General features: G+C 59.5%; 217 protein-coding genes, 2 tRNA genes, 1 other RNA gene and 1 riboswitch (2 of these 221 only partly in view). Of the genes, 100 read left to right on the top strand and 120 right to left on the bottom strand.

Going from position 1 to position 227623, the window contains the following annotated elements; all coding sequences use genetic code 11:
• The 11 genes from EGY12_RS04895 to EGY12_RS04845 form a co-directional block, all read right to left on the bottom strand.
• Positions 1 to 239: the 5' portion of a LuxR C-terminal-related transcriptional regulator gene (locus EGY12_RS04895; protein WP_123892751.1), read on the bottom strand. The gene continues 232 nt to the left of window position 1, outside the view; 239 of the gene's 471 nt are visible here — the first part of the coding sequence; it begins with the start codon at positions 237 to 239; its stop codon lies off the left edge, out of view.
• Between the two features lie 291 nt (positions 240 to 530).
• Complete coding sequence (locus EGY12_RS04890) at positions 531 to 1439, bottom strand: hypothetical protein (RefSeq protein ID WP_123892750.1); 909 nt, start codon at positions 1437 to 1439, stop codon at positions 531 to 533.
• Between the two features lie 40 nt (positions 1440 to 1479).
• Positions 1480 to 2328, bottom strand: a complete 849-nt coding sequence (locus EGY12_RS04885; RefSeq protein ID WP_123892749.1) for a hypothetical protein — start codon at positions 2326 to 2328, stop codon at positions 1480 to 1482.
• Positions 2329 to 2398: 70 nt separating this feature from the next.
• Entirely contained in the window at positions 2399 to 2923 is a 525-nt protein-coding gene (locus EGY12_RS04880; protein ID WP_123892748.1) for a fimbrial protein, read from the bottom strand.
• 9 nt (positions 2924 to 2932) lie between these two features.
• Positions 2933 to 3412, bottom strand: a complete 480-nt coding sequence (locus EGY12_RS04875) for a fimbrial protein (protein WP_123892747.1) — start codon at positions 3410 to 3412, stop codon at positions 2933 to 2935.
• Between the two features lie 19 nt (positions 3413 to 3431).
• Positions 3432 to 3950 carry a fimbrial protein gene (locus EGY12_RS04870; RefSeq protein ID WP_253722934.1) on the bottom strand — a complete coding sequence of 173 codons (519 nt, stop codon included), beginning with the start codon at positions 3948 to 3950 and terminating at the stop codon, positions 3432 to 3434.
• A complete protein-coding gene (locus tag EGY12_RS04865) occupies positions 3943 to 4593 on the bottom strand; it encodes a fimbrial protein (RefSeq protein WP_123892746.1) in 651 nt (216 codons plus the stop codon). Before EGY12_RS04865 ends, EGY12_RS04870 begins: the two co-directional genes overlap by 8 nt.
• 36 nt (positions 4594 to 4629) lie before the next feature.
• Complete coding sequence (locus EGY12_RS04860; protein ID WP_253722932.1) at positions 4630 to 5376, bottom strand: fimbria/pilus periplasmic chaperone; 747 nt, start codon at positions 5374 to 5376, stop codon at positions 4630 to 4632.
• Positions 5377 to 5405: 29 nt separating this feature from the next.
• The gene (locus EGY12_RS04855) at positions 5406 to 7946 is read right to left on the bottom strand and encodes an outer membrane usher protein (protein WP_123892744.1); all 2541 of its coding nucleotides are present in this window, start codon (positions 7944 to 7946) and stop codon (positions 5406 to 5408) included.
• Positions 7947 to 7982: 36 nt separating this feature from the next.
• A complete protein-coding gene (locus tag EGY12_RS04850; RefSeq protein ID WP_172962901.1) occupies positions 7983 to 8528 on the bottom strand; it encodes a fimbrial protein in 546 nt (181 codons plus the stop codon).
• Positions 8529 to 8611: 83 nt separating this feature from the next.
• Entirely contained in the window at positions 8612 to 9172 is a 561-nt protein-coding gene (locus EGY12_RS04845; RefSeq protein WP_123892742.1) for a fimbrial protein, read from the bottom strand.
• Positions 9173 to 9633: 461 nt separating this feature from the next.
• Between EGY12_RS04845 and EGY12_RS04840 the strand changes: the two genes are divergently transcribed.
• Positions 9634 to 10410, top strand: a complete 777-nt coding sequence (locus EGY12_RS04840; RefSeq protein WP_123892741.1) for a winged helix-turn-helix domain-containing protein — start codon at positions 9634 to 9636, stop codon at positions 10408 to 10410.
• 70 nt (positions 10411 to 10480) lie between these two features.
• Here EGY12_RS04840 and EGY12_RS04835 read toward each other — a convergent pair whose 3' ends face one another.
• The 3 genes from EGY12_RS04835 to EGY12_RS04825 form a co-directional block, all read right to left on the bottom strand.
• Entirely contained in the window at positions 10481 to 10969 is a 489-nt protein-coding gene (locus tag EGY12_RS04835; protein ID WP_123892740.1) for a hypothetical protein, read from the bottom strand.
• Positions 10950 to 11729 (bottom strand): winged helix-turn-helix domain-containing protein, encoded by a 780-nt coding sequence (locus EGY12_RS04830; protein WP_123892739.1) that lies wholly within the window; start codon positions 11727 to 11729, stop codon positions 10950 to 10952. Before EGY12_RS04830 ends, EGY12_RS04835 begins: the two co-directional genes overlap by 20 nt.
• Positions 11730 to 11916: 187 nt before the next feature.
• Positions 11917 to 12858 (bottom strand): nucleoside hydrolase, encoded by a 942-nt coding sequence (locus tag EGY12_RS04825; RefSeq protein ID WP_123892738.1) that lies wholly within the window; start codon positions 12856 to 12858, stop codon positions 11917 to 11919.
• 213 nt (positions 12859 to 13071) lie between these two features.
• On the opposite strand from EGY12_RS04825, the gene EGY12_RS04820 reads away from it, so the two are divergent.
• A complete protein-coding gene (locus tag EGY12_RS04820) occupies positions 13072 to 13347 on the top strand; it encodes a zinc ribbon domain-containing protein (protein WP_123892737.1) in 276 nt (91 codons plus the stop codon).
• Positions 13344 to 13688 (top strand): hypothetical protein, encoded by a 345-nt coding sequence (locus EGY12_RS04815; RefSeq protein WP_049273723.1) that lies wholly within the window; start codon positions 13344 to 13346, stop codon positions 13686 to 13688. The genes EGY12_RS04820 and EGY12_RS04815 overlap by 4 nt, the downstream gene beginning before the upstream one ends.
• Here EGY12_RS04815 and aaeR read toward each other — a convergent pair.
• Positions 13679 to 14590: an HTH-type transcriptional activator AaeR gene (gene aaeR, locus EGY12_RS04810; protein WP_048234878.1), complete on the bottom strand. Its 912-nt coding sequence runs from the start codon at positions 14588 to 14590 to the stop codon at positions 13679 to 13681. The two genes, EGY12_RS04815 and aaeR, sit on opposite strands and share 10 nt — an antisense overlap.
• Positions 14591 to 14904: 314 nt before the next feature.
• Here aaeR and aaeX point away from each other — a divergent pair, with 314 nt between their 5' ends.
• The 5 genes from aaeX to EGY12_RS04785 all read left to right on the top strand — a co-directional run bounded on the left by aaeX (position 14905) and on the right by EGY12_RS04785 (position 19071).
• Entirely contained in the window at positions 14905 to 15108 is a 204-nt protein-coding gene (gene aaeX / locus EGY12_RS04805; RefSeq protein WP_004936952.1) for a p-hydroxybenzoic acid efflux pump operon protein AaeX, read from the top strand.
• A 7-nt stretch (positions 15109 to 15115) separates the two neighbouring features.
• Positions 15116 to 16051 (top strand): p-hydroxybenzoic acid efflux pump subunit AaeA, encoded by a 936-nt coding sequence (gene aaeA, locus EGY12_RS04800; protein WP_123892736.1) that lies wholly within the window; start codon positions 15116 to 15118, stop codon positions 16049 to 16051.
• Complete coding sequence (aaeB, locus tag EGY12_RS04795) at positions 16051 to 18018, top strand: p-hydroxybenzoic acid efflux pump subunit AaeB (protein ID WP_064290501.1); 1968 nt, start codon at positions 16051 to 16053, stop codon at positions 18016 to 18018. Before aaeA ends, aaeB begins: the two co-directional genes overlap by 1 nt.
• Before the next feature lie 280 nt (positions 18019 to 18298).
• Positions 18299 to 18766 carry a ribonuclease gene (locus EGY12_RS04790; RefSeq protein WP_123892735.1) on the top strand — a complete coding sequence of 156 codons (468 nt, stop codon included), beginning with the start codon at positions 18299 to 18301 and terminating at the stop codon, positions 18764 to 18766.
• Between the two features lie 5 nt (positions 18767 to 18771).
• Positions 18772 to 19071: a barstar family protein gene (locus EGY12_RS04785; RefSeq protein WP_004936963.1), complete on the top strand. Its 300-nt coding sequence runs from the start codon at positions 18772 to 18774 to the stop codon at positions 19069 to 19071.
• 30 nt (positions 19072 to 19101) lie between these two features.
• Here EGY12_RS04785 and yjgA read toward each other — a convergent pair whose 3' ends face one another.
• The gene (yjgA, locus tag EGY12_RS04780) at positions 19102 to 19650 is read right to left on the bottom strand and encodes a ribosome biogenesis factor YjgA (RefSeq protein ID WP_004936968.1); all 549 of its coding nucleotides are present in this window, start codon (positions 19648 to 19650) and stop codon (positions 19102 to 19104) included.
• A 179-nt stretch (positions 19651 to 19829) separates the two neighbouring features.
• On the opposite strand from yjgA, the gene pmbA reads away from it, so the two are divergent.
• Together pmbA and cybC are read left to right on the top strand one after the other, a co-directional pair.
• On the top strand, positions 19830 to 21170 hold the full coding sequence (pmbA, locus tag EGY12_RS04775) for a metalloprotease PmbA (RefSeq protein WP_123892734.1): 1341 nt from the start codon (positions 19830 to 19832) through the stop codon (positions 21168 to 21170).
• A 138-nt stretch (positions 21171 to 21308) separates the two neighbouring features.
• Positions 21309 to 21695 (top strand): cytochrome b562, encoded by a 387-nt coding sequence (gene cybC / locus EGY12_RS04770; RefSeq protein WP_123892733.1) that lies wholly within the window; start codon positions 21309 to 21311, stop codon positions 21693 to 21695.
• A gap of 4 nt (positions 21696 to 21699) precedes the next feature.
• Here the strand turns inward: cybC and EGY12_RS04765 are convergent, their stop codons facing one another.
• Positions 21700 to 22482 carry a helix-turn-helix domain-containing protein gene (locus EGY12_RS04765; protein ID WP_123892732.1) on the bottom strand — a complete coding sequence of 261 codons (783 nt, stop codon included), beginning with the start codon at positions 22480 to 22482 and terminating at the stop codon, positions 21700 to 21702.
• A 283-nt stretch (positions 22483 to 22765) separates the two neighbouring features.
• On the opposite strand from EGY12_RS04765, the gene EGY12_RS04760 reads away from it, so the two are divergent.
• The 3 genes from EGY12_RS04760 to EGY12_RS04750 are packed head-to-tail and all read left to right on the top strand — an operon-like array spanning position 22766 to position 25879.
• Positions 22766 to 24220 carry an FAD/NAD(P)-binding protein gene (locus EGY12_RS04760; protein WP_123892731.1) on the top strand — a complete coding sequence of 485 codons (1455 nt, stop codon included), beginning with the start codon at positions 22766 to 22768 and terminating at the stop codon, positions 24218 to 24220.
• Positions 24217 to 25098, top strand: a complete 882-nt coding sequence (locus EGY12_RS04755) for a formyltransferase family protein (protein ID WP_123892730.1) — start codon at positions 24217 to 24219, stop codon at positions 25096 to 25098. The genes EGY12_RS04760 and EGY12_RS04755 overlap by 4 nt, the downstream gene beginning before the upstream one ends.
• Positions 25091 to 25879: a sulfite exporter TauE/SafE family protein gene (locus EGY12_RS04750; RefSeq protein ID WP_123892729.1), complete on the top strand. Its 789-nt coding sequence runs from the start codon at positions 25091 to 25093 to the stop codon at positions 25877 to 25879. The genes EGY12_RS04755 and EGY12_RS04750 overlap by 8 nt, the downstream gene beginning before the upstream one ends.
• A gap of 37 nt (positions 25880 to 25916) precedes the next feature.
• Here the strand turns inward: EGY12_RS04750 and rnk are convergent, their stop codons facing one another.
• Entirely contained in the window at positions 25917 to 26327 is a 411-nt protein-coding gene (rnk, locus tag EGY12_RS04745; protein ID WP_123892728.1) for a nucleoside diphosphate kinase regulator, read from the bottom strand.
• Positions 26328 to 26750: 423 nt separating this feature from the next.
• On the opposite strand from rnk, the gene EGY12_RS04740 reads away from it, so the two are divergent.
• The 10 genes from EGY12_RS04740 (at position 26751) to EGY12_RS04695 (ending at position 35700) form a co-directional block, all read left to right on the top strand.
• Positions 26751 to 27098, top strand: coding sequence for a glycine dehydrogenase (locus EGY12_RS04740; protein ID WP_063988592.1), 348 nt, complete (start codon positions 26751 to 26753; stop codon positions 27096 to 27098).
• 36 nt (positions 27099 to 27134) lie between these two features.
• Positions 27135 to 27500, top strand: a complete 366-nt coding sequence (locus tag EGY12_RS04735; protein WP_019453148.1) for a glycine-rich SFCGS family protein — start codon at positions 27135 to 27137, stop codon at positions 27498 to 27500.
• Positions 27500 to 27796, top strand: a complete 297-nt coding sequence (locus EGY12_RS04730) for a DUF4312 family protein (RefSeq protein WP_123892727.1) — start codon at positions 27500 to 27502, stop codon at positions 27794 to 27796. The genes EGY12_RS04735 and EGY12_RS04730 overlap by 1 nt, the downstream gene beginning before the upstream one ends.
• A gap of 30 nt (positions 27797 to 27826) precedes the next feature.
• Positions 27827 to 28603, top strand: coding sequence for a DUF4311 domain-containing protein (locus EGY12_RS04725; protein ID WP_004937006.1), 777 nt, complete (start codon positions 27827 to 27829; stop codon positions 28601 to 28603).
• 11 nt (positions 28604 to 28614) lie between these two features.
• Entirely contained in the window at positions 28615 to 29265 is a 651-nt protein-coding gene (locus EGY12_RS04720) for a DUF4310 family protein (protein ID WP_004937013.1), read from the top strand.
• 63 nt (positions 29266 to 29328) lie between these two features.
• Positions 29329 to 30468: an amidohydrolase/deacetylase family metallohydrolase gene (locus EGY12_RS04715; protein ID WP_123892726.1), complete on the top strand. Its 1140-nt coding sequence runs from the start codon at positions 29329 to 29331 to the stop codon at positions 30466 to 30468.
• Positions 30452 to 31570, top strand: coding sequence for a DgaE family pyridoxal phosphate-dependent ammonia lyase (locus EGY12_RS04710; protein WP_123892725.1), 1119 nt, complete (start codon positions 30452 to 30454; stop codon positions 31568 to 31570). The genes EGY12_RS04715 and EGY12_RS04710 overlap by 17 nt, the downstream gene beginning before the upstream one ends.
• Positions 31567 to 32307, top strand: a complete 741-nt coding sequence (locus tag EGY12_RS04705) for a KDGP aldolase family protein (RefSeq protein ID WP_123892724.1) — start codon at positions 31567 to 31569, stop codon at positions 32305 to 32307. The genes EGY12_RS04710 and EGY12_RS04705 overlap by 4 nt, the downstream gene beginning before the upstream one ends.
• A 210-nt stretch (positions 32308 to 32517) precedes the next feature.
• Positions 32518 to 33732 (top strand): lactonase family protein, encoded by a 1215-nt coding sequence (locus EGY12_RS04700; protein WP_123892723.1) that lies wholly within the window; start codon positions 32518 to 32520, stop codon positions 33730 to 33732.
• Positions 33733 to 33783: 51 nt separating this feature from the next.
• Positions 33784 to 35700: a transcription antiterminator gene (locus EGY12_RS04695; protein ID WP_123892722.1), complete on the top strand. Its 1917-nt coding sequence runs from the start codon at positions 33784 to 33786 to the stop codon at positions 35698 to 35700.
• A 4-nt stretch (positions 35701 to 35704) separates the two neighbouring features.
• Here the strand turns inward: EGY12_RS04695 and EGY12_RS04690 are convergent, their stop codons facing one another.
• The 13 genes from EGY12_RS04690 to EGY12_RS04630 all read right to left on the bottom strand — a co-directional run bounded on the left by EGY12_RS04690 (position 35705) and on the right by EGY12_RS04630 (position 44766).
• Positions 35705 to 36127 (bottom strand): type II toxin-antitoxin system HigA family antitoxin, encoded by a 423-nt coding sequence (locus EGY12_RS04690; protein ID WP_060424657.1) that lies wholly within the window; start codon positions 36125 to 36127, stop codon positions 35705 to 35707.
• Positions 36124 to 36435 (bottom strand): type II toxin-antitoxin system HigB family toxin, encoded by a 312-nt coding sequence (locus EGY12_RS04685; RefSeq protein ID WP_123892721.1) that lies wholly within the window; start codon positions 36433 to 36435, stop codon positions 36124 to 36126. Before EGY12_RS04685 ends, EGY12_RS04690 begins: the two co-directional genes overlap by 4 nt.
• A gap of 296 nt (positions 36436 to 36731) precedes the next feature.
• Entirely contained in the window at positions 36732 to 37004 is a 273-nt protein-coding gene (npr, locus tag EGY12_RS04680) for a PTS phosphocarrier protein NPr (protein WP_123892720.1), read from the bottom strand.
• Positions 37001 to 37855, bottom strand: coding sequence for an RNase adapter RapZ (gene rapZ / locus EGY12_RS04675; RefSeq protein ID WP_123892719.1), 855 nt, complete (start codon positions 37853 to 37855; stop codon positions 37001 to 37003). The genes npr and rapZ overlap by 4 nt, the downstream gene beginning before the upstream one ends.
• 129 nt (positions 37856 to 37984) lie before the next feature.
• A complete protein-coding gene (gene ptsN / locus EGY12_RS04670) occupies positions 37985 to 38446 on the bottom strand; it encodes a PTS IIA-like nitrogen regulatory protein PtsN (RefSeq protein ID WP_016930212.1) in 462 nt (153 codons plus the stop codon).
• 155 nt (positions 38447 to 38601) lie between these two features.
• Positions 38602 to 38889, bottom strand: a complete 288-nt coding sequence (hpf, locus tag EGY12_RS04665) for a ribosome hibernation promoting factor (RefSeq protein ID WP_004937038.1) — start codon at positions 38887 to 38889, stop codon at positions 38602 to 38604.
• Between the two features lie 23 nt (positions 38890 to 38912).
• Positions 38913 to 40346: an RNA polymerase factor sigma-54 gene (rpoN, locus tag EGY12_RS04660; RefSeq protein WP_123892718.1), complete on the bottom strand. Its 1434-nt coding sequence runs from the start codon at positions 40344 to 40346 to the stop codon at positions 38913 to 38915.
• Positions 40347 to 40398: 52 nt separating this feature from the next.
• Positions 40399 to 41124: an LPS export ABC transporter ATP-binding protein gene (lptB, locus tag EGY12_RS04655; RefSeq protein WP_004937040.1), complete on the bottom strand. Its 726-nt coding sequence runs from the start codon at positions 41122 to 41124 to the stop codon at positions 40399 to 40401.
• A gap of 6 nt (positions 41125 to 41130) precedes the next feature.
• The gene (gene lptA, locus EGY12_RS04650; protein WP_049198527.1) at positions 41131 to 41670 is read right to left on the bottom strand and encodes a lipopolysaccharide ABC transporter substrate-binding protein LptA; all 540 of its coding nucleotides are present in this window, start codon (positions 41668 to 41670) and stop codon (positions 41131 to 41133) included.
• Positions 41639 to 42217, bottom strand: coding sequence for an LPS export ABC transporter periplasmic protein LptC (gene lptC / locus EGY12_RS04645; protein WP_004937047.1), 579 nt, complete (start codon positions 42215 to 42217; stop codon positions 41639 to 41641). The genes lptA and lptC overlap by 32 nt, the downstream gene beginning before the upstream one ends.
• The gene (gene kdsC / locus EGY12_RS04640) at positions 42214 to 42768 is read right to left on the bottom strand and encodes a 3-deoxy-manno-octulosonate-8-phosphatase KdsC (protein ID WP_123892717.1); all 555 of its coding nucleotides are present in this window, start codon (positions 42766 to 42768) and stop codon (positions 42214 to 42216) included. The genes lptC and kdsC overlap by 4 nt, the downstream gene beginning before the upstream one ends.
• A 17-nt stretch (positions 42769 to 42785) precedes the next feature.
• Positions 42786 to 43772, bottom strand: a complete 987-nt coding sequence (gene kdsD / locus EGY12_RS04635) for an arabinose-5-phosphate isomerase KdsD (protein ID WP_038879650.1) — start codon at positions 43770 to 43772, stop codon at positions 42786 to 42788.
• A gap of 16 nt (positions 43773 to 43788) precedes the next feature.
• Positions 43789 to 44766 (bottom strand): calcium/sodium antiporter, encoded by a 978-nt coding sequence (locus EGY12_RS04630; RefSeq protein ID WP_123892716.1) that lies wholly within the window; start codon positions 44764 to 44766, stop codon positions 43789 to 43791.
• Positions 44767 to 45069: 303 nt separating this feature from the next.
• Here EGY12_RS04630 and mlaF point away from each other — a divergent pair, with 303 nt between their 5' ends.
• The 7 genes from mlaF to murA all read left to right on the top strand — a co-directional run bounded on the left by mlaF (position 45070) and on the right by murA (position 49881).
• The gene (gene mlaF, locus EGY12_RS04625; protein ID WP_043129180.1) at positions 45070 to 45885 is read left to right on the top strand and encodes a phospholipid ABC transporter ATP-binding protein MlaF; all 816 of its coding nucleotides are present in this window, start codon (positions 45070 to 45072) and stop codon (positions 45883 to 45885) included.
• Between the two features lie 4 nt (positions 45886 to 45889).
• Positions 45890 to 46672 (top strand): lipid asymmetry maintenance ABC transporter permease subunit MlaE, encoded by a 783-nt coding sequence (gene mlaE / locus EGY12_RS04620; RefSeq protein WP_123892715.1) that lies wholly within the window; start codon positions 45890 to 45892, stop codon positions 46670 to 46672.
• A 4-nt stretch (positions 46673 to 46676) separates the two neighbouring features.
• Complete coding sequence (gene mlaD / locus EGY12_RS04615) at positions 46677 to 47225, top strand: outer membrane lipid asymmetry maintenance protein MlaD (protein WP_073532022.1); 549 nt, start codon at positions 46677 to 46679, stop codon at positions 47223 to 47225.
• 14 nt (positions 47226 to 47239) lie between these two features.
• Positions 47240 to 47869 carry a phospholipid-binding protein MlaC gene (gene mlaC, locus EGY12_RS04610; protein ID WP_038879639.1) on the top strand — a complete coding sequence of 210 codons (630 nt, stop codon included), beginning with the start codon at positions 47240 to 47242 and terminating at the stop codon, positions 47867 to 47869.
• Positions 47869 to 48171, top strand: a complete 303-nt coding sequence (gene mlaB / locus EGY12_RS04605) for a lipid asymmetry maintenance protein MlaB (RefSeq protein ID WP_123892714.1) — start codon at positions 47869 to 47871, stop codon at positions 48169 to 48171. The genes mlaC and mlaB overlap by 1 nt, the downstream gene beginning before the upstream one ends.
• 140 nt (positions 48172 to 48311) lie before the next feature.
• Positions 48312 to 48566, top strand: a complete 255-nt coding sequence (gene ibaG / locus EGY12_RS04600; RefSeq protein WP_004937066.1) for a BolA family iron metabolism protein IbaG — start codon at positions 48312 to 48314, stop codon at positions 48564 to 48566.
• A 55-nt stretch (positions 48567 to 48621) separates the two neighbouring features.
• The gene (gene murA, locus EGY12_RS04595) at positions 48622 to 49881 is read left to right on the top strand and encodes a UDP-N-acetylglucosamine 1-carboxyvinyltransferase (protein WP_004937068.1); all 1260 of its coding nucleotides are present in this window, start codon (positions 48622 to 48624) and stop codon (positions 49879 to 49881) included.
• Between the two features lie 72 nt (positions 49882 to 49953).
• Here murA and degS read toward each other — a convergent pair whose 3' ends face one another.
• The 3 genes from degS to zapG form a co-directional block, all read right to left on the bottom strand.
• Positions 49954 to 51012, bottom strand: a complete 1059-nt coding sequence (gene degS, locus EGY12_RS04590; protein ID WP_019453130.1) for an outer membrane-stress sensor serine endopeptidase DegS — start codon at positions 51010 to 51012, stop codon at positions 49954 to 49956.
• Between the two features lie 88 nt (positions 51013 to 51100).
• Positions 51101 to 52471 (bottom strand): serine endoprotease DegQ, encoded by a 1371-nt coding sequence (gene degQ / locus EGY12_RS04585; RefSeq protein ID WP_049198522.1) that lies wholly within the window; start codon positions 52469 to 52471, stop codon positions 51101 to 51103.
• A gap of 181 nt (positions 52472 to 52652) precedes the next feature.
• The gene (zapG, locus tag EGY12_RS04580) at positions 52653 to 53054 is read right to left on the bottom strand and encodes a Z-ring associated protein ZapG (protein ID WP_004937074.1); all 402 of its coding nucleotides are present in this window, start codon (positions 53052 to 53054) and stop codon (positions 52653 to 52655) included.
• 231 nt (positions 53055 to 53285) lie between these two features.
• Here zapG and zapE point away from each other — a divergent pair, with 231 nt between their 5' ends.
• From zapE to sspB, 5 genes are all read left to right on the top strand, one after another.
• Positions 53286 to 54413: a cell division protein ZapE gene (zapE, locus tag EGY12_RS04575; RefSeq protein WP_123892713.1), complete on the top strand. Its 1128-nt coding sequence runs from the start codon at positions 53286 to 53288 to the stop codon at positions 54411 to 54413.
• A gap of 275 nt (positions 54414 to 54688) precedes the next feature.
• Positions 54689 to 55117, top strand: coding sequence for a 50S ribosomal protein L13 (rplM, locus tag EGY12_RS04570; RefSeq protein WP_004937079.1), 429 nt, complete (start codon positions 54689 to 54691; stop codon positions 55115 to 55117).
• A gap of 15 nt (positions 55118 to 55132) precedes the next feature.
• Positions 55133 to 55525: a 30S ribosomal protein S9 gene (rpsI, locus tag EGY12_RS04565; RefSeq protein ID WP_004937080.1), complete on the top strand. Its 393-nt coding sequence runs from the start codon at positions 55133 to 55135 to the stop codon at positions 55523 to 55525.
• A gap of 325 nt (positions 55526 to 55850) precedes the next feature.
• Positions 55851 to 56492, top strand: a complete 642-nt coding sequence (gene sspA / locus EGY12_RS04560) for a stringent starvation protein SspA (protein ID WP_049198558.1) — start codon at positions 55851 to 55853, stop codon at positions 56490 to 56492.
• 5 nt (positions 56493 to 56497) lie between these two features.
• Positions 56498 to 56998, top strand: a complete 501-nt coding sequence (gene sspB, locus EGY12_RS04555) for a ClpXP protease specificity-enhancing factor (RefSeq protein WP_049198520.1) — start codon at positions 56498 to 56500, stop codon at positions 56996 to 56998.
• A 62-nt stretch (positions 56999 to 57060) separates the two neighbouring features.
• On the opposite strand, the gene EGY12_RS04550 is transcribed toward sspB, so the two are convergent.
• From EGY12_RS04550 to gltB, 3 genes are all read right to left on the bottom strand, one after another.
• Positions 57061 to 57540, bottom strand: a complete 480-nt coding sequence (locus tag EGY12_RS04550; RefSeq protein ID WP_123892712.1) for a hypothetical protein — start codon at positions 57538 to 57540, stop codon at positions 57061 to 57063.
• 165 nt (positions 57541 to 57705) lie between these two features.
• On the bottom strand, positions 57706 to 59124 hold the full coding sequence (locus EGY12_RS04545) for a glutamate synthase small subunit (protein ID WP_123892711.1): 1419 nt from the start codon (positions 59122 to 59124) through the stop codon (positions 57706 to 57708).
• A 14-nt stretch (positions 59125 to 59138) separates the two neighbouring features.
• Positions 59139 to 63599: a glutamate synthase large subunit gene (gene gltB / locus EGY12_RS04540; RefSeq protein ID WP_123892710.1), complete on the bottom strand. Its 4461-nt coding sequence runs from the start codon at positions 63597 to 63599 to the stop codon at positions 59139 to 59141.
• 692 nt (positions 63600 to 64291) lie between these two features.
• Here gltB and EGY12_RS04535 point away from each other — a divergent pair.
• The 4 genes from EGY12_RS04535 (at position 64292) to mtgA (ending at position 69281) form a co-directional block, all read left to right on the top strand.
• Positions 64292 to 65230: a TIGR01212 family radical SAM protein gene (locus tag EGY12_RS04535; protein ID WP_123892709.1), complete on the top strand. Its 939-nt coding sequence runs from the start codon at positions 64292 to 64294 to the stop codon at positions 65228 to 65230.
• Between the two features lie 92 nt (positions 65231 to 65322).
• Positions 65323 to 67662, top strand: a complete 2340-nt coding sequence (arcB, locus tag EGY12_RS04530) for an aerobic respiration two-component sensor histidine kinase ArcB (RefSeq protein WP_123892708.1) — start codon at positions 65323 to 65325, stop codon at positions 67660 to 67662.
• 237 nt (positions 67663 to 67899) lie between these two features.
• Positions 67900 to 68553: an isoprenoid biosynthesis glyoxalase ElbB gene (gene elbB / locus EGY12_RS04525; protein WP_123892707.1), complete on the top strand. Its 654-nt coding sequence runs from the start codon at positions 67900 to 67902 to the stop codon at positions 68551 to 68553.
• Positions 68550 to 69281 carry a monofunctional biosynthetic peptidoglycan transglycosylase gene (mtgA, locus tag EGY12_RS04520; protein ID WP_123892706.1) on the top strand — a complete coding sequence of 244 codons (732 nt, stop codon included), beginning with the start codon at positions 68550 to 68552 and terminating at the stop codon, positions 69279 to 69281. Before elbB ends, mtgA begins: the two co-directional genes overlap by 4 nt.
• Positions 69282 to 69320: 39 nt before the next feature.
• Here the strand turns inward: mtgA and dolP are convergent, their stop codons facing one another.
• From dolP to EGY12_RS04500, 4 genes are read right to left on the bottom strand one after another with little or no spacing between them, the layout of a single operon-like run.
• Positions 69321 to 69896, bottom strand: a complete 576-nt coding sequence (gene dolP / locus EGY12_RS04515; RefSeq protein WP_021505102.1) for a division/outer membrane stress-associated lipid-binding lipoprotein — start codon at positions 69894 to 69896, stop codon at positions 69321 to 69323.
• Positions 69897 to 69905: 9 nt separating this feature from the next.
• On the bottom strand, positions 69906 to 70496 hold the full coding sequence (gene diaA / locus EGY12_RS04510) for a DnaA initiator-associating protein DiaA (RefSeq protein ID WP_004937103.1): 591 nt from the start codon (positions 70494 to 70496) through the stop codon (positions 69906 to 69908).
• 51 nt (positions 70497 to 70547) lie between these two features.
• Positions 70548 to 70901: a YraN family protein gene (locus EGY12_RS04505; RefSeq protein WP_123892705.1), complete on the bottom strand. Its 354-nt coding sequence runs from the start codon at positions 70899 to 70901 to the stop codon at positions 70548 to 70550.
• Positions 70898 to 72937, bottom strand: coding sequence for a penicillin-binding protein activator (locus tag EGY12_RS04500; RefSeq protein WP_123892704.1), 2040 nt, complete (start codon positions 72935 to 72937; stop codon positions 70898 to 70900). The genes EGY12_RS04505 and EGY12_RS04500 overlap by 4 nt, the downstream gene beginning before the upstream one ends.
• Positions 72938 to 72999: 62 nt before the next feature.
• Between EGY12_RS04500 and rsmI the strand changes: the two genes are divergently transcribed.
• Both rsmI and rnpB read left to right on the top strand, forming a co-directional pair.
• Positions 73000 to 73863 carry a 16S rRNA (cytidine(1402)-2'-O)-methyltransferase gene (gene rsmI, locus EGY12_RS04495; protein ID WP_004937108.1) on the top strand — a complete coding sequence of 288 codons (864 nt, stop codon included), beginning with the start codon at positions 73000 to 73002 and terminating at the stop codon, positions 73861 to 73863.
• Between the two features lie 41 nt (positions 73864 to 73904).
• Positions 73905 to 74282, top strand: an RNA gene (gene rnpB / locus EGY12_RS04490) — RNase P RNA component class A.
• Between the two features lie 57 nt (positions 74283 to 74339).
• Here the strand turns inward: rnpB and EGY12_RS04485 are convergent.
• Positions 74340 to 75041 carry a pirin family protein gene (locus tag EGY12_RS04485; RefSeq protein ID WP_123892703.1) on the bottom strand — a complete coding sequence of 234 codons (702 nt, stop codon included), beginning with the start codon at positions 75039 to 75041 and terminating at the stop codon, positions 74340 to 74342.
• A gap of 107 nt (positions 75042 to 75148) precedes the next feature.
• Here EGY12_RS04485 and EGY12_RS04480 point away from each other — a divergent pair, with 107 nt between their 5' ends.
• Positions 75149 to 76045, top strand: a complete 897-nt coding sequence (locus tag EGY12_RS04480; RefSeq protein ID WP_004937113.1) for a LysR family transcriptional regulator — start codon at positions 75149 to 75151, stop codon at positions 76043 to 76045.
• Positions 76046 to 76096: 51 nt separating this feature from the next.
• On the opposite strand, the gene EGY12_RS04475 is transcribed toward EGY12_RS04480, so the two are convergent.
• The 11 genes from EGY12_RS04475 to EGY12_RS04425 all read right to left on the bottom strand — a co-directional run bounded on the left by EGY12_RS04475 (position 76097) and on the right by EGY12_RS04425 (position 83630).
• Positions 76097 to 77083: a glutathione S-transferase family protein gene (locus EGY12_RS04475; protein ID WP_123892702.1), complete on the bottom strand. Its 987-nt coding sequence runs from the start codon at positions 77081 to 77083 to the stop codon at positions 76097 to 76099.
• A gap of 70 nt (positions 77084 to 77153) precedes the next feature.
• The gene (locus EGY12_RS04470) at positions 77154 to 77549 is read right to left on the bottom strand and encodes a DoxX family protein (protein WP_004937119.1); all 396 of its coding nucleotides are present in this window, start codon (positions 77547 to 77549) and stop codon (positions 77154 to 77156) included.
• Positions 77550 to 77843: 294 nt separating this feature from the next.
• Complete coding sequence (locus EGY12_RS04465) at positions 77844 to 78131, bottom strand: YqjK-like family protein (protein WP_049198507.1); 288 nt, start codon at positions 78129 to 78131, stop codon at positions 77844 to 77846.
• The gene (locus tag EGY12_RS04460; protein ID WP_015379160.1) at positions 78128 to 78529 is read right to left on the bottom strand and encodes a phage holin family protein; all 402 of its coding nucleotides are present in this window, start codon (positions 78527 to 78529) and stop codon (positions 78128 to 78130) included. Before EGY12_RS04460 ends, EGY12_RS04465 begins: the two co-directional genes overlap by 4 nt.
• A 2-nt stretch (positions 78530 to 78531) precedes the next feature.
• Positions 78532 to 78837, bottom strand: a complete 306-nt coding sequence (locus EGY12_RS04455; protein WP_004937125.1) for a YqjD family protein — start codon at positions 78835 to 78837, stop codon at positions 78532 to 78534.
• Positions 78838 to 79000: 163 nt separating this feature from the next.
• Positions 79001 to 79372 carry a DUF1090 domain-containing protein gene (locus tag EGY12_RS04450; protein ID WP_123892701.1) on the bottom strand — a complete coding sequence of 124 codons (372 nt, stop codon included), beginning with the start codon at positions 79370 to 79372 and terminating at the stop codon, positions 79001 to 79003.
• Positions 79373 to 79614: 242 nt separating this feature from the next.
• Positions 79615 to 79989, bottom strand: coding sequence for an EnvZ/OmpR regulon moderator MzrA (mzrA, locus tag EGY12_RS04445; RefSeq protein ID WP_123892700.1), 375 nt, complete (start codon positions 79987 to 79989; stop codon positions 79615 to 79617).
• Positions 79986 to 80666 (bottom strand): DedA family protein, encoded by a 681-nt coding sequence (locus EGY12_RS04440; RefSeq protein ID WP_049198505.1) that lies wholly within the window; start codon positions 80664 to 80666, stop codon positions 79986 to 79988. The genes mzrA and EGY12_RS04440 overlap by 4 nt, the downstream gene beginning before the upstream one ends.
• Before the next feature lie 136 nt (positions 80667 to 80802).
• Positions 80803 to 81249 carry a hypothetical protein gene (locus EGY12_RS04435; RefSeq protein ID WP_123892699.1) on the bottom strand — a complete coding sequence of 149 codons (447 nt, stop codon included), beginning with the start codon at positions 81247 to 81249 and terminating at the stop codon, positions 80803 to 80805.
• A 186-nt stretch (positions 81250 to 81435) separates the two neighbouring features.
• Positions 81436 to 82212 carry a transcriptional regulator ExuR gene (gene exuR, locus EGY12_RS04430; protein WP_033636102.1) on the bottom strand — a complete coding sequence of 259 codons (777 nt, stop codon included), beginning with the start codon at positions 82210 to 82212 and terminating at the stop codon, positions 81436 to 81438.
• A gap of 119 nt (positions 82213 to 82331) precedes the next feature.
• Positions 82332 to 83630, bottom strand: a complete 1299-nt coding sequence (locus EGY12_RS04425) for an MFS transporter (RefSeq protein ID WP_049198503.1) — start codon at positions 83628 to 83630, stop codon at positions 82332 to 82334.
• 300 nt (positions 83631 to 83930) lie between these two features.
• On the opposite strand from EGY12_RS04425, the gene uxaC reads away from it, so the two are divergent.
• Complete coding sequence (uxaC, locus tag EGY12_RS04420; protein ID WP_123892698.1) at positions 83931 to 85343, top strand: glucuronate isomerase; 1413 nt, start codon at positions 83931 to 83933, stop codon at positions 85341 to 85343.
• A 20-nt stretch (positions 85344 to 85363) separates the two neighbouring features.
• On the top strand, positions 85364 to 86851 hold the full coding sequence (locus tag EGY12_RS04415; RefSeq protein ID WP_123892697.1) for a UxaA family hydrolase: 1488 nt from the start codon (positions 85364 to 85366) through the stop codon (positions 86849 to 86851).
• Positions 86852 to 86904: 53 nt separating this feature from the next.
• Here the strand turns inward: EGY12_RS04415 and sstT are convergent, their stop codons facing one another.
• From sstT to EGY12_RS04390, 5 genes are all read right to left on the bottom strand, one after another.
• Positions 86905 to 88140: a serine/threonine transporter SstT gene (gene sstT, locus EGY12_RS04410; RefSeq protein WP_123892696.1), complete on the bottom strand. Its 1236-nt coding sequence runs from the start codon at positions 88138 to 88140 to the stop codon at positions 86905 to 86907.
• 262 nt (positions 88141 to 88402) lie between these two features.
• The gene (locus EGY12_RS04405) at positions 88403 to 89371 is read right to left on the bottom strand and encodes a TerC family protein (RefSeq protein WP_060424713.1); all 969 of its coding nucleotides are present in this window, start codon (positions 89369 to 89371) and stop codon (positions 88403 to 88405) included.
• A gap of 252 nt (positions 89372 to 89623) precedes the next feature.
• Positions 89624 to 90355 carry a glutamine amidotransferase gene (locus tag EGY12_RS04400; protein ID WP_123892695.1) on the bottom strand — a complete coding sequence of 244 codons (732 nt, stop codon included), beginning with the start codon at positions 90353 to 90355 and terminating at the stop codon, positions 89624 to 89626.
• Between the two features lies 1 nt (position 90356).
• Positions 90357 to 91337 carry a Gfo/Idh/MocA family protein gene (locus tag EGY12_RS04395; protein WP_123892694.1) on the bottom strand — a complete coding sequence of 327 codons (981 nt, stop codon included), beginning with the start codon at positions 91335 to 91337 and terminating at the stop codon, positions 90357 to 90359.
• A gap of 50 nt (positions 91338 to 91387) precedes the next feature.
• Complete coding sequence (locus EGY12_RS04390) at positions 91388 to 91894, bottom strand: M48 family metallopeptidase (RefSeq protein WP_004937154.1); 507 nt, start codon at positions 91892 to 91894, stop codon at positions 91388 to 91390.
• 149 nt (positions 91895 to 92043) lie between these two features.
• On the opposite strand from EGY12_RS04390, the gene rlmG reads away from it, so the two are divergent.
• Positions 92044 to 93183 carry a 23S rRNA (guanine(1835)-N(2))-methyltransferase RlmG gene (gene rlmG, locus EGY12_RS04385; RefSeq protein WP_123892693.1) on the top strand — a complete coding sequence of 380 codons (1140 nt, stop codon included), beginning with the start codon at positions 92044 to 92046 and terminating at the stop codon, positions 93181 to 93183.
• 978 nt (positions 93184 to 94161) lie between these two features.
• Here the strand turns inward: rlmG and EGY12_RS04380 are convergent.
• Positions 94162 to 96183: an FAD-dependent oxidoreductase gene (locus tag EGY12_RS04380; protein ID WP_123892692.1), complete on the bottom strand. Its 2022-nt coding sequence runs from the start codon at positions 96181 to 96183 to the stop codon at positions 94162 to 94164.
• Between the two features lie 424 nt (positions 96184 to 96607).
• On the opposite strand from EGY12_RS04380, the gene EGY12_RS04375 reads away from it, so the two are divergent.
• A complete protein-coding gene (locus EGY12_RS04375) occupies positions 96608 to 98227 on the top strand; it encodes an ABC-F family ATP-binding cassette domain-containing protein (RefSeq protein WP_123892691.1) in 1620 nt (539 codons plus the stop codon).
• A 15-nt stretch (positions 98228 to 98242) separates the two neighbouring features.
• Here the strand turns inward: EGY12_RS04375 and EGY12_RS04370 are convergent, their stop codons facing one another.
• A complete protein-coding gene (locus tag EGY12_RS04370) occupies positions 98243 to 99733 on the bottom strand; it encodes a PLP-dependent aminotransferase family protein (RefSeq protein ID WP_123892690.1) in 1491 nt (496 codons plus the stop codon).
• A gap of 121 nt (positions 99734 to 99854) precedes the next feature.
• On the opposite strand from EGY12_RS04370, the gene EGY12_RS04365 reads away from it, so the two are divergent.
• Genes EGY12_RS04365 through EGY12_RS04355 form a run of 3 tightly spaced genes read left to right on the top strand, consistent with a single transcriptional unit; the run spans position 99855 to position 103887 of the window.
• Positions 99855 to 101120 (top strand): 4-aminobutyrate--2-oxoglutarate transaminase, encoded by a 1266-nt coding sequence (locus EGY12_RS04365; protein ID WP_060428860.1) that lies wholly within the window; start codon positions 99855 to 99857, stop codon positions 101118 to 101120.
• Positions 101121 to 101132: 12 nt separating this feature from the next.
• The gene (locus EGY12_RS04360) at positions 101133 to 102587 is read left to right on the top strand and encodes an NAD-dependent succinate-semialdehyde dehydrogenase (protein WP_123892689.1); all 1455 of its coding nucleotides are present in this window, start codon (positions 101133 to 101135) and stop codon (positions 102585 to 102587) included.
• Positions 102588 to 102645: 58 nt separating this feature from the next.
• On the top strand, positions 102646 to 103887 hold the full coding sequence (locus EGY12_RS04355; RefSeq protein ID WP_123892688.1) for an amino acid permease: 1242 nt from the start codon (positions 102646 to 102648) through the stop codon (positions 103885 to 103887).
• A gap of 74 nt (positions 103888 to 103961) precedes the next feature.
• Here EGY12_RS04355 and yfcF read toward each other — a convergent pair whose 3' ends face one another.
• Positions 103962 to 104597 (bottom strand): glutathione transferase, encoded by a 636-nt coding sequence (yfcF, locus tag EGY12_RS04350; RefSeq protein ID WP_123892687.1) that lies wholly within the window; start codon positions 104595 to 104597, stop codon positions 103962 to 103964.
• Between the two features lie 162 nt (positions 104598 to 104759).
• Between yfcF and EGY12_RS04345 the strand changes: the two genes are divergently transcribed.
• Positions 104760 to 105476, top strand: coding sequence for an HPP family protein (locus EGY12_RS04345; protein WP_123892686.1), 717 nt, complete (start codon positions 104760 to 104762; stop codon positions 105474 to 105476).
• On the opposite strand, the gene aac(6') is transcribed toward EGY12_RS04345, so the two are convergent.
• Complete coding sequence (gene aac(6'), locus EGY12_RS04340) at positions 105477 to 105917, bottom strand: aminoglycoside 6'-N-acetyltransferase (protein WP_123892685.1); 441 nt, start codon at positions 105915 to 105917, stop codon at positions 105477 to 105479.
• Between the two features lie 576 nt (positions 105918 to 106493).
• On the opposite strand from aac(6'), the gene EGY12_RS04335 reads away from it, so the two are divergent.
• On the top strand, positions 106494 to 107180 hold the full coding sequence (locus tag EGY12_RS04335; protein ID WP_123892684.1) for a YafY family protein: 687 nt from the start codon (positions 106494 to 106496) through the stop codon (positions 107178 to 107180).
• Between the two features lie 187 nt (positions 107181 to 107367).
• Here the strand turns inward: EGY12_RS04335 and EGY12_RS04330 are convergent.
• Positions 107368 to 107443: transfer RNA gene (locus tag EGY12_RS04330), tRNA-Ile, on the bottom strand.
• Between the two features lie 146 nt (positions 107444 to 107589).
• On the opposite strand from EGY12_RS04330, the gene mug reads away from it, so the two are divergent.
• Positions 107590 to 108078, top strand: coding sequence for a G/U mismatch-specific DNA glycosylase (mug, locus tag EGY12_RS04325; protein WP_123892683.1), 489 nt, complete (start codon positions 107590 to 107592; stop codon positions 108076 to 108078).
• Positions 108079 to 108152: 74 nt separating this feature from the next.
• Here the strand turns inward: mug and rpoD are convergent, their stop codons facing one another.
• The 3 genes from rpoD to rpsU form a co-directional block, all read right to left on the bottom strand.
• Positions 108153 to 109994 (bottom strand): RNA polymerase sigma factor RpoD, encoded by a 1842-nt coding sequence (gene rpoD / locus EGY12_RS04320; protein ID WP_038879518.1) that lies wholly within the window; start codon positions 109992 to 109994, stop codon positions 108153 to 108155.
• A 157-nt stretch (positions 109995 to 110151) separates the two neighbouring features.
• Positions 110152 to 111900, bottom strand: a complete 1749-nt coding sequence (gene dnaG, locus EGY12_RS04315) for a DNA primase (protein ID WP_025304325.1) — start codon at positions 111898 to 111900, stop codon at positions 110152 to 110154.
• A 136-nt stretch (positions 111901 to 112036) separates the two neighbouring features.
• Positions 112037 to 112252, bottom strand: a complete 216-nt coding sequence (gene rpsU / locus EGY12_RS04310; protein WP_001144069.1) for a 30S ribosomal protein S21 — start codon at positions 112250 to 112252, stop codon at positions 112037 to 112039.
• Between the two features lie 325 nt (positions 112253 to 112577).
• Here rpsU and tsaD point away from each other — a divergent pair, with 325 nt between their 5' ends.
• The gene (gene tsaD / locus EGY12_RS04305) at positions 112578 to 113591 is read left to right on the top strand and encodes a tRNA (adenosine(37)-N6)-threonylcarbamoyltransferase complex transferase subunit TsaD (RefSeq protein WP_033654813.1); all 1014 of its coding nucleotides are present in this window, start codon (positions 112578 to 112580) and stop codon (positions 113589 to 113591) included.
• 30 nt (positions 113592 to 113621) lie between these two features.
• On the opposite strand, the gene plsY is transcribed toward tsaD, so the two are convergent.
• Complete coding sequence (plsY, locus tag EGY12_RS04300; protein WP_047729813.1) at positions 113622 to 114266, bottom strand: glycerol-3-phosphate 1-O-acyltransferase PlsY; 645 nt, start codon at positions 114264 to 114266, stop codon at positions 113622 to 113624.
• Positions 114267 to 114373: 107 nt separating this feature from the next.
• Here plsY and folB point away from each other — a divergent pair, with 107 nt between their 5' ends.
• Entirely contained in the window at positions 114374 to 114733 is a 360-nt protein-coding gene (folB, locus tag EGY12_RS04295) for a bifunctional dihydroneopterin aldolase/7,8-dihydroneopterin epimerase (RefSeq protein WP_004937203.1), read from the top strand.
• Positions 114734 to 114865: 132 nt separating this feature from the next.
• A complete protein-coding gene (gene bacA / locus EGY12_RS04290; RefSeq protein WP_123892682.1) occupies positions 114866 to 115690 on the top strand; it encodes an undecaprenyl-diphosphate phosphatase in 825 nt (274 codons plus the stop codon).
• 39 nt (positions 115691 to 115729) lie between these two features.
• Here the strand turns inward: bacA and EGY12_RS04285 are convergent, their stop codons facing one another.
• Complete coding sequence (locus EGY12_RS04285; protein ID WP_123892681.1) at positions 115730 to 116974, bottom strand: multifunctional CCA addition/repair protein; 1245 nt, start codon at positions 116972 to 116974, stop codon at positions 115730 to 115732.
• Positions 116975 to 117096: 122 nt separating this feature from the next.
• Positions 117097 to 117717 (bottom strand): TIGR04211 family SH3 domain-containing protein, encoded by a 621-nt coding sequence (locus EGY12_RS04280; RefSeq protein WP_074055039.1) that lies wholly within the window; start codon positions 117715 to 117717, stop codon positions 117097 to 117099.
• A 278-nt stretch (positions 117718 to 117995) separates the two neighbouring features.
• Here EGY12_RS04280 and EGY12_RS04275 point away from each other — a divergent pair, with 278 nt between their 5' ends.
• From EGY12_RS04275 to hldE, 3 genes are all read left to right on the top strand, one after another.
• Entirely contained in the window at positions 117996 to 119303 is a 1308-nt protein-coding gene (locus EGY12_RS04275; RefSeq protein ID WP_123892680.1) for an inorganic triphosphatase, read from the top strand.
• Positions 119304 to 119349: 46 nt separating this feature from the next.
• On the top strand, positions 119350 to 122187 hold the full coding sequence (gene glnE / locus EGY12_RS04270; protein ID WP_123892679.1) for a bifunctional [glutamate--ammonia ligase]-adenylyl-L-tyrosine phosphorylase/[glutamate--ammonia-ligase] adenylyltransferase: 2838 nt from the start codon (positions 119350 to 119352) through the stop codon (positions 122185 to 122187).
• Between the two features lie 77 nt (positions 122188 to 122264).
• A complete protein-coding gene (hldE, locus tag EGY12_RS04265) occupies positions 122265 to 123695 on the top strand; it encodes a bifunctional D-glycero-beta-D-manno-heptose-7-phosphate kinase/D-glycero-beta-D-manno-heptose 1-phosphate adenylyltransferase HldE (protein ID WP_123892678.1) in 1431 nt (476 codons plus the stop codon).
• A 51-nt stretch (positions 123696 to 123746) separates the two neighbouring features.
• On the opposite strand, the gene EGY12_RS04260 is transcribed toward hldE, so the two are convergent.
• Positions 123747 to 124022, bottom strand: coding sequence for an accessory factor UbiK family protein (locus EGY12_RS04260; protein WP_004937216.1), 276 nt, complete (start codon positions 124020 to 124022; stop codon positions 123747 to 123749).
• A 145-nt stretch (positions 124023 to 124167) separates the two neighbouring features.
• Positions 124168 to 124328: riboswitch (FMN riboswitch) on the top strand.
• Between the two features lie 109 nt (positions 124329 to 124437).
• Here EGY12_RS04260 and ribB point away from each other — a divergent pair.
• Entirely contained in the window at positions 124438 to 125091 is a 654-nt protein-coding gene (gene ribB, locus EGY12_RS04255; RefSeq protein WP_004937218.1) for a 3,4-dihydroxy-2-butanone-4-phosphate synthase, read from the top strand.
• A gap of 53 nt (positions 125092 to 125144) precedes the next feature.
• Here the strand turns inward: ribB and EGY12_RS04250 are convergent, their stop codons facing one another.
• Positions 125145 to 126677 (bottom strand): alkaline phosphatase, encoded by a 1533-nt coding sequence (locus EGY12_RS04250; protein ID WP_123892677.1) that lies wholly within the window; start codon positions 126675 to 126677, stop codon positions 125145 to 125147.
• A gap of 322 nt (positions 126678 to 126999) precedes the next feature.
• On the opposite strand from EGY12_RS04250, the gene ygiD reads away from it, so the two are divergent.
• Positions 127000 to 127782, top strand: coding sequence for a 4,5-DOPA dioxygenase extradiol (ygiD, locus tag EGY12_RS04245; RefSeq protein ID WP_049198473.1), 783 nt, complete (start codon positions 127000 to 127002; stop codon positions 127780 to 127782).
• A 48-nt stretch (positions 127783 to 127830) separates the two neighbouring features.
• On the opposite strand, the gene EGY12_RS04240 is transcribed toward ygiD, so the two are convergent.
• Positions 127831 to 128991, bottom strand: a complete 1161-nt coding sequence (locus EGY12_RS04240; RefSeq protein ID WP_025304316.1) for a glutathionylspermidine synthase family protein — start codon at positions 128989 to 128991, stop codon at positions 127831 to 127833.
• Between the two features lie 3 nt (positions 128992 to 128994).
• The gene (locus EGY12_RS04235) at positions 128995 to 129657 is read right to left on the bottom strand and encodes a DUF1190 family protein (RefSeq protein WP_123892676.1); all 663 of its coding nucleotides are present in this window, start codon (positions 129655 to 129657) and stop codon (positions 128995 to 128997) included.
• A gap of 352 nt (positions 129658 to 130009) precedes the next feature.
• Between EGY12_RS04235 and EGY12_RS04230 the strand changes: the two genes are divergently transcribed.
• The 4 genes from EGY12_RS04230 to dhaM are packed head-to-tail and all read left to right on the top strand — an operon-like array spanning position 130010 to position 134324.
• Positions 130010 to 131110, top strand: a complete 1101-nt coding sequence (locus tag EGY12_RS04230; protein ID WP_123892675.1) for a glycerol dehydrogenase — start codon at positions 130010 to 130012, stop codon at positions 131108 to 131110.
• A gap of 53 nt (positions 131111 to 131163) precedes the next feature.
• Positions 131164 to 132234: a dihydroxyacetone kinase subunit DhaK gene (gene dhaK / locus EGY12_RS04225; RefSeq protein ID WP_123892674.1), complete on the top strand. Its 1071-nt coding sequence runs from the start codon at positions 131164 to 131166 to the stop codon at positions 132232 to 132234.
• Between the two features lie 9 nt (positions 132235 to 132243).
• Positions 132244 to 132876: a dihydroxyacetone kinase subunit DhaL gene (gene dhaL / locus EGY12_RS04220; protein WP_123892673.1), complete on the top strand. Its 633-nt coding sequence runs from the start codon at positions 132244 to 132246 to the stop codon at positions 132874 to 132876.
• A 17-nt stretch (positions 132877 to 132893) separates the two neighbouring features.
• Positions 132894 to 134324, top strand: a complete 1431-nt coding sequence (gene dhaM, locus EGY12_RS04215) for a dihydroxyacetone kinase phosphoryl donor subunit DhaM (RefSeq protein WP_123892672.1) — start codon at positions 132894 to 132896, stop codon at positions 134322 to 134324.
• A gap of 4 nt (positions 134325 to 134328) precedes the next feature.
• On the opposite strand, the gene dhaR is transcribed toward dhaM, so the two are convergent.
• Both dhaR and tolC read right to left on the bottom strand, forming a co-directional pair.
• Positions 134329 to 136278: a dihydroxyacetone kinase operon transcriptional regulator DhaR gene (dhaR, locus tag EGY12_RS04210; RefSeq protein ID WP_123892671.1), complete on the bottom strand. Its 1950-nt coding sequence runs from the start codon at positions 136276 to 136278 to the stop codon at positions 134329 to 134331.
• 149 nt (positions 136279 to 136427) lie between these two features.
• Positions 136428 to 137942: an outer membrane channel protein TolC gene (tolC, locus tag EGY12_RS04205; protein WP_064290544.1), complete on the bottom strand. Its 1515-nt coding sequence runs from the start codon at positions 137940 to 137942 to the stop codon at positions 136428 to 136430.
• Positions 137943 to 138288: 346 nt separating this feature from the next.
• Here tolC and nudF point away from each other — a divergent pair, with 346 nt between their 5' ends.
• From nudF to EGY12_RS04175, 6 genes are all read left to right on the top strand, one after another.
• Positions 138289 to 138921 carry an ADP-ribose diphosphatase gene (gene nudF / locus EGY12_RS04200; RefSeq protein WP_004937242.1) on the top strand — a complete coding sequence of 211 codons (633 nt, stop codon included), beginning with the start codon at positions 138289 to 138291 and terminating at the stop codon, positions 138919 to 138921.
• Positions 138921 to 139346, top strand: coding sequence for a DUF1249 family protein (locus EGY12_RS04195; RefSeq protein WP_004937244.1), 426 nt, complete (start codon positions 138921 to 138923; stop codon positions 139344 to 139346). The genes nudF and EGY12_RS04195 overlap by 1 nt, the downstream gene beginning before the upstream one ends.
• Positions 139347 to 139373: 27 nt before the next feature.
• Complete coding sequence (cpdA, locus tag EGY12_RS04190) at positions 139374 to 140201, top strand: 3',5'-cyclic-AMP phosphodiesterase (protein WP_064290545.1); 828 nt, start codon at positions 139374 to 139376, stop codon at positions 140199 to 140201.
• Positions 140201 to 140785, top strand: a complete 585-nt coding sequence (yqiA, locus tag EGY12_RS04185) for an esterase YqiA (RefSeq protein ID WP_025304306.1) — start codon at positions 140201 to 140203, stop codon at positions 140783 to 140785. The genes cpdA and yqiA overlap by 1 nt, the downstream gene beginning before the upstream one ends.
• Before the next feature lie 46 nt (positions 140786 to 140831).
• Entirely contained in the window at positions 140832 to 142727 is a 1896-nt protein-coding gene (gene parE, locus EGY12_RS04180; RefSeq protein ID WP_025304305.1) for a DNA topoisomerase IV subunit B, read from the top strand.
• Between the two features lie 83 nt (positions 142728 to 142810).
• Complete coding sequence (locus EGY12_RS04175; RefSeq protein WP_123892670.1) at positions 142811 to 143725, top strand: LysR substrate-binding domain-containing protein; 915 nt, start codon at positions 142811 to 142813, stop codon at positions 143723 to 143725.
• A gap of 5 nt (positions 143726 to 143730) precedes the next feature.
• On the opposite strand, the gene EGY12_RS04170 is transcribed toward EGY12_RS04175, so the two are convergent.
• Both EGY12_RS04170 and EGY12_RS04165 read right to left on the bottom strand, forming a co-directional pair.
• Positions 143731 to 144039: a putative quinol monooxygenase gene (locus tag EGY12_RS04170; RefSeq protein WP_123895558.1), complete on the bottom strand. Its 309-nt coding sequence runs from the start codon at positions 144037 to 144039 to the stop codon at positions 143731 to 143733.
• A 33-nt stretch (positions 144040 to 144072) separates the two neighbouring features.
• The gene (locus EGY12_RS04165; RefSeq protein ID WP_123892669.1) at positions 144073 to 144654 is read right to left on the bottom strand and encodes an NAD(P)H-dependent oxidoreductase; all 582 of its coding nucleotides are present in this window, start codon (positions 144652 to 144654) and stop codon (positions 144073 to 144075) included.
• Between the two features lie 315 nt (positions 144655 to 144969).
• Here EGY12_RS04165 and parC point away from each other — a divergent pair, with 315 nt between their 5' ends.
• The 4 genes from parC to ftsP all read left to right on the top strand — a co-directional run bounded on the left by parC (position 144970) and on the right by ftsP (position 149772).
• Positions 144970 to 147243 carry a DNA topoisomerase IV subunit A gene (gene parC / locus EGY12_RS04160; RefSeq protein WP_123892668.1) on the top strand — a complete coding sequence of 758 codons (2274 nt, stop codon included), beginning with the start codon at positions 144970 to 144972 and terminating at the stop codon, positions 147241 to 147243.
• Positions 147244 to 147246: 3 nt separating this feature from the next.
• Positions 147247 to 147429 carry a hypothetical protein gene (locus EGY12_RS04155; protein ID WP_123892667.1) on the top strand — a complete coding sequence of 61 codons (183 nt, stop codon included), beginning with the start codon at positions 147247 to 147249 and terminating at the stop codon, positions 147427 to 147429.
• 60 nt (positions 147430 to 147489) lie between these two features.
• The gene (locus tag EGY12_RS04150; RefSeq protein WP_049273830.1) at positions 147490 to 148224 is read left to right on the top strand and encodes a 1-acylglycerol-3-phosphate O-acyltransferase; all 735 of its coding nucleotides are present in this window, start codon (positions 147490 to 147492) and stop codon (positions 148222 to 148224) included.
• A gap of 132 nt (positions 148225 to 148356) precedes the next feature.
• The gene (gene ftsP / locus EGY12_RS04145) at positions 148357 to 149772 is read left to right on the top strand and encodes a cell division protein FtsP (RefSeq protein WP_123892666.1); all 1416 of its coding nucleotides are present in this window, start codon (positions 148357 to 148359) and stop codon (positions 149770 to 149772) included.
• A 17-nt stretch (positions 149773 to 149789) separates the two neighbouring features.
• On the opposite strand, the gene EGY12_RS04140 is transcribed toward ftsP, so the two are convergent.
• Entirely contained in the window at positions 149790 to 150701 is a 912-nt protein-coding gene (locus EGY12_RS04140; RefSeq protein WP_123892665.1) for a LysR family transcriptional regulator, read from the bottom strand.
• A 137-nt stretch (positions 150702 to 150838) separates the two neighbouring features.
• On the opposite strand from EGY12_RS04140, the gene xapA reads away from it, so the two are divergent.
• Both xapA and EGY12_RS04130 read left to right on the top strand, forming a co-directional pair.
• Positions 150839 to 151660 carry a xanthosine phosphorylase gene (gene xapA, locus EGY12_RS04135; RefSeq protein ID WP_123892664.1) on the top strand — a complete coding sequence of 274 codons (822 nt, stop codon included), beginning with the start codon at positions 150839 to 150841 and terminating at the stop codon, positions 151658 to 151660.
• An 81-nt stretch (positions 151661 to 151741) separates the two neighbouring features.
• The gene (locus tag EGY12_RS04130; RefSeq protein WP_123892663.1) at positions 151742 to 152992 is read left to right on the top strand and encodes a nucleoside permease; all 1251 of its coding nucleotides are present in this window, start codon (positions 151742 to 151744) and stop codon (positions 152990 to 152992) included.
• 34 nt (positions 152993 to 153026) lie between these two features.
• Here EGY12_RS04130 and EGY12_RS04125 read toward each other — a convergent pair whose 3' ends face one another.
• Complete coding sequence (locus EGY12_RS04125; RefSeq protein ID WP_123892662.1) at positions 153027 to 153959, bottom strand: PfkB family carbohydrate kinase; 933 nt, start codon at positions 153957 to 153959, stop codon at positions 153027 to 153029.
• Positions 153956 to 155356, bottom strand: a complete 1401-nt coding sequence (locus EGY12_RS04120; RefSeq protein ID WP_123892661.1) for a cytosine permease — start codon at positions 155354 to 155356, stop codon at positions 153956 to 153958. The genes EGY12_RS04125 and EGY12_RS04120 overlap by 4 nt, the downstream gene beginning before the upstream one ends.
• Positions 155357 to 156013: 657 nt before the next feature.
• On the opposite strand from EGY12_RS04120, the gene EGY12_RS04115 reads away from it, so the two are divergent.
• Together EGY12_RS04115 and EGY12_RS04110 are read left to right on the top strand one after the other, a co-directional pair.
• Entirely contained in the window at positions 156014 to 156748 is a 735-nt protein-coding gene (locus EGY12_RS04115) for a GntR family transcriptional regulator (RefSeq protein WP_123892660.1), read from the top strand.
• Between the two features lie 80 nt (positions 156749 to 156828).
• On the top strand, positions 156829 to 158997 hold the full coding sequence (locus tag EGY12_RS04110) for a YgiQ family radical SAM protein (protein ID WP_123892659.1): 2169 nt from the start codon (positions 156829 to 156831) through the stop codon (positions 158995 to 158997).
• Positions 158998 to 159060: 63 nt separating this feature from the next.
• Here the strand turns inward: EGY12_RS04110 and EGY12_RS04105 are convergent, their stop codons facing one another.
• The 3 genes from EGY12_RS04105 to yqhD form a co-directional block, all read right to left on the bottom strand.
• Positions 159061 to 159666: a transglycosylase SLT domain-containing protein gene (locus EGY12_RS04105; RefSeq protein WP_123892658.1), complete on the bottom strand. Its 606-nt coding sequence runs from the start codon at positions 159664 to 159666 to the stop codon at positions 159061 to 159063.
• Between the two features lie 142 nt (positions 159667 to 159808).
• Complete coding sequence (gene dkgA / locus EGY12_RS04100) at positions 159809 to 160633, bottom strand: 2,5-didehydrogluconate reductase DkgA (protein WP_123892657.1); 825 nt, start codon at positions 160631 to 160633, stop codon at positions 159809 to 159811.
• Positions 160634 to 160920: 287 nt separating this feature from the next.
• Entirely contained in the window at positions 160921 to 162084 is a 1164-nt protein-coding gene (yqhD, locus tag EGY12_RS04095; RefSeq protein WP_123892656.1) for an alcohol dehydrogenase, read from the bottom strand.
• A 226-nt stretch (positions 162085 to 162310) separates the two neighbouring features.
• Between yqhD and EGY12_RS04090 the strand changes: the two genes are divergently transcribed.
• A complete protein-coding gene (locus EGY12_RS04090; protein ID WP_253722964.1) occupies positions 162311 to 163198 on the top strand; it encodes an AraC family transcriptional regulator in 888 nt (295 codons plus the stop codon).
• 7 nt (positions 163199 to 163205) lie between these two features.
• Here EGY12_RS04090 and EGY12_RS04085 read toward each other — a convergent pair whose 3' ends face one another.
• A complete protein-coding gene (locus EGY12_RS04085) occupies positions 163206 to 164234 on the bottom strand; it encodes an NAD(P)-dependent alcohol dehydrogenase (protein ID WP_123892654.1) in 1029 nt (342 codons plus the stop codon).
• A gap of 107 nt (positions 164235 to 164341) precedes the next feature.
• On the opposite strand from EGY12_RS04085, the gene EGY12_RS04080 reads away from it, so the two are divergent.
• Complete coding sequence (locus EGY12_RS04080; protein ID WP_123892653.1) at positions 164342 to 165262, top strand: LysR family transcriptional regulator; 921 nt, start codon at positions 164342 to 164344, stop codon at positions 165260 to 165262.
• A 10-nt stretch (positions 165263 to 165272) separates the two neighbouring features.
• Here the strand turns inward: EGY12_RS04080 and EGY12_RS04075 are convergent, their stop codons facing one another.
• Positions 165273 to 165935, bottom strand: coding sequence for a DedA family protein (locus EGY12_RS04075; protein WP_025304285.1), 663 nt, complete (start codon positions 165933 to 165935; stop codon positions 165273 to 165275).
• Positions 165936 to 166080: 145 nt separating this feature from the next.
• Positions 166081 to 167277 (bottom strand): cystathionine beta-lyase, encoded by a 1197-nt coding sequence (gene metC, locus EGY12_RS04070; RefSeq protein WP_123892652.1) that lies wholly within the window; start codon positions 167275 to 167277, stop codon positions 166081 to 166083.
• A gap of 431 nt (positions 167278 to 167708) precedes the next feature.
• Here metC and exbB point away from each other — a divergent pair, with 431 nt between their 5' ends.
• Both exbB and exbD read left to right on the top strand, forming a co-directional pair.
• Complete coding sequence (exbB, locus tag EGY12_RS04065) at positions 167709 to 168686, top strand: tol-pal system-associated acyl-CoA thioesterase (protein WP_123892651.1); 978 nt, start codon at positions 167709 to 167711, stop codon at positions 168684 to 168686.
• Between the two features lie 3 nt (positions 168687 to 168689).
• Entirely contained in the window at positions 168690 to 169112 is a 423-nt protein-coding gene (gene exbD / locus EGY12_RS04060; protein WP_004937307.1) for a TonB system transport protein ExbD, read from the top strand.
• Positions 169113 to 169167: 55 nt separating this feature from the next.
• Here exbD and EGY12_RS04055 read toward each other — a convergent pair whose 3' ends face one another.
• From EGY12_RS04055 to EGY12_RS04015, 9 genes are all read right to left on the bottom strand, one after another.
• Positions 169168 to 170211, bottom strand: a complete 1044-nt coding sequence (locus EGY12_RS04055) for a LacI family DNA-binding transcriptional regulator (protein ID WP_123892650.1) — start codon at positions 170209 to 170211, stop codon at positions 169168 to 169170.
• 21 nt (positions 170212 to 170232) lie between these two features.
• Positions 170233 to 171642 carry a sucrose-6-phosphate hydrolase gene (locus EGY12_RS04050; protein WP_123895557.1) on the bottom strand — a complete coding sequence of 470 codons (1410 nt, stop codon included), beginning with the start codon at positions 171640 to 171642 and terminating at the stop codon, positions 170233 to 170235.
• Positions 171642 to 173012, bottom strand: coding sequence for a sucrose-specific PTS transporter subunit IIBC (locus EGY12_RS04045; RefSeq protein ID WP_123892649.1), 1371 nt, complete (start codon positions 173010 to 173012; stop codon positions 171642 to 171644). The genes EGY12_RS04050 and EGY12_RS04045 overlap by 1 nt, the downstream gene beginning before the upstream one ends.
• Positions 173013 to 173075: 63 nt before the next feature.
• On the bottom strand, positions 173076 to 174485 hold the full coding sequence (locus EGY12_RS04040; protein WP_123895556.1) for a carbohydrate porin: 1410 nt from the start codon (positions 174483 to 174485) through the stop codon (positions 173076 to 173078).
• 193 nt (positions 174486 to 174678) lie between these two features.
• On the bottom strand, positions 174679 to 175605 hold the full coding sequence (locus EGY12_RS04035; RefSeq protein WP_123892648.1) for an aminoimidazole riboside kinase: 927 nt from the start codon (positions 175603 to 175605) through the stop codon (positions 174679 to 174681).
• Positions 175606 to 175823: 218 nt separating this feature from the next.
• The gene (locus EGY12_RS04030; RefSeq protein WP_123892647.1) at positions 175824 to 177971 is read right to left on the bottom strand and encodes a phosphocholine-specific phospholipase C; all 2148 of its coding nucleotides are present in this window, start codon (positions 177969 to 177971) and stop codon (positions 175824 to 175826) included.
• A gap of 125 nt (positions 177972 to 178096) precedes the next feature.
• On the bottom strand, positions 178097 to 178936 hold the full coding sequence (queF, locus tag EGY12_RS04025) for an NADPH-dependent 7-cyano-7-deazaguanine reductase QueF (RefSeq protein ID WP_123895555.1): 840 nt from the start codon (positions 178934 to 178936) through the stop codon (positions 178097 to 178099).
• On the bottom strand, positions 178914 to 179810 hold the full coding sequence (locus EGY12_RS04020) for a queuosine precursor transporter (RefSeq protein ID WP_123892646.1): 897 nt from the start codon (positions 179808 to 179810) through the stop codon (positions 178914 to 178916). Before EGY12_RS04020 ends, queF begins: the two co-directional genes overlap by 23 nt.
• Positions 179811 to 180425 carry a helix-turn-helix transcriptional regulator gene (locus EGY12_RS04015; RefSeq protein ID WP_049198442.1) on the bottom strand — a complete coding sequence of 205 codons (615 nt, stop codon included), beginning with the start codon at positions 180423 to 180425 and terminating at the stop codon, positions 179811 to 179813.
• Between the two features lie 287 nt (positions 180426 to 180712).
• Here EGY12_RS04015 and EGY12_RS04010 point away from each other — a divergent pair, with 287 nt between their 5' ends.
• Entirely contained in the window at positions 180713 to 180907 is a 195-nt protein-coding gene (locus tag EGY12_RS04010) for a hypothetical protein (RefSeq protein WP_123892645.1), read from the top strand.
• Between the two features lie 46 nt (positions 180908 to 180953).
• Here the strand turns inward: EGY12_RS04010 and EGY12_RS04005 are convergent, their stop codons facing one another.
• From EGY12_RS04005 to EGY12_RS03975, 7 genes are all read right to left on the bottom strand, one after another.
• Complete coding sequence (locus EGY12_RS04005) at positions 180954 to 182255, bottom strand: cytosine permease (protein WP_025304267.1); 1302 nt, start codon at positions 182253 to 182255, stop codon at positions 180954 to 180956.
• A 20-nt stretch (positions 182256 to 182275) separates the two neighbouring features.
• Positions 182276 to 182965, bottom strand: coding sequence for a PAS and helix-turn-helix domain-containing protein (locus EGY12_RS04000; RefSeq protein ID WP_033636032.1), 690 nt, complete (start codon positions 182963 to 182965; stop codon positions 182276 to 182278).
• A gap of 27 nt (positions 182966 to 182992) precedes the next feature.
• Positions 182993 to 183403 (bottom strand): GNAT family N-acetyltransferase, encoded by a 411-nt coding sequence (locus EGY12_RS03995; RefSeq protein ID WP_019453029.1) that lies wholly within the window; start codon positions 183401 to 183403, stop codon positions 182993 to 182995.
• Positions 183404 to 183830: 427 nt separating this feature from the next.
• Entirely contained in the window at positions 183831 to 184745 is a 915-nt protein-coding gene (locus tag EGY12_RS03990) for an alpha/beta hydrolase (protein WP_123892644.1), read from the bottom strand.
• 628 nt (positions 184746 to 185373) lie between these two features.
• The gene (locus EGY12_RS03985) at positions 185374 to 186258 is read right to left on the bottom strand and encodes an ATP-grasp fold amidoligase family protein (protein ID WP_123892643.1); all 885 of its coding nucleotides are present in this window, start codon (positions 186256 to 186258) and stop codon (positions 185374 to 185376) included.
• A gap of 49 nt (positions 186259 to 186307) precedes the next feature.
• On the bottom strand, positions 186308 to 187603 hold the full coding sequence (locus EGY12_RS03980; RefSeq protein WP_123892642.1) for a lysine N(6)-hydroxylase/L-ornithine N(5)-oxygenase family protein: 1296 nt from the start codon (positions 187601 to 187603) through the stop codon (positions 186308 to 186310).
• 1924 nt (positions 187604 to 189527) lie between these two features.
• Positions 189528 to 189603: transfer RNA gene (locus EGY12_RS03975), tRNA-Phe, on the bottom strand.
• A 706-nt stretch (positions 189604 to 190309) separates the two neighbouring features.
• Here EGY12_RS03975 and speF point away from each other — a divergent pair.
• Positions 190310 to 192475, top strand: coding sequence for an ornithine decarboxylase SpeF (gene speF / locus EGY12_RS03970; protein WP_123895554.1), 2166 nt, complete (start codon positions 190310 to 190312; stop codon positions 192473 to 192475).
• A 48-nt stretch (positions 192476 to 192523) separates the two neighbouring features.
• Here the strand turns inward: speF and mltC are convergent, their stop codons facing one another.
• The 3 genes from mltC to mutY all read right to left on the bottom strand — a co-directional run bounded on the left by mltC (position 192524) and on the right by mutY (position 195033).
• Complete coding sequence (gene mltC, locus EGY12_RS03965) at positions 192524 to 193600, bottom strand: membrane-bound lytic murein transglycosylase MltC (RefSeq protein WP_123892641.1); 1077 nt, start codon at positions 193598 to 193600, stop codon at positions 192524 to 192526.
• A gap of 63 nt (positions 193601 to 193663) precedes the next feature.
• Positions 193664 to 193936 carry an oxidative damage protection protein gene (locus EGY12_RS03960; RefSeq protein ID WP_004937404.1) on the bottom strand — a complete coding sequence of 91 codons (273 nt, stop codon included), beginning with the start codon at positions 193934 to 193936 and terminating at the stop codon, positions 193664 to 193666.
• Positions 193933 to 195033: an A/G-specific adenine glycosylase gene (gene mutY / locus EGY12_RS03955; protein WP_253722928.1), complete on the bottom strand. Its 1101-nt coding sequence runs from the start codon at positions 195031 to 195033 to the stop codon at positions 193933 to 193935. The genes EGY12_RS03960 and mutY overlap by 4 nt, the downstream gene beginning before the upstream one ends.
• Before the next feature lie 177 nt (positions 195034 to 195210).
• Between mutY and trmB the strand changes: the two genes are divergently transcribed.
• The 5 genes from trmB (at position 195211) to EGY12_RS03930 (ending at position 198563) form a co-directional block, all read left to right on the top strand.
• On the top strand, positions 195211 to 195930 hold the full coding sequence (gene trmB, locus EGY12_RS03950; protein WP_048234670.1) for a tRNA (guanosine(46)-N7)-methyltransferase TrmB: 720 nt from the start codon (positions 195211 to 195213) through the stop codon (positions 195928 to 195930).
• Positions 195930 to 196256 carry a YggL family protein gene (locus tag EGY12_RS03945; RefSeq protein ID WP_019456098.1) on the top strand — a complete coding sequence of 109 codons (327 nt, stop codon included), beginning with the start codon at positions 195930 to 195932 and terminating at the stop codon, positions 196254 to 196256. Before trmB ends, EGY12_RS03945 begins: the two co-directional genes overlap by 1 nt.
• Positions 196257 to 196351: 95 nt before the next feature.
• Positions 196352 to 197275: a glutaminase B gene (gene glsB, locus EGY12_RS03940; protein ID WP_123892639.1), complete on the top strand. Its 924-nt coding sequence runs from the start codon at positions 196352 to 196354 to the stop codon at positions 197273 to 197275.
• A 30-nt stretch (positions 197276 to 197305) separates the two neighbouring features.
• Positions 197306 to 198028, top strand: coding sequence for a DUF2884 domain-containing protein (locus EGY12_RS03935; protein WP_123892638.1), 723 nt, complete (start codon positions 197306 to 197308; stop codon positions 198026 to 198028).
• A 100-nt stretch (positions 198029 to 198128) separates the two neighbouring features.
• Entirely contained in the window at positions 198129 to 198563 is a 435-nt protein-coding gene (locus tag EGY12_RS03930) for a DUF29 domain-containing protein (RefSeq protein ID WP_123892637.1), read from the top strand.
• Between the two features lie 37 nt (positions 198564 to 198600).
• Here the strand turns inward: EGY12_RS03930 and hemW are convergent, their stop codons facing one another.
• Genes hemW through EGY12_RS03900 form a run of 6 tightly spaced genes read right to left on the bottom strand, consistent with a single transcriptional unit; the run spans position 198601 to position 202768 of the window.
• Entirely contained in the window at positions 198601 to 199743 is a 1143-nt protein-coding gene (gene hemW / locus EGY12_RS03925; protein WP_123892636.1) for a radical SAM family heme chaperone HemW, read from the bottom strand.
• Positions 199736 to 200329 carry an XTP/dITP diphosphatase gene (locus EGY12_RS03920; RefSeq protein ID WP_038879287.1) on the bottom strand — a complete coding sequence of 198 codons (594 nt, stop codon included), beginning with the start codon at positions 200327 to 200329 and terminating at the stop codon, positions 199736 to 199738. Before EGY12_RS03920 ends, hemW begins: the two co-directional genes overlap by 8 nt.
• A 17-nt stretch (positions 200330 to 200346) precedes the next feature.
• Positions 200347 to 200637: a DUF167 family protein YggU gene (gene yggU, locus EGY12_RS03915; RefSeq protein WP_033649585.1), complete on the bottom strand. Its 291-nt coding sequence runs from the start codon at positions 200635 to 200637 to the stop codon at positions 200347 to 200349.
• A complete protein-coding gene (locus EGY12_RS03910; RefSeq protein ID WP_033635944.1) occupies positions 200634 to 201188 on the bottom strand; it encodes a YggT family protein in 555 nt (184 codons plus the stop codon). Before EGY12_RS03910 ends, yggU begins: the two co-directional genes overlap by 4 nt.
• Positions 201189 to 201219: 31 nt before the next feature.
• Positions 201220 to 202041: a pyrroline-5-carboxylate reductase gene (gene proC / locus EGY12_RS03905; RefSeq protein ID WP_123892635.1), complete on the bottom strand. Its 822-nt coding sequence runs from the start codon at positions 202039 to 202041 to the stop codon at positions 201220 to 201222.
• A gap of 19 nt (positions 202042 to 202060) precedes the next feature.
• Positions 202061 to 202768, bottom strand: a complete 708-nt coding sequence (locus EGY12_RS03900; protein ID WP_123892634.1) for a YggS family pyridoxal phosphate-dependent enzyme — start codon at positions 202766 to 202768, stop codon at positions 202061 to 202063.
• Between the two features lie 20 nt (positions 202769 to 202788).
• Here EGY12_RS03900 and EGY12_RS03895 point away from each other — a divergent pair, with 20 nt between their 5' ends.
• A complete protein-coding gene (locus tag EGY12_RS03895) occupies positions 202789 to 203811 on the top strand; it encodes a type IV pilus twitching motility protein PilT (RefSeq protein WP_123892633.1) in 1023 nt (340 codons plus the stop codon).
• On the opposite strand, the gene ruvX is transcribed toward EGY12_RS03895, so the two are convergent.
• From ruvX to EGY12_RS03865, 6 genes are all read right to left on the bottom strand, one after another.
• A complete protein-coding gene (gene ruvX / locus EGY12_RS03890; RefSeq protein ID WP_015379046.1) occupies positions 203808 to 204230 on the bottom strand; it encodes a Holliday junction resolvase RuvX in 423 nt (140 codons plus the stop codon). The genes EGY12_RS03895 and ruvX overlap by 4 nt on opposite strands.
• On the bottom strand, positions 204230 to 204793 hold the full coding sequence (locus EGY12_RS03885; RefSeq protein ID WP_033635940.1) for a YqgE/AlgH family protein: 564 nt from the start codon (positions 204791 to 204793) through the stop codon (positions 204230 to 204232). The genes ruvX and EGY12_RS03885 overlap by 1 nt, the downstream gene beginning before the upstream one ends.
• Before the next feature lie 129 nt (positions 204794 to 204922).
• On the bottom strand, positions 204923 to 205873 hold the full coding sequence (gene gshB / locus EGY12_RS03880; RefSeq protein ID WP_123892632.1) for a glutathione synthase: 951 nt from the start codon (positions 205871 to 205873) through the stop codon (positions 204923 to 204925).
• Between the two features lie 10 nt (positions 205874 to 205883).
• The gene (gene rsmE, locus EGY12_RS03875) at positions 205884 to 206615 is read right to left on the bottom strand and encodes a 16S rRNA (uracil(1498)-N(3))-methyltransferase (RefSeq protein WP_123892631.1); all 732 of its coding nucleotides are present in this window, start codon (positions 206613 to 206615) and stop codon (positions 205884 to 205886) included.
• A gap of 69 nt (positions 206616 to 206684) precedes the next feature.
• Entirely contained in the window at positions 206685 to 207380 is a 696-nt protein-coding gene (gene endA, locus EGY12_RS03870) for a deoxyribonuclease I (protein WP_123892630.1), read from the bottom strand.
• A 101-nt stretch (positions 207381 to 207481) separates the two neighbouring features.
• Positions 207482 to 207994, bottom strand: coding sequence for a SprT family zinc-dependent metalloprotease (locus EGY12_RS03865; protein WP_123892629.1), 513 nt, complete (start codon positions 207992 to 207994; stop codon positions 207482 to 207484).
• A gap of 372 nt (positions 207995 to 208366) precedes the next feature.
• On the opposite strand from EGY12_RS03865, the gene fumA reads away from it, so the two are divergent.
• Both fumA and EGY12_RS03855 read left to right on the top strand, forming a co-directional pair.
• Positions 208367 to 210013: a class I fumarate hydratase FumA gene (gene fumA, locus EGY12_RS03860; RefSeq protein WP_004937467.1), complete on the top strand. Its 1647-nt coding sequence runs from the start codon at positions 208367 to 208369 to the stop codon at positions 210011 to 210013.
• A gap of 150 nt (positions 210014 to 210163) precedes the next feature.
• Positions 210164 to 211030: a helix-turn-helix domain-containing protein gene (locus tag EGY12_RS03855; protein ID WP_123892628.1), complete on the top strand. Its 867-nt coding sequence runs from the start codon at positions 210164 to 210166 to the stop codon at positions 211028 to 211030.
• Here the strand turns inward: EGY12_RS03855 and EGY12_RS03850 are convergent.
• Together EGY12_RS03850 and EGY12_RS03845 are read right to left on the bottom strand one after the other, a co-directional pair.
• Positions 210954 to 212006, bottom strand: a complete 1053-nt coding sequence (locus tag EGY12_RS03850) for an XdhC family protein (RefSeq protein ID WP_123892627.1) — start codon at positions 212004 to 212006, stop codon at positions 210954 to 210956. The two genes, EGY12_RS03855 and EGY12_RS03850, sit on opposite strands and share 77 nt — an antisense overlap.
• Before the next feature lie 8 nt (positions 212007 to 212014).
• On the bottom strand, positions 212015 to 212599 hold the full coding sequence (locus EGY12_RS03845; protein WP_123892626.1) for an NTP transferase domain-containing protein: 585 nt from the start codon (positions 212597 to 212599) through the stop codon (positions 212015 to 212017).
• Positions 212600 to 212807: 208 nt separating this feature from the next.
• Here EGY12_RS03845 and EGY12_RS03840 point away from each other — a divergent pair, with 208 nt between their 5' ends.
• The 3 genes from EGY12_RS03840 to EGY12_RS03830 are packed head-to-tail and all read left to right on the top strand — an operon-like array spanning position 212808 to position 217380.
• On the top strand, positions 212808 to 215597 hold the full coding sequence (locus EGY12_RS03840; protein ID WP_123892625.1) for a xanthine dehydrogenase family protein molybdopterin-binding subunit: 2790 nt from the start codon (positions 212808 to 212810) through the stop codon (positions 215595 to 215597).
• Complete coding sequence (locus EGY12_RS03835; RefSeq protein WP_038879260.1) at positions 215594 to 216148, top strand: (2Fe-2S)-binding protein; 555 nt, start codon at positions 215594 to 215596, stop codon at positions 216146 to 216148. Before EGY12_RS03840 ends, EGY12_RS03835 begins: the two co-directional genes overlap by 4 nt.
• Positions 216145 to 217380 carry a cytochrome c gene (locus tag EGY12_RS03830; protein WP_123892624.1) on the top strand — a complete coding sequence of 412 codons (1236 nt, stop codon included), beginning with the start codon at positions 216145 to 216147 and terminating at the stop codon, positions 217378 to 217380. The genes EGY12_RS03835 and EGY12_RS03830 overlap by 4 nt, the downstream gene beginning before the upstream one ends.
• Positions 217381 to 217443: 63 nt before the next feature.
• On the opposite strand, the gene EGY12_RS03825 is transcribed toward EGY12_RS03830, so the two are convergent.
• Positions 217444 to 218820, bottom strand: coding sequence for an amino acid permease (locus tag EGY12_RS03825; protein ID WP_048234660.1), 1377 nt, complete (start codon positions 218818 to 218820; stop codon positions 217444 to 217446).
• A 631-nt stretch (positions 218821 to 219451) separates the two neighbouring features.
• Between EGY12_RS03825 and pdhR the strand changes: the two genes are divergently transcribed.
• From pdhR to acnB, 5 genes are all read left to right on the top strand, one after another.
• Positions 219452 to 220216: a pyruvate dehydrogenase complex transcriptional repressor PdhR gene (pdhR, locus tag EGY12_RS03820; protein WP_004937490.1), complete on the top strand. Its 765-nt coding sequence runs from the start codon at positions 219452 to 219454 to the stop codon at positions 220214 to 220216.
• A 165-nt stretch (positions 220217 to 220381) separates the two neighbouring features.
• A complete protein-coding gene (gene aceE, locus EGY12_RS03815) occupies positions 220382 to 223045 on the top strand; it encodes a pyruvate dehydrogenase (acetyl-transferring), homodimeric type (RefSeq protein WP_123892623.1) in 2664 nt (887 codons plus the stop codon).
• A 13-nt stretch (positions 223046 to 223058) separates the two neighbouring features.
• The gene (aceF, locus tag EGY12_RS03810; RefSeq protein ID WP_123892622.1) at positions 223059 to 224939 is read left to right on the top strand and encodes a pyruvate dehydrogenase complex dihydrolipoyllysine-residue acetyltransferase; all 1881 of its coding nucleotides are present in this window, start codon (positions 223059 to 223061) and stop codon (positions 224937 to 224939) included.
• Between the two features lie 233 nt (positions 224940 to 225172).
• Complete coding sequence (gene lpdA / locus EGY12_RS03805) at positions 225173 to 226597, top strand: dihydrolipoyl dehydrogenase (RefSeq protein WP_004937500.1); 1425 nt, start codon at positions 225173 to 225175, stop codon at positions 226595 to 226597.
• A gap of 514 nt (positions 226598 to 227111) precedes the next feature.
• A protein-coding gene (acnB, locus tag EGY12_RS03800; RefSeq protein WP_033635927.1) for a bifunctional aconitate hydratase 2/2-methylisocitrate dehydratase crosses the window boundary here: on the top strand, positions 227112 to 227623 show its beginning. The gene runs 2086 nt beyond the window's last position; 512 of the gene's 2598 nt are visible here — the first part of the coding sequence; its start codon is at positions 227112 to 227114; its stop codon lies off the right edge, out of view.

Raw genomic sequence — 227623 nt, 5'->3', positions numbered from 1 at the left:
TTGAAGGCATGGCCCGGCGTTTTCTTTAATGCTTCATCCAGGAGATGGTGAATAGCTGCTTGGGTATCATGGCGGTACAGCGTGCCAGACTCTAGAGCACATTTTGGCAGAATTTCCTCCCTGGCACGCTCTTCTCTGATGGTAAAATATTGCGTGTTTTGGTGTACCGGCAGCTGTGTATTGCAGTAGCAGGCTTTTCTGGCTGACCGCACCACTGAAAATACAAGGTCTATCGTCATGGCCTTATTATTTTCATTTGGGAACTAAACTAGTTTCCCATTTTTAATAAAGTAATCATTAACAAACCATTTAATGCCCTCGGAGAAAAATGAATTGTCATCCATGATGGCTACATTAATAAATTTGCCCATATAAATCTATCCTTATGTTATCTTGTTGACATTTTGCCTTGCCGTTTTCCTCCGCTAGTTTATGCCATAAGATATAGGTTTATTCATATTTGATATTGCCTGACTGTTGTTCAGACTATTCAGTGTATGATTTAAATGTTAACTGTATGCCTTATTGGTTTAATAAATATCTAACTTGGCGATCGCTTGGCCAGTGAATTCACCATAATTGGAAACGTTCGCTGTTAATATTCTGGCTACCAGAATGTAAGTTATGTTAAAACCATTTTGTGCGTAAAACGTCTTAATGTTAGAACCACTGCTGGTATCTGCAATGAGCTGAATGTTGATAATGTCACCCTGGCTGTTTTTTATTTTTGCCTTATCCGTGCCATCCACGCCAGTTAACGTTAACCGCCCCGTAGCGCTGTCACTGTCTTTGCCGCTGCATTGTATATTCGCCATGCTGGTTGTACTCTTGCCCTCCATGCCATTAGCTGGGATAGTGCCAAAATTAAATCCGCTGCCGATAATGCTCATGTTGCAGTTTAAAGGCTGCGGCGATGGTCCTGGCCCAGGACCTGGCCCCGGGATCGGTGGTTTGGGTATCTGCCCTTCACAAGATGAAACACCTTTCGGGAGACGATCTGGTGCCCAAAAATAAGAAAATTTTATACATGGCTGACCACCAGTAGCGACATTCAAGTTATACTCTTTCTCAGTTAAAGTGACTCGAAAAGTTTTTCCGTTAAAAAATTCCACCCCTTGCGCTACAGTGAGCCTTGGGCGCTCTGGCGTATAGCTATCATCCCATGGTCGATATCCAACCGTTGGCCAAGAAACGATTGCAGACATTATACACTGCTGTCGATTAGACCCCATCGAACAATAGTACTCTCTTTCAGAGCTTGAGTGACCAAAGTCATCCGATGTTAAATGGTTAATGGTCATATCAATGTTAATATACCCTCCCGATGTCGGGCCGCTTATTTTATAACTCACTTTTTCAGCCTGCGCCCCTTCGCTAATAGCGATAAAGGCGAGAAAGCATGATAATTTGGTTATTTTAGATAAAGATTGAGTTTTCAATGCGCCTCCCTACGTTGGGCATCTAAAAAATAATTAAAAATTACTGTATATCAATATAGATCACCGTACTCCCGTTGAAGCCTCCCGTTTCAACATCACCGGTACTGCCTAACTTTGAACGGATAGTAAAGGCGGATCCCACCCCTGAAGTAAATTGATAGAGAATGCCTGTATCCAATCCTTTTCCGTCAATGGTCAGATCGGCGTAAATGCTTTTATCCGGACGTAAATACAGTCTCCCATTGTTTAGGTTCTTCACATAAATTTTCGCCGTCACACTTCTGTTGCACCAGGCCGTATAGTTGGCAGATTTTTGCAGCCCATTAAGGCTGGCGCTGCTTATCGGGCCATAGTTGAAGTTGATACTGCCCGATGTTGGGTTGCACCAAACCAACTGTGGCGGCGGCGTTAAATCAGTGACACCACAGATATGAATCCCATGAGCCGTCAATGGTCGCACAAGGCCATTAAGCCGATAGACCATGCATACGCCGACGTTGTCATTACCACTCATTATTGGGCCTTGGTAAACCCGGCGTTTTATGGGGACCAGGCTTTGTAGTCCCTCTGCCACCTCCCCCATATTACGGGCAGTGGAAAGCCATCGCGGAGAATAGGCGAAATAGGTTACGGCCCCTTGAGGATAACCATCTTCAACAGACGTATTGTCTGGGTATCTATAAATCTGTAGGCCCAGGTCACAGTTCTTTCCCTCACATGGGTTTTCAAAGTGGTTTGGCCCAAAGATGTCGTAAAGAGTAGCATCGACGACATAATTTGGCGGAAGTGAATAGTAACTTCGCTGAAAATTATAATGTATGGCAAAAACGCTCCCTTGGTATAGAAAAAAGACGAGGAAACTGATTTTTTTAATAAATCGAATAGACATACCCCACCTTTAAATCGGAACGCTGGCTTGTGATAAATTAATAGTGGTATTAATCAAGCTTCAGCGGGTGTTATTCATACCTTAAAGAGAAGGTTGCTGTTGCCGTAAACTCTCCCAGCGTGATTTTTCTATTCGCGATAGCATCTGGCTCTGCTCGAATAAAGGCCTGCAGCGCGATAACGTTATTGTCTTTGCTCAATGGGTAGTTTTGGCTCCACTCATTTAATACCAAAGGTACCCCCTGTGGCGTTTCAAAACCAATCGCCACGCCCCGGGCCTGGCTGCCGGCCTCCAACGCCAGCAACCCCGGCAATGCCTGGCTGGCAGGGCCGCTGAAGCTGATCTGTAGCGAGGTTCCCAAACTGGTATCGCAATCCAGCAGCCGTAATTGAAAGCGTTTGCCCAGGGTGCGCTGGTTTTGGTAAAGGTACTTGTCGATCACGGTGCCAAATTCCAACAGAACGCTTTCGTCTCCTGGCGCCAGTGTGCAAGGCTCCGCCACCAGCGCGCCATGTAGTTTCATATTGTTCGCGGCAACCGGTGTGGCGGCCAATCCAGCCAACAGACCGGCAAGTACTATTGTCGTTTTACGCATAACCGGTCCTTATTGATAATCCGCTAACATCGTGGCAGTGACCGTAAAGGCGCCGGCTTTAAGCTCCACTCCTGGTTTCTTCACCGGTACCGCTTGTAACTCAGGGGCCTTGCCCTCAATTTTGATACGTTGATTAAGCTGCATGGGCTGGCCGTTCTGCAGCAAGCGTATCCCCAATCCGGAGATATTGGTCTGCAGAGCCGCGCTGTCAAAATCGATAGGAGTGCCGATAACTTGTAACCCCAGCGTGAATCCGCTGGTGCTGCCAGGTTCACAGGTGATGTGGTAATTCACCGTTTGAATATAATTTTTCCCATCCACTTTGTTCACGCCTACTCGCTCACCGAAATCCACATCAATCAACTGATCGTCATCGATGGTGCAGGGCGGGGGAGCATTCAGCGTGCCGTAAAACGACATATTAGGGGCGGCCAGCCCTGGAGTCGTTGCCAACAGTAGCGCGGCGGCGAAAGCACGTAGTGATATCATGGCTGTGTTCCCTGTTTACTCATTGATACGCCACCACCATCGTGGCTCCAACGCTGAAAAAGCCGGCCTGCAGCGTGCCGCCAGGGCGTTTTATCGGCACGGCCTGCAACAGTGGGCGCTGCGTTTGCGAATAAGTAAAATTCAACCAACTGTTAATCGGTAACGGCTGCCCATTGACGCGCAATGCAATTCCCAGGTCTGCATGGTTTACGACCTGCAAGGCGCTGTTATTGAAGGCGCTGGCGGTTCCCTGAATTTGCATTTTCACGGCGTTACTGTTGTTGCTATTACACGACAACGAGTAATCGACTTCTCTCATATAGGTATTACCGTCTACCTTCGTAGTCAGTAGGTCATTACCAAAATTCACGATAATCGTCTTGTTGTCGTTCACCACGCAGGAAGGCGGGTTAACAACCGTACCTGAAATGTTGATAGGCGTTGCTGCGTGTCCTGCGCCGGTAAACGTTGCCATCGCCACTAGCAGCCCTGCCCATGCCGGCCCGTTTCGCCTCATCTTTTCTTCCTTGTCAGTCATAGCTCAGTCGAAAATCGACAGAGGCGAAGTAAGAACCCGCCGCCAGCGGCGCTCGGGTACGTTCTGGCATAACGCGATAGGCTAACGTATTTTGCCCTGGGGTCAGCAATAGCGGTTGTCCGCGGCTGCCGAGGCGTACGTCCCGCCCTTGCGGATCGAGCATGCGCAGCGCCAATCCGGAGGTGCCCCGCACCTGCACCAGCTGTGGATTATCGGCGTCTGCCGGCGCGTTGAAACTCACGGTCACTGCCGGTTGCTGCGGGGCCCATACTATCGTGCCGCTTCGGTTATCCAGGGAGCTCGCAGGGCTACGCAGGCAGTCTTGCAAATGCAGTTCAAACCCGACTCCGGTGCCCCTTTCGCCGACATTTTGCAACCGGCCGGTGGCGATCTCACCCAACTGGATATCCTGGTAAGCGCTCTTCATTTCCAGGCGACAGGCGCTCTCCGTCAAGGCGCCACGGACATACAATACGCCTTGCGTGCCGCCGATGAGTTCATCACTGCCCGCTGTTTTTCCGTGAGCTGCCGGCAACAGCCACAATGCCGCTGTGACGGCAAGTGGGAGCATCAATGCCAACGCCACCAGCACCAGGTAATACTGCCAGTCACGGCAGCCCAGCTTGTTGTTTATATTTCGCATCACGTAGTCTCCAGGCATCCGTTTGCAGCCGACAGGTTATGACTTGCTTTTCTCTGGTAATGTCTGACAAGCGTTACCCGTACAGTTAAAGGTCAGCTGCGGCCGGCCACCGTAATCGTTGATGTAAGTCAGCACCGGGCTGGCACCCAACGCTGTGGCACTGACGCCCAGCGCGGTGGCACCTTTCGGTGAGACCATCAGCGGTTCAAAACCTTTTATGCCAGCGGTGCCTTTCCTGGCGGCCGCGTCCACGATGGTCACGTAATACGGCGTCGGGTTGTTAACGACGTATTTATCCCCTTGTTTGCTCAGCGTCAGCTGTTCCTGCCATGGGGTGGCCATCTGCGCCTGGGTCGGCGTTATCGCCGCCGGGCGATAGAACAGCTTGATGCGCGTCTGCAGTGCAATTTGCAGAGTATTCGGCTTGTCGCTGCGTGGTGGGATCTCGCGCAGGTTGAAGTAGTAGAGCGTCTCCCTGTCCTGCGGCAGCTGCTTGGCGGCCGGCAGCGCCTGGATTTTCACCTGGCTTGGTTTGCCCGGTTCTACCCGCTGCACCGGCGGCAACACCACCAATGGGCTCTGGATTTTGTTACCTTGTTCATCTTCCAGCCAGCCCTGCGCCAGGTACGGCAGCTGCTTGTTCTGGTTGCTGATGTTCAGGCTTACCGAGTTCTGCCCACCGTCGAACACCACGCGGGTGCGATCCAACGCAATCGCGGCCTGCGCCTGGGGGGCCACCAGGGCGCCCAGCAAAGTGACGAGGGGCAGGTGGTATGGGGTCATTAACGATTTCATCTTCATAACGCTCACTCTTACTGATTCAAATTAGGGTTTGTGCTTTCCTGTTGCGTGCGGCACGGCAGCAGCAGGTTGTTCAATTCGCCTTTCGGCAGCGTGTTCGGCAGCTTAATGGCGCACTGCGCCGCACCGTTCCAATGCACAGTCATGCTTTCACCCGGCTGAATGCCGCTCAGGTAAACGTTGCCGTCGTCGCTGACTATCCCTGTGTCCTGTTTTTTCGCGTTCATTACCGTGGCGCCGAACGGCGGTGTGCTGCCGTCCGCCAGCCTGATGACCGCCATCGCCTTCTCCCCGGCGATCACATCGAACCTACGGTAGCCGATAGCCCCTTCGGTCAGGGTGGCCTGTACCACTGACTTGGTGGCTTCGGCGTTGTCTTGCAGCTTGTTTACGTCGATGCTGGCGTTACTGCGGTAGTAACTGCTGACATCACTTACCACCGCCTTGCCAAAGCGGTTGGTGTCTACGGTGCTGCCATAGCCGCGCACCGGCACGCCGGCCACGCCACCGGTGTCCAGCAACATGCGGGTGCCTCCCGGCATGCCGTTGCGGTGCAGCGCGCCGCCTTCTGGGGTAATCGTCATACCGCCCTGGGCGGAGAGCCCCAGCGCGGTGTAGCTCCCCTCCTGATAGCTGGCATTAGCGCTGACCTGTGTCATATCCCCTTCATGGGTGTAGTAGCCGTTCATATTGGCGCCTTGCCGTGAACTGCCGGCACTCAACTGGTAGTTGCTGTGCTCGTCAATCCGGTTGTAATAGCCGACACGGTGGCTGTTGTCGCGCCGGTTCACCGTCGTGTTGTAGCTGAGGGAAGCGCTGTTGCCCCATGGCATCGACAGCGACAACGTGACGCCATCGTCATTGGTGCCGTAGTACTTGTTGCGATACCCTGCCAGCGATACGCTTAAGTTCTTGAAGCGGCCGATATCGAAATAGCGGGCCAGCGTCAGGCTGTACCGATCGTTCACCGGTCGGTCCCAATAGGTCTGGTGGTCGTAGTTCAGGTACATGCTCAAGCCGATATCCCGGAACTGCTGGTTAAAGGTCACGGTGTACATCTCTTTGTTGTTACCGACCCGGTAATCATGTCGACGCGCATCCAGATACTCACTCATGCTCATGAAATCCCGCTCCGAGAAGCGATAGCCGGCGAACGTCACCTGGCTGTCGTAGTCGTCGAAGCGTTTTGAATAGCTCAGGCGATACGAACCGCCGCTCAGCGTGCCGTCCTGCTGAGGCAGGCGCGCCCGTGATTGGGTCGCATCAAACGACAGCGCACCAAACGCCATCAAATCGCGGCCAATCCCCAGCGACAGCGCGTTGTAGTTGCCGCCGAGAAGGGCACCGCCATACAGCGACCAGCCGTTGCTTACCCCCCAGGAGAACTCACCGGTGCCGAAAAACGGCCCTTCGCTACGGTGCTGCCAGTTGGACGGTCTGCCGCCCGCCAGTTTGTAACGCAGTGAGCCGGGGCGCGTCAGGTACGGGATACTGGCAGTATTCATCTTGAACTCCTGTACGCTGCCGTCCTGTTCTTCCACCCGCACGTCCAGCTCGCCGGATACCGCTTCGCTAATGTCCTGGATGCGGAATGGCCCTGTTGCCACCTGTGTTTCGTAGATCACTCGCCCTTGCTGGCTGATGATCACTCGGGCATTGCTTTTAGCAATCCCCACCACCTCGGGCGCATAACCGCGGAGGTTAGGCGGCAGCATGTTGTCGTCCGAGACCAGGCTGGCCCCGCTGAAGCGGAAGCTGTCGAACATGCCCGAGTTAAGGTAATCCTCACCCAGCGTCAGCCGTGAACGCAGCGCCGGCAGTGCGCGATAGGCGTAGTAACGGCTCCAGTCCAGCCGCTGCTGGGTACCCTGACCGGAACCGGTTTGGTGATCGAGACGGCCTTGCCAGTCGGCGCGCAATCGCCAGGCGCCCAGGTTGGCACCGGCGGTGCCGTTGCCGCTCAGGTTGTAGCCGCTGGCGCCGTTACGCTGTTGACGCTGAGCCTGGCCGTTGAGGTTGTAGTCAAACAGCAGCCCCGGAATACCTTCATCCCAGCGTGAGGGCGGATCCCAGTTCTCCGCGGTATATTCCAGGTACGCCTGCGGAATGCTCAGATACAACGCGGACGTAGCCAGATCGCCGCGCATTTCCATGCCCTTCAGGCTGGCGGGATCCAAACATTCGCCGTTATGCCACCAGGTCAATGTGCCCCGCATGTTCGGTTTCAGCCCCAAGTCATCCACCAGTGCCAAAGGCAGACAGGCTTGACTACCTTGGGGATCGTTATCCGGCGGGTAAAAATGGATGCTTTGTTCCGGCAATTCATTTTTATTCAGATACACCACCATGGTGTAGGCGCCAGGCATGATGTAACCGCTGCGGGTAAATTGGCTCAGATCGATATTTTTACGATCGTTAACGTCCAGCACGTCGGTATTAAATTGAATACCATCTTCAGCATAGAGCGGAGACTGTGCACCGCCATATGCCAGGAAAATACAGACGCTTAATAACCGAATGCGAAACCGCTTCCCTGCGAGAGAAAACACCATAGCTATCAACCCTGTTATTTAATCTTTTTATCGTTATCAGTAATAATCCAATGTAAACCGCACAGCGGATGAATAAGCGCCGGCATGCAGCGGTTGATTATTGCTGATTAGCCTCAAGCTATAGCTCAGCTGCATTGCGTTTAGTGAGAATGCCTTGGGCGATAATGGTGCCCCAGGCGCGGCAATGTTTCCTGATTCATCAGCAATTTGTAATGCAATGCCTTTTGCTTCTCCCTTTACGCTAAATAAATTGCCATCCGCTTCACCGTCGAAGGTCATTTGAAAGCGTTTTGAATTCTGCTGTTCAATTTCTGATGAAGTAATCAGGCAATTAATCAGTTCAATGGAAAATGGGTGAGCGGCACTTTGGCCAGTGCGTATAATTTCTGCCGTCGGCAAGATGTCCAGATCGATAATCTGTTCTTGACTTCCGGCAGCGATGGCGCACGCGCCCTCAAAAATACTCCCTTGCATATTGACGCGCCCCTGAAATGGGGTGAAATCATTCGCTGAAGCCGTAAGGTTTAGCGATAAAAAAATCAATATGCAGGGGAATGTTCTTTTCCCAGGGGAATAATTCATTTGAGGTACCCTATTAAAAAACGCTCCCACCGCTAAAAAAGCATGCGGGTTAACCCGCATGCCGAGCTATTGTTAATCGTTAATTATTGGTAAGCCAAGGTGAAGTCGGCGACAGACTGGAATTCACCCGGAGTGATGGTTGCACCTGACGCATTACTGCCTTGCAGATAAGCAGAGAAATTCAGGGTGTTATTACCGTTGCCCAGAGTTTGAGCATTAGCTGCCTTACCCAGTGCAATCAGTTTGCCGGAACCATCGGTAATCGCAATCCCTGCGCCTTTAGCCGTACCGGTAATACCCAGCAGTTTCTCATCATCAACGGAAGATGCGCCGGTAAAGGTAATGGCCACTGCGTTGTTCTTGCCAACGCCGTTAGCATCGCCAGGGTTCAGGTCGCAGTTTTCCAGTTTGATCTGGAAAGGTTTCGGAGAAGATTGGCCGCCATCTTTCAGGGTAACATTGGATACCTGGCCCAGATTGACGGTCTGGTCCACGGTTTCCGGGGTAATGGAGCAAGGCGCTTCGATAATGGAACCCTTAAAAGTCACAGTGCCGTGGCCCTGATCTGTAGGTGCAGCGTTCACCATCATGGAGGTCGCGCCGAAAGCCAATACCGCTGCCATCATAATTTTGTTCAGTTTCATATAAATCCCTTACGTTCCTTAAAAGGATAAGTGTCTTTAGATATTTTCCGATTGGCGATAATAAGTAACTTTCAGCGCTAAGAGGGGATGTTCCTGCTTGTTGCTGATTTTCGCGTTTTCATATTTTCGCCATGGATGTCAGTTTTCTGGCAAAGCCGTTTTCCCGTGCTTTGGCAGTGACTCCAATTTACCCGGGAAAACTCATTATCGAAACATTAACAATGGTTTTTATTAAAACTTAGGATTTATATAAAGATAATTAGTTATTCATAGGTTTTTATTCTGTTTGTTATTCCATTACCCGAATGTAAAAGTGAATGGGGTGACTCTTATTAGGTTAAATTAACCTTGCTCTAGCATTTATTGGGATTAATCTGATGTTATAGTGGTTTGATGAATTGAAAAAAAACTTCGAAGGCAGCAATATTGACATCGGACAGGTAGGTTAAATGGACTGAAGTATGAAATTTATAATAAATGAAACCATTGTTTATAATGAGGGGGAGGGCACGCTTGAGCGGGTAAATGATGACGGTAGCAAGGCTTTGCTGCAAAATCCAACCCGCCGTCTGCTGTCCATTTTTGTTCGTAACAATGGGGAGATTGTTCACCGGGAAAAACTGTTGAGTGATGTTTGGGAAGAGTACGGTCTTAAAGCGTCAAACAATAACCTAAATACCTATGCCTCCAGTTTGAGACGTTCGTTTGCCAAATTGGGGGAAGACGATATTTTAATTACCTATCCAAGGCAGGGGTTTAAATTTTCTGCCGACAGCATCAGGGAAGAGAACGCTCCTGTGAATTCTGATGATGAGAGTGCAAGTGATCCTGTACAACGATTCGGATGGCGTAAAGGTGGGTTTAGAGGTGATAATAAAGGCATGGGTATCGTTGTGTGTGCCTTGACGATTTTTATTCTGTTGGCGTTGCTGTTGATGGAAATCTTCCTCTTTATGGGTAGGATGGGCCAACAACCGTCGGCAACGATGAACATTGCTCGAAAAGGTTTTTATAAACACTGTGAGATTTACATTATCAAGAATGAGAGTGCGGACCTGGGTGAGATAGGCAAAGCGATTTCTCAGGCCGGTTTTGATTGCAGTCAGAGCGCGAATGTCTATTACTATGGCAGAGTCGAAGGACAGAGAATGATGCTGGCCTATTGCCCGGTGGATGTGCTTTCACCCTGTAAAAACTCGGGTGCTGAACTACAACCCAGGAATGGGCGTAGAAATTAATTCATTTTTTCCCTGAATATTTTGATAAGGAAGAGGATAAAACGCCTCTCCTTATCAAATCGTCATGGCTTTAATTTGTGGTGCAGACGAACATAGGGGAATGATTGTCTGAAAAAGCGTAAGTGTTTTCGTCAAGGCGGTCGATCTTGATATGCAGGTATTGCCCTTCTCGTGGAAAAAGCTTATCCAGCTGAGTTTGTGAAAGGGTATCTCTGGCCCTGGTGATGCTTTGTTCCACCGTCATAGGATAATACGCATCGTTGTAATCATATTGCATAAGCAGTTCTCTGGAGACGGTATACGATTTTTCTCCCTCTTGCATCTTGCCGCTAAACAACATTTTCATTTTTCCTGGAACGGAGGGGACGGTGTTCACCAGGATCACCCCATGCGTAGGCCGTTGAGCGACGGTGATGAACGTTTGCAGTACGGTTGCGCAGGCACCTGGCGTATTTCCGCGGCGCATTTGCATAGACAGCAATACAATAGCGATGCAGAGCACAAGTAAGATGGCAACGTAGGCCTTGATCGGAATAGCGTTAAATCGTTTCATTTTCATAATAATTTTCGCAGCGGAAGATCTTGCCGGTGCCAGGTGTCAGCGGACAGTAAGCGATAAAACGAGTCTGAACTTTGCCACCGTTCCCTCGGGTAAGCAGGCCAACGTCGTAATAGTAGAGTTTGGCGTCTATGTGGCAGTCCAGACCGAACTGTCGGGCTTTGCTCGCCACTTTTTCAAGACTCAGCTGATTACGGGAAATTTTATGGTGGGGAGACATGATGTAGACCTGGCAGTGGTCAATCGTGCCAAGTTCCAAAGAGTCATCCGGAGAGATACCGGCGCTATTTTTATAGGTCAGCAACAGAAATGCCAGCCATCCGCTGAGCAATAGCGTTAGCAGCAACAGCGCTGCCTTGAGTCGAGGATGAGAAGATGGGGCGGCGGCGGCCTGGAAGCTACTTGCTTGCTCATTAATGATCGTTTGATCATCTATTGTATTGATTTCTTTTGCAGTGAATGAGAAACCTTGTCGGGGCAGCGTGACCAGAATATCTTCTTCACCGAGCGCAGCCAGAATTTTGCGTAGTACCGACATCGAGTTATTCAGGTTATTGTCGGAGGCGACCTGCCCGTGTTCTTCCCAAACTTTCGCCAACACGTGTTCTCTGGAAAGTACCTGATTGTTGTTTTTGACGAACAGCGCCAATAGCCGGTTGAGCGTAGCCGTCAGAATAATCGGTTCTGCCGAGTCGTCCAGCGTGTCTATGCTGGAATTATCCTCGTGATACCTGATTCTCTTATTAATGATAAATTTCATGGAGTTAATTTGGCCCTAGAGAAAAAATATTTTTATTATAAGAATATTCCTAACATTGTAATGAGGCGGGGAGGAAATGGGAATATTTTGTGGGGCCGCCGGTGAGAGGCGTGTTGTTATACGCGAGGGAAATGTATGGCCGGCCCGGCGATGCCAAACCGGGCGGCTTTATCAATGCTCCTGAACCTCACTCCACCTCGCCAATTCGTTCCAGCGCATCCACCACCAGATCCCAGAATTTATCCTGATCCAACTTGACCGCGACCTGGGTGTGGCAATCCGGCGGCGGCGGCGCGCGAAAGTCCGCGACCGTCATACCCAGCGTCAAGGTGCCGGTGAGCTCGATATCCACCGGCGCTTTGCGCACCGTCATCACGCTCGGATCGATCACGTAAGCCACCGCGCAAGGATCGTGCACCGGCGGGGCGCTGAAACCCTGAGCCTGTTGGTACATACGGCCAAAGAATGCCAGCAGTTCGCCGACGAAGGCGGCCGGCCGGGTGCCGAGAGCGGCGATGCGCTCGCAGACTGCCGGCGTAGCCAGCGCCTGATGGGTAAGATCGAGGCCGACCATGGTCAGCGGCCATTTTTCGTTAAACACGATATGCGCCGCCTCGGGGTCGATTTTGATATTGAACTCCGCTACCGCGCTCCAGTTGCCCACATGATAGCCACCGCCCATTAGCACCACTTCCTTGACCCGTTCGGCAATGCGCGGCTCTTTGCGCACCGCCATGGCGATATTGGTCAAGCCTCCGGTCGGCACCAGCGTTATGCTGCCGGGCGGGTGGGCCATCACGGTTTCGATGATCAGATCCACTGCGTGACGCGAGTCCAACTGCAGGTGGGGTTCCGGCAGCACCGGGCCATCGAGGCCGGAATCGCCGTGAATGTCGGGCGCCACTTCGATATTACGTACCAGTGGGCGCGGGCAGCCGGCGGCGAAGGGCACGCCGGTGATATTGGCGATGCGCGCTACTGCCAGCGCGTTGCGCGTCACTTTGTCCAGCGTCTGGTTACCCACCACGGTAGTGACCGCCAGCAGGTCGATCTGCGGATTGCCCCAGGCCAGCAGCAGGGCGATGGCGTCGTCATGCCCAGGGTCACAGTCCAGTATGATTTTTTTCATGGTTATTCCTGATGCAGGGAGAGGTTCCCGCAGCATAACGCAGCGCGGCGGCATGAGATAATGCCGATGATGCTTTTGTTAACGGCATCAAAGCGTTGCCATTATTACGATGTAATGAAACGTAAATCCTCATCGCCGGACTTTACCCTGGAGTTTACTCCAGGGTTTACAGTGAGATTCAACGTCAATGTCACAGTACAGAGGAGAGGCGGGATGGGCTTACTGAAAAGATTGTTGGGGCAAGGGGGGATTAACGGCGGCCATCAGCGCGCGGGCCACAGCGGCGGACATCATGGCAACCGCTATAACCAGCATGGCAAACAGGGGCCGCAGTGTCCGGAATGTCAGGCGGTGAATAAACCTGGGGCGCGTTATTGCCATCGCTGCGGTCGGCCGTTTGTCGCGGTGAGCGCCACCTGCGGCCAGTGCGCCGCGCCGCTGCCACCGGGCAGCCGCTTTTGCCCACAGTGCGGCGGCGGTGTGCCGTGAACCGGGGCGGTTGGACGGTAGCGCTGCTGTTGGGAGCCATGGCGCTATGGACGCTGTTGGCCTGGGGCGTAGCCGGCGTACTGACCTGGCTCCCGGCGTTGGCGGAAGCGGCCGGCGGCGCATCGCTGCCGGTGAACGGCGCGTTGAGTCTGGTGCCGCAGGCGGTGCTGGACGCCTGGCTGCCGTGGCTAAAACAGCTGGGCAGCGGGCTGGCGAGCTATTTTCCTCTGCTGCTGAACTGGGCGGGCTACGCCGTCTGGCTGCTGTGGGGCCTCGGCATGTTGGCGCTGATGCTGCTGGGCGTGCTGGCGCACCGTTATTTGAGCGCCGCTCAGCGATAACCCTGATAGACCGCCGCTACGCGTTCGAAATAGTCGGTTAAATAGTTGATGCACACCTGCACCTTCAGCGGCAATTTGTTCTTCTCGGTATAGAGCGCGTAGATCGGTCGTGGAGCCGAATGGTAGCTTTTGAACAGGATCTCGATCTCACCGCGTTTGATTTCTTCGATCACCCACATCAGCGGGGCGTAGGCGATGCCGGCACCGTTTTTCAGCCAGCGGATCATGGTGGAGGAGTCGTTGGTCACGAAGCGCCCCTGCGGTGAAATGCGCGTGGTGATGCCCTCCGGCGACATCAGTTCAAATTCGCTGTCGGGCCGCACGCTGTATTCCAGCCAGGAGAAGTTGACCATGTCGCTTGGCTTCTGCGGTGTGCCGTATTGGCTCAGGTAGCTTTTGGCGGCGCACACCACCATCGGCATTTGCCCCAGGCGGCGGGAGAACAGGCTGGAGTCCTGCAGCTCGCCGGTACGGATCACCAGATCCAATCCGTCGGTGATCAGATCCGGTGCCGGAATGCCGGTCACCAGGTTGACGGTCAGGCCCGGGTACTCTTTCATCATTTCGGCGGTCATGTTCGCCAGCACGTTTTGCGCCATGGTGGATGAGCTGCCGATACGCAGCGTGCCGGCGGGCGTATTGTTAAACGCGTACAGCTGCTCATGCACCTCACTGACTTCCTGCAGCATGCGCCGGCAGCCCTGATAGTAGATTTTGCCGGCCTCGGTCAGGCCGATGCTGCGCGTGCTGCGGTTCAACAGCTTGACCTGCAGCTCATTTTCCAGTTTCGAGACGGTTTGGCTGATCGATGAAACGCTCATGTCGAGTTGGCGCGCGGCCGCGGTAAACGACCCGAACTCAACCACTTTGGCGAATACCGACATCCGTTTTAATCTTTCCATTATTCACTCTGGCTTAAAAGTGATTTAGATCACAGATTGTTGATGCCTTGATAGTAAGCAGGCTAATATAACGTGGTCGGGTTAATAGACCTTACCAACGTGCGAGAGCGAGCGGCGCCGCAATCCTGCCGCTCCTCCGGCACCCTCGCAATCCCTGTCGTGGATGTCTGCCCCAAAGTTTAACCTTTTTTCGGGTTCGTGACCTGGACAAGCTGTCCGGTCAAGATTTGTGGCGCGCGCACGCTAGAATGTAAAGAGAATGTGAATGGCGAGATGTGTCTTTTCCCGGCGCAGTGAACAATAAGGAAAAAGTGATGAGTTTGCTTCCGGTTATGGTCATCTTCGGACTGTCGTTTCCGCCGGTGTTTTTTGAGCTGCTGGTGTCGCTGGCGCTGTTTTTTCTCCTGCGCCGCCTGCTGCAGCCAACGGGGATTTACGATTTTGTCTGGCATCCGGCGCTGTTTAACACCGCGCTGTATTGCTGCTTGTTTTATCTGATTTCGTGTCTTTTTGTTTGAGGTCGCTGTGAAAAATTTTTCGATAAAAATAACCCGAATCGCGATCACTTTGATTCTTGTGTTGCTGGGTATCGCCGCCGTATTCAAGGCTTGGGTGTTCTACACCGAGTCGCCGTGGACGCGTGACGCCAAATTCACCGCCGACGTGGTGGCGATCGCGCCGGACGTCAGCGGCCTGCTGACCGAAGTGCCGGTGGTGGACAACCAGCTGGTGAAGAAAGGCCAGGTGCTGTTCGTGGTCGACAGGCCGCGCTATGAGCAGGCGCTGGCGGAAGCCAGTGCAGATGTCGCCTACTATCAAACGCTGGCAGCGGAAAAACGGCGCGAGGCCGGCCGCCGCGTGAAGTTGGGCGTGCAGGCGATGTCGCAGGAAGAAATCGACCAGTCGAACAACTCGCTGCAGACCGTGCAACACCAGCTGGCGAAGGCCGTGGCGGCGCGCGAACTGGCGCAGCTGGATCTGGAGCGCACCACGGTGCGCGCCCCGTCCGATGGCTGGATCACTAACCTCAACGTACATGCCGGCGAGTACATCACTCGCGGGTCGGTGGCGGTGGCGCTGGTGAAAAAAGACTCCTTCTACATCCTGGCGTATCTGGAAGAAACCAAGCTGAACGGCCTGAATAAGGGCGATCGCGCGGAGATTACCCCGCTCGGCAGCAACCGCATCATGCACGGCACTGTCGACAGCGTGGCGGCGGCGGTGAACAACAGCAGCAGCACGGTCAACAGCAAAGGGCTGGCCTCGATCGACAGCAACCTGGAGTGGGTGCGCCTGGCGCAGCGCGTGCCGGTGAAGATCCTGCTGGACGCCAAGGACCAACAGCATCCGTACCCGGCCGGCACCACTGCCACCGTGGTGATCGTCGGCAAGAACGATCGCAATGCCGACAGCGGCTCGCCTTTTGTGCGCCTGATGCACCGGCTGCGTGAGTTCGGCTAATGAACAGCCCAACCTTTATCCGGCTGAGATTTGCCTTCAAACTCAGCTTCGCGATTGTGTTTGCGCTGTTCGTCGGTTTTCATCTCAACCTGGAAACCCCGCGCTGGTCGGCGATGACCGCCGCCATCGTCGCCGCCGGCCCGGCCTTTGCCGCCGGCGGTGAACCCTTCTCCGGCGCCATCCGCCACCGCGGCTGGCTGCGCATCATCGGCACCTTTATCGGCTGCTTCGTCGGCCTGATCATTATCATCACCACCGCCCGCGCGCCGGTGGTGATGCTGCTGCTGTGCTGCATCTGGGCCGGTTTCTGCACCTGGCTCTCTTCGCTGATCAAAGTCGAGAACTCCTATGCCTGGGGCTTGGCCGGTTATACCGCGCTGATCATCATCGTGACGGTCGCCACCAGCGAGGCCCATCTGCTGGAAGCGCCGCAGTTTGCCATCGAGCGTTGCAGCGAGATCGTGCTGGGGATCGTCAGCGCCGTATTGGCGGATCTGCTGTTTTCGCCGCGTTCGATCAAGCAGGACATCGATCGGGCGGTTGATCAGCTGTTGGTGGATCAATATCGCCTGATGCAAATGTGCATCAGCAACGCCGACAAAGAAGACATCGACCGCGCCTGGAGCAATTTGGTGAAGAGCACCACGGCCCTGGACGGCATGCGCAACAACCTGATGATGGAGTCCTCGCGCTGGCAGAAGGTCAACCGTCGGGTGAAGGCGCTGCATACCCTGTCGCTGACGTTGATCACCCAGGCCTGCGAAACCTACCTGATCCTGCTGAATCACCCGGAAGCGCTGCAAGCGAGCCTGCGGGAACAGCTGATGGTGCCGGCGGAAACCCCGCAGGAGATCCACAAGCGCATGAAGCTGTTGCGCCAGGTGCTGACCACGCATCGCTCCGATGAAACGCTGCCGACTCTCACCGGCTGGGTTGGCGCGGCGACGCGCTACCTGCTGCTGTCGAAGGGCGTACACACCAACGGCAGCATCAGCGCGGTGGAAGAAGGCGTGTTGAGCAATGAAACCGTGGTCAAGCCGACCTCGGCGGAAGGGCACCACGCGATGATCAACGGCCTGCGCACCTTTGTGGCGACGGCGTTCGGCAGCCTGCTGTGGCTGTGGACCGGCTGGACGTCCGGCAGCGGTTTTATGGTGATCATTGCGGTGATCACCTCGCTGGCGATGCGCACCCCGGCGCCGCGCATGGTGGCGATGGATTTCGTGCTGGGCATGCTGGCGGCGATCCCGGTCGGTTCCCTGTTCTTCATGGTGATCCTGCCGGCGACGCAGCAGAGCATTTTGCTGTTGTGCCTCAGCCTCGGCCTGCTGGCGTTTTTCATCGGTATCGAGGTGCAGAAGCGGCGGCTCGGTTCGCTGGGGCTGCTGGCGGGGACCATCAACATTCTGGTGCTGAGCAACCCGATGGAGTTCAACGTCACCCAGTTTCTCGACGGGGCGCTCGGCCAGTTCCTCGGCAGCTGCGTCGGTCTGATGGTGCTGCTGCTGATCCGCGACAATTCGCGCGAACGTACCGGCCGCACGTTGCTCAACCAGTTCGTCAGCAGCGCGGTGTCGGCGTTGACCACCAAGGCGGCGCGCCGTCGGCAGAACCACCTGCCTGCGTTGTATCAGCAGCTTAACCAGCTGCTGATGATGTTCCCGAACGACATCGCCAAGTACCGTCTGGCGCTGAACCTGATCATCGCCCACCAGCGCATGCAGCGGGCGGAGATTCCGGTCAGCGAAGAGCTGTCGGCCTTTCACCGCCAGATCCGCAGCACCGCCGATCGCGTGGTCTCGGCCAAGAACGACGTTAAGCGTGCCTATTACTACGATCGCTTGCTGGGTGAAATGAACGAGTACCAGCAGAAGCTGGTGGACAATCAGGCGCCGCTCAGCGTCACCGGGCCGGTGAAACGCCTGGCCGACATGCTGCATCGTTATCGTCATGCCTTGATCGATTGATGCGTTCCCTCCTGTTGCGCCGCGTTGTGCGGCGCCTTCCCTGACTATACTGAAAGCAGTGCCCGGCACGACGGGCCGTCTCATGTGAGGCGGCCCGTTTTCAGAGAGACTCCGAGTGCCAGAACGGCTGGAAAGTGGCATCATTGTCATGAATGGATGAAACCCTCGCCGCCGCGAAAACGTTACGTGCCGGTCATCTTAGTTTCATCCAGGTCGACTATATACCTAACTAGCCTGGGGGAGCTGCGGCGCCTTCGGCGGCATAATTTCAGGGAATGTCATGAACAAGCGGATTCTGTTGGCGATTGTCATCGCCGTGGTCATCGCCGTCTTCAGCGCGATGCGCGGCAACGAGCACCGTGCGCTCGGCGGCAACCCGGCGGTGGTGCCGGCGCCGGCGGGGCAGCAGCAGAGCATCGATCGGCTCACGCAGCAGCAAACGGTGGTGAGTTACCTGCAGCAGCATCAGCGGCTGCCGGATTATTACGTCACCAAGAAGCAGGCGCGCGAGCAGGGCTGGGATCCGCGTTCAGGCAACCTCTGTGCGGTATTGCCGGGCAAGGCGATTGGCGGCGATCGATTCTCTAATCGTGAAGGGCAATTGCCGACCGCCGGCGGCCGGGTCTGGCGCGAAGCGGACATCAATTACCAGTGTGGCCGGCGCGGCGCCGATCGCCTGCTGTATTCGAGCGACGGTCTGATCTTCGTCACGCGCGACCATTACAAAAACTTCATTCGTGTGGAGTGAGTTTGATGGCAAAAGTAGAGTTTGATTTTGAACAGATCCAGGATGTGCCGACCTTCTACCGCGATTTCGCGCACAAGTTTGCGCTGGACGAGGGGTTCGGCGCCAACCTCGACGCGCTGTGGGACGTGGTGACCGGCGATATCGGCCTGCCGGTGGAAATCGAATTCACCCACCTGAATGCCCGCAGCAAGCGTCGTTTCGGCGCGATCATTCTGCTGTTTGAAGAGGCGGAAGAAGAGCTGGAAGGCAGCCTGCGTTTCAATATCCGCGAAAGCAGCGGCGAACCGGCACATCACCGGGGATGAAACGGGTTCATCCCGGGATGGCGGCGGCGCTTAGTCAGCCGCTTCGGCCAGCTCGCGCAGGTATTGGAAGATCTGGCGGTAAGCCTTAGGCGGCTTATTGGCGGCCTTCTCTTTCTGCGCGTTGCGCACCAGTGAACGCAGCTGTTGGCGATCGGCGGCAGGGTACAGATCCAGGATTGACGGAATGACGTCATCGCCTTCTTCCACCAGGCGGTCGCGCAGCGCTTCCAGTTTATGGAACAGCGAAACCTGCTGGTTGTGGCGGTTTTTCAGCTTGTCGAGCGCGGTCTGGATCGGCTCGATATCGCGGGCGCGCAGCATTTTTCCGATCAGCTGTAGCTGACGGCGACGGCCCTCTTTTTTGATCTTCTGCGCCAGCTCGATGGCGGCACGCAAATCTTCGTCCAACGGAATGCGGTCCAGCGCGTTTTTGCCCAGATCGACCATTTCGGCCCCCAGGTCTTTCAGCGCTTCGGCATCACGTTTAATCTCACTTTTACTGACCCAGATAATCTCGTCATCGTCCTCGTTTTCATTCTCCGGGACATCGTCGAGCCAGTCTTCAGGCTGTTTGTTCATGGTAGGCTCCGTTAAAAAGAGGCTAATCCTAACAGGTTGCCGGCTTTATGCGAAATTCAACGCGGTTCCTGTTAGACTCAACGGCAGAGATCTCAGGATTTTTGCGCGCCGCCCCGCGTGCACAACTACGCCGCTCCGGCACTTTTCTCAACGATTTTCTGATTAATTATGGCAGATTGATGAAAGTAGTCACTCAAGTTGCAGAACAGCGCAAGGCGCTGGAACAGGCCGTCTCTCAGGCGCTGGAGCTGGCCCGCGCCGGTTCCGACGCGGCGGAAGTCGCGGTCACCAAATCGACCGGCATCAGCGTCAGTACCCGCTTCGGCGAGGTGGAAAACGTCGAGTTCAACAGCGATGGCGCGCTGGGCATCACCGTGTATCACCGTCAGCGCAAAGGCAGCGCCTCTTCCACCGATCTCAGCCCGGACGCCATCGCCCGCACCGTGCAGGCGGCGTTGGATATCGCGCGCTACACCTCTGAAGATCCTTACGCCGGCCCGGCGGAGAAAGATCTGCTGGCGTTCGAGGCGCCGGATCTCGATCTGTTCCACCCGATCGAACTGGACGCCGAACGCGGCATCGAGCTGGCGGCGCGTGCCGAGCAGGCCTCGCTGTCGGCGGACAAGCGCATCACCAACACCGAAGGCGGCAGCTTCAACAGCCACTATGGCATCAAGGTGTTCGGCAACAGCCACGGCATGTTGCAAAGCTACTGTTCCAGCCGCCACTCGCTGTCCAGCTGCGTCATTGCGGAGCAGGACGGCGATATGGAGCGAGATTACGCTTACACCATCGGCCGCGCGATGGGCGATCTGCAAAGCCCGGAGTGGGTGGGACAGGAGTGCGCCCGCCGCACGCTGGCGCGCCTCGCGCCGCGCAAACTGTCGACCATGAAGGCGCCGGTGCTGTTTGCCTCCGAGGTGGCCACCGGGCTGTTCGGCCATCTGGTGGGCGCCATCAGCGGCAGCAGCGTTTACCGCAAATCGACCTTCCTGCTGGACTCGCTCGGTAAGCAGATCCTGCCGGCGTGGCTGACCCTCGAGGAGCATCCGCACCTGCTGAAAGGGCTGGCGTCAACGCCGTTCGACAGTGAGGGCGTGCGCACCCAGCGGCGCGATATCGTCAAGGACGGCGTGCTGCAAACCTGGCTGATGACCAGCTACTCGGCGCGCAAGCTGGGCCTGCACAGCACCGGCCATGCCGGCGGCATCCATAACTGGCGTATTGCCGGGCAGGGCGCGGACTTCGCCGGCATGTTGAAACAGCTTGGCACCGGCCTGGTGGTTACCGAGCTGATGGGCCAGGGCGTGAGCGGCGTTACCGGCGATTACTCGCGCGGCGCCGCCGGCTTCTGGGTGGAAAACGGCGAGATCCAATATCCGGTCAGCGAGATCACCATCGCCGGCAACCTGAAAGACATGCTGCGCAACATCGTCAGCGTCGGCAGCGATATCGAAACTCGCAGCAATATCCAGTGCGGTTCGGTACTGCTGCCGGAAATGAAGATCGCCGGCCAGTGATCCGCTGCGCGGCCGGCGCCTGTCGGCCGCGCGTTATCCCGCCTCAACCTTGCTTACAAATCTCCGGTTTCGATTTTGCCCGGCCTTGCCTAAGGTAACGGTGGGTTAACTAAAACAATAACTGGAAGGTGAGCAAACATGCAGAATACCCTGAAAGCGCTGGCGGCGTTGTCGCTGCTGGCGGCCAGTTCGCTGGCGGCCGCCGCCGATCTGGGCGACGATATGGATACTCTGGCGGAAAACTACAAAACGGTGCTGAATACCGACTCCGCCGCTACCCTCAAACAGAGCCTGCAAAACATGCGCGCCGCCGCGCAGGACGCCAAACAGGGCACTCCGCCGAAGCTGGAGAGCAAAGCCGCCGACAGCCCGGAGATGAAAGATTTCCGCCATGGGCTGGATACCCTGATCGGTCAGATCGATCAGGTGCTGGCGCTGGCCAATCAGGGCAAAGTCGCCGAAGCGAAGCAGCTGGCGCAGGGGTTCAAACAGACCCGCGACGCCAACCACAAGAAATTCCGCTAACCCGTCAACCGTCGCGCCCGTCTTCCGTCAGATAGGAGGAGGGCGCCTGCCCAAGCACGCGGCGAAACATGGTTGAAAACGCCGCACTGCTGTCATATCCCATTTCCATCGCCACCTGCGTTATGCTGCGCCCTTCGGCCAGCAGCGCCAACGCCAACACCACGCAGGCGCGCTGGCGCCATTGCGAAAAAGGCATGCCGGTCTGCGCGCGAAAGAAGCGGCTGAAGGTGCGAATGCTCATGTACAGACGAGGGGCCCACTGCTGCGCGGAGTCATGGGCATCGGGGTGCTGCAAAAAGGCGCGGCACAGTTCGCCCAGCCGAGGATCGGCGGGCAGCGGAATGTGCAACGGCAAAGGTTGCAGCCGGGCCAGCTCGTGCAGCAGCAGCGCCGCCAACGCCCCGTCGCGCCCCTCTCGCTCGTACTCCAACGGCATATCCACCGCCGCCATCAACAGCTGGCGCATCAACGGGGTGACGCTGACCACCTGGCATACCTGCGGCTGTTCGGCGGGCAACGCACCCGGTTCGAGGTACAGGCTGCGGGTGGTGACGCCGACCATCCTCACCGCGTGCGGCATCTGCGGCGGCAGCCACACCGCGTGCTGCGGTGGAACGACCCAATTGCCTTGCTGTGTAAAAACATGCATGACGCCGGTGGCGCCGTACAACAACTGCGCGCGCCGGTGACTGTGCATCGGCAGCAGATGCCCCGGTGGGTAGTCGGTGCCGATGGCGATCACCGCGCGTGCTACGTGGTCGATGTCATCAATGCGGACGTTACGCATGTATCCCCTTTGGCGGGCAGATTGGCCGAAACGCAATGATAGTTGGCCCTTCATATAAAGCAAGCCAGTGGCCGTCGCCCTACTATCAGGGCAGAAAAATAACGCTTGTTCGGGGCGCCGCTATTTTATCGGTCAGGTCGCCCGTGCAAGTTTTCACACCGGGGTGGGACGAATGTTCTCGTTCTCTCAATACAAGAAGTTAATAAGGAATAAGGCGTCATTTTATTCCAACACCTGAAGCAATAGTTCTTAGCGCAGTTCAATGACTATAAGGTGATATTTCATGTATAAGTTCGGTGTGATTGGCGGCGGAGCCGCCGGGATCTCTTTTGCGTATAACTTTATAAAAAATAAGTCGGTTAATCATTGCAAAAGGCCGCTTTCCCTGAAAGTTTTCGACAAACAGGGCTTCAAGGGCGGTATGGCATACAGCAGCGATTTTGACAGCCATATATTAAATATGGCGCCGGAAAACATGTCGGCGGATATTTTTGACGATGCGCACTTTGTTGATTGGATCGCCATGCATTTCCCGCAGTTTTGCCGGGATCGTTATCCGCCACGCTGGCTGTATCGGGAATATCTCGATTTTATTCGCGACATGACGATGTATATGGCGGCGGGCAGTAACGTGACGCTGAATTTCGTGACCGCCGAAGTGAATGCCATCGCGCCGCACGAGGCCGGCTATCGGCTGACCACCGCCTGCGGCAGCGCCGAGCAGATGAACGCGCTGGTGCTGTGCTCAGGGCACAACCCGCCGGCATGTCTCTATCCGGTAGACGGGGTGATCGCTTATCAGGCCCACCAGGATCTGCCGCCGATCAACCCTTATTCGACCATCGGCGTGATTGGCTGCAGCCTGACGGCGATCGACGCCATCGTTGAACTGATGGAGCGTCTGGGAGCGACCGACATCTGTGCTGTGTCACGCTCGGGCCTGTTCCCCAGCGTGCAGCCGGCGCTGATGCGCCCGCCGCCGGAAGCGTTTGTGGAGGGGGTGCGGCGCTTTGTCGCCGGCAACGATTTCATTGACGCGCATCAGCTGGTGCATGCGATCAACGCCGCGTTGGCGCGCCACTATCCGGGGCCGGAGCGGTTGACGGTGCTCTCGGCGTTGGGGGAAAGGCGTGATTGCTACCGCGATCTGGCGGACAGCCTCGATCGCGCGCGTTTTGCCCGGGAGCATATCTGCAGCTATCTGGCGGCGATCCACCCGGCGGTGTGCGCCGCCTGGGTCAAGATGGATGCCAACAACCGGCAGGTCTTCATGCGCTTTTACAACTCCTCCTGGATGCGCAATCGGCACGCCATGCCGATCAAAAACGCCAACAAGATCGTGGCGGCGCTGGAGAGCCAACGCCTGCGCGCCTGCGGCGGCCTGGCGGATGTCAGCAAGGGAACAGACGGGTTTACTCTTCGTTGCCATGAGGCGCCGGTGCACGCGCAGTATCTGTTCAACTGCACCACGCCTTCCTATCAACTGCCGCCCAATCGCCTGAGCCAGCAGCTGCTGCAAGACGGGTTGGTGCAAGAGAACCTGTTCGGCGGCGTAAAGTGCAACCCGCACACGCTGAAAATTGCCGACCGGCGCGGCCGTGAGCAGCATCTCTACTCGCTCGGCGCGCCCGCCAAGGGCGATCTTTTTTACACCTCGGCGATGGAGTCCATCACGCGGGATATCAGCAAGATCGTGTTCAACAACCCTATTTTCAACGCAAAGAAGGCTGAAGTATGAAAAACGTAGCGCTCTTTGTCGGCAACGACATTTTCTCCTGGCTGGTGTGTCAGGATCTGATCGCCGCTCTGAAGGACGAGTGTGCCTTTACGGTGTATTTCCCCCTGGCGAAAAGCGCCGGGCGCACGCAGGAGCCGGCGGTTCGCCGCCTGGGGCTGTATGAGCGCGAAGTGCTGAACGATTTCGTGTTCCCGTTCGTAGGCCGCAACGCCGCCGCCTGCGAGGGCGCCTATCAGCCGCCGGCCCTGTTCTTGGCCGCCGCCGGGGTTAAAGCGCATCGTGTTCTCGATATCAATGACGCCGCGTTTATCAGCAGTCTGGAGCATATGGATGGGGTAATCTCCCTGCGCTGTTATCAGAAATTCTCCGCCGACTATGTGCGCGCCTTCAGCCGACGCGGCAAGCTGCTGTGGAACCTGCATCCGGGGGATTTACCGCGTTATCGCGGGGTGATGACACTGTTCCGCGCGATGATGAACGGTGACAGGGACTGTGCGGTGACGCTGCATGAAATGGATGAGCACTGGGACGCCGGCCCGGTGATCGCCCGTCTGTCCGCCGAGTTGCGTCACGATCTGTCGTTCCTGGAAAATATGATGCTGTTGGGCGTACAGAGCGGCGCTTTCCTGGCGCGTCAGCTGATGCGGGCAGAGCGCAGCGAAGCGATAGCGGCGGAAAAGCAGGGCGATTCGCGCTATTGGGGCTTCCCGGACGCGCAGACGCTGGCACGGGCGGAACAGGCGGGCATTGAACTGGTGGACCATGACGCCGTGCGCGAACAGTATCTGGAGCTGTTCGTCGGCGATCGCTTCCACTCGCTGGCGGGGCAGTTCTGTGCCGGGTTTGACGACTTCGTGCGGGCGCACGGTCATGATTGAGACGTTAATTGTGCTGGGTGCCGGTTTTCTGACCGGCATCACTACCATTCTGTTCGGCTTCGGCGGCGGCTTTGTGGTGGTGCCTTTCGTCTATCACCTGATCTCCGCGTCGGGCGAGCAGCCCGGCCAGGCGATGCATATTGCGGTGGCGACCTCGACGGCGGTGATGATCCTCAATGCGAGTTACGCGACGCTGACCAATTGGCGCAGCGGTAACCTGCTGCGAGAAACCATCGTGCCGCTAATCTTTTTTATCGGCATCGGCGCAGCGCTGGGCGCGTTCGCTTCCTCGCTGTTGGCGGACGGCGTGATCCGCGGGCTGTTTGTGGTTTATATGGCGGTGACCATCGCTGACTGCCTGTTCCGCCGGGGTTTCCTGATCAAACCGGCGCGCGCCGAACTGTCCCCCGTCACGCTGTGGGGCGGCGGGCCGCTGATCGGCGGCATCGCCACCCTGCTGGGGGTGGGCGGCAGCGTGATGACCGTGCCGCTGCTGCGCCGCCATGGCTACGACATGAAATATTGCGTCAGCGCCGCCAACCCGCTGTCGATCCCGGTGGCGGTGATCGGGGCGCTGATGTATATCGTGTTGGGGTGGCGCGAAATGAGCGGGCCGCAGTATTTGGGCTACGTCAATCTGAACATTCTGGGGTTGCTGGTGGTCGCGGGGATTGCGGGGATCGTGTTTGCCAGGCGTTGTTTGCCAAAGGTGAGCGATGCGCTGCATGCCAAAATCTACGTGCTGTTGCTGATCGCCGTGCTGATCGCTATCTGTATTTGAGACAGAAAGGGCGGCCGGATGCCGCCCTGAAAACCGCTTAACGGTGGTATTCGCCCGCCGCTTCCGGCTGGTACAGCAATTCCAGCACTTCAATCCGCGTTTCTTCACCGTTCGGCAATTGCCAGGAGATCTGCTTGCCGACGTGCATGCCGAGCAGCGCTGCGCCCAGCGGCGCCATCACCGACAGCTGATCGTGGCTGTCTTTCAGCGATGCCGGGTAAACCAGCGTGCGCACGTGCTCTTCATCGGTGTGCAGATCGCGAAAACGCACGCGGCTGTTCATGGTCACCACGTTGGCCGGCATTTTCTCCGGCGGCAGGATTTCCGCGCGATCCAACTCGTCGTTCAGCGCGGCGGCGACGTCGGTGTTGGCGAAGGCCGGTTGTTCCAATAGCGCATCCAGGCGTTCCGCATCCAGCTCATTAATAGTAATGATGGGTTTGGTCATTCCACTCTCCAGTCAAATCAAAGGGCGCCAGTCTTTGCGCCCATAAATTCGGAAAAACAACACAAAGCAACACCCCCGCGCCAGAGGAGCGGGGGTGTGGGTAATGTCGATTTGTCCCATTGATAGTAGGCGGTTGGGGCGAGAAAAGAAAGAGATCCCGATCACGAAGGCTTTTATCGTCAATCGTGGCAAAAGAAACGGTTAGCCCGGTTATGTTTTTGTTATCTCATCGACTTTTTCGCCGCAGTGTCGTTTTGCGAAATGGATCCCCGCGCGTCATTCGATTTCCACTTCGAACTGGAAAAAACCGGTCTACACAGAAAATCCTGCCGGGGGTAGGGTAAAGACATCACAGAAAGCGGCTTATTCAGGCGATGCGCTTTACGGCTTACTGATTAATGTAGGATCTAGGGGTACTGAAAAGTGAATGATGGATCTGCTTCGATAAAAGAAATTGAACAATCCGATGTCAGCGAAGCCGGAGCGATCACCGCTCGGGTGTTGGCGGATATTACCGCGATGCTGAATGCTGAAAATATTTATACCAATGCGGTGCAGCAACAGATGCTGGAATCGCATATTCGCGCCATGGTGCTGCGTTCAATAACCGGTGAGCCGTTGCCGGAGGTGGATAAATCGTTGTTCGACGAAATCTCTGCCGAATCCATGCAAATGGCGGAGCGCGTGGTGAATCAGTTTGGCACATTGCCTATCGAAGAAGCTTATTTGCTGTCAGTGCACTTCGAAGTGGCGAAAGATAATAACGCATAGCGGTTAACGCATCGATTTCAATCAGGAGAATATACCATGGGTCAAATTACCGTAGTGATCGGCGATCGTTTGGGCAAAGGGCAAAAAGTTGGCCAAGGCGTTGAAAGCGCAGGCGGAAAAGCGGTGGTTATCCCCGGCGTCGCGGCGGACATGAAGCTGGGCGACGTCATGAAAGCGGAAAACGCGCAGCTGGGCATCTCTTTTTGCGGCAGCGGCGGTGCCGGCGCGATTACCGCGCAAACCAAACACGGCTACAAGGCTAAATACGGCATGCGGTCGGTGGAAGAGGGCGTAACGGCAATTAACGAAGGCTACAACGTGCTGGGCTTCGGTTTTATGGATAAAGAAGAGCTGGGCCAGAAACTGGTGGAAGCCTACGTCAAAAAACATGGCAATCCATAATGAAAGAGCAATATACCACATCGGTAAAGGTGGAGGGTAAAGGCGACAGCAAAGCGAAAGCTTTTGCTTCCGCCTTGGCTAATGTGCAGGGCGCGGTATTAAAGTCCACCAATAATATTCTGCTGCGTATCGAGCCGCAGGACGTCAACGTAGTGAAAGCGGAAGAGAAAATAACTAAAGAGAAATTTCTTTTCTTCTTTTTGCCGCGTGAAAGAAAGAGCTATGCCGTTTCTCTGGAAATAACCGTGAACGTAACCATTATCAATACCGAGAAGGTTGTCTTCGTCACGAAATAAAAACGTTAGCATAAATGAAAGGGTATACTGATGTTTTTAATCATCTTATTTAAATCGATTATTATCGGTGGGCTGGTGGGGGTCGGCGTAGGGGCCGGTGCCGCACGCATGTTCCACGCACCGACAACACAGGGCATGGGGGCGTTTCGCACCCTGGGCGAGCTGAATTCCTGCGAGGGCGATCCGGCTTCCCACTTCTCATTCGGTCTGGGCTTTTTCTTCAACGCCTGGGCGTCTTCCGTGGCGGCGGGCTCCTTCACGCAGGACGTCGATCACCGCATCATCCCGCACTGGGGCGCGGCGGCCCTGATGGTCAAGAATCGCAATCTGGCGCAAACGCTGCACGATCCGAAAAAAATGGCTATTGCCTGCGGCATCATCGGCATGCTGGTGGTGGCGTTCCTCAATACCACCGCTTCCGCCGTGCCTGCCGCGCTGCAGGTCACCGCGATCAAGGTGCTGGTGCCGGCGGCCAACCTGCTGGTGAACACCGTGATGCCGGTGATCTTCTGGCTGGCGGCGATCGACGCCGGGCGCCGTTCCGGCTTCTGGGGCACCATCTTTGGCGGCCTGGCGCAGCTGATCATGGGCAACGCCGTACCGGGCCTGGTGCTGGGCATTCTGATCGGCAAAGGGGTGGAAGAGAGCGGCTGGAACAAGATCACCAAGATCATGATGGCCGTGATCGTGCTGCTGTTCGTGCTGAGCGGCTTCTTCCGCGGCTTCGACATGAAAGTTCTCGAGTCCTTCAGCCTCGGCGTGCCAGGCTGGCTGGACGCCATTCACAACACCCTGAGCGGTAAATAAGGAGCGGGATGATGGAAGAGCAAACCCAAAAAGGCTTCTGGTACGCCGACTGGTCATTCCCGATTTTTGTTGGCCTGCTGTCCTCCGGCGTGTTCGCCGGGACACACATGTATTACCTGTACGGCATCGGCGCCTTTAACGAAGTGGCGTTCGTTTCCATGCTGCGGGCGGGGATGGACACCGGCGTGTACGGTGCAGTGGCGGCGTTCGGCGCCAGCTTCCTGTTCGCGCGCATCATCGAAGGCTCGCTGGTGGGCATCCTGGATATCGGCGGCGCGATCCAGACCGGCGTCGGGCTGGGCGTGCCGGCGCTGCTGCTGGGGGCCGGCATCGTGTTCCCGGTCGCCAACTTCGCCGCTTCGCTGGCCACCGGCCTGATCATCGGCCTGGCGATCGGTTACGTGATCATCCTGGCGCGCAAATTCACCATCAATCAGAGCAACTCCACCTACGGGGCGGACGTGATGATGGGCGCGGGCAACTCGTCGGGCCGCTTCCTCGGGCCGTTGATCATCCTGTCGGCGATGACCGCCTCGATCCCGATCGGCATCGGCTCGCTGCTCGGCGCGCTGCTGTTCTATATCTGGGGTAAACCGATCACCGGCGGAGCGATCCTCGGCGCGATGATCCTGGGGGCGATCTTCCCGGTAGCCATTTCTTAAGAGGCCTGCGCCAGGCGCCGTCCGATGCTGCGGCGGCGCCCGGGCTAACAGGAGCAATGCGGTATGTATGACTTAGTAATCAGAGGCGCCAGACTGGCGGACGACACGCTGATCGATCTGGCGGTCAAAGACGGCAAAATAGCCTCGGTCGGGCGGTTGGCGGCGGACGTCAGCGCCGCTCGCCAACTGGATCTGGCGGGCAACTGCCGCCTGAGCGCCGGTTGGATCGATGCGCACGTGCACTGCTATCCCGACTCGCCGATTTACCATGACGAGCCCGATCGGGTCGGCGTCGCCAGCGGCGTCACCAGCGTGGTCGACGCCGGCAGCACCGGCGCCGACGATATCGACGCCTTTTATCAGCTGACGCGCAGCGCCAAAACCAACGTGTTCGCCTTCCTCAACATCTCGCGCATCGGCCTGCTGCGGCAGAACGAGCTGGCGGAGTTGACGGACATCGACAAGCGCGAGGCCGGCCAGGCCATCGCCAACCACCCTGGCTTCATCATCGGCATCAAGGCGCGCATGAGCAGCAGCGTGGTGGGCAAGAACGGCACCCGGCCGCTGGTGTTGGCCAAAGAGATCCAGCGGGAAAACCGCCAGCTGCCGCTGATGGTGCATATCGGCAACAACCCGCCGGATCTGGACGAGATCGCCGATCTGCTGACCCGTGGCGATATCATCACCCACTGCTACAACGGCAAACCGAACCGCATTCTGACGCCGGCAGGCACGCTGCGCGAGTCGATCCAGCGCGCGCTGCGGCGCGGCGTGTTGCTCGACGTGGGGCACGGCACCGCCAGCTTCAGCTTCGAGGTGGCACGCCAGGCGATCAAGCTGGGCATTTTGCCGCACACCATCAGCTCCGATATTTACTGCCGCAACCGCATGAACGGGCCGGTGCACAGCCTGGCGACGGTGATGTCCAAATTCTTCAGCGTCGGCCTGACGCTGCCGCAGGTGATCGCCTGCGTGACGGAGAACGCCGCGTCGGCGCTGCAGCTGAGCGGCAAAGGGCGGTTGGAGCCGGGCTATGACGCCGATTTCACGCTGTTTGAACTGCGCCGCGAACCGCAGGTGTTCGCCGACGCCGAAGGGCAAACCGCCGAGGGCGAACAGCTGTTGGTGCCGCTGGCCGCGGTGGTGGCCGGGGAAATCCTATTAACCGAACAAGGGGAGGCAGCCCATGTCTTCGATTTATGAAAAATACGGTTTGAAGCAGGTGATCAACACCTCCGGCCGCATGACCATTCTCGGCGTTTCCACGCCGCGCCAGGACGTGATTGACGCCGTTGACTACGGTCTGAATCACTATTTCGAAATCAAGGATCTGGTCAACAAGACCGGTGCCTACATCGCCGATCTGCTCAACGTGGAGGACGCGGTGATCGTTTCCTGCGCCTCGGCGGGCATCGCCCAGTCGGTGGCGGCAGCGATCGTCAAAGATAACGCCAATCTGCTGGTGAACCTGCACTCGGCGCCGATCGCCGTGCCGCGCGAGATCGTGTTGCCGCGCGGTCACAACGTCAACTTCGGCGCGCCGGTGGACACCATGGTGGCGCTGGGCGGCGGCAAGGTGGTGGAGGCCGGCTACGCCAACGAATGTTCGCCGGAGCAGATTGAAGCCTGCATCACGCCGCAGACGGCTGCGATCCTGTACGTCAAATCGCACCACTGCGTGCAGAAAAGCATTTTGTCCGTCGAACAGGCGGCGGTAGTGGCACGCAAGCATAACCTGCCGCTGATCGTCGACGCCGCGGCGGAAGAAGATCTGATGTGTTACTACCAGATGGGGGCCGATCTGGTGATCTACAGCGGCGCCAAAGCCATCGAGGGGCCGACCAGCGGCCTGGTTGTCGGCAAGAAACAGTACGTCGAGTGGGTGAAGCTGCAGTCCGGCGGCATCGGCCGGGCGATGAAGGTCGGCAAAGAGGGCATTCTCGGCCTGACGCAGGCGATTGAAAGCTATCTGACGCTTGAGAAAACCACCGGGCAACAGATGGTGGAGCGGATGACGCCGTTCCTCGACAGCCTCAACACCCTGACCGGCGTCAGCGCCAAGACTGTCTGGGACAGCGCCGGCCGCGATATCGCCCGCGCCGAGATCACCTTCGACGAGGCGGTGCTGGGGCGGTCGACCTATGACATCGTCCAGGCGCTGAAAACCGGCGATATCGCCATCTATTTCCGCGGCTACAAGGCCAACGAGGGCAAGATTGAGGTCGACGTACGCAGCGTCGACGAGCAACAGCTGATGGCCGTCTTTACCTGTATCAAAAACCTGTTTACGGAGAAACAAGCATGAAGCTGCAGCCTAACTATTATCGCGATCGCGTCTGCCTGAACGTGCTGGCCGGCTCCAAAGCCAACGCGCAGGAGATCTACGCCGCGGCGGAAGGCCATGTGCTGGTGGGCGTGCTCTCCAAGAACTACCCGGACGTCGACAGCGCGGTGACCGATATGCTGCGCTATGCGCGCCTGATCGACAACGCGCTCTCGGTCGGCCTGGGCGCCGGCGATCCGAAGCAGTCGGCGATGGTCAGCCTGATTGCTCAGCAGGTGCAGCCGCAGCACGTTAACCAGGTGTTTACCGGCGTCGGCGCCAGCCGCGCGCTGCTGGGCCAGAACGACAGCGTGGTCAACGGCCTGGTGTCGCCGACCGGCCGCGTCGGCTGGGTGAAGATTTCTACCGGCCCATTGAGCGCCGCAGCGCCTGATGGCATCGTGCCGGTGGAAACCGCCATCGCTTTGCTGAAGGACATGGGCGGCAGCTCGATCAAGTATTTCCCGATGGGCGGCCTGAAATGCAAGGACGAATACCAGTACGTAGCCAAGGCCTGCGCCGAGCATGACTTTATGTTGGAGCCGACCGGCGGCATCGATCTGGAGAACTACGAGCCGATCGTCGAGATCGCGCTGGCGGCCGGCGTGAAACGCGTGATCCCGCATATCTACAGCTCGATCATCGACGCCGCCAGCGGCGACACGCGTCCGCAGGACGTGAAAACCCTGCTGGCGATGACCAAAAAGCTGGTGGGCTGAACGCGCAATGGGATGAGGTATGCCCTAAATAATTGGAGTTGCTTCCCGGCGGCAAGAGCATGAGTCCCCAGGAGCTTACTTAAGTAAGTGACTGGGGGAGTGCCTGCAGCCAACACAGAAGCAACTTCAAGTATGACGGGGATAACGCTGGGAGGCGAAGGTTTTCCCGTGGCGCGGCATGCCGCGCCGTTACCCACATTGAGGATTACTATGCGAAACTGGCAGGCTCCAACCCGACGCACCGCGTTGTTCCTGGCGCTGCTGGCCGTGACTGGCCCGGCGCTGCATGCTGAGGATGCAATGAATTCCACGTCATCTCATTTCGCCTATATCGGCACCTACAATCCCAATGGCGAGGGCGTTTACCGGGTGCAGGTCGATCCGGCCAGCGGTGCGCTGAGCCATGCTACGCTGGTCAGCAAAGTGCCGAATCCGGCGCAGCTGACGTTGAGCGCTGATGGCAAGACGCTGTATGTCGCCAGCGAAGTGGCCGATTTCAACGGCGGCAAACACGGCGGCATCACCGCTTACCGGGTCAATCCGGCCGACGGCGGCCTGACGCAGCTCAACCAGGTGGATTCGCAGGGGGCGGGGCCGGTGTATCTCTCATCGACGCCGGACGGGCACCATCTGCTGGTGGCGAACTACGTCAGCGGCAGCGTAGCGGCTTTCCCAATTGAAGCGGACGGCAGCCTGGGCGCCGCCAGCTCGGTGCAGCAACAGCAGGGCCCGGCGGGCGCGGCCAAACCGGCGGCGGCGGTGAACGGCAGCTTCGCCATCAGCGACCACAACGGCCCGCATGCCCATATGATCGCCAGCGATCCGAGCGGCAAGTTCGTGTTCTCCACCGATCTGGGGTTGGATCGCATCTACCAATGGCGCTTTGAAGCCGCGAGCGGCCGGCTGACGCCGAACGATCCACCGTGGATCGCCGCCTCTTCCGCCGGCGCGGGGCCGCGTCACTTTGTGTTCCATCCCGACGGCGAAACCGTGCTGCTGGTGAACGAAGAGGCCTCGACGTTGACCAGCTACCGTTTTGATCGCCAAAAAGGTACTCTGAAACAACTGCATGCAGTTTCCGCGTTGCCCGCCGATTATCAGGGTACCAGCTTCGCTTCGGGGCTGGCGCTCAGCAAAAACGGCGACACGCTGTACGTCGCCAACCGGCTGCATAACAGCATTGCCCAGTTCAGCGTAGGCACCGGCGGCGAGTTGAAATCGGTGGCGGAAACCTGGACGCGTGGCGATTACCCGCGTTCGCTGGCGCTGAGCCCGGATGGCCGCTATCTGTATGCGTTGAACCAGCGCAGCGATAACGTCACCCGCTTCAGCGTAAACCCGACGGACGGCAAGCTCAGCTTTGTGGGCGGCTATCTGCCGATCGGCAGCCCCTCGCAAATGGCGTTCCTGCCGCCGCCGAAGTAACCCGTGACCCGCCCGGTGAACCGGGCGGGTTGCTTGATTGACGGACACAGAATGGTGCGATTTCCTTACCCGCGTTTGGCTTACTTGTTCGATGCTTTGCAAACCGAAACTTTGCCGCAGGATGAGCTGGCGAAGCGTTTCGCCGTGTCCACCCGCACGGTGCGGGCGGATATCACCGCGCTGAACGAGATTTTGGACAAATACGGCGCGCGTTTCGTGCACAGTCGCGGGGCCGGCTATCGCCTGCAGGTCGATAACGCCGCGCTGTTCAGCGCTTTGCAGCATCAGGAACGCCGCAAGCACGCCACCCCGCGCAGCGCGCAGGAACGCGTGCATTATTTGCTGGTGCGTTTTTTGACCTCAGCTTTCTCCCTCAAACTGGAAGATCTGGCCGACGAGTGGTTCGTCAGCCGCGGTACGTTGCAAAACGACATGGCTGAGGTGAGAGAGCGCCTGGCGCACTATCAATTGACGATCGAAACCAAGCCGCGCTACGGCATGAAGCTGTTCGGTGCCGAGATGGCGATCCGCGCCTGCCTCACCGATCTGTTGTTCCAGCTGCATCTGGCCGACGCCGAGAATCCGTTGCTCAACAACGAGATCCTGCTGCAGCCGCAGGTGACTGCGTTCGCCGGATTGCTGCACCCGCTGCTGTCGCAATATGCCATTCGTCTGACCGACGAGGGCGAGCAGTACCTGATCTTCTACTGCGCGGTGGCGCTGCGGCGCATCAACGACGGCTATCCGCTGCCGGACTTCGAGGTGGAAGACGGCGACGACGCGGTGCGTCAGGTGTCGACCCGCCTGGCGGCGGAGCTGCGTTCGGCCTCCGGCAAAGAGATCTCGATGGCAGAAGAGGCCTATCTGCGCGTCAACATCGCCGCGCGGCGCGTGCAGGACGTACAGCCGACCGAGATCAACGCTGACGATGAAGAAGCGCTGGTGGACTACATCCTGTCCTACATCAACGCGCACTATAACTACAACCTGCAGGGCGACGAGCAGCTGCGGGCCGATCTGCTCACCCATATCAAAACCATGATTACGCGGGTGAAATATCAGATCAATATCCCCAATCCGCTGCTGGCCAACATCAAGCAGCACTATCCGATGGCTTACGACGTGACGCTGGCGGCGGTCTCCAGCTGGGGTAAATACACGCCCTATACCCTGAGCGAGAACGAAATCGGCTATCTGGTGCTGCACATCGGCGTGGGGCTGGAGAGGCATTACAACATCGGTTATGAACGCCACCCGCAGGTGATGCTGGTATGCGATACCGGTAACTCGACGGTGCGCATGATCCAGGCGCAGATTGCGCGCAAGTATCCGCAGCTGGTGATGACGCGCATCGTCTCGCTGCGCGATTACGAGATGCTTGCACATATCGACGAAGACTTCGTGATTTCCAACGCCCGCATCGGCGAAAAGAACAAGCCGGTGGTGGTGATGTCACCGTTCCCGACCGATTATCAGCTGGAGCAACTGGGCAAACTGGTGCTGGTGGATCGCACCCGACCGTACATGCTGGAGAAGTTCTTCGACGCTGAACACTTCATGGTGCTCAACGAGCCGCTGACGCAGGCGGAGCTGTTCAGCCGGGTGTGCGGCCAGCTGGAGCGGGAGGGGTATGTCGGCGCGGACTTCTATCCGTCGGTCGTTGAACGCGAGGCAATCGTCTCCACGCTGCTGGGCGAGGGCATTGCGCTGCCGCATTCGCTGGGGCTGCTGGCCAAAAAGACCGTGGTGGTGACGCTGCTGGCGCCACAGGGCGTCGCCTGGGGAGAAGGCGAGGTCGCGCACGTGATTTTCCTGCTGGCGATCAGCAAGAGCGACTATGAAGAGGCGATGGCGATCTACGAGCTGTTCGTCACCTTCGTGCGTGAACGCTCAATGAGCCGCCTGTTGGGCAGCGACAGCTTCGACAGCTTTAAAGCGGTTGCGCTGGACTGCCTGAGCCGGAGTTGAGGGGCTAATCTGCTTCCGGCAGAAAGAGAGCCGGGGGCAGATTGAAGCGTTTGGCCAGCGCCATAATGTGCGGAATGGTCAGCGATCTTTTGCCGCTCAGGATTTGGTTGACCAACGACTTTTTGCCGATCTCATGTTCAAAATCACTTTGGCTGAGTTGGTGCTGTTCCATCAATACGCGAAGCGCGGCCACCCCCTGCGGCAGTTGGGCGATACGCTGGTTGAATGCGGTAAACTCGGCGCTGTTATCTTCATATTCGGCGATCTTTTTTGCCAGCATGTCAATCAGCGGATGGTGTTCATCGTTTTCCAGCAGATATTCCACCAATTCGAGCGCTTCCCGGTAGTCTTGCTGAGAGCCGCTGCCCTGCAATAAGGGCACGGCGCGCAGCAGCGCATCGGCGGCCTTAATGGCATCTGTAATCATGATGAACTCCTTCGATAGTGCTGCATCAGCTTGTCGTACTCGGCGCGGCTAACAATGTGCTTTATGAATACTTTCTGTGTCTCAAAGCTGGCAAAGAACAAAATCCGCAGGTGGTTACCGCCGACGTCAATGACCCACCATTTCTCTTTGTATTTCATACGATCGAGCGAAGGAAAAAGCGCTTTTAACTCGTCCGGCGTGCGAAACTCGCCGCGTCGCAACGTTTTATAAATGGCCTCGAGAGCAGCGGCTTCATTAGGGTATTGCTTCGTTGCGTTATTAAACGGTTCCCTGGAAATGATATGCATCGTTCCCTCGACTCCTGTCTGGTGAACATTATAGCGGCTGCCTTAGGTGTTCACAAATTGTAAACTTATCATCCCCGCTCGCAGTGAGAGGGAAATACCCGGCTGCAGCTCGTTTCTGCCGTTGCACTCTATTGCGGTTAGCGCCGTGCTGGTAAATCCATGCCTCGCATTTACAGGCAGTTACTGCTGATTTTGGAAGCGGGTACGCAAAGTGAACAGCGGGAGGTTGTGTCAGGGAGAAGAGGCAAAGGGAACGAACGCGCCGGTGCGGCGCATTCGCGAGAGGGCTTCAGCGGCTAATCTTCATCAAACCCGGAGTTGAACAGCTCGACCACCGCCGCCAGCGCGTTGATTTCGTCGGGGCCGGTCGCTTCGACTTCGATGTGCCGGCCCTGGGCGGAGTCCAGCATCAGCAGTGCGATGACGCTGCTGGCTTCGGCTTCGGTGCCGCTTTCGTTGCGCAGCATCACCTCGGCGTCGAAGCTTTGCACCAGCTCGAACAGTTTCATCGCCGGGCGTGCGTGCATGCCCAGCTTGTTTTTGATTTCAACCGTCTGTTTGACCGTCATTGTTTGCGCTTTTCCAGCGTGCGGTGGCGCGACTGCACGTTCTTGCCGCGCGAGCGGAAGTAATCGGCCAGCTGTTCCGCCACGTACACCGAGCGGTGCTTACCGCCGGTACAGCCGATGGCGACCGTCAGGTAGCTGCGGTTGTTGGTTTCCAGCATCGGCAGCCATTGTTCCAGGTAGCTGCGGGTCTGGTAGATGAAGTTGTGCACTTCGGTATGGCGATCGAGGAACGACGCCACCGGTTTGTCCAGGCCGGTCATCGGCCGCAGCTTCGGATCCCAGTGCGGGTTAGGCAGGAAGCGCACGTCGAACACGTAGTCGGCGTCGATCGGGATGCCGTGCTTGAAGCCGAAGGATTCGAACACCATGGTCAGCTCGCGCTCGCGCTTGCCCAGCAGGCGGGTGCGCAGCATTTCGGCCAGTTCGTGCACCGACATTTCCGAGGTGTCGATAATCAGGTCAGCCCGTGAGCGCAGCGGTTCGAGCAGATCGCTCTCTTCATCGATAGCGCTTTCCAGCGACAGGTTTTTGCTGGAGAGCGGGTGCAGGCGGCGGGTGTCGCTGTAACGGCGGATCAGCGTGTTGCGATCGGCGTCGAGGAACAGCAGCTGTGGCGAGAAGCTGTCCGGCAGCTGAGTCATCGCGAATTCGAACACTTCCGGCGATTCCGGCATGTTGCGCACGTCGATGCTGACCGCCGCGGAGATATTGCGTTCCGCCAGCGTGTTGGCGAGCTGCGGCAGCAGCACCACCGGCAGGTTGTCAACGCAGTAAAAACCCATGTCTTCCAGCGCCCGCAAGGCGACGGATTTTCCGGAACCGGAACGGCCGCTGACAATCATCAGCACCATGTGGCAACTCCCCTGGCATCGCGGCGGCGTTCATCGCCACCGGTGGAAACTTTGTTATTCCGGCCGCAGCCGGATCCATCATCGTGAAACAGTAGCGTTATCCGGGCTGGAAGTCACGCCGGCCGGGCATCACTCGGTGATGATTTGATAAAGTTCTTCGTCGCTCTGCGCGGCGCGCAGGCGGCGGCATACGGTTTTGTCGGCCAGGCGTTTGGCGACCAGCGACAGGGTATGCAAATGGGTTTTGCACTGATCGGCAGGCACCAGCAGCGCGAACAGCAGGTCGACCGGCTGGTTGTCGATAGCGTCGAAAGCGATGGGTTGGTCGAGACGGATAAACACGCCAACGGCCCGCAGTGTGTCCTCTTCCAGTTTGCCGTGGGGAATGGCGATACCGTTGCCGATACCGGTGCTGCCCATGCGCTCCCGGGTGAGAACCGCGTCAAACACCACCTGCGAAGGCAGATTGAGCTGTTTGGCGGCCAGTTCGCTGATAATTTCCAAAGCCCGCTTCTTGCTGGTGCAGTGTACCGAGCTTTTGGTGCACTCGATGTTTAACACCGAGCTTAATTGCATATATTCGTTGTTCATCTCATCTTCACTTAAAACCGCGCCGCCGGGCACACCCGGCAAGGCGGTTTTTCGTCGGTTTTAACCCTGATTACCGTTCGGCGCGTCACCCATGCGGGTCACGCGCCGAAGGGCGAGGCTGCGACGGAGGCAACCTCACGGAATGGGTTAGGGTGTCAGTGTTGCTTCAATTTGTCTTTATGTTTGTTCAATTGACGTGCCAATTTGTCGATCAGCGTATCAATTGCGGCATACATATTCTCGTCTTCCGAGGTGGCGTGCAACTCGCCTCCATTCACGTGCACCGTTGCTTCCGCAATTTGCTGCACTTTTTCCACACTTAATACAACATACACCTGATTGATGCGATCAAAATACTGTTCGAGTTTGGCGAACTTGTTGTTCACGAACTCGCGCAACGGATCGGTGATTTCGATGTGGTGTCCGGTAATGTTGAGCTGCATAGTGTCTTCCTTCTCAATAGAGGTCAAACCAACTGTTTACGCTGGTTCGACGGCGGGATGGACAAAGACTCTCGGTACTTGGCGACGGTGCGCCGCGCCACGATGATCCCCTGATCGGCGAGCAGGGTGGCCAGCTTGCTGTCGCTGAGTGGTTTGGCGGGGTTTTCCGCCGCAATCAATTTCTTCACCAACGCGCGGATCGCCGTTGAGGAGGCTTCGCCGCCGCTGTCGGTATTCACGTGGCTGGAGAAGAAATATTTCAATTCGAAAATGCCGCGCGGGCTGTGCAGAAACTTCTGCGTGGTGACGCGCGAGATCGTCGATTCATGCATCTCCACGGCCTGGGCGATATCCGCCAGCACCATGGGTTTCATAAATTCTTCGCCTTGCTCGAAGAACGCCTGCTGCTGGCTGACGATGCAGCGGGTAACCTTCAGCAGGGTCTCGTTGCGGCTTTCCAGGCTTTTAATCAGCCACTTGGCTTCCTGCAGGTTGCTGCGGATGAACTGGCCGTCGGCTTCGCTGCGGGCGCTGTTGCCCAGCGCGGCGTACTGCTGATTGATCTTCAAGCGCGGCACGCTGTCGCTGTTGAGCTCGACCGTCCACGTGTTCTGCGTCTTGCGCACCAGCACGTCCGGAATCACGTATTCCGATTCACCGGTATTGATCGATTGCCCCGGACGCGGATCGAGCGACTGAATCAGCAGCATCGCTTCTTTCAGTGTATCTTCTTTTAGCCGGGTTGATCGCATCAGGCTGCGAAAGTCGTGGTTGGCCAACAGATCCAGATGGTCGCTGATGATCAGCCGGGCTTCGGCCAGATAAGGTGTGTCTTTGGCGTATTGAGAGAGCTGCACCAGCAGGCAATCGCGCAGATCGCGCGCGGCGACGCCGATCGGATCGAAACGCTGCACGCGCTTCAATACCGCCTCGACTTCTTCGAGGGTCACGTTTTCGTCACCCAGGCTTTCCAGAATGTCTTCCAGCGGCACGGTGAGATAGCCGGTATCGTCCACGGCGTCGACGATGGAGGTGGCGATGGCGGCGTCGGTATCGGAGAACGGGGTCAGATCCACCTGCCACATCAGGTAATCCTGCAGCGTTTGGGTGGTCTCGCCCTGATAGATCGGCAGCTCGTCGTCGCTGTAGTCGGTGCCGGTGCCGGACGGCGTACCGGCGGTGTAGATCTCGTCCCAGGTGGCGTCCAGCGGCAGCTCTTCCGGCATGTCTTTCTGTTCCAGCGCCTCGCGGGTATCGAGCCCTTCGGTCTCCTGGGTTTCTTTAGCGTCGATTTCGTCGTGCAGATCGGTCTGTTCAAGCAGCGGATTGCTCTCCAGCGCTAGCTGGATCTCTTGCTGAAGCTCAAGCGTGGACAACTGCAGCAGGCGGATCGCCTGCTGGAGCTGAGGAGTCATGGCCAGCTGTTGGCTGAGCCTGAGTTGCAAACCTTGCTTCATAGTCTTCTGTCTACTTCCGTTAACGGTGTCGCCCCGCAGGGCGCGCCGGCGCTCAGAGGCGGAATTCTTCGCCCAGATAAACGCGTTTTACCTGCTCGTCGGCCAGAATAGCATCCGGCGTGCCATGGGCAATCAGTTTGCCCTGGCTGACGATGTAGGCGCGTTCACACACGTCCAGCGTCTCGCGCACGTTATGGTCGGTGATCAGCACGCCCAGGCCGCTGTCACGCAGGTGCTCGATGATTTTTTTGATGTCGATAACGGAAATCGGATCCACCCCGGCGAAGGGTTCGTCCAGCAGAATGAATTTCGGGTTGGCCGCCAGCGCGCGGGCGATTTCGACGCGGCGGCGTTCACCGCCGGACAGTGCCTGGCCGAGGCTGTCGCGCAGATGGGAGATGTGAAACTCTTCCATCAGCTCTTTGGCGCGGTCTTCGCGCTGTTCGCTGGTGAGGTCGGGGCGAATCTCCAGTACCGCCATCAGGTTGTCGTACACGCTCAGGCGGCGGAAGATCGACGCTTCCTGCGGCAAGTAACCGATGCCGCGGCGCGCGCGGGCGTGCAGCGGCAGCAGGCTGATGTCTTCTTCGTCGATCACGATGCGCCCGGCGTCGCGCGGCACGATGCCGACCACCATGTAGAAGGTGGTGGTTTTACCGGCGCCGTTCGGCCCGAGCAGGCCGACGATCTCGCCGGATTTCACTTTCAGGCTGACGTCTTCGACAACTTTACGGCCCTTGTAGGCTTTCGCCAGGTTTTCTGCGATGAGTGTTGCCATAAGTGATTAATTACTCTTTTTTTGCCCGTTTTTGTCTTGCAACTGCGACGGTACCAGAACCGTTGTCACGCGTTTGCCTTTATCGCTGAACGCCTGCATTTGCTGCTGTTGCACCAGATAGGTGATGCGATCGCCTTTCACGTTGCTGTCGAGCTGCTCCAGATAGGCGTTGCCCGTCAGGGTCACCAGCTGGGTCGCCACGTCGTAACGCACTTTCTGCGCGTGGCCTTTGACCGGTTTGCCGCTGTCCTGCATCTGGTAGAAGGTTACCGGGTTGCCGAACGCTTCAATATAGGTTTTATTCTGATCTCCGCCCGGGCGGGTGACGACCACCTTGTCGGCGCGGATATCGATGGTGCCCTGTTTGATCACCACGTTATCGGTAAAGGTACTGACGTTGCTTTGCATGTCCAACGACTGTTTGAGCGAGTCGATGCTGACCGGCTGGCTGGAGTCGGATTTCAGCGCCAGGGCGGGGGCGCTGGCGGCCAAAACTAAGCTGCCGAGCAACAGGTTACGGAGTTGGTTTTTGGTTCTGGATTTCATAGTTGGTCTTAACCTTATCAATCAGCTCAGCGGTTTTGGTCCGCAGGTTCCCACGCATTTTCATGCCGTTAGAGGTAAAATTGGTCCCGTAAAGCGTGACTTCGTCATCGGAGGTGACGTCCTGGGTGACCAGGTTTACCTGAGCGTTGTCCGTCTTAATTTTTTCCAGCTGCGAGGTGGTGGTCAGGCTGTTTACCTCGACGTGACCATACAGATACAGCATCCGGTCTTTAGTCAGTTTGGCGCGATCGGCGCGAACTGACCAGGTGGCCACCGCATTCTCATCGAACAGCGTCATTACCGGCTGGGTGAACCAGCTCAGCTCGCCGGCGGTGTAATACTTCGCGTCTTCCGCCACCAGCTTGTAATTCAGCTTGCCCGCCGGGTTGTACACCACGGTGACCGTGTGCTGGCTCTGGTAAGTCGGATCTTGATCGTTGACCGGGCCAGGGGCCGTGTCGTCGCTGAAGTCCGTCATGTTCCAGCCGATCAACGCCAGAACGATCACCGTCAACAGAATGGTGATCCACAGTTTGGTTTTACTCATATCGACAGCCCTTTGGCGTCCTCCAGCTTATTTTGAGCCAAAAGAATGATGTCGCACAGTTCGCGCACCGCACCGCGGCCGCCGGCAATGCGGGTGACATAGTGGGCGCGCGGTGTCAGCAGCGGATGTGCGTCCGCGACCGCGACCGCCAGGCCGACCTGCGCCATCACCGGCCAGTCGATCAGGTCATCGCCGATGTAGGCGACCTGATCCGCCGTTAACGACAGTTTATCCAACAGTTCGCGGAAGGCCAAAAGCTTATCGGATTGCCCCTGATACAGATGGGTGATGCCGAGCGTCTGCGCGCGGTCTTCCAGCAACTTGGCGGAGCGGCCGGTGATGATCGCCACCTCGATGTCCGAGGTTTTCAAACAGCGGATGCCGTAACCGTCGCGCACGTTGAACGCCTTAAGTTCTTCACCGTTGTTGCCCATGAAGATCAGGCCGTCCGACAGCACGCCGTCAACGTCGCAAATCAACAGGCGGATGTTCCCGGCACGCGCCATAACCTCTTGTTCTACCAGCCCGTAGCAGGTTTCTACCATACCCATTCCGTTCTATTCCTTAATTAAACGACGCCGGCGCGCAGCATGTCATGCATATGTACCACACCCAGCAGTTGGTCGCCATCGGCAACCAGTAGCGCGGTGATGTGGCGTTGTTGCATCAGGTTCAATGCATCGACCGCCAGGATATTGGGGCGTACTCGCACGCCGCCCGGCGTCATGACATCGGCGATTTTCGCCTCGTGCAGGTTGATGCCCATGTCGAACACCCGGCGAAGGTCACCGTCGGTGAAGATGCCGGCGATTTTCATCAGGTCGTCGCAGATCACCGTCAGGCCCAGATTTTTGCGGGTGATTTCCAGCAGCGCGTCGCGCAACGAGGCGTCGGCGCTGACGTGGGGCATTTCGTCGCCGCTGTGCATGATATCGCTAACTCGCAGCAGCAGTTTGCGGCCGAGTGCGCCGCCCGGATGCGACAGCGCGAAATCTTCCGGCGTGAAACCGCGCGCTTTCAGCAGCGCGACGGCCAGCGCATCGCCCATCACCAGCGTGGCGGTGGTGCTGGTGGTCGGCGCCAGCCCCAGCGGGCAGGCCTCCTGCGGCACCTTGATGCACAGGTGGATATCCGCCGCCTTGCCCATCGAACTTTCCGGATTGTTGGTCATGCAGATGAGGGTGATCTGTTGGCGTTTCAACACCGGGATCAGCGCCAGGATCTCGCTGGACTCGCCGGAGTTGGAGATGGCGAGCACGATGTCCTGCGGGGTGACCATGCCCAAGTCGCCATGGCTGGCTTCCGCCGGGTGAACGAAGAATGAGGGGGTGCCGGTGCTGGCGAAGGTCGCGGCGATCTTGCAGCCGATATGGCCGGATTTGCCCATCCCCATCACCACCACTTTACCGCCGCAGGCGGCGATCGTTTCGCAGGCGCGGGTGAAGTCTGCGTTGATATAGCTGTCGAGCTGAGCCAGCCCTTCGCGCTCTATCTGAAGCACTTCTTTGCCGGCTTGTTGAAAATCGAAGCCCGGTTGCAACTCAATGTTCGACATACTCATTCCCGTCGGTTTAGCCGAAAGTACTGAAAGGGTTAAAGAACAGCACCGCAAGATACGCAATAAAACCACATAATAACAGAGCGCCCGCCAGGTGGCCGATGCGATGCTTGCGGCCGATGCACAGCACGCTCAGCAGCACGCTGGCTGCCAGCATCACCCAGTAATCGCGCTGGAAGGCGGCGGCGTCCACGCGGCCCGGCGACAGCAGGGCGGGTACGCCCAGCACGATCACCGTGTTGAAAATATTGGAGCCGATGATATTACCAATCGCCATATCATCTTCGCCCTTCAGCGCCCCGGCGATAGACGTGGCCAGTTCGGGCAGGCTGGTACCGATGGCGATGAGGGTCAAACCGACCACCAGTTCGCTCAGGCCGAAATAGTGCGCGATCACCGTCGCGTTATCGACCACCATTCTGGAAGAGAGCGGCAAAATGATAAACGCCAGCACCAGCCACAGCACCGCCACGGTGTTGCTGCTGTCCTGCGGCAGCTCGGCGATCTGCTCCATCGTCAGGCTGTCGCTGCCCTCGCGCTGCGCCAGCCGGGCGATTTTCAGCATCAGCAGAATGAAACCGGCGGCGGCGGCCAGCAGCAGCACGCCATCCAGCCTGCTCAGGGTGCCGTCCATCAGCACGAAACCGCACAATACTGTGACCGCTAACATCAGCGGCAGTTCGCGCCGCAATATCTCGGAGCGCGCAGCCAGCGGGTGAATCAGCGCCGCGACGCCCAGGATCAATAAAATGTTGGTGATGTTGGAACCTAATACGTTCCCAACGGCCATATCTATTTGCCCATTCAGCGCGGCGGTGGTGGACACGATCAGCTCCGGCAGCGAAGTGCCGATGCCGACGATGGTCATGCCGATGATCAACGGCGGCACGCCGAGCGAGCGGGAAATCACGGCAGCACCATAAACTAAGCGGTCTGCACCATACACCAGTAGAAATAAACCAACGATTAATAATGCTATCGCGAGAAACATGCAGGGTCCTTTGTCGGGTATTATCCCGGTTCGTTGGTTAAAGCCGTCAATGCGGCGGTATTGCTTGCCCGCCGTTGCGCGCGTTTGAGCCACAGCAACGGTTTTTCCCGGCTAATAGTTGAACAGTTTCGTTTTTTTTCGTTATGGCGCCAATTTTGACCGGGTGGCGCGGAAAAGTAAAACCAATGGCACCATTGGTCGCGAAATGGCAGTAAGTTTTTGTAAAGATGAGACGGATTGCGCCCATTGCTTTAACATCACGGGTAGATTCAGCAACAGATGAGTCGTAAAGGGTCCATTAACATGCTCCAGAAGGCAGATAATTTGGTCGAAGTGCGCGACATGAGCTTCTCGCGCGGCGACCGACGGATATTTGAAGACATCAACCTGACGGTGCCCCGCGGTAAGGTCACGGCGATCATGGGGCCATCGGGCATTGGCAAAACCACGCTGCTGCGCCTGATTGGCGGCCAGCTGACGCCGGACAGCGGGGAGATTTGGTTCGACGGCGACAACATTCCCGCGTTGTCCCGCCGTCAGTTATACGACGCGCGCAAAAAGATGAGCATGCTGTTCCAGTCGGGCGCGCTGTTCACCGATTTGACCGTATTCGAAAACGTGGCCTATCCGCTGCGCGAGCACAGCAACCTGCCGGAGCCTTTATTGCGCAGCACGGTGCTGATGAAGCTGGAAGCGGTAGGGCTGCGCGGGGCGGCCCAACTGATGCCCAATGAACTTTCCGGCGGCATGGCGCGCCGGGCGGCATTGGCGCGCGCGATTGCGCTGGACCCGGAGATGATCATGTTCGACGAACCCTTCGTCGGCCAGGATCCGATCACCATGGGAGTGCTGGTCAAGCTGATCGATGAGCTGAACCATGCGCTGGGTATTACCTGCATTGTGGTGTCGCACGACGTACCGGAGGTGCTGAGCATCGCCGATTACGCTTACATCGTGGCCGATCACCGGGTGATCGCCGAAGGCACCACACAGCAATTGCAGAACAATCCTGATGCGCGCGTGCGCCAGTTCCTGGATGGTATAGCGGATGGGCCGGTGCCGTTCCGCTATCCGGCCGGGGATTATCAGACCGAACTGCTAGGCTTAGGGAGTAAATAAGCTCATGTTATTAAGAGCGTTAGCGTCGTTGGGGCGCAGTGGCATCAACACCAGCGCCAGCTTCGGCCGCGCCGGGTTGATGCTGTTCAACGCGTTGATTGGCCGGCCGGAACCCGGCAAGCAGTGGCCGCTGTTGTTGAAACAGCTCTACAGCGTTGGCGTGCAGTCGCTGCTGATCATCATGGTCTCCGGGCTGTTCATCGGCATGGTGCTGGGCCTGCAGGGCTATATCGTGCTCACTACCTACAGCGCCGAGGCCAGCCTCGGCATGATGGTGGCGCTGTCGCTGCTGCGCGAGCTGGGGCCGGTGGTAACGGCGCTGCTGTTCGCCGGCCGCGCCGGTTCCGCGCTTACGGCGGAAATCGGCCTGATGAAGGCGACGGAACAGATCTCCAGTCTGGAAATGATGGCGGTCGATCCGCTGCGGCGCATCGTGGCGCCGCGCTTCTGGGCCGGGCTGATCAGCATGCCGCTGTTGACCATCATCTTCGTGGCGATCGGCATTTGGGGCGGCTCGGTGGTCGGCGTGGACTGGAAGGGCATCGACAGCGGCTTCTTCTGGTCGGCGATGCAGGGCGCCGTGGAGTGGAAAAAAGATCTGCTCAACTGCGTGATCAAAAGCGTGGTATTCGCCATTACCGTAACCTGGATTGCCATTTTCAACGGGTACGACGCTGTGCCTACCTCTGAAGGGATTAGCCGGGCGACGACGCGTACCGTGGTGCATTCGTCACTGGCGGTGTTGGGATTGGATTTCGTGCTGACAGCACTGATGTTTGGGAATTGATTCGATGCAAACGAAGAAGAGTGAAATCTGGGTTGGGGCATTTATGCTGATCGCGCTGTGCGCCATCGTGTTTATCTGCCTGCAGGTGGCAAACCTGAAATCGATCGGCAGCGAGCCGACCTACCGCGTTTACGCAACGTTCGACAACATCGGCGGCCTGAAACCGCGTTCGCCGGTGAAGATCGGTGGCGTGGTGATCGGCCGCGTGGCGGACATCGAGCTCGATCCGAAAACCTACACGCCGCGCGTGGCGCTGGATATCCAGAAAAAGTACGACCAAATCCCGGATACCAGTTCCTTGGCGATCCGCACTTCCGGCCTGCTGGGCGAGCAATATCTGGCGCTTAACGTGGGCTTCGAAGATCCTGATATGGGTACCACCATTCTGAAAGACGGCGGCACCATTCAGGACACCAAATCAGCCATGGTTCTGGAAGACCTGATCGGCCAGTTCCTGTATAAAAGCGGCGGTCAGGATAGCGCCAAACCGGGAGACGCGGCCGCTGAGCCGGCTGCCGGCGCCGCACCGCAACCCGCTGTTCCAAATCATTAAGAGAGGATACCTGCATGTTTAAACGTTTACTGATGGTGGCTCTGCTGGTGGTTGCACCGCTGGCGAGCGCGGCCGACCAAACCAATCCTTACAGCATGATGCAAGACGCGGCGCAGAAGACCTTCAGCCGTTTGAAGAACGAACAGCCGAAGATCAAGCAGGACCCGAACTACCTGCGCTCCATCGTGCATCAGGAACTGATGCCGTTCGTGCAGGTGAAATACGCCGGTGCGCTGGTGCTGGGCCGTTACTACAAAGACGCGACGCCTGCGCAGCGCGAAGCCTACTTCACCGCCTTCCAGGCTTACCTGGAGCAGGCTTACGGCCAGGCGCTGGCGATGTACCACGGCCAGACTTATCAGATCGCGCCTGAGCAGCCGCTGGGCAATGCCGACATCGTGGCCATTCGCGTCACCATCATCGACAACGGCGGCCGCCCGCCGGTGCGTCTGGATTTCCAATGGCGCAAGAACAGCAAAACCGGCTACTGGCAGGCATATGACATGATCGCCGAAGGCGTCAGCATGATCACCACCAAGCAGAACGAATGGGCGTCCACGCTGCGTACTCAGGGCATCGACGGCCTGACCAAACAGCTGCAGGCCGCCGCCGCGCAACCTATCACGCTGGACAAGAAAAACTGATGTCGGCAGCGCTCAGCTTCGAATCAGAGCAGCAGACGCTGATCCTGCGCGGTGAACTGGATCGGGAAACGCTGCAGCCGTTGTGGCGGCAGCGCGACGCGCTGATAGCGGACAAAACCGCGATCGACGTGGCGCAACTGCAGCGTGTGGACTCCGCCGGGCTGGCACTGTTGCTGCATCTGCAGGAACAGCAGCGCGAGCGCGGCGTGGCGCTAAAAATTTTCGGCGCCACCGAGCGCCTGAAAACGCTGATCGCGCTCTACAACCTGCAGGCGATAATGCCTGTCGATACCGCCGGTTAGCGGTGTTTTACGCCGCCCTTGCGTGGTAAAACGATACAAAGCCCCTGTTATGCAGGGGCTTTTTCTTTAGTTTAAGAAAACATCGTATTCCACTAAGATACTAGGCTGTTTATGATCCTTTAGCGGCAGAACTGGATACTATGGAAACCAACGAGATTAAAGACGTGCTGATGCAGGCATTGGCACTGGATGAAGTACATGTGACGGGAGACGGCAGCCATTTCCAGGCGATCGTGGTCGGTGAACTGTTCGCCGGCATGAGCCGCGTCAAAAAACAGCAGACGGTTTATGCGCCGCTGATGGAATACATTGCGGACAACCGCATTCATGCCTTGTCTATCAAGGCTTACACCCCTGAAGAGTGGCAGCGAGACCGCAAACTCAACGGATTTTAAGGCTGTTTGCCCTGCCGGGCGGGCAGCTTCAGATTAGATAACAGAGAGTAGTCAGATGGATAAATTTCGTGTGCAGGGTCGGACTCGCCTGAGCGGTGAAGTCTCTATTTCCGGGGCCAAAAATGCCGCCCTGCCGATCCTGTTCGCCGCCCTGTTGGCGGAAGAGCCGGTCGAGCTGCAGAATGTCCCTAAGCTAAAGGACATCGACACCACCATTAAACTACTCAACCAGTTGGGTACCAAGATTGAGCGTAACGGTTCGGTCTTCGTAGACGCCAGCGGCGTGAACGAATTCTGTGCTCCTTACGATCTGGTGAAAACCATGCGTGCTTCCATTTGGGCGCTGGGGCCGCTGGTGGCGCGCTTCGGCCGCGGTCAGGTTTCCCTGCCGGGCGGCTGTGCGATCGGCGCGCGCCCGGTCGATCTGCACATCACCGGCCTGGAGCAGCTGGGTGCCGAGATCAAGTTGGAAGAGGGGTACGTCAAGGCGTCCGTCGAGGGCCGTCTGAAGGGCGCGCACATCGTCATGGACAAGGTGAGCGTGGGCGCGACCGTGACCATCATGAGCGCCGCGACCCTGGCGACCGGCACCACCGTTATCGAGAACGCCGCGCGTGAGCCGGAAATTGTCGATACCGCCAACTTCCTCAACACGCTGGGCGCGAAGATCAGCGGCGCCGGCAGCGACAAGATTACCATCGAGGGCGTCGAGCGCCTGGGCGGCGGCGTGTATCGCGTGCTGCCTGACCGCATCGAAACCGGTACCTTCCTGATCGCCGCCGCAGTTTCCGGCGGCAAAGTGATGTGCCGCAACACCCGTCCGGACACGCTGGATGCGGTGCTGGCCAAGTTGCGCGAAGCCGGGGCCGATATCGAAGTGGGCGAAGACTGGATCAGCCTGGATATGCACGGCAAACGCCCGAAAGCGGTCACCGTGCGCACCGCGCCGCACCCGGGCTTCCCGACCGACATGCAGGCCCAGTTCAGCCTGCTGAACCTGGTGGCGGAAGGCACAGGCGTCATCACCGAGACCATCTTCGAAAACCGCTTCATGCACGTGCCGGAACTGATCCGCATGGGCGCACACGCGGAAATCGAGAGCAACACCGTGATCTGCCATGGCGTTGAGCAGCTGTCCGGTGCTCAGGTGATGGCGACCGATCTGCGCGCTTCCGCCAGCCTGGTGATCGCCGGCTGCATCGCCGACGGCGTGACCGTCGTCGATCGCATCTATCACATCGATCGCGGCTATGAGCGTATTGAAGACAAGCTGCGCGCGTTGGGTGCGAACATCGAGCGCGTGAAAGGCGAGTAAGTGATTAGCGCCGGCGCGGCTGCGTCGGCAGGATGAAAGTCAAAGGGCCGGCTATTTATAGCCGGCCCTTTTTTAATTGCTGTCTTCCGGGAATTCACCCACCGTCATTTTCAACGTAATGCGCTTGCCGTCGCGCAGCACGATAACCGGTATTTCGGTGCCCGGCCTGATCTCCGCCACCTGGTCCATGGTCTCCAGCACGGACACCGCCGGTTTGTTATCCACGTTGATGATGATGTCGTTGATCTGGAAACCGGCGCTGCTCGCCGGGCCGTTCGGCGTAATCTCGGTCACGATGATGCCCTGCAGGCGATCGATGCCGGAATTGGACGAGCGCAGCGGAATGATCTCTTTGCCCTGAATGCCGAAATAGCCGCGAATAACGCGGCCGTCGCGGATCAGCTTGTCCATGATTTTGGTGGCCAGTTCAATCGGAATGGCGAAGCCCAGGCCCTCCGGCGTTTCGCCGTCGGTGATTTTGTCATAGGTCAGGGTGTTGATGCCGATCAGTTCGCCCAGCGAGTTGACCAGCGCGCCGCCGGAGTTGCCGCGGTTGATTGAGGCGTCGGTCTGCAGGAACGTCTGTCGGCCGGTGGTGCTCATACTGATGCGCCCGGTGGCGCTGAGGATGCCCTGAGTGACGGTCTGCCCCAGGTTATAGGGGTTGCCGATCGCCAGCACCACGTCGCCGACGTGGGCAACGCGGTTTTTGTTGGTCGGGATCACCGGCAGGTTGCCGGGATCGATCTTCAGCACCGCCAAATCGGTCAGGCCGTCGGAGCCGACCAGCAGCGCTTCGTAGCGGCGGCCATCCTGCAACACTACGGTGATCTGCTGGGCGTCTTTGATCACGTGGCGGTTGGTGATGATATAGCCGCGCTCGTTCATGATCACGCCGGAACCGAGCGACAGCACGTTGGCGGCGCCGTTCAGGTTGCGGTTGTAGATATTCACCACGGCGGGCGCGGCGCGGCGCACCGCCTTGTTGTAGCTCACCGGCGTTTCGTCGCTGGTATTCTCGGTTTTCTCTGCAAACAGGCCGTTGGAAGAGCGCAGCATGGGCAGGGCGGCCAACAGCAGGCCGGCAACGATGAGACCGATAACGACAGAACGCAAGAGCTTAGCAAACATGGAGTTTTCGTGGTGTGGTGAACGATGTTCGGAGGATAGCATGAGTTAACCGGGCGCAGTATGTCACCGAGCCCGGTTTTTGCACAAATTAACGCAGCAGCAGATAAATGGTTTCGTTACCGCGCACGATATTGAGCGCCATCACCGGCGGCTTGGCTTCCAGCACCTTGCGCAGCGCGGTGATGCTGTCCACGCGCTGGCGGTTGACGCCGATGATCACGTCGCCTTTTTGCAGGCCGATTTGCGCCGCCGTCGAGCCTTTATCCACGTTCTCCACCTTCACACCCTTGTCGCCGCTCGGCAGCGCGCCGTTGCTGAGGGAGACCCCCTGCAGCGCCGGCGACAGCGTTTCGGCGTTGGTCGAGGCGCTCTCGCTGTTGTCCAGCGTGACCGAGACTTCCTGCGGTTTGCCATCGCGCAGCAGGCCCACTTTGAGGGTTTTGCCCGGTGCGGTGGTGCCGACTTTGGCGCGCAGCTCAGCGAAGCTGCTCACTGGCTTGCCGTCGACGGAAACCAGAATATCCCCGGCTTTGATGCCGGCCTTGGCGGCGGCGGATTTAGGCAGCACTTCGCTGACGAAGGCGCCGCGCTGCGCGTCAGTGTTGAAGGCTTTGGCCATGTCCGGGGTCATTTCGCTGCCCTTGATACCCAAGAGGCCGCGTTTCACTTCACCGAATTCGATCAGCTGCTGACTCAGGTTCTGCGCCATATTGCTCGGAATGGCGAAGCCGATGCCGACGTTGCCGCCGCTCGGCGCCAGAATGGCGGTATTGATGCCGATCAGCTCGCCGTTCAGGTTAACCAACGCGCCGCCGGAGTTGCCGCGGTTGATTGAGGCATCGGTCTGAATGAAGTTTTCCAGCCCTTCCAGATTCAGGCCGGTGCGGCCCAGCGCCGAGATGATGCCGGAGGTGGCGGTTTGGCCCAGACCGAACGGGTTGCCGACCGCCACGGCGAAGTCGCCGACGCGCAGCTGGTCGGAATCGGCCATCTTGATGGCGGTCAGGTTTTTGGTGTCGCTGAGCTGCAGCAGGGCGATGTCGGATTGTTCATCGCGGCCGACCAGCTTGGCGTCCAGTTCGCGGCCGTCGTTCAACTGCACGCGGATTTTATCGGCGTTGTTGATGACGTGGTTGTTGGTCAGCACGTAGCCTTTGGCGGCGTCGATGATCACGCCGGAACCTAACCCTTCAAACGGGCGGGAACTCTGCTGTTGACCCGGGAAGTTGGGGCCGAAGAAGCGTCTGAACTCTTCCGGCAACTGTTGACGCTGCACCTGGGTGCCTGCGACATGCACGCTCACTACGGCGGGCAAGACTTTTTCCAGCATCGGCGCCAGGCTCGGCAGTGGCTGCCCCTGAACGGCAACGGGCAGGGCCGCGTTGGCCACTGGTACAGAGCTGAGCGCCAGGCCGAGGCTCATTGCCAATGCGCTAAGAATTAAAGACTTTTTCTTCATTGATGATAACTCTCTCAATACCTGCCGATGAAAATTTGATGATAAGGCAATCACCTTGTCATAGTGAAGGGTAAGACCGTGAATTTGCGTGCAAAGTTCAGTAAAGGTAATGCAAAGGAGGGGGAAGAAGGCACAAAGGGGGAATAAACCCGCGGGTGGCCCCGCGGGCGAAGATGGGATATCAATCGCGGCGTGCGCTTTGACCGCGCAGCAGGCCGGAGGCCCCTTCAGAATAGTCGCGCGGCATTTCCACCGGCGCCTGATCGTTGTCCGCTTCCGCTTCGGTCAGGCGATAGCGGAACGGGTTCTCCTGCATCGGCAGATCCGGCAGCAGGTTGTTGGAGCTTTTCGCCATGTGCTGATACAGCTGGCGATAATCGCGTGCCATGTTGTCCAGCAGCTCGGCGCTGCGGGCGAAGTGACCGACCAGCTCCTGGCGGTACTCTTCCAGCTCGGTTTTGCTCTTGTCCAGCTCGTTCTGCAGGACTTGTTGTTGACGTAATTTACGGTTGCCAAAACGCATCGCCACCGCACCAATCACGATACCGACGACCAAACCAATCAGCGCATACTCCCAGGTCATGATGACTCCTATTTTGACTTCGTTGTTCCGCAGGGATTTTTCACTTAATAATATCCACTATAACCGTTAACCTTGTCCGAGTGGAATCCTGATGCGCTTCCACCCAGTGTTTACAGGGTTTTCAACGGCGCCCGCAGCGGGCATTTGTGGCGATAACGGTGCGAATCGGCATCAACTTGCCGCCAACGTTGGCTAAATAATTTCTAAGCGTTCTTAGGGAACATCGAACAGATGCAGGCACTATCACCGTTATCTCGCTACCAGCAGGCGCTGGACGCGGGGGAATATCAGGCCGATGAGGTTCAACGCCGGGCCGTCACTCAACTGGATCGCATTTATCAGGCCCTGCGGCAAAAGCCCGCGGCGAGCGCGCCGGCCGGCGGGCTGCGCGGCAAGCTCAGCCGTTTGCTGGGCAAGGGGGCCGAAACGGCGCCGCAGCGCCCGGTGCAGGGGTTGTATATGTGGGGCGGCGTCGGGCGCGGCAAAACCTGGTTGATGGACATGTTCTTTCATAGCCTGCCTGGCGATCGCAAAATGCGTCTGCATTTCCACCGCTTCATGCTGCGAGTGCATGAAGAGCTGACCGAGCTGCAAGGGCGGGAAAACCCGCTGGAAATCGTCGCCGACGGCTTCAAGGCCGAAACCGATGTGCTGTGCTTCGACGAATTCTTCGTGTCCGACATCACTGACGCCATGCTGCTGGCCACGCTGCTGCAGGCGCTGTTCGCCCGCGGCATTACGCTGGTTGCCACGTCGAACATCCCGCCGGACGATCTGTACCGCAACGGCCTGCAGCGGGCGCGTTTCCTGCCGGCCATCGATCTTATCAACGAGTACTGCGACGTGATGAACGTCGATGCCGGTATCGACTATCGTCTGCGTACCCTGACCCAGGCTCACCTCTACCTGACGCCGCTGAACGACCAGACGCGCGCGACCCTGGATCGAATGTTCATCAAACTGGCGGGCAAGGAGGGGGAGGATGCGCCGGTGCTGCAGATCAACCATCGGCCGCTGCAGGCGATCCGTTCGGTGGACGGCGTGCTGGCGGTGGATTTCCACACGCTGTGCGAAGAGGCGCGCAGCCAGCTGGACTATATCGCGCTGTCGCGGCTGTATCACAGCGTGATCCTGTATAATGTGCAGGTGATGGGGCCGTTGAAAGAGAATACCGCGCGCCGTTTCCTGGCGCTGGTGGACGAATTCTACGAGCGACACATCAAGTTGGTGATCGGTGCCGAGGTGTCGATGTTCGAGATCTATCAGGGGGTACAGCTGAAATTTGAATTCCAGCGCTGCCTGTCGCGTCTGCAGGAAATGCAGAGCGAAGAGTACCTCAAGCTGCCGCATCTGCCCTGAGTCCGCCGGGCTTGCCGCCGCCGTATCGCCGGTTGTCCGCCACCGGCGATAAATTTATTTTCCATTCAAAAACCGTTCGATCTTTGTGAGCGACTTCTCTATAATCTTGCGACCCCACGTTACAACAAAGTTTTTTTCCCCAAAAACTTTATAGTGCCGGCAATGGCTATTCGAAGGGGTAGGTTTGCTGGACTTGTATGGTCGTGTGAGCCTCAACTGTTTTCGAGCGTTTGGGTGTTCACCAACGTGTAACTAATTATTGGGTAAGCTTTCTAATGAAAACTTTTACAGCTAAACCAGAAACCGTAAAACGCGACTGGTACGTTGTTGATGCAGATGGTAAAACTTTAGGCCGTCTCGCTACTGAACTGGCTCGTCGCCTGCGCGGCAAGCATAAAGCGGAATACACCCCGCACGTGGATACCGGTGATTACATCATCGTTCTGAACGCTGACAAAGTTGCTGTAACCGGCAACAAGCGTACAGACAAAGTGTACTACCACCACACCGGCCACATCGGTGGTATCAAGCAAGCGACCTTTGAAGAGATGATTGCCCGCCGTCCTGAGCGCGTGATTGAAATCGCGGTTAAAGGCATGCTGCCAAAGGGCCCGCTGGGTCGTGCTATGTTCCGTAAACTGAAAGTTTACGCGGGCACCGAGCACAATCACGCGGCACAGCAACCGCAAGTTCTGGACATTTAATCGGGATTAATGGCAATGGCTGAAAATCAATACTACGGCACTGGTCGCCGCAAAAGCTCCGCCGCTCGCGTCTTCATCAAGCCGGGCAACGGTAACATCGTTATCAACCAGCGCAGCCTGGAACAGTACTTCGGTCGCGAAACTGCCCGCATGGTAGTTCGTCAGCCGCTGGAACTGGTCGACATGGTTGGCAAACTGGACCTGTACATCACCGTTAAAGGTGGTGGTATTTCCGGTCAAGCTGGCGCTATCCGTCACGGTATCACCCGTGCACTGATGGAGTACGATGAGACTCTGCGTTCTGAACTGCGTAAAGCTGGCTTCGTCACCCGTGACGCTCGTCAGGTTGAACGTAAGAAAGTCGGCCTGCGTAAAGCACGTCGTCGTCCGCAGTTCTCCAAGCGTTAATTTTCGCTGCTTCGGCAGTGCGATTCACGCAAAAAACCCGGTGCTTCACCGGGTTTTTTTATGCCTGAAATCCGCCGTCCTCGACTAAAATCTGTGGCATATCAGACAATTCAACATGAATTCGCCGCACCGTCCCCACAAAACAAGCAAAATCTGGTAAACTATCATCCACTTTTGCGCCTGTTCGCCGTGCAGTTGACCTCCTGGGCCGGTTTTTTCATGGGCTTGGGTCGCGCTGCGTCTGCCGGCCTGCGGCAAGATTATTCAGGATAGCAGCCTGTCAGTTGGCTATTCGCAGTATTTTCTAGATAACTTGGAGGTTTTCATGGCTGTCGCTGCCAACAAACGTTCGGTAATGACGCTGTTCTCTGGCCCGACCGACATTTTTAGCCATCAAGTACGCATCGTACTGGCGGAGAAAGGTGTCAGCGTCGAGATCGAGCAGGTCGAAATGGATAACCTGCCGCAAGATCTGATTGACCTCAACCCTTACCAGACGGTGCCTACGCTGGTCGATCGCGAACTGACCCTGTATGAATCCCGCATCATCATGGAATACCTGGATGAGCGCTTCCCGCACCCGCCGCTGATGCCTGTTTACCCGGTTGCCCGTGGTGAGAGCCGCCTGATGATGCTGCGTATCGAGAAAAACTGGTACTCGCTGATGTACAAGATCGAGCAGAGCAGCGGTCAGGAAGCTGAATCCGCTCGCCGCCAACTGCGCGAAGAGCTGCTGGCGATCGCGCCGATCTTCGGTCAGACGCCGTATTTCATGAGCGAAGAGTTCAGCCTGGTGGATTGCTACCTGGCTCCACTGTTGTGGCGTCTGCCGCAGCTGGGCATCGAATTGAGCGGCGCCGGCTCCAAAGAGCTGAAAGGTTACATGACCCGCGTCTTCGAACGTGATGCCTTCCTGGCGTCGCTGACCGAAGCCGAGCGTGAAATGCGCCTGCAGACCCGGGGCTAAGCGCGATGGACATGTCTCAAATGACCCCACGCCGGCCATATCTGCTACGGGCGTTCTATGACTGGTTGCTGGATAACCAGCTGACGCCGCACCTGGTGGTTGATGTGACCCGGCCGGACGTGCAGGTGCCGATGGAGTTCGCGCGTGACGGTCAGATCGTGCTGAACATCGCGCCGCGCGCGGTGGGCAACTTGGCATTGGGCGACGAAGGTGTGCAGTTTAATGCGCGCTTCGGCGGCGTGCCACGTCAGGTTTCGGTGCCGATGGCCGCCGTGCTGGCGATCTATGCTCGCGAAAATGGTGCCGGTACCATGTTTGAACCGGAAGCCGCCTACGACGAGAGTGAAGGCGTGTTTGAAGGCCTGGACAATGAGACTATTCCTTCGGAAACTCTGATGTCGGTAATCGACGGCGATCGCCCGGATACCGCGGAAAACAACGGCCCGGACGACGAACCGCCGCAGCCGCCGCGCGGTGGTCGCCCGGCGCTGCGCGTAGTGAAATAACTCCGCGAGAACAAACGAAAAAGCACCCCATGGGGTGCTTTTTTTTGCCTGGCAGAAGCGGATCAGCCTTTCAAGGCGGCAATGCAGGCATCGCGCGGTGCACTGAGATCGCCTACGCGCACGGTGGACAAGGCGCGGGTTGCGCGCTGACGGAAGCTGGTGATGGCGGTGTCGCCTTGCACTTCCGGCGGCGCGGTACAAATATCATTGAGCGGCAGGTCGTTGCCTTTGTTGAGCGCCTGCAATACCGCTGCCGGGTTGTAGATCAGAGCCGCGGAGAGGGCCGATTTGATGCCGGCGGTAAAGCCGGCATTGCCGCCGCCGGCCAGCTTGGGCGCCAGGGCAATCCAGCTGTCGTCCCCCAGCCGGATGCTGTTTTCTACGGCGCTGAACTGCCCGGCCTTGCCTAACTGCGCCACGACCGGCCGCGCGCCGCGCGCTTCGATATTGTAACCGACCTCCTGCGAATCCAGCGCCATGGCTGGAGCGCTGAAACTGACGGCCAGCAGCGCGCCGGCCAATAGGGAAATGGAGCATTTCATGTTCGCTATCCTTATCTCGGTGTCAGGCGCAGCCGCGCCCCGCAATGATGCTAACTCAATACTATAGCGCTTTGAGGCAGTGTGGTGAGGGGAGGTTGTTACAAAGCGTGGCGGGCGGAAAACAGAGACCCGGCAATGTGCCGGGCCTCCGATGGTACGATAGGTTTACACTTCCAGGTAGTTCATGATGCCGTCTGCCGCCTTGCGGCCTTCGGCGATCGCCGTCACCACCAGGTCGGAACCGCGTACCGCGTCGCCGCCGGCGAAGATTTTCGGGTTGCTGGTCTGGAATGCGTTGTCGCTGCCTTCCGGGGCCAGGATACGGCCCTGCTTATCGAGCTGCACGTCGTGCGCTGCCAGCCAGTCCATGCGATGCGGGCGGAAGCCGAACGCCATCACCACCGCGTCAGCGTCGATCACGTGTTCGGAACCCGGTACCTGCTCCGCCGCCTGACGGCCGTTGGCATCCGGCGCACCCAACTGAGTGCGCACCATTTTCACCCCGGCCACGCGGCCGGCGCTGTTCAGTTCGATGCTCAGCGGCTGCAGGTTGAACTGGAAGTCTACCCCTTCTTCCCGGGCGTTCTTCACTTCGCGCTTGGATCCCGGCATGTTGGCTTCGTCGCGGCGGTAGGCACAGGTGACCTGCGTCGCGCCCTGGCGCACCGAGGTGCGCACGCAGTCCATGGCGGTATCGCCGCCGCCCAATACCACCACGCGTTTGCCTTCCATGCTGACGTAAGGTTCGTGCTGCTCGGTTTCATACCCCATCAGTTGCTTGGTGTTGGCGATCAGGAACGGCAGCGCGTCGTACACGCCCTGCGCGTCCTCGTTCTCCAGGCCGCCGCGCATCGACTGATAGGTGCCGACGCCGAGGAATACCGCATCGTACTCGTTCAGCAAGGTATCCATGCTGACGTCTTTGCCCACTTCGGTGTTCAGCTGGAACTCGATGCCCATCTCGCTGAAGATGCCACGGCGTTTGACCATCACTTCCTTTTCCAGCTTGAAGGCCGGGATGCCGAAGGTCAGCAGGCCGCCGATTTCCGGGTGGCGGTCATACACCACCGCCTTGACGCCGTTGCGGGTCAATACGTCGGCACAGGCCAGCCCTGCAGGGCCGGCACCGACGATCGCCACGCGCTTGCCGGTCGGCTGCACGTGCGACATGTCCGGCTTCCAGCCCATTTCGATGGCCTTATCGCTGATGTAGCGCTCGATATTGCCGATGGTGACCGCGCCGAACTCGTCGTTCAGGGTGCAGGAGCCTTCGCACAGGCGATCCTGCGGGCACACGCGGCCGCATACTTCCGGCAGGCTGTTGGTCTGATGCGCCAGGTCCGCCGCTTCCATGATGCGGCCTTCGTTGGCCAGTTTCAGCCAGTTCGGGATGTAGTTGTGCACCGGGCACTTCCACTCGCAATACGGGTTACCGCAGGACAGACAGCGGTCCGCCTGGGCCTTGGCCTGCGTTTCCGAAAACGGTTCGTATATCTCGACGAACTCGATTTTGCGGATCTTCAGCGGTTTCTTTGGCGGATCAACACGCTGCAGGTCGATAAATTGATAAACGTTCTGACTCATTAATGACCTACCTCTTACTGCGCCTGCACCCGCAGCTCGGCTGCGGAACGGCTACGGTGACCCAACAGCGCTTTGACATCGCTGGACTTCGGTTTGACCAGGGCAAACTTCGGCGCCCACTCCGGCCAGTTGGCCAGGATCTCTTCCGCACGGGAAGAGCCGGTCGCCTGCACGTGTTCGGTGATCAGGCCGCGCAGGTGCTCCTCGTGGATCGCCAGTTGATCGACATCCAGCACTTCCACCAGCTCCGGGTTCACGCGCTTGCGGAACTCGCCGTCTTCGTCCAGCACGTAGGCGAAGCCGCCGGTCATGCCTGCACCGAAGTTGATGCCGGTTTTACCCAGCACGCAGACGATGCCGCCGGTCATGTATTCGCAGCCGTTGTCGCCGATGCCTTCCACCACGGTGATGGCGCCGGAGTTGCGCACCGCGAAACGTTCGCCCGCGCGGCCGGCGGCGAACAGTTTGCCGCCGGTGGCACCGTAAAGGCAGGTGTTGCCGACGATGCTGGCTTCATGGCTGCGGAAGGCAGAGCCAATCGGTGGGCGCACCGCGATGCTGCCACCGGCCATGCCTTTGCCGACATAGTCGTTGGCGTCGCCGGTCAGGGTCAGTTCGACGCCGCCGGCGTTCCAGACGCCGAAGCTCTGCCCGGCGGTGCCGGAGAAGTGCGCCTTGATCGGATCGGCCGCCATGCCCTGATCGCCGTGCACGCTGGCGATAGCGCCGGAAAGCATGGCGCCCACGGAGCGGTCGGTATTGCGAATGTCGAAGTAGAAGGTTTTACCCTGCTTCGCTTCGATATGCGGTTCCGCTTGCGCCAACAGCTCTTTGTTCAGCAGGCCCTTGTCGAACGCCGGGTTGCTGCTTTCGGTGCAGTACACCGCTTTGCCCGGATGCGGCGTGGCGGTTTTCAGCAGCGGCGATAGATCCAGCTTGTTCTGTTTGGCGGAAATGCCGTCCAGTTCGGTCAGGAAATCGGTGCGGCCGATCAGATCCACCAGCTGGCTCACGCCCAACTGCGCCATGATCTCGCGGGTTTCACGCGCGATAAACTGGAAGTAATTCGTCACGCGTTCCGGCAGACCGTGGTAGTGATCGCGGCGCAGCTTGTCGTCCTGAGTCGCGACGCCGGTCGCGCAGTTGTTGAGGTGGCAGATGCGCAGGTATTTACAGCCCAGCGCCACCATCGGCCCAGTGCCGAAGCCGAAGCTTTCCGCACCCAGGATCGCCGCCTTGACGATGTCCACACCGGTTTTCAGGCCGCCGTCCACTTGCAGACGGATCTTGTGGCGCAGACCGTTGGCCACCAACGCCTGCTGGGTTTCCACCAGGCCCAGTTCCCACGGACAGCCGGCATATTTCACCGAGGACAGCGGGCTGGCGCCGGTGCCGCCGTCGTAACCGGCAATGGTAATCAGGTCGGCATAGGCTTTCGCCACGCCGGTGGCGATGGTGCCGACGCCCGGCTCGGACACCAGTTTCACCGAGATCACCGCCTTCGGGTTGACCTGCTTCAGGTCGAAGATCAGCTGCGCCAGATCTTCGATCGAGTAGATATCGTGGTGCGGCGGTGGAGAGATCAGCGTCACGCCCGGCACCGAGTAACGCAGTCTGGCGATGTACGGGGTGACCTTGTCGCCCGGCAGTTGGCCGCCTTCGCCCGGCTTGGCGCCCTGCGCCACCTTAATCTGGATCACGTCGGCGTTCACCAGGTAGGCCGGCGTCACGCCGAAGCGGCCGGAGGCCACCTGTTTGATGCGCGACACCTTGTTGGTGCGGTAGCGCGCCGGATCTTCGCCGCCTTCGCCGGAGTTGGAGAAGCCGCCGAGGCCGTTCATGGCGATCGCCAGCGATTCGTGCGCTTCCGGGCTCAGCGCGCCGATCGACATCGCCGCCGTGTCGAAGCGTTTGAACAGCGACTCCGCCGGCTCGACCTGATCGACCGGGATCGGTTCGCCTTTTGGCGTGATGGCCAGCAGATCGCGCAGCATAGCGACCGGCCGCTCGTTCACCAGCTTGGCGTAAGCCTGGTAGTCGCTGTACTCGCCGCTGTGCACCGCTTTTTGCAGCGAGTTCACCACGTCCGGGTTGTAGGCGTGGTATTCGCCGCCGTGCACAAACTTCAGCAGGCCGCCTTGCTCCAGCGGTTTGCGTTTCAGCCAGGCGCGCTTGGAAAGGTTCTGCAGATCCTGCTGGAAGTCGCTGAAGCTGGCGCCGCCGATGCGGCTGACCACGCCCTGGAAGCAGAGATCCGCCAAATCACGGTGCAGGCCGACCGCTTCGAACAGCTTGGAGCAGCGGTAAGAGGCGATGGTCGAGATGCCCATTTTGGACATGATCTTGTACAGGCCTTTGTTGATGCCGTTGCGGTAGTTCAGCATCACGTCGCGGTATTTTTTGTCGATCGCCTGGCTGTCCACCAGCTTGGCCAGGGTTTCATAAGCCAGATACGGGTAGATAGCGGTTGCGCCGAAGCCGAGCAGCACGGCGAAGTGGTGCGGATCGCGGGCGCTGGCGGTTTCAACGATCAGGTTGGCGTCGCAGCGCAGGCTTTTCTCCACCAGGCGGGTTTGCACGGCGCCAACCGCCATCGGGGCCGGTACCGGCAGGCGGCCGGGCGCGATGGCACGGTCGGACAGCACCAACAGCACCGCACCTTCACGCACCTTGCGTTCCGCTTCGTCGCACAGGGCGCGAATGGTCTGCTCCAGATCCTGCTGCTGCGGATCGAAGGTCAGATCGAGCGTCTCGGCGCGATAGTATTCGCCTTCCAGCGTGGTGAGCTGTTTGAAATCAGAGTACAGCAGGATCGGCGATTTGAAGCTCAGGCGGTGCGCCTGGCCTTCGGCTTCGCAGAACACGTTCATTTCTCGGCCGATGCTGGTGGCCAGCGACATGACGTGCGCTTCGCGCAGCGGATCGATCGGCGGGTTGGTGACCTGCGCGAACTGCTGGCGGAAGTAGTCGTAAACGATGCGCGGCCGGCTGGAGAGCACGGCGAACGGGGTATCGTCACCCATCGAACCGGTGGCTTCCTGGCCAATCTCGCCCAGCACGCGGATCACCTGATCCAGCTCTTCGCTGCTGTAGCCGAACTGTTTCTGGTAGGTTTCGAGCTGCGCGTCGTCGAGCTCGCGGCTGCCGACCTGATCGTCCGGCAGATCTTCGAACGGCACCAGACGTTTGACGTTTTTCTCCATCCACTCTTTATACGGATGGCGGCTTTTCAGATCGTTGTCGGTTTCCGCCGAGTGCAGGATGCGGCCGCTGCGGGTGTCGATCACCATCAGCTCGCCGGGGCCGACGCGGCCTTTTTCCACCACTTCATCCGGTTGGTAATCCCAGATGCCGACTTCGGAGGCGCAGGTGATCAGCTTATCTTTGGTGATCACATAGCGCGCCGGGCGCAGGCCGTTGCGATCGAGGTTACAGGCGGCGTAGCGGCCGTCGGACATCACGATGCCGGCCGGGCCGTCCCACGGCTCCATATGCATTGAGTTGAAGTCGAAGAAGGCGCGCAGATCGCCATCCATGTCCGGGTTATTCTGCCAGGCCGGCGGCACCAGCAGACGCATGGCGCGGATGAGATCCATCCCGCCCGCCAGCAGCAGCTCCAGCATGTTGTCCAGCGAGCTGGAGTCGGAGCCGGTTTCGTTGACGAACGGCGCGGCGGCCTGCAGATCCGGGATCAGCGGCGTTTGGAATTTGTAGGTACGGGCACGCGCCCATTGGCGGTTGCCGGTGATGGTGTTGATTTCGCCGTTGTGCGCCAGGTAGCGGAACGGCTGTGCCAGCGGCCAGCGCGGCACGGTGTTGGTGGAGAAGCGCTGGTGGAACAGGCAAATGGCCGATTCTAGGCGCAGATCCGCCAGATCGAGATAGAAGCGCGGCAGATCCGCAGGCATGCACAGGCCTTTATAGATCGTCACCAGGTTGGAGAAGCTGCAGACGTAGAAGCTGTTGTCCTGCACGCGCTTCTCGATGCGGCGGCGCGCCACGAACAGGCGGCGTTCCATATCGCGCGGGCGCCAGCCGGCCGGGGCGTTAACGAAGATTTGCTCGATGCGCGGCAGGGAGGAGAGGGCGATTTCACCCAGCACGTCCGGGTTGGTCGGCACTTCGCGCCAGCCGACGATAGACAGCGTTTCGTTTTGCAGCTCTTCTTCCACGATGCGGCGGCTGAGGCGCGCTTCCTCTTCGTTCTGGCTGAGGAACATCATGCCGACGGCGTAGTTTTTGGCTAAACGCCAGCCGCGCTCTTCCGCCACCATGCGGAAGAAACGATCGGGTTTTTGCAGCAACAGGCCGCAGCCATCGCCGGTCTTGCCGTCGGCCAGGATCGCGCCGCGGTGCTGCATGCGGGCCAGCGCGTGAATGGCGGTGCGAACCACCTTGTGGCTAGGTTCGCCTTCTATGTGGGCGATCAGGCCGAAACCACAGTTGTCCCTCTCTTGGGATTTATCGTACAACATATCAGTGAACCTCCCCAGGCTCTGCGTGACTCTCACAACCTACTGCGAGGGGGCTTCCCAATTTCAGGCAGAAGTCCAATCAGCAAGTTAACCCCGCCAATCTGCTTTTCCGCCCTCCATCAATGGCCTCTCGTGACGGTCTCACAAGTGGTATAGGACTTGTTTTAAGAGGGAGTCTTCAATTACTGCATAAATATGACGAGACGTTTGCCCGTCCAGAAAGCTTCCAGCGGACTTCCAACTTAGCGAGAAAGAATTCGCAGGTCAAATGTGGGCTTAAGATATATTCTTATCGAATTTATTGTATTTATGCATTTGATAAATAAGGTTTTTATTGCATTTTTGCACTATCGTGGGGCAACGCCGATCCCCACAGAAGTGTGAGCTGTCTCACTATAGTGCAACCCCTTAATCTCTGCACCATGCTAGTGCGGGGGTTAATAGCAGAGTTTTATTCTATAAGATATTGCTTGCTTGATGTTTATGACTATTTTTCACCGTGTTGTCATATTGCCGTTAACGGTTGCGCGACGATTAGAATAATTCATCAGAATTATAGTGAATTGATTTGCATTTATGATGAATAGTTATGCCTGGTGGCGCCTTGCAGGAAAAGCGTTGATCTCTGTCATCGCGGGAAAAGCCGTTTCTTATTAGCATCGCGGCTTTGAACACAGAGAATCACCAAGATTATGCAGTTGCCGCAATTAGTCAATATGTTTGGCGCAGATCTCCAGCGCCGCTATGGCGAAAAGATCCATAAACTCACGCTGCACGGCGGATTCAGCTGCCCTAACCGTGACGGCACGGTGGGGCGCGGCGGCTGTACGTTCTGCAACGTCGCGTCGTTCGCCGATGAGGCGATGCAGCGGCAGAGCATCGCCGAACAGCTTGCGCAGCAGGCCGCGCGGGTCAACCGGGCGCGGCGCTATCTGGCCTATTTCCAGGCTTATACCAGCACCTATGCGGAGGTCGAACTGCTGGCCTCGATGTATCGGCAAGCGTTGGCGCAGAGCGACATGGTTGGCCTGTGCGTCGGCACCCGGCCGGATTGCGTGCCGCCCGCCACATTGGATCTGCTGACGGGGTATCGCGAAGAGGGTTACGAGGTGTGGTTGGAGCTGGGGCTGCAGACGGCGCACGATAAAACGCTTAAACGCATCAACCGCGGCCATGATTTCCACTGCTATCAGCAGACCGCGCGGCTGGCCCGGCAGCGCGGGCTGAAGGTGTGCTGCCATCTTATCGTCGGGTTGCCGGGAGAAACTCAGCGCGATCATCTGCTCACGCTGCAGCGAGTGACGGAGACCGGCGTGGATGGCATCAAGCTGCACCCGCTGCATGTCGTCACCGGTAGTACCCTGGCGCGGGCGTGGCATGCCGGGCGTTTGCCAGAACTGGCGCTGGAGGACTATGCCGTCAGCGCCGGGGAGATGATCCGCCACACGCCGGGCGAAGTGGTGTATCACCGCCTGTCCGCCAGCGCCCGTCGGCCCACGTTGCTGGCGCCGCTGTGGTGCGAAAATCGCTGGAGCGGCATGCAGGCGGTGGGCGCTTATCTGCGGCAATACGGCGGGCAGGGCAGCGCGCTGGATGAAAAGCGGCGCTACCGCCCTAGAATGCCGCTCTGAAGTGCAATCTTTGCCACACTTCGGCGTTTGCCGCCTTATCTCACCGCTGTTTTACGGTATGATTCAAAAGATTGTGTCTGATGGGAGCCGCTATGAAGCAAATCCGGGTGTTGGCCCAGTACTACGTCGATTTAATGGTGAAACTGGGGTTGGTGCGCTTCTCGCTGCTGTTGGCCTCAGCGCTGGTGGTGCTGGCGATGGTGGTGCAGATGGCGGTGACCATGCTGCTGCGCGGCGAAGTGGAAAGCATCGACGTGGTGCGTTCGATCTTCTTCGGTTTGTTGATCACCCCGTGGGCGGTCTATTTTCTTTCGGTGGTGGTGGAGCAGTTGGAGGAGTCGCGCCAGCGGCTGGCGCGGCTGGTGGACAAGCTGGAGGAGATGCGCCACCGCGATTTGGAGCTCAATCAGCAGCTTAAAGACAATATCAGCCAGCTGAACCAGGAGATCGCCGACCGCATCAAGGCGGAGGAAGAGCGCCTGCAGGTGATGGAGAAGCTGACGGAAGAGATGGAACAGCGCGAACTGGCGCAGATTGAGCTGGGCCAGCAATCGGTGCTGCTGCGCTCCTTCCTCGATGCCTCGCCGGATCTGGTCTACTACCGCAACGAAGACAAAGAGTTTTCCGGCTGCAACCGCGCGATGGAGCTGTTGACCGGCAAGAGCGAGAAGCAGCTGATCGGCCTGACGCCATTCGACGTCTACGGCCAGGAGATCGCCGAAAAGGTGATCGAAACCGACGAAAAGGTGTTCCGCCATAACGTCTCGCTGACCTATGAACAGTGGCTGGTGTATCCCGACGGCCGCAAGGCCTGTTTCGAGCTGCGCAAGGTGCCGTTTTACGACCGGGTGGGCAAGCGCCACGGGCTGATGGGCTTCGGCCGCGATATTACCGAGCGTAAGCGCTACCAGGACGCGCTGGAGAATGCCAGCAGGGAGAAGACTACCTTTATCTCCACGATCAGCCACGAGCTGCGTACGCCGCTTAACGGCATCGTCGGCCTGAGCCGCATTTTGCTCGATACCGAGTTGAACGACGAGCAGCTGAAATACCTGAAGACCATCCACGTCAGCGCCATCACCCTCGGCAATATCTTCAACGACATTATCGAAATGGATAAGCTCGAGCGGCGCAAGGTGCAGCTCGACAACCAGCCGGTGGACTTCACCGGTTTCCTGGCGGATCTGGAGAATCTCTCCGGCCTGCTGGCGCAGCCGAAGGGGCTGCAGTTCATCATGGAGCCGCAGACGCCGCTGCCGCAGCAGATCGTGACCGACGGCACGCGCCTGCGGCAGATTTTGTGGAACCTTATCGGCAACGCGGTGAAATTCACCCGGCAGGGGAAAATCGTGGTGCGCGTGCGGCGCGAGGCGCAGGAGAAGCTGGTGTTCGAGGTGGAAGACTCGGGCATGGGCATCCCGCAGGACGAGCAGGACAAGATCTTCGCCATGTATTACCAGGTGAAAGATCAGCGCGGCGGTCGCCCGGCCACCGGTACCGGCATTGGGCTGGCGGTCTCCAAGCGGCTGGCGCAGAGCATGGGCGGCGACATCACCGTGCGCAGCGAACAGGGGCACGGTTCTTGCTTCACCCTGACCATCCAGGCGCCGGCGGTGCAGGAAGCCGTCAGCGCGGCGCCGGAGGAAGAGGAGTTGCCGTTGCCGGCGCTGCATATCCTGTTGGTGGAGGATATCGAGCTGAACGTGATCGTGGCGCGCTCGGTGCTGGAGAAGCTGGGCAACAGCGTTGAGGTAGCGATGAACGGCCACGACGCGCTGGCGATGTTCGATCCGGACGAGTTCGATCTGGTTCTGCTGGATATCCAGCTGCCGGACATGACCGGGCTGGACATCGCCCGGGCGCTGCGTGAGCGCTACGCCGGGCAGGCGTTGCCGCCGCTGGTGGCGCTGACCGCCAACGTGCTGAAAGATAAAAAAGAGTATCTCGAGGCGGGCATGGACGATGTGCTGAGCAAGCCGTTGTCGGTGCCGGCGCTGACTAAGGTCATCAAACACTATTGGGATCATCAACCTTCTCACACTTCAAAGAAAACGGAGCACAAGGCGATGCAGATTAATGAGTCGTTACTCGATACCGCGATGCTGGAACAGTATATGGATCTGGTTGGCCCGCAGCTGATTCACCAGAGCCTGGAGATGTTCGAACAGATGATGCCGGGTTATCTGGCGGTGCTGGACTCCAACATGACGGCGCGCGATCAGAAAGGCATCACCGAGGAGGGGCACAAGATTAAGGGCGCCGCCGGTTCGGTCGGTCTGCGTCACCTGCAACAGCTGGCGCAACAGATTCAAACGCCGACGCTGCCGGCCTGGTGGGATAACGTGCAGGATTGGGTAGATGAGTTGAAACAAGAGTGGCGCAACGATGTGCAGGTACTGCGAGCTTGGGTTGAGAACGCTGAAAAAAAATGACCCCGACCTAAGCCGGGGTGCGCGAATATTGCGCCAACACCAGGGAAATTGTGAACCTGCGTATTGGTTTCAGTGTTCTGGTCGAGCAGGTTGTAGCGAATTCCTAAACATCATACAGCCAACAACATAGCAAATGTAAGCGCTCTTGTTAGAAGATTCATTAAAATGTGTGATGTAGATTAGTGTTTGTCAACTCCGAGCACGAACCAGTTGACAGCAGCGACAGGAGTAAGAGTGATGAAAAAGGTGGGTGTAGTCCTCAGCGGCAGCGGCGTTTATGACGGTACGGAGATCCATGAAGCGGTGCTGACGCTGCTGGCGTTGGACCGTGCCGGCGCGCAGGCGGTGTGCTTTGCGCCTGATAGATCACAACGCCATGTTATTAATCACTTATCTGGTGAGGAGATGGCGGAGTCACGCAATGTCCTGATTGAATCGGCGCGCATTGCCCGCGGCGCGGTGCAGCCGCTGGCGCTGGCGGAGGCCGCGCAGCTGGATGCGTTGATCGTGCCCGGCGGCTTCGGCGCCGCCAAGAACCTCAGCAATTTCGCTGAAGCCGGCGCGGAATGTTGGGTCGATGAAGATTTGGCGCGCCTGACGCGCGAGATGCATAAGGCCAACAAACCAATTGGCCTGATGTGCATCGCGCCGGCGCTATTGCCGAAACTGCTGGATCAACAAGTGCGGCTGACCATTGGCAACGATCCGGACCTGGGAGAAGTGATTGACGCCATGGGAGGCGAGCCGGTGATTTGCCCGGTGGACGACATCGTGGTGGACAGTGAGCACAAAGTCGTAACCACGCCGGCCTATATGCTGGCGCCGTCTATCGCACAGGCGGCCCTCGGCATCGATAAGCTGGTGGCACGGGTGCTGGAACTGGCTGAATGAGAAAGTCGCTCGGCGGATGGCGGCGGCTGCGCCCGTGGTATTGGCTGAAACGCGGCGTCATCGCGATTCTTGGCCTGTGGGTGTTAGGTATTGTGGCTTTCGCCTTCCTGCCGGTGCCGTTTTCCGCCGTGATGGTGGAGAGGCAAGTCAGCGCCTGGCTGAGCGGCGACTTCGGCTACGTCGCCCATTCGGACTGGGTGTCAATGGACGACATCTCGCCGCAAATGGCGCTGGCGGTGATGGCGGCGGAGGATCAGAAGTTTCCAGACCATTGGGGCTTCGACGTGGCGGCTATTGAAAAGGCGCTCAGCCACAACGAGAAGCGCCCGACGCGCATCCGCGGCGCGTCCACACTGTCGCAGCAAACCGCCAAGAACCTGTTTCTGTGGGATGGCCGCAGCTGGCTGCGCAAAGGGCTGGAGGCCGGATTAACGTCGGGCATCGAGCTGGTGTGGACCAAGCGGCGCATTCTGACGGTGTATCTGAACATCGTCGAGTTCGGCGACGGGGTGTTTGGCGTAGAGGAGGCATCACAACGCTTTTTCCATAAGCCAGCCAAACGGCTGACCGCGGCCGAAGCGGCGCTGTTAGCGGCGGTATTGCCGAATCCGCATCGCTTCAGGGCCGATGCGCCTTCCGGCTATGTGATACAACGACAGCAGTGGATCATGCGCCAGATGCGGCAGCTGGGCGGGGAAGCGTTTTTAAGCGAGAACCAGTTGGATTAAGCGGGCGGGAACGGCAGGGAGCCGTTCCCGCCAGGCGGATTATTTTACATAGGTAAAGGCGGTAGTGACGTGCTTCACGCCGCTGACCTGGCTGGCGATCTGCGCCGCCGACTGTCCTTCCTGCTGCGTGACCAGACCCAGCAAGAACACTTCGCCATTTTCGGTGGTGACTTTCACGTTGGACGATTTCACCGTATCGCTGGTGAGCAGCTGCGAACGCACCTTGGTGGTGATCCAGGTATCGGAGGAGGCAGTGCTCAGGCTGACCGGCGTGCCCTGACGGATTTCGTTATACACTTCGGTCGTGCCTTCCACGCCCATGGCGATCTGCTTGGCGCGCGCGGTGAGATCGGCGTTAGGCGATTGGCCGGTCAACAGCACTTTGCCCTGATAGGCGGTGGCGACCACCCGGGCTTCTTTCTTCAGCTGCTGGTCTTTGCTCAGAGCGCTTTCGACCCTGGCTTCCAGCGTGCCGTCATCCACCTGGGTCCCGACGCTGCGCGGGTCGGTGGCGGTTTTGGTCGCGACGGCCGCACTGCCGACGACGACGCCGGCGATACAGCCTTGCAACAGCAGGGCGCTGGACAGCACTGCAAATGTGGCTTTTAGCTTCATCTCAGTTCCTTAATCGTCCTGGTGGGGGAATAACGTATTGTCTATCAGGTCGCACAGGCAGTTTACGGTCAGCATATGCATTTCCTGAATGCGTGAGCTGCGGTGCGACGGGATGCGGATCTCGACGTCCTGCTGGCCGAGCAGCCCGGCCAGTTCGCCGCCGTCGTAGCCGGTGAGCGCGACGATGGTCATATCGCGCGTGACGGCCGCCTCGACCGCTTTCACAATATCACGGCTGTTGCCGCGGGTGGAAATCGCCAGCAGCACGTCGCCGGTATGCCCGAGCGCACGCACCTGCTTGGCGTACACTTCGTCGTGCAGCCGATCGTTGCTGATCGCCGTCAGCACCACGTTGTCGGCGTTGAGGGCGATGGCCGGCAGGCTGGGGCGTTCGGTTTCAAAACGATTGATCATGCTGGCGGCAAAGTGTTGCGCGTTGGCCGCCGAGGTGCCGTTGCCGCAGCACAGGATTTTGTTGCCGTTGAGTAAGGATTGAACCAGCGTCATCGCAGCGCGGGAGATGGCGTCCGGCAATGCTTCCGCCGCCGCGATCTGGGTTTGGATGCTTTCGGTAAAACAGACTTTAATTCTATCCAGCACGTTGTATTAATCCACTAAGTCAAAGGGCCGGTCTGCGCCGCAAAACCCCGATTAATCCGCATTGAAGGCGTTGGGTATCCATTCTAACTGGCTACCGGTAATGGCCAAAACATCAAAACGGCAAGATGATGTGTCAAAGCTGGCTCCGCGCCCCGCCAGCCAGACGGCGGCGGCATGCAGCAACCGCCGTTGTTTGCGAAAGGTGACGCTGGCGGCCGCGCCGCCGAAGGCGTCGTTGCGGCGGTAGCGCACTTCGACGAATACCCAGGTGGCACCGTCGCGCATGATGAGATCGAGCTCGCCGCCGCGCACCGCGACGTTGGCGGCGCAGAAGGTGAGCCCGGCGTGTTCCAGGTGACGGCGGGCCAGTAACTCATAGCCCGCCCCTGAGGCGCGTAGGTTCAAGAGACTGGAACGACCGTACCTTGACGGTATTGCAGCCAAGGCAGTTTGCGGTTGATCACGCAGTTCGGTGACGCGCTCAGCGTACCGGTGGTGCCGGAAACCTGGAAGCCCGGCAGCTGGCGCATTTCAGCAAAGTGGTTGGCCAATGTCCAGGCATCCATCCCCATCGCATACAGACGGACCAGCGAGTAGTCGTTGCGGAAGCGCGCGCTGGCCTGCTGCAACAGTTGAGGGTTCGACCCCGCCAACAGAGGGATATCGCTGAACTGCAGGCCTTCCATTTCCAGGCGGAAGTCCGGGCCGGCGCCGGCCTGGTAGCTGCGCGAGCTGGCGTACATCGCCGGCTTGCCGCGCGAGCTGGTGGCCATGTCGATCATCGGTTTGATCAGCGTCAGCTGAGACTGGGTGGCGACGATATACACTGCGTCGACGCTGCCGCCGGTCGCGGCGGGCACGTCGCTCGGCGGTGCCGGAATAGTCAGCCCGGCGATGGTCACGCTCTGCGGCGCCGGGGCGCTCGACATCGGGGTACCGGTCATGCGGATACCGCCGCTGTTCACCATCTGGCGCAGTTCACCGGCAGAGCCGATGTCCTGACGCAGCACGGTTTGCCCGCCTTGCTTCTGCCATTCCTGGTTAAAGGCCTTGGCGACGCGATCGCCGAAGGCGCCGCGCGGTACCAGCAGCAAGGGTTGACGCTTCTGCTGTTCCCAGATATGGCGAGCGGCGTCGCGCGCTTCATCTTCCGGCGACAGGGCGAAGTAACAGATATTCAGGTTGTCCTTCGGCGTTTCCGGCTGGTTGAGCGCCAGCACGTTCAGCGTGGTGGTGCTGGCGGACAGCTGATCGACGTTCTCTTTCAGCAGCGGCCCGACCACCAGGGTGGCGCCATCTTGCTGCGCCTGGCTCAGCAAGGCGGCCAGCGGCTGGCTGGTGGTGTCGTACACTTTGACCTGCGCGTTAGCGGCCTGCAGCGGCGTTACCGGCGCGCTGGACGGCGCAGCTGCTTGCGCGGCGGTCACGGCAGGCTGGCTTTCTTGCGCCGAAGGGCTGACTGCGCCGTTGGCGTTGATGTCCCCCGTGGCGGCCTGATCGGCCGGCGCCGTTTGGGCCGGTGCGCTGGCCGGTTGTGCGGCTTGAGGCTGCGGCGCCGGCATGGAACCGCCGTTCTTCGCCGCTTCGAACCCTTGCTGGATGGCGTCGGCGAACACTTTCGCCTGGCCGTTCAACGGCAGCAGCAGGGCGATTTTCGAGGTGGAGGCCTGGGTGAAGTTCAGCACCTGGTTCAGGCGAGCGGGCAGCGTTTTGGCCGCCGGGTTCTTCGGATAACGGTTCTGCCAGTCTTTGATGCCGGCCTTCAGCAGATCGGGATCCTGCTTGTTGTCCTGATAGACGCGCAGCAGATCCAGCCAGCCTTGCAGAACGTTCTCGTCGGCGTTGATCACCAGGCTGTTCATCTCCTGCGGCGTCAGCTGCAGCAGCGCCTGCCAGGTCTGATCCAGGTTGTCCTGGTGCGGTTTGCCGGTCAGCAACGGCTCCTGGGCGATATAGGCGCGGATCAATGGCAGCGACGCTTTGCCCTGATTGGCGGCAATCTGCGCCTGGTAGTAGCGCACCTTCTGATTCGGCGACAGCGAAGCGCTGTCCAGATGGCTCAGCGTGCTGCGGGCGCTGACGTAGCTCTTGTTGGCGATCTGCAGTTCGGCGGTCAGCAACTGGCGTTCAGTCTGCTGCGCGCCGCTGAGGTTTTTCGGCAGCTGATTCAACTGGTCGCCGGCCTGCGGCAGTTTTCCTTCACGCAGCAAGGCGCGAATAGCAAGTAATTGCCAGTCAGCCTTGTTATCATCGCTGCTTTGCTGCAACTGCTGCAGGTAGTAATCGGAGCTGGCGCTCGCTTCGTCCTGTATATTGGCGGGCGGCGTTTGCGGGGCCCGACTTGGACAGCCTGCCAGGAAAAGGGCTGCCGCGATGACTGCGGTAAGTCGGACAGGCTTGGAACGCCCTGCTTTGGTACGAACGAATGTTGAGGAAAGCATACTGTATCCAGTGATGTTTTTTTCAAGATGCTCAATATTAAATCGGCAACCCGGATGAAACAATGAATCAACACCAACAATCAGTCATTTCTGCATCAACGCTGTATGTGGTGCCCACCCCCATCGGCAATCTGGGCGATATCACTCACCGTGCGTTAGAGGTACTGAAAAGCGTTGATCTGATCGCGGCGGAAGACACGCGCCATACCGGATTGCTGTTGCAACACTTCGCGATCAACGCGCGATTGTTCGCGCTGCACGACCACAACGAACAGCAAAAGGCCGATCAATTGCTGGCGAAACTGCAGGAAGGCCAGAGTATCGCGCTGGTTTCCGACGCCGGCACGCCGCTGATCAACGATCCCGGTTATCACCTGGTGCGCCGTTGCCGTGAGGCCGGCATTCGCGTGGTGCCGCTACCGGGCGCCTGCGCCGCCACCACCGCGCTGTGCGCCGCAGGCGTCGCTTCCGACCGCTTCTGCTACGAAGGCTTCCTGCCGGCGAAAACCAAGGGGCGCAAGGATACGTTGATGGCGCTGGCGGAGGAGCCGCGCACGCTGATTTTCTACGAATCCACTCACCGCCTGCTGGAAAGCCTGCAGGACATGGTCACCGTTTGGGGCCCGCAGCGCTATGTGGTGCTGGCGCGTGAGCTGACCAAAACCTGGGAATCTATCCACGGCGCGCCGGTAGGCGAGCTGTTGGCGTGGGTGCAGGAAGATGAAGTGCGCCGCCGCGGCGAAATGGTGCTGATTGTCGAAGGCCACAAGGCGCAGGAGGATGCGCTGCCGCTTGAGGCGCTGCGCACGCTGGCGCTACTGCAAAAAGAGCTGCCGCTGAAAAAGGCGGCGGCGCTGGCGGCGGAAATCCACGGCGTAAAGAAAAATGCGTTGTATAAGCACGCGCTGGAGCAACAACAGCCGTAAAGCGGTTGACCTGCCGCCGCCGCGACGCTACTATCCGCGCCGGAGTTGACCAGACAGTCGCCGCTTCATTGCCGTCCTCTTCGGGGAGACAGATGGAGGGGAGGAAAGTCCGGGCTCCATAGGGCAGGGTGCCAGGTAACGCCTGGGAGGCGCAAGCCTACGACTAGTGCAACAGAGAGCAAACCGCCGATGGCCCGCGCAAGCGGGATCAGGTAAGGGTGAAAGGGTGCGGTAAGAGCGCACCGCGCGGCTGGCAACAGTTCGTGGCACGGTAAACTCCACCCGGAGCAAGGCCAAATAGGGGTTCACATGGTACGGCCCGTACTGAACCCGGGTAGGCTGCTTGAGCCAGTGAGCGATTGCTGGCCTAGAGGAATGACTGTCCACGACAGAACCCGGCTTACCGGTCAACTCCCTCGACAAAAGAAAACCCCGCGCAACGCAAGTTGCGCGGGGTTTTTCGTTTTCCGGCCGGCTTACACCGGCAGGTCAATCAGCAGCGCGCGCAGCGGCGTCTCGGCGCGGATCGTCAGGCGATTCTCCTCGCGCACGAAGGCGCCGTCGCCGCAGGTCAGACGCTGCGCTTCGTGGCGCTCGCCGGTGGCGGCGATGGTGCCGTGAATCGACTGCAAATAGGCGCGCGGCCCGTTAATCGTCAGCGTTTGTTCTTCGCCCGGCTGCAGATCGAGATGATGGATCCAGACCTGTTGGCGCAGCTGCAGGCTGCCCTGCGCGCCGTCCGGCGAGGCCAGCAGCAGTTTGCCTGCCGCCGGCAGCGTCAGGCGCTGCACTCGCTCGCTGTTGCGTTCCGGGCAGGCGTCGAGCCACAGCTGCAGGCGGGTCAGCGGCGTATCACTGCTGACGTTCTGCTCGCTGTAGCTCAGGCCCGGTAGGGTGGCCAACAGCAGCGCTTCGCCGGCTTTGGCGCGCGCGGTGTTGCCGTCGCTGTCGCGGTATTCCGCCTCGCCCAGCAGGATCAGGTTCAGGATATCCACGCTGGGATAGGTGCGCGGCTGGAACGACGCGCCCGGCGCCAGCACCTCCTGATTCAGCACCCGCAGCGACGCATAGCCCATCAGTTTGGGATCGAAGTAGTGGCCAAAGGAAAAGGTGTAGCGAGCCTGCAGCCAACCAAAGTCAGCTTGCCCGCATTGTTGTGCTGTTCTGCATGTAATCATGGCAATCGGCTCTCTAAATTCATTATCCAAATGGTAAGCATCTGGACGTCGGATTGTTAGCCAGTTAATCTGGTCGGCATATTCAAATTTCCTGACAGAGGGATGTGATGGCCAGAGATCGGGCGCTCACGCTTGAGGCGTTGAGAGTGATGGACGCGATCGACCGGCGTGGCAGTTTCGCCGCGGCCGCCGACGAATTGGGCCGGGTGCCGTCGGCGCTCAGCTACACCATGCAAAAATTGGAAGAAGAATTGGACGTGGTGCTGTTCGACCGTTCGGGCCACCGTACCAAGTTCACCAACGTGGGGCGCATGTTGCTGGAGCGCGGGCGGGTGCTGCTGGAAGCGGCCGACAAGCTGACCACCGACGCCGAGGCGCTGGCGCGCGGTTGGGAAACCCACCTGACCATCGTCAGCGAAGCGCTGTCGCCGCCGAGCCTGTTGTTCCCGCTGGTGGACAAGCTGGCGCTGAAGGCCAACACCCAGGTGTCGATTTTCACCGAGGTGCTGGCGGGCGCCTGGGAGCGGCTGGAACAGGGACGCGCCGACATCGTGATCGCGCCGGACATGCATTTCCGCGCATCGTCGGAGATCAACACCCGCAAACTGTATAAGGTGATGAGCGTCTACGTCGCCGCGCCGGACCATCCTATCCACCAGGAGCCGGAGCCGCTTTCCGAGGTGACCCGCGTGAAGTACCGCGGCATCGCGGTGGCGGACACCGCCCGCGAGCGCCCGGTATTGACCGTACAGCTGCTGGACAAGCAGCAGCGCCTGACGGTGAGCACCATTGAAGACAAACGCCTGGCGCTGCTGGCCGGGCTGGGGGTGGCGACCATGCCGTACCCGATGGTGGAGAAAGATATCGAAGCCGGGCGGCTGCGCGTAGTGGGGCCGGAATACAGCCGCGAAGCCGACATCATCATGGCCTGGCGGCGCGACAGCATGGGGGAGGCGAAAGCCTGGTTCCTGCGCGAAATTCCGCGCTTGTTCGCGCAGCGTTAACGTCGGTGGGATGAGATCCCCTTGCCGGGCGGCAAGGGGATTTTTTTCGCCTTAACCGAAGCGCTGATCGCGGCCGTGCGGCTCGTCCAGATCCTGCGCTGGCCCGATCGAAATGATGCCGTGCGGGTTGATGGTGGCGTGGCTGCGATAGTAGTGGTTGCGAATGTGCGGCAGGCTGACCGTCTCGGCGATGCCCGGCATCTGGTAGATGTCGCGCAGGAAACCGTACAGGTTCAGGTAGTCGCTGATACGGTGTTTATCGCACTTGAAGTGGGTGACGTATACCGGATCGAAGCGTACCAGCGTGGTCCACAGGCGCAGGTCGGCTTCGGTCAGCCGATCGCCGGTCAGATAGCGGTGCTGCCCCAGGATCTGCTCCAGGCGTTCGAGCGCGCTGAAGACTCCGCTGACCGCTTCGTCATAGGCCTCTTGGCTGGTGGCGAAACCGGCCTTGTACACGCCGTTGTTCACCCGATCGTAAATCCAACCGTTAAGCTCATCGATTTTGCCGCGCAGCTCGTCCGGGTAGTAATCGCCCGCTCGGGCGCCGACGCCGTCAAACGCGCTGTTGAACATGCGGATGATGTCGGCAGATTCGTTGCTGACGATGGTTTGCCGCTGTTTATCCCACAGCACCGGCACGGTCACGCGCCCGCTGTAGTGCGGATCGGCTCGCAGGTAGATCTGGTACAGGAAATCGGCGTGATACAGCGGATCGCCGGTGGTTTCAGGAAAATCCTGGCCGAAGGTCCAGCCGTTTTCCAGCATCAGCGGGTGCACCACTGAGACCGGAATGATCTGCTCCAATCCTTTCAGTTTACGCATCAACAGCGTGCGGTGCGCCCAGGGGCAGGCGAGGGAAACGTACAGGTGATAACGGTCTGCCTCGGCCTGGAAGCCGCCCGCGCCGTGTTCGCCCGGTTGACCGTCGGCGGTCACCCAATTGCGAAACTGAGCGGTTGAACGTTTGAAACGGCCGCCGGTAGATTTCGTGTCATACCAGATGTCTTGCCAAACGCCATCGACGAGTTGTCCCATGGGAATCTCCTTGGTGTCCGAGTGAAAAACGACAGGACCCGGCATGCCGGGCCCTGAATGACAGTTTAGATTACCATTTCTTGTTCAGAAGACGGTCGATGCTGAAGCCGCCCGGGCCTGCGACCGCCAACACGATGAAGCCGCCGGCGATGGTCAGGTTTTTCATGAACATCAGCTGGTTTACGCCTTCCGCAAAGTCAGTGTGGAACAGCAGCGCGGTCAGGATGGTGAAACCGGCAGTGAACAGCGCCACGGTGCGGGTCAGGAAACCGAACAGGATCGCCAGACCGCCGCCAAATTCCAGCAGGATGGTCAGCGGCAGCAAGAAGCCAGGCACGCCCATCGATTGCATGTACTGTTGGGTACCGGCATAAGCGTCACCCATTTTGCCGTAGCCTGCCACGATAAACAGGATTGGCATCAGAATACGAGCAACCAACAAACCTGTATCTTCTAATTTTTTCATCATCTACTCCAAAGTGTTTTTGTGTGCCTGTTCGGCGGTAGTCATATCAACGGGCGGTATATCGGGTCTCTCACCCTGTCCGGCCCATATCGTATTGATGGAGTGAATGTTAAGCGGGAAGTGCTCAGGTTGTTAGCAAGTAAAACTGTCGTAATTTTCCAAAAAATCTGAATCTTTAGCGTGCTAATAAACTGACGCTTGTCAGCAAGTTGCCCGGCCCTCGCGATAAGCGGCACTGTTTTAGGGGAAAAACGAGGGCAGAGCAACAGGATGTTTGAAGGAAAGACGCGGTGCTTACTTGGCGGAAAAAGTCTTTTTAAACAGTCGGATAGCGCTCCAGGCGCCGAAAGCGCGGCGCGACCAGCGGATCATCTTGCTGGGGTGGCGAATGCCGTACAGCGCCATGATGCTGGAACCGAGCACCAAATAGCGGCGCAGGCCGAACACCGTCTGCCAGCCACGGTCGATACGCTCGGTCTTTTCCAGCCACAGAGACTTGTGTTCGGCCAGATCCAGACGTTGTTGCTGGATCTGCCGAATCAGCCTCTCTTTTTTCCATTCCAGGTAGCGGCGGCGGCTCATGGCTCGCGCTCCAGCTCGGCGCGGTCAAGTTCCAGCTGCTTGCGCGTGGCGCCCAGCAGCGTGGTGCGACGGGCCTTGACCAGCGTCCAGATGGTGCCGACCACGGCCAGGAACAGCAGTACCCCGGTCGTTGCGCCCAGCGCCACCAGCCGGTAGACCGGATCGATGGCCCAGAAAATCAGGATCAGCAGGCTCATCAAACCGAAGGCGGTGAACAGCAGCGTCATACCGGCCATGATCAGCAGCTGAATGAGGTTGGCTTTCTCCTCTTCCAGCTCGACCACGGCCAGCCGGACACGGGTTTCCACCATGCCAACCAGGATCGTGATGATGCGCTGACCGATATCCAGGACCCCTTTGGCGGGGCCCTGCGCGCGCACTTGCGGTTGTTCAGCCATGATTAGCGACGCGCGAGCAGCACGCCCAGCACGACGCCGACCGCCGCGCCGATACCGATGCCGGTCCACGGGTTGTCGCGCACGTAGTCGTCGGCTTGGCCGGCGATCTGTTTGGTTTGCGAAGCCAGCTTGTCACCGGCGTCGCTCAGGCGAGCGCGGGTCTCTTTCAGCGCGCCTTCCGCTTTCGAGCGCAACTTCTCCAGCTCGGCTTTCGGCTTGTCGGTGGAGGAGTTCAGCACTTCCTCCAGCGTATCGGCTAAGGACTTCAGTTCAGCGCGTAAGTTTTCTGCATTTGAATCATGTGCCATGTGATTATTCCTTAACGTTGATGACGACAGACTTTCAACATAGCGGATTTTTTCGCCGGAGCAAAGGGGTGATGGCCAGCAGATAACACCAGACATCAATTCCATATGCTTAAGAAATCCCGTGTGATGGGGCTCTCATCGATAAATCCGCTGGTGTAAAAAATTATTCCGCCTGGGCGCGTTTCAGCTCAGCCTGTGCTTCCGCCAACTTTTGCTGCTTTTTGGCGACCTTGTCCAGCTTGCCGGTTTGCTGCGCTTCTTTCAGTTCCTGCCGGCGCTCGTCGACCTTACGCTGCTTCTCCGCGATATCTTTCTGGCGTTCGGCCTGCAGACCGGCTTCGGTGCAGTGAGTCTGCACTTCGCTCAGCGCTTTTTTCAGCCCGTCCACGCGGTGGGTGTTGCCGTGTTGGGTGGCGTAGTCGATTTGCTGTTGGATGTTTTGCGCTTTGGCGGCGCAACCGCCTTCGGCGGCCGAAGCGAGCGACGGCAGCGTACAAAGTGGCAACAGCAGTAACAGTGAGTGGCGTAATTTCATCTTTCAGTTCCTTTTCATGGGATGCCTGAACAGGCATCCGCTTTCCTGACTGCCGAAGGCGGCAGCGCGAGAGGAGGGCGTTCATCGCCGGCTGAAGTTACCCTTCAGCATAGTCATGAAACCGGCGCGCCCCCAAAGAATCAGCCGTGATTCGATGCCGGATGATTAATTCTTGAGCTAAACGATGCGAATGAAAATGAAGATAATGGCAATGAAAGGAAACCCCTTCATATGAAGGGGGATTATCCCAGATTGAGTGGGGAACGCGCAAATTCGCGTACCCAATGCGACGGCACGGGGGACTCGCTCAACGCGATGTGGTAACCGGGCGGCAGAATGGTCTGTAACGCTTCGCGCGCCAGCAATTGCTGCTCCGGCGAATCCAGACGGATGACCAGGCCATCGCCTTCCGGCGTAATGCTTTTGATGCGGATGCCGCGCTCATCCAGACGTTGGTAGACGTAAAAACCGTCGGGCAGCGACAGCCCTTGCTGGCTGGCGCGAATGCGCAGCTCGCTCTCGGTGCGCACCATACAGGGCACCAACAGCGTCGCCAACGCCAGCAGGGCGAGCGCGATCATCAAGACGTATTGCCAGCGTGGGCGCTTTGTTGTCACGCCCCTTTCCCCGGGTTCTGGCTACCGGCGCGTTTCTTGCGCCACAGCACGATCAGCGAGCCGACCAGCCCGACCACCAGTAACACCAGCGGCAACATCATCAGGCAGAACATCAGCTGATCTTCATACTTGCGGAACACCGGGGTTTTCCCCAGCGCGAAGCCCAGCGTCGTCAGGATCAAGACCCACAGCAGGCCGCTCATCCAGTTGAAGAACTGGAAGCGCGCGTTGCTCAAGCCGGACAGACCGGCGATAGTCGGCAGCAGGGTGCGTACGAAGGCCAGGAAGCGGCCGACCAGCAGGGCGGAAAGCCCGTGGCGGTGGAACAGGTTATGAGCGCGCTGATGGTAGTGGGCCGGCAGGTGCGAAAGCCAGCCCTGCACCGTTCGCGTATTGCCGAGCCATCGGCCCTGTATGTAGCTGACCCAGCACCCCAGGCTGGCGGCGACGGTCAAAATGACGATGGTGAGCGGGAAGCCCATGGTGCCTTTGGCGATCAGCACGCCGACCAGGATCAGCAGGCTGTCACCCGGCAGGAAAGCGGCCGGCAGCAGGCCGTTTTCCAAAAACAGGATCATGAACAGCAGGATGTAGAGGGTCCATACCAACGAAGGGTTCGCCAGCGTCTCAAAATCCTGCTGCCACAAGGCATGTATCAGTTCTTTAATGATGTCCATCCGGTGTTCCTAAAACGTCATTGTTTATTTTTATCTCAGCGGCGGAGCGGGCGTGGGCTGAAAGCGCGCGGCGATCCTGAATGCTGATAACGATGAAACGGCGTTGCTTTAAGGTTTCTAAGCGGTGCGACACCGATCATAGGTGGTAAGTCAGCGTGCCACGGTACTGCATGTTGCTTTCTTTCCAGCCGGCTTGCCGGCACTGTTGCCGGGAGGCGTCCAGCGTCCAGTCGACCTGGGCAAGCCGGTTGGGGGCCGGGGTGTCCTGGCGGGGGAGACGAATTCGGTAGCCCGGTTCTGCGGCCAGGGTATAGACCGGCACCGGCAGGGAGGACGCGAGCAGCGAACCGGGTAAAGAGTGCGCTCTGGGCAGCAGCAGCGGCAACTTGCCGGGGGCTTTGCGGCGCGCTTCGGCCGGTGCCCGATATACATGATCATAGGGGGAAAGCGCCGGCTCCGCCAGTAGCGGCAGGCTGCTCAGCGCGCTGGGGGTTGGCTTGGGTGACGCCACGCATAGCTGTTGGCCGGAGACCGAACCGGTCCAGCAGAAAACAGCAATCAGCATGGCAAACAACCAGCGCATTTATTCGCGTCCCGCCCCCGCAGCAATGGGTAAAAAAGTGGGCTAACTCTACCAAAATAGCACGATTGGCAACAGGGAAATCTACGTTGCCGACGGTGAAATAGTACACGGCAAACGGTGGTTCCGGCATCGATTCAGCGGATTTTACATTACCTGACATAAGCCGACGGTTTTTGACCGCCGTGGCTATTTTGGCTCGTGGCTCACGCCATCCAGATGCACCACCGGGTTCTCCGCGAACAGGTAGCGGTCGGCGTTGTATTCGAAATCGTCGCTGGTGGCGTTGAACAGCATCTGCTTGGTGTTTTCCAGATGCTGCCACATCGCCAGTTTGGCGGCGTAAGGATCTTTGCGCATCAGCGCCTTGAGGATCTGATCGTGATCGTCGCACCAGCTGGCGATCGAGCGTTCGTCGATATGCTCGTGCAGTTTCTTCCAGTAAGGGTTGTTGACCCGCTGCACCCACATTTTTTCCACGATGGTGGCCATGGCGGTGTTCTGGGTGGCCAGCGCCACCTGAACGTGGAACTTCAGATCCCACTGCGAATCGCGGAAGCGATCCTCTTTACGGGCGTGCTCCTGAATCTCCATCAATTGCACGATATCTTGTTTGGTCACCTGAGTGGCGGCGAACTCGGCGATATTGCTTTCGATCAGCTGGCGCGCCTGCAGCAGTTCAAACGGGCCGGCGGTGGCGAACTCGATGCTGTCGCCCGGCACCACCAGGTGTTTTTGCTGGTTGGACACCACGTGGATCCCGGATCCCTTGCGCACGTCCACATAGCCTTCGACTTCCAGCATGATGATCGCTTCGCGCACCACGGTGCGGCTGACATTCATCTCTTCGGCGATGTATCGCTCGGCGGGCAGTTTGTCGCCTACCGGGTAGCGGCCGCTTTCGATGCGTTGCTTAAGCTCGGCGGCCAGTTGCTGATACAGGCGTCTGGTTTCAGTGAATTCCATAGTGAATGCTCTATACGGTGCGGTGGGAAGGGGCACGTGGCCATCGGATTTGTTATACCACTTATTCGGCACCGCTGCCAGAGGAGCAAAAGGCCCGGCGCGGCGGCCGGGCGGCGGGATCAGCTGCGCACCGGGGCTGGCTGAAGCGCGGTTGGCTGCGCTTCGGCGGCCGGGCGGTTTTGCAATACTGTCCAGATGACGATGGCACCGAGAATGTCGAAGACCGACAGCGCAGCGAACAGCGGGCTGAAGCCGAGGGTGTCCGCCAGGGCACCAACCACCAGGGCGAACAGCGTGCTGGCGGTCCAGGCTGCCATGCCGGTCAGGCCGTTGGCGGTCGCCACCTCATTGCGGCCGAATACGTCGGAAGAGAGGGTGATCAGCGCGCCGGACAGCGCCTGATGGGCAAAGCCGCCGACGCACAGCAGCGCGATAGCCGCGTACGGGCTGGTGAACAGGCCAATCATGCCGGGGCCGATCATCAATATCGCCCCCATCGTCACCACCAGCTTGCGCGAGACGATCAGATTGACCTTGAAATACTTCTGGAACAGCGGCGGCAGGTAGCCACCGACGATACAGCCAAGATCGGCGAACAGCATCGGCATCCAGGCGAACATGGCGATCTCTTTCAGATTAAAGCCGTAGGCCTTGAACATGAACAGCGGGATCCAGGCGTTGAAGGTGCCCCAGGCCGGTTCCGCCAGAAAGCGCGGCAGCGCGATGCCCCAAAACTGGCGGTTGCGCACGATCTGCCAGGCGGACATCTTTTTGGCGTTAGAGGTCTGGTGCTGCGCCTCCTGGCCTTCGAGGATGTAACGGCGCTCTTCTTGGCTCAGTTTCTTCTGATCTTTCGGGTGCTTATAGAACAGCAGCCAGCAGATGGCCCAGATCAGGCTCAGCACGCCGGTGATGATGAACGCCATTTCCCAGCTGTGCGCCACGATGGCCCAGACCACCAGCGGCGGGGCGATCATGCCGCCGATAGACGAACCGACGTTGAAATAGCCGACGGCGATCGAACGCTCTTTGGCCGGAAACCACTCGCTGCTGGCCTTCAGCCCGGCAGGGATCATCGCCGCCTCGGCCATGCCGACCGCGCCGCGCGCCAACGCCAGCCCGCCCCAGCTGTTGGCTAGCGCAGTGCCCATACAGAACACCGCCCACAGAATGGCGAACATGGCGTAACCGACCTTGGTGCCCAGCACGTCCAGCACATAGCCCGCCACCGGTTGCATCACGGTGTAGCAGGCTGAATAGGCGGCGACGATATAGGAATACTGTTGGGTGGTGATGTGCAGCGTATCTTCCAGCGTCGGCGCCGCCACGGCGATGGCGTTGCGGGTCAGGTAACCCAGCACGGTGCCGATGGTCACCAGCCCGATCATGTACCAGCGTAACCCTTTAATTTTACGCATCCGAAATATCTCCCCGTTTGAAGGTGTGGCCGTCGATGCGGCTGGCGAGACAATAACCTGTCATACAGGTTTAAAAGTTGAGTGATATCACAAAAGGAATTATTCGTCTGAGCGATACTGTCGTTGGTGAAACAGGGCGTTTATGCCGCACATTTGCAGAAAAACTGAGCGAAAAAGGGATTGGAAGACCTTGATTCAGCTGGCCATGGGAAAAATTTGCTGGACGCTCGCTAAAATTGGTGTGATAACTTTTGTGATTCGATCCCTGTGCCGCACGGCAAGTAAGGTAAGGAGCCCGAGATGGCGACGTTTTTGAGCGAAGATTTCCTGCTGGACAGCGAATTTGCCCGGCGTTTGTACCATGACTACGCGGCGCAGCAGCCGATTTTCGATTACCACTGCCATTTGCCGCCGCAGCAGATTGCGGAGAATACCCGCTTCAGCAACCTGTACGATATCTGGCTGCGGGGCGATCACTACAAATGGCGGGCGATGCGCACCAACGGCGTTGCCGAGCGGCTATGCACCGGCGATGCGGGCGATCGTGAGAAATTCGACGCCTGGGCCGCCACGGTGCCGCACACCATCGGCAACCCGCTCTATCACTGGACGCATCTGGAGCTGCGCCGGCCGTTCGGCATCACCGGAACGCTGCTGTCGCCGAGCACGGCGGATGAGATCTGGCAGCGCGGCAATGCGCTGCTGGCGCAGGATGAGTTTCGCGCGCGCGGTATCATGCAGCAGATGAACGTGAAAATGGTCGGCACCACCGACGATCCGATCGACGATCTGCGCCATCACCGGACGATCGCCGACGATCGCAGCTTCGATATCAAGGTGTTGCCGAGCTGGCGGCCGGACAAGGCCTTCGCCATCGATGCGCCCGGCTTCAATGACTATCTGCGGCAGCTGGAGGCGGCGGCGGACACCGCCATCGGCCGCTTCAGTACGCTGTGCGACGCCCTGTACAGGCGCATGGATCACTTCGCTGACCACGGTTGCAAGGTGGCCGATCACGCGCTGGACGTGGTGGTGTTCGGTGAGGCCGATGAAGCGACGCTGGATGCGATCCTGCTGCGCCGCCTGAACGGCGAGCTGCCGACGCCGGAACAGAGCGCCCAGTTCAAAAGCGCAGTGCTGCTGTTCCTGGCCGGCGAATACCGGCGCCGCGGTTGGGTGCAGCAGTATCACATCGGTGCGCTGCGCAATAACAACAGCCGCATGCTGGCCGCCATCGGGCCGGATATCGGCTTCGACTCGATCAACGATCGGCCGCTGGCGGAACCGCTTTCGCGGCTGCTGGATGCCCAGGCGCGGCAGGGCGGCCTGCCGAAAACCATTCTCTATTGCCTCAACCCGCGCGATAACGAAGTGATCGGCACCATGATCGGCAATTTCCAGGGGGAAGGCACGCCGGGCAAGATGCAGTTCGGTTCCGGCTGGTGGTTCAACGATCAGAAGGACGGTATGCAGCGCCAAATGACGCAGCTGGCGCAGCTCGGGCTGCTGAGCCGCTTCGTCGGCATGCTGACCGACAGCCGCAGCTTCCTGTCGTATACGCGCCATGAGTACTTCCGTCGCATCCTTTGCCAGATGATCGGCCGCTGGGTGACGGACGGCGAAGCGCCGGCCGATATCGCGCTGCTGGGCGAGATGGTGAAAAACATCTGCTTCGACAATGCCAAAAACTATTTCGCCATTGATCTGGCGTAGCCGTTATCCGGGACCGGTTTATGCAAAGTACGATAAAGATTCACGAGCAGGATAACGTGGCGGTAGCGCTGCGCGACCTGGTGGCCGGAGAAACGGTTGAGCTGGCAGGCATAACCGTTTCGCTGGCGCAGCCGGTGGCGCGCGGGCACAAGTTTGCGCTCGGTCCGATCGCCGAGGGAGAGGACATCATCAAATATGGCCAGCCGATCGGCCATGCGCTCTCAGCCATTGCGCCTGGGGAGCATATTCATTCGCAAAACGCCAAAACCAACCTGAGCGATCTGGACAGTTACCGTTACCAGCCGCAGTTCCCGGCGTTGCCGCCGCAGGCGGCGGATCGCGAGGTGCAGCTGTACCGCCGGGCCGGCGGAGAAGTGGGCATCCGCAACGAGCTGTGGATCGTGCCGACCGTCGGTTGCGTCAACGGTATCGCCCGCCAGATCCAGCAGCGTTTCTTGCAGCAAACGCAGGCGGAGGGGATTGACGGTGTGCATCTGTTCAGCCATCAGTTCGGCTGTTCGCAGCTGGGGCAGGATCATGCCAACACCCGCATCATGCTGCAGAATATGGCGCGCCATCCCAACGCCGGCGCGGTGCTGGTGATCGGGTTGGGGTGCGAAAACAATCAGGTGGATGCCTTTCGCGCCACGTTGGGCATAGCGGACGAGCGGCGGCTGCGCTTTATGGTGTGCCAACAGCAGGATGACGAGGTAGAGGCCGGGCTGGCGTTGTTGCACGAGCTGTACCGGGAGATGCGCCACGATCGCCGCGAGCCGGGCCGCCTGAGCGAGCTGAAGTTCGGCCTGGAATGCGGCGGTTCGGACGGATTGTCGGGCATTACCGCCAATCCGCTGTTGGGGCGTTTTTCCGACTATGTGATCGCCAACGGCGGCACCACGGTACTGACCGAAGTGCCGGAGATGTTCGGTGCCGAACGCATTCTGATGAGCCGCTGCCGCGATGGGGAGACCTTCGGCAAAACCGTCGACATGATCAACGATTTCAAACGCTATTTCATCGCCCATCAACAGCCGATATACGAGAACCCGTCGCCGGGAAACAAGGCCGGCGGCATCACCACGCTGGAGGAGAAATCGCTCGGCTGCACCCAAAAGGCGGGGCTAAGCCAGGTGGTGGACGTGCTGAAATACGGCGAACGGCTGCGCGTGCCAGGGCTGAATCTGCTCAGCGCGCCGGGCAACGACGCGGTGGCGACCAGCGCGCTGGCCGGTGCCGGCTGCCATATGGTGCTGTTTAGCACCGGGCGCGGCACGCCGTACGGCGGCTTTGTGCCGACGGTGAAGCTGGCTACTAACAGCGAGCTGGCGGCGAAGAAACCGCACTGGATCGATTTCGACGCCGGCGGCCTGATCCACGGCGTGGCGATGGAGACCTTGCTTGGCCGCTTCGTCGATCTGATCGTCGAGATCGCCAATGGCCGTCCGGCGCGTAATGAAACCAACGACTTTCGCGAGCTGGCGATCTTTAAAAGCGGGGTGACGCTGTAAGGCCGACAAAAAAGGCGCTCCCTCGAGCGCCTTTTCTATGCCGCCAGGTGGGATTAACGCACCTTCAGCGGGTCTTCGTTCGCCAGCCGTTGATCTTCTGCCTGGCAGGCCGCGGCGGTGAACAGCACGTCGGTGGAGGAGTTGAGGGCGGTTTCCGCCGAATCCTGCAGCACACCGATAATAAAGCCCACCGCTACCACCTGCATCGCCACGTCGTTCGGGATGCCGAACATGTTGCACGCCAGCGGGATCAGCAGCAGTGAGCCGCCGGCCACGCCGGAGGCGCCGCAGGCGCAGAGGGCGGCCACCACGCTCAGCAGCAGGGCGGTCGGTACGTCCACCGCGATGCCCAGCGTGTTCACTGCCGCCAGCGTCAGTACGGTGATGGTGATCGCCGCACCGGCCATGTTGATGGTTGCGCCCAGCGGGATGGAAACCGAGTAGGTGTCCTCATTCAGGTTCAGCTTCTTGCACAGCTCCATGTTCACCGGGATGTTGGCGGCGGAGCTGCGGGTGAAGAAGGCGGTCACGCCGCTCTCACGCAGGCAGGCGAACACCAGCGGATACGGGTTGCGGCGGATCTTCCAGTAAACGATCAGCGGGTTGAGCACCAGCGCCACCAGCAGCATGCAGCCGAGCAGCACCATCAGCAGCTGGGCGTAGCCCCACAGCACGCCGAAGCCGGTTTCCGCCAGTGTGGACGCCACCAGGCCGAAGATGCCGAGCGGCGCACAGCGGATCACTGCGCGCACCACCAGCGTGACCGCATGGGACATGTCGTTGATCAGCCCCTTGGTGGTCTCGGAAGCGTGGCGCAGCGCCAGCCCCAGCCCGACAGCCCACGCCAGAATACCGATGTAGTTGGCGTTAATCAGCGCATGGAACGGGTTGGCCACCACGCTCATCAACAGACCCTTCATCACCTCCACAATGCCGCCCGGCGGGGTAATGTCGGTCGCGCCGGTGGTCAGCGCCAGCGTGGAAGGGAAGATAAAGCTGACGACGACCGCCACCAGCGCCGCGGCGAAGGTGCCCAGCAGATAGAGGAAAAGAATGGGGCGAATGTTGGTCTTCTGCCCCTGTTTATGGTTGGCGATCGAGGCCATCACCAGAATCAGTACCAGCACCGGTGCCACCGCTTTCAGCGCGCCGACGAACAGGGTACCTAACAGGCCGGCGGCCGCTGCGGCCGCCGGCGAAACCAGCGCCACCAGAATGCCGGCCACCAGACCGACCATGATTTGTTTGACCAGGCTACCCTGCATGATCCTTTGTAGTAGTTTTTGCATAGTGCTTTCTTCCTGATGTTATCTGGCCGCCGCGGCGGGAACGACGCCGGGTAGCTTTGTATGATTCTGTAACTAAGTGTGTTTGCCGAATCAGTATTCAGCAATCGAATGATGTTGGAAAGAGGCGGGGATGAAATTCTGAGCGCGGATCAACACTTGATAACATACTGGTTACATTTGTGTGATCGCAATAACGTTTGGCGTTTTGGGGGAATTGCCAAACAATCACGGGGCGACTAGCGCCCCGGATAACAGATTGTGGTTATTTCTTCGCCAGACGATCGTTGCGGCGATTGACCCAGGCGTTGATCAGCAAGGTAAGCGTCAGGATGCCCGCCACCACGCCGAGCGACACGCCGATTGGGATGTGGAAGAAGTCGATAATCAGCATCTTGATGCCGATAAACACCAGGATCACCGACAGGCCGTATTTCAGCATCGAGAAACGTTCCGCCACGTTGGCCAACAGGAAGTACATGGCGCGCAGACCCATGATGGCAAACAGGTTAGAGGTCAGGACGATGAACGGATCGGTGGTCACGGCGAAGATCGCCGGAATGCTGTCTACCGCGAAGATCACGTCGCTCAGTTCTACCAGGATCAGCACCAGCACCAGCGGGGTGGCGAACAGGATGCCATTGCGGCGCACGAAGAAGCGCTCGCCTTCCAGGCTGTCGGTCATGCGCAGGTGGCTGCGCAGCCATTTCACCAGCGGCTTGTCGCCGATCGCCGAGTCATCTTCCTTCGCCAGCGCCATCTTGATACCGGTGAACAGCAGGAAAGCGCCGAACAGATACAGCAGCCACTGGAACTGGCTGACCAGCCAGCTGCCGGCGAAGATCATGATGGTGCGCAGCACGATCGCCCCCAGCACGCCGTAGATCAGCACCCGCCGCTGCAGGTTGGCCGGCACGGCGAAGTAGCTGAACAGCATCAGCCAGACGAACACGTTATCCACCGCCAGCGCTTTTTCGATCAGGTAGCCAGTCAGGAAAGCCAGCGCCTGGGTATCGGCGACGGCGCGCCCGGCAGTTTCATTCAGGTAGTACCAGAAACCGAAATTGAACAGCAAGGAGAGGCTGACCCACACCAGTGACCAGCTGGCGGCCTGCTTCAGAGTCATGGTGTGCGCGCCTTTACGGCCCTGCAACAGGAGGTCGATTGCGAGCATCACGACGATGACGGCGGCGAAGCTGCCCCATAACCACGGTGTGCCAACAGAATTCATCATCAGAGGTATCCTTCAAAACCAAAAACGGCCAACGTCGGAAGACGCCAGCCGCTCTGTGAACGCTGCAAGCAAACCTCGCCTTCCGGCAAGGTCTCACTTACAACGTTGATGAAGGTGGTTACACCTTTGACATCAGGTTGCCCGGTAACCGGATGCGTGCGCATCGTAATGACGATTGACCGGCAATGAAGTTACTCCCCTTTGCAGAGCAGAAAGTAATGCAAAATGTGTCGGCGGTCAACGTGAATCGCGTTAGCCGGCCATCGCTTTTTGCGCACCGAGGCTGACGACGAATCCCTGCAGCAGCAGGCGGCTGAACGGCGTGTCGCTAACCTGTTGTTGTTTTTGCTGGTAGAGGGCCTGCTGCTCGGGATGCAGTTCGCCAAGCCACTGCAAATACTGGCTCATCACCGCGCCGTTGAATTCCGGGTGGAACTGGGTGGTCAGGGCGTGATCGCCATAGCGCAGGATCTGGTGTGCATCCTGCTGCGAACGCGCCAGTGTCTGCGCACCGGCGGGGGGCGTCAGCACGCTCTGCGAATGGATAAGATTGGCCTTGAAGCGTGGTGGCAGCAGGGTGAGGCGCCGATCGTCGGCCGCGGCGGGCAACAGCTCAATTTCCAACGTGCCAACCTCCATGCCCTGCGGGTGGTAGCCCACTTTGCCGCCGAGCGCGTAGGCCAACAGCTGGTGGCCGTAGCAGACGCCGAACAGCGGCAGTTTGATCGCCATCGCCTGACGCAGCCATTCGGCGGCCTCCTCACTCCACGGCAACTGCTCGGTCACCATCGCCGGCGATCCGGTGATGACCACGCCACAATAGGCGGCCGGCGGCAACGGCCGCTCGCCGGCGGGAAGATGCACGATATGCACACGTTCGGCATCGATATTGCCCTGTTGCAGGAACATCCCTTCAAAATTGGCCAGTTCCTGACGAATGGTCTGCGGCGCGTCGCCGGTTTGCATCACAAGCAGCGGTTTCATCTCATTCTCCGTCGGCGGGGAAGACGACGCCGGTCTGGCGGCGGATGTCGGTCAGCAGGCGGGCGACGATCAGCGAATTCTCCAGCCCCGGGTGTTCCACCTGATGTTTCTCAACCAGCTCGGCGAAGGCCAGCGCTTCATACAGCATGGTGTTGATGTGCTGCGTCTGGCTCAGATCCTGACGGTTGCCGCCGCGCGGCGTCAGCGCCACGCCCTGGCACTCGGAAATCTTGTCGATAATCAGCGTGCCTTCTTCCCCCTGTATTTCGCTGGGGATCGCCGAGTCGCTGACCTTGGAATGGGAAAGCGTGACGTCGAAATCGCCGTAGTTCAGGCAGACGGTGCCGTGGGCGTCCACGCCGGTATCCAGCAGCGTGGCGCTGGCCAGTACCGACTGCGGCGCGCCGAACAGCGCGACCGCGCTGGCCAGGCAGTAATAGCCGATGTCCATGATCGAACCGTTGGAGAACTGCGGGTTAAAGGTGTTGGGGTTCTCGCCGGCGAGGTAGCGCGGATAGCGCGAAGAGTATTGGCAATAGTTGATAAAGGCTTTGCGCAGCCGGCCGACTTTCGGCAACGCCTGCTGCAGCGCCAGGAAGTTTGGCAGATAGGCGCTTTTGAACGCCTCGAACAGCACCACCTGATTTTCCCGTGCGCAGGCTACCAGCTGTTCCGCTTCGCGCTGGTTGGAGGCCAGCGGTTTTTCGCAGATCACGTGTTTTTTATGGCGCAGGAACAGCAGCGATTGCGGGCAGTGCAGGGCATTGGGGCTGGCGATATACACCGCGTCTATGGCGTCGGACTGTGCCATCGCCTCGAGCGAGTCGAAAAACTGCGTGACCTGATAGTTGGCGCCGAACGCCTGCGCCTGTTCCAGCGAGCGTGAATACACGGCGCTCAATGTGAGTTTGCCGCTTTCATGGGCGGCATCGATAAAACGTTCCGTAATCCAGTTGGTGCCGACGACGGCAAAGCGAATCATGGCGAGCTCCGGTCCAGGCCTAAAACCGCAGATTATCACGCCCTCACTCGCTATGCATACAGCTCGCCGAACAGCGAAAGGTGCGTCAGATACAGCCGGGTATCGAACTCCAGCTGGTGGTAATCCGGCTCCATATGGCAGCAGAGGCTGTAGAACGCCTTGTTGTGATCTTTCTCTTTCAAGTGCGCCAGCTCATGCACCACGATCATGCGCAGGAAGGGTTCGGGCGCAACCTTGAACACCGTCGCCACGCGGATTTCCGCCTTGGCCTTCAGCTTGCCTCCCTGCACGCGCGAGATGGCGGTGTGCAGGCCCAGCGCATGTTTCATGACGTGGATCTTGCTGTCGTAGGCCACCTTGCTCAGCGGCTGGGCGTTGCGCAGATACTGGTTTTTCAGATCGACGGTAAACTGATACAGCGACTTGTCGGTGGTGCAGTCGTGCACCTGCGGATAGCGCTGCAGCAGCACGTCTCCCAGCCGATTCTGATGGATCAGTTGCTGCACCTGGCTTTGAAGATGCGTTGGGTAGCCTTGCAGGTAGGTCAATTCAGACATTCTTGTTCCGTATCAACGGCCATTCAGCCGGTTATTCTATGCTGTTTTTTCGCTCAAATCCTGGCATACGCAATTTATCCGAAAAAACATTTTACTGACGGGCATTTTTAGGGGATAAACAGCCCAAATTTTATCAGTCAGGAGGGGCAATGAGCCAACTCGATCTGGGAACACAGCAACTTGAGCTGGAGCGTTATCCCCAACAGGAAGAATCCACCCAGCTGCAGGCGTGGGAAGCGGCGGATGAATATCTGCTGCAACAGCTTGAAAACGTAGATATCGGCGGCCGTCCGGTGCTGATTTTCAACGATAACTTCGGCACCCTGGCCTGTGCGCTGCACGCGCATCGCCCTTACAGCGTCAGCGACTCATACATGAGCCAGCTGGCAACGCGCCACAACCTCAAGCTCAACGGTTTGGATCCCGAGCAGGTCACGCTGTTGGACAGCCTGGCCGAGCTGCCGGCGGCGCCGGCGGTGGTGCTGATTCGCGTGCCGAAGGCGCTGGCGCTGCTGGAGCAGCAGCTGCGTGCGCTGCGCCACGTCGTGACCGAAGACACACTGATCGTCGCCGGCGCCAAGGCGCGCGACGTGCATACCTCGACGATGCAGCTGTTTGAAAAGGTGCTGGGCCCAACGCGCACCAGCCTGGCGTGGAAGAAAGCGCGCCTGATCTTCTGTCAGGCGGCGGACATCGTCCCACCGGCGGCGGCGGAAACCACCGACTGGACGCTGGACGGCACCGATTGGCTTATCCATAACCACGCCAACGTCTTCTCGCGCGGCAGCCTGGATATCGGCGCGCGCCTGTTTATGGAACATCTGCCGCGCGGCCTGAACGGCCACATTGTCGATCTGGGCTGCGGCAACGGCGTGATTGGCCTGATGGCGCTGGCGCAAAACCCGGAAGCGCAGGTGACCTTCGTCGATGAATCTTACATGGCGGTGGCCTCCAGCGAACTGAACGTGGAGCACAACCTGCCGCAAGAGCTGGATCGCTGCCAGTTTGAGGTGAACAACGCGCTGGCGGGCATCGAGCGCGAAAGCGTGCAGGCGGTGCTGTGTAACCCGCCGTTCCACCAGCAGCACGCGATTACCGATCACACCGCCTGGCAAATGTTCTGCGACGCCAAGCGCTGCCTGCAGGTGGGCGGCGAGTTGCGCATTGTCGGCAACCGCCATCTCGACTATCACCAGAAGCTCAAGCGTCTGTTCGGCAACTGCACGCTGGTAGCCTCGAACAAGAAGTTCGTGATCTTGAGAGCGGTGAAATCCGGCGCGCGTCGCTGAGCGTGATGTCCACGGGGGCGGTGCGCCCCTCAGGCTGTAGACAAAGGGAGAAAAAGCGTGGTTTTTCCCCCTTTTGTGGTTATCAGCCGAAAATCAATAAATTGATTTTCCTTGTTTTCTATTCGCTGCTCTCTGCCAACCCGGCATGGGGATGAGATTTGTCATCAATATTAGGGGCGCTGTGCGTAATGCTGGTCAGTTAGCGTTTTTCTGAACGTATTTGTGCAGTTTTCGGTCGATAAAAGCGAGATGTCCCATGTGGCTCCTGCACCTCGACCGAGCCAGGGGCCGAAGGCGCGGCCCCTGGCAACCCGCGCCTTTGCCCTATCAGACGATTGGCTTTGCCAACTTTACTCAGCCCATCCCTGGGCCTCGCCCCTTCGGGGCCGCTGCAAGCAGCGTTCAAATCTGCTCCAGGCAGATTTGTCCTCTCTCCGCCATAGCGCATTGAGGCCGGTTGCGACAGGCGTCCCTGCCTGTCTCACCTGAAACCGCCGTCCATGGCGGTTTCTCCTAATGCGCTATGCCTGCGTTCGGCGTCTTCAAGGGCGCCTTACACTGTGCTCATCTCCAACTTCTCTTCTCTGCCATAACCTCATAAAGGACGGGTTGCCCGGTAGCCACCAGCTCGGGTGTTGACCTTTGGCGCGCATCACCGGCTGCCGAGCAAGACGGCATTGTCAGGGGCAACCGGCCAGGGAAGGCCGGTTGAGGCGAGACTAACAGGGACGTTTGTCGCAGCCGACCCGCCCGACAATGCAGACGCGGCGAGGGTATCCGCACAGCGGACAGACGGTGTTAAGCGAAGGCGCGGGTGGAGGGGCCGCGCCTTCGGCCCCTCCAATTGCCGTTCATTGTAGTAACAGAGAAATTCTGGGCATTTACGGCAATTCATCCTGCACGCCACGTACAGAGACTGGATAAAAAAATGCCAGTCAGGCTTAAGTGACCAGCATTAGGCGCTGTGCGCCCCTTTTTTTACAGCGCCATCGCCAGCCGCGTACCCTGATCGATCGCGCGGCGGGCGTCCAGCTCGGCGGCCACGTCGGCGCCGCCGATCAGATGCACGGTTTTCCCCATCGCCAGCAGCGGCTGCTGCAGCTCGCGGCGCGGTTCCTGCCCGGCGCAGATGACCACCGTGTCTACCGGCAGACAGCTGTCCTGCTCGGCGCGGGTGATGTGCAGCCCTTCGTCATCGATCAGCCGATAGCTGACGCTGTTGAGCATCTTCACGCCGCGCATCGCCAGGCTGGCGCGGTGGATCCAACCGGTGGTTTTCCCCAGGCCTTCGCCCACTTTGCTGGTTTTGCGCTGCAACAGGTAGATCTGCCGCGTGGTGCGCGGTGCCTGCGGGCCTTGCGCCGCCAGCCCGCCGCGCTGCTCAAGGCGGCCGTCGATGCCCCATTCGCGGTTGAATTCCGCCTGATCCAGGCTGCTGGAGACGCCGTGCTGGCTGAGGTACTCGGCGGTGTCGAAGCCGATGCCGCCGGCGCCGACGATCGCCACCCGCTGGCCGACCGGTTTTTTATCGCGCAGCACGTCCAGATAGCTCAGCACCTTGGCGTGGCCGATGCCGGGGATGTCCGGGGTGCGCGGCACGATGCCGCAGGCGAGGATCACTTCGTCGAACTCGCTTAAATCCGCCGCCTCGACCTTGACGCCCAGCCTGACCGTGACTTCGCGCAGCGCCAGCTGGCGGCGGAAGTAACGCAGGGTTTCATGGAATTCTTCCTTGCCGGGGATCTGCTTGGCGATGTTGAACTGGCCGCCGATCTGATCGGCCGCGTCGAACAGCGTCACCTGATGGCCGCGGCTGGCGGCGGTGGTGGCGAAGGCCAGCCCGGCGGGGCCGGCGCCGATCACCGCCAGCTTTTTCGGTTTCTCCGCCATCGTCAACGGCATTTCGGTTTCGCGGCAGGCGCGCGGGTTGACCAGGCAAGACGTCAGCTTGCCTTCAAAAATCTGGTCGAGGCAGGCCTGGTTGCAACCGATGCAGGTATTGATCTCGTCGGCGCGTCCCTCGGCGGCTTTCTGCACAAAGGCGGCGTCGGCGAGGAACGGGCGCGCCATCGACACCATGTCGGCGCAGCCGTCCGCCAGCACCTGCTCGGCCACCGCCGGATCGTTGATGCGGTTGGTGGTGATCAGCGGAATACCCACCTTGCCCATCAGCTTGCGGGTCACCCAGCTGAACCCGGCGCGCGGCACCATGGTAGCGATGGTCGGGATGCGCGCCTCGTGCCAGCCGATGCCGGTATTGATGAGAGTGGCGCCCGCCTGTTCGACCGCCAGCGCCAGCTGTTCAATCTCCTGCCAGCTGGAGCCGTCTTCCACCAGATCGAGCATCGACAGCCGGTAGATCAAAATGAATTCTGTGCCCACCGCCTGGCGCACCGCCCGCACGATCTCGACGGCGAAGCGCATGCGGTTGGTGAAGCTGCCGCCCCAGCGATCGTCGCGCTGGTTGGTGCGCGCCGCCAAAAATTGGTTGATCAGGTAGCCTTCGGAACCCATCACCTCAACGCCGTCGTAGCCGGCCTGTTGCGCCAGTGCCGCGCAGCGGGCGAAGTCGGCGATGGTCTGCTCGATCTCCGCTTCACTCAGCGCGCTTGGCGCGAAGGGATTGATCGGCGCCTGCAGCGCGGAAGGGCCCACCGGGTGCGGCTGATAGCTGTAGCGGCCGGCATGCAGGATCTGCAGCGCTATCTTGCCGCCCGCGCGATGAACGGCCTCGGTGACCGGCCGATGGTGAGGCAGCTGCGCCTCGCTGTTGAGGGTGGAGCCGCCGCGATACACCACGCCTTTGTCGTTGGGCGCGATGCCGCCGGTGACGATCAGGGCCACGCCGGCGGCGGCGCGCTCGGCATAGAACGCGGCCAGGCGCTGTGGGCCGTCTGGCAGCTCTTCCAGGCCGGTATGCATCGATCCCATCAGCACCCGGTTTTTCAGGGTGGTGAAGCCGAGATCCAGCGGCGCCAGCAGGTGAGGGTAATTGCTCATTGCACTCTCCATCGTTCATCCCCCGCCTCTTTCAACCTGCAGCGTTGTTGCCTGCGTTCACTCGCCCCACTCACTTACTTGAGTAAGCTCCTGGGAACGCCCGAACTTGCCGCCTGGTTGCAGGTTGAAAGCGATTGGGGATGAGCATCTGTTATTATTATGTGAACACAAGTGGTCGGATGAGATAAATCTAGCCGTTGTCGCGCCGCTTGGGAATCTGCGTTGCGCCGAATGTGATAGACGTCATGAATCTCAGACTCTGTTTGCATAACGAACAAAAGATCGGTTAGCCTTTGCGCGTTGTAAATTACTTCTCTCTGCGGAGCCATAACCGAAAATGAACAACCACACCTGTTGATATCTGGTCCCACGCTGTGCGCTCGTGCGCCCTGTGGGGATGTTTTGATCTCATTCAGGAGTGCTTATGGCTCATTTTGCGCAGTCCCCTTATTTCGTTTTACATCAACTGACCTGCCAATTTGCTGACGGCGAAACCCTGTTCGGCCCGCTGGATCTCGCTTTCGATCGGTCGCGCTGCGGCCTGGTGGGGCGCAACGGCGCCGGCAAAACCCAGCTGCTGCGCCTGATCGTCGGGCGGGCTCAGCCGGGCAACGGGCACGTCGAATCCCATGCCGCATTGGCTTACGTTGCGCAGCAGCCGGAGATCGCCGCGGACACCACGCTGGCCCAGCTGCTGGGCTATGGTGAGGTGTTCGCTGCGCTGGCGCGTCTCGAGCAGGGGCGGCCGTTGGCGGACGATATCGATCGTTTGGAAGGGCGCTGGGATCTCAACGATCGCCTGCAAAACGCCTTCGCCGCCGCCGGGTTGCCGGCCTTCGATCCGCTGCAATCCGCAAGTTCTCTGAGCGGCGGCGAACGGATGCGCGCGGCGCTGTGCGGCGCTTTTCTGGGGGAGGCGGATTATCTGCTGTTGGACGAACCGACCAACCACCTCGACAGCGCCGGGCGCGCCTGGCTGTATCAGCAGCTGGATCAATGGCACGGCGGGCTGCTTGTCGCCAGCCATGATCGGCAGCTGCTGGGGCGTATGGAGCGCATCGTCGAACTGACGCCCGGCGCGCTGCGCAGCTACGGCGGCAACTACGACGACTATCGGCGCCAGCGCGACACGGAGCAGCAGGCGGCGCGTGCCGATCTGGAGCATGCGCGCGAGGAGCGCCGACGCACTCGCGCCCGTCAGCAGAAAGAGCATGACATGAGCCAGCGGCGTTCGGCGCAAACGCTGCGCGTTGTCGATACGCTGAATATCGCCTCCTTCGAGCGAGTGGCCTACAAATCGGCGGCGAAGGAAAGCCTCGGTACGCTGCGTAAGCAGCATCAGGGTCAGCGTGACAGCCTCGATGCGGCGGTGCGCGAAGCCTATCAGCGAGTGGAGGACGAGCAGCCGGTGTTGCTGGCGCTGCCGGGCAGCGAAGTGAGCGCGAACAAGCAGGTGCTGGTGCTCGAGCAGCTGCAGCTGCCGTTCGTCAGCGCGCCGCCGCTGGATCTGCGGATCGACGGCCCGATGCGCGTAGCGTTGACCGGCCCCAACGGCTGCGGCAAGTCCACCTTGCTGAAGACCATTCTCGGCCGGCTGACGGCGCTTTCCGGCCATTGTCATTGCCCGCTGTCGACGGCCTATCTCGATCAAACCCTGTCGCAGCTCGACCCGAGTCTGTCGGTGATGGATCATCTGGGGCTGCAGGACTCGCCGTTGGCGGAAGGCGCGTTGCGCACCCGGCTGGCGCAGCTGCAGCTTGGCGCGGATCGCATCGCTCTGCCGTTGGGCGCGCTGAGCGGCGGCGAACGGCTCAAGGCGGCGCTTGCTTGCGCGCTGTGGCGGCGGCAACCGGCGCAGCTGCTGTTGCTGGACGAACCGACCAACCACCTGGATCTGGTGTCGTCGCTGGCGATCGAAACCGCCCTGGCGGATTTCCCCGGCGCGATGCTGGTGGTGTCGCACGACGAAGACTTCCTGCAGGCGCTGCGGCCGACGCACCGCCTGAACCGGCAGGCGGACGGCTGGCGGCTTCAGGCCTGGTAACGCGCAAAGGCGGCCCTAGGGGGCCGCCTTTTTCATCTCGGGCGCGTTAATGCAGGCCAGCAGCTGGGTGAAGGCCGCGGCCATCTGCTCTTCCGGCACGCAGGCAAATCCCATCAGCAGGCCGCGCCGGCGGTTGGGCAGCATGTAGTAGCGCGACAGCGGCCGCACCAGCACCCCCTGCGCGCCGGCGGCGGCGGCGATCGCCACGTCGTCGGCCTCGTCCGGCAGGTTGAGGATCAGGTGCAATCCGGCGTTGCTGTTGAATTCGCTGAGCGCCTGTTTGCCGAGGTGCTGTTCGATCAATCCGGTCAGGAAGGCGCGCCGCCGGGCATACAGCAACCGCATGCGTCGGATATGCGCGGTGTAGTGCCCCGCCTGAATAAACTCCGCCAGCGCGCTCTGGATCAGCAGGTGCCCGCCGCGGTACAGCTCGGCGTGGGCGGTTTTCAGCGCCTGTACCAGCGGCGGCGGCAACACCACATAGCCGAGGCGCAGCGCCGGGTAGAGCGTTTTGCTGAAGGTGCCGATATAAATCACCGGCGCGTCGGCTTCCAGCCCTTGCAGCGCCGGGATCGGTTGGCCGGAAAAGCGGAATTCGCTGTCGTAGTCGTCCTCGACGATCCAGCCGCCGGCGTTGCGCGCCAGTGCCAGCAGCCGTTGGCGGCGCGCCAGGCTCATCACCGAGCCGAGCGGATACTGGTGCGACGGGGTAACGAAGATCAGCCGCGGCGGGTTGGTCGGCTGCTCCGGCGGCACCAGCCCGGCTTCGTCCACCGCCAGCGGGCAGATGTTCAGCGCATTGATGCGCAGGATATTGCGGATCCCCCAATAGCCCGGCTCTTCGATCCAGGCGTCATCCCCCGGGTTGCACAGCATGCGCGTCACCAGATCGATCGCCTGATGGATGCCCTCGGTGATCAGGATCTGTTCCGGCGAGCAGCGTACCGAGCGCGCCACCCGTAAATACTCCACCAACGCATGCTGCAGCTCCGGGCTGCCCCCCTGATTGCTGTAGGTCAGCCGCTGCGGCGCCGGGCGGCGGCTGAGGCGCGCCTGGATCTTGCTGAACAGCTGATGGGGAAAGGCGTTGACGTCGGGCACGCCGGGAATGAATGCCCCCCACTGTTTGGGGCTGGCACTGGCGTGGTGCAGCAGCGTGGCGCCGCGCTCCGACAGTTCGACGCGGCGCGGTTGCCCACTGCTGTCCGCCGGGGCGCCGCCGGTGGAGAGGCAGCTGTCCGGCACCGTGTCGGCGACGAAGGTGCCGCTGCCGGCGCGCGCCGACACGTAACCTTCCGCCAGCAGTTGTTCATAAACGGTTAACACAGTGTTGCGGGACAGGCTGAGCTCCTGCGCCAGATCGCGCGAGGCGGGCAGGCGGCTGGAGGGCGGCAGGCTGCCGTCGAGAATGCTGGTGCGGATCGCGTTGTAAAGCCGCTTGTGCAGCTTGTCATCGGGCTGCTCGCCGAGGCGCTGCAGTAACAGATCACCACTCAATGAGCGCAATTGGATCCCTCAATTATTCGTAACTGGCACTCGATTATAGGGCCACATCCTGTGTAAATAAACGGCATTGTTTCACGAATGTGAACGAAACGTGTAACTGGCACCGACCGGAGAGAACAGCATGAAAAACGCAGAATTGAACCAACGCCGTCAGGACGCCACCCCACGCGGAGTGGGCGTGATGTGTGGTTTTTACGCCGAGCGCGCAGAGAACGCCACGCTGTGGGATGTGGAAGGTAAAGAAGTGATCGATTTCGCCTCGGGGATCGCCGTGCTGAACACCGGCCACCGCCACCCGAAGGTGATCGCCGCGATTGAAAAGCAGCTGCAGGCCTTCACCCACACCGCCTATCAGATCGTTCCTTACGAAAGTTATGTCTCGCTGGCGGAGCGCATCAACCAGCGCGCGCCGATTGCCGGCCCGTGTAAAACCGCCTTCTTCACCACCGGCGCGGAAGCGGTGGAAAACGCGGTGAAGATCGCCCGCGCTTACACCGGCCGCCCGGGGTTGATCACCTTCGGCGGCGGTTTCCACGGCCGCACCTATATGACCATGGCGCTGACCGGCAAAGTGGCGCCTTACAAACTGGGCTTTGGCCCATTCCCCGGTTCGGTGTTCCACGGGCAGTATCCGAATGCGCTGTACGGCGTGACTACCGAAGATGCGATGAACAGCCTGGACCGCCTGTTTAAAGCGGATATCGATCCCAAGCAGGTGGCGGCCATTGTGCTGGAGCCGGTGCAGGGCGAGGGCGGTTTCAATGTGGCGCCGGCCGATTTCATGCAGGCGCTGCGCGCGCTGTGCGACCAGCACGGCATCCTGCTGATCGCCGACGAAGTGCAGACCGGCTTCGCCCGTACCGGCAAGCTGTTCGCCATGGAGCACTACAGCGTTAAACCGGATCTGATCACCATGGCGAAAAGCCTGGCGGGCGGCATGCCGCTGTCGGCGGTAGCGGGCCGCGCCGAGGTGATGGACGCGCCGGCGCCGGGCGGACTGGGCGGCACCTACGCCGGTAACCCGCTGGCGGTGGCCGCGGCGCACGCGGTGCTGGACGTGATCGACGAAGAGCAGCTGTGCCAGCGCGCCCAGCGCTTGGGGCAGCACCTGGTGGAAGTGTTGCAGCAGGCGCGCAAAACCAGCCCGGCGATCGCCGATGTGCGCGCGCAAGGCTCAATGGTGGCGGTGGAATTCAACGATCCGGCCACCGGCAAGCCTTCGGCGGAGATCACCCGTCAGGTGCAGCAGAAGGCGATGGAGGAAGGGCTGCTGCTGCTGAGCTGCGGCGTGAACGGCAACGTGATCCGCTTCCTGTACCCGCTGACCATCCCGGACGATCAGTTCACCAAGGCGATGGGCATCCTGTCTCGCGCGCTGGCCCACTAAGGAGCGAACGGCATGAAATTGAACAATCCCGAGCTGCTGCGCAGCCAGTGTCTGATCAACGGCGAATGGTGCGATGCCCTGAGCGGCAAGCGCGAAGCGGTGATCAACCCGGCCACCGGCGCCGAACTGGCCAGCATTCCGCTGGTCAGCGAAGAGGAAACCCAGCAGGCGATCGCGGCGGCGCAGCAGGCGCAAAACGAGTGGAAACAGCTGACCGCCAAGCAGCGTTCCGCGCTGCTGTTGGCCTGGGCCGACAAGGTGTTGGCTGCGCAGGAAGATCTGGCGCAGCTGATGACCGCCGAGCAGGGCAAATCGCTGGCGGAAGCGCGCGGTGAAGTGGCCTACGCCGCGTCGTTCATCACCTGGTTCGCCGAAGAGGCCAAGCGGGTGGACGGCGCAGTATTGCAGGCGCCACAGGCTTCGCAGCGCCTGGTGGTGGTGAAGCAGCCGATCGGCGTGTGCGCGGCCATCACCCCGTGGAACTTCCCGGCGGCGATGATCACCCGCAAGGTGGCGCCGGCGCTGGCGGCCGGTTGCGCCATCATCGTCAAACCGGCCGAGCAAACGCCGTTGACCGCGCTGGCGCTGGCCAAGCTGGCGCAGGACGCCGGTATTCCCGCCGGCGTTTTGCAGGTGGTGACCGGTGAAGCGGCACAGGTGGGCAAGGTGCTGTGCGACAGCCCGGTGGTGCGCAAGCTGAGCTTTACCGGTTCGACCGAGGTCGGCCGCATCCTGATGGCGCAGTGCGCGCCGAGCATCAAGAAACTGTCGCTGGAGCTGGGCGGTAACGCGCCGGTCATCGTGTTCGACGACGCCAATCTGGACGCGGCGGTGGCGGGCATCATGGCCTCCAAGTTCCGCAACAGCGGCCAGACCTGCGTCTGCGCTAACCGTATCTACGTGCAGGACGGCATCTACGAGCGGCTGGCGGAGAAACTGGTTGCGGCGGTCGAGCAGTTGAAAGTCGGCGACGGCAGCCAGGAAGGCACCACCCAGGGGCCGCTGATCGACAGCGATGCGGTGGCGAAGGTGCAGAGCCATATCGACGACGCGTTGATCAAAGGGGCGCAGATCGCCACCGGCGGCCAACCGCACGCGCTCGGCGGCACTTTCTTCCAGCCGACGGTGGTGACCGGCGTAACGCAGAAGATGCGCTTCGCCAAAGAAGAGACCTTCGGGCCGGTGGCGCCGCTGTTCCGCTTCCATGACGAGGCGGAAGCCATCGCCATGGCCAACGACACCGAATTCGGCCTGGCCGCCTACCTGTTCACGCAGAACGCCGCGCGCCAGTGGCGCGTGCCGGAAGCGCTGGAGTACGGCATGGTCGGCATCAACACCGGGCTGATTTCCAACGAAGTGGCGCCGTTCGGCGGCGTGAAACAGTCAGGGCTCGGGCGTGAAGGATCGCGCTACGGGATAGAAGAATATCTGGAGCTGAAATACCTGTGTATCGATGTGAGCTGTTGAGCGTCAGGACGTTAACCCATCCCGGCGGCCAGCGTCGCCGGGTGATAAAGGATGATGCATGTCTGATAATATCTCTGTTTCTCCGGCGCTTGCCGCCGGGGTGCGAGCACCTGCACCCGCCAAATCGTTAAGTTTCCTCGAAGGGGTGGCGATGATCGTCGGCACCAACATTGGTGCCGGGGTGCTCTCCATCGCCTACGCTTCCAGCAAGGCCGGTTTCCTGCCGCTGCTGTTCTGGCTGGTGCTGGTGGGAAGCCTGACCACCATCACCATGCTGTACGTCGCCGAATCCACGCTGCGCACCCGCGCACATCTGCAGCTGAGCGGGCTGGCGAAGCGTTACGTCGGCGGCCTGGGCGCCTGGTTGATGTTCGCTTCGGTGTGCGTCAACAGCGTCGGGGCGCTCACCGCCTATATGACCGGCAGCGGCAAGCTGCTGCAATCGCTGTTCGGCATCTCGCCGGCGCTGGGCAGCCTGCTGTTCTTCGTGCCCGCCGCCGGTGTGCTGTACCTCGGTTTGAAAGCGATCGGCCGCGGCGAGAAGTTCATCAGCATCGGCATGGTGGTGATGCTGAGCGCGCTGGTGGCGGCAACGCTGCTGAAAGACACCACCCAGATGCGCAACCTGCTGGACGGTGACTGGCGCTATATGGTGCCGGTGTTCAACGTGGTGGTGTTTTGCTTCTCGGCGCAGTACATCGTGCCGGAAATGGCGCGCGGCTTTGCCGACAAGCCCGAGCAGCTGCCGAAGGCGATCATCGTCGGCATGGTGGTGACCTTCATTTTGCTGGCGGCGGTGCCGATGTCGGTGATCGCGCTCAGCGGGTTGGATGACATCTCCGACGTGGCCACCATCTCCTGGGGCCAGGCGCTGGGGCAGTGGGCGTTCTTCTCCGCCAACATCTTCGCGCTGTGCGCGATGCTGACCTCGTACTGGGGATTGGGCGGCAGCTTCCTGACCAATATTTTCGACAAGTTTCGGCTGGGCAACGACGAGTTGCCGCTGCGCCGCTTCGGCGTGCTGTTGCTGGTGGTGGTACCGCCGTTCGCGCTGGCCTACAGCGGGCTGGTGTCGTTCGTCAACGCGCTCTACTTCGCCGGGGTGTTCAGCGGGGTGATCCTGTCGATCATGCCGATGCTGATCCTGCGCGGCGCCCGCAAATATGGCGACCAGATCCCGCGTTGGCAGTGCAACTGGATCACGCACCCGCTGTTGCAGGTCAGCATTGTGTTGTTGTACCTGGCCAGCGCGGTGTACGCCATCGCGTCATTGTTAGGCTATCTGCCCTCTGGATGGTGATTTACCTTCCCTCAAGTAGTGATGTTGTTTCTCGGCATTGAGAACGGCGGCGTCGTGGCCGCCGATTTTTTTTTTCAGGCGCGCCGCTTTTCCGACAACGCCAGCCAAGCCTGCACCGACGGGCGTTGCCACTGCTTGTGCGCATAGTGGCGCACGCGCTCCGGCACCGGATCGCCGTGCATCACCAGCCGGTTGAGCATCAGCGCCAGATCGGTGTCGGCGATGCACCACTCCCTGAACAGATTGTCCTGCCCGTGGCTCAGCAGCTTTTCCACGGCGGCGAAAAGCTTGCGCGCGGCCTCCTGCGCGGCTTCGGACAGCGGCGGAAACTTGCCGTTGTTGAACACCACCTCGGTCGAGCGCTCGGCGCGGATCGGCAGCAGATCGCTGCGCAGCCAGGCTTGGATCTCACGCGCCTTGGCGCGCAGCTTCACGTCGCGCGGGTACACGGCGTGGGCGGGATGGATGTCTTCCAGGTATTCGGCGATCGCCGAAGACTCCGAGAGCTGAAACTCGCCGATCGCCAGCGTTGGCACCCGGCGGGTGAGCGACAGCGCCGCGTAGGCCGCCTCTTTGTTCTCTTCTTTCGCCAGATCCACCGGCTTCACGGTGAACGGAATGCCTTTTTCCGTCAGCACGACAAAGGCGGACATGGCGTACGGGCTGAAAAATTCACTGTCGGTATAAAGCTCGGTGATCGGTTGAGACATCGGCGGTTCCTCGGGGTTAAGGGGGGAACATTCATCATTGTCGAGGGAAGGCTAAAAATCAATCTGTTAGCCTAAAAGTTCTTTGATGGCGCGGCGCGCGGCGGCGCCGGCACGATGTGATATATTTGTTGCCAACACGTGAATCTAGCCGTATTGGGTAACATGAAGACGCAGTGGATAGAACGAGTAAAAGTGGGATGCGCGCGCCTGTGGCCGCACCCGCTGGCGGTGGGCAAGCGAGAGATGCTGATTTCCAGCGTCGGCGCCGGTTTGGGGCTGATGCTCGCCGGCTGGATAAGCCACTTTATTTTGAGCGAGGTGAACCTGTGGTTTATCGCGCCGATGGGCGCCTCGGCGGTGCTGCTGTTCGGCGTGCCCAACAGCCCGCTGGCGCAGCCCTGGTCGATCGTCGGCGGCAATGCGCTGGCGGCGACGGTGGGTGTCAGCGCCGGTCTGCTGATCCCCGATCCGGGCCTGGCCTGCGGTGTTGCGGCGGCGGTGGCCATCGGCCTGATGTTCAAGCTGCGTTGCCTGCATCCCCCGGGTGGCGCGGTGGCGCTGACCGCCATCCTCGGCGGCCCCGGTATTCACCAGATGGGCTACCACTTCGTGCTGTACCCGGTGCTGCTGAACTCGGTGCTGCTGGCGGCGCTGGCTATTCTGTTCAATAACCTGGCCGGGCGACGCTACCCGCACGCGCTGGCGCCGGCGGAAGCCAAACCGGCCAATCTGCCGATCGATGCCGTTTCCATCACCCGCGCCGATCTGCACGAGGCGCTGATGGAGGGGGATCTGTTCGATATTGACGAGGACGATCTGCAGGAGATCCTGCTGCGCGCCGAGCAACTGGCGCATCAGCGGCAAAGCAAGACCGCCTGATCAGCCCAGCGTTTTGCGGTAAAACACCACCCGTTCCGTTTCGGCAAAGCCCAGCGCCGCATGCAGGCGCTGGGAGTCAAGATTGGCGATGTCGGTATCCGACGCCAGCTCGCTGCACCCCTGTTGCTTGGCCCACTCCTGCACCTGCGCGATCAAACGCGCGGCCCAGCCCTGGCGGCGGACGCGCTCGACGGTATAAATCCCTTCCAAAAACGCGACCGGCGACGATTCGCAGCCGTTGACGTAATCGAAGCGCAGCGCCACCTCGGCAAAGCCAACGAAAGCGCCGTCCAACCCCCGCGCCATAAACGCGGTGTGGTGCGGCGAAGCCAATATCTCGCGCATTTCCGCGCGGTGCACTTCAGGCGAGCTGGAGGGCCACAGTGCCGAGCGCAGCGCCAGCCAGGCGTCGAGGTTGTCGTGGTCACAGTTGACGATCATGCGGGGCCCTTAGCGGTGATTTTTGTTACCCGCGAGCGTAGCAGGTCTCGGCGCGCAAGCTCAATCTCTCCATCGCTATCTCGCCATTTCTCTCACTTATGATAATGATCGTCGTGTTCATGAGGCTGCCGGAGACCGGTGTGCTTATCGAATAACGAGTGGAACGCACATTAACGTTCCAAAGTGCATGCTCTCCGGCTCGATAAGGCTAAGGAAGCCTTCGCAATATGATTGGCCATGCCAACTGGTACAGATGGCCTGCGACTGTGCATAGCTTTCTGCAATGGCCACATCGACGAAAACGTCTCCGTCCAGTTTAAGTAAATACTGATGTAGCCAACCTGGTTGCGCAGACAGATGATGTTGCACCATTTGGCAATAGGCCGCGTACATCTTCTCTTCGGTAACGCCTTTTCTTAGCCTGAAGCGGCCCAGCTCGACGCCATGGCCGGCACTGGCGGGGGAATATGCTGCTATGTGACTAGGGGATGTCATGGTAATTTTTCCAGTAATGGGTGAGTGACTATCATAGGCCGCGACCCTGCCAATTTTTGTCAGGGGTGTCGGAGGCATTCAGTGAGAACCGTCAGGTTATTTTCAATACTCGAGCAACTGCGCGGCAGACAACGCCCGGTTTCGGCGGAGTTTCTGGCCCAGACGCTGGATGTTTCGGTGCGAACCATCTATCGAGATATGAGCACGTTGCAGGCGATGGGTGCTCCGATCCGCGGCGAGTCTGGATTGGGGTACCAGCTGGAAAAGGGGTATTTCTTGCCGCCGCTGCATTTTGACGCTAACGAGCTGGAGGCCATAATACTGGGCACTCGTCTGATTGCGGCTCGCGGTGATGCGCAGCTGGGTGAAGCGGCACGTCGCGTTTCAGCCAAAATAGGTGCCATGTTGGATGACGATGCGAAGAAACGTTACGAGGATATGCCATTGCGCGCCGTCTCGCGCAGGACTCTGGAGTATGAACTGGCCGACAGGTATCTGGAGCCATTGCGCGTGGCTATTCGAGGCAGAAAGCGGTTGGCCGTCCACTATCGCGACCTTAAAGGTAATGAAAGCCGAAGAAATATCAGGCCATTAGGATTGACGATGTTTGACGCCGTATGGCTGCTGACCATATGGTGCGAGACCAAAGCCGATTTCCGCAATCTGCGCGTTGATGGCATTCTATCGTTGACGGACACCGGCGAACGTTTTCGACAGGAAAGAGGTAAACGTTTTGAAGATTATATTAAATCTTTACCGGCAGCATAGGCGCTACAGAGACGGCTTTGGCGATAATGACACGACGAGCCATTGTGTGGGCGGCACAGTAACGACGGACTGTGTAAATACCTGCCATTTGAGGGCAGTGGGTAGACTCGTACCGCCACTGTGAGCACGAAATAAAAAAGCCACTTCGAGAAAAGTGGCTTTTTTATATGATTTTAAAGCTAAAATTTGGTGGCCCCTGTTGGGTTTGAACCAACGACCAAGCGATTATGAGTCGCCTGCTCTAACCACTGAGCTAAGGGGCCAAGCCGCGAGATTATAGGGAATCCTTAAGCGGCGGTCTACAGTTACCCGCCCGTATGTTGCTTTTCTGCACAGTTCTAGCCTGTTGTAATTGCTGGCGGATTTTGCGATAACCGCAGTAAATCCCTGCAATGGACTCACGATACTCATGGAACTTCTGGCGCCTAACCTGCGGGTGGTGTTTTGCGGCATCAACCCCGGCCTTTCTTCCGCCCATCAGGGCTACCCTTTCGCCAACGGCAGCAACCGTTTTTGGAAAGTGATCCATCAGGCCGGCTTTACCGAGCGCCAGCTGGCGCCGGAGCAGTGGCAGCAGTTGAAGGATAACGGCTGCGGCATTACCGCGCTGGTGGCGCGCCCGACGGTGGCGGCCAGCGAGCTGTCGCGCGACGAGCTGCGCAGCGGCGGCGAGGTGTTGCAAGAGAAAATCTTGCGCTATCAGCCGCGCGCGCTGGCGATTTTGGGCAAGCAGGCGTTCACCACCGCCTTCGGGGTGAAAAACGCGCCCTGGGGCAAGCAGGCGCTGACGCTGGGGGAAACCGAGGTGTGGGTATTGCCTAACCCCAGCGGATTGAACCGCGCCACGCTGGAGCAGCTGACCGCCAGCTATCGCGAGCTGTTCGTGGCGCTGCAATGATGCGGCGGGGCATATTCAGGGCATAAAAAAACCCCGGCAGGCCGGGGTTTTGGTTTTTGGTGCGGCAGCCGGACTTAGTCGTCCAGGAAGCTGCGCAGTACTTCGGAGCGGCTCGGGTGACGCAGCTTGCGCAGCGCCTTGGCTTCGATCTGACGAATACGCTCACGGGTAACGTCAAACTGTTTGCCTACCTCTTCCAGCGTGTGGTCGGTGTTCATGTCGATGCCGAAACGCATGCGCAGCACTTTCGCTTCGCGCGCGGTCAGGCCGGCCAGCACGTCGTGAGTGGCGGAGCGCAGGCTTTCCGAAGTCGCGGAGTCCAGCGGCAGCTCGAGGGTGGTATCCTCGATGAAGTCGCCCAGATGCGAATCTTCGTCGTCGCCGATCGGCGTTTCCATCGAGATTGGCTCTTTGGCGATCTTCAGCACCTTGCGGATCTTGTCTTCCGGCATCAGCATGCGCTCGGCCAGCTCTTCCGGCGTCGGCTCGCGGCCCATCTCTTGCAGCATCTGGCGCGAAATACGGTTGAGCTTGTTAATGGTCTCAATCATATGCACCGGAATACGGATGGTGCGCGCCTGGTCGGCGATGGAGCGGGTGATAGCCTGACGGATCCACCAGGTGGCGTACGTCGAGAACTTGTAGCCGCGGCGGTATTCGAACTTGTCTACCGCTTTCATCAGGCCGATGTTGCCTTCCTGGATCAGATCCAGGAACTGCAGGCCGCGGTTGGTGTATTTCTTGGCGATAGAAATAACCAGACGCAGGTTGGCCTCAACCATCTCTTTCTTCGCGCGGCGGGCTTTCGCTTCACCGATCGACATGCGACGGTTGATGTCTTTGACCTGCTCGATGGTCAGGCCGGTTTCTTCTTCGATCTGACGCAGTTTCTGCAGGCTGCGCTGCACGTCTTCAGCCACATCTTTCAGCTTTTCTGACCATGGCTTGGCCATCGCCAGTGCGGCTTCGAACCAGGAGTCGCTGGTTTCGTTGCCGGCGAACAGGGTGACGAAGTTTTTCTTCGGCATTTTGCACTGTTCAACGCACAGCTTCATGATGATGCGTTCCTGGGTGCGAACGCGGTCCATCATGGTGCGCATGCTGTTGACCAGGAAGTCGAACTGCTTCGGTACCAGGCGGAACTGCTTGAACACTTCAGACAGCTTCAGGATCTCGTCTGCGGCGCTGGCGTGGCTGCGGCCGTTCTTTTTGATCACCAGACGCGTCGCTTCGTACTGATCGCGCAGCTCGGCGAATTTCTGACGCGCCAGCTCAGGATCGATGCTGTTGTCGTCTTCGGTATCGTCGTCTTCAGCATCCTCATCTTCGTCGTCGTCGTCTTGCTCTTCGCTCGACAGTTCAGAACCGATGTGGGTGGCGGTTGGGGCGATGTCCTCTTCCGCGTTAGGATCGACGAAGCCGGTGATCAGATCGGACAGGCGCGCTTCGCCCGCTTCGACGCGATCGTACTGCTCAAGCAGGTAGGTAATGGCTTCCGGGTATTCGGCAACCGAGCACTGCACCTGGTTGATGCCGTCTTCGATGCGCTTGGCGATGTCGATTTCGCCTTCGCGCGTCAGCAGTTCGACGGTACCCATTTCGCGCATGTACATGCGCACCGGGTCGGTGGTGCGGCCGATTTCGGATTCCACGCTGGACAGAACCTGTGCGGCGGCTTCTTCCGCATCTTCGTCCGTGCTGTTCGAGTTTTCGGCGAGCAGCAGGTCATCGGCGTCCGGTGCTTCTTCCATCACCTGGATGCCCATGTCGTTAATCATCTGGATGATGTCTTCGATCTGATCGGAGTCGACGATATCTTCCGGCAGATGGTCATTGACCTCAGCATAGGTCAGATAGCCTTGCTCCTTACCACGGGTGACAAGTAGCTTCAGCTGTGACTGCGGGTTTTGCTCCATAAGACGGTATCCACACTTCAGAGTATTTAGGTTGGTGTCGGTCGGCGAAACCGCCAACAATAGCATTTGGGGCGTTTTCGTTATCGCCGCGGCCCACTATGGCGGCACTGTGCAGGGCTCTGCCCTCGCAATTATCGGCACTTAAGCCGTTTGGTATTCAGTTTTTCTTCGCTAAAACCTGGTTGAGAGAACGGACTTCTTCACGTTCCTCCGGGCTCAGGCCGCGCGTTCTGGCCTGGGCGATCAGCGTTTCCAGCCGTTGCTCGAGCACCGAGTCGTACAGGCTGGCCAACGTATCCAAAAAGGTCTGTTCGACCATGTCCTCAACGATCATATGGTTCCAGGTCGCCAAGGTTTCAAGCTGCTGGCTGAATTTGTTGTCGCGATACAGCTCCAGCAATTGCCCGGTCGTCAGGCCCGGCTGCGCCAAACAGGTCTGCACCAGTTCGACGAACAGCGGCAATCCCGCCTGTTTGGTCTGCTCCAACCCTTCAAGCGAAGGGATAAGTGTAGCCAACTGCGGATTTTGTACCAGTAACCCTATCAGTATACGCATGGTTGTGCGTTTTAGCTGGGGCGCCTGATAAGGATTCGCATTTTCCGCCTGCTTGGGCATCAGCTTGTCGAGCTGGCTGTCGTCCAGCAGCCCCAGCTTGTTGCCGAGCTCCTGGCGCAGGTACAAGCGCAACGTTTCGCCCGGCACCTGAGTAATCAGCGGCAGCGCCAGCGTGCTCAGCTTGGCGCGCCCGTCCGGGCTGCTCAGATCCACCTGCGGCAGCAGGCTTTCGAACAGGAACGTGGACAGCGGCTGCGCCTGCTCCATTCGCTGTTCGAAGGCTTCTTTGCCTTCTTTGCGCACCAGGGTGTCCGGATCTTCGCCGTCGGGCAAAAACATGAACCGCAGCTGGCGCCCGTCGTTCAGGTACGGCAGCGCGGTTTCCAGCGCCCGCCATGCCGCTTCGCGGCCGGCGCGGTCGCCGTCGTAACAACAGACGACGTTGTCGGTGGCGCGGAACAGCAACTGAATGTGTTCCGCCGTCGTCGAGGTTCCGAGCGAGGCGACGGCATAATCGATGCCGAATTGCGCCAACGCCACTACGTCCATATACCCTTCCACCACCAGCAACCGCTGGAGGGTAGGGTGATTCTGTTGTGCTTCATACAGGCCGTACAGCTGGCGGCCCTTATGGAAAACTTCGGTTTCCGGCGAGTTCAGGTACTTCGGCATACCGTCGCCCAATACGCGGCCGCCGAAGGCGATCACGCGCCCGCGTTTGTCGCGGATGGGGAACATCACCCGTTCGCGGAAACGGTCGTACGAACGCCCCTGATCGTTAGTCACCAGCATGCCGGCATCGTTCAATGCGCGGCGCGAGTCGGCGTCGCGGCCAAAACGCTTCAGGGCGTTGTCCCATCCCGCCGGCGCGAAGCCGATGGCGAAATGGCGAATAACATCGTCACTTAATCCGCGCTGCTGCAAATAGCTGCGCGCCGGCGCCCCGGAGGACTGCTGCAGTGACTGTTGATAGAACGCGCTGAGCTGCTCCATCAGTTGGTACAGGCTCTGGCGCTGATGGCGTTCGATCTGGGTTGGCCCGGTGCCCGCTTCGTAAGGCACTTCCAGCCCGTGCATGGTCGCCAGCTCTTCGATGGTTTCGACAAACTCGAGTCGGTCGTAATTCATCAAAAAATCGACGGCGTTGCCGTGCGCACCACACCCAAAACAGTGATAAAACTGCTTTTCGCCATTAACGGTAAAGGAAGGCGTCTTTTCGTGGTGGAACGGACAGCACGCGTGGTAGTTCTTGCCTTGCTTCTTGAGCTTCACGCGAGCGTCGATCAGGTCGACGATGTCGGTGCGAGCCAGCAAGTCATTGATAAATACGCGCGGAATTCGTCCAGCCATAAGCCCTTACTTCATTAGCCTATAAACGAGAACAAGCCGCGCATTCCTTTCGGAAAGCACGGCCTTCGTATGCAACTACTCGGTCTGCGCGATTTTGAAAATCAGAAATTCACGCGGTGGGGTTGCCCCCGAAGAATTAATACAGACGAGTGCGGCGTGCGTTTTCGCGAGCCAGTTTCTTCGCGTGACGTTTCACAGCAGAAGCTTTAGCGCGTTTACGTTCGGTAGTTGGTTTTTCATAAAACTCACGACGACGAACTTCAGCTAAAACACCCGCTTTTTCGCAAGAGCGTTTGAAACGACGCAGAGCAACGTCAAATGGCTCGTTTTCACGTACTTTAATTACCGGCATGTGCCTCTCACCTCAATAAAATTCGGTTTGTTGCTGGCCAAGCGCCAGCCTTTTCAAAATGGTGCGGAATTTTACTCCAATGGATGCTGCTTTGTAAAGCATCACCGCAAATTGAAACCCGCGTCGCTCTGCCGCAACGTGCGCAATTTTGCACCGGGCGCTGATTATAGACTAATCAGAAAAAAATGCTCGTGTTTAATCGCTTGGGCATTTTCTGGATGAATCATCGACATAGGTGCGAGCCAGTGACAAGATGCGCCGCGCTGGCGGTAAATGCGGCGGAATGTGGTAGACTGGCGGCCGCACGTGAATGATGGGAAATGTAATGCGAGTACTGGGTATAGAAACGTCCTGCGATGAAACCGGAATTGCAGTGTATGACGATCAAACCGGTTTGTTGGCCAACCAATTATACAGCCAGGTGAAGCTGCACGCCGACTACGGCGGCGTGGTGCCGGAACTGGCCTCCCGCGATCACGTGCGCAAAACCGTGCCGCTGATTCAGGCGGCGTTGAAAGAAGCCAACCTGACCCCGGCCGACATCGACGGCGTGGCCTACACCGCCGGGCCGGGCCTGGTGGGGGCGCTGCTGGTCGGCGCCACCGTGGGGCGCGCGCTGGCGTTTGCCTGGAATGTGCCGGCGGTGCCGGTGCACCATATGGAAGGCCACCTGCTGGCGCCGATGCTGGAAGACAACCCGCCGGCGTTCCCGTTCGTCGCGCTGCTGGTTTCCGGCGGCCACACTCAGCTGATCAGCGTCACCGGCATCGGCGAATATGAACTGCTGGGCGAATCGATCGACGATGCTGCCGGCGAAGCGTTCGACAAAACCGCCAAGCTGCTCGGCCTGGATTATCCCGGCGGGCCGATGCTGTCGAAGATGGCGCAACAGGGCACGGCGGGGCGTTTCACCTTCCCGCGGCCGATGACCGATCGTCCGGGCCTGGACTTCAGCTTCTCCGGGCTGAAAACCTTCGCCGCCAACACCATTCGCTCCAACGGCAACGACGATCAGACGCGTGCCGACATCGCCCGCGCCTTCGAGGATGCGGTGGTGGATACGCTGGCAATCAAGTGCAAACGCGCGCTGGAGCAGACCGGTTTCAAACGCCTGGTGATGGCCGGCGGCGTGAGCGCCAACCGCACGCTGCGCGCTAAGCTGGCGGAGATGATGCACAAGCGCGGTGGGGAAGTATTCTATGCCCGCCCGGAATTTTGCACCGACAACGGCGCGATGATCGCCTATGCCGGCATGGTGCGCCTGAAGAGTGGCGCCAACCCGGAACTGAGCGTTTCGGTGCGGCCACGCTGGCCGCTGGCGGAACTGCCTGCGGTATAAAGCAAAGGGCCGGATAATCCGGCCCTTCTGTTATTCGTCTTTCGGCTGGTCGCCGTTATCCGCATCCGCCTGGTTTTTCTTCTTGCGGAACTTGCCCCAAATCTTGCCTTCCTGGCCGCGCCACAGGCGCTGAATATTGTCGTGATGCCGCATCAGGATCAGGCAGGAGAGCATCGCTACCGGGAAGGTGAACTGCGGTTTGAACCACCAGACGTAGAACGGGGCGATCAGCGCGCTGACGATGGCGCCGAGCGAAGAGTAGCCGCTGAGCAGCACCGTCAGCAGCCAGGTGCCGGTCATCAGGCCGGTCAGATCCCAGCCGATAGGCGCGATGGCGCCAAACGCCGTCGCCACGCCTTTGCCGCCGCGGAAGTGGAAGAACACCGGATAGATGTGCCCCAGACAGGCGGCGATCGCCGTCAGACCCAGATACAGCGGCGGCACATCGAGTTTGTAGGCCAGCCAGACCGGCAACATCCCTTTCAGAATATCGAACACCAGCACCGCTGCCGCTGCCAGCCGGCCGCCGATGCGCAGGACGTTGGTCGCCCCGGGATTTCCTGAGCCATGTTCACGCGGATCCGGCAGCCTGGCGATCCGGCAAACCAGGATCGCGCTGGAAATCGAGCCGCACAGATACGCGAAGATAATCATGCCAAGCGCGGTAGCACTCATAACGCGGTTCCGTTTAATAATGGTCGTTTTACTCGCAACATCTATGGATAATACGCACATTCCGCTGGAAGTGGTATCCGGCAAGGCCAAAAACAGAGAATGACGTGATGGATATCGTATTTATTGAAGAGCTTACCGTAATTACCACCATTGGCGTTTATGAGTGGGAACAGGGCATTCGTCAGAAGCTGGTGTTCGATATCGAAATGGGCTGGGATAACCGGCCGGCCGCCGCCAGCGACGACGTAACTGACTGTCTGAGCTATGCCGACGTCAGCGATGCCGTGATCCAGCACGTGGAGTCGAACCGTTTCGCGCTGGTGGAGCGAGTGGCAGAGGAAATATCTGAAATTTTGCTTCAGCGCTTCAATTCCCCCTGGGTCCGTATTAAGGTCAGCAAACCGGGCGCTGTAGCACATGCCAATCGGGTCGGCGTGATCATCGAGCGTGGCACTCGTCCCGCATGATTTTATGTCATCTGCTTGCAACGAAAGACCGTTAACCTGGTCTTAATCCTGAGAATTGTTTTAGCGGCATTGTCTTTAAGCACTGCCGCTTTTTTATGTGATAGCCGTTATTTTATGGGGTGAGCGAAGCACATGGCAGACATGCATTCACTGTTTATTGCGTTTGTTCTTGGGGTGGTCGAGGGATTAACCGAATTTCTGCCGGTTTCTTCCACCGGGCATATGATCATTGTCGGCGAGTGGCTGGGCTTTACCGGCGACAAAGCCAAAACCTTTGAAGTCATCATCCAGCTGGGATCGATCCTGGCCGTGGTGGTGGTGTTCTGGCGCCGGCTGTTCGGCCTGATCGGCATTCATTTCGGCGGCAAGCCGGTGGAGCACGAGGGCAAAACCGGCGGCCAGCTGAAGTTGGGACATATCCTGTTGGCGATGATCCCGGCGGTGGTGCTGGGCCTGGCCTTCCATGATTTCATCAAATCGTTGTTTGCGCCGAAAAACGTGATGTACGCGTTGGTGGTCGGCGGCTTGCTGCTGTTGGCGGCGGAATGGCTGAAACCGAAGAAACCGAGCGCGGAAGGACTGGATGACATCACCTACCGCCAGGCGTTCATGATCGGCTGCTTCCAGTGTCTGGCGCTGTGGCCGGGCTTCTCCCGTTCGGGGTCCACTATCGCCGGCGGCATGCTGATGGGCGTGAACCGCTATGCGGCGTCCGAGTTCTCCTTCATTCTGGCTGTGCCGATGATGATCGGCGCCAGCGGCCTGGATCTGTACAAGAGCTTGCACTTCCTGACCTGGGGCGATTTGCCGATGTTTGCCGTCGGTTTCATTACTGCCTTTGTGGTGGCGCTGATTGCGATCAAGACCTTCCTGTCGCTGATCAAACGCATCTCGTTCGTGCCGTTCGCCATCTACCGCTTTATCGTGGCAGCCGTGGTTTACATGGTATTCCTGTAAGCCCGACGCCAAGAAAAAACCCCGCTCTGCGGGGTTTTTTTATGCCTGATCGTTGATAATCGTTTGGCTGAGCTTCCAGTCGGCCAGCGCCTGTTGGCGGCGGCGTTTGAGCTCGTCGCGGATCGCGGTGCCCTGCAATCCGCTGGCCACCACCTCTTTAATCGATACCGCGTTTGCCACCTGATACGCCTGGCGCAGATAGTCGCCCTGCGGATAAGGGTTCTCCTCAAAGCCGGTGCGGCCGCGTGCGTCCGCTTCGCTGGTGAGGATCATCTGCTCCAGCCTTTGGGGCTTGCGCCAGACGTCGATGGCGTCGAACAGCTTCAGCAGGGTTTCCGGCCGCAGCTTGTTCACGGTGTGGATCAGATCATGGTACTCGGCCACCAGCTTGCTCAGATCGCGCACTGGGTTGGGCACCCGCAGCCGCTGGCACAACGCTTCGACCAGCCGCACGCCCGCCGGGCCGTGGCCGTGGTGATGCGGCCAGAACTCTTTCGGCGTCAACCCCTTGCCGAGGTCATGGCACAGGGTGGCGAAGCGCACGTCCACCTCCGGCGTGAGGCGGGCGGCAATCGCCAGCGCCATCAGCGTGTGCACGCCGGTGTCGATCTCCGGGTGCCACTTGGCGGGGGCCGGTACGCCGAACAACGCGTCGATTTCCGGGAACAGCACCGCCAGCGCATCGCAGTCGCGCAACACCTGAAAATAGACCTGCGGGCTCTGGCTTTGCAGCGCCTTTTCGGTCTCCTTCCAGACACGTTCGGCGGTCAGCGCCGCCAGTTCACCGCTGTGGGCCATTTGGCGCATCAGGGCGAGCGTTTCGTCGGCGATGCGAAAGCCCAGATGGGCGAAGCGAGCGGCGAAGCGCGCCACGCGCAGTACGCGCAGCGGATCTTCGCCGAACGCGTCGGAAACGTGGCGCAGCACGCGCGCCTGCAGATCGGCCACGCCGCCGTAAGGGTCAATCAGCTCCCCTTCCGCGGAGCGGGCGATGGCATTGATGGTCAGATCGCGCCGCAGCAGATCTTCTTCCAGCGTCACGTCCGGCGCGGCATAGCAGGTAAAACCGGTGTACCCCTGGCCGGATTTGCGCTCGGTGCGCGCCAGCGCGTACTCCTCGTGGGTGTCGGGGTTGAGGAACACCGGAAAATCTTTGCCGACCTGCTGATAGCCCAATGCCAGCAGCTCCGCCGGCGTGGCGCCCACCACCACCCAATCATGATCGACCACCGGAATATTGAGCAGGCTGTCGCGAACGGCGCCGCCGACCAGATAAATCTGCACTGTTGACTCCTGAATATCGTGTAAGGCTCTGTCTATCAGATTACATGAATTGGCCGCGGGATGTCGGCACCAATGAAAAGGGCGCCCGCAGGCGCCCATACTCAAACTGAACGATACTGAGATCAGTTCATCCAGCGGTTGTTGTTCTTGCGGCGCGGGATCAGGTGCGGCAACAGCAGGCCCAGCAGCAAACCGACGCCGGCGACGCCGCCGCCATACATGAACCACTGCAGGATAATGGTGCGCTGCTTGTCGTCGAGCTGCAGGTTAACGGCGTTGACCTTCTTCTGCGCGACCACCAGCTGGTTTTTCAGATCCTGGTTTTCCTTCTGCAGGCTGCTGATGGTGCTGTCGCTGCCCGCGACTTTTTCCTGCATTTCCGCCGTGCGCTGGTTCCAGGTGTTATCGATGTTGGCCAGCTTGTCGGTCAGGGTTTTCACCTGCTGTTCCAGCTCGGGCACGCGGGTGCGCAGGCTTGGCGTCTGGCTGAGCTGATCGAGCGGGATCCAGGTGGTGCGGCCTTTCGGATCGCGGATCTGGCCGTAGTTGGTGCTGTCGTTGACGCTCAACAGGGTGACTTCTTCACCGGCGTTCAGAGTGCCGACAATACGGTACTGATTACCTGGGCCGCTATGGACGTAAGTGCTTAACTCATCGGAGATATAGCGTTTATCTTCGGCATGTGCGGCCCAAGTGATGCTGAAGCTCAGCGCGGCAAGGCAAATCAGGCGTAATTTCTGCATTAGTTCATCGTTTCTGGGTGAATTTATGGAACGATAGTAGAGCGTTCAGTCTGACGACGCAACGCCAAAACCGGAATGAGAACTATCTTACTGTGGCTGATTCTGTGAGTTGCGCAGCGTTTTATAACGTAACAGGTTTTTTCTACAGTTAGCAGGGTTAAGGCGCCGGGAATCGCGGTAAGATAACGGTAACTGTGCGTCATTGGGCAGCATACGGCGGGCCGAGCGCGCCGCGCTGAAACCGACGCGAATGCGTAACTTATTGGTGTTAAAGAATTATGACCGTTGAAATTGAACTGAAATTCATCGCCGCGCCGCAAGCGGTGGCCGCTCTGCCACAATGGCTCGCCGCCTGGCCGCATCAGCATTCCGCGCCGCAAAAGCTGACCAACATTTACTTCGAAACGGCCGACAACGTCCTGCGCCGTCACGACATGGGGCTGCGCATTCGCGGTTTCGACGATCGCTATGAGATGACCATCAAAACCGCCGGTAAAGTGGTGGGCGGACTGCACCAGCGCCCGGAATACAATGTCGCTATCGCCGAGCCGCAGCTAGCGTTGGCGCTGTTCCCTGCCGATATCTGGCCGCAGGATTGCGATATCGCGGCGCTGCAGCAGGCGTTGCAACCGCTGTTCCGTACCGATTTCGTGCGCGAGAAGTGGGTGGTTACTTACGGCCAAAGCGAGATCGAGATTGGCCTGGACCAGGGCGAGGTGCGTGCCGGTGACCTCAGCGAAGGCCTGAGCGAGGTAGAGCTGGAGCTGCTTAACGGCAATACCGCCGATCTGCTGGCGTTGGCCGGTGAGCTGGCGGCGCATGGCGGGCTGCGTCAGGGCAGCCTGAGCAAGGCGGCGCGTGGTTACCACCTGGCGCAGGGCAATCCGCCGCGTGAGGTGCGCCCGCTGCGGGTGCTGAAGCCGGCGGCGAAGGCGACCGTGGAGCAGGGGATGATCGCCGCTTTCGAGTTGGCGCTGAGCCATTGGCAGTATCATGAAGAGCTGTGGCTGCGCGGCGATGCGCAAGCGCGCGCTTCAGTCATCGAGGCAGTCGGAACGATTCGCCAGGCGCTGGTGATCTTTGGCGGCCTGGTGCCGCGCAAGGCCAGCGCCGATCTGCGCGCTCGCCTGACCGAGCTCGAGCCGCTGTTGGCGGACAAAGCCGCGCAACCAGAGGCCCTGTGCTACAGCGCCGCCTACCTGCAATGTAAGTTGGCGCTCACATCATGGCTGGTGAGCGGCGCCTGGCGGCCGTTTATCGACGCCAAAGCGCAGGCCAAGCTGGATGGTTCTTTCAAACGCTTCAGCGACATCATGCTGGGGCGCAGCGGCGCAGAGCTGAAAGAAGCCTTCAGCCGTACGCTGAACGAAGATGAATATCAGGAACAATTGCCGCGTTTGACGCGGCAGATTTCGGCGTTGGTCCTGCTGTCGGGCGCTTATCCCGACGAGCAGACCGGCCCTTATATTGACGCCTGGCGCGAGCTGCAGGCGGCGCTGAGCGAGCGCCGCCAGGGTTGGTATGAAGCCAGCCGCAAACAGGCCTTATCGCATGCGCCATTCTGGTTAAACGGCGCGCTTCGTTAATCAAGCCGGCCCGCCAAGCCGTGGGCCGCAGAACGGGTCATACACTATGTCGCCACTTTCAGCCGTGTTACAGGCTCAGGCACAGCAGGTTGTGCAGCGTTTTCAGGAAGTTCACGGCGCGGACAGCGCCTTTAGCGAACAGGAGCAGTGGGTGCTGGCGTCGAGCGACTTCGTTAGCGACGCGCTGCTTGCCCAGCCGGCCTGGCTGGCGACGCTGCGCGAACAACCGCCGGCGCCCGGCGAGTGGCAACACTATGCCGCCTGGCTGCAGGACGAGCTGGAAGAAGTACGCGATGAAGCGCAGCTGATGCGCACGCTGCGTCTGTTTCGCCGTGAAACGCTGGTGCGCATCGCCTGGGCGCAGGCGCAGGGGCTGTGTTCGACCGAAGAAACGCTGCTGCAGCTGAGCGGACTGGCGGAAACGCTGATCGTCAGCGCGCGCGACTGGCTGTACCAAACCTGCTGCCGCGAATGGGGCACGCCGTGCAATGCTGCCGGTGAACCGCAGCCGCTGTTGGTCCTCGGCATGGGCAAGCTGGGCGGCGGCGAGCTGAATTTTTCGTCGGATATCGATCTGATCTTCGCCTACCCGGAAAACGGCCAGACTCAGGGCGGGCGGCGCCAGTTGGACAATGCCCAGTTCTTCACCCGCCTCGGCCAGAGGCTGATCAAGGCGCTGGATCAGCAGACCATCGACGGCTTTGTCTATCGCGTCGATATGCGGTTGCGGCCGTTCGGCGACAGCGGCCCGTTGGTGATGAGCTTTGCGGCGCTGGAAGATTACTATCAGGAGCAGGGGCGCGACTGGGAGCGCTATGCGATGGTGAAGGCGCGCCTGATGGGCGGCGCGGAAGACGCCTACAGCCAGGAGCTGCGCAAAACGCTGCGGCCGTTCGTGTTCCGCCGCTATATCGATTTCAGCGTCATCCAGTCGCTGCGCAACATGAAGGGCATGATCGCCCGTGAAGTGCGGCGGCGCGGCCTGAAGGACAACATCAAGCTGGGCGCCGGCGGCATTCGCGAAATTGAATTCATCACCCAGGTCTTCCAGCTGATCCGCGGCGGCCGCGAGCCGGCGCTGCAGGGGCGTTCGCTGCTGCCGACGCTGCAGGCGGTGGGTGAGCTGGGGCTGCTGGAGGCCGAGCAGGTGCGGGCGCTGAGCGCCGCCTACCTGTTCCTGCGGCGGCTGGAGAATCTGCTGCAGGCGATCGGCGATCAGCAAACCCAGACGCTGCCGCAGGATGCGCTCGATCAGGCGCGGCTGGCCTACGGCATGGGTCTGGCGGATTGGCCGGCGCTGATGGCGACGCTGGATGCGCACATGCAGGCGGTGCGGGCGGTGTTCGACGACCTGATCGGCGACGATAGCCCGGATGTCGGAGAAGATCCCGACTACCAGCACTACCACAGCCTGTGGCAGGATGCGCTGGAGGAAAGCGAGATGGCGCCGCTGACGCCGCACCTGGACGAAGAGGGGCGCCGACAGATGCTGCGCACCATCGCCGATTTCCGCCACGATGTCGATAAACGCACCATCGGCCCGCGCGGCCGCGACGTGCTCGATCAACTGATGCCGCGCCTGTTAGCGGAGGTATGCCCGCGCCAAGACGCGCCGACCGCGTTGGTGCGGCTGGCGCAGCTGCTGCTCAGCATTGTCACCCGCACTACCTACCTCGAACTGCTGGTGGAGTATCACGCGGCGCTCAGTCATCTGATCCGCCTGTGTGCCGCTTCGCCGATGGTCGCCAACCAGCTGTCGCGCTACCCGCTGTTGCTGGACGAACTGTTGGATCCGGCCACGCTGTATCAGCCGGTGGCGTTGGACGCCTACCGCAGCGAGCTGCGCCAGTACCTGCTGCGAGTGCCGGAAGACGATGAAGAGCAAAAGCTGGAGGCGCTGCGCCAGTTCAAACAGGCGCAGCAGCTGCGCATCGCCGCAGCGGATATCGCCGGCGCGCTGCCGGTAATGAAAGTAAGCGATCACCTGACTTATCTGGCGGAGGCGATCATCGACGCGGTGGTGCAACAGGCCTGGAGCGACATGGTGGCGCGCTATGGCCAGCCGACCCATCTGCAGGAGCGCGAAGGGCGCGGCTTTGCGGTGATCGGCTACGGCAAACTGGGCGGCTGGGAGCTGGGTTACAGTTCCGATCTCGATCTGGTGTTCCTGCTGGATTGCCCGCCGGAGGTGATGACCGACGGCGATCGCTGCATCGACGGCCGCCAGTTCTACCTGCGGCTGGCGCAGCGGGTGATGCATCTGTTCAGCACCCGCACCTCCTCCGGCATTCTGTATGAGGTGGACGCCCGCCTGCGGCCTTCCGGCGCTGCGGGGATGCTGGTCAGCACCGTCGAGGCATTCGCCGACTACCAGCAAAACGAAGCCTGGACCTGGGAGCATCAGGCTCTGGTGCGCGCGCGTATCGTGCATGGCGACCCGGCGCTGCACCAGCAGTTCGACGCGATCCGCCGCGAGATCCTGTGCAAAACGCGCGATGCGGAGATCCTGAAGCGCGAAGTGCGCGAGATGCGCGAAAAGATGCGCAACCATCTCGGCAACAAACAGCGCGATCTGTTTGATATCAAAACCGATGAGGGCGGCATTACCGACATCGAATTTATCGCCCAATATCTGGTCTTACGCTATGCGCCGGGTGAACCACGGCTGACGCGTTGGTCGGACAACGTGCGCATCTTTGAGCTGATGGCCAATTACGACATCATGCCGGAAGAGGAGGCGCGCGCGCTAACGCAGGCCTATGTCACCATGCGCGACGAGATCCACCATCTGGCGCTGCAGGAGCATTCCGGCAAGGTCGGCAGCGAGCTGTTCGCCGCCGAGCGCGAGCAGGTGCGTACCAGCTGGGCCAAATGGCTGGATTAATACCTTTTTGCGGGTATTCCGGCGGTCTGTGGTAATATCTGCGCCACTAAAATTTTGTACTTTTTTGGAGTTATCGGATGAAAGTTACGCTGCCTGATTTTCGCCGCGCCGGTGTGCTGGTGGTCGGTGACGTCATGTTGGATCGCTATTGGTATGGGCCGACCAGCCGCATTTCACCGGAAGCCCCGGTGCCGGTGGTCAAGGTCGATACCATCGAAGAGCGTCCCGGCGGCGCGGCTAACGTGGCGATGAACATCGCTTCGCTGGGTGCCAATTCCCGCCTGGTGGGCCTGACCGGCATCGACGATGCGGCGCGGGCGCTGAGCGCCAAGCTGAATGAAGTCAACGTGCGCTGCGACTTCGTCTCGGTGCCTACCCATCCGACCATCACCAAGCTGCGCGTGCTGTCGCGTAACCAGCAGCTGATCCGTCTCGACTTCGAAGAAGGCTTCTCCAACGTCGATCCGCAGCCGATGCTGGAGCGCATTCAGCAGGCGCTGCCGCAGATCGGCGCGCTGGTGCTGTCCGATTACGCCAAGGGCGCGCTCAGCCAGGTGCAGGGCATGATCCAACTGGCGCGCGCCGCCAAGGTGCCGGTACTGATCGATCCGAAAGGCTCTGACTTCGAGCGCTATCGTGGCGCGACGCTGCTGACACCGAACCTGTCCGAGTTTGAAGCGGTGGTGGGCCACTGCAAGGATGAGGCGGAACTGGTGGAGCGCGGCATGAAGCTGGTGGCGGATTTCGAGCTGTCGGCGCTGTTGGTCACCCGTTCCGAACACGGCATGACGCTGTTGCAGCCGGGCGTTGAACCGTTGCACTTGCCGACCCAGGCGCAGGAAGTGTTCGATGTGACCGGCGCCGGCGATACCGTGATCGGCGTACTGGCTGCCTCGCTGGCCGCCGGCAATTCGCTGGAAGAGTCCTGTTTCCTGGCCAACGCAGCCGCCGGTGTGGTGGTGGGCAAGCTCGGTACTTCTACCGTGTCGCCAATCGAGCTGGAAAACGCGGTGCGCGGCCGTGCCGAGACCGGTTTTGGTGTGATGACCGAAGCGCAGTTGAAACACGCCGTGGCGCAGGCGCGTCAGCGCGGCGAGAAAGTGGTGATGACCAACGGCATCTTCGACATTCTGCATGCCGGCCACGTCTCCTATCTGGCCAATGCCCGCAAGCTGGGCGATCGCCTGATCGTGGCGGTGAACAGCGATGCGTCGACCAAGCGCCTGAAAGGGGAAACACGCCCGGTCAACGCGCTGGAAAACCGCATGATCGTGCTGGGCGCGCTGGAAGCGGTGGATTGGGTGGTGCCGTTCGAAGAGGATACGCCGCAGCGCTTGATCGCCGACATCCTGCCGGATCTGCTGGTGAAAGGCGGTGATTACAAACCGGAAGAGATTGCCGGCAGTACGGAAGTGTGGGCCAACGGCGGCGATGTCAAAGTGCTGAACTTTGAAGACGGCCTGTCGACCACCAACATCATCAAAGCGATCAAAGACGGGCGCGGCTAACGCCGGGCGACCTAAAAGAACAAGGGCGCGCGATGCGCGCCCTTGGCGGAATTATTCGTCTTCCTGTTTGGCGGCCGGTGCCGCGCTCAGTTTGCTTTCCAGCTCGGCCATGCGCTGTTCCAACAGCGCCAGCTTCTCGCGGGTGCGCAACAGCACCTGAGTCTGTACGTCGAACTCTTCGCGGTTAACCAAATCCAGGCGGGTCAGCTGCGATTGCAGTACCTGACGGATTTTTTTCTCAACGTCTTCCCCGAATTCACGAACGCCTTTAGGCATGGACTCATGAACCTGGCGTGCGATTTGTTCGATTTTTTTCGGGTCAATCATGGCGTATCCCTTTCAGAGTTTAATAGCTGCCGCTTAGTGTAATGCGAGTTGCCCGCCGGATAAACCATTAAGCGCATTCGCCGTGCGTGGCCGAATTGTGCTTTTGCCAATTGCCCTGCCTACCCATTAGCGTTATAGTCATCCTGCTTATTCTCAGGGCGGGGTGCAAGTCCCCACCGGCGGTAAATCACCTTCTACGGTGAAAGCCCGCGAGCGCTCAGCCAGCCTGTAAGGGCCGGTTAGAGGTCAGCAGATCCGGTGTAATTCCGGGGCCGACGGTTATAGTCCGGATGGGAGAGAGTAACGGTATCTGCCGGGCTTGCGCCCGCTTGCGTTATTTTTTTAGCTATTGCTAGCTACTCCTCAAGATCGCCCTGGTTCTGGTAATCCATAATTTTTAATGAGGTTTTTTACCATGAATCAGACGCTACTTTCAGACTTCGGCACGCCGACAGAACGCGTTGAACGCGCGATTGACGCACTGCGCAACGGGCGCGGTGTGATGGTGCTCGATGATGAAAACCGTGAAAACGAAGGTGACATGATCTTTGCCGCGGAAACCATGACCGTTGAGCAGATGGCGCTGACCATTCGCCATGGCAGCGGTATCGTGTGCCTGTGCATCACCGAAGAACGCCGTCAGCAGCTTGAACTGCCGATGATGGTGACCAACAACTCCAGCCAGTTCCAGACCGCCTTCACCGTGACCATCGAAGCGGCACAGGGCGTGACTACCGGGGTTTCCGCTTCCGATCGCCTGACCACCATCCGTGCGGCGGTGGCAGACAGCGCCAAACCGAGCGACCTGAACCGTCCAGGCCACGTGTTCCCGCTGCGCGCGCAGCCGGGCGGCGTGCTGAGCCGTCGCGGCCACACCGAAGCGACCATCGATCTGGTTTCCATGGCCGGTTTCAAACCTGCCGGCGTGCTGTGTGAACTGACTAACGACGATGGCAGCATGGCGCATGCGCCGGAAGTGATCACCTTCGCCAAACAGCACGACATGGTGGTGCTGACCATCGAAGATCTGGTGGCCTACCGCCAGGCGCACGAGAAAAAAGCCAGCTGATAGCCGGCCGCTTTCTACGATAAAAAAGCCGCGTAACGCGGCTTTTTTTGTGGCTACCGTTTTGACAGGCGTTCGCCGATGCGGCTGGCGTAATTCATCACGTGGAAGGTGTAGTTCTCCTCCACCGTGCCCTGGAACAGATGGGCCCAGGGGCCGATGGCGTAGATGCCGAGATCTTCCCCGCCGTGGGTCTCGCTTTTCAGCGGCACCAGCGCCGGCTGAATAAAGTCGGGCGCGGTAGCTTGCTCCATGGTCAATGTGGGGCGTTCGGTCAACGGGATCGCGCCGCCGGGGCCATTGGCGAAGCCGACGGTGGTGTAGGGCTTGCCGTCGCTGCCCAGCAGCGGTTTGTCGTTGACCCCCACGGAAATGCCGAGGATAGGGTTACCCCGCTTGGCATAGCCGGCGATGGTCAGCGTGTGGCTATGATCGCCGGTCACGATTACCAGCGTATCGCTTAGATCGACCTTATCGACGATGGTTTTCACCGCCTCGTTCAGGGCGACCGCGTCGCTCAGCGTGCGGTAGGCGTTACCATTGTGGCTGCCGTGATCGATGCGTCCGCCCTCCACCAGCAGCAGGTAGCCTTCGGGATTCTTGGCCAGAATATCGATGGCCTTGCCGGTCATTTCCGCCAGAGAAGGTTCGCCCGCCGAGTCTTGCCGCCGATCGTGCTCGAAGTTCATGTGCGACGGTTCAAACAGGGCCAACAGGTGATCGACCTTACCCGGTTCGATTTTGTCGAACTGTGCCTGATTCCATACATATTGCCCTCGCTCGCCATAGCGTTGCAGCCAGACCTGCGTCAGATCGCGGCCATCCTTTCTGGCGCCTTTCTTGCCGGGGTATTCCGGATCGCTCACGCTGTCGGGCAGGAAGTTGGCGCGCCCGCCACCCATTGCCACGTTGAGGCCGTTGCCGTACTTCATTTCCACCAGCTGGCGCGCGATGTCGCGGCAGCCTGCGGCAAGGGCATCTGCCGGCATTTTTGCGTCGGATTCCCAATCGCGGTTGGCAATATGGGCATAGGTGGCGCCCGGCGTGGCGTGGGTGATGGTTGCGGTCGTCACAGCGCCGGTGGACATGCCGAGCGTTGCGGCCATCTCCCACAGTGTGGTGACGGCCTTGGTTTGTTGATCCTCACAATTGTTGAGGGTCGCCGTATGGTTGAGGCCCATCAGATCGTTGATGGTTTTGACGCCGGTGGTCATCGCTACCGCGCTGGGTGCAGAGTCGGTGATTTGGGCGTCGGCGGAGTAGGTTTTGGCCGCCGCCAGATAGGGGAAGGCCTCCCAGGCCAGCACGTTGGATTCGCCGTCTACGCCGCGCTGCTGCCCCTCAAAAATGCGGGCGGCGGTCACGGTGGAAAACCCCATGCCGTCGCCGACCACCAGAATGACGTTTTTGGCTCGGTTGGTGTTTGGCGTCTGTTTCAGCCGCTGTTGCAGCTGGGCTTGCGCTTGAAGGAAGTAAGGATCTTCGCGCTGCGTCAGCTGCGCGTTGTCCGCCGCGCCGGCGGTTGCCGTCCAGCCGGCGAGTAAGGACATGGAAAGCGCCACGCGGGTTGCCAGTGTGAGTTTGAACATGAATTCCTCCTTGGTGAAACGTAATTCCCATCGCGCGGCGGGGCTGTCGGCACCCGTCGGCAGAGGAGGAGTGTATAGATTGCGTTAACAAAAAATACATAAATTGTTCACAAATTAGATCTGTGTGGCAGTAATGCTATGGCATTCATGTTTCTTATTAATTAATTGAAATATATGAATTTTTTATATTTCTGTCTGTCGGCACATTCCTCCGTTTTTAATTCAAATTTATTGAATATCTTCATCACGGTTATCCGGCTGTGTTGGTGCGGCAAAGCGCGTAATGTAGCGGCATAGCACAATTTGAACTAAGGATCTCCCTATGAACACCTCTCGTATGCCGGCACTGTTTCTTGGCCACGGTAGCCCGATGAACGTGCTGGAAGACAACCGTTACACCCGGGCATGGCGTGCGTTGGGTGAGTCATTGCCGCGTCCGAAGGCGATCGTGGCGGTTTCCGCGCATTGGTATACCCGCGGCACTGCGGTCACCGCGATGGAAAAACCCAAAACCATTCACGACTTCGGCGGGTTCCCGCAGGCGCTGTTCGATACCCGTTATCCGGCGCCGGGCTCTCCCGCGCTGGCTGCGCAGCTGCAGCAAATGCTGGCGCCGGTGCCGGTGACGGCCGATCTGGGCGAGTGGGGGCTGGATCATGGCTCCTGGGGCGTATTGATCAAGATGTATCCCAATGCCGACATCCCGGTGGTGCAGCTCAGCGTCGACGGCACGCAGCCGGCGGCCTATCACTATGAACTGGGCCGCAAACTGGCGGCGCTGCGCGATGAGGGGGTGATGATCGTCGCCAGCGGCAATGTGGTGCATAACCTGCGCATGGTGAAATGGCAGGGCGATACCAGTGCCTACCCGTGGGCAGAATCGTTCAATAACTTTGTCCGGGATAACCTGCGTTATCGGGGCGATAACCACCCTCTGGTGGATTTCATGCGCCATGAGGGGGCGGCGCTGTCCAATCCGACGCCGGAGCACTATCTGCCGTTGCTGTATGTGCTCGGCGGTTGGGATGGAAAAGAGGCCATCAGCGTGCCGATCGACGGTATCGAAATGGGGGCGCTGAGCATGCTGTCGGTGCAGGTGGGGTAAAGAAAAAACGCCAGTCAGAGACTGGCGTTTTTGTCTTCAGCGGCGCGATCAGCCGAGGATGGTGTGCGGGTAGAAGCGCGACAGATCCTGCGTGATCAGTTCGCGATCTTCGCGCAGGCCGATGCCGCACGGCTGATCGTTCACCAGCCAGCTGCCGATCAAGGTGTAGCTGTCTTCGAACTTCGGCAGCGGGTGGAACTGCTGCACGATCATGCCTTCTTCACCGTAAGGCCCATCGACGCGCGCCACTTCCTGACCGTTTTCGACGATCTGGATATTGGCGCCTTCGCGTGAGAACAGTGGTTTGGTGACGTAATGATCCATCGGCGGATGATCGTCTTGCGCGAAATAAGCCGGCAACAGATTCGGGTGGTTCGGGAACATTTCCCACAGCAGCGGCAGCAGCGCTTTGTTGGAGATGATGCTCTTCCAGGCCGGCTCCAGCCAGCGCACGCCGGCGTCTTCCAGCTTGGTGGAGAACATCTCGCGCAGCATGAATTCCCACGGGTAGAGCTTGAACAGGTTACCGATCACCTGATCCTGCAGATCGGTAAACTGGCCTTTCTCGCCGAGACCAATCTCCTCCATGAACAGGAACTCGGTCGGCAGACCGGCTTCCTGCGCGCAGTCCTGCAGATATTGCACCGTGCCGCGATCTTCTTCGCTGTCCTGGCAGCACGCCAGGTGTAACAGGCCGAAACCGTGATGCGCTTTCAGCTCGGCGAAACGCTCGATCAGCTTCTCCTGCAGGCTGTTGTATTGATCCGATTCCGGATCCAGCTTGCCGGCGTTGATCTGGTCTTCCAGCCACAGCCACTGGAAGAAAGCCGCCTCATACAGCGAGGTTGGTGTATCGGCGTTGTTCTCCAGCAGCTTCGGCGGATTGACGCCGTCGTAGGCCAGATCGAGGCGCGAGTATAGCGACGGCTGGTTGGTGCGCCAGGAGCTGCGCACGAACTCCCAGGTGTGTTTCGGGATGCAGAACTTGGCCATCAGCTCGTCGCTGCCGACCACTTTTTCCACCACCTGCAGGCACATCTGGTGCAGCTCGGCGGTGGCGTTTTCGATCTCTTCAATCTGCGCCAGCGTGAACTGGTAATAGGCGTCTTCACACCAGTACGGCTCGCCATACATGGTGTGGAAACGGAAACCGAACTCGGTCGCTTTTTCACGCCAGTCCGGGCGCTCGGTAATAGCAATACGTTTCATGCATTAACCGCCCATGCTGCGAGAGCCGGAGTGGGAGGTGGCGCTGCTGCGCTGCATGCTGGTCTGCTTGGCCACGGTCTCGCCGAAGCCACCGCGGGTAACGGTGTTGGTGACCGCAGGCTTCGGCGCCATGGCGGTTTTCGGCACCGTCATGGTGCGGCCGCCGGCGGTGGCCGGGCCGTAGCTCTTGCCGCTGGCGTCGACAAACTTGCCGTTCGCCGGGCTGGCGGCGTTCTTGGAGGTGAACAGCGGTTGCTGCGCGAAGCCGGAGCCGCCCATCAGGCGACCCATCATGTAGCCCGCCATCAGCGGCATCCAGAAGCTGCCGCTGCTCTGCGATTCCGCCGCCATGCCGGCCTGCGCCGGAGCCTGGGTGCACTGCGCTTCGCCGAACTCGGCGACGCAGTCTTCGCGGGTAGCGTATTTCGGCGCGGTTTTCGCCGCCTCTTTCAGGGCGTTGTTGTAGGCGGTAGTGCACTGCTCGCTCATCGAAGGATTGGCGCGCGAACAGTCATCGGCATTCTGATACAGGGAGACCGTTTCATCGCTCTTCTCGCAGCCGGCCAGCATAAAGACAGCGCTGATCGCCAAGGCCACGGGCGCGACACGGTAGCTGCGCCAGGATTTGCGGAACGTCTCTTGGTTGATGTTTTTTGTCCGTTTCATCGTTATCAATCCCATCATGCGGGCTGTTTTCGCCCTTTCCCAGTAGTGGCGCTAAGGATAGGGGAAACATGGTCAAAATTAAAGCTGAAACGCCCGTAGAATCGACTCTTTACGCAGTTATACGTTGGGGTGTGCGCCAGTTCGCTTTCGCGGCGAAAAAACGCGCGTCGGCGTTTCATAATGAAACGTTGTCGCTATGATGATGTTCCATAATGGAACAAAAATCGCGAGGCTCGCCAGGCGGGCGGCGGGCGCTCATAGTCGAAGCACAACAACAAGCCGGCGAGAAGTCGGCGTGTCATCACCTGATATCTGAACGTTACCATCGCCAACTCCCTACAAGGATCCGGTTATGTTGAGAATCATCCAGTCACCAGGCAAATATATTCAGGGCGCCAATGCGCTGGCCGCCGTCGGCGAATACGCTAAATCCCTTGCCGATCATTACTTCGTGATCGCCGACGACTTCGTGATGCAGCTGGCGGGCGACACCCTGATGGGCAGCCTGCAGCAGCACGGTGTGAAACATCACGCGGCCCGCTTCAACGGCGAATGCTGCCGCAAAGAGATAGACCGGCTCGGCCATGAGCTGCAGGCCCACGGCTGCCGCGGGGTGATCGGCGTCGGCGGCGGTAAGACGCTCGACACTGCCAAGGCCGTGGCGCACTACCAACAGTTGCCGGTGGTGCTCATTCCCACCATCGCTTCCACCGATGCGCCGACCAGCGCGCTGTCGGTTCTCTACACCGAACAGGGCGAATTCGCCGAATACCTGATTTACCCGCGCAACCCAGACATGGTGGTGATGGACAGCACCATCATCGCCAAAGCGCCGGTGCGCCTGCTGGTGGCCGGCATGGGCGACGCGCTCTCCACCTATTTCGAAGCTCAGGCCTGTTTCGATGCTCAGGCCACCAGCATGGCCGGCGGCAAATCGACGCTGGCGGCGCTCAGCCTGGCGCGGTTGTGTTATGACACGCTGCTGGCGGAAGGGGTAAAAGCCAAACTGGCGGTCGAGGCCGGCGTGGTGACGGAAGCGGTGGAACGCATCATTGAGGCCAATACCTATCTGAGCGGCATCGGTTTCGAGAGCAGCGGGTTGGCGGCGGCGCATGCCATTCACAACGGTTTTACCGTTCTGGAAGAGTGCCACCACCTGTATCACGGCGAGAAAGTGGCGTTCGGCACCCTGGCGCAGCTGGTGCTGCAGAACAGCCCTATGGCGCAGATTGAAACCGTGCTGGCGTTTTGTCATGGCATCGGCTTGCCGATCACGTTGGCGCAGATGGGCGTCACCGGCGATGCGACGGCGAAGATCATGGCGGTGGCTGAGGCCAGCTGCGCCCCAGGCGAAACCATTCACAACATGCCGTTCAAAGTCACCCCCGCGGGCGTGCAGGCGGCGATCCTGACGGCGGATAGGTTGGGTGCCGCCTGGTTGCAGCGTCATTGATACCGTTGGGGCGCTGTGTGCCGCGCCCCTGTTCTCTTAAAGAGGAAACCATCGTGAAAAAACTGATTAATCAGGTTGAGTCGGTGTTGGAAGAGCAGTTGCAGGGGCTGGCGGAGGCGCATCCCGAGCTGCTGGTGCACGCGGATCCGGTGTTTGTGACCCGCGCCGACGCGCCGGTGGCGGGCAAGGTGGCCATCCTGTCCGGCGGCGGTAGCGGCCACGAGCCGATGCACTGTGGCTTCGTTGGCGAAGGGATGCTCGACGGCGCGTGTCCGGGCGAGATTTTCACCTCGCCGACGCCGGATAAAATGTACGAGTGCGGCCAGGCGATCGACGGGGGTGCCGGGGTGCTGCTGCTGATCAAGAACTATACCGGCGATGTGCTTAACTTCGAAACCGCCACCGAGCTGTTGCACGACAGCGGCGTTGCGGTGGCGACGGTGCTGGTGGATGACGACGTGGCGGTCAAAGACAGCCTGTTTACCGCCGGGCGGCGCGGAGTAGCCAACACCGTGCTGATGGAGAAACTGCTGGGCGCCGCCGCGGCGCGCGGCGACGATCTGGACAGCGTGGTGACGTTAGGGCATCGCATCAACAACCACGGGCATTCAATCGGCATCGCGCTGGGGGCTTGCACTGTGCCGGCCGCCGGCAAGCCGTCGTTCACCCTGGCAGAGAACGAAATGGAATTCGGCGTGGGCATTCACGGCGAGCCGGGCATTGCGCGTCGCCCGTTCACCACGCTCAACGCGGCGGTGGATGACATGTTCCATACGTTGATTGACCACGGCCACTATCAGCGCACGATCCGCGTCTGGGATCGTCAGCAGGGCGAGTGGCGCGATGAAATGCAGACCAAGCAGCCGCTGACGCGCGGCGATCGGGTGATCGCGCTGGTCAACAACCTGGGCGCTACGCCGCTGTCCGAGCTGTATGGCGTGTATCATCGGTTGGTGGAGCGCTGTGCCGAGGCGGGCATCATCATTGAACGCAATCTGGTGGGCTCTTATTGCACTTCGCTCGATATGCAGGGCGTGTCCATCACGCTATTGAACGTGGACGATGAGCTGTTGTCCTTGTGGGATGCGCCGGTGAAAACGCCTGCGCTGCGTTGGGGTTGCTGAGGAGGAATCATGGCGTTGACCAAACAACAGGTTGTCGATTGGCTGATGCGTTGCGGCGAGGTATTCAGCCGGGAGCGCGATTTTCTGACGCAGTTGGACACCGAGATCGGCGATGCTGACCACGGTTTGAACATGAATCGCGGTTTCAACAAGGTGGTGGAAAAGCTGCCGTCGGTGGCGGACAAAGATATCGGCTTCATTCTGAAAAACACCGGCATGACGCTGCTGTCGAGCGTGGGCGGCGCCAGCGGTCCGCTGTTCGGCACCTTCTTCATCCGCGCGGCACAGGCGGCGAACGCCAAGCAAAGCCTGGACTTGGCGGAGCTGCATCAGATGATGCAGGAGGGGGTTGAAGGCGTGGTGATGCGCGGTAAGGCGGAGCCGGGCGACAAGACCATGTGCGACGTCTGGTGGCCGGTGGTGGAAAGCCTCGGTCAGTCCGCGCAGCAGAATCTGAGCGTGTCGGAGGCACTGCAGCGCGCCGCCGGCAGCGCCGAACGGGCGGTGGAGAACACCATTACCATGCAGGCACGCAAGGGGCGGGCCAGTTACCTGGGTGAGCGCAGCATCGGCCACCAGGATCCCGGCGCCACTTCGGTGATGCTGATGATGAAAACGCTGGCCGAGGTCGCCGGTAGTTAGCTGTAGCAGGAGGCGAGATGATTAATATCGTGGTGGTTTCGCACAGTGCGTTGCTGGCGCGCGGCGTTGAGCAGTTGGCGCGGCAGATGATGCGCGGCGACGGCTGTAAACTGGCGCTGGCGGCGGGTGTGGATGACGAGAAACACCCGATCGGCACCGACGCGGTCAAAGTGATGGAGGCGATCGAAGCGGTTGCCGACGGCGATGGCGTTCTGGTGCTGATGGATCTGGGCAGCGCGCTGCTCAGCGCGGAAACCGCGCTCGATCTGTTGGACCCGGACTTGGCCGCCAAAGTGCGGCTGTGTGCGGCGCCGCTGGTCGAAGGCACGCTGGCGGCGGTAGTCGCCGCCAACTCCGGCGCTTCGCTGGAGCAGGTGGTGGCGGAGGCGCAGGGTGCGCTGCAGGCTAAACAGGCGCAGCTGGGCGAGGCCACATCTACGGCGAAAAGCGCGGCTTTGCCGCTGGCGCAGGGCAAAAGCGTAACCTGGACGGTGCAAAACCCGCATGGGCTGCATGCGCGCCCAGCTGCGCGGTTAGTTGAGACGTTAGCGCCGTTCAAGGCCGAATTGGTACTGGAAAAGCAGGGGCAGTGCGTCGATCCGCGCAGCCTCAATCAGCTGGCGCTGCTGCAGGTGCGCCACGGTGACACCATTCGCCTGATCGCCGATGGCGCGCAGGCGGACGAAGCGCTGGCGGCGTTCAAAGCGTTGGCGGAACAACACTTCGGTGAAACGGTTTCCGAGCGGCAGCAGCCTTCGCTGCATGGCATTCCGGTGGCGGAAAGCGTTACCAGCGGGCCGCTGTTTCAGGCCCACAGCTTCTGGCCGCCAACCGCCGATCGACGGATTGGTGCGGACGAGGTGCTGGGCGAACAGCAGCGCCTGAGGGAGGCACTACAACACACGCTGAGCGATCTGAACCGGCTGGCGGAACGCACCGGCACGCTGATCGGCAAGCCACAGGCGGCGATCTTCGGCGCCCACAGTATGCTGCTGGACGATCCGGATCTGCAGCAGGCGGCTTACACCCGCATCGCGCAGCAGTTGTGCAGCGCCGAACAGGCCTGGCGGCAGGTGTTGGAGGCGATCGCCGAAGAGTACCGCGAGCTGGATGACGACTATATGCGGGCACGCGAACTGGACGTGCGCGACATGCTGCGCCGTACGCTGTGCCATCTGCAGGGGCTGCCGCTGCCGGCCATCGCGTTGGCAGAGCCGTCGATACTGGTGATGGACGAGCTGATGCCTTCAGAGGTGGTGATGCTCGACAGGCGGCTGGTGCTCGGCATCTGCCTCAGCGGTGGTAATGCCCTGTCGCACAGCGCCATTCTGGCGAAGGCGATGGGCATTCCGATGGTGGTCGGCATGCAGGATTGCCTGAGCAAAACCCGCAGCGGGCAGAAGGCGATGCTGGACGCTGCGCGCGGAGTATTGCAGCTCAGCCACTAGGCGTTCAGGCGCGCAGCTTGAACTGGCGGATGTCGATCCCATGCTGTTTGATCTTCCGCCAGAGGGTGGTACGGCCGATGCCCAGCAACTGCGCCATCTCCGTCAGCTGACCTCGGCTGACGGTCGCCGCGCGGAGGATCGCCTGGCGCTCCATCTCCGTCAGCGTCAACAGCGGCGCGCCGGGCTGCGGATCGCTCTCCAGCAGCGATGGCTGGCCGAGCAGGTGTGCCGGCAAATCTGCTAACTGGATGTGGTGGCCGTGGCAGATCATCGCCGCGCGCTCCACCACCCCTTTCAGTTCCAAATCGTTGCCCGGCCACAGGTAGAGCACCAGCTGGGCCATCACTTCGTCATCCACCCGAAAGCGACACTGAAAATGCTGCTCCAGCGTGCGCAGATGGTGTTTGACCAGCAGCGGAATATCGCTCAGCCGCTGGCGCAGCGGCGGGATCTGGATCTCGAAGGCTTGCAGGCTGTAAAACAGCTGGCGGCGGAAGCGGTTTTGCTGCACCAGCAGCGGCAGATCGGCGGCGCTGCCGGCGATCACCCGCACATTGACCGGGATCACCCGGCTGGAATTGAGGCGGATCACCACGCCGGTTTTCAGCACCTGCAGCAACGCCGACTGCATCTCCGCCGGCAGGTATTCGATCTGTTCGAGGTACAGCGTACCGCCGTTGGCCAATTCGAATTTGCTCAGCTGGCCGGCCTCTTCTTCGCTGGCGTCGCTGCCCAGCAGTTCACGTAGCCCCTGCGCCTGCGGCAACAGCTGGCAGTTGAGGGCGATATACGGCCCGGCGGCGCGTTCACCGGCGTTGTGGATAGCCTGGCTGAGCCGCTCTTTGCCAACGCCTTCTTCCCCGCGCAGCAGGATTGGATGCTGGCCCTTGGCCGCCTGTTGCCCGTAACGGATCAGCCGCCGCATTTCCAGCGAGGCGGAGGGCATTTGCTCGAAGCTGTGGCTGACGCGTCCCAGCTGGCTGCTGACATACTGGCGTAGCCGCTCGATCGGGTGCAGCAGGGCGATGAAACTGCAGCGATCGCCGTCGAAAATCGGCTTTAACGTCAGCAAGGCGGCAATAAATTGCCGCTGGCTTTCGAAGGTGACTTCGACGTGCTGCAGCGGTTGGCGCTCGGCGATGGCGCGTTTGAGCAGGGCGGGAAGCGTCAGCAGTTGCGCCAGCGGCTTGCCTTGGCTCTGCTGTTCGTCCAGCTTCAGCAGGTCGGCGGCGCGCTGGTTGATGTATTGCAGGTAGCCGCGGTGATCCCAGGCCATAACGCCGTCGTCCACACCGTCCAGCAGGCCGTAAAGCTGATTCAGATGGCGGTTGGATTCCGCCAGCAGACTGTCGGCGTTCAGCGAATTGCCGATTTCGCGGGCGATGGCCAGCGTCAGCGACAGATCGCCGGCGGCGCAGTCGGCCAGCAGGCAGCCCAGCGCGATTGAACCGCGCTGTCGGCCGCTGTTGTCGTAGACCGGCGTGGCGCAGAACGACCAGCCGTGCAGCGCCCGGCGCACATGCTCCTCACCGCTCACCCGTACCGGATGGCCCTCCGCCGCCGCCAGCGCCGGGGCGTTGGTGCCGATCTGCCCCTCGGCCCAGTAAGCGCCGGGGGCGAATCCCAATGACTGCAAAAGCTCCCAGGTCTTGGTGTCGCCGCAGCGCCACAGCATGCAGCCGCTCTCGTCGAGGATCATCAACAGGCAACGACGCGGCTCCATGTATTCGCAGGCATCTTCCAGCGCCGCCTGGCCGAGCGTCAACAGGTCGTTCTTGCGGCGGCAAATCGATTCGAAGGTGGCGCCCTGAGCGCGGTGCGGCGTTTGCCAAACGTCTGGCTGCATCAGGCTGCGGCAGCGCAGCCAGGAGGCGTAAACCGCCTGTGTCGGGCGCTGCGGCGGCGGCAGTTCGCCGTCGATAATCAGACGCTGCCAGCGTGAATCGTTGTCCATCGAACCTCATCCAGACTGCGAAAACGAGAGTGACGATGATACCACCTGGGGCAGCGGCGGCTGTGAGGCGGCGGGCAGAAGTGCGGAAATCGGCGCAAAAAAACGGGGTACGGCGCAGGCCGGACCCCGTGTTAATCAACGCGCGCGCATCAGTTGCGGAATGGGTTGCCGCTGTTGCGTGCTGGTTGGCTGACGGCCGGTGCCGCAGCCCGTGTGGCGCTAGGTGCCGGCGCGGCGACCTGTTGCATCGGCGCGTTGTCCTGATAACCGTCTGCGTAGGCGTCCTGAGAGCGGTTCTGCGGCGCGACGGCGTCAGGTGCGGTCGACACCGGTTTGCCCAGTGCGCCGTTCAGCGTCAGCAGATCGTTCTGGTTCAGCGTGCCGAGCGCCGACTTGATGTTCAGCTGGTTGATCAGGTAGGTATAACGCGCGCTGGAAAGCTGCTGCTTGGCGTTATACAGGGTACTGGTGGCGTTCAGCACGTCGACGATGGTGCGGGTACCGACCTGATAACCGGCTTCCATCGCATCCAGCGAGCTCTGCGCGGAGATCACCGCCTGTTTGTAGGCGTTAATGCTGCTGATCGAGGCGTTGACGTTGTTGAACGACGAACGCACGGTCTGCACCACGCCGCGGTGGGCGCTTTCCAGCTGCTCGCTGGCGCCGACGAAGCCGTACTGCGCCTGTTCCACCTGCGAGTTGGTTGCGCCGCCGCTGTACAGCGGCAGGCTGATCGAAACGCCCACCTGGTTTTGGCCTACATCAGAGTTTTTGAAGGCGTTTGGACTCAGGGTGTCGTGAGTGGCGGAACCGTTGTAACGGGTATTGGTGAGCCCGGTCGACGCATTCAGGTTGACCGTTGGCATATAGCCGGTCTGCGCAGAGCGGATCTGCTCGCGCGCCAGATCCTGGCTCAGACGGGCGGACAGCAGGCTCAGGTTGCGCGCTTCCGCCTCTTTCAGCAGGTTGTTCACCGCTTCCGGGCGCTGGGTATTGAAGCGATCGGTATTCAGCGAGGCCAGCTCCGGATAGAAGGTGCCGGTGATCTGGCGCAGCGCTTCCAGCGCGTTGTCCAGGTTGTTGCGGGCGGTGACTTCGGCCGCCAGCACGGTATCGTAGGCGGAACGGGCGTTCTGCACGTCGGTGATCGCCACCAGGCCTACGTTGAAGCGTTGGGTGGTTTGATCCAGCGTGCGGTAAACCGCTTGTTTGTTCGCCTGGGTATAAGAGAGCGTGTCAATGGCGCTCAGCACGTTGAAATAGGCGGTGGCGGTGTTGAGGATCAGCTGCTGTTCCGCGGTCTGGAAGGTCACGTCGGAGATGCCGGCGGTCTTTTCCTGCAGCGTCAGCGCACGCCATTTCGACATGTCGAAGATGGTTTGGGTCAGGCCGAGCGAAGCGCTGGTGACATTGCTGTTGATGCCGTTGTTGTCGCGATAGCCGTTATTGTAGTTGTAACCGGCGCTCAGGCCGAGCTGCGGCAGCAGCGGGCTGCGCGCTTCATTGATCTTTTCGAATGCGGCGTCGCGGTCAGCAGCACTTTTGCGCAGATCCGGGTTACTTTCCCTGGCCTGTTTGTAGACCTGCAGCAGGTTCTCTGCCTGGCTCATTGCACTGAAGCCGCCCAGGCTCAGTCCGATAAGAAGGGGGAGCAGTTTCTTCATTTGCATTCCTTGTTGTGCAGCAATATTGCTATGTTAGCGCTGACGATAGACGAAATAGTTGCCGATTCTAGCAGAGTCTGCGGTACGCATCAGGTGGCTGAATGTGCCATCTCACGTAACTTTTACCTTTCAGACCGCTCATTTACCTTGGCGAACTGCCCGGGTCGGCTGCAGCTGATATTATGGCTGACAATCCGGATTGTTTCCCACTATTACATGTGAGCGCACAAACGTGCCGCATCCGGCGGCGAAAAACAGCCTAACATAAAGCCGCGGCGGAGAGTCCCGCTGTTTCTGTCATCAAAACCGTTTATTTTATCGGCATACTACGCAGGAGAATTCGCATATGAACCGTTCGCAGCCGTCACCCGTCACTTTCGATAAAAAAGATGTAGAAATTATTGCACGCGAGACGCTGTACCGTGGTTTTTTTTCACTCAATTTATACCGGTTTCGCCATCGCTTATTCAATGGTGAAATGAGTCCTGAAATCACGCGTGAAATTTTCGAGCGCGGCCATGCGGCGGTGCTGCTGCCTTACGATCCGGTGCGCGACGAAGTGGTGCTGATTGAACAACTGCGCATCGCCGCGGTCGATACCAGTAATTCGCCCTGGCTGCTGGAAATGGTGGCGGGTATGATCGAAACCGGCGAAAGCGTTGAAGACGTATGCCGCCGTGAAGCGCAGGAAGAGGCCGGCGTGGTGGTCGGGCGCTGCAAACCGGTGCTGAGCTACCTGGCCAGCCCGGGCGGCACCAGCGAACGTCTGTCGATCATGGTCGGCGAGGTGGACGCCGGCACCGCCGAAGGCATCCATGGCCTGGCGGAAGAACATGAAGATATCCGCGTCCACGTGGTCAGCCGCGAGCAGGCTTACCGCTGGGTGGAGGAGGGCGCGATCGATAACGCCGCATCAGTGATTGCATTGCAATGGCTGGCGTTGCACCATGAATCGTTGAGAAAAGAGTGGGCCAACTAATGAAACAGCGCTATACCCCTGATTTCCCCGAAATGATGAGATTGTGCGAAACCAACTTCGCGCAATTGCGCCGCTTGCTGCCGCGCAACGACGAAGCGGGCGAAACGGTGACTTATCAGGTGAACGGCGCCGGCTATCGTTTGACCATTGTTGAGTCCACGCGTTACACGTCGCTGGTGGAGATCGAGCAGATCTTTCCGGCGGTCAGCTACTGGAGCCTGCCCGCGATGACGGTGCGGTTATACCATGACGCCATGGTTGCGGAAGTGTGTTCCAGTCAGCAGATCTACCGCTTTAAAGCGCGTTATGATTATCCTAATAAAAAGTTGCATCAACGCGACGAAAAGCATCAAATTAACCAGTTTCTTGCTGATTGGCTGCGCTACTGTTTGGCGCATGGAGCGATGGCGGTTCCGGTTTGTTAGACAGACTGAAATAACAAAGGACACCATTTGGAAAGCCTGTTTAAACTGCCCGTGGCGAGTGGGGCCACGGTCAGGATTCTACAAATAACAGATACCCACCTTTTTGCCGGCGAACACGAGACGTTGCTCGGCATCAATACCTATCGCAGCTATCACGCAGTGCTGGACGCCATCCAGGCGCAGCGCCGCGATGTCGATTTGATCGTCGCCACGGGAGATTTGGCGCAGGATCATTCGCAGGAGGCGTACCGCCACTTCGCCGCCGGCATTGCGCAACTGCCTGCCCCTTGCGTGTGGCTGCCGGGCAACCACGATTTCCAACCGGCGATGGTCGACGCGTTGGCCGCCGCCGGTATCGCGCCTTCCAAACAGGTGTTGCTGGGCGACAGCTGGCAGGTGCTGATGTTGGACAGCCAGGTGTTCGGCGTACCGCACGGCGAATTGAGCGAATACCAGCTCGAGTGGATGGAGCGCTGCCTGCAGGCTCACCCCGAACGCTATACGCTGTTGCTGCTGCACCACCATCCGCTGCCTTCGGGCTGTACCTGGCTCGATCAGCACAGCCTGCGCAACCCGCATATGCTGGGTGCGATCCTGCTGCGTTATCCGAAAGTGAATACCGTGGTGTGCGGGCACATTCACCAGGACCTGGATCTGGAATGGCAGGGCCGGCGCCTGTTGGCGACGCCGTCCACCTGCGTGCAATTCAAACCGCACTGCACTAACTTTACCATCGACGACGTCTCACCCGGTTGGCGTTACCTCGATCTGTTGCCGGATGGCCGCGTCGAGACGCAGGTGTTCCGTCTGGAAAACGACGATTTCCGCCCCGATATGGACTCGGATGGATACTGATGCCTTCGACACTGCTCTATCTGCACGGTTTCAACAGCTCGCCGCAGTCGGCCAAGGCGGTGGCCTTCAAGGCTTGGCTGGCCGAGCATCATCCCGATATCGAGATGCTGGTACCACAGCTGCCGGCTTTCCCGGCGGAGGCCGCCGAGATGCTGGAGAATATGGTGTTGGAACGCGCCGGCCAAACGCTCGGACTGGTAGGTTCGTCGCTGGGCGGCTATTACGCCACCTGGCTGTCGCAATGCTTCTCGCTGCCGGCGGTGGTGGTCAACCCGGCGGTCAAGCCGTTTGAGCTGTTGGTCGACTATCTCGGCGCCAACGAGAACCCCTACACCGGCCAGCAATATGTGTTAGAGTCTCGTCACGTTTACGATCTGAAAGTGATGCAGATCGATCCCTTGGAGTCGCCGGATTTAATCTGGCTGCTGCAGCAAACGGGCGATGAAATTCTCGATTACGGCCAGGCAGTGGCGTATTACACCGCGTGTCGGCAAACGGTGGAGTCGGGTGGAAACCACGCCTTCGTCGGTTTCGAGCACTACTTCCCCCAGATTGTGGATTTTTTAGGGCTAAACGCGGTCTGACGGACCGTTCCGGCACCTCCCTTTAACCACGAAAAAATAATCAACGATGACTCAATCCAGCTATAACGCTGATGCCATTGAAGTACTCAGCGGTCTAGAACCAGTGCGCCGTCGTCCCGGCATGTATACCGACACGACGCGCCCAAACCACCTCGGCCAAGAGGTGATCGATAACAGCGTCGACGAAGCGTTGGCCGGTCACGCCAAGCGTATCGACGTGATTCTGCACGCCGATCAGTCGCTGGAAGTGATCGACGACGGCCGCGGCATGCCGGTGGACATCCACCCGGAAGAAGGCGTGCCGGCGGTTGAGTTGATCCTGTGCCGGCTGCATGCCGGCGGTAAGTTCTCGAATAAAAACTACCAGTTCTCCGGTGGCTTGCACGGCGTGGGGATCTCGGTGGTCAACGCCCTGTCGAAGCGGGTGGAAGTCAACGTGCGCCGCGACGGCAACGTCTACGGCATCGCTTTCGAAAACGGCGATAAGGTGCAAGATCTGACGGTGACCGGCACCTGCGGCAAACGCAACACCGGCACCAGCGTGCACTTCTGGCCGGACGAACAGTTCTTCGACAGCCCGCGCTTCTCGGTATCGCGCCTCACTCACCTGTTGAAAGCCAAAGCGGTGCTGTGCCCCGGCGTCGAGATCTATTTCATCGACAAGGTGAACAACACCGAACAGCGCTGGTGCTACCAGGACGGCCTGACCGACTACCTGATGGAAGCGGTTAACGGTTTGATTACCCTGCCGGAAGCGCCGTTCGTCGGCAATTTCGCCGGCGACACCGAAGCGGTGGACTGGGCGTTGCTGTGGCTGCCGGAAGGCGGTGAGCTGCTGACCGAAAGCTACGTCAACCTGATCCCGACCATGCAAGGCGGCACCCACGTCAACGGTCTGCGTCAGGGCTTGCTGGATGCGATGCGCGAGTTCTGCGAATTTCGCAATATTCTGCCGCGCGGCGTGAAGCTGTCGGCGGAAGATATCTGGGATCGCTGCGCTTACGTGCTGTCGGTGAAGATGCAGGATCCGCAGTTCGCCGGGCAGACCAAAGAGCGTCTCTCCTCGCGCCAATGCGCGGCCTTCGTTTCCGGCGTGGTGAAAGACGCTTTCAGCCTGTGGCTGAACCAGAACGTTCAGGCGGCGGAACAGCTGGCCGAGCTGGCGATCTCCAGCGCCCAGCGCCGTTTGCGCGCCGCCAAGAAAGTGGTGCGCAAGAAGCTGACCAGCGGGCCGGCGTTGCCGGGCAAGCTGGCGGACTGCACCTCGCAGGATCTGGCCATGACCGAACTGTTCCTGGTGGAAGGGGACTCGGCGGGCGGATCGGCCAAGCAGGCGCGCGATCGTGAATATCAGGCGATCATGCCGCTGAAGGGCAAGATCCTGAATACCTGGGAAGTCTCCTCCGACGAAGTTCTCGCCTCGCAGGAAGTGCACGACATTTCCGTGGCGATCGGCATCGATCCGGACAGCGAAGATCTCAGCCAGCTGCGCTACGGCAAAATCTGCATCCTGGCGGATGCGGACTCCGACGGCTTGCATATCGCCACGCTGCTGTGCGCGCTGTTCGTGCGCCACTTCCGTTCGCTGGTGAAAGGCGGCCATGTGTATGTCGCCATGCCGCCGCTGTACCGCATCGATCTCGGTAAAGAGGTGTTCTACGCGCTGGATGAAGAAGAGAAAGCCGGCGTGCTGGAACAGCTGAAGCGCAAGAAGGGCAAGCCGAACGTACAGCGCTTTAAAGGGCTGGGCGAGATGAACCCGCTGCAGCTGCGCGAAACCACCCTCGATCCGAACACCCGCCGTCTGGTGCAACTGACGGTGGCAGAGGATGACGTCGATCAGACGCTGGCGGTGATGGACATGCTGTTGGCCAAGAAGCGTTCGGAAGACCGCCGCAACTGGCTGCAAGACAAAGGTGACATGGCCGAATTGGCGGTCTGAGCCTGACCCTGGCCCGGTGAAACGCCGGGCCTGCTTTCCCGCAGGGCGTTGCATGCGGCGCCCGTCAACCTGGGGCGAACCGCGTGAAGATCACCCTCGAAGAGCTGCTGGCGTTCATTGCGGTGGTCGACAGCGGTTCGGTCACCGCCGCCGCCGATCGGCTCGGCCAAACCACCTCCGGCGTCAGCCGCGCACTCAGCCGCTTGGAAACGAAGCTCGACGCTACGCTACTGCGCCGCACCACGCGCCGCCTGAGCCTGACCGAAGAAGGGCAGAGCTTCCTGGCGCCTGCGCGCGAAATACTGCGTTCGGTGGATCAGGCCGAAGAGCTGATGGCGTTGCGGCGACAACAGCCCGCCGGTCGGCTGCGGGTTAACGCAGCCGCCCCCTTCATGGCGCACGTGCTGGTACCGATGGTGGCGGAATTCCGCCGCCGTTATCCGCAGATCGAGCTGGAGCTGGACACCGACGATCGCAATATCGACCTGCTGGAGAAACGCGCCGACATCGCGATCCGCATCGGCGCGCTGCGTGACTCCACGCTCCATGCGCGCCTGCTGGGCAACAGCCGATTGCGCATCCTCGCCAGCCCGGACTACCTGCAACGGCATGGTGAACCGCGCTGCGCGGAAGATCTGCATCGCCATTGCCTGTTGGGGTTTACCTACCCGGAATCGCTGAATCAGTGGCCGCTGCGTCATCGGCAGGCGCGGCATTTCGCCATCGAACCGACGATCTCGGCCTCCAGCGGGGAGACGCTGCGTGAATTGGCGCTGCGCGGGGCGGGCATTGTGCAGCTGGCGGACTTTATGACCCGACGCGATCGCGAAGCGGGCAGGCTGGTGCCGCTGTTGGTGCGGGAGACACTGGACGTGCGTCAGCCGATCAATGCGGTGTATTACCACAACGCTCAACTGACGGCGCGCCTCACCTGTTTTCTCGACTACGTCAGCGCCCGCCTTGAGGGAGAACCGCCAGAGGCCGCAGAGGGCCACTGAAGGGATTACAGCGCGTTTTCCAGCACGTAGAGTTCGGTGCCCAGTACGTATTCCTTGATGGTCTCGCGGTGCTTGAGCATATGGTCGATCTGCAGGTGTTTTTCCAAATGCGCCTGGCTTTGCCATTTTTCCAGCATAAACACCGAATCCGGCGAACGTTTCTGCCAGGGCGCCTGCGTGCGGCTGTCTATCATCGGCGTGTATTCGCCGCAGCCTTCTTCCGCCAGCACCAACGGCATCAATTTTTCAATGGCTTGTAACACGGTGGCGCGGTGGCCGGGTTTAACTTTGATTTCTGCGATTACGGTGATCATCATTACCTCGTTGGCTAAGCCCTTTTCTGTCAGTTAAGCAAAAACTGCCGCCAGATGCTCGCGATAACGTGCGATATCCGTTTCGATATCCGGTTGTTTTATCACGTCATTACAGATAAAGGTCGGCAAGGCTTCCATCCCCAGGAACTGGTTGGCCTTGTGGAAGTGCAGGTAGACACCGTCAACGCCGACGCCGTGGAAGAACTGATCGGGATCGGTAAAAGCTTCCAGCGGGGCGTTCCAGGTCAGGCTCAGCAGGTATTTTTTCCCCTGTATCAGGCCGCCGGAGCCGTACTTCTTGCCGGCGTCGGAGCGGGTGCGTCCATCGCTGGCGTACAGGCTGCCGTGGCCGGCGGTGAACACTTCATCGATGTATTTTTTCAGGATCCAGGGTTCGCCCATCCACCAACCCGGCATCTGATAGATGATCGCGTCGGCCCATAGGTATTTCTGCACCTCGGCGTCAATGTCATAGCCGTCGTCGACCACCGTGACCTGAACCTCGTGCTGCAGATCGCGCAGGAAGCTTTCCGCCACGTCGCTCAGGGTTTGATTGAGTTCGCCGTTGGAATGGCCGAATTGCTTTTTAGCGTTGATAATCAGGATATTGCTCATCTTTTGCGGCTCCCGTCAGAGTTAAGATGGATGCCGTTTTACGCTGAGGTGCGCAAAAACAGCTTGCTGAGCGAGAGTGTAATCGCTGACTAAGCAAGTAAAAACGTGACGGCAGGCACAACAGTGTTGACTCTTAATCAACAATCTCGGTGGAATTTTGCCTAAACCCCCTGATGGCAGCGGCTTCGGCCGGCGATCCTTGCGCCAACTGTGACAGCTACCCCGCAGATGGGTTACTATCGCGGGCAGAATCGACAAGCGATGCCTTATTGTCGTCCAGGGATTGCCAAGCCACGGTCTGAGGATAATTGAGTAATGAGTGATCTGACTCATGATGGTGTAGAGCGTTTACCGCTGCACACATTCACTGAAAACGCCTATCTGAACTATTCCATGTACGTCATCATGGATCGGGCGTTGCCGTATATTGGCGACGGCTTGAAGCCGGTACAACGCCGTATCATCTACGCCATGTCTGAGCTGGGGCTGAACAACAGCGCCAAATTCAAGAAATCCGCCCGTACCGTGGGCGACGTGCTGGGTAAATATCACCCGCATGGCGACAGCGCATGCTATGAAGCCATGGTGCTGATGGCGCAGCCGTTCTCGTATCGCTACCCGCTGGTGGACGGCCAGGGGAACTGGGGCGCGCCGGACGATCCCAAATCATTCGCGGCGATGCGTTATACCGAATCGCGCTTGTCCAAATACGCCGAAGTGCTGCTGGCGGAGCTGGGTCAGGGGACCGTCGACTGGATCCCGAACTTTGACGGCACGCTGCAAGAGCCGAAAATGTTGCCGGCGCGCCTGCCGAACATCCTGCTGAACGGGACCACCGGCATCGCCGTCGGCATGGCGACCGACATTCCGCCGCACAACGTGCGCGAAGTCGCCGCCGCTGCGGTGGCGCTACTCGACAAACCGGGGGCTTCGCTCGATGACCTGCTCGAATTCGTGCAGGGGCCGGATTTCCCGACTGAAGCCGAGATCATCACCCCGCGCGATGAAATCCGCAAAATTTACCAGAACGGCCGCGGCTCGGTACGCATGCGCGCCGTGTGGAAAAAAGAAGACGGCAGTGCGGTGATCACCGCCTTGCCGCATCAGGTCTCCGGCGCCAAGGTGCTGGAGCAGATCGCCAGCCAGATGCGCGCCAAGAAGCTGCCGATGGTCGAGGATCTGCGCGATGAATCCGACCACGAGAACCCGACGCGTCTGGTGATCGTGCCGCGCTCCAACCGCATCGATCTGGAGCAGGTGATGAACCACCTGTTCGCCACCACCGATCTGGAACGCAGCTACCGCATCAATATGAACATGATCGGTCTGGACAACCGCCCGCAGGTGAAAGGGCTGGTGGAGATCCTTACCGAATGGCTGGCCTACCGCCGCGATACGGTGCGCCGTCGCCTGAACTACCGCCTCGAGAAAGTGCTGAAACGCCTGCATATCCTTGAAGGTTTGCTGGTGGCGTTCCTCAATATCGACGAAGTGATCCACATCATTCGCAGCGAGGATGAACCTAAGCCGGTGCTGATGCAGCGTTTCGGCATCTCCGATACTCAGGCGGAAGCGATCCTCGAGCTGAAACTGCGCCACCTGGCCAAGCTGGAAGAGGTCAAGATCCGCGGTGAGCAGGATGAGCTGGCGAAAGAGCGCGATCAGCTGCAGGCGCTGCTGGCGTCCGAGCGCAAGCTGAACACGCTGATTAAGAAAGAGATCCAGGCCGATGCGCAGACCTACGGCGACGACCGCCGTTCGCCGCTGACCGAGCGCGCGGAAGCCAAGGCGATGAGCGAGCACGACTTCGTGCCGTCCGAACCGGTGACCATCGTGCTGTCGGAAATGGGCTGGGTGCGCAGCGCGAAGGGCCACGACATCGATCCGGCCGGTCTGAGCTACAAGGCCGGCGACAGCTTCCGCGGTGCTGCTCGCGGCAAGAGCAACCAGCCGGTGGTATTCATCGACTCCACCGGGCGCAGCTATGCGCTCGATCCGATGACGCTGCCTTCGGCGCGTGGGCAGGGCGAGCCGCTGACCGGCAAGTTGACGCCGCCGCCGGGCGCCACCATTGAGCAGGTGCTGATGGCGGCCGACGATCAGAAGCTGCTGATGGCTTCTGATGCCGGCTACGGCTTCGTCTGCACCTTTAACGATCTGGTGGCGCGCAACCGCGCCGGTAAGGTGATGATCACGCTGCCGGACAACGCCAGAGCGCTGCCGCCGATGGAAATTCACGGCGCCGACGATATGCTGCTGTCGATCACCGCCGCCGGGCGCATGTTGATGTTCCCGGTCGCCGATCTGCCGCAGCTGTCGAAGGGCAAAGGCAACAAGATCGTCTCCATTCCGGCGGCGCAGGCCGCAGCCGGTGAAGACAAGCTGGCCTGGCTGTTCGTGCTGCCGCCGCAGGCGTCCGTCACGCTGCACGTCGGCAAACGCAAGCTGACGCTGCGTCCGGAAGATCTGCAGAAATTCCGCGCGGAGCGCGGCCGTAAAGGGACCCAGCTGCCGCGCGGCCTGCAGCGCATCGATCGCGTCGAAGTGGATACGCCGGTGCGGGCGTCGGGCGGCGACAGCGAAGAGTAAGCGTTGACGCCAGCGTTAATGGGCGGTTGCAGCATGCTGCGGCCGCCTTATTTATTTTTGCTGGCGTTTATTTTCCAAATAGTTAACATTTCTGCGCATAAAATTATTGTGCGTATTGCCGCCTGGCGGGAAAATAGCGAGAAAGGCAGGCGACATCGGCGTGCTTTTCGCCTTGCCGGCAAATAATGAGTAAAGGAATCTGCGCAGCGAAGTAAACTGCGTTGGCAGTGTGCTAATGAGGTTGTTATGTTATTGATTTTGCGTGCCGTTCTCGCCACTCTTTTCTGTATTCTGGTGTGTATTTTCGGTTCTGTTTATTGCTTGTTCAGCCCGCGCAACCCCCGTCATGTGGCGACCTTCGGCCATCTTTTCGGCCGCCTGTCGACGTTGTTCGGCATCAAGGTTGAAACCCGCGTGCCGGCCGATGCGGCCAACAATGGCAACTGCATTTATATCGCCAACCACCAAAATAACTACGACATGGTGACGGCCTCCAATATTGTGCAGCCGCGCACCGTGACCGTCGGTAAAAAAAGTCTGGTATGGATCCCGTTTTTCGGCCCGCTGTATTGGCTGACCGGTAATCTGCTGATAGATCGTGATAATCGCGCCAAGGCGCACGGCACCATCGCTCAGGTGGCGGAGCAGTTCAAAAAGAAAGACATTTCGATCTGGATGTTCCCGGAAGGGACCCGCAGCCGCGGCCGCGGACTGATGCCGTTTAAAACCGGCGCGTTCCACGCGGCGATCGCCGCCGGGGTGCCGATTGTGCCGATCTGCGTATCGACGACCAGCGGTAATATAAATCTTAATCGCTGGAATAACGGTCATGTGATTGTCGAGATGTTGGCGCCGGTGGATACCAGCAAATACGGCAAAGAAAACGTGCGTGAGCTGGCAGCCCATTGCCGCGCGCTGATGGAGGCGAAGATCGCCGAATTGGACGCCGAAGTCGCTCAGCGCAACGCCGCCAAAAAATAAGAGTCTACCGGCTTCAAAGAATACGTTTTTAATTGGCGTTCAGCGCCGTTAACGCCTGAGCGCCTGCTAATCTTGATTGGCGGGCGTTTGGGTTTTGCACACGGTTTAGTTATTGCTTTTCATGGAGAAAATATGTCACTCAGTCGACGTCAGTTTTTACAGGCATCGGGCCTGGCGCTGTGCGCGAGCGCCGTGCCGCTGAGGGCAGAGGCGAGCGGAACGCAGACCCCATTACCCATTCCCCCATTGCTGGAGTCTCGCCGCGGTCAGCCGCTGTTTCTGACCCTGCAGCGCGCCCACTGGGCGTTTATGGATAACCGCAAAGCGGCGGTGTGGGGCATCAACGGCATGTATTTGGGGCCGACGGTGCGGGTTTACAGCGGTGACGACGTCAAACTGATCTACAGCAACCGCCTGCAGGAACCGGTGGCGATGACCGTCAGCGGTTTGCAGGTGCCGGGCACGCTGATGGGCGGTGCGCCGCGCATGATGTCGCCTAACGTCGATTGGTCGCCGGTGCTGCCTATTCGTCAGGCGGCGGCTACCTGCTGGTACCACGCCAACACGCCGAACCGCATGGCGCCGCACGTTTACAACGGGCTGGCCGGGCTGTGGCTGGTGGAAGATGCCGTCAGCAAAGCGCTGCCGCTGCCCAACCACTACGGCGTCGACGATTTCCCACTGATCATTCAGGATAAGCGCTTCGATAACTTCGGCACGCCGCAATACGATGCGCCGTCGCAGGGCGGCTTCGTCGGCGATACGCTGTTGGTCAACGGCGTGCAAAACCCGTATGTCGAAGTGTCACGCGGCTGGGTGCGCTTGCGCCTGCTTAACGCCTCTAACGCGCGCCGCTATACCCTGCAGCTCAGCGACGGGCGGCCGTTCAACGTGATCGCCAGCGATCAGGGCTTCCTGCCTGCGCCGGTCGCGGTGCAGCAGCTGTCGCTGGCGCCGGGCGAACGCCGGGAAGTGCTGATCGACATGTCGAAGGGCGATGAGGTGACCATCACCGCCGGTGAAGCGGCGGGCATTATGGATCGCCTGCGCGGCCTGTTCGAGCCGTCGAGCATTCTGGTGTCCACCCAGGTGCTGACGCTGCGCCCGACCGGCCTGCTGCCGCTGGTGACCGACAACCTGCCGATGCGCCTGCTGGCGGATCAGCTGTTGGACGGCAGCGCCAGCCGTACCCGCGATTTCCGCCTGGGTGACGGCGGCGTTGGCATCAACGGCGCGATTTGGGACATGAACCGCATCGACGTGCAGGCGCAGCAAGGCACCTGGGAACGCTGGAACATTCATGCGGATACGCCGCAGTCGTTCCATATTCAGGGCGTGCAGTTCCTGATCAAACGCGTCAACGGCGCGCAGCCGATGGCGGAAGATCGCGGCTGGAAGGACACCGTCTGGGTTGATGGCGACGTCGAACTGCTGGTGTATTTCAACCAACCTACCTCCGAACACTTCCCGTTCCTGTATTACAGCCAGACGCTGGAGATGGCCGATCGCGGTACCGCCGGCCAGCTGATGGTGCAGCCGACGATGTAATCTGCGCTGCGGGCCGCTTACGGCGTCCGCAGCATCTCCAGGAAGGCCAGCACGACCGGCGTGACGCTGTCGGTGCGGTAAACCGCATACAGATCCGCCGGTGGCGCCTGCTGCAGCGAGCAAAAGCGTACGCCGGGCCACGGAATGCGGCCGTAGCTGTCCGGCAGCAGCGTAATGCCGCAGCCTTCCGCCACCAGCGCCAGCAAGGTTTGCGGCTCGTTGACCTGATAAGCGACGTCCGGCAAGAATCCCTGCTGCAGACACAGATTGTGCAGATACAACCCGAGGCTGGCCTCATGTGGCGGCAGCACGATGAAGCTGTCGTTTTGCAGCGCCGCCAGCGGGATGTTTTCCTGCTGCGCCAGCGGATGATCGAGCGGCAGCACCACGGCGATGCTTTCGCACGCCAACCGTTGGCAGGTCAACCCCGGCAGCGTCTGTTGCTGCGCCTCTCGCCAGACCCCGATGTCGATATGCCGCTTTTGCAGCGCGGCGATTTGCTGGCTGGGCGTCAGCTCGTTCAACGACCAGGTGACGCCGGCGCTTTGCTCGCTGAACCGCCGCAGCGCCGCGATCAGGCCGCCCCAGGCCGAGGTGCCGACCATGCCGACCACCATGTGGCCGCCTTCGCCGCGCCCCATCTGTTGCACCTGATGCAGCGCGCTGTCGGCCTGATCCAGCAGCCGCTCGACGTTGCGCAGCAGCGTGCGGCCGGCCGGCGTCAGCGTCATGGAGCGGGTGGTGCGTTTGAACAGCACCACCCCGAGCTGACTCTCCAGCTCCTTGATGTGTTTGCTGAGCGGCGGCTGTGACATATTCAGCCGTCGCGCCGCCTGGGTGAAGTTCATCTCTTCCGCCACCACGCGGAAATAGTGCAGCAGGCGGAAGTTAATCCGGCCGGGATCGGGCAGGGCATGGGGCTGGTTCATCCGGGGTATTGCCTCCTTGTGACGCAGCTCAACTTATAGATAAATGGAATAAATCGGCCGCCAAGAATGTATTGGTCTCGGCCGCGCCTCGCTCTCTACTATGGGGACTATTGTCCCCCGCTGAAAGAGAGAATACGATGTTTAATCAAGAAGATGCTTTTACCTGCGCCGATGTTGTCCGCGCACGCCTGCCGGGTTTCCAGCCGAAAGCGGCCTTGATTCTCGGCTCCGGACTCGGCGCCCTGGCGGAGGTGATGACCGAAGCTGTCACCATCGACTACGCGGAGCTGCCGGGCTTCCCGGTGAGCGGCGTCGCCGGTCATGCCGGGCAACTGGTCGCCGGCAAACTGGAAGGCGTACCGGTATTGTGCATGAAAGGGCGCGGTCATTTCTATGAAGGGCGCGGCATGCAGGTGATGACCACCGCGGTGCGCACCTTCAAACTGCTGGGCTGCGAATTCCTGCTGGCGACCAACGCCGCCGGTTCGCTGCGCCGCTCGGTAGCGCCGGGCAGCCTGGTGGCCATTACCGACCACATCAACTTCATGCCGGAATCACCGCTGGTCGGCGCCAACGATGAGCGCTTCGGGCCGCGCTTTTTCAGCCTGGCGAACGCCTACGATCGCGATCTGCGTGCCCAGTTGGCGGCGGTGGCCGAAAGCGCGGGCATCCCGCTGGCAGAAGGGGTATTCGCCGCTTACACCGGGCCGAATTTCGAAACGCCGGCGGAGATCCGCATGATGCAGACCCTGGGCTGTGACGTGGTGGGGATGTCGATCGTGCCGGAAGTCCTGACGGCGCGCCACTGCGGCCTCAAGGTGCTGGTGGTGTCCGCGATGACCAACTATGCCGAAGGGCTGTCGGATACGCCGCTGTCCCATGAACAAACGCTCAGCTGCGCGGCGCTGGCGGCGGACGATTTCATGCGCCTGATCCGCGAGCTGTTCAAGACGCTGTAAGACCGCGAGCAAACCGGCGGCGGGCTGCAGGGGGCCTGCCGCACCAATCATCGTTGCAAGCATAATAACAAGGTGATGACGATGGCGATAAAAACGCGATTGAAGGTAATGATTTTCTTGCAGTTCTTTATTTGGGGCGCCTGGCTGGTCACGTTGGGCTCCTACATGATCAACACGCTGCATTTCAGCGGCATGCAGGTGGGGATGGTCTACAGCGCGAAAGGCATCGCTGCGCTGATCATGCCGGGGCTGGCGGGCATCATTGCCGATCGTTGGATGAAGGCCAACTACCTGTATGCGCTTTTCCACCTGCTCGGGGCGCTGGCGCTGTACTGCGCGGCGCAGGTTGAGCAACCGATGCTGATGTTCTGGGTGATGTTGTTCAACGCCATGGTCTATATGCCGACCATCGCACTCTCCAACGCCATTTCCTATTTTTGCCTCGAGAAGCACGGTTTTGATACGGTGAAGGATTTTCCACCGGTGCGGGTGTACGGCACGGTGGGGTTCATTCTGGCGATGTGGCTGGTCGGCTTCAGCCAAATCGAGCTCAGCAATCTGCAGCTGTACTTGGCTTCTGCGGCGTCACTGCTGTTGTCCGCTTATTCGTTGACGCTGCCACGCTGTCCGACCAACCGCGCGGCCGAGTCGAAGAGCTGGGTAAGCGTGCTGGGGCTGGATGCGCTGGTGCTGTTCCGCCAACGGCGCATGGCGCTGTTTTTCCTGTTCGCCATGTTGCTTGGCGCGGCGCTGCAGATAACCAATACCTTCGGCAACCCGTTCCTGCACGATCTGTCGCTCAATCCGTTGTACCAGGACAGCCTCAGCGTCCGCTATCCGGCGGTGCTGCTGTCGCTGTCGCAGATCTCCGAAGTGTTCTTTATCCTTACGATTCCCTTTTTCCTACGCCGTTACGGCATCAAGCAGGTGATGTTGATCAGTATGGCGGCCTGGACGCTGCGTTTCCTGTTCCTGGCTTACGGCACGCCGGTCGGCTTTGGCTTCGTTCTGCTGCTGCTGTCGATGATCGTCTACGGCTGCGCGTTCGACTTCTTCAACATCTCTGGCGCCATCTTCGTCGAGAAAGAGGCCGATCACCGCATTCGCGCCAGCGCGCAGGGGCTGTTCATGACTATGGTCAACGGTCTGGGTGCTTATTTTGGGGCGCTTGCCAGCGGCGAGGTGGTGGACTTCTTCAGCCATGACGGCGTGAAAGACTGGCAGAGCATCTGGCTGGTGTTTGCGCTGTATACGCTGGTGCTGGGGATCGTGTTCGCGTTGAGCTTCAACTATCGCCACCAACCGCAGGAGGGCGCGGTGGCGGCGCAGTAAGGCAGAGGGCGCAGCCAGGCTGCGCCCTGAAACGTCAGGCTTGAGGGAAGCGCTGTTGCAACTGCTGCCAGTCCGGCGGATTGGCGGCCCCGAGGCTGGCCACTACGCAGGCGGCGACTCGGTTGGCCAGATCGACTGCCTGCGGCAGCGGCCAGCCGGCGGACAGAGCCGCCAGCAAACCGGCGCAGTGGGCATCGCCTGCGCCGATGGTATCGACGACGTCTACCGGATAGGCGGGAACGTGCAGCGGCGGCGTGCGGCCGTCGCAGATCCACGCGCCGTCGCGATCCAGGCGGCAGATCAGCGTCAGATTACGGGCGGAGGCATAGCGCTGCGCGGCCTCCACGGCGTCGCCGGCGCCGCACAGCGCGGCCACTTCGTCGCGGTTGAGCGTCAATAGGGTATGGCTGTCGCTGAGCATGGCGAAGAAATCTTCGCTGAGCTGAGCGATGCGCGGGCCGGGATCGATCAGGCGCGGTTGGTCGAACGGCATGCGCGTCAGCCACTCGCGCAGCGCTTCGCCGCTTTCACCCGCCAGTTCGTAGCCGCTGGCGTAGATCAGGGTGTGCTCCGTCAGCGGCAGCGTCGCCAGCTGCGCTTTATTCCATTGGCTTTCGCAGCCGGAAACCGTGATGAAGGTGCGTTCGCCGTTCGGTTCCACCAGCGCCAGGCACCAGCCGTTGTCCATCTGGCCGTGGCGCAACAGCACCTCCAGCCCCAGCTCGCCCATGGCGGCTTCGACAGCCGCGCCCCATTCGCCGTTGCCAACCGGCATGCCGTTAATCACCGGCGTTTCCAGGCGCACCAGCGCGCGCGCCACGTTGAACGCGCAGCCGCCGATTTGCCGCTCCTGCGGCTGGGCTTCGATATCTTCGCCGCTGGTCGGCAGGCGCGGCAGCGTCATCACCAGATCGCCGACCGCGCCTCCAATAACCAGGACAGGTGTTACAGCTTCCCACTCACTCATTGATGTTCTCTGCGTTGGGTCAGATACAGACCGTAAGCGATCAGACTAACCGCAAACGACACAAACAGCCCCAGGCTGGAATCGGCGAACAAGCCTTTGGCCAGCGGGCCGTCGATAAAACCGGTTTTGGTGACCAGCAGGCCGCACAGGGCGCCGAGGAACCAGCAGAACAGCGGGGCTTTGCGCACGCCGCGGTTCTGGCCATGCAGGCCGTACAAAGCGTTGCCATCATACCCGTGGCGGCGGCGCAGGCACAGGTAATCGAGCAGGAAAATCGCCTCCCAGGCCGCCAGGAACACCCCGCAGAACACCAGGAAGGAGATGAACGGCCCCATGAAATCGCCGGAGATGAACAGCACATACAGGGCGATGCCCAGTACCACGACCGCGTCGATCGACACCGCCAACCACTGTTTGACCTGCACGCCGATGGTCAGCAGGTTAAGGCTGGCGGAATACAGGCTGAGCACCGCGATGGTGACGATGCCGGCGGTGGCGGCCAGCAGATAAGGGATCGCCATCCAGGCGGGCAGCACTGAGCCTATCAGCGCGATGGGGTTGGCAGCGCTGGCCAGATTGGGCAGTTGTACGGAAAGCAGAATGCCGGCCAGCATCAGCAACATCAGCGGCAAGCAGGCGCCGCTCATCACCGCGGCGAAAATGCTTTTGCTCGACGACCTCGGGCTTTGATAGCGGCTGTAATCGGCGCCGGCGATCGCCCAACTGATGCCGGTGCCGGCGGCAATCACCGATACCGCAGGCAGGAAGCCGGTCAACCAGCTGCCGGAAGGCAGCGCCAGCACCTGGCTCCACTCGGTGTTGAACAAGATATAGAGCACCACGATCAGCGTCATGGTGCCGAAGATGCGGCTGAACCAGCTTTGCATCCAGACCACGGTATTTTGCCCCAGCAGGCTGACGACGACCGTGAGGCCGCCGAACAGCAGCAGGCTGAACGCGGTCAGCAGGTGGCTGGTTCCCATCCCGAAGGCCTCAAACAGCGCCGCCAGCGTCAGGGTGCCGGTGATCACGTTGACCGCTTCCCAGCCCATCAGGTTGATCCAACTGAAGAGGGTGGGTGCCACGTTACCCTTCAGGCCGAAAATCACTCGAGAGAGCGTCAGCGTAGAGGTGCGCCCGCGTTTGCCGGCGAAGCTGGTGAGGCCGACCAGAACGAAGCTGGCAACGCCGACCAGCGCGGCGAGTACCGATTGCAGAAATGATAAGCCGAACCCAACGATGATGGCGCCGTACACCACGCCGAGGATACCGATATTGGCCGCCGACCAGATCCAAAACAGTTCGATGGGCTTACCGGTTTGCTCTGCGTCCGGCACCCGGTCGATACCGGTGCTTTCTACCTTCCATGCTTCATTGCGATTGATATCATCGGTCATAGCAAATAATCCCTGTTGCGCAGGGCCGTGAGGGCCGCCGCAGTTAACTAAAAATCGATTCCGTTGGCGCGGTTGGCGATGACTGCCTCATTGTCGGGGAAGACGCCGATACCGCGCAGTGTGTAGCGGCTGCCGCCGCCAGGTCTATCAAAGTGACGGCGGTATCCGCCTTGTCGGGTGAGGCACGTCGGCCGCACGGCGCCAATGAGTGTAGTCAAAGAGTGGGTCTGCAGCGGGGTTTGGCGAAGCGGGAACGTTTCTATTTGCCGACATCGCTCCTTTTCGCCCACCACAAGGGGATTGTGTGATGTGCTTATGAGCAGTGAGCAAGCTATCCATTAGCTCCGTTGCTTATTATCGGTCGTTTGTGCTGGCAGAATATACCCGCTGCAGGCCATCAAGGATATCCTTTACGGCAGGCAGCGGGTTTTTTATTGTTTTTAAAGTGGGGCCCTGGTGTTGGTGCGATTGATGTATCAACATCAATGAGCACAGATTACGCGCGATCTAGATCCAATGAAAGTCCATTAGGCAAAAATTGTGATGCCACTCTGAAAACATTAGCGATATTTTAGTTATGGTGAGGGGCCTATCGCCGGACAGGCGAGAGGATAAAAACGAAATCCAGACAAATGGCATAGGTAAAAGGGCGGGCGAATGACGGATTTTATGGCCTGGCTGCGTGGCCATCTGGCTCAAGGGGCGGTGGCGCCGCGTTATATTCAGCTGGCGGCGGCGATAGAAATCGCGATCAGGCAGCAGGTGTTGGCGGCGGAGGCGTTTTTGCCGCCGGAACGGCAGATGGCGGAAGGTTTGGCGCTGTCGCGCGTCACCGTCAGCAAGGCGATGAGGCTGTTGGAGGAAAAGGGGCTGATTTCGCGGCAGCAGGGCGTTGGCACCCGCGTGGCGATGCGCATCGGCTATTCCCTCGATAAGGACAGCGGTTTCACCGCTCAGGCGCTGCGCCACGGTAGCAGCGTCAGCAACCGATGGCTGTTGCGCGCCCGGGTCGGCGCGCCGGCCAAGGCCGCGGCGGCGCTGGGGCTGGCGGAAGGGGATGAGGTGATCAAACTGCGGCGTTTACGCTTGCTGAACGGCAGCCCGGTCTCGCTGGAAACCACCTATATTCCGCCGTGCTTTCTGCCTGAACCGGGGCAGCTGGAACATTCGCTGTATGCGTTATGGCAATCGCGCGGCATCGTGCCTGAAAATAAACATTTTTTGTTGAAGGCGGTATCCTGCAGCGACGAGGTCGCCGAGCTGCTCAACGTGCCGTGCGGCGCGCCGTTGTTGCACATCACCCAGACCAGCCGCAACGCCCAGGGTGAGGCGCTGGAATTCAGCGATATCTTGTGCCGCAGCGACGTTTATGAATTCGAAGTGAACGGTTAGCGAAATAACCATGCTCTTTTTGCTGCTAGTGCGTATAATCGCCGCCCGGCGATTAATTAACCTGTAAGAAGAGCAGCAGAATGAGCACCACCAGCCTGATCCAACCCGATCGTGAACTGTTTTCCTATAAGCCCTATTGGGCGGAATGTTTTGGCACCGCGCCGTTTTTACCGATGTCGCGAGCAGAGATGGATCAATTAGGCTGGGACAGCTGCGACGTGATCATCATCAGCGGCGATGCCTATGTCGATCATCCGAGCTTCGGCATGGCGATCATCGGCCGCATGCTGGAAGCGCAGGGCTTTCGCGTCGGCATCATCGCGCAGCCGGACTGGAGCAATAAAGAAGATTTTATGCGGTTGGGCAAACCGAACCTGTTCTTCGGCATCACCGCCGGCAATATGGACTCGATGATCAACCGCTACACCGCCGATCGCAAACTGCGCCACGACGATGCTTACACTGCCGGCAACGTCGGCGGCAAACGCCCGGATCGCGCCACCTTGGTCTACAGCCAGCGTTGTAAAGAAGCCTATAAAGACGTGCCGATCGTGCTGGGCGGCATCGAAGCCAGCCTGCGCCGCATCGCCCACTACGATTACTGGTCGGATACCGTGCGCCGCTCGGTGCTGGTGGATTCCAAAGCCGACATGCTGATCTACGGCAACGGCGAACGCCCGCTGGTGGAAGTGGCGCATCGCCTGGCCGCCGGTGAGAAGATCGGCGACATCCATGATATACGCAACACTGCGGTGATGCGCAAAGAAGCGCTGCCGGGCTGGAGCGGCGTGGATTCCACCCGCCTCGACAAACCGGGCCGCATCGAACCTATCCCGAACCCGTACGGCGACGATCTGCCGTGCGCCGACGGCGCAAAGCCGAAAGAGCCGGAGGCCAAGCCTGTCACCGTGCGCGCCGCCAAGCCGAAGCCGTGGGAGAAGACTTACGTGCTGTTGCCGTCCTTCGAGAAAGTGAAGGGCGACAAGGTGCTGTATGCGCACACCTCGCGCATTCTGCATCATGAAACCAACCCGGGTTGCGCCCGGGCGCTGATGCAGAAACACGGCGATCGTTACGTGTGGATCAATCCGCCGGCGATCCCGCTGACCACGCCGGAGATGGACAGCGTCTTCGCGCTGCCTTATCAGCGCGTGCCGCATCCGTCCTACGGTCAAGATCGCATTCCGGCCTATGACATGATCCGTTTCTCGGTGAACATCATGCGCGGTTGCTACGGCGGTTGTTCGTTCTGTTCGATCACCGAGCACGAAGGGCGCATTATCCAGAGCCGTTCGGAAGATTCGATCGTTCGCGAAATCGAAGAGATCCGCGACAAGGTGCCGGGCTTTACCGGCGTGATCTCCGATCTGGGCGGCCCGACCGCCAACATGTATATGCTGCGCTGCACCAATCCGCGCGCCGAGCAGACCTGCCGCCGCGCCTCGTGCGTGTATCCGGAGATCTGCACCTACATGGACACCAACCACGAGCCGACCATCAAGCTGTATCGCCGTGCGCGTTCGCTGGAGGGCATCAAGAAGATCCTGATCGCCTCCGGGGTTCGTTACGATCTGGCGGTGGAAGATCCGCGCTATATCAAGGAGCTGGCGACCCACCACGTCGGCGGTTACCTGAAGATTGCGCCGGAGCACACCGAAGAAGGCCCACTGTCGAAGATGATGAAACCGGGCATGGGCAGCTACGATCGCTTCAAGCAGCTGTTTGATCACTATTCAAAGCAGGCGGGCAAAGAGCAGTACCTGATCCCGTACTTCATCTCGTCTCATCCGGGCACCCGCGATGAAGACATGGTTAACCTGGCGCTGTGGCTGAAGAAGAACCGTTTCCGCCTCGATCAGGTGCAGAACTTCTATCCTTCGCCGATGGCTAACTCCACCACCATGTACTACAGCGGCAAAAACCCGCTGAGCAAGGTAGGGTACAAGAGCGAAGACGTGGTAGTGCCGCGCGGCGATCGCCAGCGCCGTCTGCACAAGGCGCTGCTGCGTTACCACGATCCGGCCAACTGGGCGCTGATCCGCACCGCGCTGGAAGAGATGGGGTTGAAGCACCTGATCGGCAGCCGCCGCGAGTGTCTGGTGCCTGCGCCGAGCATCGACGAGCAGCGCGAAGCGAAACGGCTGCAGCGCCATACCCGGCCGGCGCTGACCAAACATACCGATATCAGTCGGCAGCGCACGCCGTCCAACCAGCCGCCGCGTAAACCGATTCGCAAGGCCAAGCCGTAACGGCCACGCCGAGTGTGCAAACAAAAAGGAGAACCCCCGGGTTCTCCTTTTTACTTTTACTCATCACAAACTATCGTAGGCGGCTTCCACTTTCATCAAATGGCGTGGCGCCTGCGGAGCGGGATGGTATTTGCGCACGTGCCAGTTAAAGGCTTCCGGCGACAGGTTATTGATCATCGCGATGGCCTGCTGGCGGTTGCTGGAGAAGGTGCGCAGCAGCGCGCCGGTGCCGTTGACGTAGGCGATGATGGTGGCGTAGCGCAGCGTAACAGGATTCGCGATCCCTTTAAGCTGCTGTTTTTGCAAGGTGGCCAGGTAGGCGGCGCCGAGATCGATATTGGTGTCGGGATCCCGCAGGTCGTCATCGTCCGGGCAACCGCGTTTGCCTTTGTAGCGGTAGGCATCGCAGCCGGCGGTATCGGCTTTCAGCTGCATCAGGCCGATAGCGTTGGATTTGCTCACCGCAGCAGGGTTGAAGCCGGACTCCACCTGGATCATGGCGGTGATCAGCTTGGCGTCCACGCCGTATTCGCTGGCTGCGTCTTTAATGGCGCTATCGAAAGCGTGGCGATCGTAGCTGACGCGCTGTTTCTTGCCGGCGCAACCCGCCAGCACCAGCATGACGCAAAGCATGCCCAGCCGTAACCCGTGTGAGAAAGAGAATTTCATGGTGCTCCGTGCTTGTCTGTTTTTTAACGGCGTTAACCGGCGGGCGAGGCCTCCGGCGTCGTCATCATAACGTCAGGCGGCGTAAGGGAGCAATGCGCGGGAAGGAAAAGCCCCCTCCGGCGGGAGAGGGCTTGGGGAGGGGTTACAGGGTATCCGGATCCGGCCCGAGGCGGTTGCCGACGTCCAGCTTGGCGATCTCGCCCAGTTCGTCCTTATCGAGTTTGAAATCAAACACCTCGAAGTTTTCGCGGATGCGCGACGGCGTGACCGATTTCGGGATCACGATAAGGCCGCTGTCCAGGTGCCAGCGCACCACGACTTGCGCCGGGGTTTTCTCGTATTTCTCGGCCAGTGCCTTGATCAGCGGCTGGTCGAACACCCCTTCACCGCCCTGCGCCAGCGGGCTCCAGGATTCAGTGGCGATATGGTGCGTGGCGTTCCAGGCGCGCAGCTGGCGTTGTTGCAGCAGCGGGTGTAGCTCTATCTGGTTGACGACCGGCGCCACGTTGGTTTCATCCAGCAGGCGCTGCAGGTGCGGCGTGTGGAAGTTGCATACGCCGATGCTCTTGACCAGGCCTTGATCGCGCAGTTTGATCAGTTCGCGCCAGGCGGAGACGTATTGATCTTGCTGCGGGCGCGGCCAGTGGATCAGGTAAAGATCCACATAGTCCAGCCTGAGTTTTTCCAAACTGGTTTCCAGCGCCGCCAGTGGATCGCCCTGATCGTCGTTCCACAGCTTGGTGGTGATGAACAGCTCGCTGCGCGGCAGCGAGCTGGACTGCAGCGCGGCGCCGACGCCTTCCTCGTTCTTGTAGATCGCGGCGGTGTCGATGGAGCGGTAACCGATCTCCAGCGCTTTGCTCACCGCGCGGGTGGTCTCTTCAATACTCGCCTGCCAAACGCCGAGACCCAACTGCGGCATCAGATTACCATCGTGGAGTTTGATGATGGGTTGTTGCGTTGTCATGCGCATCTCCTTGTGTACGGATTGCGGCGCCTGCGGCACCGAAACGGCTATAGATAAATTCTAGTTGGCAAAATGGGCGGTTGCCGGGTTTGCCAGCCTAATTTCAGCGGTGGCGGGAGGGCGATTTTCTCCCCGCTCTCCCTGCGAATGAGCGGTAAGACGGGTGGTGCGAAACGATCGGCGGCGCGCGGAGGCGCCCGACGACGCCCGGTGATCGGCCGGGCGCCGGATGCGGCGAAAAATGGCTGACAGAGACTAAAGCCTAGCAAAAAATCGCCGTTTTGCGATTAACGTGCCGCTTCGTAAATGCGGCGGCTGACGTCCAGGGTGATGTCCTGATGTTCGCCCAGGGCGGTCATGCCGTGCTGCTGCAGCTTGTCGAGCAGCGCCGGAATGCTGCTGCCGTCGAGCTGATAATCCGCCATGCGTGTCGGCACGCCCATCTGTTCGAAGAAGGCGCGGGTGGCGGCGATGGCGCCGTCGATACGACTGTCTTCGCTGCCTTCGCGCAGGCCCCAGACGCGCTCAGCGTACTGCAGCAGTTTTTCGCGCTTCTGCGTTTTTTTCTCGTGCAGCAGCGCCGGCAACACGATGGCCAGCGTTTGCGCGTGGTCGAGATCGTGCATGGCGGTCAGCTCGTGGCCCAGCATATGGGTCGCCCAGTCCTGCGGCACCCCGGCGCCGATCAGGCCGTTCAGCGCCATGGTGGCGCTCCACATCACGTTGGCGCGCACCGCATAGTTTTCCGGCTCGGCCAGCGCGCGCGGGCCGTCTTCCAGCAGGGTCAGCAGCAGCCCTTCGGCGAAGCGATCCTGCACCTTGGCATCGACCGGGTAGGTCAGATACTGCTCCAGGGTGTGCACGAAGGCGTCGACCACGCCGTTGGCGATCTGGCGCGGCGGCAGTGAATAGGTCACCACCGGATCCAGCACGGCGAAGCGCGGCTGCACCAGCGGCGAGAAGAAGTGCTGCTTGTCGCCGCTGCTTTTACGGGTGATCACCGCGCCGCTGTTGGATTCGGAACCGGTGGCCGGCAGCGTCAGCACGCAGCCCATCGGCACCGCGTCGGCGATGTGGCTGCCGACGGTCTGCAGGATATGCCAGGCGTCGCCGTCGGCGGTGTAACGGGCGGCGGCGGCGATGAACTTGGTGCCGTCAACCACCGAACCGCCGCCGACTGCCAGCAGGAAATCGATGTTTTCCGCCTTCACCACCTCGACCGCTTTCATCAGCGTTTCGTAGGTCGGGTTCGGCTCAATGCCGGAGAACTCCCGTACGTCACGGCCGGCCAGCGCGCTGTATACCTGGTCCAGCACGCCGTTTTTCTTCACGCTGCCGCCACCGTAGGTGATCAGGATGCGTGCGTCCGCCGGGATCTGGCCGGCCACTTCGGCAATTTGGTCCTTGCCGAACAGGATTTTGGTTGGGGTATGCAGAATGAAGTTTTGCATGATCTATTTCTCTCTTTCTGTCAGGCGGGCGCCAAAGCGGCGCAAAGGTTTCTGGCCCGTATTGTCAGGAACCTGGCGGCAACGCACAATGCACATTTCTGTTTGGTTTTTGCCTATTCCTACAATTCTCTGTAGAAATAGAGAGTTTTAAATTATTATTTATGCCGAATCGTTCTGACTGTAAGAGGGTGTTTCCGTGATTGAAATCGATGCGCAGCGCAGCCGCATGGCGCGCCAGGCGATGGCTATCGCCACCGGCAACGGCTACACGCCGTCACCGGTGCCGCGGGTGAAGATCCTGTATGTCGATCGCCATAGCCCGCGTCAACCGGTGATGTACGAACCGGGGATCGTGATCGTCTTTCAGGGGCACAAGGTGGGCTATTGCGGCAACAAGATGTTCCAGTACGATCCGCGCAACTACCTGCTGATGACGGTGCCGTTGCCGTTCGAGTGCGAAACCTTCGCCAGCCCGGAACTGCCGCTGGTTGGGTTGGCGGTCAACATCGATACCCAAATGCTGCAGGATTTGCTGATCGATATCGGCGACGACGACTACCTGATGCAGCCGCGGGCGGAGAGTAACGGGGTGAACCTGGCTGAGCTGACGGAAGAGCTGCTGTGCGCCACCGAACGCCTGTTGGACGTGATGGCCAAGCCGCTCGATGCCCGGGTACTGGGGCCGCAGATCGTGCGCGAGATCCTCTACTATGTGCTGCGCGGCACCTGCGGCGCGTCGTTGCAGGAGCTGGTCAACCGCCATACCCACTTTAGCCAGATCGCCAAGGCGCTGCGGCGCATAGAAAATCAGTATGCCGACAACCTCAACGTCGAGCAGTTGGCCAGCGAGGTCAACATGAGCGTCTCAGCGTTCCACCACAACTTCAAAGCGGTGACCAACACCTCGCCGCTGCAATACGTGAAGTCGTACCGGCTGCATAAGGCGCGCCTGTTGATGGTGCATGACGGCCTGAAGGCCAGCACGGCGGCGATCCGCGTCGGCTACGAGAGCGCGTCGCAGTTTAGCCGTGAATTCAAGCGCCTGTTCGGCATGACGCCGAGCGATGAAATCGCCCGGCTGCGCGACGTTAACCCGCTGCTGCTGGAGGGCTGAGCCGCGTTTACGGGGTCAAGACGATCTTGCCGAACGGCCCGCGATCGAGGTGATCCAACGCCTGCGGCAGCTGATCGAAACGGTACACCTGGTCGATCACCGGCTGCAGTTTGACGGCGTCCACGGCGCGCACCAGATCTTCCAGCGCGCGGCGGTGGCCGACGCCGATGCCCTGGATCTCCGCCGATTTCAGCAGCAGCAGGCCGGCGGGGGCGGAAATCTCGGCGCCCGCCAGCACGCCGATCACCGAGATGCGGCCGCCCACCGCCACGGCGCGTACCGAGTTGCCCAGATTCGGGCCGCCGACGGTGTCGATCACATGGTCGATGCCGCGATCTTGCGTCAGCGCATAAACCGCTTCCACCCAATCGCCGTTCAGCCGGTTGATGCCGTGACTGGCGCCCAACGCTCGGGCACGCGCCAGCTTTTCATCGCTGCCGGAGGTCACGTACACCTCGGCACCGTGCGCTTTGGCGATTTGCAGCGCGAACAGCGCCACCCCGCCGGTGCCTTGTACCAGCACCCTCTCGCCGGCGTGAAGTTTGCCTTGTTCCACCAGCGCGAACCAGGCAGTCAGCCCGGCGCACGGCAGGGTGCTGGCCTGCGCGTCGTCCAGCGACGTCGGCGCCGCCACCAGCCAGTCTTCATGCAAAATCACATATTCCGCCAGCACGCCCTGATAGAAGCCGCCAAGGGTGTGGTAAGGCACCTGGCGCGCATCGCCGTAAGGCTTTTGCCGGCCGTCGAGCCAGCCGGGGCTGAAAGTGGAGATGACCCGGTCGCCGGGCTGGAAGCGGCTGACGCCAGGGCCGATAGCGTCGACCTCGCCGGCCAGGTCCGAGGCGGGGGTGAACGGCTGTGGCAGCGTCAGCCCCATGCCGCTTTCAATCATCAGCTTGTCGCGGTAGTTGAGTGCGACCGCCTTCACTTTCACTCTGATTTCGTGTGGCCCCGGCTGTGGAACCGCTTCGGTGATCAGTTGCAGGTGTTCACGCCCCAGGGCGTCCATCGTCCAGCGTTGCATCGTGTCTGTCATGATGTTCTCCAAAGTCAGCGATTAACGACCGGTCGATAATATCGTTGATGAAGGTTCGCCAGTGGCGATAAGATTTCCTCAGATTGTTTCTTTTAGAGCGACAAATCATGAGCGATCGATTGAGCGGCATTTCGGTATTTGTCACCGCCGTGGAGGCGGGCAGTTTTGCATTGGCGGCCAGTCGGCTGCATCTGTCGCGTTCGGCGGTGGGGAAAACCATCGCCCGGCTGGAACAGCGGCTGGGCGTGCGGCTGTTTCATCGCACCACCCGCAGCCAGAGCCTGACCGACGACGGCGCGTTGTTTTATGAGCGTTGCCTGCGGGCGCTGGAGGAGATCCGCGGTGCGGAAACGCTGCTGGAGTCGGGCAAGCGGCAGGTCAGCGGCCGGTTGCGGGTATCGATGCCGGTGCTGTTTGGCCGCATGTGCATTGCGCCGCTGCTGACCGAACTGACGCGTGAGCACCCGGGCCTGGAGCTGGAGCTGTCGTTCAGCGATCGGGTGGTGGATCTGATTGAGGATGGTTTCGACATGGCGATCCGCAACGGCACGCTGGCCAACAGCGGCGGGCTGGTGGCGCGCCGCATCGGCGATCATCGCATGACGCTGTGCGCCTCGCCGGCCTATCTGCAGCGGTGCGGCGAGCCGCACAGCATCGAACAGCTGGCGCAGCATGAGGCGGTGACCTATATGCGCGCCGGTGTGCGGCGCAGCTGGTTGGTATTGGATAGCGACGGCAAGCCGCAGGAAGTGATGCCGAATAACCGGCTGCAAATGGACGATCTGCAGGCGATTGCGGATGCGGCGACGGCGGGGTTCGGCATTGCCTGGCTGCCGTGCTGGTTGGTGCGTGAGCAGCTGTTGAGCGGGGCGCTGGTGCGCTTGCTGCGCGACCGTCAGGGTGCCGCCTTTGAAGCGCATGCGGTGTGGCCGCACACGCCTCACCTGCCGCTGAAGGTGCGGCTGGCGGTGGATACGCTGGTGAGCAAGTTGCCCGCCAGCCTGGCCTTGGTCGAGAAGGCGCTGTAACGCGCTGGACTTAGGAAGAGGAGGCGCGCTTTTTGCGCCAGATCACCAGCATGGCACCCAGCAGGCCAACGAACAACAGCAACAGCGGCAACAGCATCAGGCCAGTCATCACCTGGCTTTCGTAGCGCTTCACCAGCGGGATTTGGCTGAAAGCGTAGCCGAGGCCCACCAGCGCGCAGACCCAGATCGCTGCACTCAGCCAGTTGAACACCTGGAAGCGCGAGCTGTTGAGCCCGGAAATGCCGGCCATGGTCGGCAGCAGCGTGCGCACGAAGCCGAGGAAGCGGCCGATCAGCAGCGCCGTCAGCCCGTGGCGGTTGAACAGGTTATGCGCGCGCTGGTGATATTGCGCCGGCAATTGCAGCAGCCAACCTTTCACCAGGCCGGTGTGGCCCAGCCAACGGCCCTGGATATAGCTCAGCCAGCAGCCGAGGCCAGCGGCGGCGGTCAGAATCAGCAGGGTGGGGGCAAAGCCCATCACGCCTTTGGCGATCAGCGCACCCGACAGCAGCAGCAGGCTGTCGCCGGGGAGGAAGGAGGCGGGCAGCAGTCCGTTTTCCAAAAACAGAGTGGTGAAAAGTACGGCGTAAACCACCCAAATTACGCTTGGATCGGCGAGGGCGATAAAGTCCTGCTGCCAAAGCGCATGAATAATCTCTCGTAATACATCCATTTTATGTCCTGTTGCATGCCGGTTGCGCCCGGGGTCACGTTCTCCAGGATGCGGCGGTTACCGTATCTGACAGTTACCCGGTTAGTGTACCGCTAATAGCTTAAGCCGACATTAAACGAGACGAAGAAAATTAGCGGAATCCGCCTTAGCGCACGCCGTTGAGGCGATCGAAGCCGGCCGCCAGATCGGCGATCAGGTCTTCGACGTTCTCCAGGCCGATATGCACGCGTACCAGCGTGCCGGAGAAATCGACGCCGCCCGCCGGGCGAATCGCTTCCAGCTCTTCCGGCTGGTTGGCCAGGATCAGCGATTCGAAGCCACCCCAGGAGTAGGCCATGCTGAAGTGGCTGAAGTTGTCCAGGTAGGCGGCCAGCTGCGCATCATCCAGCCGCTCTTTCAGCACGAAGGAGAACAGCCCGTTGCAGCCGCTGAAGTCGCGGCGGTAGAACTCGTGGCCCTTGCAGCTGGGCAGCGCAGGGTGATTGACCGTCGCCACCTCCGGCCGTGCCGCCAGCCAGTTGGCGACTTCGATGCTGCTGCGCTCGTGCTGCTTCAGGCGCACGCTCAGGGTGCGCAGGCCGCGGCTCGCCATGTAGGCGGTGTCGGCATCCACCATCTGCCCCATCAGGTAGGAGTACTCGCGCAGCCGATCCCAACAGCGCGCGTTGGCGACGGCGGTGCCGAGCATGTAATCGGAATGGCCGATCAGGTATTTGGTGCCGGCCTGGATCGAAATGTCGATGTCGAAATCCAATGCCTTGAACAGCACGCCCGCCGCCCAGGTGTTGTCTATCATGATCACCACGTCCGGCGCCACGGCGCGAATGGCTTGCACCATCGCCGGAATGTCCTGCACTTCCAGGGTAATGGAGCCGGGGGATTCCAGGAATACCACGCGGGTATTGGGTTGGATCAGCGTGGCGATATGGGCGCCGATCAGCGGATCGAAATAGGTGGTGCTGACGTTCATGCGGCCGAGGATGTGGGTGCAGAAATCCTGGGTCGGTTCGTATGCCGAACCCGTGACCAGCAGGTGATCGCCGGCGCCGACGAACGACAGGATCGCATTGGCCACCGCCGCTGCGCCGCAGGGGTACAGCACGCAGCCGGCGCCGCGCTCCAGTTCCACCATCGCATCCTGCAGGGCGAAGTGGGTCAGCGTGCCGCGTCGGCCGTAAAACAGCTCGCCGTGGGCGCGTTGCGCGGTGGCGTGCTTTTTGGCGGCGACGGAGTCGAAGACCAAAGAAGAGGCGCGTTGCGTGACGGGATTGACGGAGCCCTGGGTATAGCGTTTGCCGCGGCCGGCGCCGATCAGCGTGGTTTCGATGTGTTTTGACGTCATGGTACCTGGCTCACCTCTGGTTGCTCTGCACGTGCCCGTTTGCGATAGCCCTTACGTTAACATGAGTTAATATAGCCATCCAGACGTTTTAACTTCCAGATACAGAAACGGCTATAATTGGCTGCCGGGTGCGCATTTCTCGCCTCATCCTTCTGCCCTGGTGCGAGAGAGAAGTCCATTCATCGGCCGAGATGCCATTTGGCAGCGCGGCATTGTTGCGCCGTTGTGGGAGAAGAGTAACGAAATAACCCTATAAAAGGGGCTTTTGGCGGTGAACGGGAGCGGGTTGGCGCTTTGCGGCGGGGCTGGCTAAAATTTTCTCGTTTATTTGGTAAATAATAATGAGAACTACTATCAATCCCCGGTTGGTTTGATATGATCGCACGCTGAATTATTCCTTAATTTTGATCGGTAATGGGTGGAGGCACAGCGTGAAAACGGCTGGCAAGAATTTAAATCAAGGATCGTTCGGCCAGGGCCGGGCGCAGTGGGGCAAGGCCTTTGGCCGCAGCCTGATGGCTTCTATGGTGCTGGTCGTGGGGCTGGCCGGCAGCGCACAGGCTGCGCCGGCGGCCAATCCGGCTGTTACCGAAAGCGTTGCGCCGACCACCGCGCCAGCCCCGGCGGCCGCCGCGCCGGAGAGCATCACGCCGGTGAACCCGGCGCCAACGATCCAGCCACCGGAAACCCGCGGCATGGACCTGTCCGTTTGGGGCATGTATCAGCACGCCGACGTGGTGGTGAAAGCGGTGATGATCGGCTTGGTTCTGGCCTCGATCGTGACCTGGACCATTCTGTTCTCCAAAGGCAGCGAACTGCTGCGCGCCAAGCGCCGTCTGCGCCGCGAACAGCTGGCGCTGGCCGAAGCGCGCTCGCTGGATGAAGCCTCCGAGCTGGCACAAAACTTCTCGCCTGAGAGCGTCAGCGCGGTGTTGCTGAACGACGCGCAAAATGAGCTGGAGCTGTCTGCGGAATCCAACGACAACAACGGCATCAAAGAGCGTACCGGCTTCCGCCTCGAGCGCCGCGTGGCGGCCTACAGCCGCAACATGGGGCGCGGCAACGGTTTCCTGGCCACCATCGGCGCCATCTCGCCGTTCGTCGGCCTGTTCGGCACCGTGTGGGGCATCATGAACAGCTTCATCGGCATCGCCCATTCGCAGACCACCAACCTGGCGGTCGTGGCTCCGGGCATCGCGGAAGCGCTGCTGGCGACCGCGCTGGGCCTGGTCGCGGCGATCCCTGCCGTCGTTATCTACAACATCTTCGCGCGCGTCATCAGCGGCCACCGTGCCCAGGTGGGCGATGTGGCGGCGCAGGTCTTGCTGCTGCAGGGCCGCGATCTGGATCTGGCCGCGACGGCGGAAGCCAAGCGCTCACAGCACGCACATCAACTGCGGGCGGGGTGAGTCATGGCGATGCGCTTAAATGAAGATCTGGACGACAGCGGCGAACTGCATGAAATCAACGTGACGCCGTTTATCGACGTCATGTTGGTGCTGTTGATCATCTTTATGGTGGCCGCGCCGCTGGCAACGGTAGATATCCGCGTCGATCTGCCGGCTTCTTCCGCCAAACCGCAGCCGCGGCCGGAGAAACCGGTGTTCCTGTCGGTGAAGGCCGACAAGCAGCTCTACGTCGGCGATCAGCCGGTGAATGCCGATCAGCTGACTTCGGTGCTGGATCAACGCACTCAGGCGAACAAAGAAACCACCATCTTCTTCCAGGCGGACAAGAGTGTGGACTATGAAACGCTGATGAGCGTGATGGACACCCTGCGTAAAGCCGGCTACCTGAAAGTGGGGCTGGTGGGCATGGAAGGCGCCGCCAAGTAGCGGCAGCAAAACGATAAAGGGCGCTCAGGCGCCCTTTTTTATGGATTCAGAGATATCACTCCCCGGCCAACAACGCCCGGGAGCCGGCATGGCGCCAGTGGATGTGGCCCGGCAGATAAAGTGCCTTCTGTTCCAGCGGCCGCTCATCGATGAGCGCGGTGACCTGGTCGAAGCTATGTTGCGCCAGCGCCCGGCAATCCTGTGCGACCGTGTCTATCTTCAGCGTCATGCAGTCGAAGAGGTAGTGATCGTCGAAGCTGCACAGGTGGATGTCACTCTCCATCAGTTGATGCTGCGTCAGATAACGCAACACCCCTTCCAACAGGCCGCAGGCGGCGGTGAACAGCGCTTTAGGCGGGCGCCCCAGCTGCGCGCACAGCTGAGCGAACATCTCGTAACCCGAACTGGGGTGGTAGCTGCCGTTGATGATCCATTCCGGTTTACACGATACGCCGGCGCGCTCCAGGCCAAGCTGGAAGCCGGCCAATCGATCGCGGGTCGGTGAAATGCGCGGCTGCCCGCCGAGGAAATAGATTTCATCCGGATGTTGGCGTGCGACCTTTTCCACCAGGTCGGCGGTCGCATTCACCGAGTCGGTGATCACCAGCGGCAGTTCGGAACCGGCGATCAGGCGATCCATCTGCACCACCGGCAGCCCGGCGTTGATTTTTTGGTATTCCACGTCGTTCAACTGGCTGGAAGCGACGATTAAACCGTCGACCTGCCGCTGCACCAGACTGTTCACCGCCATCATCTCCTGCGCCGGATTTTCATCGGTGCAGGCGATCAACAGCTGCAGGCCGGCTTCGCGGCACAGTGTTTCCAGTTCGCGCGAAATCACCGCAAAGCCATAGTTGGTCATTTCCGGCACCACCAGCCCCAGCGTGTGGCTGCGGTTGGAGCGCAAAGAACGGGCGTGGATGCTGGGTTGATAATGGTGTTCGTGCGCCAGCGCCAGAATGCGATCGCGGGTGTCGTCGGACACCCGATATTCCTTGCTGCGGCCGTTCAGCACCAGGCTGGCGGTCGATTTCGACACCCCGGCCAGCGTGGCGATGTCACTGATGGTAATGCGTTTATTTTTTTTCACTGACGCCATCTGAAGTCATCGGAGGATGCGTCATTCTAGCATGCATGGCGTCAGCGGCCAGTATTCCAACGCCAGCGGTGCGTTTCCGGACAGCCGCAGTTGCGGTTCATCTACCGGGAAGTAGCGTGCGCTCATGACCGCCTCGCCATGGTTGATGAAGATCTCTACGCTGGAACGATCGAACAGCACCTGCAGATGGGTGACTGAGCCGCGCCAGTAGCGGTGCTCCGGCCGGCCGTCGGCCAGGGAAGCGCGCGTCAGCTGCAGCCGTTCGCCGTCCCAGTTCAACCGCATCGCATCGCCAAAGGCGGCGCTGAAAGCGCCTTGCGGCGTCAGCTGCAGCTCCGCCACCCCCAGCGCATAGGCGGGGGCGTCATCGGCGCGGCCATGCCAGCATGACCGTTCGCCGCGCAGCTGTTGCAACTCGCGCGCCGGGCGCTGGTGAAGGCGGCCCTGCCGCAGCGACAGCTCGCGCGGGCAGGTCATGGTGTGGATCCAGCCGTAACGGCGCGTCGGGTGATTCTCTTCATCTTGTTCGGGCACACCCATCCAGCCGAACAGCAGGCGGCGGCCATCTTCCGCCAGCGTCGTCTGCGGCGCATAGAACTCGAAGCCGGCGTCCAGTTCGCGAAATTCGCCGTGGCTGAAGGCCGCCTTCCGGTAATCCAACTTGCCGAGCAGATAACCGGCCTGGTAACGGTTGAGGTAGCGTTCCGGCTGCGTCGCCAGCCCCTGCGGGCAGCAGATCAACACATCGTCGCCGTCCAACGCGAACAGATCCGGGCACTCCCACATGTAGCCGAATTCCCCCAGGTCGTTCAGGCCGGAACCGGCGATCTCACCCAGCGCTTGCCAGTCGCGCAGATCGCTGGAGCAAAACAGCAGCACCTTGCCGCGATCCTGCAAGTCACGCGCGCCGAGCACCATGTACCAGGCATCCTGATGCCGCCACACTTTCGGATCGCGTACGTGGCCGCTGTAGCCCGTCGGCAGCGGCAGCACCGGCCCGAGTTTGCGATATTCGCCCCGATCGCTTTCCTGAGCCAGGCATTGGTAAGCGGTGCGCGAACCGTCGGGGAATTTCACGTTGCCGGTGTAGATCAGCATGATTTTGTCTTCCGCCACCACCGCCGATCCGGAGTAACAGCCGTGGCTGTCGTAACAGGCCCCTGGCGCCAGGGCGATCGGCAGATGTTCCCAACGCAATAAATCGATCGACTGCCAGTGTCCCCAGCACTTGTTGCGATGATCGCAGCCCAGCGGATTCCACTGATAGAACAGGTGATAAACGCCGTTGTGTTGGATAAAGCCGTTGGGATCGTTCAGCAGGCCAACGCTGGGCGCCAGATGCCACGCCGGGCGGTGCGGATCGCGCAGCGCCTCTGGCAGGCCGTTCATTACCGCCCGCAGCGCCTGTTTGATTAAGCTGAGTTCTTCCATCATTGCGCGTCCGTTTTATATTTCAGCAGCAGAGAGAGGACGAAGGCGCTGCCAAACGCGATCGCCAGGCCGATGATATAGCTGACCAGCGAGCTGGCTTGCACGATCGCCATGCCGGGGATCGCCGTCAGCCCGACCGCGTTCATGCCGACATGGTTGGCCACCACCCAGGCGCCGCCAAGCGCGCCGCCCGCCAGCGCCGCCAGGAACGGTTTCACAAAGCGCAGGTTGATGCCGAACAGCGCCGCCTCGGTGATGCCGAGCATGGCGGAAAAGGCCGAAGGCACCGCGATGGCTTTGATTTTGGCATCGCGAGTTTTGAAATACACCGCCAGGCAGGCGCCGCCTTGAGCGATGTTGGCCATCGACCAGATAGGCAGCAGGAAGTTGACGCCGATATTGGGATTGCCGAGCAGCCCGGCTTCTACCGCGTGGAAGCTGTGGTGGATGCCGGTGATGACGATAGCGGAATAGAGGCCGCCGAACAGCAGCCCGGCGAACCACCCCGCATGGGCAATCAGCGTGCTGAGCACGAAGGAGATGCCGTCGCCCAACGCGCGGCCGGCGGGGCCGATAAACAGCAGAGCGACAAAGCCTGAGATCACCACCGTCAGGAACGGCGTCAGGATCAGATCGAGCGCGTTGGGGATCACTTTGCGCAGCCGTTTCTCCAGCAAGCTCATGAACCACACCGTCAGCAACACCGGGAACACGGTACCCTGATAGCCGATCATGGCGATGTCCAGACCGAAGAAGTTCATGGTGTGGAACCCTCCGGCGACGCCCCAGGCGTTGGTCAGCGCCGGATGCGTCAAAATGCCGCCGAGCGTGGCACCCAGATAGGGATTGCCGCCGAATTCGCGTGCGGCGGTGAAGCCGATCAGAATCGGCAGGATAATGAACGCCGCCGAACTGAACATATCCAGCATGATGAACAGCGCGCTGTTGGCATCGGCCCAGCCGTAGGTTTTCACCATGCCGAGCAGCCCCATCAGCAGGCCGGAAGCGACGATCGCCGGGATGATTGGCACGAAGATGTTCGACAGCAGTCGGGCGATGCGCTGCAGTGGGTTGAGCTTTTTCGCCGCGATATCGGCAGCTTCGGCCTTGCTGGATTCGCTGATGCCCGCCGCCTTGATGAATTCCGCATGCACCTTGTTGACCAGCCCGGTGCCGAAGATCACCTGGATCTGACCGGCGTTGCTGAAACAGCCTTTGACGCCGTCCAGTTTGCCGATGGCCTCTTTGTCCACCTTGCTGTCATCCACCAACACCAGGCGCAGGCGCGTGGCGCAGTGGGCGGCGCTGGCGATGTTCTCTTTACCGCCGAGCAGCGGCAACAGCGCGTTGGCGGTTGCGGTAATGTCCATGTTGTCCCCTTGCTGAATTAAAATGCCGCCGCGCTTTGCACGGCGGAAATGTATTTATCGATGTCAGAAGAAATATTTGAATCTGGCGCGCACGCCGTAACGCTGGTCGTTGTCACCGTTGGCGATCTTGTTCTCGGCGTTGGCTTCCAGCAGTGAAACATAGGCGCCTAAATACAAATTGAAATTCTTCATATTCATAATGTTAGGTATCTGATACGACGCGTGAACGGTGTGGATGTCGTAGTTGCCCGGTTCGCTGAGCGGATTGTGGATATCGGCGGCGATCCCGGCGGTATTGAACTCTTTGATATTGTTATGGGCATAGATATAGCCCAGTTCGAAGCGCCGCCACAGCACGTTGACGCCGGCGGTGAAGTCTTGCTCGCCTGACGCATCCAGATAGGCGGTGCTCAGGTTGGCCACCACGCCGTTATCCGGATCGGCGGCGCTGTTGTTCCAGCTCATCGTCATGCCGTAGCCGTTGCGCTTGGACTGATCGACGAAGCGGCCTTGGTCGTCCTGATAACCGTAGGCGTTATTCACCACGTTGCTTTCCATCGCCGCTGCAACGCTGAAGGCGTCTTTCTTCCAGGCGATCACCGGGCGCAAATAAGCGACGTTTTTCTTATTGTTCAGTGAGTTGCCGTGGTAGCTGCTGTCCTGGAACAGCGAGGTACCGTCTTCCACCAGCGTGTTCAGCTCGAAATAGACATCACCGGCATATTTGCTCAACATCAGGTTTCCGCCGCTGCTGCTGCGGCCGCGACCTTCTTTCATCATATAGATATAGCCAAAGCCGTCAGCGTAAAGATCGTTGGCGGTATTGCCTGAGTACTGAATGAAGGTGTCCTGATTCAGCGGGAACATGTCGTAGGCCTCGAAGCGGCCGATTTTGGTTTGCCAGTTCTTTTCATTGCCGAAGAAGAACGCGGCGTCGTCCAGGTTCATTTTGCCGCTCATGTCCGCCAGCGGCTGTACGCTAAAGCCGGAGAAATTGCCGTCCGGATTGCGGCGGTAGCCGTCCAGCCCTACCAGAATGCGACCGTTGATGTCCCAGCGTTCTTTATTGCCGGGCTTCCAGTCCTTGTTGTCGCTGCCTTTCAGCGACGTCAGCTGGCCGCTGCGGCTGGCGCCGTCCAGGTTGAACTCCACGTCGCCGTACAGTTTCAGATCGTTGAAGCCGTTCAGTTTCAGTGCGCCGGTCGAGGGGGATTGCGTTTCCAACGCGGCGGCGCGCTGCGCGACCTGCGCGGTTTGCCGCTCGGCGCTGGCGGTACGCTGTTCCAACTGTTGCGCCCGGCGTTCCGCTGCAGTGGCGCGGGTTTCAGCCTGAGCGGCGCGCTGTTCCGCCTGTGCCAGACGGTACTCCAGCGCGTTAAGACGCGCCTCGATACTGCCGCCGCCAGAGGCCGCAGCGGCAGAGGTGGAGAGGAAAAGCCCTGTTGTTATCGCCAAATAGCTGAGTTTTTTCATCATCGTCTATCATCCGGGAAGGGTTGTTATTATTTTTTGCTAAAATGCTAAACCGGTTTTTCAAGGCGAAAGATAGCGAGCGAAAAGCGGACTGGCAATCAAGTTTGCTAACCCGATTCAGCTATTGTGATCGAGCGCGCAAATCGTGGGTTAAAAGACCACGGCGCCAGGGGATCGCCGTGGATGAAGGGGATCAGCGCAGAAAAACGGCGAGTTCTTCGGCACGGGGCAGGGCGGTCATGGCGCCTTTGGCGGTGGTGGCCAGCGCGCCGCAGGCTTGGGCCTGGGCGATGACCGCCGGCCATTGCGCTTCCTGCGGCAACTCGGGAAGGCGCGCCAGCGCCGCTAACAGCCCGGCGACGAAGGCGTCGCCGGCACCGGTGGTATCTACCGGCACAATCGACGGCGCGCGGAAATGCCGCAGATGATGCCCATCGTGTATGCAGACGCCGTCGCCACCCAGCGTCACCAGCAGCAGGCGCAGCGGGTAGGTTTGCATCATCCACCGCATGGCGTTCTCTACATCGTCAAGGTGGCTGATGAAAGTCAGCTCTTCGCGCGACAGTTTTACCACATCCGCCAGCAGCAGCGCCTTTTGCAGGCAGGGGCGCAGTGCTTCCGGCTGGCGCCAGACCTCTTCGCGGATATTGGGATCGAAACTGACCCGGCCCCCGGCCGCCCGAATGCGCTCCATCGCGGCAAAGGCCGCGCTGCGGCTGGGTTCTTGCGACAGCGCGATGGAGCAGAGGTGCAGCCATTCGCCCCGTTGGAAAGCCGGCAGATCGTCAGGCTGCAAAAACAGATCGGCGCTGGGCTGCACCATAAAAGTGAATGAACGCTCACCCTGCAGATCGAGGTCCACCACGACCGTGGAGGTGTGGTGTTCGGCGTCCGGACGCATATGGCCGATATCTACCCCTTCGTCGCTCAGCACCTGCTGCAGAAAAGCGCCGAAGCCGTCTTGCCCCACTCGCCCGATAAAGGCGCTGTCGCCACCGAGCCGGGCGATGCCCACTGCCACGTTGGCCGGCGCGCCGCCGGGGCATTTTAGATAACCGTTGGCATTTTCCGGCACCAGGTCGACCACGGCGTCGCCCAGTACCCATACGCGTTTCATCATGCTTAATCCCTGTTATTACCCTTTTCAGATGGGTGGCTAAAATAGAAGAACCGGTTTAGCAAGGCAATCAAATAATATCCGACCGTGAGCGAGATCAAAAAAATAGCGGGTGGGGCAGGGAAAGGTTTTGACAATGCGCCCACCGCAAGAGAACTGGCGGCGGTGGGCGCAACAGCGTGGCCGACGGTTTAATTCCCGTGATTTCAATCTACAACGCGTTATTCCTGCCCCATCAGCGGGTCGCTGACGCTGTGTTCGCCGTCCTCAAGCCGCCCCGCCAGGCGACGCAGCCAGCCTCCGTGGCTTTGCAACGTAAGGTCATACCAATCGCCGCTGGTGCGGGCGTCAAACGTTTGCTGGTGACTGCCGCCCGCCGGCAGCGTGATGTGCCACGGGCCCTGCTGCGTATAAGGGCAGCGTTCGAGGGTGACCGCTATCGCTTCGGCGCCCGGGTTATTCAACTGCAGCAGCAGGCTGCGGCCCGTCGGGTGCAAACGCACTTCCGGCTGCGGCCGGCTCAGAGCGCCGCGCAGCTCACGATGGAAGCCGTTCGGGCCGAGCAGCCACAGATGGTACTCATTCTCCGTTTGCCAGTCGTCGCTGACCGCCTTGCCGGCCTCGACGGTATAGCGATGCGGGATCTGCGTCAGATCCCGTTGGTTGTAGACGTGAAACACAGCCCCTTGCTCGCCGGTATTGAACAGATTCAACGTTACGCGGCGCTGCTCGAGCGCGGCGGTGGCTTCGACGTGCAGCTGATAAGGCAGCGCGCGGGAAGGGCGCGCCAGGCGGCGTTGGTGGGGCAAACGCTGGTGGGCGGGCGGTGGCAGCGGTACCTGCGGTAGCTGCTCCTGGCGCAGGCGCAAGCCGTCGGCGGCGTGGCGGCTGGTGACGGGCAGGCTCGGCAGCGCCTCGCCGTTAGGGTCGACAAAGTTGAACGCCGAGGTGAGATCGCCGCACACCGCGCGGCGCCAGGCGCTGATGTTGGGCTCATGCACCTGAAAGCGTTTTTCCAAAAATTGCAGCACTGAGGTGTGATCGAACACCTGCGAATTAACCCAGCCGCCGCGGCTCCAGGGCGACAGTACCAGCATTGGCACCCGCGGCCCGGGGCCATAGATGCGGCCGTCCGGCGGCGGTTGATCCTGCGAACCGGGCGGCGCTACGTGCTGGAAGATCTCGGTGTCGAACGGCACCGTCGATTTACCGGCGAAGCTGCCGTCCTCGCGCAGCGACGGCGCGGAAGGCGAAGGCATATGGTCAAAAAAGCCGTCGTTTTCGTCGTAGTTGACCAGCATGACGGTTTTACTCCACACCTCCGGGTTGTCGGTCAGCGCGTTGAGGATCTCTTGGGTGAACCAGCCGCCCTGCACCGGGCTGGAGGGATCGGGGTGTTCCGAATAGGCCGCCGGCGCGATGATCCAGCTGACCTGCGGTAGTTTGCCCTGCTGCACGTCGGCGCGGAACCCGGCCAGCATGGCCTCCAGATCGTTGCCGTCGGCGGCCGGCAGAGTGTTGCCGTTGCCTTTGTACAGCGGCGCGGTCGCGTTGAGCGCGTCGCTATAGGGCACAAAGGCGTTGAAGTCTTTCGGCGGCCGCGCCGGGTTGCCCACCTGAATGCTGGCGGCGCGATATTGGCGAAAACCCGCCAGCGGGTTGTCGGTAAAATTGTCCGGCAGGAATTGATACACCTTCCAACTGACGCCGCTCGCCTCCAGCCGTTCCGGATAAGTTGTCCACTGATAGCCGATGTCTGCCGGGCCGGGGTTGTCCCATTCGTTGACCACCACCGCCACGTCGGCGGCGGACGGGCCGTTGGTGCCGGTCCAGTGGAACAGCCGGTTGGTGTTGGTGCCGGCGTGAATGGCGCAGTGATAGGCGTCGCACAGGGTAAAGGCGTTGGCCAGCGCGAACTGGAACGGCAGCTCATGTTGACGGTAGTAGCCCATCGAGGCCGGCGTTTTGTAGGTGGGCCAGGCGCTCATGCGGCCATGATCCCAGGCGGCTTGTTCATCCACCCACGAGTGCGGCGTGCCGGTGACGCGCTGGGCGTTGCCGCGTTTGCTGTCCAGGTGGTAAGGCAACACCAGCCGTTCGGTGCCCTGCTGTTGCCAGATGTGGCGATCGCCGGGCAATGGGATGGTGAAGCGATCGCTGAAGCCGCGCACGCCCGGCAGGGTGCCGAAGTAGTGGTCGAAAGAGCGGTTCTCCTGCATCAGGATGACCACGTGTTCGACGTCCCGCAGGGTGCCGGTGCGGTTGTTGGCGGGAATGGCCAGCGCTTTGCGAATTGAGGCAGGCAACAGCGAGAACGCCGATCCGATGGCGGCAGCCCGCAGGATGTCTCTGCGTGAAAGGTCAGGCATGCGTCGTTAATCTCCGTCAGTGTGCTTTGAAGATAGCCGCTGACGACGATAATGGCGAAAAATAACAGGGAGATGAAAGCGAGGGGGAACAATGCTCCCTGGCGGGAGCATTGGGGGGATAACGCTTACTGTCTGATCAGGCGGCCGAGCGCCGGCGCCGTTTCGAAATCGCTGCGGAAGGGGTTGATATCCAGGCCGCCGCGGCGGGTGTAGCGCGCGAACACGCTGAGTTTTTCCGGGCGGCAGCTCTGCTTGATGTCGTTGAAAATGCGCTCGACGCACTGCTCGTGGAATTCGTTGTGCTGGCGGAAGGAGATCAGGTAGCGCAGCAGGCTTTCACGATCGATTTTGCGGCCTTCATAGCGGATAACCACGCTGCCCCAGTCCGGCTGGTTGGTGACCAGGCAGTTGGATTTCAGCAGATTGGAGGACAGCGTCTCCGACACCGGTTCCCCTAGCTCGGCCGCACCGCTCAGGTATTCCGGGGTGAAGGCGAAGTCGTCGACCGCGATATCCAGATCGTCGATATTGATGCCCGGCAGGCGATCGATTTGCGTCGGGTAACCTTCCAGCCCCGGATAGAGCTTGACGGCGACCTGGCCGTTGGCCGCCTGCGACAGATCCTTTTGCATGGCGGCGCTTACCTGTTCCACGCTGTCGAAGCGCGTTTGGTTGAAGCTGTTGAGATACAGCTTGAACGACTTGGATTCGATCAGGTTCGACGAGGAATGCGGGAAGGTAAATTCGCCGATGCCCACCACCGGCTTGCCCTTGGCGTTGAGCCAGGACAGCTCGAAGGCGGTCCACAGATCAAAGCCGCTGAATGGCAGCTGCCGCTCGTCCACGCCTATCAGATCGCGGCCGCGCGCACGCGGCAAGGCTTCGAGCAATGCGGGAGCATATTGATCCGGATAATCGGAGTTCGCGCCAAGATGGGTGATCTTATCTTGCTTTTGGATATGCATATTCATTGCCCTTTGCTTGTTCGGTATTGATATAGCGGTTAAACAGACTGCGGGTGGCGTAGATCGGCCCGACGCCCAACAGGGCGTAAACCACTTTGATCAGGAACTGCGACAGGATCATGGTTTTGATGATGTCCCAGCTCAGCACGTTGTAGAACGCCAACGTACAGAACACCACGCTGTCGATAGCCGAAGCTACTATGGTGCTGGTGATCACGCGCACAAACAGGTAGCGAGAGTTGGTCAACTCTTTGATTTTGCAAAGCAGGTAGGAGTTGACGTTCTCGGAGATCAGATAGGCTGCCGAAGAGGCCAGCAGCACCGCCATGATACTGTGCACGATGCCATTGTAGGTCTCGCTGTACTCCCATTGTGGAATGCTTGGCACCAGCGTCGTCACCCAAACGCCGAAGACGAAGGTCAGGTTGGCGATAAACGAGATGATGATCGTGCGCCTGGCCAGCCGTAATCCATAGAATTCGTTGAGAATATCTACCAGAATAAACGTGAGCGGGTAGATGAAGATCGCCGGGGGCGTGATGAGGTTCAGCACCGGGATTTGGATCGGTTTGACGCCGCACAGCGTTGAGAAGATATAAATCACGCTGAGCGCCACGGTAATAATCAGGTAGGCATACCAGGAACGTTCATGGCGATCGCTGAGCTCGTAGGCGGTTTTTTGTTGGTTGTCGCCATAGAGTTTGCGGTACAGCGCCTGCAGCTCGTGCCGGCTCAGATCTTCTGATATTTCGCTGTCGGCCAGTTCATTCAGCCCCATGGTAATGGTTTTGCCGGTGGCCAATACCATGACATTGGCTGCGATGGTGCCATGCCGGGTGAAGCCCAACAGCTTGAACTTCTGATTCGGTTCCATTTATAACCTTTCTCCAACGATATAACCCAGGAATTGCACGGTGTCCTGAGGGCGTTTGTCCATGCTTTCTCTGTCTTTGTCGTCAACCACAAAGAAGCCGCTTTTTCCCGAGTGAAACAGCAAGGGGGAATCGCAAATCAGTACCGGCGGACGTTTAATGATAATGACTTCGCCGGGAATAAATGACCCTTTAATTTCGGTCTCTATTTTCATTGCCAACATGTTCGACTCATCGCCGAAGAAATAAGTCAAAGGAAACTCGGTGACCAGTTGCCCGACCTTGCGCTGCGAGACGGCCAGATAACGCGACTGCGGGATCACCGGAATGGCGGAAGGGTTCTTGTTGCCTTCAGTGGACAGCGTTTCGTTGAGCAACTCCAGTTTTTCCAGATCGTAGTCTTCGATCTCCTCGCAGGAGACGCCGAAGAAATCGGAAATCCGATTAACGGTGGATTGCTGAACGTTGTTCACTCTTCCGTCAAGAATTTTGTAGAGGGTGGTGCGAGTCAGGCCGCTGCGGTTGGAAAAGGAAGCCTTTGTTTCACCGCGGGTACGCATCAGATATTCAATGTTTTTAATGATGTTGATTTTGCGCTGTGCGTTGGTGGTTTTCATTGGCTGTCCTTACAAACATTACGCAGGCTTCACTATATCTTACGGGGTGGCGTTGTCCAGATAAAAAGGCGTTGGCGGGTAGGTAACAGGCTGATTATTGGTGTTAATTATTGTTTTTGTCAGTCGGTTAACGCGGTGATATTGGCGAGGAGAGCCTGGCTTATCTGCGAGGATGGTAAAGTTGTGCAAATCAATTAATTAGCTTTTTCTTATGGAAAAGTGAACACAAAAGTCGGTTTTATGTGTGCTTTTATGTTGACCAAAGCCGATTTCATGAGCTACTGTTCATGAAAGCTGAAGTTTTTCTTTATGATCAGAACACTGAGGCCAACGATTTTTATAATAAAAACTCAGAGGGGCGTTGCCGCATTCTGAGCGTAATGGATAACTTGCTACCGACACCAGGGACCCTAACCACCATGGCCGTTTGTCTGCGCGATCGGCCCATTTTTTTAGGTTATACCCACCTTTCTCAAAGATAAAACACTCCCCCGCCACCGGAGGAGTGCGTTGTTTCATGCGCGAAAATCAGAGCGACTTCTGCGAAGCCAGTGGTTTCTGCGCCCGGCTGAAGGCCAGTTTGAGCACCCAATACAGCAGGCTGGCGGCCACCAGGGAGTTGATGGTCGGTACGCCCCATTCGGTCGCCAGGCCTACGGCGCCGCCGGCGATGCTGGCGACGATCGCCGCCCAACCGATGGTTGGCGTTTCGTTTGGCAGCTGGCCCGTACGGCGGCTTTCGTCCAGGATTTTGCGGTGGCTGCGCAGCAGATAATAATCCACCAGCATGATGCCGATAATCGGCGGGAAGACCACGCCAAGCACCGTCAGGAAGTCGACAAAGCGGTCAAGAATGCCCAGCACCGACAGCGTGGTGCCCAGAATGCCGATCACTAATGTGGTGTAGGTGTACTTCAGCTTTTTGCCGGTGATGCCTTCCACCGCGTTGACGATGCCCAGTGAAGAGGAATACAGGTTGAGATCGTTGACGCGCAGAGTGGAGAACACCACCACCAGCAAACCGGCGCCGCCGGCCGCTTGCGACATGATGGTGACCACATCCGCGGTGCCCAGGGTTTTGGCTATCAGGATCGCCAGGCCGTTCACCACGAACTCGCCGGCGATGATGGTAAAGAGAGTCACGCCGAGCACGTGCTTGCCGTTTTTGGAGTAACGGGTCAGATCGGGCGTCATCAGGCTGGCCACAATGGCCCCGCCGACGACGATGGTGATGCCGGCGCTGATGGTCAGCGGCTCACCCGGCGGCGCCAGCTGGATAATCTCCTGCAGGTTGTGCCCGGAAAGCGCAGTCACCGAAATAAAGGCCACCAGCATGATGAACATCGGCACCGCGATACGGGCGGCGATGCGTAGCGCCTTGAAGCCGAATGCCACCAGGATGGTCAACAGCGTGCCCGAGAGCCCGGCGGCCAGGCCAAAACCCAGCTTATTGCCGAGCGCAAAGTCGAGTGACTTGGCGAAAATGGCGTTCTGAATGCCGAACCAACCTAGCAGGCTGACGGCGACTACCACGCCGATCAGCACCGAGCCAAGACGGCCGAAGCCGCACCAGCGCGCCAGCAGGCTGCCGGAAATCCCTTCGCGCATGCCAGCCAGCCCCAGGCCGTAGGTCACTACGCCGAAGATCAGACTGCCGACGAAAATGGCGGTGAAGGCGTCAATCAGCGTCATGGAGTTGCCGAGCACGGCGCCGAGCATGAACTGGTCGAGCGCGGTCAGCATGCCCATATGCACGATGGCCACGCTTAAAAACGAAACTCTTTTATCCTGCGGCACCCGGGTGAGCGGATAATCTTCGATCTTTATCACGGTGAGATCTTCCTTGCGGTTCAAATAAACTGAATGCCTTTGGTTATCAGGCGATCGGGAATGTAGTTATCCAGATTGGCGTATTTGCAGTACTCCTCAAATTGCTGCTGGGTATGCACGTTGGCCTTCTGGTAAATGTTATAAATGCGGTTTTCGATGGTCTTATTGCTGACGTTATAGATTTTGGCGATTTCTTTCACCGTAAATCGCTGAAGCATAAGAAAAATAACATCGAGTTCGGCACGGGTGAACAGCTCGTTATTAACTTCGGTGGTCAAGACGCTGGGCTTTTGCTGATTGATGTATTTCAGCGGCGACAGGCTGTTCATCGGCTTGGCGTTCCAGATCACGCCAATCACCTGTTTGTCATCGTTGTACACCGGCAGCTTTTCGCTGATAAACGGCGTCAGGCTATCTTTGCCGTACCAGTAGTGCGTTTCTATGACCGTGACCCGATCGCGTGCCGCTTCGGTCATTTTGTCATGCTCGATAAAGTCGGCGGCGGAGTCGGCCCAGTCAGCGGGGAATTCGTGATCATACTTGCCGGCAACGTCGAAATTCAGCGGCGTATTGGTATAGAGATAAGCGGCGCGGTTCATATAGAGGTGGCGGGACAACTGATCTTTGATGCCCCAGGGTTCGCTCAGATGCTCCATCATGGTGATGAGGCCCTTAAAATAAGATTCATTATTTTTATGCGATGAGCCCATATCTACCTCTGCGCCGCTCAGGACGCGTTACAGGCTTTTAGCCAGGTAATGACGGGTGTGGCGATGCGCATAGTCGCCCAATTCGCCGTAGACCCGATAGCCCAGTTTTTCGTAGAAGCCTCTGGCCTGGAAATCGAAGGTATCGACATAGGCCATATGGCAACCGCGCTTGCGGGCTTCTTCTTCGGCCAGCTGCATCAGTTGACGGCCGTAGCCGCTTTTGCGGCATTGATCGCCGACCCACAGATACTGCACTTCCAGGCCGCCCCACCAGGTGCGTGCGACCAGGCCGCCGACGATCTGCTGATTGTCGTCGGTGACGGTCAGGAACAGCGGGTGAATGTCTACGGGCTGGGTTTTATGGTTGTGCGCCCAGAGGCTGTCGATAACGAACTCTTCATCCTGCGGGTTGGGTTTGTCGGTGATATTAATATTCATTTTTAATATAATTCCCTGATTTAATTATTCAAAACTGAACTAGGCGTTTTTGCCCTAACCGCTTCTAATATCACTTTCATTAATGTATTTCAAGGGTGGTTTTCACCCTTTTCCGCCAGGTGCGTGGGCGCTTATAGTAGGCGTCACAGGGAGAAGAAAATAGTGAAACAGGCGGTATTAAAACGCTGAAATGCCCTGCTTACACCATCTTTTCCTACTTGCGCCTCACCAGGGCCCCACCGGGAAAACTGCAGTACTGTATGGCTCCACCGGATAGAGCAAGCTCACTTGCCGACGGGGGAGCCACTTTATTTTTGACGCGCCCATCCCACGATAGCCACTCACTGTCTCAGATATTAAACACTCTTCTTATCAGAAGATATGAGCCGCAGATGAAAATGTGGCCGATACCCTTTGATCCGCTGATTTAGTCTTCTGATATCACACTGTTCAGCGCCGGCTCGATGGAGGCACCCAGCATGGCGCCGTGTCCTAAGGCGGGCCACTCCCGATAACCGACGACAAGACCATCGAGCTGCGCCAGATGTTCGGCCAATGAACGCGTGGCGTTTGCCGGCAGGGCGGGGCTCTTTACACCGGGCGGTGCCGCGCGATCGCGATCCGCCAGGCCCACCCACAATTGCAGCCTCGTCGCCGGCACCTGGCGCCGTTCCGTCATCTGCTGCGCTTCTTGCAGGATCATGCCGTTGCCCCACCACAGCGAAGGTTCCACGGCGATGTAGCGTTGGAAGGCGGCGGGATGAGTGAATAATGTGTGCAGAACAAAGAGGCCGCCGTAGGAGTGGCCCCACAGCGTTTGCCGCTGCGGATCGATCGCCAGTTTGGCAGCGATTGCTGGCTTGATCCGAGTTTCAATCAATTGTAGGAACGCATCCGCGCCCCCGCCGGCCCGTGGCGGTTTCTTCATGCCTGCCGGCAGCGGGAGCGTGTAGTCGTAGGCTCGGCCGGCAGCATCGATGCGCAGATCGTTGTCATAGCCGATCATCACCAGCGCCGGCGGCCGCTTCGCCGCGGCCAATTTGGCCAGCAAGGCGGGGGTCAATTCCATCAGTACCGCATTGCCATCGAGGAAATACACCGTTGGATAGCCGCCAGGCGCAGGGGCCTGACGCGGCTGGGCGATGCGAACGCGGTAATGCCGTTGGCCGTCGGCGGAGGTGAAACGCAGATCGCTGAAACGGTAATCTGCAGAATCGCTATCGGCTACGGTAGTGCCGATCTTGCGTTCCAGGTCGGGCCTGCCCAATACGGAGCCCGGCAGCCAAAGGCCGATGGTGAGCGCCAGAAGCGCGGAGATAAAAGGCCGGTTGGACAAGAACATGCGCGTCAACATCCTAGGAAAAGGCCGATAGTAGCATCCGTTCGCATCCGGCAAAAACCTACCTTTAGGGCGGGAATGCCGGCAACGAAGTGCGGCCGAAGTCCGGAAAGGGCCGCCAGTTGCTTTACTGGGTTAATAGCAACCCTTTGTTATTATTGATAACTCAGGAATAAGAAGGAATACAATTAATTAGAAATGGTTATGGTTTGTGTGAGTGAGAAAACTGAGGGAAAGGGTGAAAACACACGATTATCAACGATGTTTAGCAAAAAAAGCCCTATAAAATAGGGCAAAGACACACAACAACACCAGGGAAACTTTCCGGTATCTTATATTATAGCTTCCTATACATATAGAACATTTTATTATAAATATGTAAGTGATTCTTATTAATTGTGCAATACCATTGTTTTTCAAATGGTTATGTGGTCTGGCTGAGGTATTGCCCTTGGGTCTGGTGCAGATAGCCAAGGGCAGGCGACAGAAGGTTTTGCCGTAACGGTGGTATGGGCATGTGGGATCATCGGCCCGATAATCTTCAAGGCGATACCGGCCGGCAGGCTGCAAAAATGCCGGCCGGTATTACTCCAGGTGCGCGACCCAGTCTTCCTTGTGGCGTCCGGTAAAATCAGTGCGGTTGCAACGTCAACATCTCGCCAAGCAAAACATCGGTTGGCGGCAGGATATCCGTATCCAGCCCGGCGGATGGGGTAAAGGTCAATTCGCCGAAAATGATCTGGCCTTTGGAGATATAGAAGTCAACGCGAACAAATTCGAAGGGCGCGGACAAGCGTGAAGCGTACTCAAACAGCGCATCATAGCCCTCTGGTTTCACGAAGGCGTCGATCTCCTCCTGGTTCAATGCCAGGCAGTCTTCGCTGTAGCACAGAAACTTGAAATCTTTGTCAAAGAAGTAATATTTTGGCGAGCCGGTATCTCTGCCGACACACAGCAACGTGCAGTAAGGCACACCGCGGAAACAATAAATTTTATAGTCTTCAGGCCCGTGACCATTGGGCGATTCGATGTACTTCTCCCCAATGATCTTTTTTTGTATCCCTTTGTAGTTGAGTTCTACGTAGGTTTTCCAATAATCATCTTTCATCCAGCCATCGATCAATTTTTTTGCGCTCTTGATATTCAGCAATTTTTTATTTTGGCAAATCAGGTTATACCCGGAACCGTGATTCCCTTTGATCACAAACTTATCCGGCAATGTGTCCCACGGAATATCGTTTACTGAATCACAGGCAAAGTACAATTCATTAAGGATCTCTTCGCACCCTTGATCTTTGATGTACTGCCTTACCGCATATTTATCAGCGCATTGCTTCACCAATGTATTTTGACTATAACCATTCAACTTCAGGTGATTGATCTTTTCATTCCAGGTGGATGGCGACTGTAAGTTTAACGGTTTGCCAAATGCTTTTTTGTAGAGCAACCGGGCCTTGAATTCGGGGGCCAGTACGGCCAGCTGCTTTATAATAAATTTAATGATTTGTCTTTTCATATACGTAATTCCATCAAAGCGTAGTGACAATGATTAAGACGTTTTTTATTTAAAACGCGGGTGGTTCGCTTTCACTGCGCCATTGAATGGCCGTCGGCGTTGTTCCCAGATCAAATGGCTTGTGGTCTAACGCCCGATTAAGAATGCGGGCCGATCGCCACGCCATCAGGCTCAACTGAGGATCGGCAATGCCGTGATTGTGCATGCTGGCGTTCATGGCAAACAAGCAGTTCTCCGCCGGGCCTTCCCACTCAAAGGTAAAGTCTGGGGAGATGCGGTATTCGCCATCTGCAGTGGTCAGCAAGCGGTGGGCCAAAGGCTCAAGGAACTCTGGCGTGGCCGCCTGATAACCGGTGGCAAAGATCACCACGTCCGCCTTGAAGGCTTCTTCGCCGTGATCGAGATGATGACGCGTTTCGAGTTGGTAGGCGTTATCCAATGTGTGTTTCACGGCCGTCAGCGAACGGCTGGGCAGCAGGCGCACCCATAATTTCTCGCGCAGGACGTCGAAACGATGGTACATAGCGCGGTAAATCGCCAGCAGCGACTCACTGGTGATACCGTCTGAGGTCATTTTCTGTTCGGCCAGCATATGCCTTTTGGCCGCACTATCCAGCGAGTAAAAGCTCTCGACGTAATCGGGCGTGAAGTATTCGTTGGCAAAGGCCGCTTCATCAAGCGCGTTGTAGTTGTTGCGACGCGATATCCAGTCAAGCTGCTCCGGTTGCCCCCATTCCCCTTTAAAAATATTCAGGAACAGGTCTGCGCCGCTCTGGCCGCCGCCGACGATCGCCACGCGTTTGCCGGTCAGATCGGGGTTGCGCAGCATCATTTCACTGGCATGGAAACAGCGATCGCTTTGCACCGTCACGCAATCAGGCAACTTTATTTTCTTGCCAATACCGATGCTTACGTGCCTGGCGTGAAACACTTTATGTGAGGTGGTCACCACGAACTGGCGCTGCCGATCGTCGAACTCGACTCGTTGAACGTCTTGATTGAACGCCAACGAGTTCATCCCGCCGGCGGCCCAGGTGAGGTAATCGGCGAACTCTTCACGCGATGCGGTGCGCTGTTCCGTCGTCAGAAAACGATAGAACTTTCTGTTTTTTACCAGATAGTTGAGGAAACTGTAGCGATTGGTGGGAGCAACCGCACTCACCAGATCCTTTAAAAAGTTGGTCTGCATGCTGCAATCCGCCAGGATCATTCCTGGGTGCCAGGAGAAATGAGGTTTGCGCTCCAGGAATTGCCCGGTAAATCCCTCTATTTCACTCCCTAAGGCCGCCAGGCTAAGATTAGACGGGCCAAGGCCAATGCCGATGATATCCAAACGCTGATTCATTAATAAGCTCCAGTATAATGAGAATAATACCCAGAAATACGGCTGCAGATAGGGTGGCTTATAGCAACCAGGCTGCTTTTTTTATAAGTAAGCTTCACGAATTAAATTAAATGTATACGGGCAGAAAATACCGCATTTTTAAATGCCCGTTTAGAATTCGTTAGCGCATCAGGTAAAGGCTACGGGCGTATTTCTTTCCATGAAAATCCCTTTGAAAGCTTGCATGTGGTTTTAATGAATATTCCTAAGTAAAAATCCGGTATTTTTGAATAATCACGCCATGAAAACGGTTATCCGGAGCGGCTACCCACCGCATGGGGTGCTCATCTGTTTTTCTGGTGATATGTGCCAGCCTGCGTTCGTTTTGCATTTCCGGGATCGGGTGTTCGTTGCTTAGAATAACCTTAAAATAGGCGCTGAGAAGGTGAAATAACGTGATATTAGAAGGCAGGCGCTTTTGGAAAAGATGAAATCGAAAGTGAAATTATGAAATCGGCTAATTTATTTATTTTTTGTTAATTTATTCAAATGGTTATATGGTTTTATGCAGGAGAGGTTAAACCCGTTTCTCGGGGCGGCCGCACGTTTCCCATTGTTGTTACCGTTCATCACCGTAAGATTTTACCCCCAGTGGCATAAAGCGATGTACGCGGATTGTTCGCTTTAACTCGCTGGTTTACCGTTTGTTGAATTTGCGCGGGACTGAGTTTGTCAGGAAAAGAAGGTTTTTTGAGCTGGGTTTGAAAGATTCTGGCCGCGACGGCGAAGTGAACAAGCCCTATCCGGCAATCAGTTCGGTGGACGTTCACCGCCACGACAACAAAAATACCGCCGTTAATTCGGCACCTTTCTACACTTCAGCCAGTGCGAAACCGTTGCCGGATCACAGGAATGAATAGGATTGCATTTTAAAAGTCGAAATGCTCATGGTGGCGGTAGAAATCAGTCGAGGATCAGCGTCTCATTCAACACCTCACGCAGCAAAAGCACATTGAAGCTCGTGCTATGCTGCCAGCGCTAAAATCTCATGTAATCCAGGAAATGCCATAATCCCTTCATTATTACGAGATACGCGATGATGTAATTGAGTCTCTTTTTTATTATCAGTACGTCAACTTATCTGTAAATAATTAATTTTATTGTTCCGATATATTTGCTCGCGGCATTCCGTTAACTCCCTTCTGGTCAGAAGAGTGTCATTATATAGTACCCGATGCCGACAAATTTGCCCTGGGCAGGGCAATGCATTGTCCAAAGTCATGCTGGGATACTCCACTTTTTGACTGCCGGTTTTGCAGAAAAAGCTGAACTTTTGCACGGTGGTTGGCGGCTGAGAAATATTCTAATAATGCAGACGTTGTTTTATCTATCAGAACCTGTACGGTCAGGTAGCGTGAATCCTAAAAAGGAAAAAACGCCTTTTGGGCGGTTTTTCTAAATAGGGCGATCGGACTCGGAAAACTGGCGCTTGCGCCGCGTTGAACAACGCTTTAGCGCTGGCCCGCAGGGTGAGGCCTTTGGGCCGAATAATCGAACGCAGTTCGATGACGAGTCCTGTCCCTGAAAAGCAAAAACCCAGCCATAGGCTGGGTTCTCTGAATATGGTGCCCGGACTCGGACAACTGGCGCTTGCGCCGCGTTGAACAGCGCTTTAGCGCTGGCCCGCAGGGTGAGGCCTTTGGGCCGAATAATCGAACGCAGTTCGATGAAGAGTCCTGTCCTTGAAAAGCAAAAACCCAGCCATAGGCTGGGTTCTCTGAATATGGTGCCCGGACTCGGACAACTGGCGCTTGCGCCGCGTTGAACAGCGCTTTAGCGCTGGCCCGCAGGGTGAGGCCTTTGGGCCGAATAATCGAACGCAGTTCGATGAAGAGTCCTGTCCCTGAAAAGCAAAAACCCAGCCATAGGCTGGGTTTTCTGAATATGGTGCCCGGACTCGGAATCGAACCAAGGACACGGGGATTTTCAATCCCCTGCTCTACCGACTGAGCTATCCGGGCAACGGGGCGCATTAAACCGTATTGGCCGGGTGGCGTCAATCGCTTTCTGTCACAAAGCCGATCGGTTGCTCTATTTTCAGGCAGCGAGCTCGGCGGGGTAGCGGGAAGAGGGATATTGGCATTCAATAAATATGCATATAAAACGTGTATTTATACCAGCATCAAGATGAGTTTCTATGATATTATTTATTAAATAACAATAAGTTATTTCTTGATTAATGAACGCTAAATCAAGGCGATTCTTGCTTGAACCCCACAACGAATCATGCAATCATTGCGCAAATTTTAGCACTCTCCGTTCCCTGACGGTGTTCCCGCTTCTTATAAGTCAGAGGGTTATTGGCATGACTGGTTTTGTTGCTCAAGCGCTGCTGCGCACCAGACATCTGACGCCGCCACCGTTCCGCCGTTGCCTCCTTCGCACGTCAGCCGCCCGAATACGCCTGCCGGCCATGCGGTAAGGCCGCCTGATGCTCGCTGTTAGGCATGCGTAAAGCCAGCGCTGCGGCCCTGATTTTACTGATGCCTGTCGGACGCTGCCAAGACCAGTTCTCCCGATAGCCGCCTGATGATCCCCGATCATGAGCCGGTCACGCACGCCGCTTATGCTGCCGTGCCCGGGTATCGCTTTTACCGGGATAACCGCGTTATCTCATTACCGTGCCGGTGGCACACCCTCATCCTTCACCGTTTGAGAGTCAGCATGATGAAAGAATTGAAAATCGCGACCAGCGCCAGCCTGGTCGCCACCATTGAGACGCTGCGCCAGATCGTGCGCGTAGAGCAGACGGACTACACCGACGTGGCGGCGGTGGTGGTGTCGGTCGCCGACGTGAACGCCGGCATTCTGGCGCGCTTGCAGGCGACGGGGTTCGACATTCCGACCTTCGTGGCGGTGGAAGGGGACGAGCATCTGTCCCCGGACTATCTGCCGTTTGTCAGTGGGGTTTTCGCGCTGCTGGCCGGCGCCAGCAAGCCGTTCTATATGGCGCAGCTGGAGGCCGCCGCCGACGCCTACGAGCAGGCGCTGCTGCCGCCGTTCTTCAAAACGCTGAAGACCTACGTCGAGATGGAAAATTCGACCTTCGCCTGCCCGGGGCATCAGGGCGGCGAGTTCTTCCGTAAACACCCGGCCGGCCGGCAGTTCTTCGATTTCTACGGTGAGACCCTGTTTCGTTCCGACATGTGCAACGCCGACGTCAAGCTGGGCGATCTGCTGATCCACGAAGGCTCGGCCAAGGATGCGCAAAAGCACGCGGCGCGGGTGTTCAACGCCGATAAAACCTACTTCGTGCTCAACGGCACCTCGGCGGCCAACAAGGTGGTGACCAACGCGCTGCTGACCCGTGGCGATCTGGTGCTGTTCGATCGCAACAACCATAAATCCAACCACCACGGGGCGCTGATTCAGGCCGGTGCCACGCCGGTGTATCTGGAAACCGCCCGCAACCCGTTCGGCTTTATCGGCGGCGTCGATGCGCACTGCTTCGACGAGCGCTACCTGCGCGAGCAGATCCGCGAAGTGGCGCCGGAGAAAGCCTCGGCGGCGCGGCCGTTCCGGCTGGCGATCATTCAGCTTGGTACTTACGACGGCACGATTTACAACGCTCGCCAAGTGATCGACACCATCGGCCACCTGTGCGACTACATCCTGTTCGACTCCGCCTGGGTGGGTTACGAAGGTTTTATTCCGATGCTGAAAGAATGCTCGCCACTGCTGCTGGAGCTGGACGAACACGATCCGGGCATTTTCGTCACCCAGTCGGTGCATAAACAGCAGGCGGGGTTCTCGCAGACCTCGCAGATCCACAAGAAAGACGACCATATCAAAGGGCAAAAGCGCCACTGCAACCACAAGCACCTGAACAACGCGTTCATGCTGCATGCGTCGACCAGCCCGTTCTATCCGCTGTTCGCCGCGCTGGACGTCAACGCCAAGATGCACGCCGGCCCCGCCGGGCGCCGCATGTGGATGGACTGCGTCAAATTGGGCATCGAGACTCGCAAACAGTTGCTCAAGCGCTGCTCGCAGCTGAGGCCGTTTATTCCGCAGCAGGTGGCGGGCAAAGATTGGCAGGATCACGATACTGACCTTATCGCCAACGACGCGCGCTTCTTCACCTTCGTGCCGGGGGAAACGTGGCACGGTTTCGAAGGTTATGCCCAGGATCAGTATTTGGTGGATCCGTGCAAGCTGCTGCTGACCACGCCGGGCATCGACGCCGCGACCGGCCAATACACGGAGTTCGGCGTGCCGGCCACCATTCTGGCCAACTTCCTGCGCGAGAACGGCATCGTGCCGGAGAAGTGCGATCTCAACTCGATCCTGTTCCTGCTGACCCCGGCGGAAAACCCGGCCAAGATGGAGCAACTGGTGGAGATGCTGGTGCAGTTCGAGCGCTATGTTGAAGAGGACGCGCCGCTGAGCGTGGTGCTGCCGACGGTGTACCGCAAGAACGAGCAGCGCTACCGCGGCTACAGCATTCGCCGGCTGTGCCAGGAGATGCACGATCTGTACGTCAGCTTCGACGTCAAACAGCTGCAAAAGGAAATGTTCCGTCAGGAGCATTTCCCGCCGGTGGTGATGAATCCGCAGGACGCCAACGTGGAGTTTATCCGCGATAACGTCGAGCTGGTGCCTATTGGCCAGGCGGAAGGGCGCATCGCGGCGGAGGGGGCCTTGCCGTACCCGCCGGGCGTGCTGTGCGTGGTGCCGGGCGAAGTGTGGGGCGGCGCGGTGCAGCGCTATTTCCTGGCGCTGGAAGAGGGCATCAACCGCCTGCCGGGCTTCTCGCCGGAGCTGCAGGGGGTCTACATCGAGAAAAAAGATCACGGCTGGAAGCGCATCTTCGGCTATATGATCAAGTCATAAAAAAAGGGCCGGTTCGCACCGGCCCTTCTTCTCTCCACGCGGGAAGCGCTACTTCCTGCGGTAGCTCTTCTGCGCGGTATTCACTTTCACCAGATAGCGGCGGGACTCGGCGGCCGGGTGCTTGGTGGTCAGCGTTTGGTACACGTCGCCAGGCTGCATGCTGTTGATGATGCCCACCGCGCGCGTTCTGTCGCTGGAGAACACCCGCAGCACGCTGCCGGCACCGCCGTTGTAAGCGGTGATCACCGCATAGCGGCGTGAGGTCGGATTCTGAATGCCGCCCAGGTAGTTGTTCTGCAGGATCGCCAGATAGGCGGTGCCGGTGTCGATGTTGTTCTCCGGATCGAACAGGTAGCTGCGGCTCGGGGTGCCCCATTTGCCGCGCATCTGGAACACATCCTTACCGGCGGTGTGCTGCACCACCTGCATCAGGCCCAGCGCGTCCGAACCGCTCACCGCATACGGGTTGAAGCTCGATTCGGTCTGCATGATCGCCAGGATCAGCGACTCATCCACGCCGTATTTTTCCGACGCCTTGCGCACCATCGGCAGGTATTTGTGCGCACGTTTGTCCAGGTGGTTCGGCACCAGCTGGATGGTGACCGAGTAGATCACGTGCAGGCCGGAGGTGCGTTTTTGCAGCTTGGTCTGCAGCAGGTAATCGGCGAAGTGCGCCGCGCGCCATTCCCAGCGGATCGGTGCGCCCTTGTTATCCAGCACCTGGCCGTACAGGAACGGCTCTTTGCTGATCTGGATATCGTTGGCATCGGAATAGAGATCGATGGAACCCGGATCGTCACCCATCAGCAGCGTGCTGATGATCGCCTGGCGCAGGTGCGCGGCCGGATCGGTGGTGGCGATGGTCTCGATGGTAATGGCGCCGGTGTCGAAGTTGATATGGCTGCGGGTTTGGTATTGGTCGGTATATTTGACGTAGTCTTTTGGCCCCGCGATCAGAACTTCGTTCAGACCCCAGATGTTCTCGATGTTGTGGGCGAATTGGCCCATCAGAATGTCGAAGCCGTTGGTATCTTTAATCCAGGCTTCGTTGATTTCTTCACTTTTTTTGCCGGAACAGGAGATCAGCAAAGGCGCTATTACGAGCAAAGCTAAAATTTTCTTCATCTTAAAGCCGTTTGGAAGAAGTATAAGAGGGTTGAAGCGGGCCAGCGCCTGGCCCCAACAGCGTTATTCGCTCGGCGGCGTATAGCCTTCGATGTGCACGTCGTGCCCTTCGAACAGGAACTTGATCATTTCCTCTTCCAGCAGCTTGCGGTCATCCACGTTCATCATGTTCAGCTTCTTCTCGTTGATCAGCATGGTCTGCTTCTTCATCCACTCGCCCCAGGCTTCCTTGGAGATCTCGTTGTAGATGCGTTTGCCGACGTCGCCGGGATAAAGCTGGAAGTCCTGGCCTTCGGCGTCGCGCTGCAGGAAAGTACAAAAAATGGTGCGGCTCATGCTAATTCCTCATCGATGGCGCTATCGCCATATAAGTTTTGTTGGATCGGGGGCTGCTTCGCCAGCTGTTGCAACAGGCGATCCACCGGCGCTGCCAGCCCGACCGACGGCGGCTGCGCTAAGTTATACCAGAGACCTGTGCCCTCATCCATGCCGCTGCCCGCGGCATCGAGCGACAGCCACATCGGCACGATATCGAGGTGGAAATGGCTGAACGTGTGGCGAAACGCGGTCAGCTGCTCCAGGCGCTTGCCTTTCAGACCGCGCTGCTGCAGCCAGAGTTCCAAATCCACGCGCGCGCTGAACTGCGGGAAGCAGAACAGGCCACCCCACAGGCCCACCGCCGGGCGTTGCTCCAGCCACACGCGGTCGCCATGCTGCAGCAATAAGAAGTAGGCGGTTTTTTCCGGCAGGGTCTGCTTGGGTTTCTTGCCTGGGTAGTTGGCCCAACTGTGGTTGGCGTAAGACAGGCAGCCAACGTTGAGCGGGCAGAGTTCGCACTTGGGTTTTGAGCGGGTGCAGACCATCGCGCCCAGATCCATCATCGCCTGGTTAAACTGGCCGACGCCCTGCGCCGGGGTGACCTCTTCGCTGATTTTCCACAGTCGGTTTTCGACTTCTTTCTTGCCTGGCCAGCCTTCCACCGCGTAGCAGCGGGCCAGCACGCGCTTCACGTTGCCGTCGAGGATAGGATAGTGTTGGCCCAGCGCCAACGACAGCACTGCGCCGGCGGTGGAGCGGCCAACGCCCGGTAAATCGGCGATTTCTGCGAAGGTTGTCGGGAACTCGCCGCCGTGCTGTGCGACAATGGTTTGCGCCGCCTTGTGCAGGTTGCGGGCGCGGGCGTAATAGCCGAGGCCGGTCCACAGATGCAGCACTTCGTCCAGCGGGGCCTCCGCCAGCGCGCGCACGTTGGGAAAACGGGCCATAAAGCGCTGAAAATAAGGAATGACGGTGGCAACCTGGGTTTGTTGCAACATCACCTCGGAGAGCCATACTTGATAGGCGGTTTTTTCCAGCTGCCACGGCAGGGTCTTGCGGCCGTAGCGCTGGTACCAGTCAAGCACCACCTGTGCGAATTGTTGTGCTTGCATCATGAGCAGCGTCGTTATCCGGCAGAAAATGAAGCGAGATTGCAGCATAGAGTCATGGTGCTGTAAACCGGAACTTTCCGACGCCGCACGGCGGGTACAGAAGATGAACACTTGCTAAACCAATGTATCTTTGCATAATGCGCGTTTCCCTAATTGGCAGCCAAACAGACAGAAAGCACTATGATTAATGACGTCATCTCCCCGGAATTTGATGAGAACGGCCGCGCGATGCGCCGTATCCGCAGTTTTGTCCGCCGCCAGGGGCGGCTGACCAAAGGCCAGCAGCACGCGCTGGAGAACTATTGGCCGGTGATGGGCGTGGAGTATCAGGCTGAAGCTGTCGATCTCGCTGCGCTGTTCGGCCGCGATGCGCCGACGGTGCTGGAGATCGGTTTTGGCATGGGCGCCTCGCTGGTGACCATGGCGGGCAACAACCCGCAGCAGAACTTTTTAGGGATCGAAGTGCACTCGCCGGGCGTGGGCGCCTGCCTGGCCGACGCCCACGAGGCGAAGCTGAGCAACCTGCGCGTGATGTGCCACGACGCGGTTGAGGTGCTGGAAAACATGATCCCGGACGGCTCGCTGGACATGGTGCAGCTGTTCTTCCCCGATCCGTGGCACAAGGCGCGCCACAACAAGCGCCGCATCGTGCAAACGCCGTTTGTCGAACTGGTGCTGCGCAAGCTGAAGACCGGCGGCGTCTTCCACATGGCCACCGATTGGCAACCTTATGCGGAACATATGTTAGAGGTTATGAACGGGGTCGCAGGCTACCGTAATCTTTCCAGCGATAATGATTACGTGCCGCGTCCGGATTCGCGCCCACTGACGAAGTTTGAATTACGCGGCCAGCGCCTGGGACATGGCGTTTGGGACTTGATGTTTGAGAGGAAAGAATAATGGCTAAGAACCGCAGTCGTCGTTTACGTAAAAAGTTGCACATTGAAGAATTTCAGGAGCTGGGTTTCTCCGTAGCCTGGCGCTTCGCCGAAGGCACGTCGGTGGAAGACATCGACAGCACGCTGGATACCTTCATCGATGAAGTGATCGAGCCGAACGGCCTGGCGTTTGACGGCAGCGGCTACCTGCAGTGGGAAGGTCTGATCTGCCTGCAGAAGATCGGCCACTGCACCGACGAGCAGCGCGAGCTGGTGAAAAACTGGCTGGAAGCGCGCAAACTGACCGATGTTAAGGTCAGCGATCTGTTCGATATCTGGTGGGATTGATCGCGCTTGCCCGATGAGCGCGGCTTCGCGCCGCGCCGTTTTATTGATCTAAGGTGCCTTAACGGCGCCTTTGTTTTGCCCGGAGTGTGACCGAGGTGGTAACAACATTGGATAACGCGTTGCTGGAGGAGATCCTGCAACAGGTGCGCCCGCTGATTGGCCAGGGGAAAGTGGCCGACTACATCCCGGCGTTGGCGGAAGTGCCTGCCGATCGGCTGGCGATCGCCGTCTGCACGGTGGACGGCGAACTGTTCCAGGCCGGCGACGCCGCGGAGCGCTTCTCCATTCAGTCGATCTCCAAAGTGCTGAGCCTGACGCTGGCGCTGACGCGCTATCAGGAGCCTGAGATCTGGCGGCGCGTCGGCAAAGAGCCCTCCGGCCTGCCGTTCAACTCGCTGCTGCAGCTGGAGATGGAGCAGGGTAAACCGCGCAATCCGTTTATCAACCCCGGCGCGCTGGTGGTGTGCGACATGCTGCAAACCCGGCTCAGCGCCCCCAAACAGCGCATGCTGGAGGTGGTGCGCCAGCTGGCCGGCGAAGACGACCTGGCCTATGACCTGCGGGTGGCGCGCTCCGAGTTCGAACACTCCGATCGCAATGCGGCCATCGCCTATCTGATGAAGTCGTTCGGCAACTTCGAAAACGACGTGATCACCGTGCTGCAAACCTATTTCCACTACTGCGCGCTGCGCATGAGCTGCGTGGAGCTGGCGCGCAGCTTCGTCTATCTGGCCAATCACGGGCGCGATCTCAACGGCGAAGCGGTGATCAGCCCGCTGCAGGCTCGGCAGATCAACGCCCTGATGATGACCTGCGGCATGTACGACGGCGCCGGCGAATTCGCCTATCGGGTGGGGATGCCGGGCAAGTCCGGCGTGGGCGGCGGTATCGTGGCCATCGTGCCGGACGAGCTGTCGATCGTCGTCTGGTCGCCGGAGCTGGATGCTTCCGGTAACTCGCTGGCGGGAACTGCGGCACTGGAACTGTTGTCTCAACGTATCGGTCGTTCGATTTTTTAATCCCAATCTGGATGGGAGTCAGGAGAAGCTATGTTGAAGAAAACCGGGTTAGCCTTACTGCTGCTGGCGGCGACTGTCGCACAGGCCCACGCCGAGTACCAATGCAGCGTTAAACCCCAGGATGATGTGATCATCAGCCCGCAGAGCGTGCAGGTGAAAGGCGCCAGCGGCGACCTGCAAATTTCGCCGGATGGCGACGTGATCCGCAACGGCCAGGCGCTGAGCCTGAGCGACAGCCAGCGGCAGAAAGCCTTCAGTTACCAGAGCGCGCTGCGTAAGCAGCTGCCGTGGATCGACGACGGCGCGCAGAAGCATCTGGAGAAAGCGCGCGCGGCGTTGGATAAGGTGATCGTCAAAGAGTTGGGCAGCAACAGCAACGTGCGCAACCGGCTGACCACCCTGAACGGCCAGCTGAAACAGCAGATGAACCGCATCATCGAACACCGCAGCGACGGCCTGACCTTCCACCATAAGGCGATCGACCAGGTGGAGCAGGACGGCCGCAATATCGTGCAGCAGAGCATGGGCGGCGTGCTGCAGGACAGCCTGAACGAGATGGGCGTTAAACAGGCCGCCAACAGCGGCGGCAACCCGCTGCAGGCGATCATGGGCAACCTGGGCGGCTTGCAGAAGGCGATCCAGAACGAATGGAACAACCAGGAGCAGGACTTCCAGAACTTCGGGCACGACGTGTGCAACCGCGTCACCGCACTGGAAACCCAGCGCAAGGATCTGCTGAAGGCGTTGAAATGATTTAAGAACCCTCTCGGTAGTATGTTTTTTGACCTCCTGAAGCTTATCTGACAGACTGGTCAAACTACGTACAGATTTATGGATGTTTACGGAGGACGCTATGAGCCATACACGTTACGAAACCGATGTTGTTGCCTGGGCAAATGAACAGGCCGCTCTTTTGCGCTCCGGAAAATTGTCTGAGATCGATATTGAAAAGATCGCCGAGGAGATTGAGGATGTGGGGAAGAGCGAGCAAAGGGAACTTGCTAGCCGGATGACGGTGCTGATTGCACATTTGCTTAAATGGAAATATCAGCCGGCCAGGCGCGGAACCAGCTGGGAAAGAACGATTAAAGCGCAGCGCAAAGAGGTGCTTTACGGCTTGAAAGAGTCGCCCAGTCTAAAAGGTAAACTGAGCGATGCCGATTGGCTGGATGTCGTCTGGTCGAAGGCCGTTGCGCTCGCCACGGCCGAAACCGGGCTGGATGTGTATCCGGAAAACGGCATCTGGGAAACTCAGCAGATTCTGTCTCAGACGTTTTACCCGGATTAACACTAATAAAAAAGCGCTGATCATTCAGCGCTTTTTTTTACTCGTCGTCCGCCAGGAACAGTTCCAGCAGCGAGTTGAGGAACAGTTTGCCCTTCTCGGTGATCTGCCAATGCTCCGCGGTTTCTTCCAGATAGCCTTTGGCCAGCGCTTCGTCCAACTGCGGACGAATGACGTTTTCCGCCAGCCCGGTGTAGTTGACGAAGTCGGCGCGCGGCGCGGCTTCCAGCAGGCGGAAGCGGTTCATGAAGAATTCGAACGGCCGATCCGCCACCACCACCTCATGCTGCTTGTCCATGTAGTCGCCGCGCATAAAGCCGCGCGGGTGCTTGGTCTTGGCGGTGCGCAGGATGCGTCCGTCGCTGAAGGTCACCTTGCCGTGCGCGCCGCAGCCGATCCCCAGATAGTCGCCGAAGCGCCAGTAGTTGAGGTTGTGCTGGCATTGATAGCCCGGCTTGGCGTAGGCCGAGGTTTCATACTGCTGATAGCCGGCGGCGCTCAGCAGCTGGTGGCCGCGCTCAAAGATGTCCCACAGCGCATCGTCGTCCGGCAAGACCGGCGGGCGTGAGCTGAACAGGGTGTTCGGTTCGATGGTCAGCTGATACCACGACAGGTGCGGCGGATTGAGGGCGATAGCCTGGCGCAGATCGTCCAACGCTTCTTCCAGCGACTGATCCGGCAGGCCGTGCATCAGATCGAGGTTGAAGCTGCGCAGGCCGAGGCCGGTCGCCAGCGTCGCTGCCCGTTTGGCCTCTTCCGGGCCGTGGATGCGCCCCAGACGGTTCAGCTTCTCGGCGTTGAAGCTTTGCACCCCGATGGAGATGCGGTTGACGCCGGCGCGCTGGTAGCCGCTGAAGCGATCGGCCTCCACGGTGCCGGGGTTGGCCTCCATGGTGATTTCGGCGTCGTCTGCGACGCGAATGCGCGCCCGCACGCCGTCCAGCAAGGCTTGCATCGCCTCGGCGCTCAGCAGGCTGGGGGTGCCGCCGCCGATGAAGATGGTGCTTATCTCCCGGCCGCCGGCCAGCGGCAGGTCAGCATCCAGATCCGCCAACAGATGATCGACGTACTCCTGATGCGGCACGTCACCCTTCAGCGCATGGGAGTTGAAGTCGCAGTACGGGCATTTCTGCACGCACCATGGGATGTGGATATAGAGACTCAGCGGGGGCAGCTTAAGCATTGCGCATGGCTTCCAACATCAGCTTCAGCGCTTTGCCGCGGTGCGAAATCGCCCGCTTCTCGTCGCGGCTCAGCTCGGCGGCGGTGCGGCCCAGCTCCGGCACGTAGAAGACCGGATCGTAACCGAAGCCGCCTTCGCCGGCGGCTTGCTCGGTGATCTCACCGGCCCAGCTGCCGTGGAACACCAGCGGCGTCGGATCTTCCGCATGGCGCAGATAGACCAGCACGCAGTGGAATTGCGCGCCGCGCCGGCCCGGCGCTACGCCTTTCAGCGCCGCCAGCAGCTTATCGAGGTTCTGCCGATCGTCGGCGTCTTCACCGGCATAGCGTGCGGAGTAGATGCCCGGCGCGCCGCCCAGCGCGTCTACCGCCAGACCGGAATCGTCGGCGATCGCCGGCAGGCCGGTGACCTGCGCCGCATGGCGCGCTTTCAGAATGGCGTTCTCGATAAACGTCAGGCCAGTTTCTTCGGCGGATTCCACGCCCAGATCGGTTTGCGCGACCACGTCCAGGCCGAAATCGGCCAACAGGTCGGCGAGTTCGCGCACTTTGCCCGGGTTACCGGTGGCAAGAACGACTTTTTGCATAATGACTACCTTGAAAATTATTCGATGAGCGCCGCGACCACGGCGGGGATCTGTTGCGGATTCACGATGCGTAACTGTTTATGCCGCCCCAGTTCGCCTTTCTCGATGGTGACGCTGCTTTTCGCCACTTTGAACTGCTTGGCGATAAACTTGATCAGATGGGCGTTGGCTTGGCCGTCGACCGGCGGGGCGGTGATGGCGACTTTCAGTTCGTCGCCATGCAAGCCGATAATTTGGTCGCGGCTGGCTTTCGGCTGAATATATAGCCTGATCGCCAGCCCGTCCAGCACGGGAGTGACTGCACTCACAGCAGGAACCAGATCTCGCCGAACAGATCCATGCCCAGGTAGTTGATCAGATAGAGGATCAGGATCACCACCATGGCGGAAAAGTCGATGCCGCCCATCGCCGGGATGATGCGACGGATCGGCGCCATCAACGGTTCGGTCAGCTGGTACATCACGTAGTCGATCGGGCTGCGGCCCTGACTGATCCAGCTCATCAGCGCACGAATGATCATCACCCAGAAGATCAGGTAGCCGGCGGATTTCACCAGCGAGATCAGGCCGAACAGCAGGTTATACGGGCTGAGCGACATCGCGCCGCCCTGGATTAGCAGCAGCAGCGGGTACTTGATGGTCATCAGCAGGAATGCCAGCAACAGCGAAGCGCTGTCGATAGGCCCCAGCGACGGGATAATACGGCGCAGCGGGCCGACGACCGGCTGGGTGATCTTCACCACAAACTGCGAGAACGGGTTGTAAAAATCGGTGCGCGTCCATTGCATCCAAATGCGCAGCAACAGCACCATCACGTACAGATCAATAACGGTCTTGACCAGGAAAGTCAGCGTTAGCATGAAGTGGTCCTTCTCCTTAACTCGTGGTTATTTAAAATAATTTTTCCATCTCTTGCGCACGGGAAACGGCGGCCTGCATCGCTTGCGCCACGGTTTCCGGCAGTTGGCGTTCGTTGAACACCCGCAGCGCTTCGGCGGTGGTGCCGCCTTTGGAAGTGACCTGCTCGCGCAGCGTGCCCAGCGGCGTATTCGGGTTGGCTTCAACCAGCGCGGCGGCGCCGGAAGCGGCCTGTTGCACCAGATCGCGCGCGGTCTGGCTGTCGAAGCCCATGCGTTCGGCCTCTTTCTGCATCGCCTCCATAAACAGGAAGAAATAGGCCGGGGCGCTGCCCGCAGCGGCGATCACGCCGTTGATGCCATTTTCGTCACCGACCCAGCAAACTTTACCGACCGACGTCATTAAATCGCCGGTGTAGTCGCGATCCTGCTGGTTGACCTGCTCCGGTGCGAACAATCCGCTCATGCCCTTGCCGACCAGCGACGGGGTATTGGGCATGATGCGCACGATGTTCAGCTTGTCGCCGAGCAGCTGATAGAAACGGCTGACCTGAATACCGGCGGCGATCGACAGCACCAGTTTGCCGCTGAAATCGACCTGTTCGCGCAGCGGCTGACACACGTCGGCCATCATCTGCGGTTTGACCGCCAGCACGACTACGTCGGCCTCGCGCGCGCAGGCGGCGTTGTCGCCGCTGCTGACGATGCCGTAGTCCGCCGCCAGCGCGTCACGGTTCTTCGGCGAAGGGGCGCAGACGCTGATGGATTTGGCTGGATAGCCGCCCGCCACCAGGCCGGCGATGATTGCACGCGCCATGTTGCCGGCGCCGATAAAGGTAATCTTGCGATGTTGCATCAAATCCCTCGTCTGTGTGTCAGGCCTGCGAGTAGTCGCGGGCGCCAAAAATTGCGGTGCCGATGCGCACCAGTGTGCTGCCAGCGGCGATCGCCGCCGCCATGTCGTCCGTCATGCCCATCGACAGCGTATCGACCTGCGGATAACGCTGACGCAGAGCGAGAAATGCGTCGTTCATCTGGTTGAATACCGCCAGCTGCCGCTGATAGTCCGCTTCCGGCGCCGGGATGGCCATCAGACCGCGCAGCGTCAGGTTCGGCAGAGCGGCGATTGCCTCGGCCAACGCCGGCAGTTCGCTCAACGCGATGCCGGATTTACTCTGCTCGTCGCTGATGTTGATCTGAATCAGCACGTTGAGCGGCGGCATGTCGGCCGGGCGCTGATCGCTCAGGCGCTGGGCGATGCGCAGCCGATCCACGGTATGGCACCAGGTGAAGTGTTCCGCCACCAGCCGACTCTTATTGGATTGCAGCGGGCCAATAAAGTGCCACACCAACTCGCCGCCCTGCGGCGACTCGGCGAAATGCCGGATCTTGTCTACCCCTTCCTGCACGTAGTTCTCGCCGAAGGCGCGCTGGCCGGCGGCGATGGCTTCTTCGATCGCCGCCACAGGTTTGGTTTTGCTGACTGCAAGCAGGGCAACTTCTTCTGGCGCCCGCGCGCAGTTTTGCGCGGCGGCCGCGATGCGGTTTCTGACATCCTGCAGGTTCTGTTGGATAGTGCTCATTATTGACCCGGGAGAGTGATATGGATATCGATGAATTCGTGGCCCTTAGTGTAAAGCATAATGCTTCCGATCTGCACCTTTGTGCCGGCCATCCGCCGATGTTGCGCATCGACGGTGAATTGCAGCCGCTGGCGGCGGTGCCAACGCTGACGGTGCAAGGCGTGCAGACCCTCTGCGACGGATTGCTGGATGCGCGGCAGCGCGAGAGCCTGCGGCGGCTGGGGCAGATCGATCTGGCGCTGCACCGGCCGGGCGGGGAGCGACTGCGAGCCAACGTTTTTCAGCAAAGCGCGGGGATTTCTCTCGCGTTGCGGCGCATCGCCGGGCAGACGCCTTCGCTTGCCGAGCTGGCGCTGCCGGCCATCGTCCCGGCACTGCTGCGGCGCGACGACGGCTTGATTCTGGTCACCGGCGCCACCGGCAGCGGCAAGTCCACCACGCTGGCGGCGATGATCGACGAGATCAACCGGCACCAGCCGCGGCACATTTTAACGCTGGAAGATCCGATCGAATTCCTGCACCGCAGCCGGCGATCGCTGATTCAGCAGCGGGAGATCGGTCGCGACAGCCACAGCTTCGATGCGGCGTTGCGCGCCGCGCTGCGCGAAGATCCGGATGTGATCCTGCTGGGCGAACTGCGCGATGTCGCCACCATCCGGTTGGCGCTCACCGCGGCAGAGACCGGCCATCTGGTGCTGGCGACGCTGCACACCCGCAGCGCGCCGCAGGCAGTGGGACGGTTGGTGGACGTGTTTCCGGCGGAAGAAAAACCCTATGTGCGCGCTCAGCTGGCCGGCAGCCTACAGGCGGTGATCGCGCAAAAGCTGATGAGGCGGCCCGGCGGCGGGCGAGTGGCGATCTTTGAGGTGCTGACGGCGACGGCGGCAGTCAGCAATCTGATTCGCGAAGGGAAAACCCATCAGTTGGCGAGCGTGTTGCAAACCGGCGCGCAGTCCGGCATGCAAACCTTTGAACAAGGTTTGCAGCAGCGGATCGACGCCGGCGTGTTGGGAGACAGCGCGGGGGAGGGAACGGGCGTTTAGCCCAGCTGCCGTTCGAACCAGCTTTCGAGAATCACCACCGCAGAGGCGGAATCCACGCTGCCTTTGTCGAGCGCGCGGAAGCCGCCGCGATCGAACAGGTTGGCGCGCGCTTCCACGGTGCTCAGGCGCTCGTCATGCAGATCGATCTGGATGCCGAAGCGGCCGTGCAGGCGGTTGGCGAACTTGCGCGCCTGAGCGGTCACGGGTTGCTCGGTGCCGTCCATGTTCAGCGGCAGACCGACCACCACCAGATCCGGCTGCCACTCTTTCAACAGCTTTTCGATTTTTAGCCAGTCCGGTGAACCGTCCTGCGCTTTGAAAGCCGGCAGGGCGCGGGCGCTGCCGGTTAACTCCTGGCCGACGGCCGCGCCGATGCTTTTGGTGCCGAAATCGAAGGCGATAATGGTGCGGTTGCTCATCAGGCGTGTCCTGCGTGGTTGGCGATGCTGCGAATGTCGATACCCAGAAGGTTCCCCGCCTCGCGCCAACGGCTGGCGATCGGCGTGCGGAACAGAATGTCGGTGTTGGCTTCGATGGTCAGCCAGGCGTTCTCCAACACTTCCTGCTCCAGCTGGCCCTTTTCCCAACCCGCATAACCCAGCGCGACCAGCACGTCGTCCGGTTGTTCCGGCGTGCCGAGCGTTTCCAGCACGTCTTTCGAGGTGGTGATCATGGTGTTGGGGGAAATTTGAATGCTGGCGCCAAAGCCGTGGCGCGGCGTATGCAGGATAAACCCGCGATCGTCCGCCAGTGGGCCGCCGGCGAACACCGGCTTGTCCAGGCTGATAGCAGGATCGCGCGCAGGTGGCATGATCTTCAGCTTGCTCAATACCGTGGCTACCGTGAACTGCTCCACCGGTTTATTGATCACCAAACCCATGGCGCCTTCTTCGTTGTGCTCGCAGACGTAAATCACCGAGCGCTTGAAACGCGGATCCTGCAGGGTGGGCATGGCGATCAGAAAATGGTGCTGTAAATTCATGGCGTTAGTATAAGGTAATCAATGGGTGAGAAAATAAACAGCCGCCAGTATGCGGCTATACCCGCCGCCTTTCAAGCCGCGCGAAAGGGCGATGCAGGTGAGCGGGCGGCAGGCCGCCCGCATGACGCATTACTTCGCCGCCAGGCGCTTTTCAATCGCGTCCATCAACATGCCGGTAATCGAGATTGGGAATGCCGCCTCGATCTCGCGCGCGCAGGTTGGGCTGGTCACGTTGATCTCGGTCAGGCGATCGCCGATCACGTCCAGCCCAACGAAGATCAGCCCTTTCTCTTTCAGCGTCGGGGCGACGGTGCGGGCGATTTTCCAGTCGCTCTCGCTTAGCGGGCGCGCTTCGCCACGGCCGCCGGCCGCCAGGTTGCCGCGGGTTTCACCCTGCGCCGGAATGCGCGCCAGGCAGTAGGGCACCGGCTCGCCGTCGACGACCAGGATGCGTTTGTCGCCGTCCTTGATCGCCGGCAGGAAGTTCTGCGCCATGCAGAAACGGCTGCCGTGTTCGGTCAGAGTTTCGATGATCACCGACAGGTTAGGGTCGTCCTGCTTCACGCGGAAGATAGACGCGCCGCCCATGCCGTCCAGCGGCTTCAGGATGATGTCGCCGTGCTGCTGGTGGAATTTGCGGATGTGCGCGGCGCTGCGGCTGACCAGCGTGTCCGGCGTCAGCTCCGGGAACCAGGCGGTAAACAGCTTTTCGTTGCAGTCGCGCAGGCTTTGTGGCTTGTTGACCACCAGCGTGCCTTTGACTTCGGCGCGTTCCAGAATGTAGGTCGCGTAGATGTATTCGGTATCGAACGGCGGATCCTTGCGCATCAGGATCACGTCCAGATCGTACAGCGCCAAGTCCTGCTCGCTGCCGAAGCCGAACCAGTTCTCCTTGTCTTCCTTCACGCTCAGCAGGCGGGTGCGGGCGCGCCCGTCACCGGCGTGCAGATAGAGATCGTTCATCTCCATGTAGTGCAATTCGTAACCGCGGCGCTGCGCTTCGAGCAGCATAGCGAAGCTGGTGTCTTTTTTGATGTTGATGGAGTCGATAGGGTCCATCACGATGCCGAGCTTAATCATCTTTTCTCCTTTAACCCAGGTCGCCGAAACGGACCTGCAGAGCGGTAATGGCGGTGAGCGCTGTGGTTTCGGTACGCAGCACGCGTGGCCCCAGCAGGATATCAGTAAATCCGTGGCCGGTGGTCATGGCGATTTCGTCGGCGGACAAACCGCCTTCGGGGCCGATCAGCAGGCGGACGCGGTCTACCGGCTGCGGCAGGGTGTTGATGCTGTGGCTGGCGCGCGGGTGCAGGTTGAGCTTCAGGCTGCCGTCTTGCTCGGCGCACCAGGCTTCCAGTGACATCGCCTCGCGGATTTCGGGGATGCGGTTGCGGCCGCACTGTTCGCAGGCGGCGATGGCGATCTTCTGCCATTGCTGAATTTTCTTCGCCAGACGCTCGCCGTCGAGTTTGACGCCGCAGCGCTCGGAAAACAGTGGGGTAATGACGTTGACGCCCAGCTCGATGGACTTCTGAATGGTGAACTCCATCTTCTCACCGCGCGAGATAACCTGGCCCAGATGCAGGTTGAGCGGCGATTCGATGTCCTCCACGCGGCCGTCACCGAGGCGCACCAGCACGTTCTTTTTGTCCACCCGAACTATCTCGGCGTCGAACACCTGGTTGCTGCCGTCGAACAGCTGCAGCGTCTGGCCGGCGCTCATGCGCAGCACGCGGCCGACGTGGTTGGCGGCGTCCTCGCTGAGGGCGATCTCCGCCCGATCGGTCAACGGCTGCGGATGGTAAATGCGGGGTATGCGCATGGGTAGTCTGATCCTGACGAAACGGCGCCGCGGGTCGGCGGTGCCATGAAAGATAAAGGCTATAGTAGGTTAGCTTTTCCGCTGCTGACAAGCCTGTTGAATATAGGGGTTGTGGTTGCCCTGTACCTTGGCGATACGTGCTTCACGCTGACATTCCCATTGGCTCACCGGATATTGCCGGTTCCACACCTCGAACAGTTGGGTTTGCTGACGTGACAGCCGTAGCTGGTAGCGATCGCGCATGTAGAAGTAAGTGCGGGCAATGGCGCCGCGTGCGCGGGCGGGCGGCTCCGCCTGTTTATTCTTGAAGTCCACCTTCATCGGGCATTGCCCGTATTGGCCTTCACCGCCGTTCCATTGGCTGTACATGAAGTTATTGCGGTCGCCGTTCACTTCGCCGATCGCCGGCTGCAGGTTGTGCAGGTCGGTTTCTATCTGGCGATAGGTGGCGTCTTTATTGCAGTTTTTGCGGCCGCCGTCCTGCCAGCACTGCAGCTGGTGGCCGAACTGCCAGGCCGGCACCACGTGTTCCCATTCGATACGCTGCGCGCGTTGGGCGTTTTTACGCACCTGATAGCCGCAGCCGGCGAGATCCGGGATGCCCTTCTTGCCTTGCCAGTCGATGCGGCAGCCGCAGTAAAAACTGCCCGGCGCATCCTGGTTAATCTTGGCCGCCGCCGCCTTGGCCTGAGAAAAATTATTGATGCCGTGCGCCTGTACGGCGCCTGTGGCGAAAACCGCCATAAACAAAATTCTGCGAAGCATATTCCAAAACAGCTCAAAATTGGAAAAGCAGGCAGGGTAGCGGAACTTGCCGGCAGTGGCAAATGGCGATATTTACTTGTTTTAACGTATAAATCGTTTAACTAAAGGTTCTCGGTAGCGAGAAATTTCAGTTTTTCGCCGCACCGGCGGCAGCGGTATTCGCTTTCGCCGCGCAGCACGCGGTTATGGCGGCGGATGGTGAGCTGGTGCTGCCCGCAGCCGCAGCGATAGGGGAAGGTTTTGCTTTGCACCGAGGCGGTTTCGAAACGGTGAGTGCGGCTGGCTGGGGTCAGCAGTACGCTTTCCATCATCCAGCGCCATTCGCGGCCGTGCGGCGCCACCCGGCCGAATTGGCGAAACACCAGTAGGTGCGCCAACTCATGCGGCACCACTTCATCGATAAACGGCTGTTGGTTTTCCAATAGCAGCACCGGATTCAGACGGATTTCCCAGTTTTGCAGCCAGGCGGTGCCCGCGCTGGTGCCGCGTTGCTGATAGACGATGCTGGGTTCGGGGAACTCGACGGCAAAATGCCGGCGTGCCAACTGCAGCTTTTCACGCAGGCAGCGCATCACCGCTTGCTGCAGCGCGATGGGGATTCTTGGTTTGTTCATTGCGGCTTAGCTTAAGCAATGGCGCGGCGGCTGACAATACGCCCCGAAGCAAATCCGCATCCGTTGCTTTCTTTGGGCTGCGCGCCGGTTTTTCGCCACATTGATAAGACGATCGCCGTCGATGGATTGTAATCAATGTGTTAACTGCGGGATAATAAAGCGTGCATGATGAGCCTGTACCCGCAGTTCTCACCGAGCAAGGTTGAAACGCCGCCTGTGGTAATCCCTTACGCAAAGAGCGGTTATTTTGCGATTTGGCGCAATAACTGACTGATTAAAAATACGTAAGGTGGAGGCAGTTTTTTGACAAGGCGCCGAGCCGTGCGCCGCAAGTGTGAATTTAACGCAGCTGATGTTGCAAGTGAGAGATCAATGTCGAATAAACCGTTCCACTATCAAGATCCGTTCCCGCTGAAGAAAGACGATACCGAATACTACCTGCTGAGCCGCGACCACGTTTCCGTGAGCGAATTCGAAGGCCAGGAAATTCTGAAAGTTGCCCCTGAAGCGTTAACCCTGCTTGCCCAGCATGCGTTCCACGACGCGTCGTTCATGCTGCGCCCGGCGCACCAGCAGCAGGTGGCCGATATCCTCAAAGATCCGGACGCCAGCGAAAATGACAAGTACGTTGCGCTGCAATTTCTGCGTAACTCAGAAATCGCCGCCAAGGGTATTTTACCGACCTGCCAGGACACCGGCACGGCGATCATCGTCGGCAAAAAGGGCCAGCGCGTCTGGACCGGCGGCGGCGATGAAGAAGCGTTGTCGCGCGGGGTGTACAACACCTACATCGAAGAGAACCTGCGTTATTCGCAGAATGCCGCGCTGGATATGTACAAAGAGGTCAACACCGGCAGCAACCTGCCGGCGCAGATCGATCTCTACAGCGTGGACGGCGAAGAGTACAAGTTCCTGTGCATCGCCAAGGGCGGCGGTTCCGCCAACAAAACCTATCTGTATCAGGAAACCAAGGCGCTGCTGTCGCCGGGCAAACTGAAAAACTACCTGGTCGACAAGATGCGCACGTTGGGCACCGCAGCTTGCCCGCCTTACCACGTGGCGTTCGTCATCGGCGGCACCTCGGCGGAAGCGACGCTGAAAACCGTCAAGCTGGCCTCGACCAAGTATTACGATGGCCTGCCGACCGAAGGCAACGAGCATGGCCAGGCGTTCCGCGATCTGGAACTCGAAGCGGAACTGCTGCAAGAAGCGCAGAACCTGGGTCTGGGCGCGCAGTTCGGCGGCAAATACTTCGCGCACGATATTCGCGTGGTGCGTCTGCCGCGCCACGGCGCGTCCTGCCCGGTCGGCATGGGCGTCTCCTGTTCGGCGGATCGCAACATCAAAGGCAAGATCAACCGCGACGGCATCTGGCTGGAAAAACTGGAGCATAACCCGGGTAAATTCATCCCTCAGGAGCTGCGTCAGGCTGGGGAAGGCGAGGCGATCAAGGTCGATCTCAACCGCCCGATGGCGGAGATCCTCAAGCAGCTGTCGCAGTACCCGGTTTCCACCCGCCTGTCGCTGAGCGGCACCATCATCGTCGGCCGCGATATCGCGCACGCCAAGCTGAAAGAGCGTCTGGATCGCGGCGAAGGTCTGCCGCAGTACGTCAAGGATCACCCGATCTACTACGCCGGCCCGGCTAAAACGCCGGAAGGCTACGCGTCCGGTTCGCTGGGGCCAACCACCGCCGGGCGTATGGACTCCTACGTCGATCTGCTGCAATCCCACGGCGGCAGCATGATCATGCTGGCGAAAGGCAACCGCAGCCAGCAGGTGACGGATGCCTGCCACAAGCACGGCGGTTTCTACCTCGGCAGCATCGGCGGCCCGGCGGCGGTGCTGGCGCAGCAGAGCATCAAGAGCCTGGAGTGCGTGGAGTATCCTGAACTGGGTATGGAAGCGATCTGGAAAATCGAAGTGGAGGATTTCCCGGCGTTTATCCTGGTGGATGACAAAGGCAATGACTTCTTCCAGAAGATCCAGGCCGGTCAGTGCTCCAGCTGCCTGAAATAAGCGCGGCCCCCTTCACCGTCTACGGGCGGTGAAGGGGATTGTGTAAAGTCCTGTAGCCTGCTGGACGTCGAGTTTTAACCTGTATACCCTACGCGGATAGCACTAAAACTCGACTAATGGAATATCGGCAACAGAAGGTTCGGCAAGCACATGGGAACGCAGGAAAGTCATATCAAGGAATTGCTGGTCTGGATTGAGGATAACCTGACCAATCCGCTGTCGTTGGATATCGTTGCCGCCAAGTCAGGCTATACGAAATGGTACCTGCAGCGCATGTTCAAAAAGCAGACCGGATTATCGTTAGCCTCGTACATCCGTGCTCGCCGCCTCTACCTTGCCGCCTTCGCCTTGCGTTTCACGCAGAAGAGCATCCTCGATATCTCGGTCGAATATCAGTTCGACAACCAGCAGACGTTCTCGCGCTGTTTCAAGAAACACTTCGCCGAATCGCCCAGCGTGTATCGCCATGCCCGCAAGCAGGACTTCAGCAATCTGGTGCGTTCGTTGGCGGCCAGCCAGCCCGGCGATATTCAGGTTGAGCGCGTCAGCATCGCCCGAGGGCAATATGCCTTTCACGGCAAGCAGTACGCTTACCACCTGGATATCGAGAAGCTGGACAAGTCGCACCTGCCGCAGCGCAGCGCGCTGCGGGGGCAATTCTATACCTTGTTGGGCGAGCGCCCGACGCAAACCTATTCGTTTACCCAACTGGTGCCGGACGGCGAGCGGGTCAGGGTCGATTATACCCTGGGCGTGACGACGGAATACCCGCTGCGCGAAGGCGTGGTGCTGGAGCCGCTGCCGGAGATCCACGGCGAGTTTTGCCGTTTTCGCTATTCCGGCAAGCCGGTGGCGCTCAATGACCACATCATTCAGATCTACACGCAGGTGTTGCCCGAAATGGGGCTGGCCCGCGGTGACGGGCCGGACATTACGGTGTTCAGCTATTCGCTGAGCGGGAAAGAGGAACTGCATCTGGAGCTGCAGCATCTGGTGCCGGTGGTGCCGCTGCATTGATCCCGTCGGCGGCCGGCAGCCGGTTTTTTTGCTGCACGATCGCCGCCATCACCGCCAGGGCGATCTCCGCCGGGGTTTTGCTGCCGAGCGGCAGGCCGATTGGCGCATGGATGCGTTCCAGCTCCTGAGGCGTGAATTCGGCAATCTGCTGCAAACGCTGGCGCCGCCGCGCGCTGTTTCTGAGCGAGCCCATGGCCCCAATGTAAAATGCCGGGGTGTGGATCGCTTCCATCAGCGTCAGGTCGTCCATGCGCGGATCGTGGGTTAGCGCCACGACGGCGGTATTGGCGTGGCAACCTCCATCCTCAATGAATTTGGCCGGAAACTGGCGCAGCAACGTCACGCCCGGCTTCAGCTCGGCGGCAAAGTTATCCAGCGCCTCCGGGCGGTTCTCGCACACCAGCACCTCAAACCCCAGCGCCACGGCGAAATCAGCACAGTACAGCGCCACGCTGGACAGTCCGGCGATCAGCAGGCGCGGCGCGGCCGCGATGTGCAGGGTGATCTGCTCAAGCCGACGTTCGACCTGCGTGGCGCTGGTGAAGTGGCTTTGCTCAAGACTGTGGCAGGCGTTGGGCAGCGTCAGACGTTTGATCAACGCGTGATGCCCTTCCAGCGCGCCGGCGATGCGTCGCAGGTAAGCGATGCTGTCTTCACCCGCCGGCAGGTATTCGATCAGCACGTCCAGCACGCCGCCGCAGGGCAGCGCCACGTTAGGCGTCATGCCGCCTTCGCCGTAACGGATCACCTGGCTGGCCGCCTGATACTCCCCGGCGGCCACGCGACGCAAGAAATCCTCCTCCACGCAGCCGCCCGACAGCGAACCGCTGTAGCGGCCGTCGCGGGTCGCCGCCATCAGCGCGCCCGGCGACCGCGGCGAAGAGCCGTAGGTACTGAGCACGGTGCATAACCAGACCGGCTGTTGCTGCAGCCAGCTTATCGCCTGGCTGACCACGGTGACATCAAGATGTTGCATAGGTGAATTTACTCGTTGGCCGGGAGTTGCGATGGAAGATCAATATCCTGCACGACGCCGGGGTGCTCAAGCGGCAGCAGGTGCACTGCCGCGCCTTGCAGCAGTTCACGCGCACCATTATCGCCGCGCAGTTGGCAAAGTGGTTTGCGCAATAGAGCGGAAAAGCCGACCGGGTGACCGGGCTGTTGCGCATAACAGGGGCGCACGATCGCGTGTTGCCGTAAGGCGCTCGCCACCTGCCGGAAGACATCGGCACCGACGAACGGCATATCGGCCAGGTGGATCAGCCAGCCTTGCCAGTGCGGCGTGGCCGCAACGCCCGCGGCGATAGAGTCGCCGAGGCCCGCGCTGGCGAGCAGGGTGACCGGCACCTGATTAGCGGCACAGGCTGCCAGCACCGGCAGATTATCCGGGCGGGTCACCACCTGCACCGGTAGCCCGGAAGCCAGCGCCTGGCGCAGGGTGTGTTCGAACAGCGATCGCCGCTCGCCTGCCGCATCGGCAAACCCGGCGTTCAATTTGTTGCCCTGGCCGCCGGCCTGAATAAAGCGCTCCCCGCGTCCGGCGGCGGTAATGACAATGCCCGTAGTCATGTTTGAAGTCCGCGTTTGCGCAAATTATTTATTAGCCTACAAACTACCTGTGTTTTGCAAATGTTTTTTTGTTGAAAACATCCTGTTAATCATCACATAATTTTAGTTATAAGCATATGCTTATGACGTCTACGGCAAGGTCGTCAGCGTTTGCGCAACAACACCGCGAACAAAAACCAATTACAAGAAAGACGTGAAGGACTTATTTATGAGCAATTTCAACCCGTCGCGGCGCCGCTTTATCAAAAGCGCCGTGATTGCGGGGGTGTCTGTGTATCTCGCGCCCCTGTACAGCAGCGCCTACGCCGCGCTGTTCGAGCAAAAAATCCTCCAGTCACCCAACTGGGATCCGCAGACCAAACGCGTCCGTTTCCGTATCGACGGCCGCGCCAAGGTCATGGGGCAGAAGGTGTTCGCGCGCGATATCCGCGCGGTGGACATGCCGCACTGGCCGCAGAAACAGGCGCACGCCTTCATTCTGCGCGTCACCAAAGCCGATCGGCTGTTCGAAGGGGTCGATCTGTCGTTGTTGGGGGATGACCTGCAGCCGGATCGCCTGGTGACGGCGGAAGATCTGGCGCGCGACGGTCTGGCCTTCCCGGCGTTTTACGGTGACGACATGCTGCTGCCGAGTGGCAAAACCCCGGCCTATCTCGGCCAGGCGGTGGCGATTCTGATCTATCACGACTTCGCCCGTTTCCGCTTCGCTAAGGACAAGCTGAAATTCCGTGAAGAAACCATCAAATACGGCGCGGTCACCGGCCCGCTGGAGCGCGATCCCTGGGGCAGCTTCCGCTATGTGCGGGTGGGGGGCGAACAGCCGTTCGACGACGATCGCTTCTCCAGCCTGAAGGACACGCCGATCTTCCCGGTGTCGATGAAAAAACACCTGCCGGTGTGGCCGGAAGGGCGCGAGGGCGGCAAGCTGGATCAGGAAGGCATGCGCTATGCGGGCCTGATCGCCGACGAGTTGGCGAATCCGCCGGCCGATTGGCTGGTGATGTCACGCCGTTACACCACGCAGTCGATCGACACTTCGGCGCTGGAGCCGGACAACGCCAACGGCTGGTTCGACGCCGAGACGCAAACGCTGCATCTGGTGGTGCCGACCCAGTCGCCGCAGGAAGTGGCTGACGAAATGCCGCGCATGCTGGCCAAGCGCAACCCGCCGGTAAAACAGCTGATCCTGCACCCGTGTTACACCGTGGGCTACGGTTCGAAAGATCACTATAACTTTCCGTATTACGGCGCGGTGGCGGCGATGTACGGCGACGGCCACCCGGTGCGCCTGGCCAACGACCGCTTCGAGCAGTTCCAGACGGCGTTGAAGCGCCACGCTTTCGACATGAACTACCGTATCGCGGTGAATCGCCAGACCGGCGTCATGCAGTCGTTCCTCGGGGATATGACCGCGGACGGCGGCGGCCGCAGCAACTTTACCCCTTCGGTGGTGATGGTCGGCGCGACCGCCGCCCAGTCGATTTACTACTTCCCGAAAAGCGATCTGTCGTCGGTCGGGCTGGCCTCACGCGCCATCGACGCCGGCTCGGCGCGCGGTTACGGCACGCTGCAGAGCATGGCCGCCACCGAGATGATGGTGGATGAGCTGGCCGCCGAACTGAAGATCGATCCTATCGAATTCCGCCTGCGTAACGTGCTGAAATCCGGCATGAAAAATACCCAAGGTGCGATCCCGGCCGGTGCGATTCGTGCCGATGAAGTGCTGGAGAAGGCGGCGAAGCATGAGATATGGCTCAAGCGCGCCGAACGCAAGGCCGAGTTTGAGAGCCGTCATCCCGGCAAGCGCTATGGCGTTGGCTTTGGCTGCGTGCAGAAAGACTTCGGCACCGGAGCAGAAACCTCGTTCGCCCGGGTGGAATTGAGCGAAGACGGCCGTATCACGCTGCATCACAGCGGCGCGGAGATGGGCACCGGCATGTCGACCTCGCAGTCGGTGCTGTGCGCGCAGTGGCTGGGCAAACCGGCCGACGAAGCGCATTTCTCGGTCACTGACTGGTCGGTGCTGCCGATGGTCACCAGCGGCGATCCTTACCTGATGTCGCAGGAAGAGCAGGACAAGCTGCAAACCAACCCTAACTGGACGCCGAGCTACTGTTCGCCGTCCAGCGCCAGCAACTCGGCCTATTACTTCTCGCACAGCACCCGCGAAGCGGCGCGCCTGATCTTCGATCACGGCCTGTGGCCGGCGGCGATGGCGCTGTGGCAGGCCGGCATCGGCGGCGGCCAGGCGGCGCCGCTGGTGGTGCGGCGTGAGGATGCGCGTTGGGTCGAAGGCGGCCTGACGGCGGCGGGCATGTCGGTGCTGAGCCTCGAATTGCTGGCCAAGACGGCTTATCAAATGGGCGGCGTCACCGGCGCGGCGGTGCACGTCTTCAACCGCTGGCAGTGGGCGGAGGCCGATTTTACGTTGAACGGCAAAAGCGAACGCCTGCCGATCGACGGCATGTCGCTGCGCAACGCCGGCGGCGAATTCAAACCGCTGGCGCGCGGGCAAGTCTACTACCCGCCAACCCAGCGCAACAATGCGGCGGTGACCTACTACAGCGCCGTTGGCACGCTGGCGGAAGTGGCGGTGGATATCGCCACCGGCCAGGTGGAATTGTTGAATCACCATTCGATCATGGAGTGCGGCAACCTGATCGTGCCGGAACTGGTTTCCGGCCAGCTGCAGGGCGGGCTGGCGATGGGCATCGGCCATGCGCTGCACGAATATTTACCACTGTACGAAGACGGCCCGGGCAACGGTACCTGGAACTTCAACCGTTACCATCTGCCGCGCGCCAGCGACGTGGCGGTGTGGAAACAGAGCGGTGACATCCTGCCGGCGCTGTCGGAAACCGATCCGCCGAAAGGCATGGCGGAGGTGGTGATGATCCCGATTGTGGCCGCCCTGGTTAACGCCATCGCCGACGCCACCGGCCACCGTTTCCGTGATTTGCCCGTTCGTGCAGAAAATATTCGTGAGGTATTACAATGAGCATTAAAACCCAGCCGATCTCCCTGACCATCAACGAGAAGCAGTACGGCCCGATCGAGGTGCCGGAAGGCCTGATGATGATCGATTTCCTGCACGAGTACCTTGACCTGACCGGCTCGCGCCTCGGCTGCGGGCAGGGCATTTGCCACGCCTGCGTGGCGATCGTCGATCACCCGAGCGGCACCAGCGAAGAGGTGCGCACCTGCATCACCGGCGCGCATTTCTTCAACGGCAAGAAAGTGCGCACCGTCGAAGGCCACGCCAAGGTGGACGAACAGGGCGAGGTGGTTGAGCTGTCGCCGATCCAGCAGGCGTTTCTGGAGCACTACAGCTTCCAGTGCGGCTACTGCACGCCGGGCTTCGTCAACGCCGCCACCATTTTCGTGGAAAAGCTCAAGCGTGAGCCTATCGCTCGCGAGCAGCTGGAAAGCGCCATCGAACAGGCGCTGGACAGCCACATCTGCCGCTGCACCGGCTACGTGCGCTACTACGAAGCGGTGCGCGACGTGGTGCTGAAAACGCCGGGCCTGCTGAAGGAGACGGCGCAATGAAAAAACGTCTTGCAGTGTTGATTTTGCTGGTGGCGATCGTGGTGATTGCGCTGCTCTGGTGGCGGGAAAACCGCCGTTACGACGGCCCGGTGCAGCAGGTGACCGCCGGCGCCGAACAGATCGCCCGCGGCCGCTATCTGGCGCAGGCCGCTGACTGCGCTGCCTGCCATACCGCCAGCGGCGGGGCGCCGTTGGCCGGCGGCTATCCGCTGGAAACGCCGTTCGGCACGATTTACGGCAGCAATCTGACGCCGTCGGCCGACCACGGCATCGGGCGCTGGACCAAGGACGACTTCTTCCTGGCGCTGACGCAGGGCGTGGCGCCGGGCGGGCGACATCTGTACCCGGCGATGCCTTACACCTCGTACAAGGGCATGTCGCGTCAGGACGCCGACGACATCTACGCTTACCTGATGACGCGTCCGGCGGTGGATGTCGCCATTCCGGCCAACGAGATGCCGTTCCCGTTCAACCAGCGCATGGCGCTGATCGGCTGGAACCTGCTGTTCCGCAGCCAGGATCCTCTGCCGGCCAGTTCGCAGGGCAATTCGCCGCAATGGCAGCGCGGCCGCTATCTGGCCGATGTGCTGGGCCACTGTGGCGAATGCCACACGCCGCGTGGCGTGCTGGGGCAGATGGATCTCGCCAAGCCGATGCAGGGCGGCGATCTCGGCCGCTTCATGGCGCCGGACATTACGCCGCACGGTCTGGCACAGCGCGGCTGGACGCCGCAGGACGTCAGCCGCTTCCTCAGCACCGGTCTCGCGCCGCAGGGTTCCGCCTTCAGCGAGATGCACATGGTGGTGGATCTCAGCACCCGTCATTTAACGCCGGAAGACCACCAGGCGCTGGCGCTGTATCTGATGGGCGAGCAGCCGCCGGCGGCAGTGCCGGTGAAAATGGGCCAGGGCAACGATACCGGGCGTATGGCCTATCTGGATCAGTGCGCCGGCTGCCATGCGCGTGAAGGCGAGGGCAAACCGCACGTCGCACCGGCGATGCGCGATAACGCCACGCTGCGCCAGGCGGACGGCAAGAACCTGATCGTGTCGGTGCTGGACGGCTTGCCGGCCCAGCAATTCCCGAACGGCGAAAGCATGCAGAGCATGCCGGGCTTCGGCGAGCGGCTGAGCGATGCCGAAGTGGCGGAGCTGGTGAATTACCTGCGCGTGACCTGGGGCGGCTTGCCGGCGGACATCACCGCCGAGCAGGTGAAAGCGCTGCGCAAGTAAGCGGCGTTCAGGCGAAAAAAATGGCCCGCATCTGCGGGCCATTTTATTGCGCGGTCACGGGGTTCAACGGCTGGTGACGCCGTCGACGCGTTGGCTGCGCTGTTTGATGGCGTAACCAACGGCCAGGATCGCCACCCATACCGGGATCAGCAGCACCGAGATTTGAATGCCCGGCGTCAGGTACATGATCACCAGGATGCCGGCCATGAACAGCAGGCACAGGTAGTTGCTGAACGGGTACCAGAACGCCTTGAACTTCGGCACCACGCCTTCGCGGTTTTTGGCGGCGCGGAACTTCAGGTGCGCCAGGCTGATCATCGCCCAGTTGATCACCAGCGCCGATACCACCAACGCCATCAATAGCTCGAAGGCACGGCCAGGGATCAGGTAGTTAATCAGTACGCACAGCGCGGTGGCGAGGGCGGAAATGCCGATGGCCACCACCGGCACGCCGCGGCCGTCGACCTTCAGCAGGCTTTTCGGGCCGTTACCTTGTTGCGCCAGGCCGTACAGCATGCGGCTGTTGCAGTAGACGCAGCTGTTGTAGACCGACAGCGCGGCGGTGAGCACCACGATGTTCAGCACGGTCGCCACCAGGTTGCTGTTCAGCGCGTGGAAGATCAGCACGAACGGGCTGCCGCCTTCGACCACCTTGCCCCACGGGTACAGCGACAACAGAATGGCCAGTGAACCGATATAGAAAATCAGGATGCGGTAGATCACCTGATTGGTGGCTTTCGGAATGCTTTTTTGCGGGTTGTCGGCTTCGGCGGCGGTGATGCCGACCAGCTCGAGGCCGCCGAAGGAGAACATGATCACCGCCATCGCCATCACCAGGCCCATGACGCCGTTCGGGAAGAACCCGCCCTGCGCCCACAGGTTGGTGACGGTGGCTTCCGGGCCGCCCATGCCGCTGAACAACAGGTAGGCGCCGAACACGATCATGCCGATAATCGCCACCACCTTGATGATGGCGAACCAGAATTCCATCTCACCGTAAACTTTGACGTTGGCCAGGTTGATGGCGTTGATCGCCAGGAAGAACACCGCGGCGGAGACCCAGGTGGGGATCTCCGGCCACCAGTACTGCACGTAGATGCCGACCGCTGTCAGCTCCGCCATCGCCACCAGGACATACAACACCCAGTAGTTCCAGCCGGAAGCGAAGCCGGCGAAGTTGCCCCAGTATTTGTAGGCGAAGTGGCTGAAGGAACCGGCAACCGGTTCTTCCACCACCATTTCCCCCAGCTGGCGCATGATCAGAAACGCGATGAAGCCACCGATGGCGTAACCGAGAATAACCGACGGGCCGGCCATTTTTATTGTTTGAGCGATACCGAGAAATAACCCGGTGCCGATTGCGCCACCTAAGGCGATGAGCTGAATATGGCGGTTTTTCAGGCCGCGTTTCAGCTGGTCACCATGCTGTTGACCATCCATCAATCTAACCCTCTGTCGTTGCGAATGACCACATGCCTGTAAAGCAGTGGTTACGATGTGTGTTTTGTTTTATTTACGACGTTATATCTATTAATTCCACGGCGCCGCTACCGTTTGGCAGAGAATAATGTTATGCGCGTCAGTTTGCACCTGCTTTGTCGTGTGAGTGATTAAGATTGCAGCAGTTTAGGAAACAAAATGCGGGTTGTGTGACGGCAGGGGGGATTCAGTGCATGAAATAAGCAACAAATCACATAATGCGCAAAAATAACGTAGATCTGAACGGTGGGGTGCGTTCAAATAATGAACGAACCATCGTTGCGCTGCTCGCCAAATAGTCATTCATCAAAGCGTAATAACCATGCAATAAAACTTGGGCAAAAAGTTTGCACTCTTCCTTGCGTAAGGTTTGGTAAAAGTTAAATCCCCAACCCGGCGCGTAAATGGTAATACCATCACGGCGTTACCGGTTTGCAGCGGGGTTTTCAGCGGGGTGTTAAAATGTGCGGGTAACCTGATTTCGATCAAGGCCCGTATGGACAGGAGGTGAATACTTTGTTACTTTACCGTCACGTTTTTGAAATTGGTATTACCAATTGACTCCGCGCCATTCGCAGAGAAGAATTCACTCATGGCCTACAGCAAAATCCGCCAACCCAAGTTGTCAGATGTTATCGAGCAACAGCTCGAATACCTGATCCTCGAGGGGACACTGCGCCCAGGCGAAAAACTGCCTCCGGAGCGCGAGCTGGCGAAACAATTTGATGTCTCCCGTCCTTCTCTGAGAGAGGCCATTCAGCGCCTGGAAGCGAAAGGGTTGCTCCTGCGCCGTCAGGGCGGCGGCACCTTCGTGCAAACTAATCTGTGGCAGAGCTTCAGCGATCCGCTGGCCGAGCTGCTGGCCGACCATCCCGAATCACAGTTCGATCTGCTGGAAACCCGTCACGCGCTGGAAGGCATTGCCGCCTATTACGCGGCGCTGCGCGGCACCGATGAAGATCTGGCGCGCATCCGCGACTGCCACATCGTGATTCAACAGGCTCAAGACAGCGGCGATCTCGACGCCGAAGCCGATGCGGTCATGCAGTATCAAATCGCCGTGACCGAAGCTGCCCACAACGTTGTGTTACTTCACCTGCTACGCTGCATGGGGCCGATGCTGGAACAGAACGTGCGTCAGAACTTTGAATTGCTCTACTCGCGCCGTGAGATGTTGGCAAAAGTGAGCAGCCACCGCGCCGGAATTTTTGAGGCGATTGTGGCACGCGAGCCGGAAAAGGCCCGTGAAGCCTCGCATCGCCACTTGGCGTTTATCGAGGAAATCTTGCTGGATCTCAGCCGGGAGCATACTCGGCGCGAGAGATCGCTACGGCGTCTCCAGCAACGCAAGGATTAAGAGCTGTCCTCTTCAGGGTACACCAGCCTGCGGGGGTTAAGTTCGAGGTACTTAGTTAAGTACTTAAGCGGCAACTAAACTGATGGGCCTGTCTTCGTGTGTTTTTGCACAGAGCACAGGAAGACAGGCTCCAAACAAACCATTAGACAGATAAGGAATACCACCATGTCAGAACGTTTAAACAATGACGTGGATCCGATCGAAACCCGCGACTGGCTGCAGGCGATCGAATCGGTCATCCGTGAAGAGGGTGTTGAGCGAGCTCAGTTTCTGATTGATCAGGTATTGGGAGAAGCCCGCAAAGGCGGCGTTAACGTTGCGGCTGGTGCTGCAGCGCACAACTACGTCAACACCATCGCGGTAGAAGACGAACCGGCCTACCCAGGCAACCTGGATCTGGAACGCCGCATTCGTTCAGCGATCCGTTGGAACGCGATCATGACCGTTCTGCGCGCATCCAAAAAAGACCTGGAGCTGGGCGGCCACATGGCTTCCTTCCAGTCTTCCGCGACCTTCTATGAAGTCTGCTTTAACCACTTCTTCCGCGCACGCAACGAGAAAGACGGCGGCGACCTGGTGTACTTCCAGGGCCACATCTCTCCGGGCGTTTACGCGCGTGCCTTCCTTGAAGGCCGCCTGACCGAAGAACAAATGAACAACTTCCGTCAGGAAGTGCACGGCAATGGCCTGTCCTCTTACCCGCATCCTAAGCTGATGCCGGAATTCTGGCAGTTCCCGACCGTTTCCATGGGCCTGGGCCCAATCAGCGCCATCTATCAGGCGAAGTTCCTGAAATACCTGGAACACCGCGGCCTGAAAGACACCTCTGAGCAGACCGTTTACGCCTTCCTGGGCGACGGCGAGATGGATGAGCCGGAATCCAAAGGCGCCATCACCATCGCGACCCGCGAGAAGCTGGACAACCTGGTGTTCGTCATCAACTGCAACCTGCAGCGCCTGGATGGCCCGGTCACCGGCAACGGCAAGATCATCAACGAACTGGAAGGCATCTTCTCCGGCGCAGGCTGGCAGGTGCTGAAAGTGATCTGGGGCGGCCGTTGGGACGAACTGCTGCGTAAAGACACCAGCGGTAAACTGGTTCAGCTGATGAACGAGACCCTGGACGGCGATTACCAGACCTTCAAATCCAAAGACGGCGCTTACGTGCGCGAGCACTTCTTCGGCCGTTACCCGGAAACCGCGGCGCTGGTCAAAGACATGACCGACGACGAAATCTGGGCGCTGAACCGTGGTGGTCACGATCCGAAGAAAATCTTCGCTGCACTGAAAAAAGCGCAGGACACCAAAGGCAAACCGACCGTTATCCTGGCCCACACCATCAAAGGTTACGGCATGGGTGAAACTGCGGAAGGTAAAAACATCGCTCACCAGGTGAAGAAAATGAACATGGAAGGGGTTCACCACTTCCGCGATCGTTTCAACGTGCCGGTTGCCGATGCTGATATCGAAAAACTGCCGTACATCACCTTCGAGAAAGATTCCGAAGAATACAAATACCTGCACGAACGTCGCCAGGCGCTGAAAGGCTACGTGCCGACTCGTCTGCCGGAGTTCACCCAGAAGCTGGAAATGCCGGCGCTGGAAGATTTCAGCTCGCTGCTGGAAGAGCAGAACAAAGAGATCTCTACCACTATCGCCTTCGTGCGTGCCCTGAACGTGATGCTGAAGAACAAGTCGATCAAAGATCGCCTGGTGCCAATCATCGCCGACGAAGCGCGTACCTTCGGTATGGAAGGTCTGTTCCGTCAGATCGGTATCTACAGCCCGAACGGCCAGCAGTACACTCCGCAGGACCGTGAGCAGGTTGCTTACTACAAAGAAGACGAGAAAGGCCAAATCCTGCAGGAAGGCATCAACGAACTGGGCGCAGCGTCTTCCTGGCTGGCCGCAGCGACTTCTTACAGCACCAACGATCTGCCGATGATTCCGTTCTACATCTACTACTCGATGTTCGGTTTCCAACGTATCGGCGACCTGTGCTGGGCAGCGGGCGACCAACAGGCGCGCGGCTTCCTGATCGGCGGGACCTCGGGCCGTACTACTCTGAACGGCGAAGGTCTGCAGCACGAAGATGGCCACAGCCACATTCAGTCTCTGACCATCCCTAACTGCATCTCTTACGATCCGGCTTACGCGTACGAAGTGGCGGTAATCATGCACGATGGTCTGGTGCGCATGTATGGCGACAACCCAGAAAACGTGTACTACTACCTGACCACGCTGAACGAAAACTACCACATGCCTGCGATGCCGCAGGGTGCGGAAGAAGGTATCCGCAAGGGTATCTACAAGCTGGAAACGCTGGAAGGCAGCAAAGGCAAGGTACAGCTGCTGGGCTCCGGCGCCATCCTGCGCCACGTGCGCGAAGCTGCGCAGATCCTGGCGAAGGAATACGGCGTGGGTTCCGACACCTACAGCGTGACCTCGTTCACCGAACTGGCGCGCGACGGTCAGGACTGCGAGCGCTGGAACATGCTGCACCCAACCGAAACGCCACGCGTGCCTTACATCGCTCAGGTGATGAACGACGCGCCGGCGGTAGCTTCTACCGACTACATGAAACTGTTCGCCGAACAGGTTCGTACTTATGTGCCGGCCAGCGATTATCGCGTTCTGGGCACCGACGGCTTCGGTCGTTCGGACAGCCGCGAAAACCTGCGTCACCACTTCGAAGTCGATGCATCCTACGTGGTGGTTGCTGCTCTGGGTGAACTGGCTAAACGCGGTGAGATCGAAGCTTCTGTGGTTGCTGATGCAATCAAGAAATTCGACATCAACCCGGAAAAAGTTAACCCGCGTCTGGCCTAAGAGGTACTGAATAATGTCTATCGAAATCAACGTACCGGACATCGGTGCAGATGAAGTCGAAATCACCGAGATTCTGGTGAAGGTCGGCGATAAAGTTGAAGTGGAACAATCGCTGATCACCGTGGAAGGCGACAAGGCTTCCATGGAAGTGCCATCCCCGCAGGCGGGCGTGGTGAAAGAGATCAAAGTGGCGGTCGGCGATAAAACCGAAACCGGCAAACTGATCATGATCTTCGAAGCGGCAGGCGCAGCGGAAGCTGCACCGGCGGCGAAAGCGGAAGAAAAACCGGCGGCAGCAGCTGCTGCCCCGGCCGCCGCTGCAGCCAAAGACGTTGCCGTGCCGGACATCGGCGCCGACGAAGTCGAAGTGACCGAGGTCCTGGTGAAAGTGGGCGACAAGGTGGAAGCCGAGCAGTCCCTGATCACCGTTGAAGGCGACAAGGCTTCCATGGAAGTCCCTGCGCCGTTCGCGGGCACCGTGAAAGAGATCAAGATCGCGACCGGCGACAAAGTGAAAACCGGTTCCCTGATCATGGTGTTCGAAGTGGCCGGCGCCGCTTCCGCTGCGGCCCCGGCTGCGGCGCAAGCCCCTGCCGCCGCTGCAGCGCCTGCGGCCTCTGCGGCCAAAGACGTCGCCGTGCCGGATATCGGCGGCGACGAAGTCGAAGTGACCGAAGTGATGGTTAAGGTGGGCGACAAGGTTGCCGCCGAGCAGTCTCTGATCACCGTGGAAGGCGACAAGGCTTCCATGGAAGTGCCTGCGCCGTTCGCCGGTACCGTGAAAGAGATCAAGATCGCGACCGGCGACAAAGTGAAAACCGGCTCCCTGATCATGGTATTCGAAGTGGAAGGCGCTGCGCCTGCCGCCGCTGCTCCAGCTGCTAAAGCGGAAGCTGCGCCGGCTCCGGCCGCTGCTAAAGCTGCCGCTCCGGCTGCGAAAGCTGACGACAAAGGCGAGTTCGCCGAGAACGCGGCATACGTGCACGCGACCCCGGTCATTCGTCGCCTGGCGCGTGAATTCGGCGTTAACCTGGCGAAAGTGAAGGGTACAGGTCGTAAAGGCCGTATCCTGCGCGAAGACGTTCAGACTTACGTGAAAGACGCGGTGAAACGCGCTGAAGCGGCTCCGGCCGCTGCCGGCGGCGGTCTGCCAGGCATGCTGCCATGGCCGAAAGTGGACTTCAGCAAGTTCGGCGAGATCGAAGAAGTCGAAATGGGCCGCATCCAGAAGATCTCTGGCGCGAACCTGAGCCGCAACTGGGTGATGATCCCGCACGTGACTCACTTCGACAAAACCGATATCACCGATCTGGAAGCGTTCCGCAAACAGCAGAACGAAGAAGCGGCCAAGCGCAAGCTGGACGTGAAGTTCACGCCTGTCGTGTTCATCATGAAAGCCGTTGCTGCCGCTCTGGAGCAGATGCCGCGCTTCAACAGCTCGCTGTCCGAAGACGGTCAGAAGCTGACGCTGAAGAAATACATCAACATCGGCGTGGCGGTAGATACCCCGAACGGCCTGGTGGTTCCGGTGTTCAAGGACGTGAACAAGAAGAGCATCACCGAGCTGTCTCGCGAACTGATGACCATCTCCAAGAAAGCGCGCGACGGCAAGCTGACCGCGGGCGAGATGCAGGGCGGCTGCTTCACCATCTCCAGCCTGGGCGGCATCGGGACGACCCACTTCGCGCCGATCGTCAACGCGCCGGAAGTGGCTATCCTGGGCGTCTCCAAGTCTGCGATGGAGCCGGTCTGGAACGGTAAAGAGTTCATGCCGCGCCTGATGATGCCGATGTCGCTGTCCTTCGACCACCGCGTTATCGACGGTGCCGATGGTGCGCGCTTCATCACCATCATCAACAACATGTTGTCCGACATTCGCCGTCTGGTGATGTAATGCAAAAGGGGCGCAGCATGCTGCGCCCCTGACGATTCTGTAGCAGTTTTGTCGGATTTTGCATAACTCGACAAAATTGTTGAGACACGGGTCACTCGAACACGCTTTGCAGATTATTAACAATTCTGTAAACTGCTCGCGGTGTAAGCGTCCCGGTGGATGAAGGGCGTTATGAGATCGATTAGCAATAAAAATGACGTCTGACCCGCCGGACAATCAATTAAGAGGTCATGATGAGTACTGAAATTAAAACTCAGGTCGTGGTACTTGGGGCGGGCCCGGCAGGTTACTCTGCAGCCTTTCGTTGCGCTGACTTAGGTCTTGAAACCGTTCTGGTTGAACGTTATTCCACTCTGGGCGGGGTTTGCCTGAACGTGGGATGTATCCCTTCCAAAGCACTGCTGCACGTTGCCAAAGTGATCGAAGAAGCCAAAGCGCTGGCCGAACACGGCATCGTTTTCGGCGAGCCGAAAACCGACATCGACAAAGTGCGCGTCTGGAAAGAAAAAGTCATCACTCAGCTGACCGGCGGTCTGGCTGGCATGGCGAAAGGCCGTAAAGTGAAAGTGGTCAACGGCCTGGGCAAGTTCACCGGCGCTAACACCCTGGTTGTGGAAGGCGAAAACGGCCCAACCACCATCAACTTCGATAACGCCATCATCGCTGCAGGTTCTCGTCCGATCCAACTGCCATTCATTCCTCATGAAGATCCACGCGTGTGGGATTCTACCGATGCGCTGGAACTGAAAACCGTCCCAGAGCGTCTGCTGGTCATGGGCGGCGGCATCATCGGCCTGGAAATGGGCACCGTATACCATGCGCTGGGTTCACAGATCGACGTCGTTGAAATGTTCGATCAGGTTATCCCGGCGGCAGATAAAGACGTGGTGAAAGTCTTCACCAAACGTATCAGCAAGCAGTTCAACCTGATGCTGGAAACCAAAGTGACCGCGGTAGAAGCCAAAGAAGATGGCATCTACGTCACGATGGAAGGTAAAAAAGCGCCGGCAGAACCACAGCGTTACGACGCGGTGCTGGTGGCGATCGGCCGCGTGCCGAACGGCAAACTGCTGGATGCCGGCAAAGCTGGCGTTGAAGTTGACGAGCGTGGCTTCATCAACGTCGACAAACAGCTGCGCACCAACGTGCCGCACATCTTCGCTATCGGCGACATCGTCGGTCAGCCGATGCTGGCGCACAAAGGCGTGCACGAAGGCCACGTTGCCGCAGAAGTTATCGCCGGCATGAAGCACTACTTCGATCCGAAAGTGATCCCATCCATCGCTTACACCGAGCCGGAAGTGGCATGGGTGGGTCTGACCGAGAAAGAAGCGAAAGAGAAAGGCATCAGCTACGAAACCTCCACCTTCCCGTGGGCGGCTTCCGGCCGTGCGATCGCTTCCGACTGTGCAGACGGCATGACCAAACTGATCTTCGACAAAGAAACTCACCGCATCATCGGTGGCGCGATTGTCGGCACCAACGGCGGTGAGCTGCTGGGTGAAATCGGTCTGGCTATCGAGATGGGCTGCGACGCGGAAGACATCGCGCTGACCATCCACGCTCACCCGACCCTGCACGAATCCGTGGGCCTGGCGGCAGAAATCTACGAAGGCAGCATCACCGACCTGCCTAACCCGAAAGCCAAGAAGAAGTAATTCTGCTGGCTGACCGGTTAACAAGCGGCTCCTGAGAAGGGGCCGTTTTTTTTTGCTCAAACTCAGAAAGCGGTATTTTTGTGGCCGCTGCGCCAAATTCCGATCCCTCTGCTTATATCCTCTCTAACTCTATGGATATAATGCCCTGCTAGTCCGGCAGCCGATTACGCTGCGCTCAACGATTCAGCAAAGATTTAATGTTGCTTTTATGTGAACGAATTAACAACCGTTTCAAATCCTGATATGCTGGCTGAGCGGAACCGGGCACTGTACCTTACAGTCCAGGACATCGACAGCAGTGCCCCGTCAGGATAGATGGCATCAATATCGCCGTGCGCTCTACCCATCAGTCTTTCATGCTGTAACGCTGTTTGACCGTGCTTGTTTGCCCCAGACACCTTTTCGGGGCCTTTACGGGCCGATCGCCTAGCCACAGAGTGAAACCCCAAGGGTATAAACCCGGTTTGCATATACGCCAGGCACAATAAATGACAATGAGAGCGAGGAGAACGTCGTGCTAGAAGAATACCGTAAGCACGTAGCCGAGCGTGCTGCTGAGGGCATCGCCCCTAAGCCGCTAGACGCCACCCAAATGGCCGCGCTGGTCGAACTACTGAAGAATCCGCCAAAAGGCGAAGAAGAATTCCTGTTAGACCTGCTGATTAACCGTGTTCCACCGGGCGTCGACGAAGCCGCCTACGTCAAAGCAGGTTTCCTGGCGGCCATCGCCAAAGGCGAAGCGACATCCCCCCTGGTTACCCCCGAGAAAGCCATTGAACTGTTAGGCACCATGCAGGGCGGCTATAACATTCATCCGCTGATCGAAGCGCTGGACAACGAAACGCTGGCGCCTATCGCCGCGAAAGCGCTGTCCCACACGCTGCTGATGTTCGACAACTTCTACGACGTGGAAGAGAAGGCCAAGGCCGGTAACCCGCACGCCAAGCAGATCATGCAGTCTTGGGCCGACGCCGAATGGTACCTGTCACGCCCTGAGTTGGCGGAAAAGATCACCGTCACCGTGTT

It is taken from the genome of Serratia sp. FDAARGOS_506, assembly GCF_003812745.1.
GTDB lineage: Bacteria > Pseudomonadota > Gammaproteobacteria > Enterobacterales > Enterobacteriaceae > Serratia.
This window is presented reverse-complemented; position numbering and strand designations above follow the sequence as displayed.

Bases quoted from the DNA above. Each gene is read 5' to 3' on its own strand.
- EGY12_RS04715 (WP_123892726.1), top strand. From the start codon at position 29,329: ATGTATGACTTAGTAATCAGAGGCGCCAGACTGGCGGACGACACGCTG.
- EGY12_RS04735 (WP_019453148.1), top strand. From the start codon at position 27,135: ATGGGTCAAATTACCGTAGTGATCGGCGATCGTTTGGGCAAAGGGCAA.
- ibaG (WP_004937066.1), top strand. From the start codon at position 48,312: ATGGAAACCAACGAGATTAAAGACGTGCTGATGCAGGCATTGGCACTG.
- EGY12_RS04485 (WP_123892703.1), bottom strand. From the start codon at position 75,041: ATGATTACATGCAGAACAGCACAACAATGCGGGCAAGCTGACTTTGGT.
- EGY12_RS03850 (WP_123892627.1), bottom strand. From the start codon at position 212,006: ATGCAACATCTTGATGTCACCGTGGTCAGCCAGGCGATAAGCTGGCTG.
- EGY12_RS04710 (WP_123892725.1), top strand. From the start codon at position 30,452: ATGTCTTCGATTTATGAAAAATACGGTTTGAAGCAGGTGATCAACACC.
- EGY12_RS04150 (WP_049273830.1), top strand. From the start codon at position 147,490: ATGTTATTGATTTTGCGTGCCGTTCTCGCCACTCTTTTCTGTATTCTG.
- gshB (WP_123892632.1), bottom strand. From the start codon at position 205,873: ATGATTAAGCTCGGCATCGTGATGGACCCTATCGACTCCATCAACATC.
- EGY12_RS04535 (WP_123892709.1), top strand. From the start codon at position 64,292: ATGCAGTTGCCGCAATTAGTCAATATGTTTGGCGCAGATCTCCAGCGC.
- EGY12_RS04730 (WP_123892727.1), top strand. From the start codon at position 27,500: ATGAAAGAGCAATATACCACATCGGTAAAGGTGGAGGGTAAAGGCGAC.
- yjgA (WP_004936968.1), bottom strand. From the start codon at position 19,650: ATGAACAAACAGCCTGAAGACTGGCTCGACGATGTCCCGGAGAATGAA.
- EGY12_RS04250 (WP_123892677.1), bottom strand. From the start codon at position 126,677: ATGTTCAAACTCACACTGGCAACCCGCGTGGCGCTTTCCATGTCCTTA.
- EGY12_RS04840 (WP_123892741.1), top strand. From the start codon at position 9,634: ATGAAATTTATAATAAATGAAACCATTGTTTATAATGAGGGGGAGGGC.
- zapE (WP_123892713.1), top strand. From the start codon at position 53,286: ATGCAGGCACTATCACCGTTATCTCGCTACCAGCAGGCGCTGGACGCG.
- EGY12_RS04165 (WP_123892669.1), bottom strand. From the start codon at position 144,654: ATGAGCAATATCCTGATTATCAACGCTAAAAAGCAATTCGGCCATTCC.
- EGY12_RS03935 (WP_123892638.1), top strand. From the start codon at position 197,306: ATGTTGAAGAAAACCGGGTTAGCCTTACTGCTGCTGGCGGCGACTGTC.
- queF (WP_123895555.1), bottom strand. From the start codon at position 178,936: ATGCATATCCAAAAGCAAGATAAGATCACCCATCTTGGCGCGAACTCC.
- EGY12_RS03900 (WP_123892634.1), bottom strand. From the start codon at position 202,768: ATGAGCACTATCCAACAGAACCTGCAGGATGTCAGAAACCGCATCGCG.
- EGY12_RS04435 (WP_123892699.1), bottom strand. From the start codon at position 81,249: ATGCGCTGGTTGTTTGCCATGCTGATTGCTGTTTTCTGCTGGACCGGT.
- EGY12_RS04425 (WP_049198503.1), bottom strand. From the start codon at position 83,630: ATGCGTAAAATTAAAGGGTTACGCTGGTACATGATCGGGCTGGTGACC.
- EGY12_RS04690 (WP_060424657.1), bottom strand. From the start codon at position 36,127: ATGATTACAGATGCCATTAAGGCCGCCGATGCGCTGCTGCGCGCCGTG.
- rpoN (WP_123892718.1), bottom strand. From the start codon at position 40,346: ATGAAGCAAGGTTTGCAACTCAGGCTCAGCCAACAGCTGGCCATGACT.
- EGY12_RS04630 (WP_123892716.1), bottom strand. From the start codon at position 44,766: ATGTTTCTCGCGATAGCATTATTAATCGTTGGTTTATTTCTACTGGTG.
- EGY12_RS03840 (WP_123892625.1), top strand. From the start codon at position 212,808: ATGAGCAATTTCAACCCGTCGCGGCGCCGCTTTATCAAAAGCGCCGTG.
- mlaF (WP_043129180.1), top strand. From the start codon at position 45,070: ATGCTCCAGAAGGCAGATAATTTGGTCGAAGTGCGCGACATGAGCTTC.
- mltC (WP_123892641.1), bottom strand. From the start codon at position 193,600: ATGAAGAAAATTTTAGCTTTGCTCGTAATAGCGCCTTTGCTGATCTCC.
- degS (WP_019453130.1), bottom strand. From the start codon at position 51,012: ATGTTTGCTAAGCTCTTGCGTTCTGTCGTTATCGGTCTCATCGTTGCC.
- aceE (WP_123892623.1), top strand. From the start codon at position 220,382: ATGTCAGAACGTTTAAACAATGACGTGGATCCGATCGAAACCCGCGAC.
- EGY12_RS03930 (WP_123892637.1), top strand. From the start codon at position 198,129: ATGAGCCATACACGTTACGAAACCGATGTTGTTGCCTGGGCAAATGAA.
- EGY12_RS04020 (WP_123892646.1), bottom strand. From the start codon at position 179,810: ATGGAACCGAATCAGAAGTTCAAGCTGTTGGGCTTCACCCGGCATGGC.
- lptB (WP_004937040.1), bottom strand. From the start codon at position 41,124: ATGGCAACACTCATCGCAGAAAACCTGGCGAAAGCCTACAAGGGCCGT.
- EGY12_RS04000 (WP_033636032.1), bottom strand. From the start codon at position 182,965: ATGGGCTCATCGCATAAAAATAATGAATCTTATTTTAAGGGCCTCATC.
- rpsU (WP_001144069.1), bottom strand. From the start codon at position 112,252: ATGCCGGTAATTAAAGTACGTGAAAACGAGCCATTTGACGTTGCTCTG.
- metC (WP_123892652.1), bottom strand. From the start codon at position 167,277: ATGACGTCAAAACACATCGAAACCACGCTGATCGGCGCCGGCCGCGGC.
- ftsP (WP_123892666.1), top strand. From the start codon at position 148,357: ATGTCACTCAGTCGACGTCAGTTTTTACAGGCATCGGGCCTGGCGCTG.
- EGY12_RS04440 (WP_049198505.1), bottom strand. From the start codon at position 80,666: ATGGACATCATTAAAGAACTGATACATGCCTTGTGGCAGCAGGATTTT.
- dolP (WP_021505102.1), bottom strand. From the start codon at position 69,896: ATGAAGCTAAAAGCCACATTTGCAGTGCTGTCCAGCGCCCTGCTGTTG.
- EGY12_RS04240 (WP_025304316.1), bottom strand. From the start codon at position 128,991: ATGAAACGTATTGCTATTACCGAGCGCCCGGACTGGCGTGAAAAAGCG.
- EGY12_RS03865 (WP_123892629.1), bottom strand. From the start codon at position 207,994: ATGAACAAACCAAGAATCCCCATCGCGCTGCAGCAAGCGGTGATGCGC.
- mlaB (WP_123892714.1), top strand. From the start codon at position 47,869: ATGTCGGCAGCGCTCAGCTTCGAATCAGAGCAGCAGACGCTGATCCTG.
- hldE (WP_123892678.1), top strand. From the start codon at position 122,265: ATGAAAGTTACGCTGCCTGATTTTCGCCGCGCCGGTGTGCTGGTGGTC.
- degQ (WP_049198522.1), bottom strand. From the start codon at position 52,471: ATGAAGAAAAAGTCTTTAATTCTTAGCGCATTGGCAATGAGCCTCGGC.
- EGY12_RS04170 (WP_123895558.1), bottom strand. From the start codon at position 144,039: ATGATCACCGTAATCGCAGAAATCAAAGTTAAACCCGGCCACCGCGCC.
- EGY12_RS04760 (WP_123892731.1), top strand. From the start codon at position 22,766: ATGTATAAGTTCGGTGTGATTGGCGGCGGAGCCGCCGGGATCTCTTTT.
- exbD (WP_004937307.1), top strand. From the start codon at position 168,690: ATGGCGATGCGCTTAAATGAAGATCTGGACGACAGCGGCGAACTGCAT.
- EGY12_RS04395 (WP_123892694.1), bottom strand. From the start codon at position 91,337: ATGATTCGCTTTGCCGTCGTCGGCACCAACTGGATTACGGAACGTTTT.
- nudF (WP_004937242.1), top strand. From the start codon at position 138,289: ATGAACCGTTCGCAGCCGTCACCCGTCACTTTCGATAAAAAAGATGTA.
- ptsN (WP_016930212.1), bottom strand. From the start codon at position 38,446: ATGAACAACGAATATATGCAATTAAGCTCGGTGTTAAACATCGAGTGC.
- EGY12_RS04475 (WP_123892702.1), bottom strand. From the start codon at position 77,083: ATGGGACAACTCGTCGATGGCGTTTGGCAAGACATCTGGTATGACACG.
- lptA (WP_049198527.1), bottom strand. From the start codon at position 41,670: ATGAAATCCAGAACCAAAAACCAACTCCGTAACCTGTTGCTCGGCAGC.
- rpsI (WP_004937080.1), top strand. From the start codon at position 55,133: ATGGCTGAAAATCAATACTACGGCACTGGTCGCCGCAAAAGCTCCGCC.
- EGY12_RS04860 (WP_253722932.1), bottom strand. From the start codon at position 5,376: ATGACCCCATACCACCTGCCCCTCGTCACTTTGCTGGGCGCCCTGGTG.
- mtgA (WP_123892706.1), top strand. From the start codon at position 68,550: ATGAGAAAGTCGCTCGGCGGATGGCGGCGGCTGCGCCCGTGGTATTGG.
- EGY12_RS04750 (WP_123892729.1), top strand. From the start codon at position 25,091: ATGATTGAGACGTTAATTGTGCTGGGTGCCGGTTTTCTGACCGGCATC.
- EGY12_RS04415 (WP_123892697.1), top strand. From the start codon at position 85,364: ATGCAAAGTACGATAAAGATTCACGAGCAGGATAACGTGGCGGTAGCG.
- fumA (WP_004937467.1), top strand. From the start codon at position 208,367: ATGTCGAATAAACCGTTCCACTATCAAGATCCGTTCCCGCTGAAGAAA.
- EGY12_RS04820 (WP_123892737.1), top strand. From the start codon at position 13,072: ATGGGCTTACTGAAAAGATTGTTGGGGCAAGGGGGGATTAACGGCGGC.
- ribB (WP_004937218.1), top strand. From the start codon at position 124,438: ATGAATCAGACGCTACTTTCAGACTTCGGCACGCCGACAGAACGCGTT.
- EGY12_RS03885 (WP_033635940.1), bottom strand. From the start codon at position 204,793: ATGAATTTACAGCACCATTTTCTGATCGCCATGCCCACCCTGCAGGAT.
- EGY12_RS04725 (WP_004937006.1), top strand. From the start codon at position 27,827: ATGTTTTTAATCATCTTATTTAAATCGATTATTATCGGTGGGCTGGTG.
- aaeB (WP_064290501.1), top strand. From the start codon at position 16,051: ATGAACAGCCCAACCTTTATCCGGCTGAGATTTGCCTTCAAACTCAGC.
- kdsC (WP_123892717.1), bottom strand. From the start codon at position 42,768: ATGGGTATGGTAGAAACCTGCTACGGGCTGGTAGAACAAGAGGTTATG.
- EGY12_RS04850 (WP_172962901.1), bottom strand. From the start codon at position 8,528: ATGAATTATTCCCCTGGGAAAAGAACATTCCCCTGCATATTGATTTTT.
- EGY12_RS04885 (WP_123892749.1), bottom strand. From the start codon at position 2,328: ATGTCTATTCGATTTATTAAAAAAATCAGTTTCCTCGTCTTTTTTCTA.
- mutY (WP_253722928.1), bottom strand. From the start codon at position 195,033: ATGATGCAAGCACAACAATTCGCACAGGTGGTGCTTGACTGGTACCAG.
- yqiA (WP_025304306.1), top strand. From the start codon at position 140,201: ATGCCTTCGACACTGCTCTATCTGCACGGTTTCAACAGCTCGCCGCAG.
- parC (WP_123892668.1), top strand. From the start codon at position 144,970: ATGAGTGATCTGACTCATGATGGTGTAGAGCGTTTACCGCTGCACACA.
- EGY12_RS04845 (WP_123892742.1), bottom strand. From the start codon at position 9,172: ATGAAACTGAACAAAATTATGATGGCAGCGGTATTGGCTTTCGGCGCG.
- parE (WP_025304305.1), top strand. From the start codon at position 140,832: ATGACTCAATCCAGCTATAACGCTGATGCCATTGAAGTACTCAGCGGT.
- EGY12_RS04275 (WP_123892680.1), top strand. From the start codon at position 117,996: ATGACCGTTGAAATTGAACTGAAATTCATCGCCGCGCCGCAAGCGGTG.
- EGY12_RS04345 (WP_123892686.1), top strand. From the start codon at position 104,760: ATGAAGACGCAGTGGATAGAACGAGTAAAAGTGGGATGCGCGCGCCTG.
- rapZ (WP_123892719.1), bottom strand. From the start codon at position 37,855: ATGGTGCTGATGATTGTCAGCGGCCGTTCCGGTTCCGGAAAATCCGTC.
- EGY12_RS04125 (WP_123892662.1), bottom strand. From the start codon at position 153,959: ATGAGTGAGTGGGAAGCTGTAACACCTGTCCTGGTTATTGGAGGCGCG.
- proC (WP_123892635.1), bottom strand. From the start codon at position 202,041: ATGCAACATCGCAAGATTACCTTTATCGGCGCCGGCAACATGGCGCGT.
- EGY12_RS04480 (WP_004937113.1), top strand. From the start codon at position 75,149: ATGGCCAGAGATCGGGCGCTCACGCTTGAGGCGTTGAGAGTGATGGAC.
- ygiD (WP_049198473.1), top strand. From the start codon at position 127,000: ATGAACACCTCTCGTATGCCGGCACTGTTTCTTGGCCACGGTAGCCCG.
- speF (WP_123895554.1), top strand. From the start codon at position 190,310: ATGAAAGAATTGAAAATCGCGACCAGCGCCAGCCTGGTCGCCACCATT.
- EGY12_RS04545 (WP_123892711.1), bottom strand. From the start codon at position 59,124: ATGAGTCAGAACGTTTATCAATTTATCGACCTGCAGCGTGTTGATCCG.
- EGY12_RS04375 (WP_123892691.1), top strand. From the start codon at position 96,608: ATGGCTCATTTTGCGCAGTCCCCTTATTTCGTTTTACATCAACTGACC.
- exuR (WP_033636102.1), bottom strand. From the start codon at position 82,212: ATGGAATTCACTGAAACCAGACGCCTGTATCAGCAACTGGCCGCCGAG.
- plsY (WP_047729813.1), bottom strand. From the start codon at position 114,266: ATGAGTGCTACCGCGCTTGGCATGATTATCTTCGCGTATCTGTGCGGC.
- EGY12_RS04015 (WP_049198442.1), bottom strand. From the start codon at position 180,425: ATGAAAACCACCAACGCACAGCGCAAAATCAACATCATTAAAAACATT.
- EGY12_RS04090 (WP_253722964.1), top strand. From the start codon at position 162,311: ATGGCGCGCCAGGCGATGGCTATCGCCACCGGCAACGGCTACACGCCG.
- aaeR (WP_048234878.1), bottom strand. From the start codon at position 14,590: ATGGAAAGATTAAAACGGATGTCGGTATTCGCCAAAGTGGTTGAGTTC.
- EGY12_RS04390 (WP_004937154.1), bottom strand. From the start codon at position 91,894: ATGTCTGAATTGACCTACCTGCAAGGCTACCCAACGCATCTTCAAAGC.
- EGY12_RS04360 (WP_123892689.1), top strand. From the start codon at position 101,133: ATGAAATTGAACAATCCCGAGCTGCTGCGCAGCCAGTGTCTGATCAAC.
- uxaC (WP_123892698.1), top strand. From the start codon at position 83,931: ATGGCGACGTTTTTGAGCGAAGATTTCCTGCTGGACAGCGAATTTGCC.
- EGY12_RS03895 (WP_123892633.1), top strand. From the start codon at position 202,789: ATGGATATCGATGAATTCGTGGCCCTTAGTGTAAAGCATAATGCTTCC.
- EGY12_RS04115 (WP_123892660.1), top strand. From the start codon at position 156,014: ATGACGGATTTTATGGCCTGGCTGCGTGGCCATCTGGCTCAAGGGGCG.
- bacA (WP_123892682.1), top strand. From the start codon at position 114,866: ATGGCAGACATGCATTCACTGTTTATTGCGTTTGTTCTTGGGGTGGTC.
- dnaG (WP_025304325.1), bottom strand. From the start codon at position 111,900: ATGGCTGGACGAATTCCGCGCGTATTTATCAATGACTTGCTGGCTCGC.
- EGY12_RS03945 (WP_019456098.1), top strand. From the start codon at position 195,930: ATGGCTAAGAACCGCAGTCGTCGTTTACGTAAAAAGTTGCACATTGAA.
- tsaD (WP_033654813.1), top strand. From the start codon at position 112,578: ATGCGAGTACTGGGTATAGAAACGTCCTGCGATGAAACCGGAATTGCA.
- aaeX (WP_004936952.1), top strand. From the start codon at position 14,905: ATGAGTTTGCTTCCGGTTATGGTCATCTTCGGACTGTCGTTTCCGCCG.
- EGY12_RS04765 (WP_123892732.1), bottom strand. From the start codon at position 22,482: ATGCGTAACGTCCGCATTGATGACATCGACCACGTAGCACGCGCGGTG.
- rpoD (WP_038879518.1), bottom strand. From the start codon at position 109,994: ATGGAGCAAAACCCGCAGTCACAGCTGAAGCTACTTGTCACCCGTGGT.
- EGY12_RS03980 (WP_123892642.1), bottom strand. From the start codon at position 187,603: ATGAATCAGCGTTTGGATATCATCGGCATTGGCCTTGGCCCGTCTAAT.
- glnE (WP_123892679.1), top strand. From the start codon at position 119,350: ATGTCGCCACTTTCAGCCGTGTTACAGGCTCAGGCACAGCAGGTTGTG.
- EGY12_RS03830 (WP_123892624.1), top strand. From the start codon at position 216,145: ATGAAAAAACGTCTTGCAGTGTTGATTTTGCTGGTGGCGATCGTGGTG.
- dhaM (WP_123892672.1), top strand. From the start codon at position 132,894: ATGATTAATATCGTGGTGGTTTCGCACAGTGCGTTGCTGGCGCGCGGC.
- EGY12_RS04855 (WP_123892744.1), bottom strand. From the start codon at position 7,946: ATGGTGTTTTCTCTCGCAGGGAAGCGGTTTCGCATTCGGTTATTAAGC.
- EGY12_RS04195 (WP_004937244.1), top strand. From the start codon at position 138,921: ATGAAACAGCGCTATACCCCTGATTTCCCCGAAATGATGAGATTGTGC.
- EGY12_RS04450 (WP_123892701.1), bottom strand. From the start codon at position 79,372: ATGAAATTACGCCACTCACTGTTACTGCTGTTGCCACTTTGTACGCTG.
- EGY12_RS03835 (WP_038879260.1), top strand. From the start codon at position 215,594: ATGAGCATTAAAACCCAGCCGATCTCCCTGACCATCAACGAGAAGCAG.
- rlmG (WP_123892693.1), top strand. From the start codon at position 92,044: ATGAGCCAACTCGATCTGGGAACACAGCAACTTGAGCTGGAGCGTTAT.
- EGY12_RS04720 (WP_004937013.1), top strand. From the start codon at position 28,615: ATGGAAGAGCAAACCCAAAAAGGCTTCTGGTACGCCGACTGGTCATTC.
- EGY12_RS04050 (WP_123895557.1), bottom strand. From the start codon at position 171,642: ATGGAAGAACTCAGCTTAATCAAACAGGCGCTGCGGGCGGTAATGAAC.
- EGY12_RS04355 (WP_123892688.1), top strand. From the start codon at position 102,646: ATGTCTGATAATATCTCTGTTTCTCCGGCGCTTGCCGCCGGGGTGCGA.
- EGY12_RS04235 (WP_123892676.1), bottom strand. From the start codon at position 129,657: ATGAAACGGACAAAAAACATCAACCAAGAGACGTTCCGCAAATCCTGG.
- EGY12_RS04030 (WP_123892647.1), bottom strand. From the start codon at position 177,971: ATGCCTGACCTTTCACGCAGAGACATCCTGCGGGCTGCCGCCATCGGA.
- EGY12_RS04035 (WP_123892648.1), bottom strand. From the start codon at position 175,605: ATGATGAAACGCGTATGGGTACTGGGCGACGCCGTGGTCGACCTGGTG.
- EGY12_RS03855 (WP_123892628.1), top strand. From the start codon at position 210,164: ATGGGAACGCAGGAAAGTCATATCAAGGAATTGCTGGTCTGGATTGAG.
- EGY12_RS04380 (WP_123892692.1), bottom strand. From the start codon at position 96,183: ATGAGCAATTACCCTCACCTGCTGGCGCCGCTGGATCTCGGCTTCACC.
- kdsD (WP_038879650.1), bottom strand. From the start codon at position 43,772: ATGTCGAACATTGAGTTGCAACCGGGCTTCGATTTTCAACAAGCCGGC.
- EGY12_RS04280 (WP_074055039.1), bottom strand. From the start codon at position 117,717: ATGCAGAAATTACGCCTGATTTGCCTTGCCGCGCTGAGCTTCAGCATC.
- EGY12_RS04140 (WP_123892665.1), bottom strand. From the start codon at position 150,701: ATGAACCAGCCCCATGCCCTGCCCGATCCCGGCCGGATTAACTTCCGC.
- EGY12_RS04500 (WP_123892704.1), bottom strand. From the start codon at position 72,937: ATGCTTTCCTCAACATTCGTTCGTACCAAAGCAGGGCGTTCCAAGCCT.
- yfcF (WP_123892687.1), bottom strand. From the start codon at position 104,597: ATGTCTCAACCGATCACCGAGCTTTATACCGACAGTGAATTTTTCAGC.
- EGY12_RS04865 (WP_123892746.1), bottom strand. From the start codon at position 4,593: ATGCGAAATATAAACAACAAGCTGGGCTGCCGTGACTGGCAGTATTAC.
- sspB (WP_049198520.1), top strand. From the start codon at position 56,498: ATGGACATGTCTCAAATGACCCCACGCCGGCCATATCTGCTACGGGCG.
- EGY12_RS04470 (WP_004937119.1), bottom strand. From the start codon at position 77,549: ATGAAAAAATTAGAAGATACAGGTTTGTTGGTTGCTCGTATTCTGATG.
- EGY12_RS04405 (WP_060424713.1), bottom strand. From the start codon at position 89,371: ATGATGAATTCTGTTGGCACACCGTGGTTATGGGGCAGCTTCGCCGCC.
- EGY12_RS04790 (WP_123892735.1), top strand. From the start codon at position 18,299: ATGAACAAGCGGATTCTGTTGGCGATTGTCATCGCCGTGGTCATCGCC.
- EGY12_RS04870 (WP_253722934.1), bottom strand. From the start codon at position 3,950: ATGACTGACAAGGAAGAAAAGATGAGGCGAAACGGGCCGGCATGGGCA.
- EGY12_RS03825 (WP_048234660.1), bottom strand. From the start codon at position 218,820: ATGGATGGTCAACAGCATGGTGACCAGCTGAAACGCGGCCTGAAAAAC.
- EGY12_RS04040 (WP_123895556.1), bottom strand. From the start codon at position 174,485: ATGAAAAAACTCAGCTATTTGGCGATAACAACAGGGCTTTTCCTCTCC.
- ruvX (WP_015379046.1), bottom strand. From the start codon at position 204,230: ATGAGCAACCGCACCATTATCGCCTTCGATTTCGGCACCAAAAGCATC.
- EGY12_RS04755 (WP_123892730.1), top strand. From the start codon at position 24,217: ATGAAAAACGTAGCGCTCTTTGTCGGCAACGACATTTTCTCCTGGCTG.
- yqhD (WP_123892656.1), bottom strand. From the start codon at position 162,084: ATGCAAAACTTCATTCTGCATACCCCAACCAAAATCCTGTTCGGCAAG.
- EGY12_RS03985 (WP_123892643.1), bottom strand. From the start codon at position 186,258: ATGAAAAGACAAATCATTAAATTTATTATAAAGCAGCTGGCCGTACTG.
- rnk (WP_123892728.1), bottom strand. From the start codon at position 26,327: ATGACCAAACCCATCATTACTATTAATGAGCTGGATGCGGAACGCCTG.
- EGY12_RS03845 (WP_123892626.1), bottom strand. From the start codon at position 212,599: ATGACTACGGGCATTGTCATTACCGCCGCCGGACGCGGGGAGCGCTTT.
- pmbA (WP_123892734.1), top strand. From the start codon at position 19,830: ATGAAAGTAGTCACTCAAGTTGCAGAACAGCGCAAGGCGCTGGAACAG.
- hpf (WP_004937038.1), bottom strand. From the start codon at position 38,889: ATGCAGCTCAACATTACCGGACACCACATCGAAATCACCGATCCGTTG.
- EGY12_RS04080 (WP_123892653.1), top strand. From the start codon at position 164,342: ATGAGCGATCGATTGAGCGGCATTTCGGTATTTGTCACCGCCGTGGAG.
- EGY12_RS04695 (WP_123892722.1), top strand. From the start codon at position 33,784: ATGGTGCGATTTCCTTACCCGCGTTTGGCTTACTTGTTCGATGCTTTG.
- lptC (WP_004937047.1), bottom strand. From the start codon at position 42,217: ATGAGTAAAACCAAACTGTGGATCACCATTCTGTTGACGGTGATCGTT.
- EGY12_RS04045 (WP_123892649.1), bottom strand. From the start codon at position 173,012: ATGGACATTACCGCAACCGCCAACGCGCTGTTGCCGCTGCTCGGCGGT.
- EGY12_RS04685 (WP_123892721.1), bottom strand. From the start codon at position 36,435: ATGCATATCATTTCCAGGGAACCGTTTAATAACGCAACGAAGCAATAC.
- dhaR (WP_123892671.1), bottom strand. From the start codon at position 136,278: ATGGACAACGATTCACGCTGGCAGCGTCTGATTATCGACGGCGAACTG.
- EGY12_RS04400 (WP_123892695.1), bottom strand. From the start codon at position 90,355: ATGAAACCGCTGCTTGTGATGCAAACCGGCGACGCGCCGCAGACCATT.
- gltB (WP_123892710.1), bottom strand. From the start codon at position 63,599: ATGTTGTACGATAAATCCCAAGAGAGGGACAACTGTGGTTTCGGCCTG.
- trmB (WP_048234670.1), top strand. From the start codon at position 195,211: ATGATTAATGACGTCATCTCCCCGGAATTTGATGAGAACGGCCGCGCG.
- tolC (WP_064290544.1), bottom strand. From the start codon at position 137,942: ATGAAGAAACTGCTCCCCCTTCTTATCGGACTGAGCCTGGGCGGCTTC.
- arcB (WP_123892708.1), top strand. From the start codon at position 65,323: ATGAAGCAAATCCGGGTGTTGGCCCAGTACTACGTCGATTTAATGGTG.
- EGY12_RS03960 (WP_004937404.1), bottom strand. From the start codon at position 193,936: ATGAGCCGCACCATTTTTTGTACTTTCCTGCAGCGCGACGCCGAAGGC.
- EGY12_RS04055 (WP_123892650.1), bottom strand. From the start codon at position 170,211: ATGGCGTCAGTGAAAAAAAATAAACGCATTACCATCAGTGACATCGCC.
- EGY12_RS04875 (WP_123892747.1), bottom strand. From the start codon at position 3,412: ATGATATCACTACGTGCTTTCGCCGCCGCGCTACTGTTGGCAACGACT.
- folB (WP_004937203.1), top strand. From the start codon at position 114,374: ATGGATATCGTATTTATTGAAGAGCTTACCGTAATTACCACCATTGGC.
- EGY12_RS04260 (WP_004937216.1), bottom strand. From the start codon at position 124,022: ATGATTGACCCGAAAAAAATCGAACAAATCGCACGCCAGGTTCATGAG.
- sspA (WP_049198558.1), top strand. From the start codon at position 55,851: ATGGCTGTCGCTGCCAACAAACGTTCGGTAATGACGCTGTTCTCTGGC.
- rsmI (WP_004937108.1), top strand. From the start codon at position 73,000: ATGAATCAACACCAACAATCAGTCATTTCTGCATCAACGCTGTATGTG.
- EGY12_RS04455 (WP_004937125.1), bottom strand. From the start codon at position 78,837: ATGGCACATGATTCAAATGCAGAAAACTTACGCGCTGAACTGAAGTCC.
- EGY12_RS03995 (WP_019453029.1), bottom strand. From the start codon at position 183,403: ATGAATATTAATATCACCGACAAACCCAACCCGCAGGATGAAGAGTTC.
- mlaC (WP_038879639.1), top strand. From the start codon at position 47,240: ATGTTTAAACGTTTACTGATGGTGGCTCTGCTGGTGGTTGCACCGCTG.
- mlaE (WP_123892715.1), top strand. From the start codon at position 45,890: ATGTTATTAAGAGCGTTAGCGTCGTTGGGGCGCAGTGGCATCAACACC.
- pdhR (WP_004937490.1), top strand. From the start codon at position 219,452: ATGGCCTACAGCAAAATCCGCCAACCCAAGTTGTCAGATGTTATCGAG.
- npr (WP_123892720.1), bottom strand. From the start codon at position 37,004: ATGACGGTCAAACAGACGGTTGAAATCAAAAACAAGCTGGGCATGCAC.
- EGY12_RS04075 (WP_025304285.1), bottom strand. From the start codon at position 165,935: ATGGATGTATTACGAGAGATTATTCATGCGCTTTGGCAGCAGGACTTT.
- cybC (WP_123892733.1), top strand. From the start codon at position 21,309: ATGCAGAATACCCTGAAAGCGCTGGCGGCGTTGTCGCTGCTGGCGGCC.
- EGY12_RS04785 (WP_004936963.1), top strand. From the start codon at position 18,772: ATGGCAAAAGTAGAGTTTGATTTTGAACAGATCCAGGATGTGCCGACC.
- EGY12_RS04110 (WP_123892659.1), top strand. From the start codon at position 156,829: ATGAGCACCACCAGCCTGATCCAACCCGATCGTGAACTGTTTTCCTAT.
- rsmE (WP_123892631.1), bottom strand. From the start codon at position 206,615: ATGCGCATACCCCGCATTTACCATCCGCAGCCGTTGACCGATCGGGCG.
- EGY12_RS04460 (WP_015379160.1), bottom strand. From the start codon at position 78,529: ATGGCTGAACAACCGCAAGTGCGCGCGCAGGGCCCCGCCAAAGGGGTC.
- EGY12_RS04085 (WP_123892654.1), bottom strand. From the start codon at position 164,234: ATGACAGACACGATGCAACGCTGGACGATGGACGCCCTGGGGCGTGAA.
- hemW (WP_123892636.1), bottom strand. From the start codon at position 199,743: ATGCTTAAGCTGCCCCCGCTGAGTCTCTATATCCACATCCCATGGTGC.
- mlaD (WP_073532022.1), top strand. From the start codon at position 46,677: ATGCAAACGAAGAAGAGTGAAATCTGGGTTGGGGCATTTATGCTGATC.
- murA (WP_004937068.1), top strand. From the start codon at position 48,622: ATGGATAAATTTCGTGTGCAGGGTCGGACTCGCCTGAGCGGTGAAGTC.
- EGY12_RS04880 (WP_123892748.1), bottom strand. From the start codon at position 2,923: ATGCGTAAAACGACAATAGTACTTGCCGGTCTGTTGGCTGGATTGGCC.
- EGY12_RS04230 (WP_123892675.1), top strand. From the start codon at position 130,010: ATGTTGAGAATCATCCAGTCACCAGGCAAATATATTCAGGGCGCCAAT.
- EGY12_RS04105 (WP_123892658.1), bottom strand. From the start codon at position 159,666: ATGAAATTCTCTTTCTCACACGGGTTACGGCTGGGCATGCTTTGCGTC.
- EGY12_RS04700 (WP_123892723.1), top strand. From the start codon at position 32,518: ATGCGAAACTGGCAGGCTCCAACCCGACGCACCGCGTTGTTCCTGGCG.
- elbB (WP_123892707.1), top strand. From the start codon at position 67,900: ATGAAAAAGGTGGGTGTAGTCCTCAGCGGCAGCGGCGTTTATGACGGT.
- EGY12_RS04835 (WP_123892740.1), bottom strand. From the start codon at position 10,969: ATGAAAATGAAACGATTTAACGCTATTCCGATCAAGGCCTACGTTGCC.
- mug (WP_123892683.1), top strand. From the start codon at position 107,590: ATGGAACTTCTGGCGCCTAACCTGCGGGTGGTGTTTTGCGGCATCAAC.
- EGY12_RS04130 (WP_123892663.1), top strand. From the start codon at position 151,742: ATGGCGATAAAAACGCGATTGAAGGTAATGATTTTCTTGCAGTTCTTT.
- dkgA (WP_123892657.1), bottom strand. From the start codon at position 160,633: ATGACAACGCAACAACCCATCATCAAACTCCACGATGGTAATCTGATG.
- EGY12_RS04465 (WP_049198507.1), bottom strand. From the start codon at position 78,131: ATGAGCCGCCGCCGCTACCTGGAATGGAAAAAAGAGAGGCTGATTCGG.
- endA (WP_123892630.1), bottom strand. From the start codon at position 207,380: ATGCTTCGCAGAATTTTGTTTATGGCGGTTTTCGCCACAGGCGCCGTA.
- EGY12_RS03920 (WP_038879287.1), bottom strand. From the start codon at position 200,329: ATGCAAAAAGTCGTTCTTGCCACCGGTAACCCGGGCAAAGTGCGCGAA.
- EGY12_RS04825 (WP_123892738.1), bottom strand. From the start codon at position 12,858: ATGAAAAAAATCATACTGGACTGTGACCCTGGGCATGACGACGCCATC.
- zapG (WP_004937074.1), bottom strand. From the start codon at position 53,054: ATGACCTGGGAGTATGCGCTGATTGGTTTGGTCGTCGGTATCGTGATT.
- EGY12_RS03910 (WP_033635944.1), bottom strand. From the start codon at position 201,188: ATGCTAACGCTGACTTTCCTGGTCAAGACCGTTATTGATCTGTACGTG.
- EGY12_RS04120 (WP_123892661.1), bottom strand. From the start codon at position 155,356: ATGACCGATGATATCAATCGCAATGAAGCATGGAAGGTAGAAAGCACC.
- sstT (WP_123892696.1), bottom strand. From the start codon at position 88,140: ATGCAAAAACTACTACAAAGGATCATGCAGGGTAGCCTGGTCAAACAA.
- aceF (WP_123892622.1), top strand. From the start codon at position 223,059: ATGTCTATCGAAATCAACGTACCGGACATCGGTGCAGATGAAGTCGAA.
- EGY12_RS04550 (WP_123892712.1), bottom strand. From the start codon at position 57,540: ATGAAATGCTCCATTTCCCTATTGGCCGGCGCGCTGCTGGCCGTCAGT.
- EGY12_RS03990 (WP_123892644.1), bottom strand. From the start codon at position 184,745: ATGTTCTTGTCCAACCGGCCTTTTATCTCCGCGCTTCTGGCGCTCACC.
- xapA (WP_123892664.1), top strand. From the start codon at position 150,839: ATGTTTAATCAAGAAGATGCTTTTACCTGCGCCGATGTTGTCCGCGCA.
- rplM (WP_004937079.1), top strand. From the start codon at position 54,689: ATGAAAACTTTTACAGCTAAACCAGAAACCGTAAAACGCGACTGGTAC.
- lpdA (WP_004937500.1), top strand. From the start codon at position 225,173: ATGAGTACTGAAATTAAAACTCAGGTCGTGGTACTTGGGGCGGGCCCG.
- EGY12_RS04365 (WP_060428860.1), top strand. From the start codon at position 99,855: ATGAAAAACGCAGAATTGAACCAACGCCGTCAGGACGCCACCCCACGC.
- EGY12_RS04705 (WP_123892724.1), top strand. From the start codon at position 31,567: ATGAAGCTGCAGCCTAACTATTATCGCGATCGCGTCTGCCTGAACGTG.
- EGY12_RS04830 (WP_123892739.1), bottom strand. From the start codon at position 11,729: ATGAAATTTATCATTAATAAGAGAATCAGGTATCACGAGGATAATTCC.
- dhaL (WP_123892673.1), top strand. From the start codon at position 132,244: ATGGCGTTGACCAAACAACAGGTTGTCGATTGGCTGATGCGTTGCGGC.
- EGY12_RS04010 (WP_123892645.1), top strand. From the start codon at position 180,713: ATGAAAGCTGAAGTTTTTCTTTATGATCAGAACACTGAGGCCAACGAT.